We start from the raw sequence: 165,945 nt of genomic DNA, 5'->3' as shown, positions 1-165,945 counted from the left end.
TTTTGCTCGCTTTTCGGTTCTGCTCAAAACCTAAGCGCTCACTTCCGCACCTTAATTTTTATTTACTGATGCGTCATAGATTGAATCTACTGCGTCGCCTAACGCTTTATCGAATTCTTCTTGAGCTTGGCTAGCGCGTAAGTCGCTTGCTAATGCACGTGAGAAGCTTGCGATTAATTCATCGTTGTCTTTTAATAATTTGTTAGCTTCGTCTCTGCTATAACCGCCAGATAATACAACGACACGTACAACGTTAGGATGGTCAGCTAATTCTTTGTATAAGTTAGCTTCAGTAGGAATAGTTAATTTTAACATTACTAATTGATCATCATTTAATGCGTCTAAGCCTTTTTTGATTTCAGCTTTTAATACTTTTTCAATTTCAGCTTTGTCTTTTGCATTAATGTTTACTTCTGGTTCGATGATTGGTACTAACCCTTTAGCAATGATTTTTTTAGCAAATTCGAATTGTTGTTCAACAACGTCTTTGATACCTTGTTCATTTAATTCTAAGATATTAGAACGCATTTTAGTACCAAAGATATGACGTTCATTTGCACGGTCTAATGTTTCGTCTAAGTCATTGATAGGTTTCATTAATTGAACACCATTTTGTTGTTCAGCTAAACCTTTATCGACTTTTAAGAAAGGTACAATACCTTTGTCAGCTAAGTAATCACCAGTATATTTACCTTCTACTTCACGATCCATTGTTTGTTCGAATAGAATTGCACCTAAGATTTTATCAGGTGAAAATGATGGTGAAGTTACTACGCGAGTACGCATATCATGTACAAGTTGGAACATCTCATCTTCATTGCTATATTGGTCTTCATTAATGCCATATTCTTTAAGCGCTTTAGGAGTACTACCGCCACTTTGGTCTAATGCTGCGATAAATCCTTTGCCATTAGTCATTTTTTCTAATTGTTCTTTATTCATACTTTCCACTCCTTAACTTAACTTTCATTTATAGTATGATAAAAAATATTTTTTATCTCAAGCTTTTCAACTCGAAAAATGTGTAAAAGTATTCTGAATATTGTATTAAGTCATAAATTTGACGTAAATTAGAATTATATTGCTGACAATGTAAAAGTATAAGGCTTATTTCTTATCAAGTTGAAGTGAAAATTTCATAGGGTACATAAGGTCTTCATATAGCTCAAATGTTTTTAAGAATATTCCTTACATCGCTCTGAAACTTTAAGAAACCTATACCATGAATATAAAAAACTCAGTGCAAAAGTTTTGTGTACTTTTCACACTGAGTATTGATATATGCAACCTAAATCAGTTTAGAATAGCATTTTGTCACTACCGAACGTATCACCAAGCGCTTGTTGAGCAAGCACGTTGAGGTAATTCCATGGACGATCGTAGTCAGGTTGGAAGAAGAAATCTTGTACGGCTAATTGTTCTAGTGTATATCCTGCTGATATCGCCATAGAAATTGTATTGATAGAAGCTGTAACATCTTCTGTAGACATGACTTGTCCACCTAAAATTTGATGACTATCTTCATCGTAAATGATTTTCATGTGAATTGTAGTTTCGTCTTGCATGAATTTTGGATGGATCAGTTCTTCAACATATTTTTGACCTAAATTGCCATCATAACTATCAGCTTCTGTACCGTGTACACCAGTTTGTCCAAATTTATAATCAAATAATTGCAATCCAGATGTTCCGGATACTCTTGGCATAGTCATATTTTTACCAGTCATATTTTTTGCTGCTACGACACCTTGACGACGAGAGTTTGTCGCTAAAGCAATGTAACGATCTTCTTCAACTGGAGCGAATGGTACAAGTGTTGCGTCGCCACCGGCATATACATCTTTAGCAGAAGTTTGTTGTTGATGGTCAATATTGATAATACCTTTTTCGCCTAATTCAATTTTGCCATCTAACCATTCAGTTGCAGGTGTAACACCGACTGCGAATAAAACAGTATCTGCTTCATATTCATTTTTATCGGTTACAACTTTTGTTACGTTTCCATTGTCATCACCAGTTAATGATTGAACGGTTTCACCGCCTTTGAAGTAAAGACCATGTTTTTCTGAATTTTGTTGTAAAATGTCAGTGAATTCTTGATCTAAATACGTATTTAAAATTCTATCTGCAATGTCAACTATCGTTGTTTCAATACCTGCTTTAGCGAAGGCTTCGGCAGCTTCGATACCAATATAGCCACCACCTACGACAACCGCTTTTTTAGCTTGAGGCATGCGTTGCTTAATTTGATCTGCCCATTCACGACCACGCATAAATAGTACGTTATTATACTGATCAATGCCGTCAATTGGAGGAGTAACTGGTTTACCGCCAGGACTTAAGAACAATTTGTCATACGTTACTTCATTAGATTGTCCATTTTGTTCTACAGTTATCATTTTTTTATCTGTATTTAAGTCAGTAACAGTACTGTTTACATGGATGTTAACTCCTTGTTCTTTATAAGAAGCTTTAGAAGCATAGTGTAATGAATCTAATGACGGTGAAACATCTTCTAAATAGCTTTGAATACCACAAGATAAGAATGAAGGTTTATCTCCACTTTCAAATACATGAATTTCAGCATTTGAATCTTCTTTTAAAAGTGTTTCAATCACTTCATAACCAGCATGTGATGTACCAACGACTACATATTTCATGATTAAATTCCTCCTTAAGACTTTGTTAATCTATAGTAAAATGCGTAAGCATTATTAGAATTAATGTTTACATTATTATTATTTCCGTTTTAATTATCGATTATTCAATTTATCATTGCTATAATGTTGGATTTCAAAAAATCGTCAAAAAAGGGCCATACCATAGTGATGAAACACTATCATATGACCCTCTATCAATAAAATTTAAATTTATTAGATTATGAAGTTTTTTCTCTACGTTTGCGTCCGCCAATTAATAATCCGCCTGCTAGAAGTGACGTACCAGCGATTAAATCCATCCCTACATGTGTGTCATTATGACCTGTTTCAGGAAGTGAAGATTTAGAATGCTTTGGTAAATCAGAAGATTTTACGTCTCCTACATAGAATGAATTAAGTTCTCTAGTAGAATCAACGGCTACTTCTTTTTTGGCCACGTGTTTAGGTTCTTTATAAGGTTTTGTTGTGATATCTTGGCCAGTATAACAATCTTCGCTATTCAAAGTGCTATAATTACCAAAGTTTCCACTTTTATATTGAACCTCACCATCTTTATAAACTTTATAAGTACCCACACCTGCACCAGATTTATTATTAATACCGATTTCGTAGTAGTCCCCTTTATCTTTTACGGCATTGAAATTCTGTAAGTTGGGATTGCCACCGCTGTTTTTCATAGCTTGTTGTGCTACGTCTTTTGCATTATTTGCAGTTACTTCATCCGCTTTTGCTTCAGAAACATTTGCAGTCGTAAATAATACTGCCCCAGTTATTACAGTTGTTGCAATAAGAGAAACCTTGTTCACAATGATAACCCCATTTCGAATTTGAGAATTTAGAATTTGAAATAATGTTTTCTACGCTTTTAGTGTACCACCTGAATAAAATAATCATACCGGTTTAAAAGAAACATTATTGAAACTTTAAGATAAGTTAAAGAAGTTAATATATCCTCACGATTTGTTCATATTTACTTATCAATTTATTCATAAAATGTCTTCGATAGAGTGCAATCAACATGTGATATGTAATTTTAAAATAACTATACACTTTAGTTTACATACACTATATAATTAATTTATATAGTAGTTTATATGTATTAAGCATCAAGCTATTCATTTTCAGAAAAAAGGGGATTAATAGGTATGAAAAAAATGGTGAGTGCATGTCTAGTGACATCTTTATTATTAGCAAGTTGTAGTACGGGGCAAAGTAATGACAATAAAGGAAGTTCAAATCTTTCAGACGATAAATCTCAGTCATCTAAAAGTAATAAAAATTCTAAAAATAATAATTCAAATCATGCATCAAGTCAAAGTTCTAATGACAAGAGTCAAGAGGACGCTAATCAGGAGAATACGCATTCAAATACTTATTATGCGAAAGTATGGTTAACGGCATTAGAAAGCTATAGGGGAAACAGTGATATAAAATTTGACGATTTAGATATTAAACATGGGGATGTTTCAGGTAAATTAATTGATCCTTATTTACCTGATGTTTCTGTAAAATTTCCAGAAGGAACTGAAATTTTGACTGCAAGCGTTCATGCTGCTGGGTCAGTCTATTATAAAAATAATGGAGACGGTACGATAACGATTTATCCCGTGCCATCACAATTTAACGGTCCGATTTACGGTGATGAATATGGCAAGAAAGAATCACAACGTGTACTAGACAAAGCTTCAACTGTAAAATTATATGACGCAAGTGATAGTGAAATTAATAAAATAAGTGCATTAATGTCATCAGAACCTGCAAGTTATGGAGATCCAATCGATACTCAATCAAGTTCAGATTCAGATGATGATAATAGTTCAGATAGTACTACAGTGACACGAAGTAATGTAATCGATTTGGTGGAAGATTATGAAGGACACAAATTAGATACTGACACATATACTTACAAAGAGCCTGAAGAAGACAGTGATGGCAATTGGGGATTCTCATTTACAGATAAAGATGGGGAACTCGCAGGCTCTTACATTATAGATCAAGATGGCATTGTTACTAAGTATGATAAACATGGTGATGAGGAATAATAAATAGTAAGAAAGGTCCAGAACAAATAGCTTCTGGGCCTTTTAATTATAAGTGTTTCTTAGCAATCGTAGGTATACTGATAGCCATGAGAATCATGAATAAGATATGAGCTTCCATCCACAATGCATATGCATTCCAACTGAATTTAAACAATGAACGTTGGGCAATCGCAATTAAAAATGGGTACATGACTATAAAAATAATCGTTAAAGGAACAAATGCTAAGTAATATAGGGGCTTGGAGTAATGATAAATAATTAAAAAAACGATATAGATTACGATACCTATACTTAAATGAATCAACCCTTCAACAATTGTAGGCACTTTCTTCGGGTCAATTAAGAAATCAATATTAAGTAATAGCTGGGTTAAATGCGTCTTTTGAAATAGAACGTCCATCACAATAGTAGTGATTAATAATATAGCGCTGATGACAATTGCACTTAATAAATGATAACCATATCTAAGCCACATAAATTTATCCTCCATAATAATTTTACTTTTTATTATTCCCATAATTAAACAATTTAGACATTTCTATTTGAGTGGTTGAATTCATTTTTAAATTAATAAACCCAAACAATATTTTAATAATTCAGAAAATATTTACAAATCAGAAAATTATTAGTATATTGAGTACTATCATATTACTGGGAATTCATTTTAAGACTGATAAAAAGTGACTCAAAAGCGTTATGAGAAGGAATAATACAGTATAAGAAATGGATGATAAAGCCTAGGGAAGGTGAATTTATCATGAGTAAAGCAAAAAATTTAATTAATGAAGATGAAAAGTATTTCGCTAAGTCAGGACGTATTAAATATTATCCTTTAGCTATTGATTATGGCTATGGTGCGACGCTAGTAGATGTAGATGGAAAGGAATATATAGATTTATTATCAAGTGCAAGTTCGCAAAATGTGGGGCATGCACCTAAGAAAGTCACAGATGCTATTAAAAAACAAGCAGAAAAATTTGTTCATTATACGCCAGCATATATGTATCATGAACCACTTGTACGTTTATCAAAGAAGATTTGTGAAATAGCTCCTGGAGATTTTGAAAAAAGAGTAACGTTTGGTTTAACTGGATCTGATGCTAATGACGGTATTATTAAGTTTGCTCGTGCCTATACCGGACGTCCCTATATGATTAGTTTCACAAACGCATACCACGGTTCAACGTTTGGCGCTTTATCGATGTCAGCTATTAGCTTAAATATGCGAAAACACTATGGACCATTACTTAATGGTTTTTATCATATTCCATTTCCAGACAAATATAGAGGGATGTTTGAACAATCAACATCTAATACAGTGGAAGAATATCTTGCGCCTCTCAAAGAAATGTTTGCGAAATACGTTCCAGCAGAAGAGGTCGCATGCATTGTAGTAGAGACAATACAAGGTGATGGAGGCTTACTTGAACCTGTATCAGGTTATTTTGAAGCCCTACAAGATTTATGTCACCAGCATGGTATTTTAATTGCAGTTGACGATATTCAACAAGGATTAGGACGTACAGGTAGATGGAGTTCTGTGGATCATTTTAACTTTACTCCTGATTTAATTACTTTTGGAAAGTCTCTAGCTGGAGGTTTACCAATGTCAGCTTTGGTAGGTCGTAAAGAAATTATGGAAAGCCTTGAAGCGCCAGCGCATTTATTTACTACAGGTGCCAACCCTGTTAGTTGTGAAGCGGCATTAGCTACATTAGAAATGATAGAAGAGGAAGATTTATTAACCGCTGCCACTGAAAAGGGGAACTACGTACGCCAGCGAATGAATCAATGGATGACACAGTTTGAGAGTGTAGGAGATGTACGAGGTGTTGGATTATCAATAGGTATAGATATTGTGTCTGATAAGGAAATTAAGACACGAGATTCAGAAGCAGCATTGAAAATTTGTAATTATTGCTTTGAGCATGGAGTTGTAATCATTGCAGTCGCAGGAAATGTATTGAGATTTCAACCACCACTAGTAATTACTTATGAACAACTTGATACAGCACTCGATACCATTGAGAATGCACTTAAAGCATTGGAAAAAGGTAACTTAGATCAGTATGAAATTACCGGTCAAGGATGGTAATGAATCAAAAAGATTCTCATTTTATTAAAACTAAATGAGGATCTTTTTTTTATAAAAAAAGGCACAAGTGCTGTAAAAACAACACTTGTGCCACTTAGTATTTATTATTTCGGTGCGTGATATTCTTCTTCATCATTTTTCTTAGAGTGTTTCAGTCCATAAAGTAAGTAAATAACAATACCTACAACGAACCATATTAAAGTATATAATTTAGCTTCAAAGCTTAGTCCCCAGAATACAAGTAATACGAGTACAAATGTAATAGCTGGTAATACTGGATATAATGGTAATTTGAAATCTGGTTTTGGTAAATCCTTACCTTCACGTTTTCTTAAGCGATACATTGCCAGTGATACAAACATAAATGCTACGAGTGTACCTGCAGAAATTAATTGTGCTAAAAAGTTGAATGGGAACATTGAACCTATTACCACACCAATAATTGTTAAAATAAGTAAAGCTCTGTTTGGTAAGTGCTTATGATTTAATTGACTTAACCATGAAGGTAGTAATCCGTCGCGACCAAATGAATACAATAATCGTGATCCGGCTAACATCATACCGATTAAAGCAGTGAACATACCGATAACTGAAATCGCTTGAACCACTGCCGCTATAATTCCATGGCCACTTTTACGTAGAGCCCAACCTACTGGTTCAGCATTGTCTGCATATTGTGAGTAATGGAACATACCAACTAAGACTAATGCCACGGCTACAAATAGTACAATGGCTACTGCAAGAGAACCTAAAATCCCTCTAGGCATTGTTTTTTGAGGGTTAATAGCTTCTGCAGAGTTTGCAGCAATTGAATCAAATCCAATATATGCTAAGAAAATCATTGATACACCAGCATATATACCTTGCCATCCACCAAAATCACCTGATTTTGTAACTTTATGCTCAGGCACAAATGGTACGAAGTTACTAAAGTTGATTGCTGTTAAACCAACAATGACAAATAAGATAATTGCCAAAACTTTAAGTATAACTAGGATATTTTCCATGCGAGCGGCTTCAGTCACACCACGAGAAAGTAATAACGCAGTTAATATAATTACGACAGCAGCGATGATGTCTATTACACCGCCTTTATTGCCGAAAGTATTCGACAACGCGTTAGGTAATGTGATACCAATCGGGGCGATAAGACCTCTTAAGTTAGCTGAAAATCCGGAAGCAACAAAGGCTACCGCAATAAAGTACTCAGCAAGTAATGCCCATCCAGCAACCCATCCGAAGAATTCTCCAAATAATACATTAATCCATGAATATGCTGATCCTGCGAAAGGCATAGTCGATGCCATTTCAGCATATGTAAAAGCTACAAGACCAGCCACTATAGCTGCTAATAGGAACGATAAAGCTACTGCTGGACCGGCGTGCTCTGCAGCAACAACTCCTGGTAGAGTGAAAATGGATGTAGAAACAATTGTACCGACACCTAACGCAAGAAAGTCACGAACACGTAATGTGCGTTTAAGGTGTCCATCTTTATTTTGATAAATTGTTGGATTCTCTTTACGAGTAATCCGGTTAAAAAAACTAGACATAATAAACCTCCACTTACTAATAAGACATCTATTTCGAGCAGTCATGGTGTTTATAGAGATTGTTATAGTCCTTATATAAACATCACGAGTGACCAGCTATTTCTAATAATTTATATCATAGCATAGAATTTTCTTATTTTGTCTAAAAATTCTGAAAAATTAAAGCTTTTCTATCTCTCTTTTGATGAATAAATCAAATGTAAGCATTTCACGAAATGATAAACTTGATTATATCAGATATACAAAAAATAAAAATAGAATTTTTAACGAAATTTTTACCAATATTTTACAATTTACATTTATGGGTTATAAAACGGATAAATTAACATTCTATAGTGGCAAGGTGTAAAATATGATTGAAAAAATAGAAAAGAGGTGGTAGCTATTTCATTAGACAAATATCTCACACAAAATATTTATCAATTTAAAGAGATGGCTATTGCATTGACATTTGTTGGTGGATATATAGATGCTTATACCTTTTTAGAACGTGGAGGCACTTTAGCAGCGGGTCAAACTGGTAACCTCATCTTTCTAGCTTCTGAAGTCTCTCATCATAACCTTGATGGTGGATTGTTAAAGATTATTTCAGTTATCTCATTTATGATAGGTGTCATGTTTGTTTCATTAATACATGCGAAAATAGCTACAAGATATTGGCGTCTTATCGCTTTACTACCAATCACAATGAGTAGCATCACAGTGGGTTTTATACCTGCATCAATACCGAACATCTATATTATTCCACCTTTAGCATTTAGTATGGCCATGCTTACTACTGCGTTTGGTAAAATAGAAGGTGAAGGATATGCTAACACATTTTCAACAGGTAATTTAAAAAAAGCTGTGATTGCGCTAAGTGAATTTATTATAAATAAAGACAAAGTACAATTGAGTAAATCATTGCTTTACATTAGAATAGTAATAAGTTTTGTTGTGGGGGCTATTATATCTGCGTTACTTCAAAAATATATGGGAATCTATACAATTTTAATAGCTGCATTCATTTTAATTAGCGTTTTAATATTTTATAGCTTTCTGATTTATCGCAGAGAACGTAATATTCAGTAATATTAATTTGCATAAGGATGAGTAAAGAAATGGAAATTAAACAGATAAAATATTTCGTAGAAGTCGTTCGCCAAGGGGGAATGACACAAGCGTCAGAACATTTATATATTGCTCAATCAACGATTAGTAAAGCTATAAAAAATATCGAGAATGAATATGATATTACTTTATTCGATCGTTCTCAGAAACAAATTAAATTGACAGATATTGGCCAAACATTTTATGACAATAGTCTAGAATTTTTGGCTCTATTTGAGAAACTATCATTAGAAATGAACGATGTAGTCAATGTTCAAAAGGGCCATATTAAGATAGGACTTTCACCCATGATGAATGTTCAAATGTTTACAAATGCGCTTAATCAATTTCACAAGTTATACCCTAATGTGACATACGAAGTCATTGAAGGTGGAGGGAAAATAGTAGAGAACTTAACTGCTAATGACGATGTAGATATAGGTATAACAACGTTGCCTGTGGACCATTCATTATTCCATTCTGTTTCCTTATACAATGAAGAGTTATTACTAGTAGTCAGTAACGATCATCATCTCTCGGATATGGAAAAGGTAGACCTAGCAGAATTAAAAAATGAAGAATTTGTATTGTTCCACGATGATTATTATCTTAAAGATCAAATTATAGAAAACTGTAAACGTATAGGTTTCTATCCTAAGACAGTCGCTAACATCTCACAAATTAGCTTTATTGCTAACATGATTCAACAAGGTATAGGTATTAGTATTGTACCTGAAAGTTTAGTACGTTTAATGGGAGATAATGTAACGTCCATTCAATTAGAAAATGTAGAACTCTCATGGCATTTAGGTGCCATATGGAGAAAAGATGCTTATTTAAATTATGTAACACGCCAGTGGATAGACTTTATTTCAACACTCCAACCAGTTAAATAAATTTTAAACGCGACTTCTAATTAATTTGTTAGAGGTCGTTTTAGTTTATAAGAGAATATAAAATTAAAGAAAAATGTTTCCATAACGCGTATATTATTTACCACGATTTACGATTAAAAGATCTCATAGCTATTGATATATTATATTTTTCTATATATAAACCATTCCTTTTAAGAATACTTATAATCGTTATTATGTATTTTATTAATACATGTTTTCGTACTATAATTAATTATGTAATAAAGTTAGTCACTAAATAAAACATTTTGAACAAATTGTAACAATTTCGTCACTGAAATAGTGATTTTATAACTAAGGACAATTAAAATTCTAGTTATTTTAATGAAAATATTATAAAAATAAAACTAAGCACATTAATTGTGTCACTTTATTGCGAAGGAGTCGTTAAAATGAAAAAATTTAGTAAAAAAGTTGTATTAATTGGTGATGGATCAGTAGGTTCTAGCTATGCATTTGCTATGGTTACTCAAGGGATTGCAGATGAATTTGTCATCATTGACATTGCGAAAGATAAAGTAGAAGCAGACGTGAAAGATTTAAATCACGGCGCACTCTACAGTGCATCACCAGTCGTAGTAAAAGCTGGGGAATACAGCGATTGTATAGATGCAGACTTAGTTGTCATTACAGCAGGTGCACCACAAAAACCAGGAGAAACACGCTTACAACTTGTAGAGAAAAACACTAAAATTATGAAAAGTATTGTATCAAGTGTAATGGATAGTGGTTTCGATGGTTTCTTCCTAATCGCAGCTAACCCTGTTGATATTTTAACTCGCTATGTTAAAGAAGTCACAGGCTTACCAGTTGAACGCGTTATTGGTTCAGGTACTGTTCTTGATAGTGCGAGATTTAGATATTTAATTAGCCAAGAGCTAAATGTTGTGCCATCAAGTGTACATGCAAGCATTATCGGTGAACATGGTGACTCTGAACTTGCAGTTTGGTCTCAAGCAAATGTTGCAGGTATCTCAGTATTTGATACTTTAAAAGAACAAACAGGCAGTGAAGCTAAAGCTGAAGAAATATATGTGAACACTAGAGGTGCTGCTTACGATATCATCCAAGCTAAAGGTTCTACTTATTATGGTATAGCTTTAGCGCTTTTACGAATTTCTAAAGCATTATTAAATAACGAAAATAGTGTTTTAACTGTATCAAGTCAACTTAATGGGGAATATGGACATAAAGAAGTTTACTTAGGTGTCCCAACATTAATTAACCAAAATGGTGCAGTTAAAATATATGAAACACCTTTAAGCGATAAAGAGAAACAATTATTTAAGCAATCAGTTCAAACACTTGAAGAAACATACGACTCAATTAAACATTTAGTATAACGCATGCTTAAAATTCAAAAGAAATAAAGAAATTAAATTTTTGAAAGGATATGAAATGAATGGCTGACAAACAATATTCAGCAGCAGATATGGTAATTGACACTTTAAAAAATAATGGAATTGAATATGTATTTGGTATTCCGGGAGCAAAAATTGACTACTTATTCAATGCATTAGAAGATGATGGTCCAGAATTAATTGTTACACGTCATGAGCAAAATGCTGCAATGATGGCACAAGGAATCGGACGCTTAACTGGTAAACCAGGCGTTGCACTTGTAACGAGTGGTCCAGGAGTTAGTAATTTAACAACTGGATTACTTACTGCTACATCTGAAGGTGATCCAGTATTAGCAATCGGTGGTCAAGTTAAACGCAATGACTTATTACGTTTAACACATCAAAGTATTGATAACGCAGCACTATTAAAATCATCTACAAAATATAGTGCTGAAGTACAAGACCCAGAATCTTTATCAGAAGTGATGACTAATGCCATGCGTACAGCAACGTCAGGTAAAAATGGTGCAAGTTTTATTAGTATTCCACAAGACGTTATCTCTTCACCAGTTGAAGCTAAAGCAATTTCACTTTGTCAACAACCTCAACTTGGTGTACCAGCTGAAAAAGATGTTCAAGCAGTCATTGATGCTATCAAAAATGCAAAATTCCCAGTTTTATTAGCTGGTATGAGAAGTTCAAGCCAAGCTGAAACAGAAGCTATTCGTCAGTTAGTTGAAAAAACAAGTCTCCCTGTCGTTGAAACATTCCAAGGTGCAGGTGTGATTAGTCGTGAATTAGAAAATCACTTCTTCGGTCGTGTAGGTCTCTTTAGAAACCAAGTTGGTGATGAATTATTAAGAAAAAGTGATTTAGTAGTCACAATTGGTTATGATCCAATCGAATATGAAGCAAGTAACTGGAATAAAGAATTAGACACTAAAATTATTAATATCGATGAAGTTCAAGCAGAAATCACAAACTACATGCAACCAGTCAAAGAATTAATTGGTAATATCGCTGGTACAATTGAACTTATTTCAGAACATGTTGATGAACCATTTATTAATCAAGATCATTTAGATGAACTTGAAAAATTAAGAGTAGAGATTATTGAGGCTACTGGTATTAAAGCGACGCATAAAGATGATGTGATGCACCCAGTTGAAATCATTGAATCTATGCAAAAAGTTTTAACTGATGATACTACAGTAACTGTAGATGTTGGAAGTCACTACATTTGGATGGCACGTAAATTTAGAAGTTATAATCCAAGACATTTATTATTTAGTAACGGTATGCAAACACTTGGAGTGGCACTTCCTTGGGCAATTTCAGCTGCACTTGTCCGTCCTAACACACAAGTTGTCTCTGTAGCTGGTGATGGTGGTTTCCTATTCTCAGCTCAAGATTTAGAAACAGCTGTACGTAAAAACTTAAACATTATTCAATTGATTTGGAATGATGGGCGCTATAATATGGTTGAATTCCAAGAAGAAATGAAATATCAACGTTCTTCAGGTGTAGACTTTGGTGCCGTTGATTTTGTTAAATATGCAGAATCTTTTGGAGCAAAAGGTTTACGTGTATCTAACCAAGAAGAGTTAGAAGCAGCTATAAAAGAAGGTTATGAAACAGATGGTCCTGTATTAATCGATATCCCAGTTAACTACGAAGATAATGTTAAATTATCTACAAACATGTTACCGAATGCTTTAAATTAATTTGAAAGCGTATGTGTTTGTTAAATCATTTTCCAGGATATAAAAAAGAACGCATTCTAGAGAGATAGGTCATCTTTAGTTTGCGTTTCTTAAAGTAATAAGAAATGAATATTAATAGGAGTGAAAAGTAATATGACTAATGTATTGTACCAACACGGAACGCTAGGAACTTTGATGGCAGGTTTATTAGAAGGAACTGCTTCAGTTAATGAGTTACTAGAACATGGGGATTTAGGTATTGGGACACTTACAGGTTCAAATGGTGAGGTCATTTTTATAGATGGTAAAGCTTACCATGCAAATGAACATAAAGAATTTATTGAATTAACTGGCGATGAAATGACACCATATGCTACAGTCACTCAGTTTAAGGCAGACAAAAATTTCAGTATTTCAGATAAAAATCAAGACGATGTTTTTGATGAAGTTAAAAAAGAGATGACAAGCGAAAATATGTTTTCTGCTGTGAAAATTTCAGGTACATTTAAAAAAATGCATGTACGTATGATGCCTGGTCAAGAACCACCTTATACACGTCTTATTGATTCAGCACGTAGACAACCTGAAGAAACACGTGAAAATATCAAAGGTTCTATTGTTGGATTCTTCACACCAGAATTGTTCCATGGGGTGGGTTCAGCAGGATTCCACATTCACTTTGCTAATGATGATCGCGACTTTGGTGGTCACATATTAGATTTTGAAGTAGATAATGTTAATGTAGAGATTCAAAACTTTGAAACGTTTGAACAACACTTCCCAGTAGATGCGAAATCATTTACTGACGCTGAAATTGACTATCAAGATATTGAAGATGAAATTAGAGAAGCTGAATAACAAAAGTTAATCCCAAAGGCGATAGATAATGTCGCTTTTGGGATTTTTTTATGAATTGATATTCAATTATAAATCTTTGGTTTCTATAAATTTAAGATGATAAGCCTTTAAGAAAGTATAAACTGTATCTAGATAAGGCGTGTTAAGTTTATGAAATCTAGCCTTTTGATAGATATACCCCTGAATAGCTTCAACCTCTAAGGGTTGCTGATTTAAAACATCATAATACATACTTGTTCCCATTTCATCAGGATAACCTTGATAAATCTTCATAATGTCATCGATTGTCTGATCTGGAAAATGAATCCCCTCTGATTGAGCAACTTGTAACCCATCGTTAAGAATAGAACGACATATTTCTTTCATGTGTGTTGATTGTAATATTTTAGCGGGTTGATGCCCTATAGCAGTAATTGAATTAATTCCCAAGTTAACAAGAAGTTTATACCAAATTTTGTTTTGGATATCACTTTCTAAAATAAGTTCAATCTTAGAAGAAGAAAGCTGCTGTTTTAACTTACGAGTATCTGATGAGTCTTGTAGATGTAAGCGATAATCACGAAAGTGAGTGATTTTATCGTTTCTTTTTTGACCACTAATATAGACAACAGCTTGATAAACATGTTGGTGAGGAATATGTTGTGATTGACCATAACCATTTTGGGCTAAGATTATAAGTGAATCTTTATGGGCTATAGTTGGTAATTGCTTAATGACGTTTTGAAGTTGATGTGTTTTAACAGCGATGATTATGACATCGAATGAATGATGCGTGTTATCGTATGAAACAACATCAATGTTTTGTGCTTGAGAAGTATTTTCCGGGAAATAGGTCATTGTTTTATTATGGCGACCAATGAGTTGTGTATCAGGTAAGGCAGCTTTTAATTCAGCAGCAATCGTTGTTCCAACAGCCCCTGGACCAATAACGGCAATTGTCATAATATAATTCTTTCCTTTCTTGGTGCAATTCATTATACTATTGCTAATAATAAAGGAAATTGAGGTTGAAATGAATTGAAAACATTAAGTCAATTGATAAAGATGAAAGACGAGCAAACTAAAATTTCTATGGTAACAGCTTATGATTTTCCGAGTGCAAAGCAAGCAGAACAAGCTAGGATTGACATGATCTTAGTTGGAGATTCACTTGGAATGACCGTATTAGGATACGAAAGTACAGTTCAAGTGACCGTTGAAGATATGATTCATCATGGAAAGGCTGTGAGAAGGGGCGCACCTAACACATTTGTAGTTGTTGATATGCCTATAGGGACTGTAGGTGTATGTGATGAAGATGATTTGAAATATGCACTTAAACTTTATCAAGCAACACAGGCGAATGCTTTAAAAGTAGAAGGTGCACATCTTGTTTCATTTATTCAAAAAGCAACACGTATGGGTATTCCCATTGTTTCTCATTTAGGACTTACACCACAAAGTGTTGGTGTGATGGGATATAAATTACAAGGGGGAACGAAGGAAGCGGCAGTACAACTGATTGAAGATGCAAAAGCTATGCAAGAAGCAGGCGCAGTGCTTCTAGTATTAGAAGCAATTCCAAGTGATTTAGCTCAAGTCATTAGCCAACAATTAACGATACCAGTGATTGGCATTGGCGCTGGGAAAGAGACTGACGGTCAGGTATTGGTTTACCATGATCTGTTGAATTATGGTATAGATCGACAGGCCAAATTTGTAAAACAATATGCTGACTTTTCAGTTGGTGTGGATGGTTTAAAACAATATGATAATGAAGTGAAGTCAGGTGAATTCCCTTCAGAAGCTCACACTTATAGGAAAAAGATTATGAGCGAGGTCGACATCAATGACTAAAATCGTTACAACTATTAATGATATGCAAGAGATTGTGAAGTCATACCGTTCTCAAGGGAAGACAATAGGCTTTATACCTACAATGGGAGCATTACATGATGGTCACTTGAAAATGATGCGTATGTCAGTTGAGAACAATGATGTAACAGTCATTAGTATATTTGTTAATCCTTTACAATTTGGACCGAACGAAGATTTTAATGCATATCCACGTCAAATTGACCAGGATGTTAAAGCTGTAGAAAGTATTAATGTTGATTACGTCTTTTATCCTAGTGTGGAGGAAATGTACCCTGATCAGTTAGATATTACGCTTAAGGTAGGACGTTTAGCTGAAGTGCTTGAAGGTGCACAACGACCAGGGCACTTCGAAGGAGTAGTCACAGTAGTAAATAAACTATTTAATATCGTTAGTCCTGATTATGCTTATTTTGGGAAAAAGGATGCGCAACAGTTAGCAATAATTGAAAAAATGGTTAAAGATTTTAATCATCCTATTCAAATTGTTGGTGTCGATATTGTACGTGAAGAGGATGGGTTAGCTAAGAGTTCTAGAAATGTATACTTAACTCAAGAAGAACGAAAAGAAGCTATTCATTTAAATAAAAGTTTGCAAATTGCACGTGATTTATATGAAAAAGGTGAGAGACAAAGTTGTGTCATCATTCAAAGTATTACTTCTTATTTAAACAACAATACTAGTGGACACGTTGATGAAGTAGCTATCTACAGTTATCCAGAATTAGTTGAACAGAAATGGATGAGCGGACAAGTTTTTATTTCATTAGCAGTTAAATTTTCAAAAGCACGTTTGATAGATAATATGATTATTGGAGAGGGCAAATAATGATAAGAACGATGATGAATTCTAAGATTCATAGAGCGAGGGTCACGGAGTCAAACTTAAATTATGTAGGTAGTATTACGATAGATTCGAATATCTTAGATGCGGTGGATATTTTACCTAATGAAAAGGTCGCTATTGTGAATAATAATAATGGTGCCAGATTTGAAACATATGTTATTGCTGGAGAACGTGGAAGCGGTAAAATTTGTCTAAATGGTGCAGCTTCTCGTTTAGTAGAAGTGGGTGATATCGTCATTATAATGACTTATGCACAATTAAATGAAAAAGAAGTTAAAAATCATTCACCCAAAGTAGCAGTTATGAATGAGTACAATGAAATTATAGAAATGATACATGAGAAAGAGAACTCGATTGTGCCATAAAAAAGCAATACCTAAAACTTAAAGATATATGAAAGATTATTGCTGAGTTACTAATGAGTAGCTCGGCAATTTTTATATTAAAAACTAGGATAACACTAATATTATTATATAAATATAAAATTATATAGATAACAATATAAATATGGTATATAATCTAAAATATCTTAATAGTGGAGGTCCAAACATCTATGAATTGTCCTAAATGTGGCCAGAATATTCAACCAGAAGACGTCTTTTGCGGTAACTGTGGTACTAAGCTTCAATCTGTTACTACAGAAACTACTGGGATAACATCATCAGAAACTACAAATAAAGAGACATTAGATAAACGAACTAAAGAAACTAAGGAGCATGTACAATCAACACTTACGGATGTTAATCATCATCAAAATATTAATCAATCTGTAGTCAATCAAAATGATACACATCATCCTGTTAATCAAACATTTGAACAGGCACGTACAAATGAGAAAGATTTTCTTAATGAATTAAAAGAATTTTTTATTAATGCTTTTAAACGACCAGATCAAGTTATTAAAGATAATCAAACATTTAGTTTTAGAATACTGATTACTCTTATTGTTGCAGGACTACTGTTGATAAGTTTATTTACTACTATGCTTATTCCGAGTCAAGTAGGTTTATTTGAAATACAAAAAGAAGATATCTTACTTAGATTTGTTTTAAGTTTAGCTATTATCTTAGCAATTCATATTGGAATTACATATGCGGTGGTAAGATTAACAGTTATTCCTGAAATCAAGTTCAATAAATTATTATCAGATTATGTAATCATCAATACGTTTACAGTAGCTTTATTAATTTTCTCAGGAATAATTTTTGCATTAAATTCATATAAATTTGCGGCACTTATTTTTATTGTTATGTATCTATTTTTTACAATATCACCCGCGTATATCCTCGGGAAATATAGTTCATTGTATGAAACTAGAATTTCAGGTGTTTACGGCGTGATTATTTTGATATTTGCTTTAGCCATCATAGCTTTAATCTTTGGGGAAAACGTGATTGAAAGTGTAGTAATGCAAGACTTAAGTAGATTGTTCGGAAGAGTGATTTAATTGAGATTTTGTAAATATTGTGGAAACCCATTAAATCCCAATCATAAAGTATGTACACGTTGTGGTAAACCTACAGGATACTCTGAACAGTCTATGTCTAGAAATGATGTACGTCTACCTTATCCCCCAGGGCGTTATAGTGATGCTTATCAATTTAAGAAACCGAATAAACCATTAATTATTATTTCAATTTTAGTAGCAGTCATCGCCATTACTTTAATAAGTGTGTTCATATTTTTAAAGCATCAACTGTCTCCAGAACAAAGTGTGGATCAAATTTCAGATGCACTTAAGAAAGAAGACCATCGTCAACTTTCTAAATTACTCACTTCTGATGGAAAGAAGCTTAATGATAATCAAGCACATGCATATCTTCGATTTTTAAAAAATGAAGGAAAATTAAATGAACTTTCTCAAGATTTAAAAGATAGTCTGAAAAATTTGAAAACGTCTAAAGCTAAGACGCATACAATAAGTATCAATCAATTAGCAATTATTAAAATAGAGAAAAATGGTAAACGTTTTGGAGTGTTTGACCATTACACGTTTAATATTCCTAAATATTCTATAGCAATGTATTCACATGATGATGGGAAAATTAATTATGATTACAATGGTCAAACTCATACTATCAATTTAAAAAAGGATGAATCCGTTGAAGTAGGCACATTTCCACTTGGTAATTATCAACTCGATGCCAAAAAACAAGTTGGTAATCAAACATTCAAGGGTAATATAACTATTTTAATGACACCAGCACGTTCTATCGTTAAGGAGAATTTTAAAGAAAAACGCTTTATGATTAAGCCTAATCATACTTATAAAGTAAATGATATTAAGTTGTTTATTAATAATAAAGTTGATGAACGTTTCGATGAAAATAAAGTATATGGACCATACAATTCAAATGATAATATTATGGTTCATTTAGAGGGAAAAATTGGAAAACATACAGTTAAGACAAATAGTGAACGTGTAGGATTGCCGGAAGGAACTGAAGAGTATAAGACAATCGAACTATCTTTTAATAGTGAAGAAATCAATAAATACGAAGATGAATCTAATGAGTCTGATGACTCTAGTGGCTCTGATAAAGATGACAAAGAAAAGAAAGATAGGGACGATGGCGACAAAGGTACATCTGAAGATCATAAAAGTAAAGAAGATGAGGATAAAGAAGATAAAGAAGATAATACTGAGAAAAGAGTGAAGGCTGACTTAACGCAAACAGAAGCGATAAATATCATTAAGAAGTATGAAAATGATAAATTTGAAAGTAAAGATTATTCTTTTGAGCTGCAACCCTACCAAAGTAGCGGTGAAAATATCGTAAAGGTAAAGAATAATAAAGGGAAACTTGTTTATACATACCGTATTAACACTCCAATTAAATTTATATATAAAACAGACTCTGACAACAACTACATTTCATCAGGAGTCTATGAAGGAATTTAATTACTAAAATAATTTTTAAAAGATGAGCTTTAGGAAGCTTGGGCATAAAATTGTCTTAACTTCCTAAAGCTTTTTTATTTATTGAGGTATAATTGGGATAATTAATTGAGAATCATAGTTAGCACCAGTATGAATATAGTGATGTCCTTTATTAACTGTTTCATGATGTTCATAACGTGTACTTAAACCAGGAGAGCTAGTGCCTTTAATAATTTCATTTCCTTTTATAACTACAACGAGCGTTTCACCTTGTTTAAAGTAAGTACTTGAAGGTAAAATTTCTATTTCAATTGGTACAATCTCGCCTTTTTTCAATTTTAATTCTTGTTCGTGTTTATGCCATGGTTGTATAATAGTAGATTTTTCATCATCTAATTTACGGTGAGATACTCTTAACCAACCTGTAGCAACTTGTCCTTGTTCAATATGGTTGAAGTCAGGGAAATTAACTTCATTACCTTGTCTATCTAATTTTTTAATACCTGCGAATATCTCCATATCATCTGCTTCGTTAGAAGAAACCCATAGTTTTAAATTCATATTTCCAGTTAACTCTGTATCTTCAGAAAATGTATATGTGAAACGTAGTGACTCATTATCTTTTTCAGAGTGATAGTGTGAAACATGAGTTTGTTTTGGTTTATCTAAATTGAGGGAATGATTCTCTCCGTCTAGATATAGAGCTGTATATTGTGTATTAGGTATAGGGAAATCAGATGCTTCACGATAATGTCCTTGATAGAACTTCTCACGGACTTCATAAGTCACAGTTGGGGTATCTTTCCAATCGTTGTCCTCTTTTTTAAGGTAATAATCAAAGAATAACTTTTGCTTCTCTAAATTTTCACGCGCATAATAGCTTTCCCACTCTTTTCGACCATGAACATATAACCATTTATTAACTGAGCTTGCTTGTTTAAAGCCTTCAAATGTACCACGATTGTGTAAACCTTGTGTAGACCAACTGGCACAAGTAAATAACGGAATTCGAATTTGAGGAAGAGGTACTTGATGTGCTTTCCAATAGCTATCAAAAAGTGTGTGATCTTTTTGAGCTTGAATTAAACCTTCAATATTTGGATTATTTGGCCATCTAGCGAAAATGCCTTTAATCCAAAAACGGAAAAATCCTGTATCAGGAATTCCGCCATGAAAAGCGACCTCTCTATACATATCATTTAATCCTTCCCAAGGAATCATAGCTTTTAAGTGAGGAGGATTGAGGGAGGCTACCCACCATTGAGTCACTGCTAAATAAGAGACTCCATTCGTTCCAACATTACCGTTGGACCATTCTTGTTGTGACGCCCATTCAATGACTTCATAATAATCTTTAGCTTCACGTTTTGACCAAGGTGATAGAATGCCATTTGAACCTGAACTACCTCTCAGTGCTACTTTGACTACTACATACTCATTTGGTACCCAAAATCCAGGATCAGGGGATTCCTCAGGTGTAAAACTAGATGTTGCTATATTACCTAAGGTAGGCCATTTTGCCCCCATGTTAGTGATTTTAGGTTTGTTATCTTTACCATATGTGTCTGCTGACATGACAACTGGAAAACGACCTTCCTTATTAGGTCTAAAAATATTTAAATATAGAGTTTCACCGTCTTTCATGATAACTTCTACATCTTTTTCCATTATCATCTCTTGATTACCATATTGGACGCTATCTACAACGATATAATTGAGCCCTTTATGAACATCATTAACATCAGTTACATTTAATTCTGGATTACCTAATAAATGATTCATTAATGTGACCTCCTTTTATTGAGAATGGTTTTCAATACACTTTCATCTTACTAAGCGTGTTTATAATTAACAATAATCATTTTCTTAAGTTTGTCTAAAACCCAACAGAATGCTTATAATTGTGGAAAGAGATAAAAAGAAGGTGACAAGATGTCTCATGATAGAAGAGTAAGAAAAACACAAACTGCAATTAAAGATGCCCTCATTACATTATTAGAAAAGAAGCGTTTTGAAGAAATTACAATTCAAGAAATATCTGATTTAGCAGACGTAAATAGAAGTACATTTTATACTCACTTTATAGATAAATATGACTTATTAGATAAGATGGAAAATGAGAAAATTGATGAAATTAGAAGTTTTCTCGAGAGTAGTAAGAATGATGACGAACTGAAAATTTCAGAAAGCCAGTTAAGAGAGACAATGGATTTTGTGATTAATAGTATAGGAGAACATCTAGATTTCTATAAACTTATGTTTAACTTAGGTAAAGAGTCCAATTTACATGAAAAATTATACGAACTATTAACTGGGCACTTGAATCATGTAGTTAACGATAATGATAAAATCGGAGATATTCCATTTCCGTATTTTATGAGTTATGTCTCAGGCGCTGGTTTATCTTTAATACGTCATTGGGTTGAGGATGAAAATAGAATTTCAAAAGAGGAATTGATTCAACATTTTTATGAAATCGTTAATAATGGTCCAGCAACACTTATAAGACGAGAAAAGGGAATTTAATATAATATAGATAAAAAGTGACACATCTCTACATTGTGAAGTTTGTAAGAGATGTGCCACTTTTTTAATTTGCATGAATATGATTAATTCATTTGAGAATAATCTTGGCCGTTAAGCATCCAACGCACACCATATTTATCGGTAAAAGTTCCCATTTTACCGCCCCAGAATTGCTCTTCTAATGGCATTTCAATGTTGATAGATTCGTGATCTTTAATTTTATTGTAGAAATTCTCAACACGTTCAGTATCTGTTTTATCATTAGTATCAAAATCAATTAATAAAGAAATACCATTATTTATATTATCTACACGTCCAAAAGAATCAGAACATAAGATTTTAACACCTAAAATCTCAAATTCTGCATGCATCGTTGCTTCTTCACCTTGTTCTTTTGTTAAACCAAAATTTTCAGCTTGTTCTTCGCCTACTGCTAATCTGTTTACATTAGTTGCTCCAAAGACGTCTTCATAGTATTCAAGTGCATCTTTTGCTTTATCAAATGATAAATATGGATGTAATTGTGTCATATATTTTAACCCCTTTTTATGAAATATCTTTCTAACGCAATCTTACTATATAATTTTAATAATTCTAATATTATGATTATATAAAAGTGTCGTCTATATTTGACATTTCTAATATTGTCATATATATTTGACATTAACAAAGGATATTGAGGAGTGAAACGAGATGAGTAATTTTAATGATTTGATGCTTAATTGGATCACAAGTACCTCTACAAAAAAGGATGAAAGAGAAAAGTCAGAACTTAACCAAAAACTAGCAAACATGTTTGCTATTAACTATTTGGTTACAGTTCTAACAATTGTATTCTTTACAATTATTGATATGTATCATCATACAATTACAATGCATACGATAGTGTTATTTGCCGTATTCTTTATATTTAATATTATACTTATCATTAACTTTGGTAAGAATAAACATTTTGAGGAAGTCGCATATTCACCCAAAGAATATAAGAAATTAATAAGAAGATATGGTATCTTGAGTGTTGTATTTATGGTTTATTTTGGTGTTTGCATGACTCTCATCGGTGTGATAATAGATTATTTATGGAATGATCCTATTGATTGGAGCGGCCATTTATTGAATGGACTTATTTCAGGAGTAATATTTGGTGGCTTTATGTTTTGCGTCTATTTAGTTAAGCTTAAAAAGGAATACTAGTTTGTTAAAAAATAAACATGAACACAAGTATAGTTGATTAAAAAAGTAAATTGTTTTAGTAATTATTACTTTGATGATAGACAACCTCTCTTTATACATCATGTTATTATATAATAAAGTTAATATATAATAAAAATGTGTGTTAAAGGGAGGTTTTATTATGATTGAAGCGGATAAAATTTTGGCAAAAATGAAAAACCAGAAGATTAATTACGATAGAGTACTAAGAAAAATGATATCTCAGTGGCAACGTGATGGGGAACGCCCACGTATCTTATTACATAGTTGTTGTGCACCATGTAGCACATATACTCTAGAATTTTTAACTCAATATGCTGATATTGCAATTTACTTTGCGAACCCAAATATTCATCCTAAGAATGAATATCTAAGACGTGCTAAAGTTCAAGAACAATTTGTTAAAGATTTCAATAGTAAAACAAATAGCAATGTCGAATACATTGAAGCAGAATATAAACCACATGAATTTATGAAGATGGCTAAAGAGAAAGGGCTAACTGATGAGCCAGAGGGTGGATTGAGATGTTCAGCATGCTTTGAAATGCGATTAGAAATTGTAGCTCAAGCAGCTGTTGAATATGGTTACGACTATTTTGGAAGTGCCATAACACTCTCTCCAAAGAAAAACGCACAACTTATTAATGAACTAGGAATGGATGTTCAAAATATTTATAATGTTAAATATTTGCCTAGTGATTTTAAAAAGAATAAAGGGTACGAACGTTCAATTGAAATGTGCAAAGACTATCATATTTTTAGGCAATGCTATTGTGGTTGCGTCTTTGCTACAATGAGACAGGGTATTGATTTTAAACAAATTAATAAAGAAGCAAAGGCATTTTTACAACAATTTTAATTAATATAAAATCCCAAATGTACAGATAATATTTAAGACAATACTATCTTATTACATTTGGGATAATTTTTTTAAAACTATATCATTCTGTGTATAAATCTAAAAATCGCTAAGCCTGCTATTGCAATCATCGAGATAAGTGAGAATATCTTAAACTTTCTACTTTCCGTCTTTGTTTCTGATTCTCCTGATTCCATCATTTCACGCAGTTCACGTTCAATATCTAAATCGAGGTCTGTTTTACGGTAACCATTCAAACCTATTCTGTCATCATTAGATTGATGATTGGGCTTTTCAGAAATCGTTTGTTGGTTAGTTTGAGATGTTGTCTCTTTCTTCTCATCACTCATATTGTTGCCTCCTAAATTCTTGAAACATATACCTTTCGTTAGTATAAATCGTAAATATTATAAGTAAAGAAATTTCAGGAGTATTAACTAAACGTTCATTTTTTTGAAATATTTTAAAGCGTTATAATCATTTAAAGTTTATGCGTCTAAACCAATAATATCGCTTACGTTTTGATATCCATTTTCAGATAAATATTTAGCAATGTCTTTATTCATTGACTTAGTTAAACCTGGACCTTCAATGACTAAAGAAGAATAAATTTGTAATAAAGAAGCACCATTTCTTAACATTTTAATTGCGTCTTCAGAGCTAAAGATTCCACCAGTTCCGATAATTAAGAATTTACCTTTAGTTTGTTGATACGCGTATTTAACGAGTTTTAAATTACGTTCGAATAAAGGTTTACCACTTAATCCGCCTTCTTCAGTTTTATTCTTAGAAATTAAACCGTCACGTTGACGAGTCGTGTTAGCTAGTATAACGCCATCAAAAGTCTTAGTTATGGAAGGTAAGATGTTTTTGAATCCTTCAAGTTCCATATCTGAAGTTAATTTCAAGAATATAGGTACGTTGATATCATTTTCAGATTTAAAAGTAGTGAGCGCTTCGCAAAGCATCGTGAATTCATCTTTATCATGGAAATTCTGTAAATTCTCAGTGTTAGGTGAGCTGATATTAACTGTGAAGAATGTCACGTCATTCTTAAATGTATCGATAACTTTTATATAATCTTGATAACGGTCTTCGTAAGACGTCTTCTTATTAACACCCACATTTAAACCTACTGGGATCGTATAGGCATGACGGCGTAAATGACTAAGTGCTTTATTCATCCCTATATTATTGAAGCCCATACGATTAATTAACGCGTCATCTTCAATTAAGCGATACATACGTGGTTTAGGATTCCCTGGTTGCGGTTTAGGGGTAATACCACCTAATTCTATGGCTCCAAAACCAACATGCTCTAATGCTTTAGGTACTTCACAAGATTTATCGAATCCTGCAGCGAGACCAATGGGATTATTAAATTTGATGCCATGAATGGTTTGAGAGAGTGATGGGTGATTGTAATTAAAAATTTTGTCCATGATAGGATAAATTTTCGGAACTCTTTGTACCATTTTCAATGCATCAATGGTAAGACCATGTGCTTTTTCAGGATCTAATTTAAATAATAAAGGTTTAACTAATTTATACATGTTAACGCTCCTATTTCATTATATTTGAGGCTTACTATCCTCAATTTAATATATTTGAAATACATTCCTTTAATAGACTAGCATTTTAATAAAAATTTTCATAGCTAAATTAGTGAAAGTTGAAAATTTGACTTAATTCTTAGGTCAGTTTTATTTCATATATACCGATTACTTTTAAAAGATTAATTATAATGAGAGTTGGCAATATAATAAGGTATAACGACAAACTTCTTAAGAAGGTGAAAGTATGAAAGCAGAATGGAAAGAGAAACTCCCCATAGACGGAGTAAAAGATATCTCACCAGTAAGTGGTGGTGATGTTAATGAAGCATTCAAAGTTACAACTACTGAGGATGATATCTCCTTTTTACTTGTTCAGCGTAATCGTCCAGAATCATTCTATGCGGCTGAAATAGCTGGCTTAAATGAATTTGAGAATGCAGGTATCACAGCACCACGTGTGATTGCTAGTGGTGAAATTAACGGAGATGCTTATCTTATTTTGAGCTATTTAGAAGAAGGTGGAAGTGGAAGTCAAAGAGAGCTCGGTCAGCTTGTAGCTAAGATGCATAGTCAACAACAAAAAGAGGGTAAATTTGGTTTCAGTTTACCACATGAAGGCGGAGATATTTCATTTGATAATTCATGGACTAATAGCTGGAAAGAACTTTTCATAGAAAGAAGAATGGATCATTTAAGAGATGAATTGATGCGTAAAGAGTTGTGGAATGAAGAAGATAATAAAGTCTATGAAGAAGTAAGAACTGTGATGGTAAATGAACTTGATAGTCATGAAAGTAAGTCATCTTTATTACATGGTGATTTATGGGGCGGTAACTATATGTTTTTAACTGATGGTAGCCCTGCACTATTTGATCCTGCACCATTATATGGTGACAGAGAATTCGATTTAGGTATTACGACGGTTTTTGGTGGATTTACTCAAGATTTTTATGAGGAATATGAAAAGCATTTTCCTTTAGCCAAAGGTGCACAAAAAAGATTAGAATTTTATCGATTATACTTATTGATGGTTCATTTAGTTAAATTCGGTAATATGTACGCAGGTAGTGTTAATCGCTCAATGGATACAATTTTAAAATAAAAAGATTCCCCACACAGGCTCTAATGATGATATATATGAGCGCTTGTGTGGGGTGATTTTATATCTTAATAAATTAAAGTTCCATTTTATCTAATAATGATTTGCCATTGTCATAAAGCATATGAATTTTTGAATCAATTGTAATTAAATCTGTAGATTCAAATTCATTCGCTAACATTGAGACTACTTGGTCCGTTGTGTATGGTGCATCAGAACCATATACAATTTTATTTTTATCAACCATTTCTAATAGAGTAGGTAATTGATATGGTAAAACCTTACCGGCCAAATCGAAGTAAAGTTCTTTCATTACTTGTTCTAAATCATCAGGTTGCTTCTCTGATCCAAACATCTTGTTGCCCATCGCTACGCGTTGTGCGATTATAGGGAGTAAAGCACCACAATGAGGTACAATCCACTTAATATTCGGATACTTACTAAATACATTCTTTTGACTCATATAAATAATTGTACGAGTTGTATCAAAGATAAATTCCATAAGTGGCGGAGGTACTTCTTCGCTCATCGCTTTAATAGCTGGCTTAGGTTCATTAGGATGAATGGCTACAGTTGCTTGACGTTCATTTAATCTTTCAAATATCGGTGCTAAACGCTCATCACCTAAATATACGCCACGTGCATTCGTTGGTAACGTGAACCCTAACGCATGCTGTTCATCTAATGCTTTATCTATAAATTGAACACTCTGATTGACTAAGGGCAAGGGTAATGTTGCGAAGAAACCAATACGTTCGCTATGTTCCTGCACGATATTTGAAGCATAGTCGTTCACTTCTTCAGCAAGTTTTAACATCTCGTCATCAGGTGCAACGCTAATGTGCGGGCTTGAAATCGATAATACGCCATATTCAATATCTTGCTTCTTCATTAATTCTAAATATGATTCTACTGAAAATGGGGGCGTCTTAACGCCGTCACCTTCACCATTAAAATAGTCATCAAGAAATTGGCTATAACCAGGTGAAATGTAATGTGCATGTAAATCTATCTTCTTCATTGAGCAAACTTCCTTTATAGAAATAAGTGATTTTAAATATTTTGTATAATGTTGCGATATTTTAAAACTAGGCAGCAGTTCTGCATATAAGAGTAAACGTTACTTATTTATTTTGAGTTTGGTTTATAACTCTAATGTTTCTCTTCTTCATCATCATCTTTCTCAGTTAACCATTTATCTAATTGGCGATAGTATTTATTAACTTCATCAGGTCTATCTATACCTGGTAAGTCATGGTTAACATCATACCCTAGTTCATTGAGCGCATATGATAAACAAGCATAACTTTCTCGGTATTCACTAAATTCTGAGTTAGGTAAATTAATAGTCGTTGGAATGACAGGAGTTAATTTATCTTTTTCATAAATACAACTTAAATTAGAAATATACCAAACGTCATCATTGTCTTTATCAAGACAGTAGATAATTTTAGTGTCTGAATCCAATTGCATTTCTACGTTTTTAATATCTACTCGAAACTGGATTGTTGCTTGCATAATTGCTACAGCACGATGGTTATTAATCCACATTTGTGTATTATAAATTTGATGTGGCGCGTATCGATTCATTGCTTCAGAGGAGGATACAAATTCTTCTCCAGTACCATTAAACCAAGAAATGTTCACATGTGAGTCTTTAGCGAAACAAGTTCTCATGCTATCCCATAAGGCATTATCGCGACAAAAACGTTCGAATTGAATTAATTCTAAAATGTTTTCTTTATCTAACAAAGTTTCTTGAGTATAAGGTTTATTTCTTTCAAATAACATTTAATAAACTCCCTTTAATACTTTAAGCTAAGATTAGTTCCAAATTTTGAGTAATACTTCTGCGAATCCTTCAGGCTTTTGTATATAACCTAAGTGACCACCAGGGATATCTACAATATTAATTCCCGTTTCATCTTTAATATAGAAGTTAACTTCTTGAGGGAAAGAACCTTTGGAATCAGTCCCATTAAGTAATGTGATGATATCTTTATGATGATTTAAATCTTCTAAAGAGATATCAGATTCTGTGTATTGGCGAATTTCATATTTAAACCAACCTAACATTTCTTCAAAACGTTTTTTACTCTCTGCATCATCTTCTGCTTGAGCAGGTTTAGACATTGATTGTGCATCAATAGAACTAATATTTAATGTTTCACCGAAAAGTTTCATAGCTTGAGGCATGCCTTCATTCACAGCAATATCAATAATTTCAGCATTCTTATCTTGCCAATATTTAGCATTCGGTAAGAATGTATTAATCGGTGGTTCATGAAATGCAATTTGCTTCACAACATCAGGATGTTCTTTTAGGACATGCATTGCAACGATAGCACCTGAACTTGAGCCTAAAACATATACGGGTTCGTCACTTAATGACTTAGCTAATTCAGCAATATCTTGTGCATCACGTTTCACGCGATAACGACTCTCTGGGTTAGATACTTCCTCTGGTAATGATTCAGTTAATTCACTTTGTCCATATCCTCGACGATCTACAGCTACAACTGTAAATTTTTCTTGTAATTGTTTAGCTAGTGGCATGTAGATATCACCAGTTCCATTCGCACCAGGGATTAAAATAAGAAGTGGTCCATTGCCAACTTTATGATAACGTAATTTTGCGCCTTGCAATTCTAATGTTTCCATCATTGAAACCTCCATTTAAATATTTTTCGTATTAAAGAAAAGACACACTTATATATTTCGTGTAAGTGTTACTCAAGACCTAATAATTTAGCTCCGTTTTTATAGCTGATTTTTTCTTTTTCCTCTTCAGTTAAATCTAATTCGTCTAAGAATGTACCCAATTTTTCAGGTTCAACATAAGGGTAATCTGCTGAATATAAAATTCTGTCGACGCCAACTTCTGCTTTTACTAGATCAAATTGTGGTTTAGTTAACATTCCACTTGGCGTAATATAGAAGTTATTTTTGAAATAATAACTAATAGGATGTTCTAGATGGTCAGCAAATAAAATATCATCCATACGTTCTAAGAAGAATGGAACAAATTCGCCCCAGTGACCGATGATCATGTTGAGGTTAGGGTGACGGTCAAATACACCTGATAGCACAAGGTGAATGGCATGAATACCTACATCTACGTGCCAACCATAACCGAAGCAAGCAAATGTAGCTGCTGTTACGTCTGAGTAGTTACCTTTGTAATAAGCTTGGTAAACATCGCTTTGAACTGGAGAAGGGTGTAAATAAATAGGAACATTTAACTCTTCAGCTACAGCAAAGATGCCATCATATTCATCTTGATCTAGGAAGCCACTCTTAGGATGTCCCATAATTAATGCGCCTTTAAAACCTAATTCTTTTACACATCGTTTAAATTCTTCTTCTGCTGCTTTAGGTTCATTAATTGGTAATGTAGCAAATCCTACAAATCGATCTGGGTGTTCATTGATATATTGTGCTAACGTATCATTTGCTTGTTTACATAATTCAATTGCGCGTTCGCCTTCAAGATTGGAAGGGGCGCCATTTCCATAAGATAATACTTGCATTTCAACGTCATGTTTATCCATGAATTGAATACGTGCATCGTGATGTTTGATTTCATCTGCATCAGTAAAACCAGATTTTTCTTCAAGGCCTTTTAACATCGTTTGCATAGGTACACCTTTAGGATCAGATGTCATATGTTTCATTGTTTCTTTTTGTATATCCTCAACAACATAATGTTCTTCAAAGTTTATACTTTTCATTGTGTATTTCCTCCCTAAGATAATAAATATCTTAATAACTAATTATATATGTGTAATTTTCATTGATTTCATTGAAAATTTTTCCCGTTAAACATGAGGCCAAACTTGTTAATGATTTACCACGGCATTGTGCCATTACCATCAATAAATGTTCCTGTAGGACCATTTTTATCAATAGTAGCAAGTTTTATGATAGGTTTTACACCTTCTGAAGCAGGTTTAGAGTTGTTACTGAAATCACCAACTAAATCAGTATTAGTAGAACCTGGATCTGCTGCATTAATTTGAATGTGTGGTAAGCCTTTAGCATACTGTACAGTCATCATTGTGACCGCTGATTTAGAAGAACAATACGCAAGTGAATTAACTTGCGATTCAGCAGTATCTGGGTTTGTAACCATTCCAAATGAACCCAATCCGCTACTCACATTTACAACTACAGGCTGCTCTGATTTCTCTAATAATGGAATAAAGGTATTCATCATGCGTACGATACCAAAAACATTTGTGTTATATACCTTTTCGACGTCTTTAGCAGTAAAATCAGCGACTTTAGCGAATCCTCCTGAAATACCGGCATTGTTTATAAGTACATCAACACGGCCTTCTTTATTTGAAATAGTTTCAAAGGCTTGTTGAACTGATTTATCATCACTTACATCTAGTTGAACATAGTCGACGCCTAATTCTTTTGAAGCTTGTTGACCACGTTCTTCATTTCTAGATCCTATATAAACCTTGTAGCCTTTCGCTTTTAATTCTTTAGCTGTCTCATAACCTAAACCTTTATTTCCACCAGTAATTAACGTAACTTTTTCCATTCATGAACACCTCAATTAATTTAAATATAGTTTTATTAAGTTATCTCTTATTTCATTATTTGAAAGTTGTCTTTTATTTTTTTGAATTTCATAAGCTTTAGTAGAAAGTGATTTTAATAACATATCAGTTTTGAATATGGCCCAAGAATCATCCTCGCCATCTTTAAATAAATCATAGTAAAAATTAAATAAATCAGAGAAAAATTGGCTTTGATGAAATTGAGACTTACTATTACTTTCCTCAATACAGTTTAATAAATCACTATTTTCATATTTAAATGTCAAAAAAACATCTAGGGAGTGTTCCATCTTCTCTTCTTTAGAATTAGATGAAGCAGCTACATCATTCATTTTTTGAATAATTTCATCGAAATCATGCTCGATAATGTGATAACACAAATCGCTTTTATCCTTAAAATGCCGATAAAGTGTTCCCATACCGATACCAAGTTCTTTAGAAATTCTATTCATACTGATTGTCTCAACGCCGTATTGTTTAAATAGTTCGATCGCTTTATTCTCGATACGTTGACGGTTTAGAAGAGCATCTTTACGCAATGTATTCACCTACTTAATGAGCTAATGTTGACAAACGGATAATGCTCCGTTTATTATAAATCTCACTTACTTAGAATTCAAATATAATGCTAATTAAAAAATAAGATGAAAGTGGGACACTATAATATGTCACTAAATAAAGAGCAAAGACGTATCACTGCTATAGAATTACGAGAACATTTCCATAATTCAACTTTAAATATTGAAGACATAGCAAATAAAATGAGTATTTCGGTTGAAGAAGTGGAAAAGGTATTAAACATGAATGCTCCTAGCGGTTTCTTTGGTAATCAGTTACAAAGATTTATCCATCGCGTTTGGGATGTTCGTGACATTATAAATTCAAATATTAAAGAAAATGGTCAAACACCTGAAGAATATACTTATTTAAAAGGCGAAAAAGAAGATTATTGGTTCTTACAATAGGAGAGATAAACATGAGTAAAAGTATATTAGTCATTGGTTCAACTGGTAAACAAGGAAATGCTGTTGTTAAACAATTATTGGAAGATGGTTGGCATGTGCGTGCGTTTACTAGAAATAAAAATAATGAAAAATTAACATCAATTCATAATGATCGATTAGAGATTTTTGAGGGCGATTTGAGTGATAGAGAAAGCTTAACTCAAGCGATGGCTGACCAATATGGAGTATATAGCGTTCAGCCTATTATTCCAGACCATGTTGAAGAGGAATTAAAGCAAGGTAAACATATTATCGAAACTGCTGAAGAACAAGGAGTTAAGTATGTCGTTTATAGCACAGCGGGTGGTGTTAATCGTGATAGAACAGGTCCTCACTTTGAAGCATTAGCACAATTAGAAAATAAGATAAAAGCATCTCGTTTAGATTTTACAATTATTAAACCATCGTTTTTTATGGATAACTTCTTAAGAATCACTAAAGTTTCAGATGGAGAAATTAAAATCCCAGAATTTATTAATCCTGAAGTGAAATTTTCAGTGATTTCTTCTATCGATATTGCTAAAATTGCGTCAGCACTTTTCAAAGATCCTAAAACATATAATCATCAAGATATAGAAATTGCTTCTGATGAGCTGACTCTAAATGAAGTAGTCAAAACTTTTGCAACCGTAACAGGTAAACCAACTGAAATTGAAGGCGAATTTACGAGTGGCACTGCTGAAAGAAGTTGGCTTGAAAATAAAGGTTATGTTATAGATTTTGTACAAATGGAACGTCTTAATCCCACGCGCTTAACACTTGATGAATGGATTGCTCAAGCGGCATTTTAAACTTGAAATCGTCTAATTATAAATGAGAGGTGACATGTACGATGCATTCAATGTGGTTTAATCTAAATGTAAAAGATTTAGATCGTAGCGAACAGTTCTTTAAGTCTCTAGGATTTGAAATTAATAAAAATCCAGAAATGCTAGATAAAATGTTAGGTATTACAATTGGACAAACGATTGTGATATTGATAGAAAATAATCACTTCGAGTCTGTATCACATCAAGATGTCGATTCAAGCCCTAATGAAGTGATGGTTTCGTTAGGTGTTAAAGAAAATAAAGACGTTGATGAATTATTAGCGAAAGTGGAACCTGCTGGTGGAACAATTATTGAAAAACCAGGTGTAAGACAAGGGTATTATGGAGCAATGTTTAAAGATCCTGATGGGCATAAGTTTAATTTTCTTGTTTGTTAAATAAGCGTGAAAAATATATAAATAGGCACCGTGTATTCTCATTCAGTACATGGTGCTTTTTACTATATCTTTTGGTTTGATTTTAAAAAATGAAAACTTCTCACAATTTGTGAGGAATTGACGTGATTATGAAGAAAAATATCAACTTTCATCAGATACATATTGAAGTTGTACGATTTACCATAAAACGGTGAATATTAATGAAATTGTTCAATTTGTTATAAATGTTTATAATAAAGGAATTATTAGAAGTATTGGAAAAGATAAAAAAGACAAATTATTCTAGTATTTGATTGTTTTTGTTTGTTTGGGGTATTATATAACTTATAAGAATAAATGATTTGATTTTGAGAAAAATTGTTTATTAGATTAAAAAGGGGTATCTAATTTTACATATCGATTTCAGTCATAAATATACTCCATGAAATGGAGAAGGAAAGGTTATGGCAGATAAACTGCAAAGAGAATTAAGCAATAGGCATATCCAATTAATTGCAATTGGTGGTGCTATTGGTACAGGATTATTCCTGGGCGCAGGTGCTTCTATTCATTTAGCAGGACCATCCATATTACTTACTTATATTATAGTAGGTTTTATATTATTTATGTTTATGAGAGCGATGGGAGAATTGCTCTTATCGAACTTAGGTTTCAAGTCATTTGGTGACATTGCCCATCATCACATAGGTTCAATGGCAGGATTTATGGTTGGTTGGACTTATTGGTTAACTTGGATTATTTCAGGTATGGCGGAAGTTACCGCTGTAGCCAAATACGTCGACTTCTGGTATCCAGACATGCCTAACTGGATTACTGCAGCAGCTACAATATTAGTATTAGTAGCATTGAATTTATTTAGTGCCAAATTATTTGGTGAACTTGAATTTTGGTTATCTATTATAAAAGTTATTACAATTTTAGCTTTAATTATTGTTGGTATTGTAATGGTAATCTTTGCTATGAAGACGGATTACGGTCCAGCGACGGTAACTAATATTTGGAAAGAAGGCGGCTTCTTCCCAAATGGTGCCTCAGGATTCTTTATGTCATTCCAAATGGCAATATTCTCATTTATTGGTATTGAATTGATAGGTATTACAGCAGGGGAAACTAAAAATCCTCATGAAACAATACCTCAAGCAATTAATAACGTACCATTCCGAATTTTAATCTTTTACATAGGTTCATTAGCAGTCATTATGTCAGTAGTTCCTTGGGACAAATTAGATCCTGCAGAAAGTCCTTATGTTAAATTATTCGGATTAATAGGAATTCCTTTTGCTGCTGGTATTATTAACTTTGTTGTACTAACAGCAGCGGCTTCATCATGTAACAGTGGTATATTTGCGAATAGCCGTACAATGTTTGGCTTAGCTGGAAGAAATCAAGGTCCACCGTTTTTACATAAAACAAACAAAAATGGCGTTCCTTACAATGCAATTTTAGTTACTTGTGGATTATTAGGCATTGCAGTAATATTAAATGCGATTTTTAAAGATGCTACTAAAGTATTCGTTCAAATCACTACTTTCTCTACTGTGTTGAATATTTCAATTTGGGCAGTTATTATGGTAGCTTATATTGGATACTTAAAGCACAATCCTGAGCAACATAAAGAAAGTAATTATAGAATGCCTGGTGGTAAATACACGGCTTATGGTATTTTAGTATTCTTTGCTTTCATTTTTGTTATTTTACTTATTAATAGTAGTACGCGATTAGCAGTTCTATTTATTCCAGTTTGGGTTCTAGTATTATTCTTGATGTATCAAAAATACAAAAAAGAATCTCGTAAAGCTGAAATTCCAACAGAAGATGATGCAGAAACTACAGAAGAATAATAGTTAAAAACACTTCCTCTATTACAGAGGGAGTGTTTTTTATACAAAAAAATCCCTAAGAAAGAGTAAAAATAATATCTTTCTTAGGGAATCATTTATCTTAAATAATATTATCTTTAATTTTTCGATTGTCATTGATGATATATCTTAAGTTTTCTCTAAATTGTTTTGCTTCTGGAATATTCTGAATCGCATAGTCATGAAGCATATGACTTCCAATAAGTAAATTATGGCTAATTCCTTCAGAGTTTAATTTACGAGATAACTTAATTACGTCAGGATAAAGTAATTCATGTGTTCCTACTGAAAGAGTGATGTGACCGAGATTGTTAAAGTCTCCATTAATTGGAGATACTTTATAATTGTCTAACTCATCACTTTCAGCCCATATTTTAGCAAATGTTTTAAGTCCTTCTTTACCAATCATACTATCTACCTTTTCGTAATGAGGTATTTCTGGATTAGTAAATGTGGCATCAACCACTGGTGATATAGTGATAATATGACCTGGTTGAGGTAAATTAATTTCATTAAGATACTGCGCGTAGCTTAATGTGATGTTACCGCCTGCAGAATCTCCCATAATGATAATATGGTCGGATGAAGACACAGAATCTAAAAGATTACGATAAATATGAGTCATTAAATCAAATGTTGCGCGTTTGCCACTTTGAGGCACTTTAGGGTATATAGGTGCAATAACTTCTGCGTTGTAATCAGTAGCAAGTTGATCCATCATTTGATAATGCTCTTTGAATGGACCTGCGACCCAAGAACCACCATGCATATATAAAATCTTTAACTGATGTGGATCATTTTGATGATTAACATAGTACGTATGTGTACCATAATATTCTCGTATATCCACTCTATGATTAAATCTATATTTTGTAGCTTTGAAAGGTTTGCTATTTTCGATTTGAGCCATTTTAAGCATTTGATCAATCTTCTTCGGCTTAATAAAGTATTGTTTGCCACGTGAAACATGATTAAATTTTTCTTTTAAAAAGCTCTTATAACTACGTTTTTCAATTAATTTAGTATATAAGTAAGAGCCCACAATAGCAGCACCTGTTGTGGCCCCAACAGAACATACAATTTTCTTCCACATAACGTTACCTCCCTTGTGTCAATGATTGTAGTATATCTTCGAGTAAATATTAAATCATACGGTTTTCGCATAATTTGAAAATTTGTAAGATAATAGCAAAAATAATTATCTAAATTTTCTGAAAACGTGATATACTATTACTCATAGTCTTGAGACGCGTGTATGAATATCATTAAATATCCCTCTAAGTTATTGCATCTAAGAATCATTTACTTGAATCATACTTTGCGAATCAAGACTTTGTCTTTATACATAATTATTACTCAGCACATTGGGAGGTTTAAGTCATGTCAGCTATTAGAAATATCGACGGACCAAAGGATTTTATTTTTAGAGTTTTATCAGGGGTAGCAATTGGAATTGTCGCAGGACTCGTTCCAAATGCGATTTTGGGAGAGATTTTTAAATATTTAATGCAATATCAGCCTATTTTTAAAACTTTACTAGGAGTCGTGCAAGCCATCCAATTTACTGTACCGGCCCTTATCGGTGCACTTATTGCTATGAAATTTAATTTAACACCATTGGCAATTGCCGTAGTTGCTAGTGCTTCTTATGTTGGAAGTGGTGCAGCTCAATTTAAAAATGGTGTATGGATCGTCGCAGGTATAGGGGACCTTATTAATACGATGATTACAGCTGCAATTGCAGTATTATTCATATTATTAATTGAAGAACGTGTAGGAAGTATGGCCCTGATAGTCTTTCCGACAATTGTAGGCGGCCTATCAGCAACGATAGGTATTTTTACATTACCTTATGTGAGATTAATTACTACAGGTATTGGAAATATGTTGAATAGCTTTACTGAATTACAGCCTGTCCTTATGAGTATGTTGATATCTATGGTATTTAGCTTTATTATTATATCGCCATTATCAACCGTCGCAATTGCAATGGCAATTGGCCTATCAGGTATTGCAGCTGGTTCGGCATCAATAGGTATTGCTGCTACAGAAGCTGTCCTTCTTATTGGTACGAGCCAAGTGAATCGCTTAGGCATTCCTTTATCAATTTTCTTTGGTGGCGTAAAAATGATGATGCCTAATATGGTCAAATATCCTGTGATTATGGTACCAATATTTATCACAGCAGCATTATCAGGTATCGCATCAGGTATCATTGGTATTGGTGGAACAAAGGAATCAGCGGGCTTCGGATTTATAGGTATGGTAGGACTTATTAATGCTTTTAAATTTATGCATGTTGATTCAGTATGGTTAAGTCTGTTACTGATTATAGTTGCGTTTTTTGTAGTGCCGTTTTTAATTGCTTGGATTTTAGATTTATTATTACGGAAAGTAATTCATCTATATCGTAATGATATATTTAAATTTATGGGATAGAGTAGAGTCTCTTCGATGTGTGATACATTGAGGAGATTTTTTCTGTGCTAAAATAAAAGTGTAAAATTGGATGTTTATTGTAATAAAAATATAGAGGGTGAAATCATGTCGCATCACATCGACACATTACAATTAAAAGTGGCACAGTTGAGTAGAAAGACCCATGAGTTAGGTATACCTGTCATGATCATTTTTGAAGGGATACCCGCGTCTGGTAAGACACGTTTATCAAATGATTTATTACTTCAATTAGACGCGAAGTATACAAACTTTATCGCTACGAAATCTCCAGAAACATACGATTTAAGATATCAATTTTTACAAAAATATTGGAATACTCTGCCACAAAAAGGTGACATCAACATTTATTTTAGAAGCTGGTATTCACATTATCTTGATTATAAGGAAAATAATATCAAACATCATCAATATGTTAATTATGATTCATTACTTAAACAAATTAGTAATTTCGAATCAATGTTGAAGAAAGATAATTATGAAATAATTAAGTTCTTTATAGAAATAAATGAAGAGAAACGTCAAGCTCATATTCAACAAACTAAAAGTAACCCGTTGATGAGATGGAAGGTTCAAGAATATGAGGAGGTAATACCCCAAGATGTTTATTTAAATGAAATGAGACGTATCATACACAATTGTAATGATTGGCAAATCATTGATTATACGGTTAGAGAACAAGCAATAACAAACATGTATCTAAATATAATAGAAAGATTAGAATATGCGCTTGAAAAATACCAAAAACATGAAGAATATATAGATGGAGAATTTAATAGTCATTTCTCAACGTCGTTATTTAATATTGAAGAATCTAAAATTAAGAAAAAAGATTACCAACATCAAATAGTAGAATTACAAACCCGTATGAGAGAAATTCAATTTGCGTTGTACAAACGTAAAATCCCTTTAGTTTTAGTATTCGAAGGTATGGATGCTGCAGGTAAGGGTGGGAATATTAAACGTATCAGAGAAAAGTTAGATCCGACTGGTTATGAAGTTAATGGAATCAGTGCGCCTACAGATGTTGAAAAGAATCATCATTATTTATGGAGATTCGCTAAAAAAATGCCTAAATCAGGACACATCGAAATTTTTGATCGCAGTTGGTATGGAAGAATATTGGTGGAACGAGTCGAAGGATTTGCAGAGCATCATGAATGGAAACACGCATATGATGAAATTAATCAGTTTGAGAGAATGTGGACGGATGAAGGTACCATAATTATCAAATTCTTTTTATGCTTAGATAAAGAAGAACAATTGCAACGTTTTAAAGATAGAGAACAAAATCCAAATAAGCAATGGAAAATTACAGACGAAGATTGGCGTAATAGAGAAAAATGGGATATGTATTTAGAAGCCAGTCAAGATATGATTAAGTATACGAATACGAAGTTAGCGCCATGGCATGTGATAAAAGCAGATCATAAAAAAACAAGTCGTCTCGAAGTTCTCAAAACGATTATTAAAAGATGCGAAGACGTTTTATAGATAAGAAAAAGTTGTATCAGAGGATGAATTTCAAGAATATTTCTTTGAAATTCATCTTTTTTACTTTTTTGTTGGGTCAAATTAGATTATAGAATTATTACGGTAGTGTAACAAAAATGAAATCTGTAATATTACAGACTATTTGAAAGTTGGGTCAAACCAACCTAAAAACTAATGTAAAACCACAAATACCAATGTAATTTTAAACAATTTTTAAGAAATTATATGTTACAAAGAGAAATGTTTTTGTTTCAAGATTACAAAATCAAACTTCTATTGTAATTTTTTGTAAGGAACGTGTAATATACAAACGAGATTTTTGTGGTATAGTGAATACCGTCAAAAGTTAACAAAAAACATTTTCAATGTAGCACAACGAAATCAAACACTTAGAATATAATTTACAAATTTTAATTTTAAAACATATTTGGAGGATTTTATATTATGAAAAAGACAGTTATCGCTTCATCATTAGCAGTATCTTTAGGAATTGCAGGTTATGCATTAACAGGTAACGAAGCTCACGCTTCTGAAACTACTAACGTAGATCAAGCTCACTTAGCTGATTTAGCTCAACACAACCCAGAACAATTAAACTCTAAACCAGTTCAAGCTGGTGCTTACGATATCCACTTCGTAAACAATGGTTTCCAATACAACTTCACTTCTAATGGTACTAACTGGTCATGGAACTATGCTCAAGTTGGTTCAACTACTCAATCATCAGCTGATTACACTAATTCATACAGCCAAGAAAGTTCAAACCAATCAGTAAGTTCAAACCAACAATCAAGCAATACAAGTGTTAAAGCTGTTTCAGCTCCAACTACTTCAACTCATAATTACAGCACTTCAACAACTTCATACTCAGCACCATCAAGCTCAGCTTCAACTGGTGGTTCTACTAAAGCTCAATTCTTAGCTGCTGGTGGTACTGAAGAATTATGGAACGCTATTGTAATGCCTGAATCAGGTGGTAACGTTAACGCTTCTAACGGTCAATACCATGGTTTAGGTCAAACTAACCAATCTTGGGGTTACGGTTCAGTATCTAACCAAACTAAAGGTATGATTAACTACGCTAAAGAACGTTATGGTTCAATCGGTAACGCAATTTCTTTCCGTCAATCTAACGGTTGGTGGTAAGATATAGTTTATAACTGGAAAGACAATTCGAGTTATAATCTTTGAGGATGACAATATGTCATCCTCTTTTTTTATGCAATTTTTTAGTAGTGTAGAATAACATGGCATTTGCGTTTCGCATCTGATATGAGAGGGAATATAATCGAATAACTATTTAAGGTTTTATTTGTAAATAGAAAGCTGTGAAAGTATGAAAGCTATTAAATCTATAACTCGCCTTATTATTTTGCACAGTCTATTTTGGTTTGTCGTTCAAATGTCTATTGCACATTTAGGTACACGTATCCCTAAATCATTTTTTGAAAAATATTCATGTTTATTTCGATCTTTTCAATGGGAAGAAAATGGTGAACTTTGGGATCATACTTTAAAGGTAAGTAAGTGGAAAAGATTGATACCTGAAGGTGCTCAAATTAATAAGGATATCTATGATAAAAGCAAGTTATCAGTAAATATTGAACAGACGCGTCGCTTATTATTGGAAATGAGACGTGCAGAATTGATACATTGGATTTCCATTTTATCTGTGTGGCTATTTGTTAAAGCTCCACGGTACATCAAAATGATTAACATTGCGTACGTAACGTTTAGCCATCTTCCAGTGATTGTAGCACAACGATATAATCGTCCAAGAATCGAACGTTTAATACGTATAATTGAAAAGCGAGGTAAGTAATATGACTCAATCCATCTTAGTTATTGGTGGTGGTTTAGGAGGGATATCCGCTGCTATTCGAATGGCTCAAAGTGGGTATAAAGTAACATTATTTGAGCAAAATAATCATATTGGTGGAAAGGTGAATCGTCTAGAGAAACAGGGTTTTAGCTTTGACTTAGGTCCATCTATTTTAACCATGCCATACATATTTGAGCGTCTTTTTAACTATAGCGGGAAAAATATGGCTGATTATATCGAAATTGAAAGATTGCCGTTACAATGGCGGAGTTTCTTTCCTGATGGTGAAATCATTGATCTATATGAAAATACTGAAGCAACTTTACTTAATAATTTGCAGTTAGGTCAAGAAGATAAGAAGGAACTCGACAATTATTTAAAATATACTAAGCGTATACATCGTTTTACTGAAAAGGGATATTTCAATTTTGGCTTAGATACGTTACGAGAAATTATAAAATATCATGGACCTTTTAAAGCATTGCGAGGTTTTGATTACTTTTCAACAATGCAACAAGCAATTCACCGTTATATTTCGAATCCAAAATTAAGAGATATGCTAGGTTACTTTATTAAGTATGTAGGTTCTTCTTCCTATGATGCACCTGCAGTTCTCTCAATGTTATTTCATATGCAACAAGAACAAGGATTATGGTATGTCAAAGGTGGAATTCATAAATTGGCACTAGCGCTAAAACAATTGGCTATTGAAGAAGGCGTGGACATACAAATGGGGGTTGCTGTTGAAAATATTAAAACGTATCATCAACGCGTTACGGGCGTACGTTTAAGTAGTGGGAAGTATGTTGAAGCGGATTATATAATTTCCAATATGGAGGTCATCCCTACCTATAGAGAGTTATTGCATTTTAATCAACAAAAAATTGACCAACTCGAAAGAACATATGAACCTGTTAGCTCAGGTTATGTATTACATTTAGGGATAGACAAATCCTATTCTCAACTTGCTCATCATAATTTCTTTTTCTCAAAGGACTCTAAGAAAAACTATGATGAAGTATTCCATCAAAAGGTATTACCTCAAGATCCGACAATCTATTTAGTAAATGTTAATAAAACGGATGAACAACAAGCGCCACAAGGATATGAAAATATTAAAGTCTTACCACATATACCCTATATTCAAGATAAACCATTTAAAAAAGAAGAATATGCAGCGTTTAAAGAACGTGTACTAACGAAATTAGAACGAATGGGACTGACTGATTTGAGAGCGCATATTATATATGAAGATATTTGGACGCCTGAGGATATCCAACATAATTATCGCTCAAATAGAGGGGCCATATATGGTGTAGTCGCAGATAAGAAGAAAAATAAAGGGTTTAAATTTCCTAAGCAAAGTGAGTACTTTTACAATCTCTTCTTTGTGGGAGGCTCTGTAAATCCAGGTGGAGGTATGCCAATGGTAACGTTAAGTGGCATGCAAGTTGCAGACAAAATTAATGCTATTGAAGCGGGAAGGAGTTAGAAAGAATTGAAACTTATACAACTCCTTTTATCATTAGCATCTGTTATTTCATTAATTTGTGGAAAATTTATATATAATAGAAGACATACATTATCTCGCTCGAAACATAGTACTATTCATAGCAATGAATTAACAGTTATTATACCAGCTAGAGATGAAGCGCAAAGGTTGCCACACTTGTTAAGATCTTTGACTAAGCAACATGGCATCTATGAAATTATAGTTATGGACGATGCGTCTCAAGATGGGACGAGTGAGGTTGCCAAAGCTTATGGAGCAACTGTTTATGAAACTAAAGAAGATAGCCAATGGTATGGTAAATCTCATGCGTGCTATCAAGGAGCCCAACATGTTCAAACGCCATTAATGATGTTTGTTGATGCAGATGTCATCTTTAATAGTCATGCTATTGAGGCGATATTAAATTCATTTGCTAAGCAAGGGAATCAAGGACTATTAAGTATTCAACCTTACCATGAGACTTTTAAATTTTATGAGAGTCTTTCGGCTATCTTTAATTTAATGACGATTGTCGGAATGAATCGATTTTCAAGTTTAGCGGGTAAATTTAATAATTATACGGCTTTTGGTCCTGTCACAATAATGAATAAAGAGGATTACTTTAAAACAGGTGGTCATAAAAACGCACGCAACACTATTATAGAAGGCTTTGCATTAGGAGAGGCATTTAGTCAATCTAACTTGCCTGTTACAGTATACGAAGGTAGTGAATATGTTAAGTTTCGCATGTATGAAGAAGGACTTCGCTCACTTATACAAGGATGGACAAAGCATTTTTCAGTAGGAGCCAATCAAACTGAACCTAAAGTAATGTTGGCGATTGTAATGTGGTTAATGGGCTCACTCACATCTACAATGGCTTTACTCCTTGGATGGATTGCTAAACCGATATCGTTAATATTTTCCGGAATTGTTTATATTTTATATACATGGGAATTTGTAAGTTTACATAGAAGAGTGGGTGCTTTTTCGATAATATTGCTCATTCTTCATCCAATTTTGTTTGTGTTCTTTATTATTATCTTTATAAACTCATGGCGACACGCTCATTTTTCAAAAAAGGTAAAATGGAAGGGTCGTACATTTGATATAAGTTGAATTTTAAACTAGGCCATTAAATTATAGGAGGAATTCCATGACATCGAATGAAAAAAACTTTAAATACTGCCATCAAATTATGAAAGAACATTCTAAAAGTTTTTCTTATGCTTTTGATTATTTACCTGAAAATGAACGCAAAGCAGTATGGGCGATTTATGCAGTATGTCGAATTATAGATGACAGTATTGACGTACATGAAAATCCTCAAATACTTAAAAATATACACGAAGATATTATAACTATCGAGAAAAATCATGACGTTGAAAACTACGAATTTAAAAGCAATCAAATGATTATGGAAGCTTTGTATACAGTTTCTCAAAATTTCACAATTGAATATCAATCTTTTTATAATCTCATTCAAACTGTATATGAAGACCAGGATTTTGAGATGTTTGAAACTGATGATGAATTATTAAACTATTGCTATGGCGTAGCAGGTACAGTGGGAGAAGTATTAACTCCTGTACTAGCAGAGCAACCAAATGAAGAAACGTATCGAATCGCGCGTAAACTAGGAGAAGCACTTCAAATAACCAATATTTTAAGAGACGTAGGAGAAGATTTTGAGAATGACAGAATTTACTTCAGTAAGTCGAGTTTGTCTCGATTTGATGTCTCTATTGAAAATAATTTTAACAATGGAGTGTCACAGCAATATATTGATTTATGGGAGCATCATGCGAAACTAGCTCAAGAAGACTATGATATTGCACTATCAAATCTTGGTGTTTTCAATAAAGAAGCGCAACCAATTATTGAATTAGCTTCAATTATTTACCGCGGCATATTAGATGAAGTGAGAAAAGCTTCCTATACATTACATCGTCGTGTCTACGTTTCTAAATTAGATAAGGTAAAAATGTATAAAACAATAAAAAAGAAATATCATTTATAGGTGGAATGTAGTATGAATATTGCTGTAATAGGAGCAGGCGTCACTGGATTAGCAGCGGCAGCAAGACTTGCTTCGCAAGGTAATAATGTAACAATTTTTGAAAAAAATGGGTATCCAGGTGGTCGAATGAGTCAATTCACTAAAGATGGCTTTACCTTTGATAAAGGTCCTTCTATCGTGATGATTCCCGAGGTATACAAGGCAGTATTTGAAGAAAGCGGTAAGAAATTTGAAGACTACGTAGATATGGAACAATTGCGCTATATTTATGATGTTTACTTTGGGAAAAATGACAAAGTAAGAGTACCTACTGATTTAGCCGAACTTCAAGAAACGCTTGAAAGTATTGAACCAGGTACGACACATGGGTTTATGTCATTTTTAACTGATGTTTACAAGCGATATGAAATTGCGCGCTATCATTTTTTAGAGAAAACATATAGAAAGGTTACGGATTTCTATAATGTAGATTCGCTTATTAAAGGTTTGAAATTAAAAACATTAAACAATGCTGATAATTTAATAGAAAATTATATTGATAATGAACGAATACAAAAATTATTAGCATTTCAAATGTTATATATAGGAATTGATCCAAAACGCGGCCCCTCTTTATACTCAATTATTCCTATGGTAGAAATGATGTTTGGTGTTCACTTTATTAAGGGGGGCATGTATGGATTAACACGTGGACTTGTTAAATTAAATAAAGATTTAGATGTGAATATTCAATTAAATTCTAATATAGAAGAAATCATCATCGACCCTAAATATAAGCGTGCTGATGGCGTAAGGGTTAATGGTCTTGTGCAACGATTTGATAAAGTATTATGTACAGCAGATTTTCCTTATGCAGCGGAAAAATTGATGCCTTCACATTCACCCGTAAAAAAATATAAACCTAGTAAAATTGAAAAATTAGATTATTCTTGTTCTGCATTTTTAATGTATATTGGTATTGATAAAGATGTGACTAGCGAGATGTTGCTACATAATGTCATTTTTTCCCAACAATTCCGACAAAACATAGATGAAATATTTAACGGTTCATTATCTGAAGATCCATCTATTTACGTTTATGTGCCAGCAGTTGGAGATCGGAGTATGGCACCTGAAGGTCAAACCGGTATCTATGTTTTAATGCCTACGCCAGAATTAAAAACAGATCATATTAATTGGAAAGATGAAAATGTGATTAGGAAAGTTAAAGATATTATCTATCGTCAATTAGAGACAATTGACGTATTAGAGGATGTAAAATCAAATGTTATATCTGAAACTGTTTATACACCAATCGATTTTGAAAATGATTATAATGCGAAGTTTGGTACAGCATTTGGTTTAATGCCGACATTAGCCCAAAGTAACTACTACAGACCTCCAAATGTTTCGAGAGATTACAAAGATTTATATTTTGCTGGAGCGAGTACACATCCTTGTGCCGGAGTACCTATTGTATTAACTAGCGCTAAAATTACTGTAAATGAAATGTTGAAAGATATAGACAATAATATTTAGTGAAAATTAGGAGTCATTCAATTTGAAAAAGAGTCCATAAATGTTTGAAAATAAATCATTCGTTTATGGATTTTTTATATATTTAGTGGGAATTTTTTTGCTGATTCATAATAATTACCGTTATTCTAGAATTAGGGAAAGGGAGATAATTAACTTCACTTATCTGAAAATTGTTAATATTGACATAATTAATCTTGTTGATAAAATTGATAATAATAAGAGGATTGAGATTTAATAAAGGGGGCTTATAATGGTAATTTCAAATAGACTTGCTACAATCCCTGATAGTTATTTCGGAAAGACAATGGGGCGTAAAGTTGAACATGGATCTCTTCCGCTTATTAATATGGCGGTAGGAATTCCCGATGGAGAAACACCTAAAGGTATTATTGACCATTTTTCTGAAGCGTTACGTATTCCTGAGAATCAAAAGTATGGTGCTTTTCACGGGAAAGAGTCTTTTAAAGAAGCCATTGTAAATTTTTATGAACGACAATATGGTGTCACACTTCATAAAGACGAAGAAGTTTGCATTTTATATGGCACTAAAAATGGTTTAGTTGCATTACCAACGTGTGTAGTCAATCCTGGCGAAACGGTGCTTTTACCAGATCCAGGATATACTGATTATTTAGCTGGCGTCATGTTAGCAGATGCTAACCCTGTACCCCTAGAACTAGAGCCACCAGATTATCTACCTGATTGGAATAAAATTGATCCACAAGTTTTAAAAGACACTAAATTAATTTATTTAACGTACCCTAATAATCCTACTGGTTCTACAGCTACACAATCCGTATTTGATGAAGCAGTACAACGATTTAAAGATACAGATACTAAAATTGTACATGACTTTGCATATAGTGCCTTTGGGTTTGATGATAAAAACCCAAGTATTCTTGCATCGGAACATGGTAAAGATGTCGCTATCGAAATCTTTTCCTTATCCAAAGGATATAATATGTCAGGATTTAGAGTCGGATTTGCTGTAGGAAATAAAGACATGATTCAAGCTTTGAAAAAGTATCAAACACATACTAATGCTGGCATGTTTGGAGCATTACAAGATGCCGCCACGTATGCTTTAAATAATTATGATGATTTTTTGATACAACAAAATGAAACATTTAGACGAAGACGTGACACATTTGAAGCAAAACTTAAAGAAGCAAAATTACCATTTGTTCATTCTAAAGGTGGTATCTATTCTTGGTTGCGTACGCCACAAGGGTATAATAGTGAACAATTTGAAACGTTTTTATTGCAAGAGAAATCTATTTTAGTAGCACCAGGTATACCTTTTGGGAAAAACGGCAAGCATTATGTGCGTATTTCTCTTGCATTAGACGATAAGCAACTAGAAGAAGCTACAGAGAGATTAACAGACCTTGCCAACATGTATAATGGCTAAATGTTAATCAGAGGGGATGATTGAGAATGACTAAAATTATGAGTGTTAGAGATGAGGATTTACCTTATATTGAAGAATGGTCTAAGCGTAATAATATAGAAGTTGATTTATCAAGAGAGCAACTAACAGAAGATAATGTCGAGACAGTTTCAGGTAGTGACGGTCTCTCATTATCTCAAACTTTACCTATCTCTGAAGAAATTTATAAGAAGTTAGAATCATTTGGGATAAAACAAATCGCTCAAAGAAGTGCTGGATTTGATGATTATGATTTAGACTTAGCGACTAAATATAATCTAATTATTTCCAATGTGCCGTCATATTCACCACGTAGTATTGCTGAATTTGCGGTTACTCAAGCTGTTAATGTCGTACGTTATTCAAATCGCATTCAAAATAAGATGCAAGAGTACGATTTTAGATGGGAACCATCGATTTTATCGCAGTCTGTGAGTGATTTAAAAGTTGCTGTAATTGGTACTGGACGTATAGGTAGTATTGTAGCTCAAATATTTGCCGAAGGATATCGTAGTGAAGTAGTAGCATATGATCCATTTCCGAATGAAAATGTGGCTAAGTATGTAACTTACAAAGATACTTTGCAAGAAGCGATTGAAGAAGCGGATATTGTGACTGTGCATATTCCAGCTACAAAATATAATCATCATTTGTTTAATGAGGCTTTATTTAGTTACTTCAAAAAGGGCTCGGTATTCGTAAATTGTGCAAGAGGTTCTTTAGTTGATACTCAAGCACTGATATCGGCGTTAGACCAAGGGCGATTAAAGGGAGTTGCCTTAGATACTTATGAACTTGAAGTAGGTGTATTTACAACAGACCGACGTGGAGAAGATTTGAACGATGAATTATTAAACTCATTAATACAAAGGGAAGATATTATTATAACACCGCATATTGCTTTCTATACTGAAGCAGCAGTGGAGAATCTTATTGTTGATGCCTTAGATGCTGCTATGGATGTCATAAATACTGGAGATACTCGTCTGAGAGTGAATTAGTTAAAATGAGCTTTTATAAGAATAACACTAACTATGATTCAACAACATATAAAGGATGGAACAACAATGCAAATCACTATACTTGGTTTTAACATATTTGCCAAAGGGGGAACTTCTAGAAGTAATATCAATTTAATTAAAGCTTTTTTGAAAAATGAACATACAGTTAACTATTTTAATTATAAAAAATTCGATCAAGCACAGAAAGATTTACTAATCCAAGAGGAAGACTTAGCGAACAATTCAGTTGATATTTTTTATTTAAACAACTTAAAGCAATTAGCAAAAACTCAATTATTAATTATTACTAGAGAAGCATTTTTTAAATATTCGAGATTAATTAAAAAATATAACCCCAAAATAAAAATTGTTGGAGAAATACATGGACCACTAAAGTATATTACTGAAGATATAGATCTTTCGTTAGATACAATTGACTGTGTGAGAATAAGTACTAAAAGTATAAAATCGGATTTTATTAAAAGGTTTAATTATAAAAATGTTTTTAACCAATACGTGAATACTGAACACATTCCCATTGATAAAATTACCAAAAATACACATAAACATTTTTTAATTAAATCACGATTTGAGGATGAAGTTAAAGATATTTCGTACGCGATAAAATTATTTAATTACATAATAAAAAATAAAAATACGATAAATATCAGACTCAATATTATTGGTTATGGCCCATCAGAAACATTATATAAAAACTTGGTTAACTACTATAATCTGAATAAATACGTCTACATTAATGGGTACCAACCTCAGAATTATATTTATATTTCTACATCCCCTTATGAAACGCTTGGTTATTCTATTATTGAATCGATTTTTAAAGGTAACAGAGCATTGATATATGGTGGAGATGATGGACTTCTAAAAGAAATTTATCAATCATATCATTGTACTGAATTTTTAACTAAAGACATTGAAAAAGATTGTGAGATTTTATTAGCATTTGCACAAAAAAATTATAATGATAAAGAAAGAATAGAAGACTGTGAAATGCTACAAGAAAAATTTAATTACAAAAATTATGCCGAAACTTACTTAAAAAATATAGATATTGCTATTAATTCTAAGGAAGTTAGGTTTAATAGTAATTACAAACTCGCAGTAGCAAGAAAAAGTAAGTTGAAAAAGGATAAAAATGAAGTTACTTTAAAAGAAAGAGCTAGACAATGTTATCAATGTATAAGAAAAGTATTTCATGTTATACATAGACCATTTTATCTTAGAAAATTAAATAAAATTAAACCTAGTAAAAAATATGTATTTATAGAATGTTTTCATGGTAAATCATTTAGTGGTGATCCGAAATATATTGCACATGCAATTCGTCGTCTGTATCCTGAAAAAGAGATTTTCGTAAGTTCTGTCAATGCATTAGTCGACATGGAAATAAGAGAGAATGGGTTTATCCCAACAAGACTCTCAAGTGACGATTATGTTAATAAATTTCGTAGAAGTAAATATATATTTATAAATGGTAATGCTATTGATAAAGTGTATAAACATCGAAATCAGGTTTTTGTAGAAACTTGGCACGGTCTACCTATGAAGAAAATGGTTAATGATCTTAATAACAAGAAAGAACGTATGATTCAGTTGAAAAATTTTCTTCCTAGAATGAAAAAGTGGGACTATTTATTAGTTTCTTCAGATTTAAATAAGAAATTATTTGAGTCTGCTTTCCAAACCTCTAAAAATCCTAAGTTAAACATCCTTAATTATGGTGCGCCTAGAAATACGTATTTATTAAAAAATAATACACTTGAAGAACAAAATAGAATTAAACTTAAATACCTATTTAAGTTATCTGATAAAAAGAAATATATCTTATACTGTCCAACATGGAGAAGAAACGAAAGGGAAACAATTACTAATATAGATATCGAGAAATTAATAGATTATTTGCCTACAGAGTATGATATTATTATTAAACTTCACCCAAATGAAGGGGCTCTACGTAAATGCTACAGTCATATTAATGAACGCGTGCATTGTTTCTTTAATGAATTAGTTGATATCCAAGAGTTATATTTAATCAGTGAATGTATTATAACCGATTATTCGTCAACCATTTTTGATTATGCGCATTTAAATAAACCAATTATATTATTGCAAGAAGATGAAGAGCTATACCAAAAAGAAACTGGCTACTACTTTAATATATTCGATTATGGTAGTTTTACTATAGGCAGTAAGAACGAAGAGCTGTTAGCTCAACAAATCGTGGAACATGAAAGTGTTGACTATTCCAGATTGATTAACTTATTAATGACTAACGATTCAACGGATAGTTGCGAAAAGATATTAAAAGAGATTTTTGAAATATAATAAAAAATATAAATGCCTCAGTAAGATTTTACCTATCTTTCTGAGGCATTTATATTTAATAACTATTTTGCATCATAGCCTTGATCTTCAATAGCATCTTTCATTTGTGTGATGTTCACTTTTGAATCATCAAATTCTACACGAACGTTATTTTCTTCTAAATTAACTTCGGCAGATTGTACACCGTTTAAGTTTGCTAATGCTGATTCAACTGAATTTTTGCAATGTTGACAGCTCATACCTTCTACTTGAATTATTTCTTGAGTCATAAGACTTCACTCCTTTATCGATATCTTCATCTATATTATAATCTTAAAACGCTATTCCGATTAATGAAAGTAATGGTAATCGGGAATTTATAATTTTATCTTTTTAAGACGCAGTGCGTTTGTCACTACGCTAACTGAACTCAATGCCATGGCTGCTCCGGCTATCCAAGGCGCAAGTAAACCTAAAGCGGCTATAGGAATACCTGCGACATTGTATCCAAATGCCCAAAATAAGTTTTGACGTATATTGCGAATTGTTGCTTTACTAGCTTTTATAGCTTTAGGGAGTAGTAGTAAATCACCACCAAGAATTGTAATATCTGCAGCCTCAATAGCTACTTCAGTACCTGTACCTATTGCAATTCCAATGTCAGCTTTAACTAAAGCAGGTGCATCATTGACACCGTCGCCAACCATAGCAACATTTCGTCCTTCTTTTTGTAATAGAGCTATTTGTTCAGCTTTTTCTTCAGGTAACACATCAGAGATAACACGGTCTATACCTACTTCTTTAGCAATTGCTTGTGCCGTTTGTTTGTTGTCTCCAGTGAGCATGACTACTTCAATATTCATATTTTGTAAATGATTAATGGCTTGTTTTGCAGTATCTTTAACAGTATCAGCAACAGCAATAATACCTTTCAGTTCATGTTCAATTGCAATTACCATTGCAGTTTGACCATGTTGTTCATATTGAATTAATTTGTTATTGAGTTCTTGAGTTATATTGATGTCATAGTTATGCATTAACTTTCTGTTTCCAACTAAAATACGATGACCATTTATTGTCGCTTCAATACCCAGGCCAGGTACAGCTTTGAAAGTTTCGTTGCCTAAAAGTGTTAAGTTTTGATCTTTAGCATAATTGACGATGGCTTCAGCTAAAGGATGTTCAGATGCATTTTCAGCACTAGCTAACAGCTGAAGTGTATCTTGATCGCCAACATAATCTGTAACTTTTGGTTTACCATTAGTGATGGTACCTGTTTTATCTAATACAATAGTGTCTATATGGTGAGCTCGTTCTACAAATTCGCCGCCTTTGAATAAAATACCATTTTCAGCCGCGCGACCAGTACCTACCATAATAGATGTAGGCGTTGCTAAACCAAGTGCACAAGGACATGCAATGACTAGTACTGATATCGCAGCAAGCAACGCAGGTTCAAATTGACCAAAATGAATGAAAATAATCCAAATAATAAATGTAATCAATGAAATACCAACAACCACAGGTACGAAATAACCTGAAATGATGTCCGCTAATCTTTGAATTGGTGCTTTAGAACTTTGTGCTTCCTCAACGACTTTAATAATATTTGCTAATGCAGTGTCACTGCCCACTTTAGTAGCTTTTATGATCAAAGAACCATTTTTATTTAGTGTAGAGCCAATTACTGCATCTCCGATTGTCTTTTCAACTGGAATAGATTCACCAGTTAACATGGATTCATCGATGGAGGTGCTTCCTTTGATAATCTCACCGTCTACAGGAACCTTTTCACCAGGTTTAATTACTAAAGTATCTCCCACTATAACTTCATTAAGAGGAACCATCATCTCTTGATTATCTTTTAATACTCGAGCTTCTTTAGCTTGTAAACTTAATAATTCGCCCAATGCATTGGTAGTCTGAGATTTAGCACGTGCCTCTAAATACTTCCCAAATAGAATGAGCGTAATCAAAATAGCACTTGTTTCAAAATATAAGTGAGGTTCATTCACTTTATTTAGTAACCATCGGATCATTTCATAAATACTGTAAAAGTATGCCGCGCTTGTGCCGAGAGACACCAAAACATCCATGTTGGCAGAACCATTGCGTAGGTTCTTATAGGCACCTACATAAAATTGCCAACCTATAATAAATTGTACAGGTGTAGCTAGAATGAGTTGTATCCATGGATTCATTATAGTTTCTAGTAAATGAACAGGAAATACATGAATGAGCATTACAAGTAAAAGTGGTGCAGATAAGATTGCTGAAATCATTAATTTAGTTCGTTTTAATTTTAATTCTTGTTCTTTTCGAGATGACTTTTCTAAATTATTATTTGTGATTGGTTTAGCATCGTAACCTAATTTATGAATTCTTTGAATAAGTTGATCCGTATTCGTTGTACTAGGGTAAAATTCAATTAATGCTTGTTCAGTTGTCAAATTGACTGTTGCATTTTGAACGCCGTCCATTTTGTTAAGAACTTTCTCTATACGATTCGAGCAGGCTGCACATGTCATCCCAGTAATATCTAATTCTTGTTTTTCAGTTGCAACATCATAACCTAATTTCTTGATTTGTTCTACAAATGCTTCTGGTTGATATTCATCGGCATTATATTCAATTGTTGCCTTTTCAGTTGTTAGATTCACTTGAGCTGTAACATCGTCTAATCGATTTAATTTCTTCTCTATTCGGTTAGAGCACGCAGCACATGTCATTCCGGTAATATCCAATGTGGTAGTTTTATTAGACAAAGGTATACCTTCTTTCTGCGTTTTTCTTAATTTCAATATACCCCCTATAGGTATTAAAGTCAATTTAATAGTTTCTAACTTTTAGTAATAAAAAAACGCGCACATCATCAAATGTCGATGAGGTACGCGTCTATAATCTATATTTAAGAAATTGTTTTACAATCATGAATGATAGAGGGATAAAAAATAGTTGAATATTTGTTATATCGTTAGTAAATGTTTATTAGATTGTTATTTCAATTTCGATTTATAAATAATCAATTCATTTCTTAGAAAAAGTCTGATGGGTTCAAGTTTTCTAGATCTAAATTTTTAAAATTATTGAAATCTAAATTTGAGATGTCTTGAACTAGCTCACCACTTTTAGCTTGTTCATAATAATAGCTGGCTTCGTTAAGGATATCGTGGTCTTGAAAAGTTTTAACTATTCCTAAGATGATAAGTACTGAGATAACTCCTTTTAGTAATGTTTTCATAATGGTGGCTCCTTTGTTTCTTTCTTAATATATAGTATATGTGATTTTTTTCTAAGGGTCATGAGCCTATAGTATTGAGATACTATCGTACTTTAGAACTATCTTAATAAATAAAATCTCTATGTGGTAGTGTAAGTGTTTGCTTGTTGTGCGATATGGGAATGTGTTTTGTAAGTATAGAGGAGGTTGATTTTTAGTGAGTTTATTAGATTTTCATAAAGAAATAAAAGGCTACACTCAAGATAGACAGCCTGGTATAGAAGCGGACATGAATCCTAAGCCAGTAGCTGAATTAGATGAATATAAAGCAGCAGGTAAATTAAAAGGCAAAGTTGCTTTAATTACTGGTGGCGACTCTGGTATTGGTCGTTCCGTAGCAATACTATATGCTAAAGAGGGAGCAAATGTTGCTATAGGTTATTATGATGAACATCAAGATGCTGAAGACACTGTTAAACGTTTAAAAGAATTAGGCGTAGATGCAAAAGCATATGCACATGATTTAAAAGACGAGCAACAATCTAAAAAACTCATTGATGATGTTGTTAAAGATTTTGGTAGTTTAAATATTTTAGTAAATAATGGTGGTGTTCAATTCCCACGAGATAATTTTGAGGATATTACGCCTGATCAAGTCAAAGAGACGTTTATGACGAACATTTTTGGAATGATGTTCTTATCGCAAGCAGCTGTTCCACATCTTTCAAAAGGTGACGCAATTATTAACACTACTAGTGTAACGGCTTATAGAGGTTCAGGTCATCTTATTGATTACTCTGCGACAAAAGGTGCGATAGTGTCATTTACTCGCTCTCTTGCGACAACATTAATGGAAAAAAGTATTCGAGTTAACGCTGTAGCACCAGGACCTATATATACTCCATTAATCCCATCTACATTTGATGAGGAAAAGGTTGAAAATCAAGGTGGAGATACGCCAATGGGTCGCCGAGGCCAACCAGCAGAGCTAGCTCCTTCATATGTGTTCTTAGCAACTCAAGCAGATAGTTCATATATTACAGGACAAGTCATTCATGTTAATGGTGGAGATTATATTACGACATAAATATAAATATGTTTAGAGGCTGAGATATGAATGATTATCTCAGCTTTATTTAGTATATTGTTATTTGAATTGAGGGATAGTCATGACTGAAAAGGAAAAAATGTTAGCACATCAGTGGTACGATGCTAATTTTGATGATGAGTTGAAAGAGGATAGGTTACAAGCAAAAGAGTTATGCTTTGAATATAACCACACACGCCCTAGTAATGTTAAAAAACGCAACGCAATAATGGAGAAATTATTCGGCTATAAACTTGAGAATGTGGGGATTTCAATCCCGTTTGATACAGATTATGGATGGAATATTAAGTTCGGAAAAAATGTATTTATTAATACCAATTGTTATTTAATGGACGGCGGTGGCATCACGTTTGGAGATAATGTATTTATAGGTCCTAACTGTGGATTTTACACTGCTACACATCCACTTAATTTTGAGGAACGTAATAAAGGGCTAGAACTAGCAGAACCCATTGTAGTAGGAAGTAACACTTGGTTTGGGGGACATGTGTCTGTGTTGCCTGGGGTGACGATAGGTGAAGGAACCGTTATTGGTGCAGGAAGTGTAGTAACCAAAGATATACCCCCTCATTGCTTAGCAGTAGGTAATCCTTGTAAAGTGATTAGAAAGATTGAGCAGTAATATTAAAAAAACAACGAATAGCCCATAAATGTACTATGATTTCATTTATGGGCTATATTGCTTATTCTATTATAAACTCTAATTTTTAAATGTACATTCTCATGATTTTAGCTTAGTCTTTTAATTTTAAAAATGAGATAAAGCTCTTCATTCTTGATCTTAATCCATAAGATTATTTTTGTAACTTTTATAAACGGCAGTGTAGTTAACTTTTCCTATACCACCTACAATATATTTTCCAAATTTAAATAAATTAAAAACGTATCCAACTGTAATAGCTAGAGATAATGTAACTATAGTATTGAATATTACATTTTTAATTGGGTTATGGCTTAATAATCCTAAATCATGCACAAAAAAATAATGAACTAAGTAGATACAATAGGAGTAATTACTTATAAATACAATAAACTTAGGTACATACTTAATATAGGAAGAAAAGAGGAAAAATAATAAAATAATCATTGTTACATAAATAGGTGTATCTATTCTTTTAGATTCTACCCATGTGCTAATACCAAGTAAATAATTTGAAAACATGAAAAGAATTGATAGAAATGCTCCAATAATTATATGAATAGAGTAATTTTTTATTCTTTCCATAAATACTTCATAGTAAGTGCCTATATAGAAACTGAGTAAAAAATAGCTTAACCAACCTATGAAAATCATCCATCCCTCTCGATCCCAAATAGCTGCTATTATAGGATTATCAGGAGGCGATACAAAGGATCTCATAGCCCAATACATTGTGGTGATAAAAATTGATATAACAATCATCCCAATTGGATTCAAACCAATTAGATATTTAGAAAATAGCCAATGTAGTATATAAAATTGAAAAATAATAACTATAAAATATGTAACAGCCCCTCCATGAAACATTGTTTCTTTAACATGGAATAAACATTCATGTAAATTATTTGGACTAAAGAAAAAATAAGAAATACTTAAATTAATAATAATGTAGGGTATGCACAAATAAATCAATTTATTTTTGAAGAAGCCCTTTTTTAATTTTGAGCCATAATTTTTTGCTAGTAAAAATTCTGATATAAAAACGAACATTGGCGTACTAAACATTAATAATAATTGGAATAGACGAAGTGATGTACTATGAGGGACGGAATGCATTTTTGAAAAAGTGGTAGTAATAGAGTGAATGATTACTATACTTAAACACGCGATGGCGCGCATCCAAAAAATTACTGATGTATAAGTTTTCATATGTTTATACCTTTCTGAATTTATTTATTTTTTAGAATATAGGGCTCAACCATTAATTCTATACAATAATTTTCTTATTTTCAACAAGTTTTTTACTAAACAAAATAATTGAAATGCATAAAATTGTAAATTTAATCATAAAAAGACACATTAACTCCAAATTATTTTTAAGACTTTTCAGATAATATAAATGTAAGCGATTGCAAAACCGGGTGTGAACATAGTAGAATAAGGTAAATGATATGAACTATCATTTGAAATGTATGTCAATGTTTTGTGGTTTTAATAATCTTAATAATACATAGGGGGTTAATGATAATGGTAGTACCTTTCAAAAATGAACCTGGGATTGATTTTTCAGTACAAGAAAATGTAGACCGCTTCAACGAAGTATTAAAGAAGGTAAAAGGGGAACTTGGTCAAAATATTCCGCTATTCATCAATGGTGAAAAAATAGATAAGAGTGACAAGTTTGAATCTCTAAACCCTGCAGATACAGCTCAATTAATTGCTAAAGTTTCTAAAGCTACAAAAGACGATGTAGAAAATGCGTTTCAAGCAGCGAACGAAGCTTATAAATCATGGAAGAAATGGTCTCATAAAGATCGTGCTGAATTGATGTTACGCGTTGCAGCAATTATTCGTCGTCGTAAAGAAGAAATTTCTGCTGTTATGGTATATGAAGCTGGAAAACCATGGGATGAAGCAGTAGGCGATGCTGCAGAAGGTATCGATTTTATCGAATATTATGCACGTTCAATGATGGATTTAGCAGAAGGTAAACCTGTGTTAGATCGAGAAGGTGAACATAATAGATATTTCTATAAACCCATAGGTACTGGCGTTACAATTCCGCCATGGAACTTCCCATTTGCAATTATGGCGGGTACAACACTAGCTCCAGTGGTGGCTGGTAATACAGTTCTATTAAAACCTGCAGAAGACACTGTACTTACAGCATATAAATTAATTGAAATTTTAGAGGAAGCTGGTTTACCTAAAGGTGTTGTTAACTTTGTACCTGGTGATCCTAAAGAAATAGGAGATTATTTAGTTGATCATAAAGATACACACTTTGTAACATTTACAGGTTCTCGTGCAACAGGTACACGTATCTATGAACGTAGTGCTGTAGTTCAAGAAGGACAAAACTTCTTGAAACGTGTTATCGCTGAAATGGGTGGTAAAGATGCTATTGTCGTAGATGAAAACGTTGATACGGATTTAGCAGCAGAGGCAATTGTAACGTCTGCGTTCGGATTCTCAGGACAAAAATGCTCAGCATGTTCACGAGCAATTATCCATAAAGACGTGCATGATGAAATTTTAGAGAAAGCAGTCAAACTAACTAAAGATTTAAATTTAGGTAACACGGAAAACAATACATTTATGGGACCAGTAATTAATCAGAAACAATTCGATAAAATTAAAAATTATATCGAAATTGGTAAAGAGGAAGGTAAATTAGAACAAGGTGGAGGCACGGATGACTCAACAGGTTACTTCATCGAACCAACCATCTTCTCAGGTCTTAAGTCAGCTGACCGTATTATGCAAGAAGAAATTTTTGGACCAGTTGTCGGATTTATTAAAGTTAATAGCTTTGATGAAGCAATTGATGTTGCAAACGATACTGATTATGGTTTGACAGGTGCAGTCATCACAAATAACCGTGAACACTGGATTAAAGCAGTAAATGAATATGATGTAGGTAACCTTTACCTCAACCGTGGTTGTACTGCTGCCGTAGTTGGATATCATCCATTTGGTGGTTTCAAAATGTCAGGTACAGACGCTAAAACAGGTAGTCCGGACTACTTACTTAATTTCTTAGAACAAAAAGTTGTTTCAGAAATGTTCTGATAAAATAAATAAAGCCGTTAATAGGAAGGTAAAATGAGTGTTGACTCAAATGCTTCCTATTGATGGCTTTTTCTAATTAATTTTAGAGTACAAAAATCTATTCAGAAATACTAATGTTGATTGCTTTATGGAAAACTTTATCAATTTCTGAAGCGGGCCATTGAATGTTTTCTTGTTTAATCCACTCCATAAATCCATCTAATGTAGAACCATAGATATAAAATACTAAATCTTCTGGGATTGTTTTATCAACAGAGATACGATGAATATTTTCTTTAATATCTGCCTTCATAATATCTACACAAACTTCTTTAAATATTTTACCGAATGATACATCATCTTTTTGTACTTTTTCGATTTTTTCCAATTCTTCTTTATTTGTAAATGTAGCTTCAATTGTTTGGAAAGGATTATTTAACCGATCTTTTAAGTCGGTTGAAAAGTAATCTTTAGTGAGTAACTTGAATAGATAAACTAACAAATCATATTTGTCATAGAAATGTTTATAAAAAGTCGTCCGGTGAACCATTCCAGATTCGCAAATTTCATTAACAGAAAGAGATTCGAAACTTCTTTTCTCTAACAATTGATAAAGACTCGATGATAACGCCTTTTTAGTTTTCACTACTCTTAAGTCTTGTTCATTCATAAATATAACCTCGCTCATCTACACTGTATAGTTAAACTATATCGTCGCATTAACCATTACGCAATAACTTAGATTTATGTATAGATAATCATTTCTAAAAATAGACACATTTATCTTTTTGTAGATATTGTAAATCATAGGTAATAGGCATATGATTTTCTTATTGATAATGATTATTAATTAAGGTTAGAAAGCGTGAGTATGATGTTGAATTTAATGACTGGGATGAAAAATAAACAATATAAAGTTAAAAGTATCAATCTGAATAATAAAAGCATGTTATATCGTTTGGGAGCACTTGGTTTAAAGAAGGGCAGTCTAGTGAGTATTAAGCGTAAATGCTTATTTAATGGACCAAGTGTAATTGAAATCAATGGTCAATATCTTAGTATTAGACAATCAGATGCTCGTCAAATTGCATTAGAGGAGTAGATGATATGAATGAAAGTTATTGCATTTTAGGTAACCCTAATGTAGGTAAAACATCTCTATTCAATGCATTGACAGGATCTTATGAGTACGTTGGGAATTGGAGCGGTGTGACGGTCGAGAAAAAAGTAGGTAAATTAAAAGAAAATCTAGGACAATTAATAGATTTACCTGGTGTATACGATCTTTCACCAATCACTAAAGATGAAACAGTTGTTACAGAATTTCTGATGGAAACATCATTTACTGGAATGATTAATATCATTGATACTAGTCAAATTAAAAGAAATCTGCAATTAACTGTTCAATTGCTAGAACTCAATGTTCCTATAATCATTGGTTTAAACATGATGGATGTAGCTATTCAACATGGTTTAAAGATTAATTATGACACTCTAATGAGAAAGTTAAAAGTACCTATTTTTCCTATAGTAGCAAGAAAAGCTAAAGGTACAAACACTTTATTGCATGAACTTCAATTCTTGAAATCTGATCAAAGACAACACTTCAAAATTGATTATGGCAATGAGATTGAAGAAGCTATCGAACGACTTAGCTCAATTATCAAGAAAGAAACGTCGTATCCAAATGAACGAATACGTTTTATAGCAATTCAATATTTGCTTGATAATGTCAAAATTAACGAAGAATTAGGGGCTGAGTTGATTAATCTTCTAGAGCCCATAAAAACAAACTTAGATAAACACTCTAATATGTGCGTACGCGAACGTATAGAAGTTATAAGAGAAGCATTTATAGATAATATCTTAAAAAATGTTGTTGAATATCCGGAAGAAGAAAAACAATTTTTCACAGCTAAATTAGATAAAATTCTTATGAATAAATATTTAGGAATTCCAATATTCTTAGGTATTATATGGCTAATATTTCAAACCACTTTCACATGGGTGGGGACGCCTTTATCTGATAAAATGGACGATTTCATCGGTGGTCAATTAACCGATTGGATAAAACTACTGATGCAACAATTGCATCTATTACCGTTTCTTCAAGACTTAATTACTGATGGTATTATTGCTGGAGTAGGTTCAGTATTAGTATTTATTCCTCAAATCGTAGTTTTATTCTTCTTTATTTCATTGCTCGAAGATTCAGGTTATATGGCTAGGATTGCCGTATTGATGGATAAGACTATGGAATCCATTGGTTTAAGTGGAAAGTCGTTTATCCCTATGATTATTGGCTTTGGATGTAATGTTCCAAGTATTATGGCTGCGCGTAGTATTGAAAATGAAAAAGAAAGACTTATTACTATTTTAATCGCGCCATTTATGTCGTGTTCAGCACGGTTACCCGTCTATGCTTTGTTCGTAGGTGTATTCTTTAAAGAATACCAATCACTTATCGTACTTAGTTTATATTTAATTGGCATTCTGATTGCTCTTTTAGTGAGTACTTTTATGAATAAATTTATTTTGAAAAATGAAGACTCGGTTTTTATCGTGGAATTACCAACATATCGTGTACCTTCAATTAGAACGTTATGGCGTAGTACATGGGAAAAGGCAAAAGGTTTTGTGAAAAAAGCAGGTACATTTATTTTCGGTGGTTCAGTAGTGATTTGGGCTTTAACTTATATGGGCCCTAATGGATTTGATGTGAAAATTAACCAAAGTTTTATGCATATACTGGGAGAAGTTTTTGCTCCTATCATTGCTCCTTTAGGTTTTGGAACTTGGCAGGCAGGAGCAACATTGATACCAGGCTTTTTAGCAAAAGAGGTTATTATTAGTTCAATGGCTATACTTTATTCTTCCAATGAGAATGGTTTAGTCAATGTGATTCAACACCAATTCACTCCAATTTCAGCATATGCGTTTATGATATTTATACTATTATATGTACCTTGTATCTCTACGGTTGCCACTATTAGAAAAGAAACATGTTCTTGGAAATGGACACTTATTGCTGTGATCTATCCAGTATTAACAGCGTACATTTTAACATTAATGTTTTATCAAGTTAGCCATTTATTTACGTAAGGAAGTGATTCTATGTATGTATTATTAAACATTTTAATTATCGCAGTTATTGTAAGCTATACAGTGTATACATTATTTAAGTTCTTTAAACGATCTAAAGCAGGTCAATGTGGAAGTTGTAAATCGCAATGTCATTGCAATACCTCTTCTTCTAAAAAGTCTTCGCCATCTTAGAACTAAATAAAATCCTCTTCAAATAAGAACTTCTCTACTCATTTTAATAAATAAGAGTAGGGAAGTTTTTATATTAAGTAAATATTGAGTTATTATTAATTTACTTTTCTAATGATTAAACTTTTTAAAAAGTGATATATTATATGTAACTATTTTTTTAGAATGTAAATTTTTATTAATACGGAGGATTTAATAAATGAAAGGTAGCAAGAAACTAGATAGCTTACTAGAGGATAATAAGAAGAAATTAAAAAAGTTATTTAAATATGATAAAAAAGAAGCTTTGGCTTTCACAAAAGAAGATCGTGAGAAAGTCAAAGATAAGTATGGGGTTTATGTTATTTTTGATCAAAAGAAACCAGTTTACGTAGGACAAACTGGTGGGTACTCAACGACTTATAAACCTATAAATAAAGACTTATACACTAAATTAGGACAATATAACTCTCATTCAGATAGTGGTACAACAAAGTTTAGAAAAGGGTTTGCCCAAAGTAAAAACTTAGATCAATCTGATTTAAAAAGTATCACTGCTCAAGAACATAGTTTAACTTTCCAATATATTAAAGTTAAAGATGAACCTGCCTTTATAAATATTTTAGAACTTGTCGCTTTAGAGTATGCGAAAGATAAAGGTTATGAACTATATAATTTTGAATAATTAATTTTTATGATATGTGAAAAGCTGAGGCATTTATTTATTGCCTCAGCTTTTAAAGTATTCAACTTATGTTTATTAAAATTATTACGATTCACTAGTATATTAAAACAAACTTAAGAATGCTATCACCACACAACCTTCATTCAGATTGATTTTTTAATTCATCTTTATATAGGCGTCTATAATAATTAGATAATTTGAGATCATGTATAAATGAGATAATTGGTCGTGCTGTCATTTGAAGACTACCGATAACAAAGAGGACTGTGCCGGCTATCATTGTTTTATCGCTAAAGAAGAGAAAGCTTCCAACCAGAAATATTAAACCTAACACGATATCATTAATTTGATACAGTGCTTTGTAAAAAATAGTAATTTCATTGGCATGGTTTTGACTTTTAGGACTTAAGTTATTTTTATTAAAATGAAGATCCACATCGTTTTTATGCTGAATCATATTATTACCTCCACTATGTTTATTGAGTTAAAAATTCCCATTCAATAATAGAGTTAAACTTAGCAATCGTATTATATGATAAAGGAGTTATTGAAATGCAATATCAAACGAAATTTCAATCCCCACTAGGTGAACTGCAATTAATTAGTGATGGTTCTGCACTTACGCATCTTTTATATCCGAACCAACATATAGAAAATGTTAAAACAAAAGGGGACTTACCACTATTTCAAAAAGTGACTCAGTGGCTAGAACAATATTTTGAAGGTAATCATCCAGTTATAGATTTTACATTAGCACCACATGGAAGCGACTTTCAGCGTGAGGTCTGGGATGAGTTAATAACAATAGCATATGGAGACTTAGAAACATATGGAAACATTGCAAAAAGTGTTGGTCAAAAGTTAGGTAAGCCAAAAATGTCTGCTCAAGCTGTAGGAGGGGCAGTAGGTCGTAATCCGATTTCTATCATCATACCTTGTCATCGTGTGGTAGGTAAGGATGGAAGTTTAACAGGTTACGGTGGCACGATAGATAATAAAATTAAATTGCTAGAAATTGAAAATGTTGATATGTCTCAGCTTTATAGACCGAAATATAGTACAAAGCCATAAAGAAAGCTTGGGAGTCTTAGGTAAGACTTCCAAGCTTTGATATTTGTCCATGATTTATTCTGCAATATGATATTCACGAATATCGTCATTAATGTCTTTCAAGTAGAAGAGATCATTGTCTTTATCTGATTGTTCAATGTCGTGATTGAATTCTAAATCATCAAAACGTTTAAAGAATGATTCGTATTCTTCGACAGAAACTTCTGTACGATTGTTTAACAATGCTTTGTGTCCTTCAATGTCTAGATGTTTTTCGAAACCGTCTACAAGTGTTGCACTGAAGAATTCGCCAACAGAACCTGAGCCATAACTAAATAAACCAATTGTTTGACCACCTTTGAGGTCACGTGTTTCAAGTAATGATATTAAACTTAAGTATAATGAACCAGTATAGATGTTACCAACATAACGGTTATAATATACTGCATCTTCATATCCTGATTTTAAGCGTTCTTGTGTAGTTTCATCAGCATTATCAATGATAGAATCTAAAGCTTTTTTACCCATTTTGGTGAAAGGTACATGGAAGCAAAGTGATTCGAAATCAGATAGTGTTTTACCTTGACGACGTGCATATTCATTCCAGCTTTCTTGGAATGATTTAATGTAAGCGTCTTTAGATAGTGCACCTGCAACGAGTGGGTATTTGTGACCTGTAGGACGCCAGAAGTCGTAAACATCTTCGGTATAAGCAACTGCATCATCGTTTAATGTTAATATGCTAGGCTCATGAGAAATCATCATTGCTACAGCACCAGCCCCTTGAGTAGGTTCTCCGCCTGAGTTAATACCATAACGTGCAGTATCACTTGCGATAACTAGAACTTTCTCGTTGGGACGTTGTGCAAGATAGTCTTTAGCAAGTTGGATTGCAGGAGTTGCAGCATAACATGCTTCTTTCATTTCAAAGCAACGTGCGAAGGGTTGAATACCTAATAAATTATGGATTTGAACTGCTGCAGCTTTGGCATTATCAATAGCAGATTCAGTTGCTACAATTACCATTCCAATATTCTTTTTATCTTCGTCTGTTATAATATCTTTAGCAGCATTAGCACCCATCGATACGATATCTTGGTTGACAGGACTTACTGCCATTTCAGTTTGTCCGATTCCTATTAAGAATTTATTTGGATCAACTTGGCGTGCTTCTGCAAGCTTTGCCATGTCTACATAATATTTTGGTACATAAAAGTTTATTTTATCGATACCTATGTTCATAAGGCGAATCATCCTTTCAGTTTTAAAGTAGCATTAGTATCATATCAAACCAATACAATGTTATACAATGAAATATAACAGAATATTTCATCAAAGTATAATAGAAATGTAAGCGTTTTACACGATGAATTGTTATCATTAAATTAATCGTCTATATGGTATGATTGGAAATTTAATTTTCCGGAAAATAAATATTTAAAAGTTTAAAATAACTTGAAAGATACATATAAAAGGAGTTTAATCATGAAAAGTTTAGAAAAAGGATTTAGACATTTATCTCGAGAGGATAAATTAAAGCAATTAGTCGAGTATGGATGGCTCAATACTGATAATTATGATTCATTACTTAGTCATCCTCTTATTAATGAAGAAGTGGCAAATAGTTTGATTGAGAATGTAATTGGTCAAGGCACTCTACCAGTTGGACTATTACCTAAAATTATTGTTGATGATAAAGAATATGTGGTGCCAATGATGGTTGAAGAGCCTTCAGTAGTGGCTGCCGCAAGTTATGGAGCGAAACTTGTTAACCAAAGTGGTGGCTTTAAAACAATCTCAAGTCAAAGATTAATGATCGGTCAAATTGTGTTTGACGATATTGAAGATACAGAACAATTATCTAAAGATATCCAAGCACTTGAACCACAAATACATCAAATTGCTGATGAGGCTTATCCATCTATTAAAGAACGTGGGGGCGGTTACCAACGTATTGAAATAGATACGTTCCCTGAGCAACATTTACTATCATTGAAAGTATATGTTGATACTAAAGATGCGATGGGCGCTAATATGTTAAATACAATTCTTGAAGCAATCACTGCTCATCTTAAAAACGAATTCCCTGAAAAAGATGTTTTAATGAGTATTTTATCTAATCACGCGACGGCTTCAGTAGTTAAAGTGCAAGGCGAAATAGATGTTAACGATTTAAATAGAGGTGAGAGAAGTGGCGAAGAGGTAGCACACCGTATGGAACGTGCCTCAGTATTAGCTCAAGTTGATATTCATCGTGCAGCTACTCACAACAAAGGTGTAATGAATGGTATTCACGCAGTAGTTCTTGCTACAGGTAACGATACAAGAGGTGCTGAAGCGAGTGCACACGCATATGCTAGTCGTGATGGTCAATATAGAGGAATTGCGGCATGGAAATATGATAAAGAACGTGGAAAATTAATCGGTACAATTGAAGTACCTATGACCTTGGCGATTGTGGGTGGTGGCACGAAGGTATTACCTATTGCAAAAGCCTCGCTCGATTTACTCAATGTAGCGTCAGCCCAAGAGTTAGGTCATGTTGTAGCTGCAGTCGGTTTAGCTCAAAACTTTTCAGCTTGTCGTGCGCTTGTATCAGAAGGTATACAGCAAGGACATATGAGCTTACAATATAAATCATTAGCAATTGTTGTTGGAGCACAAGGTGAAGAAATTGCTAAAGTTGCGGAAGCATTGAAACATGAAACACGCGCTAATACAGCTAAAGCTAAAGAAATTTTAGAAGAATTACGTCAATCATAATTAAAAAGCCATCAAACGGGTAATGAATTCCATAAGTAAATGTTGATATGGTTTCATACTTGTTTGATGGCTTATTTTATATTAATAAATATAATTATAATGACGTGCTGATGATTTACTAATAATACGTGTTCCGTAACCTAAAGGAACATTATAATTATACTCTGAGATTTTAATGCTTCCACTATTGTATACTTTCTCTACAATTGCCACGTGCCCATAATAACCTGCAGTAGATTGCATAACAGCGTATTTTTTTGGTTTGTGTCCCGTTGAGTAACCTGAACGGCGTGCGTTGTAGTACCAGTTCCTAGCGTTTCCCCATCTATTAGAAACAGGCTTCCCTAATTGAACTCGACGTTTATAGGCCCACCAAGTACATTGATGTTTGCTGTAATAATTATATGAAGCAGCGTGTGATACGTGCGTATGTTCTATAGTTTGATATGTTAAAGTTCCAGTGAACATGATTCCAGTAGCGATAATAATACGTGATAATAATTTTTTAAGTTTCATTGCTTCTCCCCAAAAAATGTATTTATTTTTTAACCGTATATATAATAATCTTTAAAAATACGTAATACAATATAAGAAACGAATTGTACAAGCAAATGTAATGTTCTTGAAATATTGTATTTCTTTTTGTAATAAAGTTAATATTGTATGCAATTTACAATGAAAAAGACGCCCCGTAGGACGTCTTGCGAGATGATTAACTCCATGCATTCATGTATAAAGAATATGTTAAACGTAATGTATTAACGGTCATTATACATTTTGGGTGAATTGGTTGAAAACAGCAAGTGCGCGTTTGATCACTGTCACAGGTATGTTTTCAGGACATGGATTATTTCGAAAATATGTCAATATTTCACTATGGCTCTTCACTTCTTTAGGAAAATTGATATCTTGATTAATCCAATCAACCAATTCACCTAACGGTGTGTCATCACCATGGAAACTTTGCATAAATTCGTAAAAGCTCAATTCCTCACCTCAAAAAATGTAATATGAGCCACAGACATTGTAACATATTTTAATTATTTAAAAATACTTGTTAATAAAGAATTTTGACTATGCAATTCTTTTAGGAAAATTATTAATCGCTAAAAAGGTCAATCATATTGTATAATTAATATATTATTTATAAAAAAGGGGGATATGCGTGGACATTAAACACATGAAATATTTCGTCGAAGTCGTAAAACAAGGTGGAATGACAAACGCATCTAAATCTTTATACATCGCTCAGCCTACAATAAGTAAAGCAATTAAAGATATCGAAGCAGAAATGGCTGTCCCCTTATTCGATAGAAGTAAAAGAAATTTAGTACTTACAGATGCTGGGAAAATTTTCTTCAATAAATGTAAAGAAATTATTTCTTTATATGATAACTTGCCTACAGAAATTAATAGTCTGTATGGGTTAGAAACAGGGCATATTAACATTAGTATGTCTGCAGTTATGAGTATGCGTAAATTTATAGGGATTTTGGGTGATTTTCATCAATTATATCCAAATATCACTTACAATCTTATCGAAAGTGGAGGGAAAACCACAGAGAACCTCATCTTAAATGATGAAGTGGATATCGGTGTAACGACTTTACCGGTCGATCATCATTTATTTGAATCTATTTCACTCAATAAAGAAGATTTAAGAGTAGTATTACATAGGGAACATCCATTAGCTTATAAAACTAAAATTAAGATGGAGGAACTCGCTGAAGAGAATTTTATACTATTTAATGAAGATTTTTATTTGAATGATAAAATTATCGAAAATGCTAAAAACGCTGGGTTCGTTCCTAATATGGCTTCTCAAATTTCAGAATGGAACGTTATCGAGAATCTCATCATCAATAAGTTAGGAATTACAATATTACCTGCAACTATCTCAGAGTTATTAAATGATGATGTGAAAATGATTCAACTCGAAAATGCTAATACAGAATGGGAACTTGGCGTAGTGTGGAAAAAAGATAAGCGTTTAAGTCATGCGACAAATAAATGGATAGAGTTCTTAAAAGAAAAATTGACTGAACAAAAGTAGAGTAATATGTTCGCCTCAATTGTAATTGATTATTAAGACTACAATAGCCAGTTCATATCTTTTATTTATGAGTTGGCTATTGAGTCATGATAAATTTGTATTTTTACGTTACAAATCAATGCTAATAACAGTTGACGATTCAGAGATTAAGAATTGAGGATGATATGTAAACGGTTTCATAGATTAGAGGAATAGAAAACATTCTTAAAATGTATTTTTACTATAGAAGAGTCAGTATTATAATAGTAAATAACACTGAAAAAAGTTAGTAACAATTTAGACACAATTTGATAGAAAGGGATGTTGACTATGTATAGGGCTAAATTTTTGGTTAAGTTAGTACTTCAACTTGCACTGATATTACTGATTACCTATATAGGAACAGAAGTGCAGAAATTATTACACATCCCACTAGCAGGTAGTATAGTTGGTTTAATTTTGTTCTTCTTACTTTTACAGTTTAAGATTATTCCAGAAAGTTGGATTGATGTAGGGGCTAATTTCTTACTCAAGACAATGGTATTTTTCTTTATCCCATCAGTGGTAGGTATTATGGATGTAGCTTCTGATATTACGTTAAATTATGTATTATTCTTTATCGTAATTATTATAGGTACATGTGTAGTTGCTTTATCTTCAGGCTTTATAGCTGAAAAAATGGTAGGAAAAGACAAAATAACTAAAGGGACAGATCAGTCATGAATGATTATTTACAAGCCGTTCTCATGATATTATTAACAGTCATTTTGTACTATGGTTCTAAGCGACTCCAAGATAAATATAAAAATCCATTATTAAACCCTGCGCTGATAGCATCAATTGGGATAATAATTATACTATTAGTTTTCGGAGTGAGTTACAAAGGGTATATGAAAGGTGGTACATGGATTAACCATGTATTAAATGCAACAGTCGTCTGTCTTGCTTATCCACTATATGAAAACAGACACAAAATAAAGAAATATCTGTCTATCATTTTTGCAAGCGTACTGACTGGTGTACTTCTTAATTTTGTGTTAGTATTTACAACGTTGAAAATCTTTGGTTATTCTAAAGACACGATTGTCACCCTGTTACCAAGATCAATCACTGCAGCAGTTGGTATTGAAATTTCCCAAGAATTGGGAGGCACAGATACAATGACTGTACTCTTTATTATAACTACAGGTTTAATCGGCAGTATTTTAGGTTCAATGTTATTGCGTATGGGAGGTTTCAAATCCTCTATTGCTAAAGGATTAACTTATGGAAATGCTTCACACGCCTTCGGTACTGCAAAAGCATTGGAATTAGATATAGAATCAGGAGCATTTAGTTCTATTGGTATGATTCTTACGGCTGTCATAAGTTCAGTCTTAATACCAATACTGATTTTAGTGTTTTACTAAAGGGAAAGATGTACTCGTATACTAGAAAGGGAGGCTATTTGTAAAAATGGCAAAAATTAAAGCAAATGAAGCATTAGTTAAAGCATTACAAGCTTGGGATATTGACCACTTATATGGTATTCCAGGTGACTCAATTGACGCAGTAGTAGATAGCTTACGTACATTAAGAGATCAATTTAAATTCTACCACGTTCGTCACGAAGAAGTAGCAAGTTTAGCTGCTGGTAGTTACACAAAAATGACAGGTAAAATTGGTGTTGCATTAAGTATCGGTGGACCTGGTTTAGTTCACTTATTAAACGGTATGTATGATGCTAAAATGGACAACGTTCCTCAATTAATTTTATCAGGTCAAACTAATAGTACTTTATTAGGTACTAAAGCATTCCAAGAAACTAATCTTTCTAAATTATGTGAAGACGTTGCTGTATACAACCACCAAATCCAAAAAGGTGACAACGTATTTGAAATCGTTAATGAAGCAATCCGTACAGCTTATGAGAAAAAAGGTGTAGCGGTAGTTATTTGTCCTAACGACTTATTAACTCAAAAAATTAAAGATACTACAAACCGTGCAGTAGATACTACTAAACCTAAACCAGTATCTCCTAAATTCAAGAGCATTAAAAAAGCTGCTAAATTAATTGATAAAGCTAAAAAACCAGTAATGATTATTGGTATGGGTACTCAACACGCTAAAGAAGAATTACGTGAATTTATCGAAGCTGCTAAAATCCCAGTAATTCACACATTACCAGCTAAAACAATCTTACCTGATGATCATCCATACAGCATTGGTAACTTAGGTAAAATTGGTACTAAAACATCTTATCAAACAATCCAAGATGCTGATTTATTAATCATGGCTGGTACAAACTATCCTTACGTAGACTATCTACCTAAGAAAAACATTAAAGCTATCCAAATTGATACAAACGAAGCTAACTTAGGTCATCGTTTCAACATCAATGTTGGTATTTTAGGCGATAGTAAAGTTGCTTTCCATCAACTAACTGAAAATATTATACACGTTGCTAAACGTCAATTCTTAGATAAAACATTAGAACGTAAAGCTGTTTGGGATAAATGGATGGAACAAGATAAAAATAATAATAAATCACCATTACGTCCAGAACGCTTAATGAAAGCAATCAATGCTAACTTAAAAGATGATGCTATTATCTCAGCAGACGTTGGTACTGCTACAGTTTGGTCAACTCGTTACCTAAACTTATCAGTTAATAACAAATTCATCATCTCAAGTTGGTTAGGTACTATGGGTTGCGGTCTTCCAGGTGCTATGGCAGCTAAAATTGCTTACCCTAACCGTCAAGCTGTTGCTATCGCTGGTGACGGTGCATTCCAAATGGTAATGCAAGACTTCGCAACTGCAGTTCAATATGATTTACCAATGACTGTATTCGTATTAAACAATAAACAATTATCATTCATTAAATATGAACAACAAGCTGCTGGTGAATTAGAATATGCGATTGATTTCTCTGATATGGATCACGCTAAATTCGCTGAAGCTGCTGGTGGTAAAGGTTATGTTGTTAGAGATGCTAGTCGTTTAGACGATATCGTTGAAGAAGCTATGGCTCAAGACGTTCCAACTATCGTAGACGTACACGTTGATCCAAACGCTGCACCATTACCAGGTAAAATCGTTAACGAAGAAGCATTAGGTTATAGTAGATGGGCTTACAGATCAATCACTGAAGATAAAAACTTAGACTTTGATCAAATCCCACCAATCTCTGTAGCAGCTAAACGTTTCTTATAATAGATGATTTACAGAACTCGACTTATTAAGTCGGGTTCTTTTTATATAAAAAATAAAAAAATTGTCTTGTAAACGCTTTATTAACTGTGTATACTTAGTGTAAATAAATATTAAATATTGCGTGTTACTGGTTATGCAGGCATGAGCAAATGAGGTTTACCATCTTTTTGAGTTATTAAAGAAAATGATGGTCTTGTTTGTTCATGTCTTTTTTTATGCCATTACATGTATCAACTATAGATGGAGAGGAATGTTTAATATGTTTAAAAAGCTATTTGGGCAGTTACAACGTATTGGTAAAGCATTAATGCTACCAGTAGCAATATTACCTGCTGCCGGAATCTTGCTTGCATTTGGTAATGCAATGCATAATGAACAACTTGTTCACCTTGCACCGTGGTTAAACCATCCTGTGTTTGTAGCAATTTCTTCAGTTATGGAAGCTTCAGGACAAGTGGTTTTTGACAATTTACCGTTATTATTTGCAATCGGAACAGCACTTGGTTTAGCAGGAGGAGACGGTGTAGCAGCACTTGCAGCACTAGTAGGTTACCTTATTATGAATGCGACAATGGGTAAAGTTCTACATATCACTATTGATGATATATTCTCATACTCAAATGGTGCTAAGGAATTAAGCCAAGCAGCTAAAGATCCTGCTCATGCATTAATTCTTGGAATTCCGACACTTCAAACAGGGGTATTCGGTGGTATTATCATGGGGGCCTTAGCTGCATGGTGTTATAACAAATTTTATAACATTACATTACCAGCATTCTTAGGTTTCTTTGCAGGGAAGCGTTTTGTACCTATCGTGACATCAGTTGTCGCAATTGCGACAGGTATCATATTAAGTTTTGTTTGGCCGCCTATTCAAGATGGTTTAAATGGGCTTTCAAACTTCTTATTGAATAAGAACTTAACTTTAACTACGTTTATTTTTGGGATTATTGAGCGATCACTTATTCCATTCGGTCTGCATCACATTTTCTATGCACCATTTTGGTTTGAATTTGGCCATTATACAAATCACGCTGGAGATTTAGTACGTGGAGACCAAAGAATTTGGATGGCACAATTGAAAGATGGCGTGCCATTTACAGCTGGCGCATTCACTACAGGTAAATATCCATTCATGATGTTTGGTTTACCAGCGGCAGCATTCGCCATTTATAAAAATGCTCGCCCAGAACGTAAGAAAGTTGTTGGAGGTTTAATGTTATCAGCAGCTTTAACTTCTTTCTTAACAGGTATTACTGAACCATTAGAGTTCTCATTCTTATTTGTGGCACCCATTTTATATGTGATTCATGTATTTTTAGCAGGTACTTCTTTCTTGGTCATGCACTTGTTAGGTGTAAAAATAGGTATGACTTTCTCCGGAGGGTTTATTGATTATATTTTATACGGTTTACTTAACTGGCATCGCACAAACGCGCTTTGGGTTATTCCAGTAGGTATTGTGTATGCGATTGTGTATTACTTCTTATTTGACTTTGCAATTAGAAAATTCAAATTAAAAACACCTGGTCGTGAAGATAAAGAACAAGAGATACGCAATTCAAGTGTTGCTAAATTACCATTTGATGTATTAGATGCTATGGGCGGTAAAGAAAATATTAAACATCTAGATGCTTGTATTACACGTCTTAGAGTTGAAGTCGCAGATAAATCGAAGGTAGACGTTCAAGGATTGAAAGCGTTAGGTGCCTCTGGAGTTCTAGAAGTAGGAAATAACATGCAAGCTATATTTGGCCCAAAATCAGATCAAATTAAGCATGACATGGCAAAGATTATGAGTGGAGAAATTACTAAACCTAGTGAGACAACAGTAACTGAAGAGATTTCTGATGAACCAGTTCATGTAGAAGACGTCATTGAAACTGAAATTTATTCACCTGGACATGGTCAAATGATTCCATTAACGGATGTTCCGGATAAAGTTTTCTCTGAAAAAATGATGGGCGATGGCGTAGGTTTCATTCCTGAAAAAGGCGAAATTGTAGCACCATTTGATGGTACAGTTAAAACCATCTTCCCAACGAAACATGCGATTGGTTTAGAATCAGATACAGGTGTAGAAGTCTTAATTCACATTGGTATCGATACAGTTAAATTGAATGGACAGGGCTTTGAAAGCTTTGTTCAAGCTGATGAAACTGTAACACAAGGTCAACCTTTAATGAAAATTGATTTAGCTTATCTAAAAGATAACGCACCAAGTATTGTTACGCCGGTAATTATCACAAATTTAGGTGATAAAACATTAACAATTGAAGATGTTAAATCTGTAGATCCAGGAAAAGTTATAATGAAAATTAAATAACACATAATTGGTAGTGCATATTTTTGAGATTTCAAAGATGTGCACTTTTTTTGTATAACATTGACAACGGTAACAATAAATAGCAATGTAGTAATGTAAGTTACATAAATGTTATCACTAAAGCTGGAGGTTAAAAGTATGTGTGATTCTAAAATAAACAAGAATTCTAGAGTTAGACATCAAGGGAACAAGATAATCAATGTTCTCATCTACTTAATAATGATAGTCGTAATACAAGTTCCTGTGGGTTTATCACTTGTTGCACTTCCATTATCTTTAAGACTGAATGATTGGTATACAATAGCGATGAGTATGTTTATTCTAGGAATTACACTTTTAATCATTTGGGGGATAAGATCCTATTATTTATATCGTACTTATGAATATCAAGATTTTAAGATGAGTATTAAAGATATCTTTATCAATATTGGTTTTTTCTTTCTCGTAATTCTCTGTAGTATTAGTGCGAATGCTTTAATGTTTATTTTTACAGGTAATTCAAACACACAAAATCAGGAAACAATAGATGACAGTTTAAGTTCACTTATGGATAAAAGCCATTTACCTCATCCCACTATTGTATTAGTAACCGTATTGTGTCTTTGTATCATAGGACCATATTTAGAAGAATTGGTATTTAGAGGAATCTTTAAGGAAACTTTATTTATGAAATGCCGCTTTTGGCTACCCTTAATTTTCTCATCATTGATATTCAGCTCTCAACATCTATCATCAAATATATTTTCTTATGCAATTTATTTTTTAATGGGAATTATTCTCTATATTGCTTATGATAGAAGGCGAAACTTGAAGGACAGTATGATGGTACATATATTTAACAATTCTTTAACAACGCTACCTTTTTTAATTATTTACTTATATTTCTATTTTAAATAATAATGAAAGTTTTGATTTAGCAAAAAGCATTTAATTCAAACTTGGTCATCTGTCACATAATGATTAAGTAAGAATTAAATGCTTATTTTTTTAGTGTTTAAAAAAGGGTATATTATACTGGAGTAATATCATTCTCTATAAGTAACTTAATTGCTTTATGGTCAGTTGCATTTCTAAATAATTCGTAGGCATTTTCAATATCACTTAATTTACTATAATGTGTAACTAATTGTTCAGGTTGAATAATTTTACTTTTTAATGCTTCTAACAATTCTTCAGTTGTATTACCAGAAACTAATCCTGTGGTTACATTGATATTTTTAATCCAAAGTTTGTCTATATCAAATTGAACAGGTAGACCATGAACGCCGACGTTCGCAATCGTACCATCGACACCAATGAGTTTTTGACATAAGTCAAAAGTTTGTGGGATACCTACTGCCTCAATGGCTACATCTACACCGCGAGGATTTAATTCTTTCACTTTTTGTATAGCCTCTTCGACATTTTTAGAATTAATTAAATGCGTTGCACCAAGAGAGCGGGCTGTTTGTAATCGGTTATTGTCTAAATCAATCATGATTATTTTAGAAGGAGAGAAGAATTGTGCAGTTAACAGTGTAGCTAAACCAACTGGACCAGCACCTACTATTGCAACAGTGCTTCCTGGTTTGACCTTTCCTTTTAATACACCAATTTCATAACCTGTTGGTAAAATGTCTGATAGCATTACAAGTGCTTCATCAGGTAAAGAAGCGGGTGCATGATATAAAGAGTTATCTGCGAAAGGAACTTTAACATACTCAGCTTGAGTACCATTGATTAAGTGCCCAAGAATCCATCCGCCATCATTTTCACAATGAGCGTATATACCTTTTGTACAGTAGTAACACTTACCACATGAAGAAATAGCAGATACGATAACTTTATCACCGACTTTAAAGTTATTAACGTTGCTACCAACAGATTCTACAATACCAATACCTTCATGACCTAAAGTTGTATTTTCAGTAACTTCAGGAGTATCTCCTTTAATAATATGTAAATCAGTTCCACAAATTGTTGTTTTAACCATTCTTATAATAGCATCAGTACTTTCAGTAATTTCTGGTTTTTCTTTATCAATGAGTTCAGCCACTCCGGGTTTAACATAGTTGTATGCTTTCATTAGCAAAACCTCCTAATATTGTGAATATTTTCACAATAATTATACCATGCTTCTTGTAAGCGGTTTAAGTCATCTTTATGACAAATAGTAAATTTACTCATATTAATCTTAATCAGTTTATCTAAATGAAAATCTGTAAATAACGTTGTAAAATAAAATTGAATATAGTAAAGGAGAATGAGTTATGAATCATGAAGGTAAATTAGTAGCTGAGAAAGAGATAGAAGTGAATAATTACGATATTGATGCTATGGGTATTGTTAGTAATATTGTTTATGTCAGATGGTTTGAAGACTTACGAACAGTATTTATTAATCAATATATGAATTACTCAGAGATGATTAAGAATCACATTTCGCCGATCCTTATGAAAACTGAAATTGAATATAAAGTGCCTATAACGATTCACGATCGCCCAGTGGGTAGATGTTGGCTTGTTCAAGCTAGTAAATTGAAATGGGTTTTTAAATTTGAAATCTCGTCAGGTGATAAAGTGCATTGCGTAGGGTCTCAAATGGGTGGATTTTATGATTTAGATAGAGAAAAAATCACAAAAATGCCACAAGTATTTCAAGATATTCTTAAAAATTAAATAAAAACTTTGCTAAAAGAAAAGTTTTAATTAATAATAATAGAAAATAAAAGGAAGGTGATGACCATGACTCAAACATTACAAAGTATTTATGCATTTAACCAGTTTATTCAATCTAATGAACTAGCAGTTATCCATGTTATGAGAGATCATTGTAGCGTTTGTCATGCTGTCCTTCCACAACTTCAAGACTTATTACAAGAATATCCTTTTGCAAAATTAGGTGTCGTCAATCAATCTCATGTAGAGGAGATTGCTGGAGAATTATCAATTTTTACAGTACCGGTAGATTTAATTTTCTTAAATGGTAAGGAAATGCATAGACAAGGACGTTTTATCGATATGCAATCGTTTGAACATCAACTTAAGTTAATGCATGATTCTCTTAAATAAAGAAATGGAACAACTTTTGTTTCATTTCTTTTTTTATTTAAACTTCATTGATTGGGTAGACAAAAACTTAGTGTTATTATTAGAGACGTGTGACTTTTTCAAGAATAAGAAAAATCAAACATATAAAAAATGAAAACACTTGGAGGAGGCTCAAATGGAGAAAAAACGTCGTCAAGAACACTTTAAAAACGTTATTTTTTGTTTACTAGGGACGTTAATTATTGCGTTAGGAGTCAATTGCTTTGTTATTCCTGGTAATTTAGGTGAAGGTGGAGCAATTGGTCTATCGCTTATTTTGAACTATACATTAGGTATTTCACCGGCGCTAAGTTCATTTATTATTAACGCTATTTTAATTGTTGTAGGATGGAAATTTTTAAGCCGAACGACTGCTATATACACTGCAATAACGATTACAGCAAGTTCTATTTTCCTAGATTTAACAGAGCATTTTGGATTAGGTATTCATGAAAACTTTATCAATTCTGTTTTCGCTGGTTTACTCATCGGTATTGGCACAGGACTTGTTATTGCTGCTCAAAGTACATTAGGCGGGACATCAGTTATTGCTAGAATTATAAGCAAATATTCAGAAGTAAAAACCTCTCAAGCATTATTAATTTTAGATGCTTTAGTCGTGCTATCCTTCCTTCTTGTCTTACCGGTTTCAAATGTACTTTATACAATTGTTATGCTATTCATAGTGGAGAAAGCAATGGCTTTTGTAGTAGAAGGTTTTAATCCTAAGAAGGCTGTGACAGTGATTTCTGAATACAATAGACAAATAAGCTCTGACATATATCAAGCAACTGGCAGAGGGTCAACATTATTAAGTGGTAAAGGCGCTTATCAGCAAAACAATACAGATGTATTATACGCTGTTGTTTCACAAAGTCAGATTGGTACTGTGAAGAAGATTGTTAATTCTTATGACGAAAGTGCCTTCCTCGTCATACACGATGTGCGTGATGTCTTAGGTAATGGTTTTATTAATACTAAATAATTAATCTTCTTATTTAATTAGGGACTGTTGAAGTCATTTACTCAAAGTTTTTCTATTTTTGATTTAAAATGGTATTAAATAGAAAATGAGGAGGTCGACTTTCAGATGTTGAGAAAATTAGCAACCATTATAGGATCCACTATTGTCGGCACAATTTTATATGCAAGAGTCAAAGAAAAGAGAAGTTATAAGAGCTTTTTACAAGAAAAAATGATTCGCATGTCTGGAATGAAAAAAACGTTTGAAAATGTACAAGATGCAGAAAAAGCTCTAGAGGAAACGAAATACGAAACAGCGGGTAAATATAGTGGAACAGATTATGAATTTAGTCATGAAGTTCAAATTAAAGACTACGATGGTTCCTTAGTTTATATCGTCAATGATGAAGGACAACGCGATCAACGTACTATTTTGTATATACACGGTGGAGCATGGTTTCAGGACCCATTAGATTATCATTTTGAATACATGGATTTATTGGCTGATTCGCTAAATGCGAAGGTTGTTATGCCAATTTATCCAAAAATTCCACATAGGGATTATCGTACTACATTTGAATTACTGACAAAGCTGTATCATCATTTGCTAAATAAAATAGATGATTCAAAACAAATGATAATAATGGGGGATTCTGCTGGTGGACAAATTGCATTAGCGTTTGCTCAACAGCTTAAAAAAGATAGTGAACCACAACCAAGCCATATTGTATTAATTTCACCTGTTTTAGATGCAACATTTAGTAATCCAGAAGCTCGAAAATATGAAAAAGAAGATCCAATGTTGGGTATTGAAGGTAGTAAATATTTAGTCAATTTATGGGCTGGCGATGCACCTTTAGATCATTACAAATTATCACCAATGTATGGAGATTTAGAGGATTTGGGGCATATTACTATAACAACGGGTACGAAAGAAACATTGTATCCAGATGCTGTTAAATTCTCAACTATGTTGAATGAAAAGGGTATTAATCACGAATTTATACCAGGTTATAGCTTGTTCCATATTTATCCTATTTTTCCTATTCCAGAACGAGAACGCTTCTTAGAACAATTAAAGCGTATTATCCTAAAATAATTTCGATAAGTTAAAAGCTCACATGCGAAAAATCACTCATTATGGTATTTCCTCATGTGAGTTTTTTAATTTTTAGTGGCTGGTAATCATTTTAGTTGTCGATATTGGGTTGCTTTTTCAAAGAAAGAACTAAAATAAGAACGACTATGATAATAATTCCTAATATTTGAAAAGCCTTAAATGATACACCTAGAAATAAACCACTTGCTACAACTGCAACTACAGGTTCTATCGTACCAAATAACGTTGTTTCTTTAGCTGATAGATATTTCAAGCTATCAATAAATAGATAATATGCTAGAGCAGTGCCTCCAATAATTCCAAATATTAAATAAAGAAACGTGGACACATGCCATTGAGTCATACTGACGTTCCAAATAGGATGACGTAAAGTCATAATTATACCGGAAATAATCATTGCCCAACCAACGACTAAAATGGAGGCATATTTATTCAATAATTTTTCCGCATAGATAGTGTAAAATGCTAGAGCTAATCCGGCCAAGATTCCCCAAAATAAGCTTGAAGGGGCAACAATTAATTTAGAAAGTGAACCGTTTGTTAAGAGCAGAAATGTACCGACAAGTGTCAAGAGTACAACAACTATATCAAATGCCCTTAGCTTTTCTTTACCTCTGAATGCAAACCATAGAATGATATATACAGGCGCAATATATTGTAATAAAGTAGCGACTGCTGCATTACCTTCATTAATTGATGCCATGTAAGCATATTGAACGATTAACATGCCAAAGAGACTATAAATTATCAAAGTAATCACGTGAGATACACGAGTAAAAATGACAAATATGGATTGTCTAGAATTCATTATTTTAAACATGACTAATAAAAATAAACCGCTAATTATTAATCTTGTAGTTACATACCAGTCTACATTGATTCCTGCATGCTTAAATAGAAAATCTGAAACAGTTCCCCCTAATCCCCATAAGCTTGCCCCTATAATAGCGAATAAGATACCTTTTAATCTCGATTGTTTATAACCTTTCAATTCGCCACCTCCATAATGATGATTAATCTCATGATATATAGTATATAATGAGAAATATATCTTTTTACTTTAAAAAAGTATCAATATGTTGAGGTTGATATTCATGGCAATAAATATCCGATTGAAAGATAATTTAGAAGAAATTATTCATTATCCAGATTCCTTATGGCAACATATCATGTTACATACTCAACTTGACCAAACGATTCTAGGTTATATCCCTTTGCATTGGCACAATGATTTACAGCTAATGGTGGTCACTTGTGGGACTATTCAAATTGAAATTGCTAATCAAACCGTTGTATTAAAAAAGGATCAAGCTTTGTTTATTAATACAAATGTAGTTCATAAAATAGAAGGGCTTGAAGCGGATACTTCCTTTTACTGTTGGAATATTGGTTTACCTGATGCGACAGACTATGTAAATTATAAATATGTAAATCAAATTATTAATACGCTTGATAAGCATCCTTATATGAAAATAAATGGTGTCAATGTAGAAGAAAAGATATTAATTGAAAAGATAAAAAATGTAGGAGAATTATTTGAAGCAAAAGATAAGCATTATCAACTTAATATATTAAGTGAGTATTATATTTGTTTGAAATATCTCGTCATGCTGATTGATCAAACTCATCATTCCAAACAATATTATTACTTTGATCAAAGAATAAAGGAGTGCATAAACTTTATTCAGAGGAATTACACATATAAAATAAAAATGCATGACTTATGTAAGATATCCTGCATTAGCAGTTCAGAAACGATTAAGCTCTTTAAAAGGTATGTAGGTATGACGCCTTTTCAATATTTATTGCATTATCGATTGGAAAAGGGCGCAAAGCAACTTAAATTAACTCATAATAATGTAACGGAAGTAGCTATGGATTGCGGTTTTTCTACAACGAGTTATTTCATACAGGTGTTTAAAGATAAATACAAAGTTACACCTAAACAATTTCAATTATCACATTAATAAAAATGCGAATTCTGTTATCAATATACCTGATAACTGGAATTCGCATTTTTTGGTGTTTGATGATAATTATTTTGAGTGTTATTCGAATTTACATTTTTGTAGTTAGAAGTTGTGAAAGAATGTGAATGAGATGAATCTGAATGACTTGATGTTGAACTTACGTCCTCATCACTATTTCTAGATGTGTTGTTGATACGAGAATGATCACTATCTAAAACTGAATTACTCATATCTTTACCTTGTAAACTACCGATAAGTATAAAAGCAAGATAACAACTACAAACAACTAGTATGATTGCAAGATAGACGCCAACAGCGAGTTTTACTGGTTTATCCATCCATATCCTCCTAAGGTCGTAGTAACTTTCATATTAAAGATAACATGTGTTTTTTAAGCTAATGTAAATTCAAAGTAAAATTCTCATTACTTTACTAAAGATATGAAATGAATTAAAAAATTCTACAATATAAAAATAAAATTTATCATTTTTTCTAAAAAATGCATAGTGTATATGCAATAACTTTACATTTATTTACATTATCTTAATGTTGGGTTAAAAGATTTAAAACTGAGTCAACACGCACATGATAGTCTACTACTAGTTAGAGAATAAAAAAATTTGTAATGAATTATGATGAATTATATAGATTATATTGACTTTTGATTAATTTTTTATTTAGACTTTACTATGATGGAAACGTTTTAAATTTTTGTAAAAATTGTGAGTTAATTAATTTAAATTAGTGTTTATCATTTTCCATTAACAATTTAATATTACATAGAAAAGCGAGGTAAGACGGATTGATTCTCATTATAGTGTGTGTCCTGTTGATTCTATGGCTAGGAATTAAAGAAAAAAGACGTCATGCGAATCGACTAAAGAAAATCCCTTTACGAATTAATATCAATGGGATTCGTGGGAAATCTACAATCACTCGAATGGCTTACAGTGTGCTTCGAGAAGACCATTACAGAGTAATCGGTAAAACGACTGGAACAGATGCAAGAATGATGTACTGGTTCACACAGAAAGAATACGATGTAATTAGAAAACCTCAAGGTGCAAATATTGGTGAACAGCGTGATATTATTCGTAAGGTTGTAAAGCAAAAAGCAAACGCACTTGTTAATGAGTGTATGGCTGTTAACCCTGACTACCAAATTACATTCCAAAAAGATTTAGTAAAGGCAAACATTGGCGTTATTGTAAACGTGATGGAAGATCACATGGATGTATTGGGTCCAACTCTTAAAGATGTAGCTCAAGCCTTTACAGCAACTATTCCATATAATGGTAAATTAGTTGTAATGAAAGATGAATATACTGATTTCTTCGCGAAAGAAGCTAAAAAGCGAAATTCGGAAATCATCGTTGTAGATAAAGACGAAATACCTGAATCATACTTAAGAAAATTTGACTACTTAGTCTTCCCGGATAATGTTGCCATTGTCTTAGGTATAGCAGAGGCTGTTGGTGTAGATTATGAAACAGCACTTCAAGGTATGTTAAATGCCCCAGCCGATCCAGGTGCGGTGCGTATTAAATATTTCCATGCAAATAACACGCAAAATGTCTTTGTTAATGCTTTTGCTGCAAATGAACCAAAATCTACAAAGGCAATTTTGAATAAAGTTGAATCATATAATTATCCATACAAAAAGAAAATTATCATTTTAAATTGTCGTTCAGATAGAATTGATAGAACACAATTATTCGTTGAAAATTTCTTAGAAGATGTTGATTATGATGTTTTAATTTGTACTGGTAAGAGTACGCAAATGGTTTCAAACCTAATGCAAAAAATGCCAGATAAGAAATATTTAAATTACGAAGGGCAAGAATTCTCTGAAATTGAAAAAGGAATTATGCATGAGTCAGAAAATGCACTTGTCTTTTGTGTAGGAAACATCCACGGCCCGGGTGGAAGAATAGCGGAATTCATAGAAGGGATAGAATAAAAAAATGATAGGTTCAGAGTTATATTTCTCCTTATTCGTAGGTGTTATTCTCAGTTTAATATTTGCTGAGAAATTCGGGATCAACCCGGCAGGACTTGTTGTTCCTGGTTACTTAGCTTTAATTTTTGATCAACCCATAATGTTATTATCAGTATTGATTATTAGTTGTTTAACTTACTTTATTGTTAATAACGGTATTAGTAATTGGGTGATTTTATATGGTAGAAGAAAATTCGCTGCTATGATTTTAACTGGTATGGTACTCAAGTTTATATTTGACTTAATTTATCCTCTCACGCCATTTGAGATGGTTGAAGTTTCAGGTATTGGTGTTGTCATTCCAGGAATCATTGCAAATACGGTTCAAAAGCAAGGTGTCGTAATTACATTATCAACTACAATGTTATTAACTTGTATTACTTATGTCATCTTGTTCTTATATAGCTTTATCAACTAATCACGAACAAGGAGCGCGTATTAATGAAAAAGAAAAAACGATTATCGCCCAGTGAGTGGTTACTTAAACAGTCTAAAAGACATAAAAGAAGAAACACGCTTTACACGGCGATTGTCCTTTTATTAGCTTTAATTCTATTAGTATTTGCGATCAGAGCAATACATGTCGATCCTGTCAAAAGTGATGCTAAAAGTGGAAATAGCCTTCGATTTACATACTTAGGCAACATTACTTTAAATAAACACATTCGCCAAAATAATTTGAATGATGTATTTGCAGGAATTCAAGACACATTAAAGAATAGTGATTTTTCTTCGGCTTCTTTATTGGTTAATGAATTTTCAAAAAATCAAAAAGATGATCTTAATAAAAACATAGAAAATATCATGTTCTTACGTAAACAAAATATTAAAAGTGTAAATCTCATCAACAAGTCTATTGATAATATTCAAGCGACAGAGTTAATGAGAAAAGTTGAATCTCAAGCAGGTTATAACTTTTTAACAGGAAATGGTTCAAATCCTATAAATAGTAAAACTGTTCAACAAGAAATTAAAGGTAAGAAAATCGCAAATGTATCATTTACAGATGTTGAATCAAATTATACTAAACCTTTAAAAAATACGACTTCAATCAGTTTAGATCCGAAGATTTTTTATCCACTCATTAAGAAGTTAAAAGAAAACAATGATTACGTAGTAGTTAATGTTGACTGGGGTATTCCTAAAGAAAGAAATGTAACTGATAGACAAAAAGAATATGCGCACGCATTATCAGATGCTGGTGCTGACATTATTGTTGGTCATAATTCAGTTGTACAGAAAATAGAAAAATATAAAAATACACCTATTTTCTATAGTTTAGGTAATACAACTTCAGATGACTTCTTATCGAAAAACCAAAAAGGCATGGTCGTACAACAAGATTGGAACGGAAAACATAATAAATTCCATATCACACCAATTCAGTCAAAAGACGGTAAAATCTCTAAAGATGATATGAATAAATTGGATCATGTAAGATTCCATAACAATATCAAAGATAAAACAGTTAATTTAAAATCAGATAATAGTGGAGGTTATACTTTTGAATATTAAAAAACATTGGTTGCCAATCGTCGTTGTCATCTTAGTTATTGTCATTTTCTTATTAGTGACATTTGCCAAAGCAAATGAAGGTTTAGATCATTATGAACAAAATGAATTGAAAAATGGAGAACAGCAATATCTTTCAAAAGGGGCAAGCTAAATATGAATATATATAATAAAGTGACCTTGAGTGTCATTTTAGTTATAACAATTGTGATTTCGTTCCTCTTTTATTTCTTAACAACAGAGAAGAAAGTGGACAAAGACACGTTATATGAAAATAAGATAGCGAACCATAAACAATCTGGTAACCAAAAAAATTATGGTGTTGCCTCTAATAATGCAATTGCAACTAAAGTAGGTAATAAAATAATTGAAGATGGCGGTAATGCAACAGATGCAGCTGAAGGTGTTGCTTATGCTCTAGCTGTAACTGAACCTCATTCGTCTGGTTTAGGCGGTGGGGGCGCAACGCTAACCTATAATGGTAAAGATGGAGAAGTCCCTAAAATGTATGAATATAAGACAATGTCTTCATACAATTATAAACAAGGCGACAAAATCGGTGTACCTGGCTTCGTTAGAGGTATGCATGATATGCATGAAAAAGAAGGTAAAATGGATGAGAAGAAAATCTTTAACTACGTCATTCCTTTAGCAGAAGATGGCTTCGAAGTAGATTCAGAACTTGAACGTAGTTTGAAAATTTACGGCTCTAAGATTGACCGTAATTCACCTTTCTTCAAAGGAAGTAAAACAGTACGTGAAGGTGACGTTGTTAAGCAAAGTAAACTTGCTGACACGTTAAAGAAAATCCGTGATAAAGGCCCAGATTACTTCTACAAAGACGTAGGCAAAAGTATTTCTAAACAGTTAAAAAATAAATTGACTGAAAAGGACTTCACAACCTTCAAAACTGAATCAAAAGAACCAGTAAGCACAACTTATAAAAATAACAAAATTTATTCAGTTTCTAACCCATTAGGTGGTACGCTAACTTTACAAGGTTTAAAAGTTGATGAACAAGAAAACCAAAATAATGCTGACCGTACTAGCTTTATTACTGCGATGATTAAATCACGTGATTTAATGTACCAAAACCGTGATATCGTTAATGGTTCAGAAGCAAGTAACGACCAACAATTATCGGATGATTACTTACTTGGTCAATTAAATAAAGTTAATGTTGGAAGCAACACAGAAAATGGTAGTGACTTTAACCAAATAAGAACTGATAATACAAGTACAACGCACTTTGTAGTTATTGATAAAGATGGTAAATTAGCAAGCACGACTAATACACTTTCAAGTTACTTTGGATCTGGTGATTTCATGAAAGAAGGATTCTATATGAACAACTCATTAGGAGACTTCTCTAAAGAATCAACGAGTCCTAACTATGGGGAACCTCATAAAGCACCAAGATCATTCATTTCACCATCAGTAGTGGTAGGTCCTAACTTCTACATGGGTATTGGTACTCCTGGAGGTAACAAAATTCCTACTATCTTAGATGAGGTTATCGTAGATTATTTAAATGGTAACGGTACGTTGCAAGAATCTGTTGATAAACCACGTTTTTATAATGATGGTGGTACAGTTTATTATGAAAATGCTACAAGCGATGAAGATATTAACATCTTCAAAAGTTTAGGTTATGGCGTTCAAGAAAAACGTAATGACCCTAACTTCGGTAGTGTTCAAGGTGCCGTGTATGATAAAAATAAAAAATCAGTAGACGTCGGTTCAGATGTTGGTAACCGTTAAAAATTAAATACAAATAATAGTACACCTTCAAAGTTGAAATCATATCACTTTGAAGGTGTTTTTATGTATTTAGTGGAATCATGTGATTAAAACATTTAATTTTAAAATGACTGATTTATGATTGCAATATTAATTTTCCCTCACCGTAAAAAAATTTATGCATATCCGACAGTTTTATGACATTGGGTGTAAGCGTATACAGGTAAATTCATAAATAGTATGATGATTGAGTAAAAGTTTTACATATTATTTAAGACTTCGAGGTGGCTTATGGATATTATAGCTTTATTAATAGGATTAGGACCGTTATTAGGTTGGGGATTGTTCCCAACGATTGCATCTAAATTTGGTGGACGACCTGTGAACCAAATCTTTGGTGCAACAGTCGGGACATTAATCTTTGCAATTATATTAGCCGTGGTAAAAGGTATTGGAATACCCGGAGGTATGGCACTCATATTTTCAATTATTTCAGGTGCCGGATGGGCATTTGGTCAAATTATTACATTTAAAGCGTTTGGGTTAGTAGGATCATCTAGAGCTATGCCTATTACAACAGCTTTTCAATTATTAGGTGCTTCGTTATGGGGCGTATTCGCTTTAGGTAACTGGCCTGGTATAGCAAACAAAATGATTGGATTCGTAGCACTCATAGTAATTTTAGTTGGCGCACGCATGACAGTTTGGTCAGAGAAAAGTGAACAAGAGTATAGTCAAAATCTTAGAAAAGCAGTGGTTTTATTACTTATTGGTGAAATTGGATATTGGGTTTATTCAGCTGCACCACAAGCTACAGATATAGGTGGATTAAAAGCATTTTTACCACATGCTATTGGTATGGTAATTGTAGCAGTTATCTATGCTCTAATGAATATGAACAAAGGGAATGCCTTTAAAGAAGCAGTCAGTTGGAAACAAATTATTTCTGGTTTCTTCTTCGCCTTTGCCGCGTTAACATATTTAATTTCAGCCCAACCCAATATGAATGGACTAGCTACTGGTTTCGTTCTTTCCCAAACTTCAGTCGTTTTAGCAACTTTAACAGGTATTTTCTTTTTAAATCAGAAGAAAACACCAAAAGAATTAATGATTACTATTGTCGGATTGGTTTTAATTCTTATTGCTGCTTCCGTAACTGTATTTATTAAATAACTTAGTGAGGGATTGATATTTATGAAAAAGACAGCAGTATTAAATAGTCATGTTTCACAAGCTATCTCAACTTTAGGACATTATGATTTAATTACCATCAACGACGCAGGAATGCCTATACCTAATGATGAAAGACGTATTGATTTAGCAGTAACTAAAGGCTTACCAAGTTTTATAGATGTACTTGAAAATGTTTTAACAGAAGTGGAGATTCAAAAAATTTACTTAGCAGAAGAGATAAAAACAAATAATTCAACTCAGCTTAAAGCAATTAAACACTTAATCGAGGAACATGTAGAGATTGAATTTATTTCTCATAGTAAAATGAAAGAGATGCTTCAATCACCACATAATAAAGGGAACATTAGAACAGGAGAGACCACACCATTCTCTAATATCGTATTAGAATCTAATGTCACTTTTTGATAGAAAGCACGATTGAAGAATTATATATCTAAAAAGGGGGCTATTTCAATGAGTAGAAACAAGGTAGTTATAGTAGGTTCAACCAATGTTGATAAATTTATTAACGTGACGCGTTTTCCTAAACCAGGAGAGACATTACACATTGATCAAGCGCAACGAGAATTTGGTGGAGGAAAGGGTGCTAATCAAGCGATTGCAGCTGGTCGTCTAGAAGCTGAAACAACTTTTGTTACTAAAGTAGGTAAAGAAGGGAATGCCGATTTTATCATTGAAGATTTCAAAGAGGCGTCTATTAATACGGAATATATTTTAACCGCTGATAATGAAGAAACAGGACAAGCTTTCATAACAGTATCAGAAGACGGTCAGAATACAATTTTAGTATATGGTGGAGCAAATATGACTTTAAGTGCTAAAGATGTCATGGCAGCAGAACAACCAATTACTGAAGCGGACTTTGTTGTGGCACAATTAGAAATACCAATTGAAGCTATAGAACAAGCCTTTAAAATTGCTAAAGCAAATGGTGTAACAACTGTACTCAATCCTGCCCCTGCGATTGATTTACCTAAATCTTTATTAGCATTAACAGATATTATTATTCCTAATGAAACTGAAGCTGAACTACTATCAGGTATCTCTATCACTAATCAAGATAACATGAAAGAAACCGTAGAATATTTCTTCAAATTAGGAATTTCAACAATACTTATTACGCTTGGGGAACAAGGTACATATTATGCCACTGAGAATGAATCCAACATTGTTCCAGCTTATAAAGTAGAAGCTATTGATACTACTGCTGCAGGTGATACATTTATTGGAGCTTTTGTGAGCCAATTAAACAAAGATTTGAGTAATTTGGAACAAGCTATCCAATTCGCTAATCAAGCATCATCTTTAACTGTTCAACGACAAGGAGCTCAAGCAGCTATTCCTACTAGAGATGAAGTAATCAATGTCTATAAATAATTAGCTGGTCTTATAAGTGAAAGGTATTTCATTACGTATTCATAATTAAAAAAATGCTCTAAGAAGTTGTGTTAAAACAATCATCTTAGAGCTATTATTTTTTCTAAAATACTATTAACTCCAAACTTTAAGTTTTCATATAGTATGTAAGCATATATGATATAAATATACAGAGATAACTTAATACATATTTGACATAAACGAAGGGTGATCAAAAGATGGAAGAAGTTGTTTTAGGTATTGATTTAGGAACGAGCGCAATTAAAATTATCGCAGTCAATCGCCAAGGCGAAGTATTGGAGACTGTAAGTGAACCATTGAAATTATTTCAAGAGCAACCTGGATATAGTGAACAAGACCCTAATGAATGGTTTCAAGCTACTAAGCGTGGCGTTAAGCGCATTATCTCTTCAAATGCTTTAAAGAATAAAGCTGTGAAAGGTCTTTCGTTCTCAGGACAGATGCACGGTCTAGTCGTCTTAAATAAAGAAGGACAGCCCTTACGCAATGCAATACTCTGGAATGATACTAGAAATTCGGAACAGTGTCGTCAAATTAAAGAAGTGTATGGTGAGAGACTCAACTATAACCCAATATTAGAAGGATTTACATTACCTAAAATGTTATGGGTTCAACAACATGAGCCTGAAATTTGGGAACAAGTGAATGTATTTATGTTACCTAAAGATTATTTACGATATTGTTTAACGAATCAAATTAATATGGAATACAGTGATGCGGCTAGCACATTATTATTAAATCCTAAAACAAATTTGTGGACAAAAGATGTGGGCTCAATTTTCAATATCCCTGATATTTATCCATCATTAGTCAATTCACATGAATGTGTTGGGTACGTTAGCGAATTACTGGCAGATGAACTAGGTTTAAAGCATCAGGTTGCTGTATTTGCCGGAGGTGGGGATAATGCCTGTGGAGCTATAGGAGCTGGCGTGATTAATGATAAAGAGGCATTATGTAGTATAGGAACATCTGGCGTTGTATTAAATGTTGAACATAATCATGTTACAGAGTATGATCAGAATTTACATTTCTTCAATCACAGTATTCCTAATACGTATTATGCGATGGGAGTTACATTAGCTGCAGGTTATAGTTTGAATTGGTTGAAGACCACATTCTTTGAAAATGACTCCTTCGCCCAAATTTTAGATTCTGCTGAAAGTGCCAAACTAGGAGCAAATGGCTTATTATTTGCTCCTTACTTAGCTGGTGAACGCACGCCACATGGGGATGCCTACATTAGAGGTAGTTTTATTGGTATTAGTGGACAACACAAAAAAGCAGATTTTGCACGTGCAGTTATAGAAGGTATTACTTATTCTTTATATGATTCAATCAAAATAATGCGAGAAGCAGGACACGAAATCAATTCAATTACCTCAATTGGTGGAGGGGCTAAAAGTAAGTTCTGGCTTCAACTTCAAGCAGATGTTTTTAATATGAAAGTGAAAAAATTAAAACATGAAGAAGGTCCAAGTATGGGAGCAGCTATGCTTGCAGCATACGGACTAGGTTGGTTTGAAAGTGTAGCTGATTGTGTTGAGACATTTATTAAAGTTGAAGAAGTTTTTAAACCTAATGCCGAAAATCATAAACGATACGAACAATTCCATAATGTTTATCAACGAGTCTATAAGCAAACGAAAGAACTAACAAAGGAACTGCTAGCGATTACAAAGTAAAGTACCAACTCTCGGACAATTCTTGTGCGAGAGTTTTTTTATCTTGATAACTCTAAATGCAAAACCTAGACTTTATATAGAAATTTATTGAAAAAAGTGAATTATTGAAAAGATGGGAAACAATAATTGATTTTTAGTTTGAGCGACAAAAAAGAAAAATTATTTTCAAGGAAATGAATATTGACATTACACTAAATAGAACGTTTAATAAAATTATATTTTAACAATTAATATATGAGCACAATTAAAAAATAAGACACCGAGAGGATGATAATATGTTAATTTTGAAACAAGAATTGTGTGAGTTTCTAAGCCGTATGTCGCCACGAACGTTTGCGTATATGAATGAACTCGACTATCCTAATTTATTACTTGAACTTGAACACCAAGATATTACACTACCCACTACATACCAACTTCAAAGGTCAATTCAATTCCCTCAATATCAACCACCTTCGCATCAAGTAAATAATCAGTTTATCAATCTAAGAGATGAAGCTGAAAGTGATATTAATGATGAAAAGTTACGTTTTTTACAATTCTATCCTGTCAACCAGCACAGTGAAATGTTGAGTGCATACTCTAGAATGACCCAATTAAAAATCAAAACAACTGTTAAACCACTTAAATTATCATTCCCATTAGATCCAGATACATTAACTGATAAACTCAACCTTCCACCTGCTCATGAAAATCGCGACATTCCTTTACTCCTATATATGCTTCAAAAACTACTTTCAGAACTCAAAAAATGCAATTTAAAATTCTCTATTCAAGATAATAATATAGAAATCATCTATCCCAGTCATATTGTTAAAGTCTTCATTAATTTATATAAAAACAATCAAAGCATCTATCCTCTACAAATATTTGTTAGTGCTTACTGTAGATACGCACCATTTATTGAGCAAATGGAATCAATATCTATGTCTACATCTAAAGAAGTGTTAACAAATGTAGACAAACTTTTCTTACTTATACTTGAATTACCAGAAAGACTTACAAGACAAGAATTTTCATTGAGTCAAAAGAATTATGACTTAGCCGAAAAATTATTTTTCATTAAAGGGTAACTTTTACTTATTGAAAAGATATAGAGGTAGAAGTCCGCCTAATTAATTAAAATGATATAGGTAAGAGTAGAAAATGATAAAATTCACCCGTGAATCTGAAAATAGGTTTAAGGGTAAAAATACAATTTTAAATTAAACATTCATATTTAAGGGCTGGTTGCACTAGAAATTTGCAATAAGCCCTTAAAAATTGTGAGCAATTTGTTACATTTTGAGATAATAAGCGTTAGAATATATAAGTCGCCTAAATGATATGTACTAGTTATCTGTACATCATATGAAGACGATTTTGAGGTAAGGGTAAATTAATGTTTATGATAGCGTTTACATTCGTCAGGGTTAGGTGTAAAATGTTTCGAATAAAATCAAATAACAAAATAATTTCTCTTTTGTACTTTTTGCAACAATAAAAATATAACTTAGTGAATTATTTCACAATATCTACTAATTTATTTGTTGTAAATTATTGAAATCGCTTTCTTAAGGGTGTACGATAGCTATGGCCTAAAAAAACAGAAAGAAGGTTATGGGGAAATGAATATAATCTTAGGAGTAGGGACACTAGTAATTGTACTTATCATCATGACGCTGTTCTTAAACTTTGCGCCATATGGTAAACAAGGTTTACAAGCTTTATCAGGGGCAGCTTGTGCCACATACTTACCACAAGCATTCTTAAGTTATGCTATCGGTGGCGTGTTCCACATTAAATTTTTTCAAGAAATTGGTGACTTAGCAGGGAGTTTAAGCGGAATTGCAGTTGGTATTTTAACATGTTTAAACTTGGGTGTATCTCCAGTTTTTGCTGTTATCGTTGGTTTAGTTTTACATGATTCAAAATTATTGCCAGCATTTATAGCAGCATATATTATTGCTTTTGGGATTAAATTGATAGAGAAAAAAGTTCCAGAAGGACTAGATTTAATTGTTGTAATTTTATTGGCTCCAGCAATTACATTTGGTTTAGCAAATTTAATTTCACCAGGGGTTATCGCTGTACTTAAACAAATTGGTTCAGCTATCTCATCTGTAGGTAATGATAATCCTTATGCTTTAGCAGTTATATTAGGACTAGTTATACCTGTAACAGGCATGACGCCTTTAAGTTCAATGGTCTTAACAAGCTTATTAGGACTTACAGGTATACCAATGGCAATCGGTGCATTAACATGTACTGGTGCTTCATTCGTTAACGCAGTACTATTCAGTAGACTGCATATTGGTAAGAAAACCAATGCGTTCGCAGTATTTATCGAACCATTGACACAAATAGATTTAATTGCAAAATATCCACTACAACTTTATGGTACGAATGCCATCATCGGTGTTGTAAATGCTTGTATCGTTACATTCAGTGGACTAGTAATCAATGTAAAAGGTATGGCTACACCGATCGCAGGTGCGATTGTATTATTTGGATTTAATAATGCAGTGACTTCTATCATAACTATCATCACAGTGGGTATAGTAAGTGTAGTACTAGCATTCGTTATGAGTTCAATTATCAAGAAGTTTAACTTAATGAATATTAGTTTCAAATTACCAGGGAAAAAGAATCGAGTTAAGGAGAGTGTTTAATAATGGCTAAAAGCTATGATTACCAAAGTGCTTTTGACATTATTGGACCAGTTATGATGGGACCATCAAGTTCTCATACTGCTGGTGCAGTTAAAATAGGTAACTCAGCACGTGCTGTTTTAGGAGACATGCCTAAAACTTTAGAGATTCATTATTATGAATCTTTTGCTAAGACGCACCAAGGACATGGTACAGACGTAGCTGTAGTTGGTGGTGCTATGGGCTATAGCACCTTCGATAGCCGAATTAAATCAGCATTAGATATAGCTAAGGATGAAAATATTGATGTTGATATCATCGAAGAAGATGGAGAAAGTATCGGTCAACATCCTAACTGTGCTTATATTAAGGCGAACTCTGAAAGTGGACGTCACATTGAAGTCATTGGTATTTCAATTGGTGGCGGTACAATTAAACTTAAAGGCATTAACGTCAATGGCTTAGAAGTTGAAATTAACAATGGACTTCCAATGTTAGAAATAGACGGCGAAATGGATAAAGCTCAGGTGAATCACTTAATCAACGACATGACAGATATGGAAATTGATTTTGGTGATGAAACTGTCAAGACGAGCGACAATAATGGTCTAGTTGTATTACCTTTAAATAAAGCAATCTCAGAATCAACATTAAACAAAATTAGAGAAAAATACAGTGACTTAAACGTTTCCTATATCAATTAGAGGGGGATTATAAATGTTTGATTCAATTAGAGAGACAATAGATTATTCTGTTGAACATGACATTTCCTTCGCTGATATCTTGATCAACGAAGAAATGGAAAGAGAAGGTATATCACGCGACGAAGTACGTGAACGCATGAAACAAAATCTTGAAGTGATGCGTGATGCAGTAGAAAAAGGTACTACTGGAGACGGTGTAGAAAGTGTTACAGGTTATACAGGCCATGATGCGGCAAAACTTCGTGATTACAACGAAAACAATCATGCTTTATCAGGGAAAGAAATGATTGAAGCCGTTAAAGGTGCAGTTGCAACAAACGAAGTGAATGCAGCAATGGGTATCATCTGTGCTACACCTACAGCTGGTTCCTCGGGAACTATACCCGGAGTTCTTTTCAAATTAGAGAAAACGCATGATTTAACTGAAGATCAAATGATAGATTTCCTATTTACTTCAGCATTATTTGGACGTGTAGTTGCAAACAACGCAAGTGTTGCTGGTGCTACAGGCGGTTGCCAAGCAGAAGTTGGTTCTGCGTCAGCAATGGCTGCGGCAGCTTCTGTAGCTATCTTTAACGGTACGCCAGAGCAATCTGGTCATGCGATGGCACTTGCGATAAGTAACTTATTAGGTTTAGTTTGTGATCCTGTAGCAGGACTCGTTGAAATTCCTTGTGTAATGAGAAATGCTATTGGTTCAGGTAACGCATTAATTTCAGCAGACCTTGCATTAGCTGGCGTTGAAAGTCGTATTCCAGTTGATGAAGTTATCGGTGCGATGGACAGAGTTGGTCGTAATTTACCTGCATCTCTTCGTGAAACAGGTTTAGGTGGTCTAGCTGGTACACCAACTGGTGAAGAAATTAAACGTAAAATTTTCGGTGAAGCTGAAAATATGGTAAATAATAAATAACTTATAAATATAATGATTAAGCACTTTAGTTTTGTGTATAGCAAGACTAAAGTGCTTTTTTCTAAGGTTATAAAGATTAACTGTTTTAGTAAGTACATAGTTGAATGATTAAAAAGGATTACAATAGACTATGGTCTATTGCATTAAGAACACCGTCGAAATTAGAATTCGCATATTAGATGAACACAATAGTCAAGAAACTATTATGTAAGAAGCACTAAAGAATTATTACCATCATAAGTGCTTCTTTAGTATTGCAAAATGTGGGTCCCCAATCTAAAATAGCTTAAAAGGGGTTGATGCAATGCTAAGATTATTCCTTATCTTTCTAGCATTCATCATTAACACAACGATAACTTATTTATGGACTACAGAGGGGACATGGGTCAACTTATTATTTAAATCATTATCATTAAGTATGATTCTCGTTTTTATGTTCTACTATATTCGTTTTGTTATTGAAAATAAAAACAAAGAATGAAATTTAACCAAAGACATTCCTTAGTTAAATTTCATTCTTTTTTATTGATGTAAATCAAGCTGATAAAATGCTAAATCGAGCCATCTTTCAAATTTATATCCTACATTTTTAATTGTTCCAGCGTGAGTGAAATTAAATTTTTTATGTAGCTCAATACTTCTTACATTAGAAGCATCTATCCCCGCTACAATTGTTCGATAATTTTTGGCCTTTGCGTCTTGAATGAGTATTTCTAATAACTTTGAAGCTATACCTTGACCACGATAGTCGGGATCAACATAAATCGAATGTTCAATAGAATAAAGATAGGCTGGCCAATCTCTAAAAGAGCCATATGTTGCATAACCTATAACATGATGGTCTTTAACATATACCCATATAGGTTCTTCGGCTATTGATTTTGTTTCAAACCACTGTAGTCGTTCTTCTAATTCCTTGGGATCATATGTATATACTGCAGTAGTATTAATTATGGCGTCATTATAAATTTTAAGAATATCTGGCAGGTCTTCTTTTCTAGCATGTCTAATCATTTGGCACCCCTCTTTTTACATTCCATTAAATACCTTTATTTCTAATAAATCAATTATTTGTTAAGTAATTTCACATGCGATATTTATAAAAGATTTTATAAGCTCCTTTTATATTAGTGTTGTCGTGTCAAAATAATGCTATACTTATCTCAAACTACGATAAATCTTTAAAAACATTTAAAGGAGTTACAGTAATGAAAAAATGGACGAGTCGATTAACGACGTTCATTGGTGTCTTATTAATATTATTAGCAATATATTTATTTGCAAAGCCACATATTGATAATTATCTTCATGAAAAAGATAACGACAATAAGATTGAGAAATATGACAACGATGAAAAAAAGGATACCTCGACGAAACAAAAGACACCTACAATTCCAAAGGATAAATCCAAAATGGCTGGTTATATTGAAGTACCAGATGCTGAAATTAAGGAGCCGGTTTATCCAGGACCTGCGACACTAGAGCAACTTAATAGAGGTGTGAGTTTCGCTGAAGGTGATGAATCATTAGATCAACAAAATATTTCTATCGCTGGTCACACATTTACTGACCGTCCGCACTATCAATTTACTAACCTAAAAGCAGCTAAAAAAGGAAGTAAAGTATATTTTAAAGTAGGTAATCAAACACGTAAGTATAAAATGACAAAAATTCATGACGTTAATCCATCAGATGTTGAAGTTTTAGATGAACAAAAAGGTAAAAAAAATCAATTAACGTTGATTACTTGTGATGATTATAATGAGAAAACAGGTGTCTGGGAGAAACGAAAAATATTCATCGCAACACAAGTGAATTAAGAACAATCAGGTAGGAGTATATACAAGATACTTCTACCTTTTACTATAGTAATAAATCATAAAGTTTAATAGACATTTAACAAACATTCACATGAGTTAAGTATTTTTAAGTGATGAAATCAATTTCTAAATGTGAATATAGTTTCATAGACTTATCTTTAACTTCATTCCATTCACACACACAGATATAATGAGATTAAAGTTGGTCAATTAAAGGGGATATTAAAATGATACGCGCAATTGCAGTAGATATGGATGGCACTTTTTTAGATTCAAATAAGCAATTTGATGAGGCACGGTTTGAAACAATTTTTAAAAAATTAAAGAAGCATAACATACAATTTATAGCTGCAAGTGGAAATCAATATGCGAAATTGAAGTCTATCTTTGGCGTTAGAGATATGTTCTTTATTTCTGAAAATGGGGCAGTCATATATAATGGGAATAAGTTGTACAACTACCGAAGTTTCAATAGACAAGATTTTCAAGACGTTGTTGATTATTTAAGCAGTGACCACAAGATGGATGAACTCATCATATGTGGTGTGAAAAGTGCGTATATTTTAAAAAGTACCCAAGCAACTTTTAAAGAGGACGCGCATTTTTATTATCATCAATTAGAAGAAATTGATTCACTTCAACATTTACCTGAAGACGATTATGTTAAAATTGCTTTCAATATCAATCGAGATACTCATCCTCACTTGGATGATGAGTTAGAGAGAGCTTTTAAAGATACAATTAAGCTAGTCTCAAGTGGGCACGATAGTATAGATGTCATTATGCCTAATATGACAAAGGGTCAAGCATTAAGACGATTACTTACTGAATGGGGGATGTCGTCTACTGAATTAATGGCATTTGGAGATGCTAATAATGATAAAGATATGCTAGAACTCGCACAATTTAGTTATGTTATGGAAAATAGTAACGACGCATCATTATTTGAATTAGCGAGTGGTGTAGCACCATCTAATGATAAACAAGGTGTATTAACTACTATTGAAGAAGTAGTTCTAAGTAACATATGAGCATAAATAAAGGTGAGAAGAAGTGGATATACCAACTTTTCTCACCCTTTTAAATATATTAGTTTAGACGTGTTTCACAAGTTCCAGTTTGAATAACTGATAACGCTGCATTTAAGCCGCCTTCAACTAAGTTTTGTACTGCTTCATCTGAGAAGAAAGCAATGTGAGGTGTGACTAAAATCTTTTCGTGTCTAATAAGCTCTAAAAGCGTTTGATCTTCGATTGTTTTGTTAGTCCAATCAAATGTAAAGTAGTCGGCTTCATTTTCATAAGTATCGATTGCAGCACCATATAATGTGCCATCGTTAACTGCATCAATAAGATCAGGTGTGTTAATAACAGCCCCACGAGCAGCGTTAACTAAAATAGCACCTTTCTTAACTTTCGCAAACATTTCTTTATCAAATAAGTGGAAGCTTTCTTTGTTTGCAGGTACGTGTAATGAAATGATGTCTGCATCTTTAATAGCTTCTTCAACAGAATCCTTATACTCTAAGAAGTCTAAAGAATGATTAGGATAAGCATCGTAACCAACAACCTTTGCGCCAAATCCTGCGTAAATTTTAGCAGTGGCAGCTCCAATACGTCCTGTACCAATGATAGCGACTGTCATATTCTTAACTGGACGTGACATAATCGGTGCCGCCCAAGTAAAGTTGTGATCTTGTACGCGTCTTTCGATTGCAGGGAATCTACGTACAAGTTGTAATGCGATAGAAACAGAATATTCTGCGATAGTCTCAGGTGAATAACTAGGAATGTTAGAAATAACAATACCATGTTTTTTAGCAAGATCTAAATCGTACATATCGAATCCCGCAGTACGTTGAGCGATTTGTTTGATGCCGTATGCTTCGAGTTTAGGGTAAACTTTAACTTCTAATTTACCGAATTGCATGGTAGTTACACCATCATAATCCTAAGTTGGTCGACAGTATCTTTACTTAAAAGTTCAGTAGAAGTAGTTACTTCAATGTTATTCTTTTTACCCCAGTTTAATGCCATTTCTTTCTCATATTCGCGTGTACCGAAAAACATAATTCTTGTCATTAAAAAATAACCCCATTTCTAAAATATAAAAAATCGTACTAAATAATAAGTTATAAGAATAAAAATAAATAAGTAAGACTAAAACTTACAAGCTCATTATATTGTGAAAGTTTTCACAAATCAAGTGCGAAATGACCTTTGGAAAAGAAAAATGTGAAAAATCTCTCATTTTAAAAATAAACATCCTCTTTTTTTATGAAATTCATTTACTTTTATCGTGTACAAAAGTCATTTATACTTTTGATGTAATGAAAATTGATATTGTTAACAATGTATTTTAGGAAGGATGAAACACTGGTATGAGTAATATGAATCAAACAATCATTGATGCGTTTAAATTTAGACACGCTACAAAACAATTTGATCCGTCTAAAAAAGTGAGTGATGAAGATTTTGAAACAATTTTAGAGGCAGGGAGATTATCTCCGAGTTCTCTAGGTTTGGAACCGTGGCATTTTGTTGTAGTCCAAAGTGAAACATTAAGAGATAAACTTAAACCATACAGTTGGGGTGCTCAGAAGCAGTTAGATACAGCGAGTCACTTTGTATTGATATTTGCACGTAAAAATGTAACTTCTCAATCTGAATACGTCCAAAACTTAATTCGTGGTGTTAAACAGTACGAAGAAAGCACAATTCCAGCAGTTAATGAAAAGTTTGATAATTTCCAAACCAATTTCCACATTAATGATAATGAACGTACATTGTATGATTGGGCTAGCAAACAAACTTATATTGCATTAGGTAATATGATGACGACTGCAGCACTCTTAGGCGTTGATTCATGCCCAATGGAAGGATTTGACTTAGATAAAGTGACTGAGATATTAGCTGATGAAGGTATCCTAGATACTGAACATTTCGGTATTTCAGTAATGGTTGGTTTCGGTTATAGAGCTGAAGAACCTGCTCATGGTAAAGTTCGTCAAAACAAAGATGACGTTATTAGCTGGGTATAATAATTTAAAATATTCAAGAACAGATTCTATAATTTTAGATTGTAGAGTCTGTTTTTTTGAAAATTTTTAAATTTTTCAGAAGTGAATAAGTCTTTATATATGCGGGTAATTCAAGACTAGGACTTCTTTTTGAGTATGCTCATAAACACATTGTTTTGAATCATATAGAAAAGAAGGTAAAATAAAAACTACAAAAGTAAACGTTTACATTTTTAAATATATTTAAGTTAAGCAAGGTAGTTTCAACAATTCAAATATCACTATAAAGGATGGGTTAAAATGGCAAATATTAACGTAAGAGATTATATCGACGAAAGTTATGGCTTATTTATCAATAACGAATTCCAATCAAGTGGTAGTGGAGAAACATTAACAGTAACTAACCCAGCTAATGGCGAAGACTTAGCTAAAGTTGCAAGAGCTGGCAAAGAAGATGTCGATAAAGCAGTGCAAGCTGCACATGATGCTTTTGATAGCTGGAGTAAAATTTCAAAAGCTGAACGCGCTGATTACTTATTAGAAATTAGTCGTCGCATTCATGAAAAGGCTGAACATTTAGCTACAGTTGAATCATTACAAAATGGTAAACCATATCGTGAAACTTCTACAATTGATGTACCTCAAGCAGCAAATCAGTTTAAATATTTCGCAAGTGTTTTAACTACTGATGAAGGTACAGTCAATGAAATTGACGAAAACACTATGAGTTTAGTTGTCAATGAACCTGTAGGTGTTGTAGGTGCAGTGGTTGCATGGAACTTCCCAATTTTATTAGCTTCATGGAAATTAGGACCAGCATTAGCTGCAGGTAACACAGTGGTTATTCAACCATCTTCTTCAACGCCTTTATCATTAATTGAACTTGCTAAAATTTTCCAAGAAGTTTTACCTAAAGGTGTAGTGAACGTTTTAACTGGTAAAGGTTCTGAATCAGGTGACGCTATCTTTAACCATGAAGGTGTAGATAAGTTATCATTCACTGGTTCAACAGATGTAGGTTACGGCGTAGCAAAAGCAGGAGCTGAACGCATTGTACCTACAACATTAGAACTTGGTGGTAAGAGTGCCAACATCATCTTTGATGACGCGAATTTAGAACAAGTTGTTGAAGGCGTTCAGTTAGGAATTCTATTTAACCAAGGTGAGGTTTGTAGTGCAGGTTCAAGATTGCTAATACAATCTTCAATTTATGACGAATTATTACCTAAACTAAAAGAAGCTTTTGAAAATATCACAGTTGGTGATCCATTTGATGAAAATGTAAAAATGAGTGCGCAAACTGGTCCAGATCAATTAGAAAAAATTCAAAGTTACGTAAAAATTGCAGAAGATGATGATAAAGCTAATATCTTAACTGGTGGTCATCGTATTACAGACAATGGATTAGATAAAGGTTATTATTTCGAGCCGACTATTATTGAGTTAAAAGATAATAAACACAAATTAGCTCAAGAGGAAATCTTTGGTCCAGTTTTAGTAGTTGAAAAATTTGATGATGAACAACAAGCGATTGATATCGCGAATGACTCAGAATATGGTTTAGCTGGTGGTATTTTCACAACTAATATCAACCGTGCATTAAATGTTTCTAAAGCAATGAGAACTGGTCGTATTTGGATTAATACGTATAACCAAATTCCAGCAGGCGCACCATTCGGCGGCTATAAGAAATCTGGTATTGGTCGTGAAGTTTATAAAGACGCAATTAAAAACTATCAACAAGTTAAAAATATCTTTATTGATACAAGTAACCAACCAAATGGTATGTATTAATATAAATAAAAAATTAAAAGAGGGCGAAAGCCCTCTTTTTTTATGTGTTTAACACTAAATTTTTATCACCATGAATCTTAATGTCAAAGCCTTCTGGTGATGTTAAATGTTTAATCTCTGCATTAGGTTGATATATATCTACATGAGTTAATCCATATGATAGTTGATTATGTGTTCTTGCTATATTTGACTGCCAAGTATTCACCGCAATGTGGTGATGATATTTCTGCGTGGACATGAAGAGTGCTTGGGGGAAATTAGAAATTTGTTCTAACCCTAGATCATCAATATAAAATGCGCGTGCTTGTCCTAGATCATGTGTTTTAAGATGTAAATGCCCAATTATCCCATCTTCTGGCCAACCTTGCCATCCTTCTTTAGAACGTTGAGCAATTAAATCATTGTCATCAACTTGTAGTGTATCCATTTTGACAAATCCATCACTCCATTGCCATCCTTCATCAGGACGGTCTTGATAGACCTCAATGCCGTTACCTTCTGGATCATTAAAATATAAAGCCTCACTTACAAGATGATCGCCACCACCAACCGCGATATTGAGTTGGCTAGTATGATAAAGGAAGTTTGCTAAGTCAACACGCGAAGGGAGAAGGTAGGCGATATGGAATAATCCAGCTTCTCTAAATCCAGGTTGACGACCATCAATCAATCTATTCAAAGTTAATGTATGTCCATGTTTACCGATATAAAAAATGGTTTGTTGCTCAGTTTGTTTATTGATTGTAAAACCTAAAACATTAGAGTAAAAGTCAGTCATTGTATTTAAATCTTTAACGTTCAGAGTGATATTTGTAACTTGCGTTGCTTCTGATGAGTGAAAGGTATGCAAAGTGTAGTCCTCCTCAGATGAAAAAGTCATCTTCATTTAATATTTATACTAAGTATAATAAATATACTGCTAGGAGGTGAAAAGAGCAAGTTTGAATCAAAAAAATTCCAAGAAGAATAATATCTCCTTGGAATGATTAAATATCAATGTATTAGCCTAAATATACATCTTGCGCGTGGTCGTCTTTTTCTAAAACATCTTTAGCAAATGGGCAAGAAGCAATGATTTTTAAATTATTATTACGCGCATATTCAACAACGCTATTCACTAATTTTTTCCCTAAACCTTGACCACCTAGTTCATCAGATACACCAGTATGGTCAATATCGATTTCATTGTTATCTACTTCTTTGAAAGTAATTACTGCTTGTGGATTATTCTCATCTTCTCCCACATAAAATTTATGATCGCCTTGTTTAATTTCTTCAGCCATTAACGTTCACTCCTTTAAAATGTTTATACATATATTTATCACTCTTTTTAAATTCTAAAACATGATTAATTTTTTAAAGGCTTAGCTATTGCTTTTTTAGAAGGTTATAGATATAGTGATAAACGAAATAATTACGCTTTGTGGAGGGCTCATTTTGAAAAGAAAGGCAATTATCTTTATTACGTTATCATTAATTTTAATATTAAGTGGATGTAGTAAGAGTATAAATTCTAGCAAAAAAGACAATGTCAATAGTCACAAAAAAATGAAAATATATACAACCGTCTTTGCATTTCAAAGTTTTATAGAACAAATTGGCGGTAAATACGTAGATGTAGAATCTATTTATCCTCCAGGTGCTGATTTACATTCTTATGAGCCTACGCAAAAAGATATGATTAATATTGCGAAAAGTGATTTATTCATCTACTCTAGCGATGGCTTAGACCCAGTTTCAGCTAAAATAACTCAATCAATGGAAAATAAAAATATGAAATTAGCCCTTGCAAGCGATTTAAATCAAAAAGAATTAATCCATTCCGATGATCACGATGAAGATGAAGGTCATAATCATGCTGAAACTGAAAACGACCCACATGTTTGGCTAGACCCAGTATTAGATCGCATTTTCGCTGAGAAAATCAAAGATAAGCTTATTCAAAAAGATCCTAAACATAAGTCATACTATGAAAAAAACTATAAAAAGTTAGATAAAGATGTCGCAAATATCGATAAAAAGATGCAAAAAATCACTAAAAGCCCTAAACGTGAAAAAATTATTATTTCTCACGATTCTCTAGGCTATCTTACTCATCGTTATCATTTTAAACAAGAAGGCGTTAATGGAATGAATGATGAAGAACCAAGTCAGAAGAAGATATTGAGTATCGTGAAGAACATCAAAAATTCCAAGTCTCCTTATGTATTATATGAACAAAATATTACTTCTAAAATTACAGATGTGATAAAAAAAGAAACAGATACCCAACCTTTAAGTTTCCATAATTTAGCAGTACTTACTAAAAAAGAAAAAGACAATCAGTCAATCACTTATCAATCACTAATGAAAAAAGATATTGAATCGTTAGACAAAGCTTTAAATCAATAATTAAAAACCCTTTTAGAATGACATGTTCACTCTAAAAGGGTCTTTTCATATACTACTAATATCTTAAATAACTTACTGTAGTGTTATAGTACTCTTCAAAGCCGTGAATACCATCAGCGCCTCCTAAACCAGATTCGCGCCATCCTGCGTGATAACCGTTCACTACTTCTTCTGCTTCACAATTGGCGTAAACTTCACCAAATTTTAAACGTTCTGAAGCGGTCATTACTTCTTTAAAGTTTTCAGAGAAAATATATGAAGATAAACCAGCATTTGTATCATTAGCGTCATCAATCACTTGATCGAAGTCGTTATACGTTGTAACCGCTAGGACTGGTCCGAATATTTCTTCTTTAAATACACTATCTTCAGGATTTACATGATCTAATACAGTTGGTTCGTAGAAGAAACCATCACGTTGTAATTTTTGTCCGCCCAATACTAATTTGGCACCGTTTGTCACTGCAGTTTCGACTTTTTCATGAATACTATTGAGTTGAGTTTGGTTAATAATAGCTCCGTAATCTGAATTCTCATCGAGTGGGTCTCCTACAGTTAATTGACTCATTTTGTTAGAAACCTTTTCAATAAATTCGTCATGAACATCTTCGTGAACAAAGATACGTTCAGGGCATGTGCACACTTGACCAGCGTTATTAATACGAGCTGTGACAATATAGTCTACAGCTTTGTCGATATCCGCATGAGGTGTAACGATAACAGGTGCGTTACCACCTAACTCAAGGTTTACCTTCTTAACTGTTTGTGCTGCATGTTCATATACTGATTTACCAGCACGCATACTACCTGTAAGTGAGATGAGTTGAATATCTTCATGCGTTGCAAGTTGTGTTCCAACCGTTTCGCCAGTGCCTGGAACAATTTGAATTAATCCAGCTGGTATTGTTGAAGCACGGAATAGTTCAGCTAATTTTAATGTTAAAAGTGTCGTTTCTTCACTTGGTTTAATAACGACTGAGCATCCCGTAACAACAGCGGGAATAACTTTTCGCATTAAAACCATAATAGGGGCATTCCAAGGGACGATGCCCGCTGTGACACCAATAGGTTTCTTCGTAATTTGGATAATTTCGTTTTCTACGCTATTTTGAAGTACTTCGCCCTTATTACTCATAATTAAACTAGTCATATAATCAATAAATGCGATAGACTTATCAATTTCACCATAAGCTTCAGCTAACGTTTTTCCTTGCTCTTTCACATATAATTGTGCTATTTCATCGCGATTTTGTTCTAATAATGGAATGAGTAATTTTACATGTTCGGCACGTGTAGGTTGAGGAACGCGTTCCCATTCACGTTGAGCATGTTTAGATTTTTCAATTGCGTTATTGACTTCTTCTTTAGTCGCAAATGTAATTGTATCGAATTTTTCCCCTGTAGCAGGATTAATCACATCCATCGTTTCATTCGATTGACTCTAGATAAATTCATTATTAATAAATAGTTGATTTGTCATTTAAGACACCTCCACAATTTATATTCCCGAAATTTTTTATCCTAATTTTGAAAATGAAAAACATATGGAGAGTAATAATCTTTGAGAAATGTGAAAGGGAAGTAAGATACATTCAACAAAAAAGCCAGACGAGCATTAACAGCTCGCCTGACTCATATTTAGTGTCTAAGAAAACCTTTATATATGACAGGGATAAGCAAAATAAAACCAAATAGTCCCATAATTGGGAATACCTTACCAATCAGTGAGATAAATCCAATAAATGTACAAATGAAAGTAATGATAGCCATCATAATAATTAAACTAAAATAACGTTTTGTAAAGGGTTGGCTAAAACGTGTAGCAAATGCATACATTAGACCTACAACAGTATTATATATTACTAACACCATGATCACAGACATAATTGTGCCGATAGAAGGTGAAATCTGTTTTGCTAAGAGTAGCGATGGTAATGCCACATGTTTTATTTTATCGAACTCAGTAATTAATCCTAGATTAATCATTAGCAATAGGAAAGTAATGATGAGACCACCAATTAAGCCACCATAAACAGTCGATTTCTGAAACTTCAACTTACCACCCATAACTGTTAGAAAACTGAAAGCAGCTGCAATTTGTAGACTGGCGTAGTTGATTGCATCGAACCACCAACCTGGAGAAATTGATTTATTGTTATTAGAATATTGATTCGCGGCAGTAAAATCAATGTGACCAGTAACAAAATAATACACAGCAATCATTACTACTACAGCGACTAGGAAAGGTGTAACCCCACCAAGTACAGCAATTAATCGATCAAACTGTAAAAACAACGTGAGTAATATTAGCACTACTAAGATTAAAGAACTTAGCCAAAAAGGTATGCCAAAGCTCTCGTTAATTGTTGATGCACCACCTGCCGTCATAATAATAGCAAGTGAAAATAAAAATATAGTCAGTATGATATCGAAAACTTTTGCAATCAAAGGATGTAAATAGAAATTGATTGATTCAGAATGATTTTGAGATTTAAGACGGAAGCCAGTGTTTAAAACAAATATTCCACCTAAAGTAACGATAAGACCAGTAATGATAATTCCAGCGATACTATAGATACCATTACTTGTGAAAAATTGAAATATTTCCTGACCTGTCGCAAATCCAGCGCCAACGACCACGCCAACGAAAGCGAAGGCAACGATGATGGATTCTTTAACAGTATTCATTTAACATGCATATCCCTTCAAATTTATATATTTTAAAGATGTTGTATGTATTCATTTATTTTAAAAAATTGAAAAATCACATCTATCTATTGTAGATGATATAGACGAAAAAATAAACAGTAAAGTTCATCACATATGTACTATTGTATAAATGTGACGTACGATAATTTGACTTTAGTGTATAATTAATATGTATCATAAACTTAAGGTGCTCAGTAATTGTAAGTTTAATTTTAATCAATTTAATTATTTTTATACATTTACAAAAGTTTTAAGCAAATAATAATGCATTTATACATCATTTTTGATAGTATTAGGCAATATTGAATATATTAGGCAAGTAAATATATTAAGAAGGTGTTCATATGTCATTGGACTTACCCATTATGCTGATGATAGTTCTATTTCTAGCATTAGGGATTTTTAGTCAATGGTTAGCAGATAGAATTAAATGGCCATCTATAGTAGTTATGGCGATTGTTGGTTTACTCGTTGGCCCGATATTAGGTATCACTAATCCTAAAGAAGCGTTAGGATCTGAAGTGTTTAGTCCAATCGTTTCCTTAGCTGTTGCAATTATTTTATTTGAAGGTAGCAGTAATTTAGATTTTAGGGAACTTAAAGGAATTTCTAAAGCGGTTATTCGAATCATAACAGTCGGCGCAGTTATTGCATGGATTTTAGGTGCGATAGCCTTACATACAATCTTAAACTTTCCAATCTCCGTATCCTTTGTCATGGGAGGACTCTTTTTAATTACAGGTCCAACTGTGATTCAACCATTATTAAAACAAGCGAAAGTAAAGAGGAATGTTGACTCTATATTAAGATGGGAAAGTATTATTCTCGACCCAATTGGTCCGATGCTTGCATTGACAGCATTTTATATCTTCCAAATTATTGAACAAGGTATAAGTTTCATTGTTATTCTCATATTCGTACTGAAAATATTAGCCGTTGTCGTAATCGGCTTTGGTGCGTCATATTTATTTAATTGGTTCATACGCCAAGATATGATTCCACAAAATTTAATGCCACCTATCCAATTCGTTTTTATTCTCTTAACATTTAGTGTTTGTGATGCAATATTATCGGAATCTGGATTATTAGCGGTGACAATTTTTGGTTTAATAATGGCACGTAAAAAACGTCATGATTTAATCTTTAAAGAATCAGATCATTTCATCGATAATGCATCTTCTATATTAGTAAGTACAGTCTTTATTTTAATCACGTCATCACTTACGAAAGATGTATTACTTAATGTAGTATCATGGCAACTCTTTATTTTCTGTATTGTCATGATTGTCTTAGTTCGACCTATTTCAGTGCTTTTCTCAACATTTAAAACTGAAATTTCTAAGAAAGAACGAGCGATTGTCGCTATGATGGCGCCAAGAGGGATAGTCGTATTAACAGTGGCCCAATTCTTCTCAGGATTATTTATGGATGACAAAGTAGCTATGGCGAAATATATCACGCCCGTGACATTCGGCTTAGTATTTATTACCGTGGTCATTTATGGCTTTAGCTTTACACCATTAAGTAAATTATTCGGTGTCGCTAGTAATGAACCACCAGGTGTAATTATAGTAGGTGAGAGTGAGTTCTCATTCCACCTAGGCGTGAATTTACGAGATCATGGGATTCCAGTTATGATGTTCAATTTATTTGAAAATACATCTGAGAAAGCACATGAAGCGGGATTTGAAGTCTTCAAAGGTAATTTATTATCAAGTAATGATCGTATTTATTCCGACTTACTTCGATATAATAAATGTATCTTAATGACACAGTCATTTATTTTCAATAGTCTGGCATTTAATGAATTAGTACCAGAATTCGGTTTAAATAATGTTGATATGATGCCTGTTTCTTTCAATGATGAACAGGCGAGAAATAACTTGAGTGGTCCGATTCGTAATCATATTTTATTTGATGAAAATCACAGCCCACGCTGGTTTAATAATTACATTACACAACACAATATAGTAGAAGTGCCAGCAGAAGAGTACCATGAACTTACAGATAAAGACATGTTGATTTACTACATTAGTGAAGATAAAGAAGTCACATTCAAACGTAGTAATAGAGAATTACCAGAAAATGACACAGGGGTTTATGGTATTTTAAGAGATGCCCATGCATGATAATAACTGAGGTCATTTTAATGTAAACTAATAACCCGTAGATGAAGTTGAGTCATCTACGGGTTTATTTGTGATTCATTGATATGGTTAGGGCATAATGACCCATTAATAAGTAAACAACTCATCAACTGTAACTGAGAACTGTTTAGCTAATTTAAACGCTAATACTAATGATGGGTCATATTTGTTATTTTCAATAGCATTGATAGTTTGTCTAGAAACCCCAAGATTCTTACTTAATGTTTCTTGAGATATTTTCATCTTTTTACGATAGTACAAAATATTATTTTTCACTTTATTACCTTCAAGCTGAATATTTTTTCTTAGTATGATAATAGAATATTATTAAAAATCCTGATATTAAAATTAAATAATGTAACTCTGGATAATTGCTAAAAAATCTGGTGAAAACATTTTTTTGTGAGTCAGTAAAATCACAGACTTTTAATAGTATAGCAACAATCAAACTAAATACCGTCCATAATAATGTTTTGGCGAATATTTCAACGACCATTTGAGATTGTCTTTCGTCATATTTTTTATTTTTCACATCGGTTAAAATAGTTGGCAAATATTTGTTTATGATTATATTCCATAATACTCCAAAGACTAAGAATACTACTAATAAAAGAATAATTTTCATTAATTCCACTCCGTAATGTAAAAAGTTTTTGACATTATTATGATAACGTACTGACATAAAATGTCAAAAGAATTTTACATTTTGAAATGACTAAGATATAAAAAAGGTCATCCGGCTCCTGTGGGAATAGGGCGAGTTGAAAACTTGCTGAGCAAGATTGAGACCGTCCCCACGGAAAGCAAGATGACTTTTAAACAGAATTCACTTTATTTATGACAAGAAACTAAGGATTTTATGCTTAGTATTTCTATTTATTTTAAATATCTATCATGCATTAGAATTTTTAAGATATCAATTTGGTCTTGTAACTCTTTACCAACATTGGTATCTTTTATTTTTTTACGTTGCAATTCTTCATCTACAACACGCTTCACTGATAGCTCATCAGAACCATCTGATAATACCTTTTCTTTAGTATTGAACTCTTGATGAGCCACCAATTGCATACCGAATGAGTTATAAAGCAGTGTATATCCAGCAATACCCGTCGTGGATTGATAGGCTTTAGAGAAGCCGCCATCGATAACGAGCATCTTACCATCAGCTTTGATTGGATCTTCACCGTCGATTTCTTTAACAGGTGTGTGACCATTAATAATACGACCTTCATCTGGATTTAGTCCAAAGTCTTTCAACATTTTGCGAATCATATCAACATCTTCACGTAAGTGATAATATGGATTCTTCTCCTCTTTATGAGAAGCTTTGTCCTCTATAAAGTAGCGTTCAAATGTTGTCATTGCACGCTTACCAAATAGAGATGAATACTTACCAGTCCATAAATACCATACTAAGTCAGTAGATATATCATCAGTGATTTCTTTATGGTCGAAAGCTTTGCGTACATGATATTCAAAGACATCTAATAATTCACGTCCACTTAACTGCTCGCCCTCGATTTCGAAAGATTCCATTTCTCCATTTTCATCAACTGGGATACATCCATGAATCAGAAGATTGCCGTTGTATGGAAGATAAAGTTTACCTTCGCGCATCAAGAATGACATATGACGACGTAATTTCTCAGATTGTTGGAATGAAAGAAGTAATTTATCTACAACTTCCTCTTCTTCAGGCAGTAATTTCGCCGGATCGTTTCGGTCTACAGTTTGGAAACAAGTATCTTTAAGGGGATAAGTTTTGCCATAAACTGTAATTTCATTGTTGTCATAATCAATTTTTTCTAATACTAAACGTTCTTCCATTTCGAAAGAAGGGCGACGCTTAATAATAGGCATTTCGAGTTTAAATTGAATCATAGCAATCGCTTGATGTATTTTAGTGATTTGGCTTTCTTCACGTTTGGTTAAACTTGCATCTTTATCAGGACGTTTCTTAGGCTTGAAAGCAGGGTTCTCAGCGTCGTAATACTTTTCAGCTAAAGTAAGTAAAGGACGTAAGTTAATGCCATAAGCATCTTCAATAATATCTAAGTTATCATAGCGTGCACAGATACGAAGTAAGTTAGCTAAACATACTTTAGAGCCTGCATAAGCGCCTATCCACAACACATCATGGTTACCCCATTGAATATCAACTGAATGATAGTTAATGAGCGTATCCATAATCTTGTCTGGTTTCGGTCCACGGTCATAAATATCACCAACTACGTGAAGATGATCGACTACAAGACGTTGGACGGTATATGATAAACCGATAATAAGATCATCAGATTGCTCTAATTCAATAATTTGATTAACTAAAGTTTCATAATAGGGCTTCTTATTATGAAATTCATTACTTTTATATAGTAACTCTTCAATAATATAAACAAATTGTTCAGGCAAAGCTTTACGTAGTTTAGATCTTGTATATTTTGATGAACAATATGTAATAAGTTCTATCAGACGTTCGATAGTAGTGATATACCATACGTTGAGTTTACCTATGGAATCAAAATTATTTTTTACTAATTTTAATTTTTCTTCTGGATAATACACTAAGGCTGCTAAGTCATCAATCTCTTGTTGAGATAATTTATTTTCGAATATATCATTGATTTTTGCGCGAACGTTTCCTGAACCATTACGTAAAACGTGTTGGAAAGATTCATATTCACCATGTAAATCACTCACAAAGTGTTCTGTGCCTTTAGGTAATTCTAAGATAGATTCTAAATTAATGATCTCTGTTGCTAATTTCTCAGCACTATCAAATTTTTGAGAGAGTAAATCTAAATATTTTTGTTTCATTTCACTTTCAGTAATAGGAGTCATGCTTAGTCACCTCTGTTAAATATTTCCATCACATATGCATTATTTTAAAAAAGTAATGCGCTTACATAAATTATCTTTAAAATGTAGTGTTTTTTCAATGATAGCGTACTAAAAATTTTAATTTGTATGAAAAAAGCTGAGTAAACCCTAAAAAAGGATTACTCAGCTAAACTTATTTAACATTTTTGCGTCTTTTCATGAAGTAACGGATAACGAAGTAAATAATAGCGATAATGATGATGACATACATGATACGTGAGTATGTATGAATGCCATTCATAAGAGCACCGAAACTATCACTTAATAAGCGTCCAAGTAAAATAAGTGCGAAATTCCAAATTGTTGTTCCTAATAAGGAAAGGATAGTAAATTGAACTACATTCATACGGTTAATGCCAGCTGGTATAGTAATCAGCACACGTAATACTGGTACGAAACGACATAAGAAGACAGCCCATGCGCCATATTTTTTAAACCAATCATTGGCGCGTTTTAAATCTTTGCTTTTTAATTTCATCCATTTACCATGACGGTCCACAAATCGATATAATTTTTCCTCAGATATAAGTCTACAAATATAGTACAAAATGAGTAGACCAATAAACGAAGCTATAGTAGCAATAATTAATAGTGTCCATATAGATAAGTGGGATTTCACTGATAGTAAACCAGCAAAGGTAAGAATAATCTCTGAAGGAACTACAGGTAAGACGTTCTCTAATAAGATTAAAATAAATATAGCGGTATAGCCCCACTTACTAATAAACTCTGTAATAATCTGTTCCATTAATAACTCGTTTCTCCTTTAAATTAAGCAATGTTAATACATTGTATGTTAATTATAATAGATAATAACAATAATTGCTTAAAATTGATAATAAAGGCAAACCTGATTTGTACGAAATTATCGAATAGATTTGATTAAAGTATGATATAAACCACTAGCTTCTTCATCACTATGAACCCCGTAAGCATTCATGCGTCCATCTTTAAATAGAGTAAATTCATAATTTTCATATTTGATAAGTGTAGCGAATGAAGTAGCTTTTACAATATTTCCAGGGAAATGATTTGAGTAATCAAATGCATGTTTAGGCATTCTAAATAGGTACGTATGACCACACATTTGCTCAATAGTATTTTCTTGTTTTGTTTCTAATAAGTCATATTGATGGTTTTCACACACTGGGCATTCATTATTTTTCAATATATCTACGTTCATCGCTTTATAACTAAGATCAAACGCATCGATGGTAATCATTTGCTTTGAAAATCCTTTTCCACTTAAGTAGCGAATCACTTCAGCCACTTCATAACTTGCTACAATTGAGACAATAGGTGGGAGAACACCATTAATAGCACAACTTTCTCCAGTCTCAGGTATGGTTTGCATGAGACATTTTAAACAAGGACCTTGGTAATCAATGCCGTAAACAGTTCCTTTACTACCAACAGCTGCTCCATAGACCCACGGTATTTCATACTTATGACACACTTCATTTATGAGAAATCTCACTTTAAAATTATCCATTCCATCAATAATGATGTCTGGATTAATCTCACTTACTATATCCTCAATATTTGAAGAAGTGACTTCAACATCATAAGCAGTAAGAGTGACTTCTGAGTTGATTTGACTCACCTTATTTTTTACAGCTTCAACTTTAGAAACAAGATGATAGGCATCTTCTTCGTCATAAAGCGTCTGACGATGTAAATTTGATGTTTCAACGATGTCCATGTCTATAACTGTAAGATGATTAGCACCCATGCGAGCAAGCTGGTCTATGATATGGCTCCCTAAAGCTCCAGCACCAAAGACAAGTATTTGTGATGTAGAGAGTTGATGTTGTCCGTCTTCGCCAAAAGGGTGAAATCTCGTTTGTCTATCGTAGCGTGACATTATAGAAAACCTAAACCTTCAGTAGGGCTTGATGCTTGTGCAGTATATTTTACTGGTATTCGTCCAGCTTCGTATGAAAGTCTACCCGCATTAATTCCAAGCTTCATTGCTTCAGCCATTTTCACAGGATCTTTAGCTGCAGAAATCGCTGTGTTGAGTAATATACCGTCAGCGCCTAGCTCCATTGCATGACATGCATCTTTCGGTGAACCGATACCTGCATCAACAATAACCGGTACATTAGCATTTTCAATAATATAACTTAAATTAAGCGGATTATTAATACCACGACCAGTTCCAATAGGGGACGCAAGTGGCATGACTGCATGTACACCTAGTTCTTCCAAACGTTTCGCCAAGACGAGGTCATTTGAGATATATGGACATACGATATATCCTTTTTCTAAAAGTACTTTACAAGCTTCATATGTTTCAAATGGATCAGGAAGTAACGTTTCGTCATCGCCAATAACTTCAACCTTTATCATGTCACATACACCTGCATGGTTAGCAATTTCAGCAATTCTAATTGCTTCTTCAGCTGTTTTAGCACCTGCTGTATTCGGGAAAGTAATAAAGTCTTTTAAGTTAACGTTAGCTAAAGGATTAGGTAAATCACGATCATATAAATTCATACGACGAACAGCAAAGGTTAAAACATTGGTTTCTGAAGCTGCAATCGCTTGTGATTGAATATCTTCATTGTCAAATTTACCAGTACCTAATAATAAACGAGATTGTAATTCTAAATTTCCAATTTTAAACATTTTATCCGCCTCCAACAATTTCTAATAATTCTAATCGATCATATTCTCTAACAGTATGTTCATGATACTTATCTTGTTTAATTAATTCTTTATTGAATTCAACGATAACGCGCTTAGGATCTAATTCTAGTGCTGTTAAAACATCATAAATTGATTGTTCTTGGTCAAAGCTGAATGAGTCTCCGTTAATAATACACTTCATAATTGCTCCTCCTTTTCACACTAAAGCTTGAGTAACGAGGTGGTTTAATGCCAGAAATTAACCAATTTGCTATATCGCGTCCAATTACGGGAGATAATAAAATCCCATTACGATAGTGTCCTGTAATAACGAACAAGCCATCATCAATTTGATCCATCATTGGCATTTCATTATTCGTGTAAGGACGAACACCTGACCATTCTTTAAGTACACGACTATTCTTAAGTTCTGGAACACGAGCGCTTGCATGATCTAAAAGCCAATTTAAACCGCCTTCTGATGTGCCTACAGAGTAATTGTTAAATTCACTTGTTGCTCCTATTAAGAAACGATTGGGTTGTTTTGGAACGATATAACATCCATTAGTCATAAATAATGTCTCTTTAAGATCTAGTTCATCATGTTCCAGTAATAGAACTTCGCCTTTAACTCCAATGACTTCTCTAGGAAGAGAGTAGTTTTTTAATAGTTGAGAGGACCAAGCACCACTTGCAACGATCACTTTATGTGCTTCAATAGGTGACATTTGGTCAGTACACACAGCGTAGTAGCCATTTCTTCTATCAATCGATTGAACCTCTTGGTGATAATATCGTGTGATGTAATGTTGTTGTAGAGATTTAAACAAAGCTTTCGTGTATTTATTAGCATTGATTTGACCATCACTAGGTATATGAATTGCGCCATAAGCTGGTTCAACATTCGCATTGGTAAGCTGTATAAGTTCATCATTGGATAGTAGCTTGACACTAGAATCCATTTGTCTATGGAACTCATATTGACGTGTGAGTGATTCGAGGTCATCTTCTTGGTTAGCAATCTTAATAAGTCCTGAATCTTTGAACTGTATGTCGATTCCAGTCTCATTTAATAAAGATTCGCTTAATTTAGGAAACATCCCACGCGATTCAATGGCTAATTTATATAAATCGTTATCTTCAGTAAATTCATTTTGTGCTCCTAACATGCCTCCAGCTTTATATGAAGCATGTTTACCTGGAACATCTCGGTCAATGATCGCGATGTCATAATTTGTTGCGCTTAACTGTCTAGCAATTGACATACCTATGACACCAGAGCCAATAATAAGTACATCATGCATGTTGTGACCACTTCCTTCTTAATTCCTTAATTTCATTTAAAGACGCATTCATGAAAAATGAAATAGCACAAATACCATCAAATCCATATTCCAACTTTGAAATCGTATGTTCAGAAATTCCTCCGATAGCATAAATAGGTATAGGTAGATTTAATGCTTCTACGATTTCATCATGTGAACGTGGCGTGTCATGCGGATGTGAGGGAGTAGGGAAAATATGACCGTAAAAAACATAATCAAGTCCTTCATCTATACATGTATAAATAGTATCTATGCTATGTGTGGACATACCCACTTGGATTTCTGGATGTAATTTTTTATATGCAAAAGCTGTTTTAACATTTTCTTTAAAATGAATACGACTAAGGTTTAATTCTTCTAATAATGCCGTGTCACTATGAATAATCATTTTATCCTTAGGAAAACCTTGGTTAATGAGTTGAATCAAAATCTTCTTTAATTCATTTTTTGGCATAGACGTTCGAAATAATAGGGCATCAATGCCTTCCTCGATATTTAAGAAGTGTTCTAAGTCTTGTGTTGTAAGTGTCTTATCGTAAGTTATTGCGATAAATATGTGCATCACCTCAAATTTATAAATAAAAAAACGCTACCTCCCTGAATGGGAAATAGCGCTTAAATCATCTATATAAGTCCTAAAACTCTCTTGTCGCCACTTCCCTACGCCAGTATGAACTGGATCAGGTTCTAGGAATTATAAAGTCACTTCTTTACTCTCAGCCCTAAACAAAGGCACTTCCAGTGGATTTATATGAAATTGTATCAAAAAAATTTCAAACGTTTTCTTTGAATTCAGTTTACTATTTTTAGGAATATTCTTCAAACTTCTTTAGCTTTTATTAATCATATTCAATTTATGCATAAAATTACATATATGCTTCATATAATGAATAAAAAATAATTAATTTAATGTTTTAAGCTACTCAATTTTATAAAAAATATGGTTTTAGACACCATTATATAAGTGAATCTAAATCACATGCTTAAAACTGGAGATTCCAGTAAAATATACGAAAAATATACATTTTTTAAAGAAATTTCGTCTAAACTATTGTAACCGTTTTCACAACGTGCTATATTATATAAAAATTGTAGCGCTACAACTTAAAAAAGTTGTTCTAAAAAGGGTAGTTTTAACAGTCATCGCAGGGAATTTCTGAAACTTAACGACATCTTATATAGAAACAACATAATTTAAATGGAAGTAGGAAACAAATATGAATGAAAAACGCAGTAATGTACGCTGGTATTTTGCAATTGGGTTCTTTCTCATCGGCGTAATTGCATATATGGATAGGTCTAATATTTCATATATTGCAGCTCCAATGATGAAAGATTTAGGTATGACAAAAACACAATTTGGTTTATTAGCCTCATTTTTCTCACTAGGTTATGCATTTATGCAAGTGCCTTCTGGAATGTTAGCTGAGAAATTTGGTCCTCGTAAAATGATTACTATAGCTCTCGTATGGTGGAGTGCATTCACAATTTTGACAGGTATGATTAAACATCACGGTTTATTATATTTTGTAAGATTTTTATTCGGTGTCGGCGAAGCCCCAATGTACCCATCGAATGCCGTATTTAACTCATTTTGGTTTGCTAAAAACGAAAAAGGAAGAGCTTCGAGTGCTCTTCTAGCTGGGTCTTATTTTGGACCAGTACTAGCACCGATTATCACAATTGCAATTGTTAATGCCTTTAACTGGCAAGCAGTATTTTATATCTTTGGTGCAGTTGGTATTGTTATGGCTATCTTATGGGCAATCATTGCTAAAGATTTACCTGAGCATCACAAAATGGTAAGTGAAGCGGAGAAGAAATATATCACTGAGCATCGTGATATTGTTGCAACTGAAAAGTCTTTACCACCCTGGAAACGTTTCTTAAGTCACTTTAGTTTCTATGCAATTGCACTACAATATTTTGTAGTACAATTCGTTATCGCATTATTCTTAATTTGGTTACCAACATATTTGGCTGAGCAATATCATGTGGATTTCAAAGATATGGCAATCAGTTCATTACCATGGTTGTTTATGTTCTTCCTAATACTCTCAGCTGGAGCAATCTCAGACAAAATTTTAAATTCTGGGCAGTCACGATTTGTAGCGCGTGGTGCGATTGCTATCGCTGGATTTGTAGTGTTCTCTGTATCAATCTTTTTAGCAGTTCATACTGATAACTTATACATGACAATTGTTTGGTTATCCTTATGTTTAGGTGGCGTAGGTATTTCAATGGGTATGAGCTGGGCAGCAGCGACTGACCTTGGTCGTAACTTCTCAGGCACAGTGTCTGGTTGGATGAACTTATGGGGGAACATCGGCGCATTAATTAGCCCATTACTTGCCGGTATAGTAGTAGATCAACTAGGTTGGTCAATGACATTACAATTATTAATTGTTCCTGCAGTTATTGCTGCTATTCTATGGTTCTTCGTTAAACCAGATCAACCACTTGTTGTAGATGAAGAACAATCAAATTAATATTTTTATCTTGAACATACTAAGATTCCCAAACCACTCATCTTAGTATTTTTTTTATTTACTTCTGAATTTACAAGAGTTTAAAGCATGATGTTTCAGGTTATCTATGTATTAAACTGTTAAGAAGCTGAGGAGATGATTCAAATGATTATCATTAATGCTAAGATTAAAGTTGATGAAAATAAACGCGAAGATTACTTACAATTAATGGCTGACTTAGTGGAACATTCTAGACAAGAAAAAGGAAATTTATTCTATCATCACTATGAAGATGTAAGCGAAGCGAATACATTTGTGGTGGTTGAAAATTATAAAGATGAAAATGCTGTTGAAGAACACAATCAATCTGAACACTTCCAAACATTTAGCCAAAATATTAGTAAATTTATTACTGAGGAACCTAAGATAGATGTAAGTCGAACAGTAGAAAAATAATTCAATTCGCACGTTCAACATAAATGAATAATCAGTGTTATAATTGGTAAGTAAATGCAACACTTATGAACATCATAGATTATAAAAAATGAACGAGACAATGTTATTCAACTCATAAAATTAAATTGTCTCGTTCTTTCTTATGTTCTTATTTGGGGATGTAAATTAGAAAGGAAGATTAAAGTGAATCACGTACTTAATTCACTGACCCGTGTTGATAAATCTAAAATTGATTATTATAAAGGGTTAAGACAAGGATTATTACTTATTATACCTGCTTTAATAGGCTATTTTTTTGGATTTTTCAATTTTGGCTTATTAATATCAACAGGTACACTTGCACATGTCTATGTGTTTAAAGGCTCAACGCAATCTATGTTAAGAACAGTTATTATCTGCTCACTGTCGTTCTCACTTTGTATGATGTTAGGTACGTTAACGATTATACAGCCGATAGTATTTGGTCTTATCTTACTTGTTGTCGTTGCGGTACCGTATTATATTTTTAATGCACTCAAAGTAGCTGGACCGTCTTCTACCTTCTTCTTAGTAACATATTGTTTGCCTATTAATTTACCTCATGCGCCAGAAGAAGCATTACTACGTGGCTTAGGCATTCTTATTGGTGGTATATTAGCGACAATAACTGTAATGTTAACCATCTTATTTACCAAAGTTAAAGCAGAAGATAGAGCGATTAACGCGGATTTTGCTACAATTCATAACTTGTTACATCATTATAATGACCCTGAAGCGTTTAAAACATACGCGAGAAATGCTGTAACTGAATTTAGAACATCGGAAAAGCTCCTTATCACTTCTACATCAGGTGGTAATGGAAAGTTAAGTTCACGTTTCCGAAAGTTAATACTCCTACATACTGCAGCACAAGGTATCTATTCAGAGTTACTCGAATTAAATGAGAAAAATGTTCGTCCTATTCCACAAGATCTTATTGAAATGATGGATCATATTTATAATGAAATACAACAACCTCGAACTTCAAGACCATGGACAAAGCCTGTGGACGTACCTTCAGAATTTGAAAATTTATTGAATCATATATTGAAAATCGATGAAATGGTACATGCGAACGACAATCAAATTGAACATGAAGCCGATATTCGCAAACCACTCTATAGTAAACGTATTTATCAAAATTTAACTTTTGATTCAATCGTCTTCAGAAATGCGCTACAATATACGGTTATTATGGCTATAGCAATATTTATTGCGCTAGGATTTAATATTCAAAAGGCTTATTGGGTACCACTTTCAGCACATACTGTATTACTCTCAAATATGACGACAATCCGTTCACTTGACCGTGCATTAGCAAGAGGAATAGGTACAATTATTGGCGCCCTTATTTTGTCAGGCATATTAGCCTTAAACATTAATCCGTTAATTGCAATATTAATCATGGGTGTTTCAGCAGTGATGACTGAAGCGTTTGTTGCGGCAAACTATGCATTTGCTGTTATTTTCATTACTACTCAAGTAATTATGCTGAATGGTCTAGCTTCGCATAACTTAAGTATAGAAATTGCTTATACACGTATTATCGACGTTATATTAGGTATTGTCATAACTGTTATAGGGATATTCTTAGTTGCCAGAAATACGGCCTCCTCAATGTTACCAGGAGCGATTGCAGAACTAGTTCGTAAAGAAGCCACGCTATTTCATTATTTATTTTCTAAAAATAAATACGAAACGAATGAAGTAGATAAGGGAGAACGTTTAAATTTAAACGTAAAAATCAGCAACGTCACTCAAATGTATAATTCTGCCAACGGAGAATTGTTCAGTAATAAAGAGGTTGTGCGATATTATTATCCAAGTATCTTTGCGTTAGAGGAAATTAGTTTTATGTTAGAAAGAGCGATGAATAACAAACATCGTATAACTATCGATGATGAGCAAATGGGCGAGTATCTCTTAGCGTTTGAAAATATTGCCAAGCATTTCCAACTACAAGGCAGTTTAGAGGAAAGAGAGTTAAGTCATTTACCTCAATATAATTATATTCGATCAGCATTAATTAATATTCAGCGTAACAGTGTTCACGCACGTAAAGATATCACAGAAAATGAGGAAGAACATCATACTTCAAATGACTCTCAATCAAAAGGTTAGTAAGTGAACCTTTCGTTTAATAACTCATGATAGTGGTAAATACTATTAAAAGTTATTTTATTGGGAGGTAAAGTTATGCCTTGGACAATGGACGATTACCCACAAAGTTGGAAAAATTTCGATGAACTTGAACGTAAGAAGGCAATAGACATCGGAAATGCTATGCTAAAAGATGGCTATAAAGAAGGCGACGTGATTCCTATTGCTACACAACAAGCTGAAAAATGGTATAAAGATGCGTCTAAGGAAGCATTAGATGAATTAAAGAATAAACATATCACACAACACCAGAAAGATCAGTCAGCTAATCCAAAATTAAATGACGAAAATATACATGTTTATTACGAAGACAATGAATGGAAAGTTAAAACTGAAGATGCTAAACAAGCTTCAGATACATTCGATCAAAAGCAAGACGCCGTGAAACGTGCGAACGAGATTGCTGACAATAAAGGAACTAAAGTCATCGAACATAAAAAAGATGAATAGATTAAATTGAACTGCGTAAGTGCTCATACTTATGCGGTTTTAGTTTGCTTACTTAAATGAGGCGAAAGTATGATGGGCTAACGTTTCTCTATCGATTTCAATTCCGATATAATGGAGGTGTATAGAAAACGGAGGTCGAGATATATGTACGTAGAAAGAAAGCCTTCATTATATGTCGAAGACTTAAGAAATGAATTCAAAAATAGTTTAAATAACTTTCAGGATAGTGAGGCAGCATTTGATACACTATTAGGCTTTGTTGAACTAGACCATGTGTATTCTTCCGCACTTAAAGAAATTAGTACGAAGTTAAGTATTTTAGATGAAAATTTTAATTATCAATTTAAACATAATCCCATACATCATATGGAAAGACGAGTTAAAGAAATGCACAGCTTAGTTAAGAAACTAAGTCGTAAAGGGCTTGAAGTGAGTGCACAAAGCGCCAAAGAGAATATCATGGATATTGCAGGTATTCGAGTGGTTTGTAATTATTTAGATGATATTTATGTGATTGAACAAATGCTACTCAAACAAGAAGACGTTAAATTGTTGAAGCGAAAAGATTATATTGAACATCCCAAAGAAAATGGCTATCGTAGTTTGCATATTGTGGTATCCATTCCTGTCTTTTTAGCTGATGCTGTAGAAGTGACGCCAGTAGAAATTCAAATTCGTACAATTGGTATGGATATGTGGGCAAGTTTAGAACATAAGATTCGATATAAGAATGACGCAGACACTGAAAAGTATAAAGGATTACTTGAACAATGTGCGACTGATATTACAAATGTTGAAAGTAAGATGCAACAAATCCATTCAGAGATATCGAGTAATTAAAGTGTATTATAGAATGAATTTTATTAACCATCTGGTCACACAGATGGTTTTAATTATGTTAAATTCAATAACCACTTTATTTTGGCTATATTTATATAAAAATTATTTATATGTTATTATTATTTTAATTGATATATTAGAAATACGAGGTTATTTATGATTAAGCAGAATTTTACAACTAAGGTTTATCCACTGAAACGATTTAAAGATGAATATAGCGAAGTCGCATACGCAGGAGATATGAATTCTAATAATGTAATTGTCTTTATCCACGGAGCATTATTAACTTATAAAATAATGACAATGTTCGAACCCTATTTTAGAGAATATAAAATGATCTTTGTGAATTGTCCTAGTAGAGGAAAGAGTTCTGATTTAGACAGGGATACACACACGCTTGATGATTACTCTGAACGTATTTATGATGTCTTAACGCAAGTGGTTGAGGAACAACAAATTCACGAATTAAGTATCGTCGGTTATTCAATGGGAGGTATGATTGCAACGCGTCTACTTAAATACAATACTCTCCCCATTACTCATCTTATTTATTTACATAGCGCAGCTAAAATTACCCCAGATGCTAGTATGCTCGCGCGTCTATTTACAAATAATAGTAAGAGGGATATTTTGAAGGACGAAGTGAAAGCAGTTAAAAATCTTCCTCAATACATCTTGAACAAAACCATTTATGCTCATAAAGAGAATGCGTTAGATTTAATACAATTTGTCGCTCCAATAAAAACCATCATTACCGACATACTCTATACTATTAAGACAGATTACTTACCCGATATAGATGAAATAAAGCAGTTCCCTAAAATCATGTTCATGTCTGGTAAAGAAGATCAAATTATTCCATACACAGATTCACAAGCCACACTTGAAAAGTTTAAACAACTGGGTGGTGAAACAAAAGAAATATTATATCCAGGAATAGGTCATATCGATTTTCCTAGTGTGTTGGAAACAACTTCTAAAGATCAAATAGGCGTAGTAGACCATATTAAAAATTGGATTTCGAATTAAATGAAAAAGTAAGACGGAAGGGCGTCTTAAACACATTTCTGTGTCGAAGTTTCCAAAACTTAAATAGAAAACAGATACTAACCTTGACGTAATATTACGTTAAGGTTTTTTATTTTGAAAAATAATAACAACTAAAGAAAGCGCTTGCAAAATAAAAACGTGTATATTACCATACTTGTATACAAGTTAAGATGTTCAAGTTTGGAGGGTGGAGACAATGACTTATGGCTATCCTAAAAAGTGGATGGAAGGTTTAACAACCGGAGAGTCTATTGCAGCTGAAATACGTTTAGGAATCGTAAGCGGAGAAATCTTAGCTGACACATTATTAACAGAGAATCAAATAGCCAAGCAATTTAATGTTAGTCGCTCTCCAGTTAGAGATGCTTTCAAATTGTTACAAACTGACCAATTAATACATCTTGAACGTATGGGAGCTCAAGTTTTATCTTTTGGAGATCAAAAGAAAAGAGAAATGTATGATTTACGTCTCATGCTTGAATCTTTCGCATTTTCAAGATTAAAAGGTCATGACACACAAGCGATAGCTAAAGAAATGAAGAAACAATTAGAAATGATGAAAGTGGCGGTTCAGTTTGAGGATGCAGAGGCATTTACAAAACATGATTTCGAATTTCATGAAGTCATCATTTATGCTGCGAATCATCAATATCTTAAAACATTTTGGAATCACTTGAAGCCAGTAATGGAGTCGCTCATATTACTATCTATGAGACATCGAATGGCTACAGACAAACAAGATTTTGAAAGAATTCATCGCAACCACCAAGTATTTATAGAAGCAATTGAACATTATGATGCTGAGAAATTAAGAGAAGCGTTTCACTTAAACTTTGATGACGTTGGAAAAAATATAGAAAGTTTTTGGTTACGGTAAAGATTTGGAAGAGAGGGACCCTATAATGAAATATATGATTGGCGTTGATATCGGAACTACAAGTACTAAATCTGTACTTTACGATGAAAATGGTCAATTTATAATGAAACATAATATTGGTTATGACTTACATACACCCAATGTAGACGTATCAGAAGAAAATCCAGATGAATTATTTGATGCAGTGTTAATGACGGTGAAGTACATCGTTCGAGAATCTGGTATTTCGAAGAAAGATATTAAGTTAATTTCATTTAGTGCTCAAATGCACAGCTTAGTGGCAATGGACGCTCAAAATAAACGTTTAACTGAGAATATTACTTGGGCTGACAATCGCTCAAGTCGCTATGCTGATTTAATTGAAAATGAATATAATGGCTTTGAAATTTATCAGCGAACAGGTACACCGTTACATCCAATGTCACCACTATCTAAGATTTTCTGGATGAAACATGAACAACCTGCCATATATAATCAAACAGCTAAATTTGCTGATATTAAGACTTACATTTTCTATCAATTATTTGGTAAGTATGTCATCGATTATTCAATGGCGTCAGCAACTGGGATGTTCAACTTAGGACAATTAGACTGGGATGAAAAAGCGCTAAAACTACTAGGTATTAGTAGAGACCAATTACCAGAGCTTGTACCAACAACCCATATCTTAACTGGCATGAAGAAACGTTTTGCCGAGCTCATGGATATTGATGAAAATACTCCAGTGGTTGTGGGAGCAAGTGATGGTGTACTTTCGAATTTAGGTGTTAATAGCTATAAAAAAGGTGAAGTTGCAGTGACTATCGGTACATCCGGTGCCATTAGAACAGTTATAAATAAACCACGTACAGATTATAAAGGTCGTATATTTTGTTATGTTTTAGATGATGAACACTACGTCATTGGTGGTCCAGTGAATAATGGTGGAGTGATTCTACGATGGTTACGTGATGAGATTCTTGCAAGCGAAGTAGAAACTGCTAAGCGTTTAGGTGTTGATCCCTACGATGTGTTAACGCAAATTGCTAGTCGAGTAAAACCAGGTGCAGAAGGTCTTATCTTTCATCCATATCTTGCTGGTGAACGTGCCCCACTATGGAATGCAGACGCTAGAGGTTCATTCTTTGGTTTAACGCTCTCTCATAAAAAGGAACATATGATACGTGCAGCATTAGAAGGTGTACTTTACAATTTATACACTGTATATCTTGCGTTAATAGAAGTTATGAATGAGACACCAAATACAATTAAAGCGACAGGTGGTTTCGCTAAAAGTGAGATTTGGAGACAAATGATGGCAGATATTTTTGATACTAATCTTATCGTGCCAGAAAGTTATGAGAGTTCATGCTTAGGTGCATGTGTACTAGGACTGAAAGCAATAGGGGAAATTGATGACTTCTCTATTATTGAAAAAATGGTAGGAACAACGAACGCTCATCAACCAAATGAAGATACTGTAGCAATTTATCAAGAGCTTGTTAAAATCTTTATTAATATAAGTCGCTCTATAACTGAAAGCTATAGTGAAATAGCAAACTTCCAACGTAAACATATAAGCAATTAAGCACTAAGAGTATTAACTATAAAGTTGCAACTCAGACATTTAAAAGAGAAAGAAGGGGAATGTTATGTTTGGAGAAATTTGGCCACTCATAAGTGTTGTACTCGGGATTGTTATCTTACTTACTTTAATTATATTCTTGAAATTAAATACATTTATTTCATTAATCATTACTTCAATCATTACGGCACTATTACTAGGAATGCCTTTAAATAAAATTATGGAAACGATTGAAAATGGAATGGGTAGTACCTTAGGTCATATTGCGCTCATCTTCGGATTAGGAGCAATTTTAGGTAAACTACTAGCTGATGGTGGAGGTGCTACTCGAATTGCAGATACGCTCATCGCTAAATTTGGTCAGAAACATGTTCAGTGGGCTATGCTCATCGCTGCTTTCATCGTAGGTATTGCATTATTCTTTGAAGTTGGTTTAGTACTATTAATACCACTAGTATTTACAGTAGCTAAGCGTGCAAATGTTTCAATCTTAAAATTAGGACTACCAATGGTTACAGCATTATCAGTAACTCATGGTTTCTTACCACCACATCCGGGGCCTGTCGTGATAGCAAAAGAGCTTAAAGCTAATATTGGTGAAGTATTATTATACGGTATCATCATTGCAATTCCAGTGACACTTATCGCAGGCCCATTCTTTAATCATATGGCTCAAAAAATAATTCCTAGTGCTTATAGACGCGAAGGGGATATTACTTCATTAGGTACTCAAAAAGAATTCAAAGAGGAAGAAATGCCAAGTTTTGGTATTAGCTTACTTACAGCAACATTACCGGTTATTTTAATGTTAATTTCTACAATTGTGCAATTAGTGACAGGTCATGAAGATCCAACAAACTGGTTTGAACAAATCATTTATCTTATAGGAACAGCTGGTACAGCAATGTTAATTGCGGTTATCTTTGCGATTTTCTCCATGGGTGTAATGAGGCAACGTAAGATGGAGAATATTATGGAATCCGTTACAAATGCAATTTATCCTATAGGTATGATGTTACTCATCATTGGCGGTGGCGGTACATTTAAACAAGTGTTAATTGATGGAGGCGTTGGAGACACCATCGCTAAAATGTTTGAAGGTTCCAACATGTCACCTATATTGCTCGCATGGATTGTCGCAGCTGTATTACGTATCGCGCTTGGATCAGCTACAGTTGCTGCGGTCTCAACAACAGGAATTGTAATACCTTTATTACATCATTCAGATACGAACGTAGCATTAGTTGTGCTCGCAATTGGTGCAGGAAGTGTTATCCTATCCCACGTCAATGATGCAGGTTTCTGGATGTTCAGAGAATACTTTGGTCTCACGATTAAAGAAACATTCTTAACGTGGTCATTACTAGAGACAATCATCTCTGTTTCTGGAATTATTTTCATACTATTTATCAGTTTATTTGTTTAATTAAATATAACCGAATGATTATCGATATGAATAACAGTCCCTTCACTAAGTAAATTGGTGAAGGGATTAACTCTACTATGAAAGCATTTTAAATAATGATACACTTTAAAATGAATACGATAAACAATATAAATAAAGGGGTTTACATATTGAGACAAATTAAGAAAGCAATTATACCTGCAGCTGGCTTAGGTACGAGATTCTTACCAGCTACAAAAGCTATGCCTAAAGAAATGTTACCAATATTGGATAAACCAACGATACAATACATAGTAGAAGAAGCCTCACGCGCAGGCATCGAAGATATTATTATCGTTACTGGAAAACACAAACGAGCAATTGAAGATCATTTCGATAATCAAAAAGAACTTGAAATGGTGTTAGAAGATAAAGGTAAAACTGAATTATTAGAAAAAGTTCAATATTCTACTGAATTAGCTAATATTTTCTATGTACGACAAAAAGAGCAAAAAGGTTTAGGACATGCAATTTATTCTGCTCGTCAATTTATAGGTGATGAACCGTTTGCTGTGCTTCTAGGTGATGATATTGTTGAATCAGATACACCAGCTATTAAACAATTAATGGAAGTATATGAAGAAACTGGTAATTCAGTTATAGGTGTTCAAGAGGTGCCAGAGTCAGAAACGCATCGCTACGGTATTATTGATCCTTTATCTAAAAAAGAACGTCGTTACGAAGTTCAAAAGTTTGTTGAGAAACCTGAACAAGGTACAGCACCTTCTAATTTAGCAATTATGGGACGTTATGTCCTAACTCCAGAGATCTTTGATTATTTAAAAACACAGAAAAAAGGTGCAGGTAATGAAATTCAACTCACTGATGCTATCGAACGAATGAATAGTGAACATCAAGTATTTGCATATGACTTTATCGGTAACCGCTACGATGTTGGTGAAAAGTTAGGGTTCGTAAAAACTACTATCGAATACGCACTAAAAGACGAAAGTATGAAAGATGAACTTAAGCAATTCATCAAAAAACTTAATATTGATTAATATGAAAAGGCACACAGAAATTTTATTTCTGTGTGCCTTCTTAATGTATTAATGTAATACCTCTACAAACTTAACATTAGCAGTAATGTAATAACCATCAACGGTTTTTAATCTTGGAGTAAAATTATTTGTATAATCGATATCGATAATATTTAATTCATCTTTAGGTTGCATCGTTTGAATTGGTTCGTTTTTGAAAGTAACGTCAGTGTAAAGTTTACACTTCTTCAATACTCTAATTCTTTTAGGAATAGTAGAAACGTAGCCATCTTTCTTTTTCAATTCAGTAGGTTTAACAAAATTTACATTAGCAGTAATGAATCGCTTATCTTTAGTAATTAATCTCATTGTTCCCTTAGATGATTGACTCATATCTGATATGGGAATTAAACTACCTTTTTTAATAGTATTAAATTCTTCTTTAAAATCTGCATCAATATAACTTTTAATAGTTTTTTTAGTAATTATAAAATTGGGTTTTTCGCTTAAATACTTAGTATCATTTAGTTTATTTGTTGGGACATCCTCAATTTTAAATTGTTTATTTATAAATTCTAACTTAAAGTTTTGACGGTTTAGACTAACATCATCATTGAAATTAGGATAAGTAGCGAATACAAGTGCTGTTTTGTAAAGATTAAATTTAATAGCAATATTAAAATCAAATTCATCAAAGATTAAATCATCAGTTTTAATATATATGAAGTTATCTTTATGTTCATAATTCACAGATTTAGAAAATCTTTCGTCTCGAATTTTAATTAATTCTACGTTATTGATTTCTACACTTGGTTTAGTAAATAATTCAATTACCTCATAAAATGTATCATCTATCATCTCTGTACCTTTATACACAGGCATACACGCTTCTTGTAGAGGTATTAAATGGTTATATTTATCAGGATATTTTAAATAAACACTTGTATTTTTAATAAACTTTTGTTTGTTAGAATCAAAAATTTTGTAATAAATGTATTCTTGCATAGCTTCTTTATCTGAGTGAAAAAGACTATAAACATTTTTATACTCATCTATAGTAAGTAAGTCTTCCACATTGTATCCAGTTTCTTTAATAATGGATTCTACTTTAGAAAATTGATTGAAAAAGAATTCTTTATTATCAGATTTTAAAAATGTTTTAGTCACTAAGAAGCGTTGCATGTAATCCACTTCTACTATACGACTCAAAATACTTTCCATAGCTATTTTAGGAATATCTAAATTAACAATTTGACGTAAAACTTCTAAATTGATTTTTGATTTTTCAATAACATCAGTAGATTTAACTAATGAGACATTATCTGTAAAGCGATTAACGTGATAGGTAGCTTCAGTTGTCATTGATGCACTTGTACACTTACTAATTAATTCCGCAAAGAATAATTTATCTTCACCAAATTTCATATGTTGAAATTTTATTTGATTATCTATTACTGTTGAACGCTTAAAGATTTTACCTGGTGAACCCACAGCACGAAAAATTTCATTGATTTCATATGGAATTAAACCATTGGCTTCCTTATATGAAGCGAAACGAGCCATTTTAGAAACATTTTTATCTTTATGCCTAAAGCTTTGTCCAAAGCCAATATCTGAATGATGTTCAGACATTTGAAATACTAATTTCGGAAAGCCCTTTTTATCTAACCAATCGTCAGCATCCAATAAAGCAATGTATTCACCATTTGCCACCTCGATACCTACATTACGAGGTTCAGCTGGACTTCCAGAGTTTTGTTCTAATTGAATACATTTTATAAAATCGTACTTATCATCATAGTACTGAAGAATTTCATAAGATCTATCCGAAGAAACATCATCTACAAATATAGCTTCAATTAATGAATGGTCCATTTCTAAATCCACTAAAGATTGTACACATCTCTCAATAAAAGGTTCCTTATTATAAACAGGAACAACAATTGAAATTAACTTACTAATTTTAAACTCCCCCAAAACAAAAATATTACTCACTATATTTTTGTATAATAAAATAGTTGTACTACAAGAATAGCGTTTTTACAAGAAACAGAATAGATATATTACCTAAAACTTTTTAAAGAACTATCACAAGGTTATTATAAATTATGTTGATGCTTAAATATTATCGAGAATTTACATAAAAAATAAGAAGTGATGATTTTGTGAAAAGTATCACAAAATACTTTTATTTTACATGAAAAGGTGTAGTATATGAATTGTAAGGAGTAAGTAATAAATTATGGAGTGATTGACTATGAGAAATGTAATTGAGAATTTAATTAACTCTGATGTAAGTAGTTACGAAATTTATGTACACACTGGCGTAAATCAAGGTCTTATAGGTGATCTTAAAGATGGATATTTAACAATTGACTCAATCCCTTATATTGATGCCGAGAGATTATATTATTATAGTCTAGAACGTAAATCCCTTGTTACAAGTTAACCAAACCAATAACGCTATTGATAACTCTCGAAAATGATGAAATGAACTTGCTCTCAAAGAGTAATTGAGAGCAACAAACACTCTATATACCCCTAAAATCTAGAATAATGTGTTAGAAGACCACATCCTACGCCCCAGTAAGATGTGGTCTTCACTATGTTTATTCAACTTATTAATTATTTAATAAATAAAAAATTAAAATCCGAAAATTACACTTTAAGTATTTAATATTTTTTGAAGGGTGAACGAAAAATAAGGTCATCCGACTCCTGTGGGGATAAGACGAGTTGAAAACTTGCATAGCAAGGTTGAGACTGTCTCCAAGGAAAGCGCGATGACCAAACTATATTCATCTTCTAATGAATTATTCTGGACTAATCTATTGAGTAATACGACCTCTTGGGTTTTCTTTTTTATCATTTTGTTTAAAGTTCTTTTTAATACCATTATATTCATAAGTGATATTAAATAACTTATTCTTTGCTGCATCTCTACTGGCAAATGGTAATCTCACGTCTTCCATCTTCTCAACTTCATGTCTAAAAGCTTTTTCCTCTTTTTGACGTTCTTTTATAGACATATTTAACCATTCTTCTTTAGTAAATAAATCTTCGAAAGGAAATTCAAATGCAGTACGGTGCTTTTCTTCTCTTAACTTTAGAACGCGATCATGATAAGACATCTCTCTCACTACCTCCTTCTAGTATATACTCATAATTATATATCACTACTTTATATTAATTATTAAGTACCCACACTGAAATTATAACATTTTTTAATTTTTGCAATCACTACAATTTTATAGAGTATTGAAAAACGTTAAGATAGATATAACTTATATTGAAATTCATTTTCCAAAAAGGAGACTAAAGATATGTCAGAGTTAAAGAATAAAGTAGCAGTAATTACAGGAGCAGGTAGTGGGATTGGAGAAGCTATAGCCAAAGCGCTAAGCCAACACGGGGTTAACATTGCGCTTGCTGGAAGAAATGAAGAAAAACTACAAACCGTGGCACAACAACTTGAAACTGAGACAAAAGTCATCCCTACAGATGTCACTCAAAAAGACAGTGTTGACCAAATGCTACAAGTCGTTAAAGGACACTATGGTAAAGTCGACATCGTTGTTAATAGTGCTGGACAAAGTTTATCATCTAAAATCACAGATTATGACGTTGAACAATGGGACACAATGATTGATGTGAATTTAAAAGGGACGCTTTATGTATTACAAGCAGCATTACCACATTTATTAAATCAATCATGTGGGCATATTATAAATATTGCTTCTATTTCTGGATTTGAAGTTACGAAGACAAATGCTGTATACAGCGCCACTAAAACAGCAATCCATACTATTACACAAGCCCTTGAAAAAGAACTCGCACGTACCGGTGTAAAAGTGACAAGTGTATCACCAGGCATGGTTGAAACACCAATGACTGAAGGTAATGACTTTGGCGGACGTAAAAAGTTAGATACACGCGACATCGCCGATGCAGTTGTATATGCGTTAACGCAACCAAGCCATGTAAATGTTAATGAAGTGACAGTCAGACCTGTATAGAAGTATTAAAGAGCATATTATTAAGATGACAAGCACTTATAGAATGTTAAACTTGAATTGTAAACTATTTGATACTTTTAATTTACATAAAGGAAGGGATATCAAATGAATCAACGTCAATTCGAGATTTTAAACATGCTTGTTGAATTTAACACGGAGAGTCCTCCAGGAAGAAATACAGACCCATTACAAAATGAAATTGAATTATTATTAAGAGATTTAGGTTTCTCTATTCAGCGAGAACACCTTTATGACAATGATAGTATCATTGTGGCCACTTTAAAGGGGGAAGACCCTGAAGCACCCAAGTTAATATTAAATGGCCATGTTGATGTCGCGTCTGTAGATGATGATCAATATTGGCAATATCCTCCATTCAAGTTAACAGAAGTGGACGGATGGTTATACGGCCGAGGTGTCAGTGATATGAAAGGTGGCATGTCATCCTTATTTTATGTTTTGGAAAGGTTAAATCAAGAAGGACATCGTCCTAAAGGTGACATTATCGTACAATCAGTTGTAGGTGAAGAAGTTGGAGAAGCAGGTACAAAACGTGCATGTGAGATAGGTCCTAGAGGGGATTTAGCCTTAGTATTAGATACGAGTGAAAATCAAGCTTTAGGACAAGGTGGCGTTATCACAGGTTGGATTATTGTTAAAAGTAAAAATACGATACATGATGGCGCCCGTAGCCAGATGATTCATGCGGGCGGTGGTTTATTTGGTGCAAGTGCGATTGAAAAGATGACAAAGGTCATTCAAGCATTAAATGAACTTGAATCTCATTGGGCAGTGATGAAAAAGAGTCCAGGCATGCCACCAGGTGCGAATACCATTAATCCAGCAGTGATAGAAGGCGGTCGTCATCCAGCTTTTATTGCAAATGAATGCCGATTATGGATTACCGTACATTATTTACCTAATGAGCGATATGAAGATGTTGTTGAAGAAATTGAAGATTACTTAAATCGCGTGGCTGAAGCGGATGTTTGGATGAGAGAGAATCCACTTGAGTTTGAGTGGGGTGGAGCATCTATGATTGAAGACAAGGGAGAAATCTTCCCAAGTTTTACAGTGCCAATAGAACATCCTGGATTTAAACAACTAGAAGATGCGCATCAACATGTGCATGGCAGTGCGTTAAGACATGGCATGAGTACGACCGTAACAGATGGTGGTTGGATTGCGCATTTCGATATTCCAACTATATTATATGGTCCAGGTAGTCTGGAAGAGGCACATAGTGTTGATGAAAAGGTTGAGAAACGTGAATTAGAGCAGTATAGCGAAGTGTTATATGAGTTTCTGAAACATTGGTATGAGCACCCTGAGAAGTAATATAGAATGTGAAGTAAATCCAAAATTGTAAGGGTTAAAGTGGATAAAAAAACCCCTCACTATTTCGTATAGTGAGGGGTTGCTTCATATCAAGCAGAAAGACTTGTTACTATAAGTAAAGTTTAAGATTTTATCTTCTAAACGATTCTTTCAATCTACTCATCCAACTACCACCGCGTTTTGAACGAACGGGTTGACCTGTTGGTTGTGCAGTTTGTTTCTTGAGCTCTTGTCCATATTTGATTGCTTTTTGCATTAAGTATACTTGTGAATTTAATGGTGACAAGTTGTTTTTAACATAGTGATATACACCATTTTCATCTTGGTAACGTCCTTTTTCATTATCTGAAAGTTGTAAGTTCATGTAATCGACTAAACGCTTACCAATGGTTTTATTTTCAACAGGGAACAAGATTTCAACACGTTTAATCATGTTACGTGTCATAACATCTGCTGAAGATAAGTAAATACGTTCGTCGCCATTATTATGGAAGTAGTAAATACGAGAGTGTTCAAGTAAACGTCCAACAATACTTACTACTTCAATATTTTCGCTAATTCCAGGAACACCAGGTTTGAGACAACAGATACCTCTTATAATAAGCTGAATTTTAACACCAGCTTGAGAGGCTTCAAAGAGCTTTTCAATAATAGCTTTATCGGTAAGAGAATTCATCTTCATCATAATCTTACCGTTTCCATATTCTAAGTGATTACTGATTTCTTTATCTATGCGATCGATAAAGACATCACGAATATCAAATGGCGCTACAATCAGTTTATTATATTCAGGTTTGATAGAGTAACCACTTAAATAATTAAAGAAGTTAATCGCATCCTCTGCAATTTCTTGATTTGTAGTGATGATTCCCATATCTGTATAAAGTTTGGCTGTTTTGTCATTATAGTTACCTGTACCAAGGTGTACAAATGATGTTAATTCGCCACCAATACGTTTAACTACTAGCGCGATTTTACTGTGTGTCTTAAGGTGTGTCATACCATAAATCACGTGACAACCTGCATCTTCAAGCATACGTGCCCAATGAACGTTATTCTCTTCATCGAAACGAGCTTTTAGTTCCACAAGCACTGTAACTTGCTTACCATTTTCAGCGGCTTCTTTCAGACTATTGATGATTGGCGAGTCTTTACTCACACGGTAAAGCGTCTGTTTAATCGCAATGGTATTTGGATCGTCAGCTGCTTCACGAATAAAATCGACGATAGGCTCAAATGATTCATAAGGATGATGGAAGAAAATATCTCTTTCTAAAGCTAATTTATAAATATTATTGTTCCCTAATGATCTAGGTACTTGTGGCGTGTATTTCTCATAAGTAAGATATTTAAGTTTATTTGAAAGATGGTCAACTAAGCCGAATAAAAATGTTAAATCTAAGGGACCATTTAAGAAGTATACGTCATTTTCTTCTACTTCTAATTGTTCATTAAGCCATTCGATATTCTCTCTTTGAGCTGTACGTCCATCGACTTCTAAACGCACGGCTGAACCACTTTTACGTTCTTTTAAAAAGCGTTCAATTTCAATCAGTAAGTCTTCAGCACCGTCTTCATGAATCGTTAAATCAGCATTTCTGGTAATTCTAAAAGTAAATGTATTTAAAACCTCATATCCTGTAAATAGGTAGTTGATAAAGTATGTAATGACATCTTCAACCATTACAACATATTGTTTATTACCTTCGTTAAGTGTTAAAAAGCGAGGAATTAAAGATGGAATTTGTACAATTGCAGAATTAATAGCATCTTCAGTATCGATATCTACAAAAATATTTAAACTTTTGTTATTTAATTTTGGAAATGGGTGATACGCGTCAATACCTAGTGGCGTCAGAGTAGGTAGAATACGCATTTTGAATTCTTTTTCAAGTTTCTCTATGAGCGTTTCTGATAAACAATCAGGTTTAACCATTTCAATATCATAATTACGTAACTCTTCAATAAGTTCGTTGTAGCGTTGATATTGCATATGTACATACTCTGTATTCTTTATCTTAATCGCATCAAGTTGTTCTTGAGGCGTCATTTGAGCTTTATTTTCAGGTTTGTCATAACCCATTTTCACTTGGTCTTTTAAACCAGCGACACGAACCATGAAAAATTCATCTAAATTTGAACTGAAAATAGATACAAAATTAAGCATTTCGAGTAATGGATTATTCTTATCATAAGCTTCCTGTAAGACTCTATAGTTAAAATCTAACCAACTTAACTCCCTGTTATTATAGTACTGTGGTAAATTAATATCCTTTTCTCCCAATTGAGTTTGCATAACTCTCAATACACCTCATTATTTAGTCTTTATAGTTGTGTAGTCTAAAAATATCATATGAATTTTAAGATTTTGTAAAGATGATTGAAACTTTCCCCTTTAAAATCTTTTCGATATGTTTCTTCTGTCTATTGGCTTGATACTCTTCTGCAATAGGCTCTCCTTTGTAGTAAACATAGAGTTCATATTTATCGTCCTTTTTCTCTTTAAGTTTAACTTCTTCTACAAAGCTGGTATGTGAAATATTTAACGCATTCACAAATTTAATGATGCCACCTAAAGCCTGAATGGTATCAACTTCCTTACCACTAAACCATTCTGTTTCTTTAACATAGAACTTAAGTAATGATTTATTTTTAAAACTTGCAAGTAATGCTAGCTTCACACGGTCTTTATGAGAAAATCCATTAATCATAGAATTCGCAATTAAGTAATAAGTATGTGGTGAACTTGAATCTGAATCTATAAAGCTACCAAGGTAATAAATGTAAGCACCTTCGACGAATAAAGCTTTTTCTTGAGCTGAAACTTTCAAATTACCGTGTTTTAATAGTTGATCCAGTAAAGATTGAGCTAATTTTAATCGACGATTCGCACTATCTTCTTCAATGTTATACTCATTCGCAAGATGTCTTAATGCATCTTGACGTACGTTATCTCTTTTAAATTCATTAGGGTGACGTTGACGTATCAAGTTCATAACATAGCCTTCACGAATACCGTTTCTTGAGAAAGTGAATTGTGTAGCATCAATTTTCTTGAAAAGTGTTTTAAACACTGAGACGGCAGGTAGGATAATATCTACGCGATCTCGACTTAGGCCATCAAGGTTAGTTAAATCATCTCGTGAGCTTTTACGGATGATATCATATACTTCATCGATGTCTTTAAGTGACATGGTATAGTTATGAACGCCACCAATAGGGTAGGAATGTTCTGATTGATGTATTCGCGCAACGTTACGTGCAGAGCCACCTACACCAACGAGTGCAATTTCTTGATCTTTTAACCAATCAAGTTGATTAAACTGTTCGGATAAAAACTTTTCCATACTTTTAATGGCTGGTTTATCGTTATGGTCTTTGTCGCCAAAGAATTGACGTTTTAATGTTACTACTCCAAATGGAAAACTATGTGCCTCTTTAAGTTTCTTGTCTTTGAAGAGCGTCACTTCTGTAGATCCGCCACCAATATCTACAGAAATACCATTTTCAATATCTGTCGTATGTGAAATGGCATAGTATCCATAGAAAGCTTCATCTTCTTCAGGCACAATTTGAATTTTAATATTCAAATCTTTTTTGATTTGCTTAATGATGTCATCTCTATTTTGCGATTGACGTATTGCTGCTGTCGCAATAGGATGTAATTCTTGAACATCAAACTTGTCAGCAACTTTCTTGAAACTACGAAGCGCTTCTTTTAACACTTCAATACCTTCATCGTTCATTTTTGTGTCTTCTGTTAAATATTGACTAAGACGTGCAGGTGTCTTAATGTTGAGGATTTCATTTAGTCCTGTTTCTGTAGTGAAACCAAAAATAACGAGTCGAATCGTATTTGAGCCAATGTCTATTAAACCTATTCTTTCTTCCATCTCTGCCTCCTCTGATTCTTACGGGAAGTTTGAAATTACCCCTGTTTAATTTTATTTTACATGATATAGATAAATTGAAAAGATTTTTAAGAAACTTTTTGTTAAAGTTTTATAGTAATTTGGGAAAACTATAATATTTTAGACAATATGTATTTAATTACGCAGATAAAAGGATGTCTGTAATAAAATTTTGAATTTAAAAGTTTAAAAAGCTAGTACATCTAGAGGGAAGATATACTAGCGATTATTTTTATTGTAAGTGAGTTTAAAATGCTAGGAATGATAGACGGGCTTCAGTGAGCAGATTGCTCAACAATTATACGCATCGCGCAAAAACTAAAGAACAGTTTTCGCTTGATGCTAGTAATTGCTCGCAACCTAACCGCTCACTTCCGCACCTTTTTTACACCTTAATTGGTCCTCCGGGGCCTACTGGTATACCAAGTAGGAACCATATTAATGTAAAGGCTATCCATACAATAGTGAGGGCGATAGAGTAAGGCATCAAACTTGATAGTAGTGTACCGAGTTTCATATTTTTATCATACTTTTGTGCATATGAAAGTAATAACGGTAGATATGGCATCATCGGTGTGATAGGGTTTGTAATTGAATCACCTACACGATAAATTGCTTGTGTAAATGCTGGATGGAATCCAACTAAGATGAGCATTGGTACAAAGATAGGTGCTAGAATACCCCATTTGGCAGAAGCGCTACCGACCAACATATTGACTAAAGCACTTAGTAAAATAATTCCTATAATTAAAACTATTCCATTTTGATGTTGTAATAATTTAGCACCTTTAACGGCTGCAATGACACCTAAGTTACTCCATTCTAAAAAGGCAAGTAATTGTGATGCGAAGAATACGATGACAATAAATGACCCCATAGAACCTAATGATTCTGCGATCATACTGCCTAAGTCTTTAGTATTTTTAATTTCTCCACTTAATATTCCATAAATTGTGCCTGGTACTAAGAACACAACTAAAATAATTAATCCGACACCATTAATTAACGGTGCATCGTCGAGTAGACTTCCAGTCTTCGCATTTCTTAAGAAACTATGTTCTGGTATTGCGCATATAATGAGTAAAACGATGAGTACTACAAAGCTTATGTTTGCCCAAAAGAGTGCTTTATTCTCTTGTGGTGTGATATGAGAAGATGTTTCTTCTGTGTCTTCATGGGCCTGACTTTCATCATAACGTCCTAATCTAGGAATAATGAGTTTTGTCGTAACCAAATGGATTGTTGGTAATAAGACAACAACACTTGCTGCGATAAAGTACCAGTTCATAGCCACGTTTGTCTTAATGTCTTTAGAAACAATACGTGCTGCTGGGTCTGTGAAAGAATAGACGAGTGCATCTTGCATACCTACTACTAAATTTGCAGCAAAACCTCCAACTGCTGAAGCGTAGGCCATGGCTAAACCAGCGATAGGATGGTAGCCAATCTTAATAAATAACATTGCTGCAAGTGGTGGTAAGATAATTGTTGCCGCGTCTCCAGCAGTACTTCCTAATATGCCAATTAATATAATCGTTGGAACAATTAACTTTTTTGGTGCTTTGTTCACGACTGAAATCATTAATTTGTCGAAGTAGCCAGACTTTTCAGCAGCGCCAATTCCAATCATCACGCCTAATACTAAACCTAGTGCGGGAAATTCTGAAAAGTTCTTAATCGCGTTATTCATGATATAAGCGAAGCCGTCATGGCTTAATATGCTCTTAATATGTATGACTTTCCCATCACCAGGATGTTTTACGGATACGTTGAATAATGATACAAACCAAGTAATGATTGCGAGTCCTACACACATAAAGAAGAAGAGTACCGCAGGATCTGGTAATTTATTCCCCACAAATTCGACTCCATTTAAAAATTTACTTACGAAAGACTTTTTCTCCTTTGCATTTGCCCCCATTAGTCATTTGCCCCCTTTGATTCATTATTGAATCTATACCCACCAATACCATCTTTAGGTAAGAATTTTCTGAAATTTAAAACTAAGCTTACATGATAAATACATATATGTAAACGCTATCTATAATATTAAAGTTCATTTTCCGGAAAATAAATATCATAAACTAAAGCGATATCATTGATATAACAGCGTTTAAGAAGAATTTAAAAGTGGAAGATATATATTGTAAATAATGAAGAAAGTTTTATGAAGGAATTAAAAAATCGGGAGAGTGACGAGCGATGAAACGTTTAGAAAACAAAATTGTAGTAGTAACCGGCGCAAGTACAGGTATAGGCCAAGGTTCTGCAAAGGTCTTAGCCAATGAAGGTGCACATGTCTTAGCATTAGACATTTCTGATAAGTTAGATGACACAGTGAAGGAAATTAATGAGGCTGGTGGTCAAGCTACAGCCTATAAAGTAGATATTTCCGATGAACATCAAGTAGAACAATTTGCCGAGAAAGCTAAAGATAAATATGGTCGTATCGACGTGATATTTAATAATGCAGGTGTAGATCATGGTGCGGGTCGTATTCATGAATATCCAGTAGAGGTCTTCGATAAAATTATGGCTGTAGATATGAGAGGAACTTTCTTAGTAACTAAGTTCTTATTACCTTTAATGATGGATCATGGTGGCTCTATCATTAATACGGCATCATTCTCAGGTCAAGCAGCTGACTTGTATCGTTCTGGTTACAACGCTGCTAAAGGTGGCGTGATTAACTTTACAAAATCTATTGCCATTGAATATGGTCGTGAAAATATTCGCGCAAACGCGATAGCACCTGGTACAATCGAAACACCATTAGTTGATAATTTAGCAGGTACCTCTGAAGATGAAGCGGGTAAAACATTCCGTGAAAATCAAAAATGGGTTACACCTTTAGGTCGTTTGGGTACGCCTGATGAAGTAGGTAAACTAGTGACATTCCTTGCTTCTGATGATAGTTCATTTATTACAGGTGAAACGATTCGTATCGATGGTGGTGTGATGGCATATAAATGGCCTGGTGAAATGTTAAGTGACGATAGTTGGAAGAATTCAACGAAATAATGATGACCATATCATATATGATATAATCACAAACCCCCAGTTTCCATAAATGAGGAACTGGGGGTTATATGCGTTTCAGATTTAGGCATTTATTCTATTGTTGGGCGCAGTTTTCACATAATTTATATTGCGAATCAGCCCAATTTGCTAGATGGGTATAACCTTTTAAGTCTTTCGCTTTAACTTGTATTGTAAGATTTTCATCTTTATTGATTTCTTTGCCACAATTAGAACATTTCATTGCTCCAAAAATAGTTGTCTTTTTATCATCATTTTTAGAAAACATGATTTGCCTCCTTGTCTTTTTGTTACCACATTAATGATTGATAGCTGTCGTCATTTAACGAGCGTACGATCTCAGTAATCAGTTGAACAGAATTTTCATAATCATCTGTGTGCATGACTGAAACATTAGAATGCATATATCTTAATGCTACACCAATAGTGATTGTCGGAATTCCTTCATTGGCTACATGAATGCTACCAGCATCAGTACCGCCTCCAGGAGTTGTAGCCCATTGAACAGGAATATGATGAGCTTCTGCAACCTCTTTAATATGTTTACGGAAACCATCATGTGCAATACTTGTTGCATCCATCATGATAACAAGAGGGCCATCACCTAAGTTGCCTTGATTCTTCTCACTACTCATACCTGGAACATCATATGCCACGCCGACATTTACTGCTATTGCAAGATCTGGTTTGATAAGATTAGCTGCGACTTTAGCACCACGTAAACCGACTTCTTCTTGAACTGTGGCACCAGCGAATAAGTTGATATCAATACTGTCATCTTTTAAACGGTTGAGGACATCAATAGCTAATGCGCAACCATACCGATTATCAAACGCCTTCGCAGTTAAATATTTATCATTTGCAAGTGTTTCAAATTCACTATATGGTGTAATCATATTTCCAAGCTCTACTCCCGCAGCTTCAGCTTCTTCTTTGTTTGCTACACCTATATCAATATACATATGTTTAATTTCAACTGGTTTCTTACGTTCTTCCTGTGAGAGCGCATGAGGAGGTTTTGAACCGATAATACCTCTAATTTCTTTACCATTTTCAGTAGTGATTGTTACTTTCTGAGATAACATCACTTGGTTCCACCAGCCCCCGATAGGTGTGAAATAAATATAGCCGTCTTTATCGATTTGAGTCACGATAAATCCGATTTCATCAAGATGACCTGAAATCATTAATGATTTTGAACCATTTTGGGCACGCTTTTTCCCGAAAATGCCTCCCAAATTATCTTCAACGATCTCGTCACTTACAGGAGTTAAGTAATCTTTCATTAGTGATTTAACATTTTTTTCATGTCCAGCAATGCCGTTAACGTCTGTTAATGATTTAAGTAGTTCCTTTGAGTCAGACATAGCTATCTCCTCCAATAATAAGTTTTCAATTTTAGTATAACATGCATGTGACATTCTTTATGATGTGGCAGTAGCTTTTGAGTTCATTTTCAAGAAATAAAATCAAATAGTGGAAAGTAATATGAGTAACATATTTGTATCGATGGTGGTATAATTTATTTGAAAAAAAGACGAGAGAAGGCGACAACAATGAAAAAAGTGATTTCTCTTATAGCAGTGTTAGTTCTAAGTGTGGCTGCACTTTCTGCGTGTAGTAAGGAACAAACGAAGACATATGAGGGAGACGTTAATGGTAAGAATGTCATTACGTCATTAACATATAAGGATGACGAAGTACTTAAGCAATCTACCATTGGAACGGTTAAATATGATGATTTAGGAATTGATCAATCACAAGCTAAAGAAATGTTAAAAAAAGATGAGAAAGCTTTTAAAGGCGTTAAAGGTGTAACGTATAAAGTCGATTACAAAGATCAAAAAGCTGTCGAGCATATAGATGTCGATTATAAAGAAGTAGACGTAGATAAATTGAAAAAGAATTTAGGTTTCGAGTCTGCTAAAGCTAAGAAAAAAGATTATGTAAGTATGAAGGAATTAGTTAAACAATTGAAACGTAATGGTTTGAAAGAGAAAAGCAAAATGAATGATGAATAATTGTTGAAGTTGATTGAACAATTATTTTAGATGATGAAGAGTGCGGGACGTGAATCTCGCACTCTTTTTTTAGTTATGAAATTAATTTAAGTTTATAATCTTTAATTTTTTGAGTAGCTCCATCAAGCTCTCTATAAATAATATGTTCTGATGTGATTTCAGTCGGACTATTAACACCAACAGCCGCTGCGATATTAAATAGACCTTCATGTAAACTAGTTACATAATTTGTCACACGGTATTGTTTCTCATCAACGATGAGCGCTTTTTCTTTTTTAGGATCAGTTGTAGCGACACCAACTGGACATGTATTTAAGTGACATTGTTGACTCATGATGCAACCAACATTAATCATCATACCTCTAGCAATATTTACTAAATCAGCACCTAAACCTAACGCAATGGCAATTTTATCGGGAGTGATGAGTTTACCAGATGCAAATATTTTAATTTTATCTCTGACACCATATTTTTCTAACATACCTGAGACGATGGGTAGTGCGGTAAGTAAAGGTAATCCGACGCCATCTTCAAGTTCTTGGAAAGTAGCCCCCGTGCCACCTTCACCGCCATCGACAGTGATAAAACTTGGATAAGTATCGAGTTGAACCATTGTTTTTACTAGTTTTTCGATTTCATCAACTTTACTTACTACGATTTTAAATCCTACAGGTTTTTGACCTAGATTCTTAATTTGATCAACAAATTTGAGTAAGTCTTCTGGATTTTTAATAAAGTCAAAACGGTTTGGTGAATTAATTGTTTCATGGGGTTTAACATTACGAATTTTAGCAATTTCTTCTGTAACTTTATTGCCTTCCATATGACCACCACGTGTTTTAGCGCCTTGAGCTAACTTTAATTCAAATGCGCGAATATTTTCACGATCAGCCAATTGTAAAAACATGTCTTTATTAAAGTGTCCTTCTTTATCTCTCACGCCAAAAAGTCCTGGGCCAATTTGGAAAATGATATCACCATCACCCTTAAGATGGTAATCTGATAGCCCACCTTCACCTGTATTCATCCAAGTGCCTGCTTTAGATAACCCTTTTGATAAAGCAGTTATAGCATTTCTACCGAGTGCACCATAACTCATACCTGATTGTCCTACTAAACGTTTTACTTTATATGGATGTTTAAGTTCAGGTCCTAGGACAACTGCATGTTCATCTGATAAGAAGAAAGGATCGATTTGAGATCTTTTTCTATGTTCATCACGACTAAATAATCGTTCGTTTTCAATTTGATATAAAAATGTTGAGATTAAATCTGAATTATCGACATGTAATTCTGAGGCTTGTAATGGAAACATTGTGTTTTGTATGTAAAACCCATCTTTATATTCTCTTTGAATACCGTAACTCGTCATGCGAGAGTTATATTTACCTGCAAGAACAATATGTTTATAATCATTTCTTGAAAATGGTTTACCTTCATTATCATCAGCGAAGAAGTACTGACGAAGTTTGGGGCCTATTTTTTCAGAGATATAACGGATACGTCCTAAAACTGGAAAATTTCTAAGTACACTATGTTGATCTTGACCTTTATCTTTAAATAGCCAAATTAAACTCATGATAACAATACCTAATAGCACAATCATTATGATGATATTGACTATAAATTGCATCGTTGTCAATATAGACATAAACATTCCCCCTAAACTAGTTTCTTCATTATTATGATACATTAATGTATGCGTTTTACAATGAAAGCGTATAAAATTAATTTTAAAATTTCAATTAAATTATTACATTTACGTACTTTAGTGATAATGTTTAAGTGATAGGTAATAAGAGGTGAGCTATGAATAGAGAGACACAATCAATAGAGAGAAAACGACATATTCCTTTATGGAACAGTAAAAAGGTTGTTAAAAAAGACATTCTACTTATACCAGCATACATATTTTGTCAAAGTATAATACCTATCATCGTAGTCTTTGGAACACTAGGTATTACTGCAATGATTACACAGCATGCACCACCTGACTGGTTTTACAACCTTTCATTAAGTATAAGCTTTGTTCTGGCACAAGGTTTAGTGCTCATGCTGTTTTTTACCTTACATAAGTTTTATATTGCCAGTGTCGCAAGGAGACAGTTTAAAAACGCTAAAAAGTATGTACGTCAAATACTTATTGTAGTTATAATTACATTTGTGCTAATGTTACTTATTGAGTGGCTTGTTCAGTGGCTACCTGCCTCATTAAGATTTGGTGTAACACAATATGAACGGCGAGTGGAAGGATTATTTCTACACCCAATCGCCTTATGCTTTACGTTTATATCAATGGTAATTTTACGCCCTATGATTGAACAACTTATCTATAGACACATCATTATTCATGAGTTAGGTAAGAAATGGAACAAGAAAATAATGATTGTGATATCAATTGTTATCGAATCTATAGTACATACGTATGACATGGCTTCTATTTTCGAAATAATTCCGTATTTACTTATTGCGAGTGGTGCAACTTATTTATACATTAGAACAGGTCAAAATTTAGCAGTAGCCTATCTTTACCAAGTAGGTGTGCAATGCTTCATATTTTTAGAGATATTGAGTAAAGTGTATATCTTTTAAAGTTATTAAATAAAGGAGTATTCAATGAGCAACGAATCACATGAAATACATCAACAAACAAATACACCAGTTATGAACGAATTTGATTCGAAAAAAATAGTGAAGAGAGACTTCTGGTTAATTCCAATTTATATATTAAACTTAACAGCGATACCTATTATATGTGGAATTATTGGTGCCTACATTGGTTATGCAATAGTAGGTAACATGTCAAAGAAAATATTTGAAGATTATTATATGAATGCTGCAACCATTGGAAGTGTAATTGGAGCATTCATTTTACTAATTGTGTTTTATCTCATGCATAAAAACAACATTAAACCTATAGCTATATCACGATTCAAAGCACTTAAGAAACATATTATATTAATTATAGGATCTATCATCATGATTTATGTATTTGAATCTTTTTATCAGATTTTAATGCAGTTTTTACCGGAAAAGTTTCAATTTAATGATACTGAAAATAATAAAGATATAGCGAAAATGTTTACACATGGATGGTTAGTACCATTTCTTTTTCTAGATATTGTTATACTCACACCTTTTGTTGAAGAGTTAATATTTAGACATTTGATTATTCATGAATTAGGTAAAAAATTAACTTACGGGCTCATGTATATAGTCTCGATACTTATATTTGCTAGCTTACATTGTGTGGGTGCTAAATCACCATTTGAAATAGGACCCTATATTATCATCGCGTCCATGATCGTTTTTGTTTATCACAAAACTGGTAGAAATTTAGCAGCTACCATTACGATGCATACTATAAACAATGCTGTTTCATTTCTAATAATGGTAATGGGTTTATAATGTAAATGAGTACACATTTGTGAGTGTGTACTCATTTTTTGTGTAATGATAAATATAATATTCAGAAAATATAAATATTTATTTAATGTTAATATAAAACTTAAAATAGGGAATATAAACAACAATAGTTTCATAGAAAGGAGCGTTAGTCTTGCTATTAAAAGTTGAGAATCTTACATATGAAGCGGATAAACGTACAATATTAAACAACATCAATTTAAATATTGAAAAAGGGGATACCATAGCAGTTATAGGGCCATCTGGAAGTGGAAAGAGCACCTTATTTAAGCAACTTAATAATTTAATTAGTCCTACTGAAGGTGAGCTATATCTAGATGGCAAAAATTACAATGACTATTCGCCAGAAGAATTAAGATCACGTGTAAGTTATCTTATGCAACAAAGTGGCTTAATAGGTTCAACGATTGAACATAATATGAAATTCCCTTGTGAGGCAAGAGGGGATAAGTTTGATAAGGAAAAAGCAAAACAACTTATTAAACAAGTCGGACTGGGAGATTATGACTTAGATGCTGAAATTGAACATATGTCTGGTGGGGAACGTCAAAGAATTACGATTGCACGTCAATTAATGTATGAGCCAGAAGTGTTACTATTGGATGAATCGACAAGTGCACTAGATACTAAGAACAAAGAAAATATTGAAAATATTATCTTTGATTTTGCTAAAAAAGGCGTAGCCATTCTTTGGATTACTCATAGTGATGATCAGAGTATGAGACATTTTAAAAGAAGAATCACCATTACTGACGGTAAAATCACTAAGGACGAGGAGTTGAATAGTGATGAGTAATACAGCATTATGTTTAACAGCACTACTATTATTGATTCCAATCTTTATTTCATATAAAGAAGGTTTACATATCATTAAAGATTTAGTAGTTGCAACGATACGAGCAGCAATACAATTACTTATTTTAGGATTCTTGCTACATTACATTTTTAAAATTAATGAAAAATGGCTACTCATGCTATGTGTGCTAGTGATTATTATTAATGCATCATGGAATACTATAAGTCGTGCTTCACCAGTGATGCATCATGTATTCTGGATTTCATTCGTAGCTATATTTATCGGTACAGCATTACCATTAGCAGGCACTTTAGCTACCGGAGCGATAAAATTTACTGCGAATGAAGTTATTCCAATTGGCGGGATGTTGGCGAATAATGGCTTGATTGCCATTAACTTAGCTTATCAAAACTTAGATCGGTCATTTGTTCAAGACATTTCAGGTATTGAATCTAAATTAACGCTATCGGCAACTCCGAAGATGGCATCAAAGTCTTCTATTAGAGAGAGTATCCGTTTGGCCATTGTACCAACTATTGACTCTGTGAAAACGTATGGACTTGTATCTATTCCTGGGATGATGACTGGCTTAATTATTGGTGGGGTACCTCCATTACAAGCCATTAAATTCCAACTATTAGTAGTCTTTATTCATACGACAGCAACGATTATGTCAGCATTAATTGCAACTTACATGAGTTATGGCCAATTCTTCAACGCTAGACATCAGTTGGTAGCGCGAAACTCAGATGTAGTAGGGGATGAATAATACCTAAATCCATTCTACACAAAACATAATTTCTTATTATATAATGAAACAGTTATGAACATTTCAGCGTTTGTAGCTGTTTTATTTTTGCTACAAACCTTTGCGATACAATTTAGTTTTAAAAGAAAGGAGTTTATTTATGTCTATCGTGCGTATTGCCACTTTTATATTGAGTGTGTTTATCGTGGGAATGGTAGAGATGATGGTAGCTGGTATTATGAATTTAATGAGCCATGATCTTAATGTTTCCGAAGCGATTATAGGTCAGCTGGTTACAATGTACGCATTAACATTTGCAATTTGTGGTCCGATTTTAGTTAAATTAACGAATCGATTTGCTGTACGACCAGTTTTATTATGGACGTTATTCACCTTTATCATTGGTAACGGAATCATCGCAATTGCACCGAATTTCACTATTTTAGTTATAGGACGTATACTATCGTCAGCTGCAGCATCATTAATCATTGTTAAGGTCTTAGCCCTAACTGCAATGTTAACGAAACCGAAGAATAGAGGTAAGATGATAGGTGTTGTGTATACAGGATTTAGTGGTGCTAACGTATTTGGTGTCCCTATTGGAACAATGATAGGTGATTGGGTTGGTTGGCGCTTTACATTTCTATTTATTATGGCAGTTAGTGTTCTAGTAGGTATATTGATGATTATCTATCTTCCTAAAGAAAGCGAATTAGCACATGCCAATCGTTCTAATCATTCATCGGACAATGATTCCGAAATACCTTCACGTATCTTACGTCCTATGGAAATCGTAAAATATTTAATTATTACTTTCTTAGTTTTAATAGCAAACTCAGTCACTTTTGTGTATATTAACCCATTAATTTTATCTAAGGGACACGAGTTATCTTTTGTATCTCTAGCATTGTTAATCAACGGTGTTGCTGGAGTAATCGGAACATCACTTGGGGGAGTCTTTGCAGATAAAATTACAAGTAAGCGTTGGTTGATGATATCAGTATCAATCTTCATTATCATGATGCTTGTGTTAAACCAATTACTTGCAGGAACAGTTATTCTACTCATTGGATTGTTTGTATGGAATATTATGCAGTGGAGTACGAACCCTGCGATTCAAAGTGGGATTATTGAACACGTTGAAGGTGATACAAGCCAAGTAATGAGTTGGAATATGTCATGTCTGAACGCCGGTATTGGTTTTGGTGGCATTGTTGGAGGGTTAGTGATATCTCATATTAATGTTCAAGCCATAACCTATACAAGTGCTATAATTGGCTTACTCGGACTTATTGTTGTTTTAACTTTAAAGAACATTCATTACGCTAAAAATTAAAACCTGAATCGCTCATGTTAGTGGATGAGCGTTTCAGGTTTATTTATATATATGAAAGTATTCAGTATCTTCATGGTATTTAGACCAAGGCATTCTATTGTATCTTACAAAGTGACCTAAATCTGCCATCATGTCATGACTTAATTGAATATCTGATTGCGTATAATGATAGTTATTTGCTGATAAAATATTTAAGTTGCCAAACCAAAATATCATATCGAGAATATGGTAAGCAGATTTAAAATGAATGCTTTTAGGTTTACACCAGTCGAAACGTGCTAACCATTTATGTTGAGAATGTGTAGATTGTAGAAAGTTCAATGCCATATTTTTAAAATAAGATGTCGTTATTACTTCTCTTTGTTGTTGTGCACTTTGAACTTCTTCTAAAATGGGAATATCGAATAAGCGCATGATTTCTTTAAAGCGCAATGGTGACAGTTTCCGTGAATCATTCTCTATATAAATATCTCCCTCAGAATTCGTGAAACCAACGAATACTGGTTTTGAAAATGCAGTTACAGATCGTGTCATTTCAGGGCTTTGGATAGGTTGATAAATCAAATCAAGACTTCTCGATGGCCCTCGTTCTACTTTATGTAATCTCATTAAATCTAAAATTTCATTACTAGTTAATGATTCAATTGATTTATCAGGATAATGCTTGTGAACTAAAGATTCAAATTGTTGCGCCTTCTTATTTGCAGTTAGAGGAGAATCACTATGTAATGTGCCACTGAGCAACATCACTTTGTGATAATACTGGTCTAATTCTGGTATTTGCATGAGTGCCATTATGCTCATACTTCCCGCAGATTGACCCATCAACGTTATGTTTTGAGGATTACCACCAAAGTAGGCAATATGATGGTGTACCCATTTTAAAAGGTTGATTTGATCAGACATACCATTATTGTAATCATAATGATTATTGAAATAAGACCAGTCTAAATAACCTAAAGCACCTAAACGATAATTGAAGGTAATAACAATAGTATCTTCTTGTTCTACGAGATGATAGGGATTGTATAAATCTGCTGTTCCGTGCCCTTGAGTAAATCCTCCTCCATAGAAATAAATAACCACGGGTTTTAAATTTTGGGTATTACTTGCTCGCCAAATATTAAGATAAAGACAATTCTCATCTTGTTTAAAAGTTTCAAACGTCTGAACGCCATTTGAGAAGAAATCTTCAAGTGAATTATAGGGTTGGGGAGGGATAGGTTTAGCTTTCTTGGCATCAATCATCTCATCGACAATGTTGTATAACTGTGAATGTTGAAAACGTGTCTTAGAATTAAATGATTGGGCATAAGGTATACCTAGAAATGTATCGATATCACCGTCACTTGTTCCCAGAACTGTTCCTTCATTGATATTTACTTTAACCATATTCCCATCTCCTTATCAATCTCTTAATTTAAACTATACCATTAAAAAAACGCTCGAGATATTTATCTCGAGCGCTATAAGTTATGCGTTAGTTATTTTGTTCTTGACGATCTCTTTCTTTCCAGTCTTTACGTCTTGCTTTTCTGCGACGTTTTCTTAATTTATCGCCCATCTTCTTGTTTAATTTATTGGCACGTTTGAAGTAAATACTTTCGAAGTAACTTGTTGTACCTAATTGATAGAAGATTAAAGCTACAATTGCGATAACTAAGAAATCCCATGGGTAATGAATCCAGTTCATACCCTTGAATTCTTTACTTCCGATGAATGATAAGAATGCGAGTACGACTAAGTAAATAATAATCCATAAACTACCGCCGATTTGTTTTTTAGTGTTTTTCCAATTCATCTTATATTCATAGAAGAAATAAATTGGTAAACCTAAAATGATAATGAAAATAACTTCTGCAGTCGTAGGCCACATAGCCCAATAAATTGCTAGTGACGCAAGTACGAATGATAATGGCGCCATAAATTTTAAGATATTTGCTTTAAATGGACGTGTCATTTTTGGTGCCATTTTACGTAATGAAATAACTGTTGTTGGGCCTGTTAAATATGCTACTAATGTTGCTGTAGAAATAACCGCTGCTAATGTACCCCAGTCACGGAAAAGTGTAACCATAATCATACTGATGATTGCGTTAAATGCAATTGCTACACGTGGAATATTATATTGTTCATTCATTTTACCTAAGAATTTAGGAATATGACCATTCTTTTCCATAGCGCGTAACACACGGCCAGTAACAGCTACGAATGATACACCTGTACCAAATGGTGAAACAACAGCCTCAACATAAAGTAAAATTGCTAACCAATTGATACCTAATAAAATTGCCATATCTGCGAAAGGTGAATTGAAATTAATTCCATTCCAACCATGTTCATGAATCATTGAACTTGGCATTGATGTAATGAACGTACTTTGAAGTACAATGTATAAGATTGCACTTAATGTAAGTGAAATCGCAATACCTCGAGCGATATTTTTCTCGGGATTTTTAATCTCAGATCCCATATTAATGATAGTTTGGAATGCGTTAAATGAGAAAATGATACCTGATGTAGTCGTTGCAGCGAAGATTGGTGCACTACCATATGGCATAAATGCACTTGCTGAGTGACCATAGTTATTTGTATCAAATCCAGAAATCATTAACATAATAATAGTTAATAAAGGTACTCCTAATTTAAATACTGAAATTAAACTAGTGAAAGAAGTTAATAGTTTGACAGACCAGTAGTTTAAAAGGGAGAATATTGCGATAATAACGTAAACGGCGAATAAACCAATTGTACTGATTGAGCCGTCTTTCATTAAAGCTCCCATAGGTTTAGCCCATTCCCAAGGCCACGAACTCATATATTGTACAGCTGAAACAGCTTCAATTGGAATAATTGTTACGAGTGAAACCCAGTTAGCCCATGCCGCTATGAATCCAAGTAGTGAACCATGTGTGTATTGAGCATAATTACTCATGCCACCTGATTGTGGGAACATTGTCCCAATTTCAATATAGTTATAAGCTATCGTTCCAATAACTATGAAACCGATGATCCATGAAATAATGGCGGCTGGACCAGCGATAGAAGATGCCTCCCATGCTCCGAATAACCAACCAGAACCGATTAATGAACCAAGCCCTAGTAAGACGAGTTGCGAGAGGTTAATCTTACTACTTTTTGATTTATTTTTATTTTCCATATTTACTCCTTCTTATGTGCTGAAAGATTTTTCAACAAATTACTGGTACAATTATACGCGAGTTTAATTAATAGTCAAATTGTGTTTTTGTAAAATTTTAATTAACGTTACATAATTAGATTTTTCTGAAAATTAATTATACAATAGCTAATAATATTTAATAAAAGGATTGAAGGGGGTAGCTAATGATGAATAAACAAAAAAATGAAAAGGTTGAACAATTTTTACAAAAAGATAGTCAATGGCAGGCGTGTTATAAATATTTGAGAAAGTTAATTTTTGAAGAAACTGAACTTGAAGAAACATATAAATGGATGCACCCATGTTACACATTAAATAATAAGAATGTAGTGCTTATTCATGGTTTTAAACATTATGTAGCACTACTATTTCATAAAGGGGCTATCTTAGAGGATAAATATCATACGTTAGTGCAACAAACTGAGAAAGTTCAAGCAGCCCGTCAATTGCGTTTTGAAAGTTTAGACGAAATTAAAGAACGAAAAGATGAGATTTTATTCTATATAAATGAAGCCATTCAAACTGAAAAAGCAGGTAAGAAAGTTGAAATGAAGAAAACTAAAGATTATGAAGTGCCTGAAGAGTTAGAGGAAAAATTCTCAGAAAATCCACAATTTAAAGAGGCGTTTGATAATCTGACTCCAGGTCGTCAGCATCAGTACATATATCACATTTCACAAGCGAAACGTAGTCAAACTAGAATTAATCGCATTGAAAAGTATTATGAGCATATTTTAAATGGAAAAGGCATGCAAGATAAGTGATGAAAAGAAAGAGCAGGCGCATGATTTTATTCTCTAAGCATAAATAAAAAACTGTCGACATCGTCAGAGACCATGCCGACAGCTTTAAAGCGAACAGATTCCACCCTGTTCGCTTATTTATTTCACTCTAATTGTTGAATTATTTTTGATCACCATTTAAACGGACTAAAATTTTAGCTTGCGATTTATCATTAACAAGTTGATTGAAACCACTTTCGACTATATTTTCTAATTCAATTTCATCGGTAACTACATCTTTAACATTTAAACTGCCATTAGCGATTAAATCGATTGTTTGTTGGAAAGTTGTTGGTGTATAGGCAATTGTAGTAGTTAATTTAACCCCTCTATTCATTTGAAGAAGAGGATTAAATTCTACTGGGTGACCGAAAATAGCTACGATAACTGAAGTACCACGTGGACGTGTCACTTCAATAGATTGTTGTAATGTAATACCAACACCAGCTACTTCGAATGAAACATCTACACCATTTTCAGTGTTATAATATACAGCTTTTACTGGGTCTACATTTCCAGAGTTAAAGGTATGAGTTGCTCCAACGCTTCTTGCTTTTTCTAAGCGTTCTTCAGATAGATCGAAGACAAAGATTTTACTTGCACCAGCTGCTTTAGCTGCTATAACAGTTAGTAAACCAATAGGGCCAGCTCCAAATACCGCAACTGTGTCACCGAATAATAATTCGCCTTCCTTAACAGCTTGAACAGCTACAGCTGTAGGTTCAACAAGTGCGCCTTCACGTGCTGATACATTGTCAGGTAAATGATACACGTTTGTTTCAGGTGCGTTAGTAAACTCTGCAAACCCTCCATCTGAACCTAAACCTATAAATGAATAACCATCATATAAATCAACATTTTCTTCTTTTTCACGTTTAGAAACAGTTGGGTTTACGACAACTCGATCACCTTTTTTGAAACGTGTGACATCTTTACCAACGTTTTCAACTACGCCAGAAAACTCATGACCCAATGTTACAGGTGCTTTTTGACCTAACAACGGATCAGGTTTGTCTGTTGAAATGAAAATAGGTCCTTCTAAATATTCATGTAAATCTGTACCACAAATACCTGTCCATGAGACTTTCACTTGAACTTCATCATCTTTTAATACTTTTGGATCGCGGTCCTCTACACGAACATCTTTTTGTCCATACCAGACTGCTGCTTTCATAATTTAACAACCCCTCAATTGTTTATTTGACATCGAAACTACATCTTTAGTCTTTCATTTGGTGTAATAATTCTTATCACACTTTGAGAATAATACTATTATGGTAGGTTTTCAATAGGTTAAAGCAAATTTATGTGAAAAAATTCACGAATTTTTGCGGTTTGATTTATTTTTTCATCGAAATTTAACTTTTAGATGGTAAATATTTATTTAGGCTCTATTTTATAAAAAAGTTAACATAGAAAAATATGACTTTGTAAGTTGACTGATGTTTAATAAATTAATATAGGGTATAGACTTATATAACTGCCGAAGTTCACGTGTGCACATATTAGTGTTAGTATGATATTCAGATTGCTAACATAATTATGTGAAATATTACATATTCAAAATTTTAAAAGCAAAGGCCTCTGTGCTCTTGTTTAACTTATGAACCTATTTGTTTAACAACTGCTCTTGAGGCCTTTTATTTTTTGAAATTTGAGGAAACTTCGTCACTTTAACTATTGGAAAGGGGAACAAAACTATGTTAAGTATTAAAAACTTAACCAAAATTTATTCAGGGAATAAAAAAGCAGTTGATAATATTTCCTTGGATATTGAATCTGGTGAATTTATCGCCTTTATTGGGACAAGTGGTAGTGGTAAAACGACCGCATTACGTATGATTAATCGTATGATTGAAGCGACTGACGGTCAGATTACGATGAATGGTAAGGATGTACGTAATATGAATCCAGTAGAATTACGCCGTAGCATAGGTTACGTCATTCAACAAATCGGTTTAATGCCACATATGACCATTCGAGAGAACATTGTTTTAGTACCTAAACTTTTAAAATGGTCTAAAGAGAAGAAAGATAGTAAGGCAAAAGAATTAATTAAATTAGTCGATTTACCTGAAGAATACTTAGATCGCTATCCAGCTGAATTGTCAGGTGGGCAACAACAACGTATTGGAGTAGTGCGTGCACTTGCTGCTGAACAGGATATCATTTTAATGGATGAACCATTTGGCGCACTTGATCCTATAACTCGAGATACGTTACAAGACTTAGTTAAAGAGTTACAACAAAAGCTTGGTAAAACATTTATTTTCGTTACACATGATATGGATGAGGCGATTAAGCTGGCAGATAAAATTTGTATCATGTCTAAAGGGCAAGTTGTGCAGTATGATACACCAGATAATATATTAAGAAATCCTGCGAATGACTTCGTTAAAGACTTTATCGGTCAAAATCGTTTAATACAAGATCGTCCGAATATGAAGACGGTAGAAGGTGCGATGATTAAACCTGTAACAGTACAGGCGGATGATTCATTAAATGATGCAGTTAATATTATGAGAGAACGTCGAGTGGATACCATCTTTGTCGTGAATAATCATAATAAATTATTAGGTTTCTTAGATATTGAAGATATCAATCAAGGTTTAAGAGCAAAAAAAGAATTAATTGATACGATGCAACGTGATATTTATAAGGTACATATTGATTCAAAATTACAAGATTCAGTGCGTACGATTCTTAAACGTAATGTAAGAAACGTACCGGTAGTGGGTGATGATAATGAATTAATTGGTTTAATTACTCGTGCAAACTTAGTGGACATTGTTTACGATTCAATTTGGGGTGAGAGTGATGAGGGCTTAAGGAATGACTCATCTCATTTAAATAATCATCCTACCCACAACCGTGTTCAAGAGGAGCAAGAGGCTAACGTAGCTCAAGAGTCTGACTCACATAAAGGAGCTAATGAGCCTGATGATACTCAGAAAACGGGAGTTGATCAATAATGAGAGCATTCTTTCAAGAATACGGCGGTCAACTCATATCGAAAACAATTGAGCATTTCTATATTTCAATTATTGCTTTACTAATAGCAATTGTTGTAGCGGTGCCACTGGGTATTTTACTTTCTAAAACGACTCGCACAGCTAATGTTGTATTAACCATTGCAGGTGTACTCCAAACAATACCAACACTTGCAGTATTAGCAATTATGATTCCTATCTTTGGTGTAGGTAAGACACCGGCTATTGTAGCTTTATTTATCTATGTTTTACTACCGATTTTGAATAATACAGTATTAGGTGTAAAAAATATTGATAAAAATGTTATTCAAGCAGGTCAAAGTATGGGGATGACGAAGATGCAATTAATGAAAGATGTTGAATTACCACTTGCATTACCTCTTATCATTAGTGGTATCCGACTTTCAAGTGTGTATGTTATTAGTTGGGCAACTCTTGCAAGTTATGTCGGAGCTGGCGGATTAGGTGACTTGGTATTTAACGGTTTAAATCTTTATCAACCACCTATGATTATAAGTGCAGCTATTTTAGTAACACTTTTAGCGTTAATTGTTGACTTCTTACTTTCATTAGTTGAAAAGTGGGCAGTGCCTAAAGGTCTCAAAGTATCTAGATAATTAAAAAGGGAGGAAACGTCTTTGAAGAAACATATGAAATATACAGTCATTCTCATTGCATTGTCCCTCTTAGTATTATCTGGGTGTAGTTTGCCAGGCCTTGGTGATGGCAATGCAAAAGATGATGTAAAAATTACGACGACTGAAACAAGTGAAACAAAAATTATTGGTAATATGGAAAAATTAATGATTGAGCATGAAACAAATGGCAAAATCAAACCAACTTTAATTGGTAACTTAGGATCAAGTATTATTCAGCATAATGCGTTACAACGCGGAGATGTGAATATGTCGTCAGTTCGATACACAGGTACGGAACTAACAAGTGTACTTGATGCTAAACCGACGAAGGACCCTAAAAAGGCGATGTCAGAAACGCAACGCTTATTTAAAAAGAAATATGATCAAAAATATTATGATTCTCTAGGGTTTGCTAACACATACGCTTTTATGGTTACTAAAGAAACAGCTAAGAAATATCATTTAGAAAAAGTATCAGATCTTAAAAAGTATAAAGATAAATTGCGTTTAGGTATGGATACGCAATGGATGAATCGTGCAGGAGATGGCTATCCTGCATTCGTTAAAGATTATGGCTTTAAATTTGATAGTGCTCGTCCAATGCAAATTGGTTTAGTTTATGATGCACTTAAAAATAAAAAATTAGATGTAGCAGTAGGATATTCTACAGATGGGCGTATTGCAGCCTATGATTTAAAAATCTTAAAAGATGATCGTAAATTCTTCCCACCATATGATGGCAGTCCTCTAGCTACGGAGAAATTAATTAAAGATAATCCTAAAATTGATAAAGCATTGAAAAAACTACAAGGTAAAATTAATACTAAAGAAATGCAAAAATTAAATTATGAAGCGGATGGTAAAGGCAAAGAACCTGCCGTGATTGCGGAAGAGTACTTGAAGAAACATCATTATTTTGATGATGAGAAAGGAGGGCAAAAATAATGAAAGGCAATTTATTGCATTCAATCCTAGAGTATTATTCACTCAACTGGGCCTTCCTTTTAGAACTTTTCTTTAAACACTTACTTATGTCTGTTTATGGAGTGTTATTCGCTTGTATCATTGGTATACCCATTGGGATTTTTATAGCGAAATATAAACGCTTATCATGGCCAATCATTACGATTGCTAACATTATCCAAACAGTACCTGCCATTGCGATGCTAGCGATTCTAATGTTAGCTATGGGTCTAGGACCAACTACTGTTGTTGTGACCGTGTTCTTATATTCTTTACTACCAATTATTAAAAATACGTACACAGGTATCGTAGAAGTTGATGATAACATTAAAGATGCGGGTAAAGGTATGGGCATGACGGGCAACCAAATTTTAAGAATGATTGAGCTTCCTTTATCATTATCTGTGATTATTGGAGGTATAAGAATCGCACTTGTAGTAGCAATTGGTATTGTAGCGATTGGTTCATTTATAGGTGCGCCAACACTTGGGGATATTATCATTCGTGGTACAAATTCTACAGATGGAACAACATTCATTTTAGCTGGTGCCATTCCTATTGCATTAATCGCTATAATTATTGACATTGGATTACGCTTTTTAGAGAAGCGTTTAGATCCAACTCGCAAAAATAAAAAACTCAGTCACAAGAAGACCAAGTTCAAAAATTAGGATAATATTCAGTGATTTGTAATTGTTAATAATAAAGAGCTACATTTCCTATTAAAAGTATAAGGAAATGTAGCTCTATTTTTATATTATAAAGTTTAAAAATTTATAATAAGATTGGTGCGAGAATAGGTACAACAGCTACGACAATTACGCCTACAATAACAACGGCGATACTTCCCATAGATTCTTCTGTTTCACCTAAATCTTTAGCAGCAGCTACACCCAGAGTGTGGCCACTAGTACCTAAAGCTAATCCTCTCGCAATGGGGTTTGAAATTCTAAACATTTTAACTATTTTAGCACCTAGTGCAGAAATAACTACTGCATTTAAAATAACCGCCAAGGAAGTTAATTCTTTTACTCCGCCAATACCTTCAGATACAGGTAAAGCGATTGCTGTTGTTGCTGCTTGAGGTAGCATTGATGCTGTAATCTGAGAACCAAATTGGAATAATCTAGCAACTAGGTATATCAAAATAAGTGCTACGACAGTACCTATGGCAATTCCACCAAATATTTGAATCCAGTATTTTTTTAATACATCACGTTTTTTATATAAAGGTATCGCAAAACTAATAGTAGCCGGTTCTAAAAAGAAGTTAATGATATTACCACCAATTTTGTAATTTTGATAGCTAATGCCAGTTACCTTTAAAAACACTATTCCTACAACCATACTGACAAATAATGGTGCCAATAAGAAGAAACCATTTGTTTTTTTATATAGGTATGTAGCAATTACGAAAGGAATTAATGAAAGTAATATTCCAAAGTATGGTGTGTGAATTCCTAAATGATCAAGCATTGTTTAACCTCCGATTTGACTAGTTTCTTCATTTTTTTCTTTAGATGGGAAAAGTGATTTCGTAACTAAAAGTTGTGAAGCAAAACCAGTGCTAATAAGTAATAAAATAGTTGAAATAATAATTAATAAAATAATTAAAACAGGACTCTTACTTAAGATTGGTAATGAGTTAATAACTGAAATACCAGCTGGAACGAAAAGGAAACTAATATTATTAGTTAAAGCAGTTCCTACAGATTCAACTTGTCCTAATTTGACTATGCCAGTGCATAGAGCGATGAATAATAATACTAAACCAATAACTGAAGCTGGCATAGGAATCGGGATAAATGATTCGATTATTTTAGAAATTAATAAAATAACTGCCAGTGTTAAGGCTTGTTGAAAAACATTATATGTTTTCTCTTGGGGGTTTTTATTATCTTCCTTATTTGAATTAGAGTTTGACAACTTTAATTCCTCCTTTGCTTTCTATAAAACACATTGTAAAATGTATTTATTTTTTAAGGGTAATTCTATTGAAATAATACTAAAAACGTAAATAAATTGTCATGGAAATTATATTTTTTTGACTTATTTTTGTGAGTTCCAAGAATTCAATCAATAAATTAAGCCCTTACATATCTTAAACCTATAAGTTCAAACATTATAGTATGGAAATATTAAAGTAAATAGTGTAGAATAAGTTTCTATATTTACAAATTTTCTAAAAATTATAAGAAGTCATTTCTTGATAGAAGGTACTATACATAATAAGACTTAATTTAAAAATTTTACCATATTTGTTGGTATCATTTAAAAAGTAAATTTAAATGTGATAAAGTTTCTTAATGTAAAATTACGAAAAAATAATCAGGGGTATTTTCGTTAATTAAGATAAATAAATATATTTAAAGTGAGTTAGTCTTTCAGATTTAGGGTTTCTAATTCAAGTAGGAGGAATAAATGATAGATGAATACTTCAAAAGAATTTAGGGGAGATAACCGCCTTTTACTAGGGATCATATTAGGAGTTATCACGTTTTGGTTATTTGCACAGTCACTGGTTAACTTGGTTGTCCCGTTACAATCATCTTATAACAGTGATATCGGTACGATAAATATTGCTGTGAGTTTATCTGCATTATTTTCTGGCTTATTTATTGTTGGTGCCGGTGATATCGCGGATAAATTTGGACGCGTTAAACTTACATATATTGGATTAGCATTAAATATCATTGGTTCAATTCTTATCATTATTACACCATTACCGAGTCTATTAATTATTGGTCGTGCAGTTCAAGGACTTTCTGCTGCATGTATAATGCCCGCGACGTTAGCGATTATTAATGAATATTACATCGGCACAGCTAGACAACGCGCGCTTAGTTATTGGTCTATTGGCTCATGGGGTGGTAGTGGCGTCTGTACATTATTTGGTGGATTAATGGCGACAAATTTTGGCTGGCGTTCTATTTTTATTATCTCTATTATTTTGACGATATTAGCAATGTTTTTAATGAAACATACTCCCGAGACGAAAGCTGAACCTATCGGCAATAAACCTCTGGAACCTAAGAAATTTGATGTTATTGGATTAATCATTTTAGTGATTTGTATGTTAAGTATTAATGTTATTATTACTCAAACATCTAATTATGGCTTGATGTCTCCACTTATATTAGGTTTAATTGCCGTTTTCGTTATCTCACTCATCGTATTCGTTATGTATGAGAATAGAATCAAACATCCTCTTGTTGACTTTGATTTATTTAAAAATAAAGGCTATACCGGTGCAACAGTTTCAAACTTTATGTTAAATGGTGTTGCAGGTGGTACGTTAATTGTGGTTAACACTTATTATCAACAGCAATTAGATTTTAATTCTCAACAAACAGGCTATATTTCACTTACATATTTAGTAGCGGTATTAATTATGATTCGTGTAGGTGAAAAGATTTTACAAGCATTAGGACCTAAACGACCACTACTTATGGGAAGTGGTTTTACAGTTATAGGTTTAATTCTACTTTCTTTAACATTTTTACCTGACGCATGGTACATCGCAGCGAGTGTTGTAGGGTATTTATTATTTGGTACTGGTTTAGGTATCTATGCGACGCCTTCAACAGATACAGCTGTTGCTCAAGCACCAGACGAAAAAGTAGGTGTAGCTTCAGGTGTATACAAAATGGCTTCTTCTTTAGGGAATGCCTTTGGTGTCGCTATTTCAAGTACAGTTTATAGTGTGCTTGCTGCGCAATTAAATTTATCACTCGGTGGTTTTATGGGTGTGATATTTAACGCAATTGTAGCACTCCTCGCTCTAGTAGCTATCTTGTTCTTAGTTCCGAAAAAACAATCAAATTTATAAAAATCATGGATGGCGTATTGGCCATCCATTTTCTAAAATAAAAATTAACAGAAAATTTAGAAAAAAGAGCGAATGTGCATTGACGCTTTATCTTTTAAGTAGTAGTTTAAAAATAATATCATTTAATAAAGGGGATGTAAGGAATGAAAATAGCAATTGCGGGTTCTGGCGCACTTGGAAGTGGGTTTGGAGCCAAACTGTTTCAAAATGGTTATGACGTATCTCTTATAGATGGTTGGGAACCCCAAGTCACATCTATTCAACAGGAAGGCTTACATATTGATATTAATGGTGAGGGATATCATTTTGACATTCCTATGCATTGTCTTTCACAAATTCCGTCAAATGAACTTTACGATGTTATATTTTTATTTCCTAAATCTATGCAATTAGAGTCAGTGTTAGATGCAATCAAACCTCATATTCATAAAGAAACCATTGTGGTTTGTACGATGAATGGGTTAAAACATGAACGACTCATTCGCAATTATGTAGAAGATGTCCGTATTGTTCGTGGTGTCACTACATGGACAGCCGGTATAGACGTTCCGGGTCATACTCACCTTATGGGAAGCGGTCCCGTAGAAGTTGGTTGTCTTGTTCCAGAGGGGATCGATAACGTAAAAATTATCGTAGATATCCTCAATCAAAGTGAATTAAATGGAGTCGTAAGCGAAGATTTACATCAATCAATTTGGAAGAAGATTTGTGTTAACGGCACAGCGAATGCATTGTGCAGTATCTTGGAGTGTAACTTAGCCACTTTAAATGAAAGTAGCTATGCCAAAAATTTAATTTATAAATTAACACAAGAAATTGTTCATGTTGCAACATCTGATCATGTTCACCTTAATGTTGATGAAGTTTTTGAATATCTAATAGACTTGAATGAAAAGGTAGGTCCGCACTATCCTTCTATGTATCAAGATTTAATCAAAGATCATCGTAAAACTGAAATTGACTATATTAATGGTGCAGTTGCACGATTAGGCAAAGAAAATCATATACCCGCTCCAGTGAATGAATTTGTGACAAATCTGATTCATTCAAAGGAAAGTCAGTTAAACGCACAATAAATAATGAAGTAGGACATTTGTTTTAACTTTTTTATAAGATGATGAAGAAGTTAATCGATGTGCTACTTCTTTTTTTACAATATGCTTTAGCTTTTTTGAAAAGGGTAAACACAAAACTGAGTAAAAAAGGAGATGTTATGATGTCTAGTACATGTAAAAGAATCATGGTTACAGGCCTTGTTGGAGGCTTCATTGGAGGCGCTATTAAAATGGGATGGGAAGCGTTAGTACCGCCGAGAACTCCTGAACGTGAAGAAGAGCCGCCACCTATGACATTATTAAATCAATTAGGCTTACCTGAGAAGGTTAAACATGCTACTTATAACTACAATCAAAATGAAATACCAATAGCTGTGATGGGCATTCATTATGGCTTTTCAATTGCACATGCGTTCGCATATGCGATTCTTGCTGAAAGATATTCCAAAGTAACTGTTTTAAGAGGGAGTTTATTTGGCATAGCTATAAATATTGCATTTCATGAATACTTGTTACCTCGTGTAGGTTTAACTCCTGAAATTGATGAGTTACCTAAAGAAGAACGTATTTCTGAATTACTAGGTCATATTGTTTGGATGAATACTATTGATTACGTTAGATCAGCTTTAAAATAAAGCTATTGAGGAAATTCATTTTAAAAAATAGAAAGAAAAGGTGAATAAAATGACTAAAATATTTGTAACAGGAGCAACAGGTTTAATTGGCACGAAATTAGTAAAACGTCTTAAAGAAGAGGGACATGTAGTCGCAGGTTTTACTACATCAGAACATGGTAAACAGAAATTGGAAAATGCAGGTGTGCAACCTTATGTCGGTGATATTCTTAAAGCCGACACAATTGATGCAGCTATAGAAGCTTTTAAACCTGAAATCATTATCAATCAAATTACTGATTTAAAAAATGTAGATATGAGTGCGAATACTAAAGTGAGAATTGATGGTTCTAAAAATTTAATGGATGCTGCAATTAAGCATAACGTTAGAAAAGTAATCGCGCAGAGCATTGCTTTTACCTATGAAGCTGGTGAAGGATTAGCTACAGAAGAAACGCCTTTAGACTATAATTCTACCGGAGATAGAAAAGTCACAGTCGATGGCGTAGAAGGTCTTGAAAATGAAACTAAACGTCTAGGAGAATATGTTGTTTTACGTTTTGGTTGGTTATATGGACCAGGAACTTGGTATGGCAAAGATGGCATGATTTATAACCAATTTATCGACGGCGATGTTACATTAAGCGATGGTGTTACATCATTTGTGCATCTTGATGATGCTGTAGAAACGTCTATTCAAGCGATTAATTTTGATAATGGTATTTACAATGTAGCAGACGATGAACCTGTAAAAGGTTCTGATTTTGCTGAATGGTATAAGAATCAATTACAGGTTAATCCAAAAATAACAATACAACCCGCACAACCATTTGAACGAGGTGTGACGAATGACAAATTCAAAGCACAAGGTGGTAAACTCATCTATTCAACGTGGAAAGATGGTATGAATCCTATAGAATAAAAGAAATGCACTATTTAGAGTGTTTAGTTCGTCTTCTGTATAGATGTCTTCACGCTCTAAATAGTGCTATTTATATGGTTTATTAATTCAAATTATTACTCTGTTTTATTAGCTTGGTTTAGTTCTAATTGATCTTTAAGTTTGGCTGCTTCTTTTTTAGCTTGTTTCCCATAATAAGAGTGTGCAAGATGCATTTGAACTATTAGGAATGCTGCACTGATACTCCAGTATAGACCAAGTGCTGAAGCGGAAGTTAAAGAAGCATATGTAATGAATATCGGCGAAACTACCATAATTACATAATATGTTTTTCTTTGATCTTTAGGGTAATGAATTGAATTGACTAATGGTTGAATAAAGTACATACTAGCTGCGATAATTGTCATAATTAAATTTGGTTCAGTTAAGTTAAACCACAAGAAATGAGGATACTTAGTGATTCCATCACTTGTTGGATATTTCAAACTCATGTATAACCCCATTAGTATTGGTATTTGAATAATTACCGGAAAGCATCCAATCATGTTTTTAAAAGGGTTAATTCCATATGATTTATATTTCTTCATTAATAATTGATTAGCCGCATTACGTTCTTCTTGAGTGTCAGCCTTTTTGATTTTCTCTCTAATCGCATCTAATTCTGGTTTTACCACATTCGTTTTCTCACGCATCATATGCATATTTTTCACTTGAATTACCATTAAAGGTAGTAATATAAATCGTACAATAAGAACAATAACAATTATAGCTAAACCATAATTGTCATTAAATAATCTACCTAAAAAGTGAAGTAAGCTGTCCATTGGTTTAACAAATAAATTATAGAAAAAGCCTGTTTGATTCTCTTTTTTCGAGTAATCACAGCCGGCTAAAAATATTATTAAACTTAACAATATTAAAGCAAGTCGTTTGTGCATAGTCATCTTCCTTTTTATCTCTATCTCTAACAATATAATTGAATTTTAACAAAAAATTACGTACAAAGTATTTATAGATATAAAAAATTGCACACTCTAAAAGTATCAAAATTGAAACTTTAGAATGTGCAATCATTCTTAAATGTAAAGATTCATTGCTTAAGTGTTAAAATCTGATATTTAACTTTTGGGATGACGTGTCAAAACATTAATGGCTAACCATATCATCATCATTAACAAGAAAAGGTAAACACTCGTTAACAGCCACTTCGCATGTGCAGGTAACCATGATAATACAAATGTCCAACTTACATTTCCTAATATAAACAAAGGAAGTAAATAAATAACAATACTCAATATGACAAATAATGTGATGATCAGGAGGAATGTTATAAATGGAACTTTCCTTTTATCATAGATTACACGTTGGTGTTTTAAGTGATTAAGTCGTATTAAATTCAGAAGTAAAAACACAAATGCCCCAAGACCGGTTATAATAGTTATCGTATGATTAAAACTTTTAGACTCATCAATTTTTTGTTCAATAGTTGTATAGTGATCATTATTTAAAATTTGTGAACTTAAGTTTTCAGCTAGATTTGCCACTTGAGATGAATTCATATTTCCTAACACGACAATTCCGTAAGATTTAGTAGGATTGAGTAAAATTTCTGACGAGAAATTATTAAGAGTACCTGGATGAGAAATAATGTGGCTGCTCGAATTAATAAACCAACCTGCAGCATAACCATCATCTTCTGATTGATTTTCAGTTTCTGAAATCTTTTGATGTGAGTGTTTGATTATAGAATTCATTTTAGATGAAGGTTTTAATTGTTGTTTAACCCAATTTGGTTCTGTTGCAAAGTAAAAAATATAGCTAACCACTAAT

157 protein-coding genes, 2 pseudogenes and 1 riboswitch are annotated in these 165,945 nt (G+C 33.2%); of the genes and pseudogenes, 100 read left to right on the top strand and 59 right to left on the bottom strand.

Going from position 1 to position 165,945, the window contains the following annotated elements; genetic code table 11:
- Nucleotides 1-51: 51 nt before the first annotated feature.
- The 3 genes from HMPREF2706_RS01605 to HMPREF2706_RS01595 form a co-directional block, all read right to left on the bottom strand.
- Entirely contained in the window at nucleotides 52-942 is an 891-nt protein-coding gene (locus tag HMPREF2706_RS01605) for a fructose bisphosphate aldolase (RefSeq protein ID WP_037550609.1), read from the bottom strand.
- Nucleotides 943-1,298: 356 nt separating this feature from the next.
- A complete protein-coding gene (locus HMPREF2706_RS01600; protein ID WP_030059068.1) occupies nucleotides 1,299-2,660 on the bottom strand; it encodes an FAD-dependent oxidoreductase in 1,362 nt (453 codons plus the stop codon).
- A gap of 218 nt (nucleotides 2,661-2,878) precedes the next feature.
- Nucleotides 2,879-3,466, bottom strand: a complete 588-nt coding sequence (locus HMPREF2706_RS01595; protein WP_023351068.1) for a hypothetical protein — start codon at nucleotides 3,464-3,466, stop codon at nucleotides 2,879-2,881.
- A gap of 339 nt (nucleotides 3,467-3,805) precedes the next feature.
- On the opposite strand from HMPREF2706_RS01595, the gene HMPREF2706_RS01590 reads away from it, so the two are divergent.
- On the top strand, nucleotides 3,806-4,702 hold the full coding sequence (locus tag HMPREF2706_RS01590; protein ID WP_070474513.1) for a hypothetical protein: 897 nt from the start codon (nucleotides 3,806-3,808) through the stop codon (nucleotides 4,700-4,702).
- A 46-nt stretch (nucleotides 4,703-4,748) separates the two neighbouring features.
- Here HMPREF2706_RS01590 and HMPREF2706_RS01585 read toward each other — a convergent pair whose 3' ends face one another.
- Nucleotides 4,749-5,177 carry a hypothetical protein gene (locus HMPREF2706_RS01585; protein ID WP_002432723.1) on the bottom strand — a complete coding sequence of 143 codons (429 nt, stop codon included), beginning with the start codon at nucleotides 5,175-5,177 and terminating at the stop codon, nucleotides 4,749-4,751.
- A gap of 282 nt (nucleotides 5,178-5,459) precedes the next feature.
- On the opposite strand from HMPREF2706_RS01585, the gene HMPREF2706_RS01580 reads away from it, so the two are divergent.
- The gene (locus tag HMPREF2706_RS01580; RefSeq protein ID WP_030059072.1) at nucleotides 5,460-6,797 is read left to right on the top strand and encodes an aspartate aminotransferase family protein; all 1,338 of its coding nucleotides are present in this window, start codon (nucleotides 5,460-5,462) and stop codon (nucleotides 6,795-6,797) included.
- A 104-nt stretch (nucleotides 6,798-6,901) separates the two neighbouring features.
- On the opposite strand, the gene HMPREF2706_RS01575 is transcribed toward HMPREF2706_RS01580, so the two are convergent.
- Nucleotides 6,902-8,350, bottom strand: a complete 1,449-nt coding sequence (locus HMPREF2706_RS01575) for an APC family permease (protein WP_030059074.1) — start codon at nucleotides 8,348-8,350, stop codon at nucleotides 6,902-6,904.
- Nucleotides 8,351-8,725: 375 nt separating this feature from the next.
- Between HMPREF2706_RS01575 and HMPREF2706_RS01570 the strand changes: the two genes are divergently transcribed.
- From HMPREF2706_RS01570 to budA, 5 genes are all read left to right on the top strand, one after another.
- Nucleotides 8,726-9,421 carry a YoaK family protein gene (locus tag HMPREF2706_RS01570; RefSeq protein ID WP_002432493.1) on the top strand — a complete coding sequence of 232 codons (696 nt, stop codon included), beginning with the start codon at nucleotides 8,726-8,728 and terminating at the stop codon, nucleotides 9,419-9,421.
- Nucleotides 9,422-9,450: 29 nt separating this feature from the next.
- Nucleotides 9,451-10,335 (top strand): cidABC operon transcriptional activator CidR, encoded by an 885-nt coding sequence (locus tag HMPREF2706_RS01565; protein WP_002432944.1) that lies wholly within the window; start codon nucleotides 9,451-9,453, stop codon nucleotides 10,333-10,335.
- A gap of 410 nt (nucleotides 10,336-10,745) precedes the next feature.
- Nucleotides 10,746-11,696: an L-lactate dehydrogenase gene (locus HMPREF2706_RS01560; RefSeq protein WP_070862153.1), complete on the top strand. Its 951-nt coding sequence runs from the start codon at nucleotides 10,746-10,748 to the stop codon at nucleotides 11,694-11,696.
- 59 nt (nucleotides 11,697-11,755) lie between these two features.
- Nucleotides 11,756-13,420 (top strand): acetolactate synthase AlsS, encoded by a 1,665-nt coding sequence (gene alsS, locus HMPREF2706_RS01555; RefSeq protein WP_070862152.1) that lies wholly within the window; start codon nucleotides 11,756-11,758, stop codon nucleotides 13,418-13,420.
- Nucleotides 13,421-13,552: 132 nt separating this feature from the next.
- On the top strand, nucleotides 13,553-14,257 hold the full coding sequence (gene budA, locus HMPREF2706_RS01550) for an acetolactate decarboxylase (protein WP_002432571.1): 705 nt from the start codon (nucleotides 13,553-13,555) through the stop codon (nucleotides 14,255-14,257).
- Nucleotides 14,258-14,323: 66 nt separating this feature from the next.
- Here budA and HMPREF2706_RS01545 read toward each other — a convergent pair whose 3' ends face one another.
- Nucleotides 14,324-15,199, bottom strand: coding sequence for an oxidoreductase (locus HMPREF2706_RS01545; RefSeq protein WP_049427820.1), 876 nt, complete (start codon nucleotides 15,197-15,199; stop codon nucleotides 14,324-14,326).
- A 75-nt stretch (nucleotides 15,200-15,274) separates the two neighbouring features.
- Between HMPREF2706_RS01545 and panB the strand changes: the two genes are divergently transcribed.
- The 5 genes from panB to HMPREF2706_RS01520 all read left to right on the top strand — a co-directional run bounded on the left by panB (nucleotide 15,275) and on the right by HMPREF2706_RS01520 (nucleotide 19,860).
- Entirely contained in the window at nucleotides 15,275-16,093 is an 819-nt protein-coding gene (panB, locus tag HMPREF2706_RS01540) for a 3-methyl-2-oxobutanoate hydroxymethyltransferase (protein ID WP_030059089.1), read from the top strand.
- On the top strand, nucleotides 16,086-16,940 hold the full coding sequence (gene panC, locus HMPREF2706_RS01535; RefSeq protein ID WP_070862151.1) for a pantoate--beta-alanine ligase: 855 nt from the start codon (nucleotides 16,086-16,088) through the stop codon (nucleotides 16,938-16,940). Before panB ends, panC begins: the two co-directional genes overlap by 8 nt.
- Nucleotides 16,940-17,323, top strand: a complete 384-nt coding sequence (gene panD, locus HMPREF2706_RS01530; RefSeq protein ID WP_030059091.1) for an aspartate 1-decarboxylase — start codon at nucleotides 16,940-16,942, stop codon at nucleotides 17,321-17,323. Before panC ends, panD begins: the two co-directional genes overlap by 1 nt.
- Nucleotides 17,324-17,511: 188 nt before the next feature.
- Entirely contained in the window at nucleotides 17,512-18,405 is an 894-nt protein-coding gene (locus HMPREF2706_RS01525; protein WP_002432610.1) for a zinc ribbon domain-containing protein, read from the top strand.
- On the top strand, nucleotides 18,406-19,860 hold the full coding sequence (locus HMPREF2706_RS01520) for a TcaA second domain-containing protein (protein WP_030059093.1): 1,455 nt from the start codon (nucleotides 18,406-18,408) through the stop codon (nucleotides 19,858-19,860).
- A gap of 78 nt (nucleotides 19,861-19,938) precedes the next feature.
- Here the strand turns inward: HMPREF2706_RS01520 and HMPREF2706_RS01515 are convergent, their stop codons facing one another.
- Nucleotides 19,939-21,621, bottom strand: a complete 1,683-nt coding sequence (locus HMPREF2706_RS01515) for a CocE/NonD family hydrolase (protein ID WP_064212216.1) — start codon at nucleotides 21,619-21,621, stop codon at nucleotides 19,939-19,941.
- Nucleotides 21,622-21,771: 150 nt separating this feature from the next.
- Here HMPREF2706_RS01515 and HMPREF2706_RS01510 point away from each other — a divergent pair, with 150 nt between their 5' ends.
- Complete coding sequence (locus HMPREF2706_RS01510) at nucleotides 21,772-22,365, top strand: TetR/AcrR family transcriptional regulator (RefSeq protein WP_030059095.1); 594 nt, start codon at nucleotides 21,772-21,774, stop codon at nucleotides 22,363-22,365.
- A gap of 83 nt (nucleotides 22,366-22,448) precedes the next feature.
- On the opposite strand, the gene HMPREF2706_RS01505 is transcribed toward HMPREF2706_RS01510, so the two are convergent.
- Nucleotides 22,449-22,895 carry a VOC family protein gene (locus HMPREF2706_RS01505; RefSeq protein ID WP_002432211.1) on the bottom strand — a complete coding sequence of 149 codons (447 nt, stop codon included), beginning with the start codon at nucleotides 22,893-22,895 and terminating at the stop codon, nucleotides 22,449-22,451.
- 163 nt (nucleotides 22,896-23,058) lie between these two features.
- On the opposite strand from HMPREF2706_RS01505, the gene HMPREF2706_RS01500 reads away from it, so the two are divergent.
- A complete protein-coding gene (locus tag HMPREF2706_RS01500) occupies nucleotides 23,059-23,559 on the top strand; it encodes a hypothetical protein (RefSeq protein ID WP_049427824.1) in 501 nt (166 codons plus the stop codon).
- A 160-nt stretch (nucleotides 23,560-23,719) separates the two neighbouring features.
- A complete protein-coding gene (locus tag HMPREF2706_RS01495) occupies nucleotides 23,720-24,436 on the top strand; it encodes an epoxyqueuosine reductase QueH (protein WP_049427826.1) in 717 nt (238 codons plus the stop codon).
- Between the two features lie 77 nt (nucleotides 24,437-24,513).
- On the opposite strand, the gene HMPREF2706_RS01490 is transcribed toward HMPREF2706_RS01495, so the two are convergent.
- Entirely contained in the window at nucleotides 24,514-24,786 is a 273-nt protein-coding gene (locus tag HMPREF2706_RS01490) for a hypothetical protein (RefSeq protein ID WP_002432954.1), read from the bottom strand.
- A 138-nt stretch (nucleotides 24,787-24,924) separates the two neighbouring features.
- The gene (locus HMPREF2706_RS01485) at nucleotides 24,925-25,989 is read right to left on the bottom strand and encodes a quinone-dependent dihydroorotate dehydrogenase (RefSeq protein WP_023351083.1); all 1,065 of its coding nucleotides are present in this window, start codon (nucleotides 25,987-25,989) and stop codon (nucleotides 24,925-24,927) included.
- Between the two features lie 247 nt (nucleotides 25,990-26,236).
- Between HMPREF2706_RS01485 and HMPREF2706_RS01480 the strand changes: the two genes are divergently transcribed.
- On the top strand, nucleotides 26,237-27,094 hold the full coding sequence (locus HMPREF2706_RS01480) for a fructosamine kinase family protein (RefSeq protein ID WP_023351084.1): 858 nt from the start codon (nucleotides 26,237-26,239) through the stop codon (nucleotides 27,092-27,094).
- A gap of 73 nt (nucleotides 27,095-27,167) precedes the next feature.
- On the opposite strand, the gene HMPREF2706_RS01475 is transcribed toward HMPREF2706_RS01480, so the two are convergent.
- The 6 genes from HMPREF2706_RS01475 to HMPREF2706_RS01450 all read right to left on the bottom strand — a co-directional run bounded on the left by HMPREF2706_RS01475 (nucleotide 27,168) and on the right by HMPREF2706_RS01450 (nucleotide 32,201).
- A complete protein-coding gene (locus HMPREF2706_RS01475) occupies nucleotides 27,168-28,112 on the bottom strand; it encodes an amidohydrolase family protein (RefSeq protein WP_030058707.1) in 945 nt (314 codons plus the stop codon).
- A 131-nt stretch (nucleotides 28,113-28,243) separates the two neighbouring features.
- Nucleotides 28,244-28,882 carry a nuclear transport factor 2 family protein gene (locus HMPREF2706_RS01470; RefSeq protein ID WP_030058708.1) on the bottom strand — a complete coding sequence of 213 codons (639 nt, stop codon included), beginning with the start codon at nucleotides 28,880-28,882 and terminating at the stop codon, nucleotides 28,244-28,246.
- A gap of 33 nt (nucleotides 28,883-28,915) precedes the next feature.
- Nucleotides 28,916-29,752 (bottom strand): alpha/beta fold hydrolase, encoded by an 837-nt coding sequence (locus HMPREF2706_RS01465; RefSeq protein ID WP_023351087.1) that lies wholly within the window; start codon nucleotides 29,750-29,752, stop codon nucleotides 28,916-28,918.
- Between the two features lie 68 nt (nucleotides 29,753-29,820).
- The gene (locus HMPREF2706_RS01460) at nucleotides 29,821-30,822 is read right to left on the bottom strand and encodes an amidohydrolase family protein (RefSeq protein ID WP_002432761.1); all 1,002 of its coding nucleotides are present in this window, start codon (nucleotides 30,820-30,822) and stop codon (nucleotides 29,821-29,823) included.
- 116 nt (nucleotides 30,823-30,938) lie between these two features.
- The gene (locus HMPREF2706_RS01455; protein WP_030058710.1) at nucleotides 30,939-31,643 is read right to left on the bottom strand and encodes an SDR family NAD(P)-dependent oxidoreductase; all 705 of its coding nucleotides are present in this window, start codon (nucleotides 31,641-31,643) and stop codon (nucleotides 30,939-30,941) included.
- 15 nt (nucleotides 31,644-31,658) lie between these two features.
- Nucleotides 31,659-32,201 carry a TetR/AcrR family transcriptional regulator gene (locus HMPREF2706_RS01450; RefSeq protein ID WP_002432343.1) on the bottom strand — a complete coding sequence of 181 codons (543 nt, stop codon included), beginning with the start codon at nucleotides 32,199-32,201 and terminating at the stop codon, nucleotides 31,659-31,661.
- Between the two features lie 126 nt (nucleotides 32,202-32,327).
- Between HMPREF2706_RS01450 and HMPREF2706_RS01445 the strand changes: the two genes are divergently transcribed.
- The 4 genes from HMPREF2706_RS01445 to HMPREF2706_RS01430 all read left to right on the top strand — a co-directional run bounded on the left by HMPREF2706_RS01445 (nucleotide 32,328) and on the right by HMPREF2706_RS01430 (nucleotide 35,714).
- The gene (locus HMPREF2706_RS01445) at nucleotides 32,328-32,627 is read left to right on the top strand and encodes a DUF2316 family protein (RefSeq protein WP_002432863.1); all 300 of its coding nucleotides are present in this window, start codon (nucleotides 32,328-32,330) and stop codon (nucleotides 32,625-32,627) included.
- A gap of 11 nt (nucleotides 32,628-32,638) precedes the next feature.
- Nucleotides 32,639-33,457 (top strand): NmrA/HSCARG family protein, encoded by an 819-nt coding sequence (locus HMPREF2706_RS01440; RefSeq protein WP_070862150.1) that lies wholly within the window; start codon nucleotides 32,639-32,641, stop codon nucleotides 33,455-33,457.
- A 41-nt stretch (nucleotides 33,458-33,498) separates the two neighbouring features.
- Nucleotides 33,499-33,873: a VOC family protein gene (locus tag HMPREF2706_RS01435; protein WP_002432575.1), complete on the top strand. Its 375-nt coding sequence runs from the start codon at nucleotides 33,499-33,501 to the stop codon at nucleotides 33,871-33,873.
- Between the two features lie 443 nt (nucleotides 33,874-34,316).
- Nucleotides 34,317-35,714, top strand: a complete 1,398-nt coding sequence (locus HMPREF2706_RS01430) for an amino acid permease (protein ID WP_002432730.1) — start codon at nucleotides 34,317-34,319, stop codon at nucleotides 35,712-35,714.
- Between the two features lie 100 nt (nucleotides 35,715-35,814).
- On the opposite strand, the gene HMPREF2706_RS01425 is transcribed toward HMPREF2706_RS01430, so the two are convergent.
- Complete coding sequence (locus tag HMPREF2706_RS01425) at nucleotides 35,815-36,825, bottom strand: alpha/beta hydrolase (RefSeq protein ID WP_049427840.1); 1,011 nt, start codon at nucleotides 36,823-36,825, stop codon at nucleotides 35,815-35,817.
- A gap of 287 nt (nucleotides 36,826-37,112) precedes the next feature.
- On the opposite strand from HMPREF2706_RS01425, the gene HMPREF2706_RS01420 reads away from it, so the two are divergent.
- From HMPREF2706_RS01420 to HMPREF2706_RS01365, 11 genes are all read left to right on the top strand, one after another.
- The gene (locus tag HMPREF2706_RS01420; RefSeq protein ID WP_070862149.1) at nucleotides 37,113-38,171 is read left to right on the top strand and encodes a PTS sugar transporter subunit IIC; all 1,059 of its coding nucleotides are present in this window, start codon (nucleotides 37,113-37,115) and stop codon (nucleotides 38,169-38,171) included.
- Nucleotides 38,172-38,276: 105 nt separating this feature from the next.
- A complete protein-coding gene (locus HMPREF2706_RS01415; protein WP_070862148.1) occupies nucleotides 38,277-39,683 on the top strand; it encodes a phosphate--AMP phosphotransferase in 1,407 nt (468 codons plus the stop codon).
- Between the two features lie 444 nt (nucleotides 39,684-40,127).
- Entirely contained in the window at nucleotides 40,128-40,829 is a 702-nt protein-coding gene (locus tag HMPREF2706_RS01410) for an aggregation-promoting factor C-terminal-like domain-containing protein (RefSeq protein WP_030058720.1), read from the top strand.
- A gap of 190 nt (nucleotides 40,830-41,019) precedes the next feature.
- Nucleotides 41,020-41,505 (top strand): glycosyl-4,4'-diaponeurosporenoate acyltransferase CrtO family protein, encoded by a 486-nt coding sequence (locus tag HMPREF2706_RS01405; protein ID WP_049427843.1) that lies wholly within the window; start codon nucleotides 41,020-41,022, stop codon nucleotides 41,503-41,505.
- Between the two features lies 1 nt (nucleotide 41,506).
- On the top strand, nucleotides 41,507-42,997 hold the full coding sequence (locus HMPREF2706_RS01400) for a phytoene desaturase family protein (RefSeq protein WP_070862147.1): 1,491 nt from the start codon (nucleotides 41,507-41,509) through the stop codon (nucleotides 42,995-42,997).
- Nucleotides 42,998-43,003: 6 nt separating this feature from the next.
- Complete coding sequence (locus tag HMPREF2706_RS01395) at nucleotides 43,004-44,116, top strand: glycosyltransferase family 2 protein (RefSeq protein WP_030058726.1); 1,113 nt, start codon at nucleotides 43,004-43,006, stop codon at nucleotides 44,114-44,116.
- A 37-nt stretch (nucleotides 44,117-44,153) separates the two neighbouring features.
- Nucleotides 44,154-45,017, top strand: coding sequence for a phytoene/squalene synthase family protein (locus HMPREF2706_RS01390; protein ID WP_030058728.1), 864 nt, complete (start codon nucleotides 44,154-44,156; stop codon nucleotides 45,015-45,017).
- A 12-nt stretch (nucleotides 45,018-45,029) separates the two neighbouring features.
- Entirely contained in the window at nucleotides 45,030-46,535 is a 1,506-nt protein-coding gene (locus HMPREF2706_RS01385; protein ID WP_070862146.1) for a phytoene desaturase family protein, read from the top strand.
- 250 nt (nucleotides 46,536-46,785) lie between these two features.
- Nucleotides 46,786-47,946, top strand: a complete 1,161-nt coding sequence (locus HMPREF2706_RS01375; RefSeq protein WP_049427848.1) for an aminotransferase class I/II-fold pyridoxal phosphate-dependent enzyme — start codon at nucleotides 46,786-46,788, stop codon at nucleotides 47,944-47,946.
- A gap of 26 nt (nucleotides 47,947-47,972) precedes the next feature.
- Nucleotides 47,973-48,965 carry a D-lactate dehydrogenase gene (locus HMPREF2706_RS01370; RefSeq protein ID WP_049427850.1) on the top strand — a complete coding sequence of 331 codons (993 nt, stop codon included), beginning with the start codon at nucleotides 47,973-47,975 and terminating at the stop codon, nucleotides 48,963-48,965.
- A gap of 66 nt (nucleotides 48,966-49,031) precedes the next feature.
- Nucleotides 49,032-51,311: a CDP-glycerol glycerophosphotransferase family protein gene (locus tag HMPREF2706_RS01365; RefSeq protein WP_070862145.1), complete on the top strand. Its 2,280-nt coding sequence runs from the start codon at nucleotides 49,032-49,034 to the stop codon at nucleotides 51,309-51,311.
- 62 nt (nucleotides 51,312-51,373) lie between these two features.
- Here HMPREF2706_RS01365 and copZ read toward each other — a convergent pair whose 3' ends face one another.
- The 3 genes from copZ to HMPREF2706_RS01350 all read right to left on the bottom strand — a co-directional run bounded on the left by copZ (nucleotide 51,374) and on the right by HMPREF2706_RS01350 (nucleotide 54,531).
- Complete coding sequence (gene copZ, locus HMPREF2706_RS01360; protein ID WP_030058741.1) at nucleotides 51,374-51,580, bottom strand: copper chaperone CopZ; 207 nt, start codon at nucleotides 51,578-51,580, stop codon at nucleotides 51,374-51,376.
- Nucleotides 51,581-51,667: 87 nt separating this feature from the next.
- Entirely contained in the window at nucleotides 51,668-54,019 is a 2,352-nt protein-coding gene (locus HMPREF2706_RS01355) for a heavy metal translocating P-type ATPase (RefSeq protein ID WP_229346803.1), read from the bottom strand.
- A 305-nt stretch (nucleotides 54,020-54,324) separates the two neighbouring features.
- Entirely contained in the window at nucleotides 54,325-54,531 is a 207-nt protein-coding gene (locus HMPREF2706_RS01350; protein WP_002432535.1) for a hypothetical protein, read from the bottom strand.
- A gap of 196 nt (nucleotides 54,532-54,727) precedes the next feature.
- On the opposite strand from HMPREF2706_RS01350, the gene HMPREF2706_RS01345 reads away from it, so the two are divergent.
- Together HMPREF2706_RS01345 and HMPREF2706_RS01340 are read left to right on the top strand one after the other, a co-directional pair.
- Nucleotides 54,728-55,597: an SDR family oxidoreductase gene (locus tag HMPREF2706_RS01345; protein ID WP_002432492.1), complete on the top strand. Its 870-nt coding sequence runs from the start codon at nucleotides 54,728-54,730 to the stop codon at nucleotides 55,595-55,597.
- Between the two features lie 82 nt (nucleotides 55,598-55,679).
- A complete protein-coding gene (locus HMPREF2706_RS01340; RefSeq protein WP_030058745.1) occupies nucleotides 55,680-56,240 on the top strand; it encodes a sugar O-acetyltransferase in 561 nt (186 codons plus the stop codon).
- Between the two features lie 159 nt (nucleotides 56,241-56,399).
- On the opposite strand, the gene HMPREF2706_RS01335 is transcribed toward HMPREF2706_RS01340, so the two are convergent.
- Entirely contained in the window at nucleotides 56,400-57,467 is a 1,068-nt protein-coding gene (locus HMPREF2706_RS01335; protein ID WP_070862144.1) for an acyltransferase family protein, read from the bottom strand.
- Between the two features lie 318 nt (nucleotides 57,468-57,785).
- On the opposite strand from HMPREF2706_RS01335, the gene pruA reads away from it, so the two are divergent.
- Nucleotides 57,786-59,330, top strand: a complete 1,545-nt coding sequence (pruA, locus tag HMPREF2706_RS01330; RefSeq protein WP_030058747.1) for an L-glutamate gamma-semialdehyde dehydrogenase — start codon at nucleotides 57,786-57,788, stop codon at nucleotides 59,328-59,330.
- A 97-nt stretch (nucleotides 59,331-59,427) separates the two neighbouring features.
- On the opposite strand, the gene HMPREF2706_RS01325 is transcribed toward pruA, so the two are convergent.
- The gene (locus HMPREF2706_RS01325) at nucleotides 59,428-59,979 is read right to left on the bottom strand and encodes a TetR/AcrR family transcriptional regulator (protein ID WP_030058749.1); all 552 of its coding nucleotides are present in this window, start codon (nucleotides 59,977-59,979) and stop codon (nucleotides 59,428-59,430) included.
- A 204-nt stretch (nucleotides 59,980-60,183) separates the two neighbouring features.
- Between HMPREF2706_RS01325 and HMPREF2706_RS01320 the strand changes: the two genes are divergently transcribed.
- The 4 genes from HMPREF2706_RS01320 (at nucleotide 60,184) to HMPREF2706_RS01310 (ending at nucleotide 63,246) form a co-directional block, all read left to right on the top strand.
- Complete coding sequence (locus HMPREF2706_RS01320) at nucleotides 60,184-60,411, top strand: FeoA family protein (RefSeq protein ID WP_002432860.1); 228 nt, start codon at nucleotides 60,184-60,186, stop codon at nucleotides 60,409-60,411.
- A gap of 5 nt (nucleotides 60,412-60,416) precedes the next feature.
- Nucleotides 60,417-62,411, top strand: coding sequence for a ferrous iron transport protein B (gene feoB, locus HMPREF2706_RS01315; protein WP_049427857.1), 1,995 nt, complete (start codon nucleotides 60,417-60,419; stop codon nucleotides 62,409-62,411).
- Nucleotides 62,412-62,423: 12 nt separating this feature from the next.
- The gene (locus tag HMPREF2706_RS11810) at nucleotides 62,424-62,585 is read left to right on the top strand and encodes a FeoB-associated Cys-rich membrane protein (protein ID WP_023351110.1); all 162 of its coding nucleotides are present in this window, start codon (nucleotides 62,424-62,426) and stop codon (nucleotides 62,583-62,585) included.
- Nucleotides 62,586-62,781: 196 nt separating this feature from the next.
- Nucleotides 62,782-63,246 (top strand): hypothetical protein, encoded by a 465-nt coding sequence (locus HMPREF2706_RS01310; RefSeq protein WP_002469886.1) that lies wholly within the window; start codon nucleotides 62,782-62,784, stop codon nucleotides 63,244-63,246.
- A 139-nt stretch (nucleotides 63,247-63,385) separates the two neighbouring features.
- Here the strand turns inward: HMPREF2706_RS01310 and HMPREF2706_RS01305 are convergent, their stop codons facing one another.
- Nucleotides 63,386-63,703, bottom strand: a complete 318-nt coding sequence (locus HMPREF2706_RS01305) for a YrhK family protein (protein WP_030058754.1) — start codon at nucleotides 63,701-63,703, stop codon at nucleotides 63,386-63,388.
- A gap of 95 nt (nucleotides 63,704-63,798) precedes the next feature.
- Between HMPREF2706_RS01305 and HMPREF2706_RS01300 the strand changes: the two genes are divergently transcribed.
- Nucleotides 63,799-64,317, top strand: coding sequence for a methylated-DNA--[protein]-cysteine S-methyltransferase (locus HMPREF2706_RS01300; RefSeq protein ID WP_030058756.1), 519 nt, complete (start codon nucleotides 63,799-63,801; stop codon nucleotides 64,315-64,317).
- A gap of 54 nt (nucleotides 64,318-64,371) precedes the next feature.
- On the opposite strand, the gene HMPREF2706_RS01295 is transcribed toward HMPREF2706_RS01300, so the two are convergent.
- On the bottom strand, nucleotides 64,372-65,538 hold the full coding sequence (locus HMPREF2706_RS01295; protein WP_030058758.1) for a hydroxymethylglutaryl-CoA synthase: 1,167 nt from the start codon (nucleotides 65,536-65,538) through the stop codon (nucleotides 64,372-64,374).
- A 240-nt stretch (nucleotides 65,539-65,778) separates the two neighbouring features.
- Here HMPREF2706_RS01295 and HMPREF2706_RS01290 point away from each other — a divergent pair, with 240 nt between their 5' ends.
- The gene (locus tag HMPREF2706_RS01290; protein WP_256276637.1) at nucleotides 65,779-67,059 is read left to right on the top strand and encodes a hydroxymethylglutaryl-CoA reductase, degradative; all 1,281 of its coding nucleotides are present in this window, start codon (nucleotides 65,779-65,781) and stop codon (nucleotides 67,057-67,059) included.
- An 81-nt stretch (nucleotides 67,060-67,140) separates the two neighbouring features.
- Here the strand turns inward: HMPREF2706_RS01290 and HMPREF2706_RS01285 are convergent, their stop codons facing one another.
- Nucleotides 67,141-67,575: a CHAP domain-containing protein gene (locus HMPREF2706_RS01285; RefSeq protein WP_002432351.1), complete on the bottom strand. Its 435-nt coding sequence runs from the start codon at nucleotides 67,573-67,575 to the stop codon at nucleotides 67,141-67,143.
- Between the two features lie 252 nt (nucleotides 67,576-67,827).
- Nucleotides 67,828-68,046 carry a sterile alpha motif-like domain-containing protein gene (locus HMPREF2706_RS01280; protein ID WP_002432484.1) on the bottom strand — a complete coding sequence of 73 codons (219 nt, stop codon included), beginning with the start codon at nucleotides 68,044-68,046 and terminating at the stop codon, nucleotides 67,828-67,830.
- Nucleotides 68,047-68,224: 178 nt separating this feature from the next.
- Between HMPREF2706_RS01280 and HMPREF2706_RS01275 the strand changes: the two genes are divergently transcribed.
- The 6 genes from HMPREF2706_RS01275 to HMPREF2706_RS01250 all read left to right on the top strand — a co-directional run bounded on the left by HMPREF2706_RS01275 (nucleotide 68,225) and on the right by HMPREF2706_RS01250 (nucleotide 75,509).
- A complete protein-coding gene (locus HMPREF2706_RS01275) occupies nucleotides 68,225-69,112 on the top strand; it encodes a cidABC operon transcriptional activator CidR (protein ID WP_070862143.1) in 888 nt (295 codons plus the stop codon).
- A 309-nt stretch (nucleotides 69,113-69,421) separates the two neighbouring features.
- Nucleotides 69,422-69,814 carry a CidA/LrgA family protein gene (locus HMPREF2706_RS01270; RefSeq protein ID WP_016898577.1) on the top strand — a complete coding sequence of 131 codons (393 nt, stop codon included), beginning with the start codon at nucleotides 69,422-69,424 and terminating at the stop codon, nucleotides 69,812-69,814.
- Nucleotides 69,811-70,500, top strand: coding sequence for an LrgB family protein (locus tag HMPREF2706_RS01265; RefSeq protein ID WP_070862142.1), 690 nt, complete (start codon nucleotides 69,811-69,813; stop codon nucleotides 70,498-70,500). The genes HMPREF2706_RS01270 and HMPREF2706_RS01265 overlap by 4 nt, the downstream gene beginning before the upstream one ends.
- Before the next feature lie 46 nt (nucleotides 70,501-70,546).
- The gene (locus HMPREF2706_RS01260; RefSeq protein WP_070862141.1) at nucleotides 70,547-72,286 is read left to right on the top strand and encodes a pyruvate oxidase; all 1,740 of its coding nucleotides are present in this window, start codon (nucleotides 70,547-70,549) and stop codon (nucleotides 72,284-72,286) included.
- A 259-nt stretch (nucleotides 72,287-72,545) separates the two neighbouring features.
- Nucleotides 72,546-74,612, top strand: coding sequence for a glucose-specific PTS transporter subunit IIBC (ptsG, locus tag HMPREF2706_RS01255; protein WP_030058764.1), 2,067 nt, complete (start codon nucleotides 72,546-72,548; stop codon nucleotides 74,610-74,612).
- Nucleotides 74,613-74,750: 138 nt separating this feature from the next.
- Complete coding sequence (locus tag HMPREF2706_RS01250) at nucleotides 74,751-75,509, top strand: CPBP family intramembrane glutamic endopeptidase (protein WP_030058766.1); 759 nt, start codon at nucleotides 74,751-74,753, stop codon at nucleotides 75,507-75,509.
- A gap of 112 nt (nucleotides 75,510-75,621) precedes the next feature.
- Here the strand turns inward: HMPREF2706_RS01250 and HMPREF2706_RS01245 are convergent, their stop codons facing one another.
- The gene (locus tag HMPREF2706_RS01245) at nucleotides 75,622-76,677 is read right to left on the bottom strand and encodes a zinc-dependent alcohol dehydrogenase family protein (RefSeq protein ID WP_070862140.1); all 1,056 of its coding nucleotides are present in this window, start codon (nucleotides 76,675-76,677) and stop codon (nucleotides 75,622-75,624) included.
- A gap of 184 nt (nucleotides 76,678-76,861) precedes the next feature.
- Here HMPREF2706_RS01245 and HMPREF2706_RS01240 point away from each other — a divergent pair, with 184 nt between their 5' ends.
- The 4 genes from HMPREF2706_RS01240 to HMPREF2706_RS01225 all read left to right on the top strand — a co-directional run bounded on the left by HMPREF2706_RS01240 (nucleotide 76,862) and on the right by HMPREF2706_RS01225 (nucleotide 79,742).
- The gene (locus HMPREF2706_RS01240) at nucleotides 76,862-77,269 is read left to right on the top strand and encodes an acyl-CoA thioesterase (RefSeq protein WP_030058771.1); all 408 of its coding nucleotides are present in this window, start codon (nucleotides 76,862-76,864) and stop codon (nucleotides 77,267-77,269) included.
- 66 nt (nucleotides 77,270-77,335) lie between these two features.
- Nucleotides 77,336-77,662 (top strand): thioredoxin family protein, encoded by a 327-nt coding sequence (locus tag HMPREF2706_RS01235; protein WP_030058773.1) that lies wholly within the window; start codon nucleotides 77,336-77,338, stop codon nucleotides 77,660-77,662.
- A gap of 154 nt (nucleotides 77,663-77,816) precedes the next feature.
- Entirely contained in the window at nucleotides 77,817-78,665 is an 849-nt protein-coding gene (locus tag HMPREF2706_RS01230) for a YitT family protein (RefSeq protein ID WP_002432918.1), read from the top strand.
- A gap of 105 nt (nucleotides 78,666-78,770) precedes the next feature.
- Nucleotides 78,771-79,742: an alpha/beta hydrolase fold domain-containing protein gene (locus tag HMPREF2706_RS01225; protein WP_070862139.1), complete on the top strand. Its 972-nt coding sequence runs from the start codon at nucleotides 78,771-78,773 to the stop codon at nucleotides 79,740-79,742.
- A 91-nt stretch (nucleotides 79,743-79,833) separates the two neighbouring features.
- Here HMPREF2706_RS01225 and HMPREF2706_RS01220 read toward each other — a convergent pair whose 3' ends face one another.
- Nucleotides 79,834-80,754: a DMT family transporter gene (locus HMPREF2706_RS01220; protein ID WP_030058776.1), complete on the bottom strand. Its 921-nt coding sequence runs from the start codon at nucleotides 80,752-80,754 to the stop codon at nucleotides 79,834-79,836.
- A gap of 103 nt (nucleotides 80,755-80,857) precedes the next feature.
- Here HMPREF2706_RS01220 and HMPREF2706_RS01215 point away from each other — a divergent pair, with 103 nt between their 5' ends.
- On the top strand, nucleotides 80,858-81,730 hold the full coding sequence (locus HMPREF2706_RS01215) for an AraC family transcriptional regulator (protein ID WP_070862138.1): 873 nt from the start codon (nucleotides 80,858-80,860) through the stop codon (nucleotides 81,728-81,730).
- Nucleotides 81,731-81,750: 20 nt separating this feature from the next.
- On the opposite strand, the gene HMPREF2706_RS01210 is transcribed toward HMPREF2706_RS01215, so the two are convergent.
- Entirely contained in the window at nucleotides 81,751-82,071 is a 321-nt protein-coding gene (locus HMPREF2706_RS01210; RefSeq protein WP_030058779.1) for a hypothetical protein, read from the bottom strand.
- Nucleotides 82,072-82,535: 464 nt separating this feature from the next.
- On the opposite strand from HMPREF2706_RS01210, the gene pgsB reads away from it, so the two are divergent.
- The 14 genes from pgsB (at nucleotide 82,536) to HMPREF2706_RS11985 (ending at nucleotide 95,989) form a co-directional block, all read left to right on the top strand.
- Entirely contained in the window at nucleotides 82,536-83,693 is a 1,158-nt protein-coding gene (pgsB, locus tag HMPREF2706_RS01205; protein ID WP_002432337.1) for a poly-gamma-glutamate synthase PgsB, read from the top strand.
- A 4-nt stretch (nucleotides 83,694-83,697) separates the two neighbouring features.
- On the top strand, nucleotides 83,698-84,150 hold the full coding sequence (gene pgsC / locus HMPREF2706_RS01200; protein ID WP_030058780.1) for a poly-gamma-glutamate biosynthesis protein PgsC: 453 nt from the start codon (nucleotides 83,698-83,700) through the stop codon (nucleotides 84,148-84,150).
- A gap of 23 nt (nucleotides 84,151-84,173) precedes the next feature.
- On the top strand, nucleotides 84,174-85,247 hold the full coding sequence (locus HMPREF2706_RS01195; protein WP_049427874.1) for a CapA family protein: 1,074 nt from the start codon (nucleotides 84,174-84,176) through the stop codon (nucleotides 85,245-85,247).
- Nucleotides 85,237-85,398, top strand: coding sequence for a hypothetical protein (locus HMPREF2706_RS11990; RefSeq protein ID WP_002432774.1), 162 nt, complete (start codon nucleotides 85,237-85,239; stop codon nucleotides 85,396-85,398). Before HMPREF2706_RS01195 ends, HMPREF2706_RS11990 begins: the two co-directional genes overlap by 11 nt.
- A 2-nt stretch (nucleotides 85,399-85,400) precedes the next feature.
- A complete protein-coding gene (locus tag HMPREF2706_RS01190) occupies nucleotides 85,401-87,005 on the top strand; it encodes a gamma-glutamyltransferase (RefSeq protein ID WP_070862136.1) in 1,605 nt (534 codons plus the stop codon).
- Between the two features lie 270 nt (nucleotides 87,006-87,275).
- Nucleotides 87,276-88,157 (top strand): ribose/proton symporter RbsU, encoded by an 882-nt coding sequence (gene rbsU, locus HMPREF2706_RS01185; protein ID WP_030058784.1) that lies wholly within the window; start codon nucleotides 87,276-87,278, stop codon nucleotides 88,155-88,157.
- Nucleotides 88,158-88,178: 21 nt separating this feature from the next.
- A complete protein-coding gene (gene rbsD / locus HMPREF2706_RS01180) occupies nucleotides 88,179-88,583 on the top strand; it encodes a D-ribose pyranase (RefSeq protein WP_030058786.1) in 405 nt (134 codons plus the stop codon).
- A gap of 48 nt (nucleotides 88,584-88,631) precedes the next feature.
- Nucleotides 88,632-89,555 (top strand): ribokinase, encoded by a 924-nt coding sequence (gene rbsK, locus HMPREF2706_RS01175; RefSeq protein WP_049427879.1) that lies wholly within the window; start codon nucleotides 88,632-88,634, stop codon nucleotides 89,553-89,555.
- 218 nt (nucleotides 89,556-89,773) lie between these two features.
- Nucleotides 89,774-91,261, top strand: coding sequence for a xylulokinase (xylB, locus tag HMPREF2706_RS01170; RefSeq protein ID WP_023351129.1), 1,488 nt, complete (start codon nucleotides 89,774-89,776; stop codon nucleotides 91,259-91,261).
- Nucleotides 91,262-91,536: 275 nt separating this feature from the next.
- Entirely contained in the window at nucleotides 91,537-92,334 is a 798-nt protein-coding gene (locus HMPREF2706_RS01165; RefSeq protein WP_070862134.1) for a hypothetical protein, read from the top strand.
- Between the two features lie 534 nt (nucleotides 92,335-92,868).
- Nucleotides 92,869-93,912 carry a PTS sugar transporter subunit IIC gene (locus HMPREF2706_RS01160; RefSeq protein WP_002432706.1) on the top strand — a complete coding sequence of 348 codons (1,044 nt, stop codon included), beginning with the start codon at nucleotides 92,869-92,871 and terminating at the stop codon, nucleotides 93,910-93,912.
- Nucleotides 93,913-93,914: 2 nt separating this feature from the next.
- The gene (gene sdaAB, locus HMPREF2706_RS01155; RefSeq protein ID WP_002432599.1) at nucleotides 93,915-94,595 is read left to right on the top strand and encodes an L-serine ammonia-lyase, iron-sulfur-dependent subunit beta; all 681 of its coding nucleotides are present in this window, start codon (nucleotides 93,915-93,917) and stop codon (nucleotides 94,593-94,595) included.
- 13 nt (nucleotides 94,596-94,608) lie between these two features.
- Complete coding sequence (gene sdaAA, locus HMPREF2706_RS01150) at nucleotides 94,609-95,508, top strand: L-serine ammonia-lyase, iron-sulfur-dependent, subunit alpha (protein WP_002432338.1); 900 nt, start codon at nucleotides 94,609-94,611, stop codon at nucleotides 95,506-95,508.
- A gap of 304 nt (nucleotides 95,509-95,812) precedes the next feature.
- Nucleotides 95,813-95,989 carry a hypothetical protein gene (locus tag HMPREF2706_RS11985; protein ID WP_016898584.1) on the top strand — a complete coding sequence of 59 codons (177 nt, stop codon included), beginning with the start codon at nucleotides 95,813-95,815 and terminating at the stop codon, nucleotides 95,987-95,989.
- 41 nt (nucleotides 95,990-96,030) lie between these two features.
- Here HMPREF2706_RS11985 and HMPREF2706_RS01145 read toward each other — a convergent pair whose 3' ends face one another.
- Nucleotides 96,031-96,522 carry a GNAT family N-acetyltransferase gene (locus HMPREF2706_RS01145; protein WP_070862132.1) on the bottom strand — a complete coding sequence of 164 codons (492 nt, stop codon included), beginning with the start codon at nucleotides 96,520-96,522 and terminating at the stop codon, nucleotides 96,031-96,033.
- 194 nt (nucleotides 96,523-96,716) lie between these two features.
- Here HMPREF2706_RS01145 and srtA point away from each other — a divergent pair, with 194 nt between their 5' ends.
- Nucleotides 96,717-97,328 carry a class A sortase SrtA gene (gene srtA, locus HMPREF2706_RS01140; RefSeq protein ID WP_002432701.1) on the top strand — a complete coding sequence of 204 codons (612 nt, stop codon included), beginning with the start codon at nucleotides 96,717-96,719 and terminating at the stop codon, nucleotides 97,326-97,328.
- A 227-nt stretch (nucleotides 97,329-97,555) separates the two neighbouring features.
- Entirely contained in the window at nucleotides 97,556-98,359 is an 804-nt protein-coding gene (locus HMPREF2706_RS01135; RefSeq protein ID WP_049427884.1) for a Cof-type HAD-IIB family hydrolase, read from the top strand.
- A 58-nt stretch (nucleotides 98,360-98,417) separates the two neighbouring features.
- Here the strand turns inward: HMPREF2706_RS01135 and HMPREF2706_RS01130 are convergent.
- Nucleotides 98,418-99,409 (bottom strand): annotated as a pseudogene (locus tag HMPREF2706_RS01130) (D-lactate dehydrogenase).
- 299 nt (nucleotides 99,410-99,708) lie between these two features.
- Between HMPREF2706_RS01130 and HMPREF2706_RS01125 the strand changes: the two are divergent.
- Nucleotides 99,709-100,368: an NAD(P)H-dependent oxidoreductase gene (locus tag HMPREF2706_RS01125; protein ID WP_030058798.1), complete on the top strand. Its 660-nt coding sequence runs from the start codon at nucleotides 99,709-99,711 to the stop codon at nucleotides 100,366-100,368.
- A gap of 279 nt (nucleotides 100,369-100,647) precedes the next feature.
- A complete protein-coding gene (locus HMPREF2706_RS01120; RefSeq protein WP_030058800.1) occupies nucleotides 100,648-102,141 on the top strand; it encodes an aldehyde dehydrogenase family protein in 1,494 nt (497 codons plus the stop codon).
- A gap of 40 nt (nucleotides 102,142-102,181) precedes the next feature.
- Here HMPREF2706_RS01120 and HMPREF2706_RS01115 read toward each other — a convergent pair whose 3' ends face one another.
- Together HMPREF2706_RS01115 and HMPREF2706_RS01110 are read right to left on the bottom strand one after the other, a co-directional pair.
- Complete coding sequence (locus HMPREF2706_RS01115; RefSeq protein WP_070862131.1) at nucleotides 102,182-102,991, bottom strand: VOC family protein; 810 nt, start codon at nucleotides 102,989-102,991, stop codon at nucleotides 102,182-102,184.
- Nucleotides 102,992-103,142: 151 nt separating this feature from the next.
- Nucleotides 103,143-103,424: a GNAT family N-acetyltransferase gene (locus tag HMPREF2706_RS01110; RefSeq protein ID WP_002432606.1), complete on the bottom strand. Its 282-nt coding sequence runs from the start codon at nucleotides 103,422-103,424 to the stop codon at nucleotides 103,143-103,145.
- Nucleotides 103,425-103,578: 154 nt separating this feature from the next.
- Between HMPREF2706_RS01110 and HMPREF2706_RS01105 the strand changes: the two genes are divergently transcribed.
- Nucleotides 103,579-104,532 (top strand): metal ABC transporter solute-binding protein, Zn/Mn family, encoded by a 954-nt coding sequence (locus HMPREF2706_RS01105; RefSeq protein WP_049427887.1) that lies wholly within the window; start codon nucleotides 103,579-103,581, stop codon nucleotides 104,530-104,532.
- Nucleotides 104,533-104,587: 55 nt separating this feature from the next.
- On the opposite strand, the gene HMPREF2706_RS01100 is transcribed toward HMPREF2706_RS01105, so the two are convergent.
- Nucleotides 104,588-105,955, bottom strand: a complete 1,368-nt coding sequence (locus tag HMPREF2706_RS01100; RefSeq protein ID WP_256322925.1) for an aldehyde dehydrogenase — start codon at nucleotides 105,953-105,955, stop codon at nucleotides 104,588-104,590.
- A 215-nt stretch (nucleotides 105,956-106,170) separates the two neighbouring features.
- Nucleotides 106,171-107,220: a YkvI family membrane protein gene (locus tag HMPREF2706_RS01095; protein WP_047796702.1), complete on the bottom strand. Its 1,050-nt coding sequence runs from the start codon at nucleotides 107,218-107,220 to the stop codon at nucleotides 106,171-106,173.
- A 365-nt stretch (nucleotides 107,221-107,585) separates the two neighbouring features.
- Here HMPREF2706_RS01095 and HMPREF2706_RS01090 point away from each other — a divergent pair, with 365 nt between their 5' ends.
- Nucleotides 107,586-109,370: a cation:proton antiporter gene (locus HMPREF2706_RS01090; protein WP_023351141.1), complete on the top strand. Its 1,785-nt coding sequence runs from the start codon at nucleotides 107,586-107,588 to the stop codon at nucleotides 109,368-109,370.
- A 105-nt stretch (nucleotides 109,371-109,475) separates the two neighbouring features.
- On the opposite strand, the gene HMPREF2706_RS01085 is transcribed toward HMPREF2706_RS01090, so the two are convergent.
- The 9 genes from HMPREF2706_RS01085 to HMPREF2706_RS01045 form a co-directional block, all read right to left on the bottom strand.
- Nucleotides 109,476-109,664: a helix-turn-helix transcriptional regulator gene (locus HMPREF2706_RS01085; protein ID WP_002432924.1), complete on the bottom strand. Its 189-nt coding sequence runs from the start codon at nucleotides 109,662-109,664 to the stop codon at nucleotides 109,476-109,478.
- A gap of 10 nt (nucleotides 109,665-109,674) precedes the next feature.
- Nucleotides 109,675-110,013: a hypothetical protein gene (locus HMPREF2706_RS01080; protein WP_002432312.1), complete on the bottom strand. Its 339-nt coding sequence runs from the start codon at nucleotides 110,011-110,013 to the stop codon at nucleotides 109,675-109,677.
- 251 nt (nucleotides 110,014-110,264) lie between these two features.
- The gene (locus HMPREF2706_RS01075; protein ID WP_049427892.1) at nucleotides 110,265-112,229 is read right to left on the bottom strand and encodes a fructose-bisphosphatase class III; all 1,965 of its coding nucleotides are present in this window, start codon (nucleotides 112,227-112,229) and stop codon (nucleotides 110,265-110,267) included.
- 172 nt (nucleotides 112,230-112,401) lie between these two features.
- The gene (locus HMPREF2706_RS01070) at nucleotides 112,402-113,016 is read right to left on the bottom strand and encodes an undecaprenyl phosphate transporter UptA (protein WP_002432789.1); all 615 of its coding nucleotides are present in this window, start codon (nucleotides 113,014-113,016) and stop codon (nucleotides 112,402-112,404) included.
- Between the two features lie 117 nt (nucleotides 113,017-113,133).
- The gene (locus tag HMPREF2706_RS01065; protein ID WP_070597683.1) at nucleotides 113,134-114,132 is read right to left on the bottom strand and encodes a HesA/MoeB/ThiF family protein; all 999 of its coding nucleotides are present in this window, start codon (nucleotides 114,130-114,132) and stop codon (nucleotides 113,134-113,136) included.
- Nucleotides 114,132-114,899, bottom strand: coding sequence for a thiazole synthase (locus HMPREF2706_RS01060; protein WP_002469896.1), 768 nt, complete (start codon nucleotides 114,897-114,899; stop codon nucleotides 114,132-114,134). Before HMPREF2706_RS01060 ends, HMPREF2706_RS01065 begins: the two co-directional genes overlap by 1 nt.
- A 1-nt stretch (nucleotide 114,900) precedes the next feature.
- Nucleotides 114,901-115,101 (bottom strand): sulfur carrier protein ThiS, encoded by a 201-nt coding sequence (thiS, locus tag HMPREF2706_RS01055; RefSeq protein WP_049427897.1) that lies wholly within the window; start codon nucleotides 115,099-115,101, stop codon nucleotides 114,901-114,903.
- The gene (gene thiO / locus HMPREF2706_RS01050) at nucleotides 115,085-116,203 is read right to left on the bottom strand and encodes a glycine oxidase ThiO (RefSeq protein ID WP_049427899.1); all 1,119 of its coding nucleotides are present in this window, start codon (nucleotides 116,201-116,203) and stop codon (nucleotides 115,085-115,087) included. The genes thiS and thiO overlap by 17 nt, the downstream gene beginning before the upstream one ends.
- Nucleotides 116,196-116,786: a thiamine phosphate synthase gene (locus HMPREF2706_RS01045; RefSeq protein ID WP_070597682.1), complete on the bottom strand. Its 591-nt coding sequence runs from the start codon at nucleotides 116,784-116,786 to the stop codon at nucleotides 116,196-116,198. The genes thiO and HMPREF2706_RS01045 overlap by 8 nt, the downstream gene beginning before the upstream one ends.
- A 78-nt stretch (nucleotides 116,787-116,864) precedes the next feature.
- A riboswitch (TPP riboswitch) is annotated at nucleotides 116,865-116,974 on the bottom strand.
- 467 nt (nucleotides 116,975-117,441) lie between these two features.
- Between HMPREF2706_RS01045 and HMPREF2706_RS01040 the strand changes: the two genes are divergently transcribed.
- From HMPREF2706_RS01040 to galU, 10 genes are all read left to right on the top strand, one after another.
- Complete coding sequence (locus tag HMPREF2706_RS01040) at nucleotides 117,442-118,713, top strand: pyruvate MFS transporter (protein WP_002432812.1); 1,272 nt, start codon at nucleotides 117,442-117,444, stop codon at nucleotides 118,711-118,713.
- 144 nt (nucleotides 118,714-118,857) lie between these two features.
- The gene (locus tag HMPREF2706_RS01035) at nucleotides 118,858-119,148 is read left to right on the top strand and encodes a putative quinol monooxygenase (RefSeq protein WP_002432496.1); all 291 of its coding nucleotides are present in this window, start codon (nucleotides 118,858-118,860) and stop codon (nucleotides 119,146-119,148) included.
- A gap of 183 nt (nucleotides 119,149-119,331) precedes the next feature.
- Nucleotides 119,332-121,287: an FUSC family protein gene (locus tag HMPREF2706_RS01030; protein WP_049427904.1), complete on the top strand. Its 1,956-nt coding sequence runs from the start codon at nucleotides 119,332-119,334 to the stop codon at nucleotides 121,285-121,287.
- Between the two features lie 75 nt (nucleotides 121,288-121,362).
- Complete coding sequence (locus HMPREF2706_RS01025) at nucleotides 121,363-121,776, top strand: DUF2188 domain-containing protein (RefSeq protein ID WP_049427906.1); 414 nt, start codon at nucleotides 121,363-121,365, stop codon at nucleotides 121,774-121,776.
- Between the two features lie 144 nt (nucleotides 121,777-121,920).
- The gene (locus tag HMPREF2706_RS01020) at nucleotides 121,921-122,616 is read left to right on the top strand and encodes a GTP pyrophosphokinase (protein ID WP_002432589.1); all 696 of its coding nucleotides are present in this window, start codon (nucleotides 121,921-121,923) and stop codon (nucleotides 122,614-122,616) included.
- A 156-nt stretch (nucleotides 122,617-122,772) separates the two neighbouring features.
- A complete protein-coding gene (locus HMPREF2706_RS01015; RefSeq protein ID WP_023351151.1) occupies nucleotides 122,773-123,645 on the top strand; it encodes an alpha/beta fold hydrolase in 873 nt (290 codons plus the stop codon).
- 217 nt (nucleotides 123,646-123,862) lie between these two features.
- Nucleotides 123,863-124,543: a GntR family transcriptional regulator gene (locus HMPREF2706_RS01010; RefSeq protein ID WP_049427910.1), complete on the top strand. Its 681-nt coding sequence runs from the start codon at nucleotides 123,863-123,865 to the stop codon at nucleotides 124,541-124,543.
- A 25-nt stretch (nucleotides 124,544-124,568) separates the two neighbouring features.
- Entirely contained in the window at nucleotides 124,569-126,110 is a 1,542-nt protein-coding gene (gene gntK / locus HMPREF2706_RS01005; protein WP_049427912.1) for a gluconokinase, read from the top strand.
- 64 nt (nucleotides 126,111-126,174) lie between these two features.
- Nucleotides 126,175-127,533: a gluconate:H+ symporter gene (locus HMPREF2706_RS01000; RefSeq protein ID WP_029625751.1), complete on the top strand. Its 1,359-nt coding sequence runs from the start codon at nucleotides 126,175-126,177 to the stop codon at nucleotides 127,531-127,533.
- A gap of 149 nt (nucleotides 127,534-127,682) precedes the next feature.
- Nucleotides 127,683-128,552 (top strand): UTP--glucose-1-phosphate uridylyltransferase GalU, encoded by an 870-nt coding sequence (gene galU / locus HMPREF2706_RS00995; RefSeq protein ID WP_002469897.1) that lies wholly within the window; start codon nucleotides 127,683-127,685, stop codon nucleotides 128,550-128,552.
- A 48-nt stretch (nucleotides 128,553-128,600) separates the two neighbouring features.
- Here the strand turns inward: galU and HMPREF2706_RS00990 are convergent, their stop codons facing one another.
- Entirely contained in the window at nucleotides 128,601-130,526 is a 1,926-nt protein-coding gene (locus HMPREF2706_RS00990) for a glycosyltransferase family 2 protein (RefSeq protein WP_083319921.1), read from the bottom strand.
- 262 nt (nucleotides 130,527-130,788) lie between these two features.
- On the opposite strand from HMPREF2706_RS00990, the gene HMPREF2706_RS00985 reads away from it, so the two are divergent.
- Nucleotides 130,789-130,980 carry a hypothetical protein gene (locus tag HMPREF2706_RS00985; protein WP_002432938.1) on the top strand — a complete coding sequence of 64 codons (192 nt, stop codon included), beginning with the start codon at nucleotides 130,789-130,791 and terminating at the stop codon, nucleotides 130,978-130,980.
- 379 nt (nucleotides 130,981-131,359) lie between these two features.
- On the opposite strand, the gene HMPREF2706_RS00980 is transcribed toward HMPREF2706_RS00985, so the two are convergent.
- The gene (locus HMPREF2706_RS00980; protein ID WP_049427919.1) at nucleotides 131,360-131,662 is read right to left on the bottom strand and encodes a DUF1413 domain-containing protein; all 303 of its coding nucleotides are present in this window, start codon (nucleotides 131,660-131,662) and stop codon (nucleotides 131,360-131,362) included.
- Nucleotides 131,663-131,854: 192 nt separating this feature from the next.
- Between HMPREF2706_RS00980 and HMPREF2706_RS00975 the strand changes: the two genes are divergently transcribed.
- On the top strand, nucleotides 131,855-132,547 hold the full coding sequence (locus HMPREF2706_RS00975) for an SDR family oxidoreductase (protein WP_049427921.1): 693 nt from the start codon (nucleotides 131,855-131,857) through the stop codon (nucleotides 132,545-132,547).
- 105 nt (nucleotides 132,548-132,652) lie between these two features.
- Complete coding sequence (locus HMPREF2706_RS00970) at nucleotides 132,653-133,885, top strand: acetylornithine deacetylase (protein ID WP_049427923.1); 1,233 nt, start codon at nucleotides 132,653-132,655, stop codon at nucleotides 133,883-133,885.
- Nucleotides 133,886-134,015: 130 nt separating this feature from the next.
- Here HMPREF2706_RS00970 and HMPREF2706_RS00965 read toward each other — a convergent pair whose 3' ends face one another.
- From HMPREF2706_RS00965 to HMPREF2706_RS00955, 3 genes are all read right to left on the bottom strand, one after another.
- Entirely contained in the window at nucleotides 134,016-136,181 is a 2,166-nt protein-coding gene (locus tag HMPREF2706_RS00965) for an RNA degradosome polyphosphate kinase (protein WP_049427925.1), read from the bottom strand.
- Nucleotides 136,182-136,245: 64 nt separating this feature from the next.
- Entirely contained in the window at nucleotides 136,246-137,778 is a 1,533-nt protein-coding gene (gene ppx / locus HMPREF2706_RS00960; protein ID WP_070597678.1) for an exopolyphosphatase, read from the bottom strand.
- Between the two features lie 403 nt (nucleotides 137,779-138,181).
- Nucleotides 138,182-139,717 (bottom strand): AbgT family transporter, encoded by a 1,536-nt coding sequence (locus HMPREF2706_RS00955; RefSeq protein ID WP_049428462.1) that lies wholly within the window; start codon nucleotides 139,715-139,717, stop codon nucleotides 138,182-138,184.
- 281 nt (nucleotides 139,718-139,998) lie between these two features.
- On the opposite strand from HMPREF2706_RS00955, the gene HMPREF2706_RS00950 reads away from it, so the two are divergent.
- Nucleotides 139,999-140,817 carry an SDR family oxidoreductase gene (locus HMPREF2706_RS00950; protein ID WP_070862129.1) on the top strand — a complete coding sequence of 273 codons (819 nt, stop codon included), beginning with the start codon at nucleotides 139,999-140,001 and terminating at the stop codon, nucleotides 140,815-140,817.
- 94 nt (nucleotides 140,818-140,911) lie between these two features.
- Here HMPREF2706_RS00950 and HMPREF2706_RS00945 read toward each other — a convergent pair whose 3' ends face one another.
- Nucleotides 140,912-141,103: a hypothetical protein gene (locus HMPREF2706_RS00945; protein WP_037550375.1), complete on the bottom strand. Its 192-nt coding sequence runs from the start codon at nucleotides 141,101-141,103 to the stop codon at nucleotides 140,912-140,914.
- Nucleotides 141,104-141,125: 22 nt separating this feature from the next.
- Nucleotides 141,126-142,202: a M42 family metallopeptidase gene (locus tag HMPREF2706_RS00940; protein WP_070862128.1), complete on the bottom strand. Its 1,077-nt coding sequence runs from the start codon at nucleotides 142,200-142,202 to the stop codon at nucleotides 141,126-141,128.
- A gap of 189 nt (nucleotides 142,203-142,391) precedes the next feature.
- On the opposite strand from HMPREF2706_RS00940, the gene HMPREF2706_RS00935 reads away from it, so the two are divergent.
- Nucleotides 142,392-142,856, top strand: a complete 465-nt coding sequence (locus HMPREF2706_RS00935) for a YehR family lipoprotein (RefSeq protein WP_049428458.1) — start codon at nucleotides 142,392-142,394, stop codon at nucleotides 142,854-142,856.
- A gap of 73 nt (nucleotides 142,857-142,929) precedes the next feature.
- Here HMPREF2706_RS00935 and HMPREF2706_RS00930 read toward each other — a convergent pair whose 3' ends face one another.
- A complete protein-coding gene (locus tag HMPREF2706_RS00930; protein ID WP_070862126.1) occupies nucleotides 142,930-144,507 on the bottom strand; it encodes an FMN-binding glutamate synthase family protein in 1,578 nt (525 codons plus the stop codon).
- A gap of 158 nt (nucleotides 144,508-144,665) precedes the next feature.
- Here HMPREF2706_RS00930 and lnsB point away from each other — a divergent pair, with 158 nt between their 5' ends.
- The 5 genes from lnsB to HMPREF2706_RS00905 all read left to right on the top strand — a co-directional run bounded on the left by lnsB (nucleotide 144,666) and on the right by HMPREF2706_RS00905 (nucleotide 149,162).
- The gene (gene lnsB, locus HMPREF2706_RS00925; RefSeq protein ID WP_049428456.1) at nucleotides 144,666-145,448 is read left to right on the top strand and encodes a CPBP family lipoprotein N-acylation protein LnsB; all 783 of its coding nucleotides are present in this window, start codon (nucleotides 144,666-144,668) and stop codon (nucleotides 145,446-145,448) included.
- A gap of 24 nt (nucleotides 145,449-145,472) precedes the next feature.
- Nucleotides 145,473-146,264, top strand: a complete 792-nt coding sequence (locus tag HMPREF2706_RS00920; protein WP_049428454.1) for a CPBP family intramembrane glutamic endopeptidase — start codon at nucleotides 145,473-145,475, stop codon at nucleotides 146,262-146,264.
- Nucleotides 146,265-146,415: 151 nt separating this feature from the next.
- Entirely contained in the window at nucleotides 146,416-147,078 is a 663-nt protein-coding gene (locus HMPREF2706_RS00915) for an ABC transporter ATP-binding protein (RefSeq protein ID WP_049428452.1), read from the top strand.
- Nucleotides 147,071-147,847 (top strand): ABC transporter permease, encoded by a 777-nt coding sequence (fetB, locus tag HMPREF2706_RS00910; RefSeq protein WP_049428451.1) that lies wholly within the window; start codon nucleotides 147,071-147,073, stop codon nucleotides 147,845-147,847. The genes HMPREF2706_RS00915 and fetB overlap by 8 nt, the downstream gene beginning before the upstream one ends.
- Nucleotides 147,848-147,986: 139 nt before the next feature.
- Complete coding sequence (locus tag HMPREF2706_RS00905; RefSeq protein WP_070862124.1) at nucleotides 147,987-149,162, top strand: MFS transporter; 1,176 nt, start codon at nucleotides 147,987-147,989, stop codon at nucleotides 149,160-149,162.
- Nucleotides 149,163-149,201: 39 nt separating this feature from the next.
- Here the strand turns inward: HMPREF2706_RS00905 and HMPREF2706_RS00900 are convergent, their stop codons facing one another.
- Both HMPREF2706_RS00900 and HMPREF2706_RS00895 read right to left on the bottom strand, forming a co-directional pair.
- On the bottom strand, nucleotides 149,202-150,554 hold the full coding sequence (locus tag HMPREF2706_RS00900; RefSeq protein ID WP_070597677.1) for a carboxylesterase family protein: 1,353 nt from the start codon (nucleotides 150,552-150,554) through the stop codon (nucleotides 149,202-149,204).
- Nucleotides 150,555-150,642: 88 nt separating this feature from the next.
- The gene (locus HMPREF2706_RS00895; protein WP_002469890.1) at nucleotides 150,643-152,322 is read right to left on the bottom strand and encodes an APC family permease; all 1,680 of its coding nucleotides are present in this window, start codon (nucleotides 152,320-152,322) and stop codon (nucleotides 150,643-150,645) included.
- A 185-nt stretch (nucleotides 152,323-152,507) separates the two neighbouring features.
- Between HMPREF2706_RS00895 and HMPREF2706_RS00890 the strand changes: the two genes are divergently transcribed.
- The gene (locus HMPREF2706_RS00890) at nucleotides 152,508-153,107 is read left to right on the top strand and encodes a YdeI/OmpD-associated family protein (protein WP_037550357.1); all 600 of its coding nucleotides are present in this window, start codon (nucleotides 152,508-152,510) and stop codon (nucleotides 153,105-153,107) included.
- A gap of 139 nt (nucleotides 153,108-153,246) precedes the next feature.
- Here HMPREF2706_RS00890 and HMPREF2706_RS00885 read toward each other — a convergent pair whose 3' ends face one another.
- Nucleotides 153,247-154,299, bottom strand: coding sequence for a 2,3-butanediol dehydrogenase (locus tag HMPREF2706_RS00885; protein WP_070862122.1), 1,053 nt, complete (start codon nucleotides 154,297-154,299; stop codon nucleotides 153,247-153,249).
- 526 nt (nucleotides 154,300-154,825) lie between these two features.
- On the opposite strand from HMPREF2706_RS00885, the gene HMPREF2706_RS00880 reads away from it, so the two are divergent.
- Genes HMPREF2706_RS00880 through HMPREF2706_RS00865 form a run of 4 tightly spaced genes read left to right on the top strand, consistent with a single transcriptional unit; the run spans nucleotide 154,826 to nucleotide 158,387 of the window.
- Entirely contained in the window at nucleotides 154,826-156,097 is a 1,272-nt protein-coding gene (locus tag HMPREF2706_RS00880; RefSeq protein WP_002432604.1) for a betaine/proline/choline family ABC transporter ATP-binding protein, read from the top strand.
- Nucleotides 156,097-156,732, top strand: coding sequence for an ABC transporter permease (locus tag HMPREF2706_RS00875; protein WP_002432732.1), 636 nt, complete (start codon nucleotides 156,097-156,099; stop codon nucleotides 156,730-156,732). The genes HMPREF2706_RS00880 and HMPREF2706_RS00875 overlap by 1 nt, the downstream gene beginning before the upstream one ends.
- Before the next feature lie 21 nt (nucleotides 156,733-156,753).
- Nucleotides 156,754-157,698, top strand: a complete 945-nt coding sequence (locus tag HMPREF2706_RS00870) for an osmoprotectant ABC transporter substrate-binding protein (protein ID WP_002432629.1) — start codon at nucleotides 156,754-156,756, stop codon at nucleotides 157,696-157,698.
- Nucleotides 157,698-158,387: an ABC transporter permease gene (locus tag HMPREF2706_RS00865; RefSeq protein WP_049428444.1), complete on the top strand. Its 690-nt coding sequence runs from the start codon at nucleotides 157,698-157,700 to the stop codon at nucleotides 158,385-158,387. The genes HMPREF2706_RS00870 and HMPREF2706_RS00865 overlap by 1 nt, the downstream gene beginning before the upstream one ends.
- 103 nt (nucleotides 158,388-158,490) lie before the next feature.
- On the opposite strand, the gene lrgB is transcribed toward HMPREF2706_RS00865, so the two are convergent.
- Nucleotides 158,491-159,192, bottom strand: a complete 702-nt coding sequence (gene lrgB / locus HMPREF2706_RS00860; RefSeq protein ID WP_070597676.1) for an antiholin-like protein LrgB — start codon at nucleotides 159,190-159,192, stop codon at nucleotides 158,491-158,493.
- A 3-nt stretch (nucleotides 159,193-159,195) separates the two neighbouring features.
- Entirely contained in the window at nucleotides 159,196-159,642 is a 447-nt protein-coding gene (lrgA, locus tag HMPREF2706_RS00855; RefSeq protein WP_002432718.1) for an antiholin-like murein hydrolase modulator LrgA, read from the bottom strand.
- 502 nt (nucleotides 159,643-160,144) lie between these two features.
- Between lrgA and HMPREF2706_RS00850 the strand changes: the two genes are divergently transcribed.
- The 4 genes from HMPREF2706_RS00850 to HMPREF2706_RS00835 all read left to right on the top strand — a co-directional run bounded on the left by HMPREF2706_RS00850 (nucleotide 160,145) and on the right by HMPREF2706_RS00835 (nucleotide 164,136).
- Nucleotides 160,145-161,545 carry an MFS transporter gene (locus HMPREF2706_RS00850; protein WP_037550348.1) on the top strand — a complete coding sequence of 467 codons (1,401 nt, stop codon included), beginning with the start codon at nucleotides 160,145-160,147 and terminating at the stop codon, nucleotides 161,543-161,545.
- Between the two features lie 143 nt (nucleotides 161,546-161,688).
- Nucleotides 161,689-162,621, top strand: coding sequence for a 2-dehydropantoate 2-reductase (locus tag HMPREF2706_RS00845; RefSeq protein WP_070597675.1), 933 nt, complete (start codon nucleotides 161,689-161,691; stop codon nucleotides 162,619-162,621).
- Between the two features lie 140 nt (nucleotides 162,622-162,761).
- The gene (locus HMPREF2706_RS00840; protein WP_037550344.1) at nucleotides 162,762-163,235 is read left to right on the top strand and encodes a DUF1440 domain-containing protein; all 474 of its coding nucleotides are present in this window, start codon (nucleotides 162,762-162,764) and stop codon (nucleotides 163,233-163,235) included.
- A 49-nt stretch (nucleotides 163,236-163,284) separates the two neighbouring features.
- Nucleotides 163,285-164,136, top strand: a complete 852-nt coding sequence (locus HMPREF2706_RS00835; protein WP_070862120.1) for an NAD-dependent epimerase/dehydratase family protein — start codon at nucleotides 163,285-163,287, stop codon at nucleotides 164,134-164,136.
- A 95-nt stretch (nucleotides 164,137-164,231) separates the two neighbouring features.
- On the opposite strand, the gene yidC is transcribed toward HMPREF2706_RS00835, so the two are convergent.
- Entirely contained in the window at nucleotides 164,232-165,053 is an 822-nt protein-coding gene (yidC, locus tag HMPREF2706_RS00830; RefSeq protein WP_002432847.1) for a membrane protein insertase YidC, read from the bottom strand.
- A 180-nt stretch (nucleotides 165,054-165,233) separates the two neighbouring features.
- A pseudogene (locus HMPREF2706_RS00825) lies at nucleotides 165,234-165,945 on the bottom strand (serine hydrolase FLP); the annotation flags it as partial.

The sequence above is a fragment of the Staphylococcus sp. HMSC067F07 genome (assembly GCF_001837405.1).
Taxonomy (GTDB): domain Bacteria; phylum Bacillota; class Bacilli; order Staphylococcales; family Staphylococcaceae; genus Staphylococcus; species Staphylococcus capitis.
Note: the sequence above shows the minus strand (reverse complement) of the source record. Positions and strands in the feature narration are given on the sequence as shown.

What these genes read in the sequence shown, in the direction of transcription:
- HMPREF2706_RS01605 (WP_037550609.1), bottom strand. Translation starts at nt 942, where the DNA reads ATGAATAAAGAACAATTAGAAAAAATGACTAATGGCAAAGGATTTATC.
- HMPREF2706_RS01600 (WP_030059068.1), bottom strand. Translation starts at nt 2,660, where the DNA reads ATGAAATATGTAGTCGTTGGTACATCACATGCTGGTTATGAAGTGATT.
- HMPREF2706_RS01590 (WP_070474513.1), top strand. Translation starts at nt 3,806, where the DNA reads ATGAAAAAAATGGTGAGTGCATGTCTAGTGACATCTTTATTATTAGCA.
- HMPREF2706_RS01585 (WP_002432723.1), bottom strand. Translation starts at nt 5,177, where the DNA reads ATGTGGCTTAGATATGGTTATCATTTATTAAGTGCAATTGTCATCAGC.
- HMPREF2706_RS01580 (WP_030059072.1), top strand. Translation starts at nt 5,460, where the DNA reads ATGAGTAAAGCAAAAAATTTAATTAATGAAGATGAAAAGTATTTCGCT.
- HMPREF2706_RS01575 (WP_030059074.1), bottom strand. Translation starts at nt 8,350, where the DNA reads ATGTCTAGTTTTTTTAACCGGATTACTCGTAAAGAGAATCCAACAATT.
- HMPREF2706_RS01565 (WP_002432944.1), top strand. Translation starts at nt 9,451, where the DNA reads ATGGAAATTAAACAGATAAAATATTTCGTAGAAGTCGTTCGCCAAGGG.
- HMPREF2706_RS01560 (WP_070862153.1), top strand. Translation starts at nt 10,746, where the DNA reads ATGAAAAAATTTAGTAAAAAAGTTGTATTAATTGGTGATGGATCAGTA.
- alsS (WP_070862152.1), top strand. Translation starts at nt 11,756, where the DNA reads ATGGCTGACAAACAATATTCAGCAGCAGATATGGTAATTGACACTTTA.
- budA (WP_002432571.1), top strand. Translation starts at nt 13,553, where the DNA reads ATGACTAATGTATTGTACCAACACGGAACGCTAGGAACTTTGATGGCA.
- HMPREF2706_RS01545 (WP_049427820.1), bottom strand. Translation starts at nt 15,199, where the DNA reads ATGACAATTGCCGTTATTGGTCCAGGGGCTGTTGGAACAACGATTGCT.
- panC (WP_070862151.1), top strand. Translation starts at nt 16,086, where the DNA reads ATGACTAAAATCGTTACAACTATTAATGATATGCAAGAGATTGTGAAG.
- panD (WP_030059091.1), top strand. Translation starts at nt 16,940, where the DNA reads ATGATAAGAACGATGATGAATTCTAAGATTCATAGAGCGAGGGTCACG.
- HMPREF2706_RS01525 (WP_002432610.1), top strand. Translation starts at nt 17,512, where the DNA reads ATGAATTGTCCTAAATGTGGCCAGAATATTCAACCAGAAGACGTCTTT.
- HMPREF2706_RS01515 (WP_064212216.1), bottom strand. Translation starts at nt 21,621, where the DNA reads ATGAATCATTTATTAGGTAATCCAGAATTAAATGTAACTGATGTTAAT.
- HMPREF2706_RS01510 (WP_030059095.1), top strand. Translation starts at nt 21,772, where the DNA reads ATGTCTCATGATAGAAGAGTAAGAAAAACACAAACTGCAATTAAAGAT.
- HMPREF2706_RS01505 (WP_002432211.1), bottom strand. Translation starts at nt 22,895, where the DNA reads ATGACACAATTACATCCATATTTATCATTTGATAAAGCAAAAGATGCA.
- HMPREF2706_RS01500 (WP_049427824.1), top strand. Translation starts at nt 23,059, where the DNA reads ATGAGTAATTTTAATGATTTGATGCTTAATTGGATCACAAGTACCTCT.
- HMPREF2706_RS01495 (WP_049427826.1), top strand. Translation starts at nt 23,720, where the DNA reads ATGATTGAAGCGGATAAAATTTTGGCAAAAATGAAAAACCAGAAGATT.
- HMPREF2706_RS01490 (WP_002432954.1), bottom strand. Translation starts at nt 24,786, where the DNA reads ATGAGTGATGAGAAGAAAGAGACAACATCTCAAACTAACCAACAAACG.
- HMPREF2706_RS01485 (WP_023351083.1), bottom strand. Translation starts at nt 25,989, where the DNA reads ATGTATAAATTAGTTAAACCTTTATTATTTAAATTAGATCCTGAAAAA.
- HMPREF2706_RS01480 (WP_023351084.1), top strand. Translation starts at nt 26,237, where the DNA reads ATGAAAGCAGAATGGAAAGAGAAACTCCCCATAGACGGAGTAAAAGAT.
- HMPREF2706_RS01475 (WP_030058707.1), bottom strand. Translation starts at nt 28,112, where the DNA reads ATGAAGAAGATAGATTTACATGCACATTACATTTCACCTGGTTATAGC.
- HMPREF2706_RS01470 (WP_030058708.1), bottom strand. Translation starts at nt 28,882, where the DNA reads ATGTTATTTGAAAGAAATAAACCTTATACTCAAGAAACTTTGTTAGAT.
- HMPREF2706_RS01465 (WP_023351087.1), bottom strand. Translation starts at nt 29,752, where the DNA reads ATGGAAACATTAGAATTGCAAGGCGCAAAATTACGTTATCATAAAGTT.
- HMPREF2706_RS01460 (WP_002432761.1), bottom strand. Translation starts at nt 30,822, where the DNA reads ATGAAAAGTATAAACTTTGAAGAACATTATGTTGTTGAGGATATACAA.
- HMPREF2706_RS01455 (WP_030058710.1), bottom strand. Translation starts at nt 31,643, where the DNA reads ATGGAAAAAGTTACGTTAATTACTGGTGGAAATAAAGGTTTAGGTTAT.
- HMPREF2706_RS01445 (WP_002432863.1), top strand. Translation starts at nt 32,328, where the DNA reads ATGTCACTAAATAAAGAGCAAAGACGTATCACTGCTATAGAATTACGA.
- HMPREF2706_RS01440 (WP_070862150.1), top strand. Translation starts at nt 32,639, where the DNA reads ATGAGTAAAAGTATATTAGTCATTGGTTCAACTGGTAAACAAGGAAAT.
- HMPREF2706_RS01435 (WP_002432575.1), top strand. Translation starts at nt 33,499, where the DNA reads ATGCATTCAATGTGGTTTAATCTAAATGTAAAAGATTTAGATCGTAGC.
- HMPREF2706_RS01430 (WP_002432730.1), top strand. Translation starts at nt 34,317, where the DNA reads ATGGCAGATAAACTGCAAAGAGAATTAAGCAATAGGCATATCCAATTA.
- HMPREF2706_RS01425 (WP_049427840.1), bottom strand. Translation starts at nt 36,825, where the DNA reads ATGTGGAAGAAAATTGTATGTTCTGTTGGGGCCACAACAGGTGCTGCT.
- HMPREF2706_RS01420 (WP_070862149.1), top strand. Translation starts at nt 37,113, where the DNA reads ATGTCAGCTATTAGAAATATCGACGGACCAAAGGATTTTATTTTTAGA.
- HMPREF2706_RS01415 (WP_070862148.1), top strand. Translation starts at nt 38,277, where the DNA reads ATGTCGCATCACATCGACACATTACAATTAAAAGTGGCACAGTTGAGT.
- HMPREF2706_RS01410 (WP_030058720.1), top strand. Translation starts at nt 40,128, where the DNA reads ATGAAAAAGACAGTTATCGCTTCATCATTAGCAGTATCTTTAGGAATT.
- HMPREF2706_RS01405 (WP_049427843.1), top strand. Translation starts at nt 41,020, where the DNA reads ATGAAAGCTATTAAATCTATAACTCGCCTTATTATTTTGCACAGTCTA.
- HMPREF2706_RS01400 (WP_070862147.1), top strand. Translation starts at nt 41,507, where the DNA reads ATGACTCAATCCATCTTAGTTATTGGTGGTGGTTTAGGAGGGATATCC.
- HMPREF2706_RS01390 (WP_030058728.1), top strand. Translation starts at nt 44,154, where the DNA reads ATGACATCGAATGAAAAAAACTTTAAATACTGCCATCAAATTATGAAA.
- HMPREF2706_RS01385 (WP_070862146.1), top strand. Translation starts at nt 45,030, where the DNA reads ATGAATATTGCTGTAATAGGAGCAGGCGTCACTGGATTAGCAGCGGCA.
- HMPREF2706_RS01375 (WP_049427848.1), top strand. Translation starts at nt 46,786, where the DNA reads ATGGTAATTTCAAATAGACTTGCTACAATCCCTGATAGTTATTTCGGA.
- HMPREF2706_RS01370 (WP_049427850.1), top strand. Translation starts at nt 47,973, where the DNA reads ATGACTAAAATTATGAGTGTTAGAGATGAGGATTTACCTTATATTGAA.
- HMPREF2706_RS01365 (WP_070862145.1), top strand. Translation starts at nt 49,032, where the DNA reads ATGCAAATCACTATACTTGGTTTTAACATATTTGCCAAAGGGGGAACT.
- copZ (WP_030058741.1), bottom strand. Translation starts at nt 51,580, where the DNA reads ATGACTCAAGAAATAATTCAAGTAGAAGGTATGAGCTGTCAACATTGC.
- HMPREF2706_RS01355 (WP_229346803.1), bottom strand. Translation starts at nt 54,019, where the DNA reads ATGACATGTGCTGCGTGCTCTAACCGAATAGAGAAGAAATTAAATCGA.
- HMPREF2706_RS01350 (WP_002432535.1), bottom strand. Translation starts at nt 54,531, where the DNA reads ATGAAAACATTACTAAAAGGAGTTATCTCAGTACTTATCATCTTAGGA.
- HMPREF2706_RS01340 (WP_030058745.1), top strand. Translation starts at nt 55,680, where the DNA reads ATGACTGAAAAGGAAAAAATGTTAGCACATCAGTGGTACGATGCTAAT.
- HMPREF2706_RS01335 (WP_070862144.1), bottom strand. Translation starts at nt 57,467, where the DNA reads ATGAAAACTTATACATCAGTAATTTTTTGGATGCGCGCCATCGCGTGT.
- pruA (WP_030058747.1), top strand. Translation starts at nt 57,786, where the DNA reads ATGGTAGTACCTTTCAAAAATGAACCTGGGATTGATTTTTCAGTACAA.
- HMPREF2706_RS01325 (WP_030058749.1), bottom strand. Translation starts at nt 59,979, where the DNA reads ATGAATGAACAAGACTTAAGAGTAGTGAAAACTAAAAAGGCGTTATCA.
- HMPREF2706_RS01320 (WP_002432860.1), top strand. Translation starts at nt 60,184, where the DNA reads ATGTTGAATTTAATGACTGGGATGAAAAATAAACAATATAAAGTTAAA.
- feoB (WP_049427857.1), top strand. Translation starts at nt 60,417, where the DNA reads ATGAATGAAAGTTATTGCATTTTAGGTAACCCTAATGTAGGTAAAACA.
- HMPREF2706_RS11810 (WP_023351110.1), top strand. Translation starts at nt 62,424, where the DNA reads ATGTATGTATTATTAAACATTTTAATTATCGCAGTTATTGTAAGCTAT.
- HMPREF2706_RS01310 (WP_002469886.1), top strand. Translation starts at nt 62,782, where the DNA reads ATGAAAGGTAGCAAGAAACTAGATAGCTTACTAGAGGATAATAAGAAG.
- HMPREF2706_RS01305 (WP_030058754.1), bottom strand. Translation starts at nt 63,703, where the DNA reads ATGATTCAGCATAAAAACGATGTGGATCTTCATTTTAATAAAAATAAC.
- HMPREF2706_RS01300 (WP_030058756.1), top strand. Translation starts at nt 63,799, where the DNA reads ATGCAATATCAAACGAAATTTCAATCCCCACTAGGTGAACTGCAATTA.
- HMPREF2706_RS01295 (WP_030058758.1), bottom strand. Translation starts at nt 65,538, where the DNA reads ATGAACATAGGTATCGATAAAATAAACTTTTATGTACCAAAATATTAT.
- HMPREF2706_RS01285 (WP_002432351.1), bottom strand. Translation starts at nt 67,575, where the DNA reads ATGAAACTTAAAAAATTATTATCACGTATTATTATCGCTACTGGAATC.
- HMPREF2706_RS01270 (WP_016898577.1), top strand. Translation starts at nt 69,422, where the DNA reads ATGTATAGGGCTAAATTTTTGGTTAAGTTAGTACTTCAACTTGCACTG.
- HMPREF2706_RS01265 (WP_070862142.1), top strand. Translation starts at nt 69,811, where the DNA reads ATGAATGATTATTTACAAGCCGTTCTCATGATATTATTAACAGTCATT.
- HMPREF2706_RS01260 (WP_070862141.1), top strand. Translation starts at nt 70,547, where the DNA reads ATGGCAAAAATTAAAGCAAATGAAGCATTAGTTAAAGCATTACAAGCT.
- ptsG (WP_030058764.1), top strand. Translation starts at nt 72,546, where the DNA reads ATGTTTAAAAAGCTATTTGGGCAGTTACAACGTATTGGTAAAGCATTA.
- HMPREF2706_RS01250 (WP_030058766.1), top strand. Translation starts at nt 74,751, where the DNA reads ATGTGTGATTCTAAAATAAACAAGAATTCTAGAGTTAGACATCAAGGG.
- HMPREF2706_RS01245 (WP_070862140.1), bottom strand. Translation starts at nt 76,677, where the DNA reads ATGAAAGCATACAACTATGTTAAACCCGGAGTGGCTGAACTCATTGAT.
- HMPREF2706_RS01240 (WP_030058771.1), top strand. Translation starts at nt 76,862, where the DNA reads ATGAATCATGAAGGTAAATTAGTAGCTGAGAAAGAGATAGAAGTGAAT.
- HMPREF2706_RS01235 (WP_030058773.1), top strand. Translation starts at nt 77,336, where the DNA reads ATGACTCAAACATTACAAAGTATTTATGCATTTAACCAGTTTATTCAA.
- HMPREF2706_RS01230 (WP_002432918.1), top strand. Translation starts at nt 77,817, where the DNA reads ATGGAGAAAAAACGTCGTCAAGAACACTTTAAAAACGTTATTTTTTGT.
- HMPREF2706_RS01225 (WP_070862139.1), top strand. Translation starts at nt 78,771, where the DNA reads ATGTTGAGAAAATTAGCAACCATTATAGGATCCACTATTGTCGGCACA.
- HMPREF2706_RS01215 (WP_070862138.1), top strand. Translation starts at nt 80,858, where the DNA reads ATGGCAATAAATATCCGATTGAAAGATAATTTAGAAGAAATTATTCAT.
- HMPREF2706_RS01210 (WP_030058779.1), bottom strand. Translation starts at nt 82,071, where the DNA reads ATGGATAAACCAGTAAAACTCGCTGTTGGCGTCTATCTTGCAATCATA.
- pgsC (WP_030058780.1), top strand. Translation starts at nt 83,698, where the DNA reads ATGATAGGTTCAGAGTTATATTTCTCCTTATTCGTAGGTGTTATTCTC.
- HMPREF2706_RS01195 (WP_049427874.1), top strand. Translation starts at nt 84,174, where the DNA reads ATGAAAAAGAAAAAACGATTATCGCCCAGTGAGTGGTTACTTAAACAG.
- HMPREF2706_RS01190 (WP_070862136.1), top strand. Translation starts at nt 85,401, where the DNA reads ATGAATATATATAATAAAGTGACCTTGAGTGTCATTTTAGTTATAACA.
- rbsU (WP_030058784.1), top strand. Translation starts at nt 87,276, where the DNA reads ATGGATATTATAGCTTTATTAATAGGATTAGGACCGTTATTAGGTTGG.
- rbsD (WP_030058786.1), top strand. Translation starts at nt 88,179, where the DNA reads ATGAAAAAGACAGCAGTATTAAATAGTCATGTTTCACAAGCTATCTCA.
- rbsK (WP_049427879.1), top strand. Translation starts at nt 88,632, where the DNA reads ATGAGTAGAAACAAGGTAGTTATAGTAGGTTCAACCAATGTTGATAAA.
- xylB (WP_023351129.1), top strand. Translation starts at nt 89,774, where the DNA reads ATGGAAGAAGTTGTTTTAGGTATTGATTTAGGAACGAGCGCAATTAAA.
- HMPREF2706_RS01165 (WP_070862134.1), top strand. Translation starts at nt 91,537, where the DNA reads ATGTTAATTTTGAAACAAGAATTGTGTGAGTTTCTAAGCCGTATGTCG.
- HMPREF2706_RS01160 (WP_002432706.1), top strand. Translation starts at nt 92,869, where the DNA reads ATGAATATAATCTTAGGAGTAGGGACACTAGTAATTGTACTTATCATC.
- sdaAB (WP_002432599.1), top strand. Translation starts at nt 93,915, where the DNA reads ATGGCTAAAAGCTATGATTACCAAAGTGCTTTTGACATTATTGGACCA.
- sdaAA (WP_002432338.1), top strand. Translation starts at nt 94,609, where the DNA reads ATGTTTGATTCAATTAGAGAGACAATAGATTATTCTGTTGAACATGAC.
- HMPREF2706_RS11985 (WP_016898584.1), top strand. Translation starts at nt 95,813, where the DNA reads ATGCTAAGATTATTCCTTATCTTTCTAGCATTCATCATTAACACAACG.
- HMPREF2706_RS01145 (WP_070862132.1), bottom strand. Translation starts at nt 96,522, where the DNA reads ATGATTAGACATGCTAGAAAAGAAGACCTGCCAGATATTCTTAAAATT.
- srtA (WP_002432701.1), top strand. Translation starts at nt 96,717, where the DNA reads ATGAAAAAATGGACGAGTCGATTAACGACGTTCATTGGTGTCTTATTA.
- HMPREF2706_RS01135 (WP_049427884.1), top strand. Translation starts at nt 97,556, where the DNA reads ATGATACGCGCAATTGCAGTAGATATGGATGGCACTTTTTTAGATTCA.
- HMPREF2706_RS01125 (WP_030058798.1), top strand. Translation starts at nt 99,709, where the DNA reads ATGAGTAATATGAATCAAACAATCATTGATGCGTTTAAATTTAGACAC.
- HMPREF2706_RS01120 (WP_030058800.1), top strand. Translation starts at nt 100,648, where the DNA reads ATGGCAAATATTAACGTAAGAGATTATATCGACGAAAGTTATGGCTTA.
- HMPREF2706_RS01110 (WP_002432606.1), bottom strand. Translation starts at nt 103,424, where the DNA reads ATGGCTGAAGAAATTAAACAAGGCGATCATAAATTTTATGTGGGAGAA.
- HMPREF2706_RS01100 (WP_256322925.1), bottom strand. Translation starts at nt 105,955, where the DNA reads ATGGATGTGATTAATCCTGCTACAGGGGAAAAATTCGATACAATTACA.
- HMPREF2706_RS01095 (WP_047796702.1), bottom strand. Translation starts at nt 107,220, where the DNA reads ATGAATACTGTTAAAGAATCCATCATCGTTGCCTTCGCTTTCGTTGGC.
- HMPREF2706_RS01090 (WP_023351141.1), top strand. Translation starts at nt 107,586, where the DNA reads ATGTCATTGGACTTACCCATTATGCTGATGATAGTTCTATTTCTAGCA.
- HMPREF2706_RS01080 (WP_002432312.1), bottom strand. Translation starts at nt 110,013, where the DNA reads ATGAAAATTATTCTTTTATTAGTAGTATTCTTAGTCTTTGGAGTATTA.
- HMPREF2706_RS01075 (WP_049427892.1), bottom strand. Translation starts at nt 112,229, where the DNA reads ATGACTCCTATTACTGAAAGTGAAATGAAACAAAAATATTTAGATTTA.
- HMPREF2706_RS01070 (WP_002432789.1), bottom strand. Translation starts at nt 113,016, where the DNA reads ATGGAACAGATTATTACAGAGTTTATTAGTAAGTGGGGCTATACCGCT.
- HMPREF2706_RS01065 (WP_070597683.1), bottom strand. Translation starts at nt 114,132, where the DNA reads ATGTCACGCTACGATAGACAAACGAGATTTCACCCTTTTGGCGAAGAC.
- HMPREF2706_RS01060 (WP_002469896.1), bottom strand. Translation starts at nt 114,899, where the DNA reads ATGTTTAAAATTGGAAATTTAGAATTACAATCTCGTTTATTATTAGGT.
- thiS (WP_049427897.1), bottom strand. Translation starts at nt 115,101, where the DNA reads ATGAAGTGTATTATTAACGGAGACTCATTCAGCTTTGACCAAGAACAA.
- thiO (WP_049427899.1), bottom strand. Translation starts at nt 116,203, where the DNA reads ATGCATGATGTACTTATTATTGGCTCTGGTGTCATAGGTATGTCAATT.
- HMPREF2706_RS01045 (WP_070597682.1), bottom strand. Translation starts at nt 116,786, where the DNA reads ATGCACATATTTATCGCAATAACTTACGATAAGACACTTACAACACAA.
- HMPREF2706_RS01040 (WP_002432812.1), top strand. Translation starts at nt 117,442, where the DNA reads ATGAATGAAAAACGCAGTAATGTACGCTGGTATTTTGCAATTGGGTTC.
- HMPREF2706_RS01035 (WP_002432496.1), top strand. Translation starts at nt 118,858, where the DNA reads ATGATTATCATTAATGCTAAGATTAAAGTTGATGAAAATAAACGCGAA.
- HMPREF2706_RS01025 (WP_049427906.1), top strand. Translation starts at nt 121,363, where the DNA reads ATGCCTTGGACAATGGACGATTACCCACAAAGTTGGAAAAATTTCGAT.
- HMPREF2706_RS01020 (WP_002432589.1), top strand. Translation starts at nt 121,921, where the DNA reads ATGTACGTAGAAAGAAAGCCTTCATTATATGTCGAAGACTTAAGAAAT.
- HMPREF2706_RS01015 (WP_023351151.1), top strand. Translation starts at nt 122,773, where the DNA reads ATGATTAAGCAGAATTTTACAACTAAGGTTTATCCACTGAAACGATTT.
- HMPREF2706_RS01010 (WP_049427910.1), top strand. Translation starts at nt 123,863, where the DNA reads ATGACTTATGGCTATCCTAAAAAGTGGATGGAAGGTTTAACAACCGGA.
- gntK (WP_049427912.1), top strand. Translation starts at nt 124,569, where the DNA reads ATGAAATATATGATTGGCGTTGATATCGGAACTACAAGTACTAAATCT.
- HMPREF2706_RS01000 (WP_029625751.1), top strand. Translation starts at nt 126,175, where the DNA reads ATGTTTGGAGAAATTTGGCCACTCATAAGTGTTGTACTCGGGATTGTT.
- HMPREF2706_RS00985 (WP_002432938.1), top strand. Translation starts at nt 130,789, where the DNA reads ATGAGAAATGTAATTGAGAATTTAATTAACTCTGATGTAAGTAGTTAC.
- HMPREF2706_RS00980 (WP_049427919.1), bottom strand. Translation starts at nt 131,662, where the DNA reads ATGTCTTATCATGATCGCGTTCTAAAGTTAAGAGAAGAAAAGCACCGT.
- HMPREF2706_RS00975 (WP_049427921.1), top strand. Translation starts at nt 131,855, where the DNA reads ATGTCAGAGTTAAAGAATAAAGTAGCAGTAATTACAGGAGCAGGTAGT.
- HMPREF2706_RS00970 (WP_049427923.1), top strand. Translation starts at nt 132,653, where the DNA reads ATGAATCAACGTCAATTCGAGATTTTAAACATGCTTGTTGAATTTAAC.
- HMPREF2706_RS00965 (WP_049427925.1), bottom strand. Translation starts at nt 136,181, where the DNA reads ATGCAAACTCAATTGGGAGAAAAGGATATTAATTTACCACAGTACTAT.
- ppx (WP_070597678.1), bottom strand. Translation starts at nt 137,778, where the DNA reads ATGGAAGAAAGAATAGGTTTAATAGACATTGGCTCAAATACGATTCGA.
- HMPREF2706_RS00955 (WP_049428462.1), bottom strand. Translation starts at nt 139,717, where the DNA reads ATGGGGGCAAATGCAAAGGAGAAAAAGTCTTTCGTAAGTAAATTTTTA.
- HMPREF2706_RS00950 (WP_070862129.1), top strand. Translation starts at nt 139,999, where the DNA reads ATGAAACGTTTAGAAAACAAAATTGTAGTAGTAACCGGCGCAAGTACA.
- HMPREF2706_RS00945 (WP_037550375.1), bottom strand. Translation starts at nt 141,103, where the DNA reads ATGTTTTCTAAAAATGATGATAAAAAGACAACTATTTTTGGAGCAATG.
- HMPREF2706_RS00940 (WP_070862128.1), bottom strand. Translation starts at nt 142,202, where the DNA reads ATGTCTGACTCAAAGGAACTACTTAAATCATTAACAGACGTTAACGGC.
- HMPREF2706_RS00935 (WP_049428458.1), top strand. Translation starts at nt 142,392, where the DNA reads ATGAAAAAAGTGATTTCTCTTATAGCAGTGTTAGTTCTAAGTGTGGCT.
- HMPREF2706_RS00930 (WP_070862126.1), bottom strand. Translation starts at nt 144,507, where the DNA reads ATGTCTATATTGACAACGATGCAATTTATAGTCAATATCATCATAATG.
- lnsB (WP_049428456.1), top strand. Translation starts at nt 144,666, where the DNA reads ATGAATAGAGAGACACAATCAATAGAGAGAAAACGACATATTCCTTTA.
- HMPREF2706_RS00920 (WP_049428454.1), top strand. Translation starts at nt 145,473, where the DNA reads ATGAGCAACGAATCACATGAAATACATCAACAAACAAATACACCAGTT.
- fetB (WP_049428451.1), top strand. Translation starts at nt 147,071, where the DNA reads ATGAGTAATACAGCATTATGTTTAACAGCACTACTATTATTGATTCCA.
- HMPREF2706_RS00905 (WP_070862124.1), top strand. Translation starts at nt 147,987, where the DNA reads ATGTCTATCGTGCGTATTGCCACTTTTATATTGAGTGTGTTTATCGTG.
- HMPREF2706_RS00900 (WP_070597677.1), bottom strand. Translation starts at nt 150,554, where the DNA reads ATGGTTAAAGTAAATATCAATGAAGGAACAGTTCTGGGAACAAGTGAC.
- HMPREF2706_RS00895 (WP_002469890.1), bottom strand. Translation starts at nt 152,322, where the DNA reads ATGGAAAATAAAAATAAATCAAAAAGTAGTAAGATTAACCTCTCGCAA.
- HMPREF2706_RS00890 (WP_037550357.1), top strand. Translation starts at nt 152,508, where the DNA reads ATGATGAATAAACAAAAAAATGAAAAGGTTGAACAATTTTTACAAAAA.
- HMPREF2706_RS00885 (WP_070862122.1), bottom strand. Translation starts at nt 154,299, where the DNA reads ATGAAAGCAGCAGTCTGGTATGGACAAAAAGATGTTCGTGTAGAGGAC.
- HMPREF2706_RS00880 (WP_002432604.1), top strand. Translation starts at nt 154,826, where the DNA reads ATGTTAAGTATTAAAAACTTAACCAAAATTTATTCAGGGAATAAAAAA.
- HMPREF2706_RS00875 (WP_002432732.1), top strand. Translation starts at nt 156,097, where the DNA reads ATGAGAGCATTCTTTCAAGAATACGGCGGTCAACTCATATCGAAAACA.
- HMPREF2706_RS00865 (WP_049428444.1), top strand. Translation starts at nt 157,698, where the DNA reads ATGAAAGGCAATTTATTGCATTCAATCCTAGAGTATTATTCACTCAAC.
- lrgB (WP_070597676.1), bottom strand. Translation starts at nt 159,192, where the DNA reads ATGCTTGATCATTTAGGAATTCACACACCATACTTTGGAATATTACTT.
- HMPREF2706_RS00850 (WP_037550348.1), top strand. Translation starts at nt 160,145, where the DNA reads ATGAATACTTCAAAAGAATTTAGGGGAGATAACCGCCTTTTACTAGGG.
- HMPREF2706_RS00845 (WP_070597675.1), top strand. Translation starts at nt 161,689, where the DNA reads ATGAAAATAGCAATTGCGGGTTCTGGCGCACTTGGAAGTGGGTTTGGA.
- HMPREF2706_RS00840 (WP_037550344.1), top strand. Translation starts at nt 162,762, where the DNA reads ATGTCTAGTACATGTAAAAGAATCATGGTTACAGGCCTTGTTGGAGGC.
- HMPREF2706_RS00835 (WP_070862120.1), top strand. Translation starts at nt 163,285, where the DNA reads ATGACTAAAATATTTGTAACAGGAGCAACAGGTTTAATTGGCACGAAA.
- yidC (WP_002432847.1), bottom strand. Translation starts at nt 165,053, where the DNA reads ATGCACAAACGACTTGCTTTAATATTGTTAAGTTTAATAATATTTTTA.